Raw genomic sequence first — 229574 nt, 5'->3', positions numbered from 1 at the left:
ATGGATGTCTTTGAATTCGCCGCGATGATCGAAGAAACCCCGATCCGCAGCCGGGTGATCGAATATACCGATCCCGAAGATGACAACGCGCTGGTCGGCGTCTGCCTTACGGATGTCTTGGGCGACGGGGTGAGCATGGTCTATTCCTTCTACTCGCCCGATCGTCCGCGCAACGGGCTGGGGAATTACATCATCCTTGACCATATCGAAATCGCCCGCGCTGCCGGCCTGCCCTATGTCTACCTTGGCTACTGGGTGCCGGGCAGCCAGAAGATGGGGTATAAGGCGAAATTCTCGGGGCTTGAGGTCTATATGGGCGGGCGTTGGCAAAAGATGCGCGACCCGGCACAGTTCGTGCCTGATCAGCATCCGCTAAGCAATGATCCAATTGCCGAACAGGTGGCGAATATCCAGCTGCCGGATGTCAGCCCGCGCTGAAGCCTTCTGTTTTCGCAACCAAAGCAGCGTCGGTCCCTTGGACCGCGCCCTCTCCGAACGCGCCATTTCCACAGATTCAATTCGATAAAAATACCCTTTGAGGCAGAATTCTTTCCAAATATGTCTCAAAATACCGTTTTCCGGAAATAAAACATCATTGATTACCCTGCCAAGTCCACGGTTTTTGCCATTTCACTGTTGACGCCCCCCGCCAGCCCTCATAATCTCACGCCACGCTAAGAGGACCCTGAGATGATCGACCTAGTCATTATTGTAAGACACACGCGCATGGGCCGGTAACGGTTAGCCATAATCCTTCCCATGCGCCCCCGTCAGACCGGGGGTTTTTTTATGCCAAACGCCAATAACCTGCCTTACGGAGCACCTAAGATGAAACGCCAGATGACCGGAGCGAAAATGATCGTCCAAGCCCTGATTGACCAGGGTGTGGACACCGTCTTTGGATATCCCGGTGGCGCGGTGCTACCGATCTACGACGAAGTCTTTCAGCAAAACTCGATCAAACACGTGCTGGTGCGCCATGAGCAGGGAGCGGTCCATGCCGCCGAAGGTTATGCCCGCTCTACCGGCAAACCCGGCGTGGTGCTGGTGACCTCCGGCCCCGGTGCGACCAACGCGGTCACCGGCCTGACGGATGCATTGCTCGACTCGATCCCGCTGGTTGTGCTGACGGGTCAGGTCCCGACCTTCATGATCGGCTCGGATGCGTTTCAAGAGGCCGACACCGTGGGCATCACCCGCCCCTGCACCAAGCACAACTGGCTGGTGAAAGAGACCGACAATCTGGGTGCCACCCTGCACGAGGCCTTCCACGTCGCCACCCATGGCCGCCCCGGCCCGGTGCTGATCGATATTCCTAAAGACGTGCAATTTGCGACCGGCAGCTACGAGTCCCCCAAACCCTCAACCTCGCGCTATCAGCCGCAGGTCAAAGGCAGTATGGAAGAGATCACAGAACTGGTCGCCGCGATGGAGACGGCCAAGCGCCCGATCTTCTACACTGGTGGCGGGGTCATCAACTCCGGCCCGGCGGCAAGCCAGCTTTTGCGCGAATTGGTGGATGCGACGGGTTTCCCGATCACGTCGACGTTGATGGGTCTCGGCGCATACCCGGCGTCGGGTGACAAATGGCTCGGCATGTTGGGGATGCACGGGCTCTACGAAGCCAATATGGCGATGCATGACTGTGATCTGATGATCAACATCGGCGCGCGTTTTGACGACCGGATCACCGGCGTCATCGACAGCTTTAGCCCCAGATCGACCAAGGCGCATATCGACATCGACCCCTCGTCGATCAACAAAGTAATCCGCATCGACATTCCGATTGTCGGTGACGTGGGCCATGTGTTGGAAGACCTGTTAAAGGTCTGGAAGTCGCGCGGCCGCAAGACCAACAGTGAAGGGCTCGCCAAATGGTGGGCCAAGATCGAAGAATGGCGTGCGAAGGATTGCCTGAAGTTTACCCAATCCGGCAAGGTGATCAAACCCCAGCACGCGCTGACGCGGCTCGAAGCACTGACCAAAGACCACGACCGCTATATCACCACGGAAGTGGGCCAACACCAGATGTGGGCTGCGCAATACCTTGGCTTTGAAGAGCCAAACCGCTGGATGACTTCAGGCGGTTTGGGCACGATGGGCTACGGCTTCCCCGCCTCTATCGGTGTGCAGATGGCGCATCCGGAAAGCCTTGTGATCAACGTGGCGGGCGAAGCGTCTTGGCTGATGAACATGCAAGAGATGGGCACGGCGATGCAATTCGGCCTGCCGGTGAAACAGTTCATCCTCAACAATGAACGCCTTGGCATGGTGCGCCAGTGGCAAGAGCTGCTGCACGGCGAGCGCTATTCGCAAAGCTGGTCCGAAGCCCTGCCCGATTTCGTCAAACTGGCCGAAGCCTTTGGTGCCAAAGGGATCATCTGCTCTGACCCCGATGACCTTGATGACGCGATCATGGAGATGATCAACTACGATGGGCCGGTGATCTTTGACTGTCTGGTCGAGAAGCATGAAAACTGCTTCCCGATGATCCCCTCAGGCAAGGCGCATAATGAGATGCTGCTGCCGGGTGATCATGAGACCCAAGGTGTGATCGACGCAAAAGGCTCAGTGCTGGTGTGACCCGTTTTCTTTGAAAGAAAACGACCGGGAATTTTTGAAAAATTTCCGCAGCTAGATAGAAGGACAAAGAAATGGCTGCCCTAAAAATCAAGAAAGGTGCGACCTCGCATTCCGCCTATAACCTACGGCCCAACTTCTCGGATGTGGTCGAAAAACACACGCTGGCGGTGCTGGTTGAAAACGAGCCCGGCGCGCTGGCGCGGGTGATCGGCCTGTTCTCGGGTCGGGGCTATAACATCGACAGCCTCACTGTGGCCGAGGTCGATCACACCGGGCATCTGTCACGCATCACCATTGTTACCAGCGGCACCCCGCAGGTGATTGAGCAGATCAAGGCGCAGGTGGGTCGAATCGTGCCAGTCCATGAGGTGCATGACCTCACCGTCGAAGGCCCCAGCGTGGAGCGTGAACTGGCCATTTTCAAGGTTGTCGGTAAGGGAGATCTCCGGGTTGAGGCGCTGCGATTGGCCGATATCTTCCGTGCCAATGTGGTCGACAGCACGCTGGAGAGCTTCGTCTTTGAAATCACCGGTGCGCCGGACAAGATTGACGCTTTTGCCGAATTGATGCGTCCGCTCGGCCTTGCCGATGTGGCGCGCACGGGCGTGGCTGCCCTCGCCCGTGGTGTTTGATATTACGCGATTTTAAGCTTTTAGCTGGGCTGCGTGGAAACAGCGCGGTTCAGCTTTTGCGGCAAAAGAGATAATCTGCGCAGTCCCTTTTGGAGTCGGTGCTTCTTGCAGCGTTTGGGCTGCATGGCTATCACGCAGAGCTTCCGGTAGATGTGTACCGGCTTTTTCCTGAACAAGCCGAGGGTTGTCGGCGATCCGTAATTTGCGATGGACTGAAATATCGAACTGCACCATGTCGCCAGTATCAAACCCAGAGCCGGCCCCCACCTGTACCGATGGCTCTTCGTAATAGGCTAAATCGCCTTGATCTTCGCACCAGAAGACAGCTTTGCCAGCACTGTTATCGCTCCACAGAACCACACCAATCATAGTATTCCCCGCTTCAGATTATTGGCTTCTACTGTGCGACAATCGAAAGAGGTGTAACATAGGTTAAAATGCAACGTGCGCTTGCATTTTGTGACGGTTCCAGTAGGGTCAGCCCCAAGTTCGCGTCACCCCTGACGCGCTTTCGCATCAGACTGTTAATAATGTAGCAAGAACAGCCCTCTAACTTTGGCTGTGAAGCAGATCAGAACGAGGCAGAATGTCCGCACCAACACGCTCCCCTTCAGAACTTCGCAACATGTTTGGGGCGAATTTACGGCAACTGGCGGCGGATTATCCTTCGATCTCGGAGCTTGCCCGGAAACTTGGGATCAACCGCACCCAGTTCAACCGCTACCTCTCCGGCGAAAGCTTCCCCCGGCCTGACGTGCTCGCGCGGATCTGTCGGTTCTTCGAGATCGACGCACGGGTGTTGCTGGAGCCTGTCACCGAGATTTCGTTGAACCAAGACCCGATCAACAACGGCTTCCTGCGCGATTTTCTGGGTACAGGGGTTCAGAACGTGCCCGAAGCGGATTTCCCCAGCGGTTTCTACCGTTTTGCCCGACGCTCTTTCTTGGATCACGACAGGTTCGTTACGGGCGTGGTGTTCGTCGCGCGGCACGGCAGCAGCACCTTCCTGCGCGGGTATGAAAGTGCGCGTTCCCTGCGCGAACAGGGATTGCCCACCAACCCCGCCGCGCGGGAATATCGGGGTATCGTGTCGCAGCAGGAGAATGGTGTTTCTATCGTCGTCTCGCGGCGCCGGACGTTGACCGGATCGTTCAACTACCTCAACCGCGTGGCCTCTTTCGAAAACAACTTCTGGGTGGGCTATGTCACGCGAACGGCCCCCGAAAGTGCGGCAGGGACGCGAGTCACGCGGCTGACCTATGAGTATATTGGCAAAGACCCCAAAACGGTGCTTCCAGCAGCGCGGCAGGCGGGGTTTACCAACATCGATGGGCTGATGCCCTATCACCGCCGCCTGCTTCAGCCCGACGCGCCGTTTAACTGACGCGCCTTACAGTTGAGGCGGCTGCGCCTGTGGATAGCCTGTCGCCCGGTGCCAGCCCTGTGCCAGCTTCAATAATTGCGCATCGCTGCCGGGTTTGCCGATCAATTGCAGCCCCAAGGGCAGACCACGCCCGTCAAATCCTGCGGGGATGTTCACCACCGGCAGCCCTATCAGGCTTGCCGGCACCACCACCTGCATCCAACGGTGATAAGTGTCCATCGGCTGGCCATTGATCTCGGTCGGGTGCACCTGCTCGACATCGAAGGGCCAGACCTGCGCCGAGGGCAGAACCAGAACGTCGACCTTCTCAAACAGAGCATGAACCACGCGGAACCAGTCCGACCGAATGCTGCTGGCGCGCTGAATTTCCACGGCCGAGAACCCCTGCCCGCGCGCGACCTCCCATTGCGCTGCGGGTTTCAACCCGTCCCGCCGCGCCGGATCGTCGTAGATTGCCCCCAAGGAACCCGCCACGGCAAAGGACCGCAACGTGATCCAGCTTTCCCACATTGCATCTGCATCAAAGGGCGCGGCGATCGGCGTGACCTCATGCCCCAGCCCGGCCAAACGGTTCAAAGCGGTTTCGCTGAGGTCAATGATCCCCGGCTCGCAAGGGAAGGCACCGCCCCAATCGCCGAGCCAGCCCACACGCTGTGCGGGCAGTGCAGCGTCGATATCAGGGGCTGTATCCGGGCCGAAGCGGGTCAGAGGTTGGCGCGGGTCCGCGCCGCGCATCACATCCAGCAGGGCGGCGAGGTCACGCGGGCTGCGTGCCATCGGTCCCAAAGTCGCAAGCTGATGTAAAAACAGATCGCCGCCGTCATCGGAGGGCACGCTGCCCCACGTGGGCCGCATCCCGTAGACGTTGTTCCAGCCCGCCGGGTTGCGAAGCGAGCCCATCATGTCGGAACCATCCGCCACCGCAACCAACCGCGCCGCCAGTGCCGCCGCCGCCCCGCCTGAGGACCCGCCCGCCGAGCGGCTCAGGTCGTAAGGGTTGCGCGTCGCGCCATGGACCGGATTGAACGTATGGCTGCCAAGGCCAAACTCCGGGGTGTTGGTTTTGCCGATGAAAATTGCCCCTGCCGCGCGGTGCCGCGCAACGGCGGGATGATCACGCGTGGCTGATTCTAAGCCAAAAAGGGGCGACCCTTGCGAGGTTGGTAGCCCTTCAGCATCCGCCAGGTCCTTGATCGCCATGGGGATCCCATGCAGCCAGCCTTTACGGGGGCTCGCATCCGCCACCTGCGCCTCGGCCAAGAGTGTGTCACGGTCGCGCAGCGACACGATGGCGTTCACCTTGCCATTCACCGCCTCGGTCCGCGCCAGCGTCGCCTGCATCAACTCGACTGCAGAAATCCTGCGCGCGACCAGCGCCTCGGACAGGTCCGAAGCGTCCCAATCTAGCAAATCCATCATGTCCCCCTATTGCTACATATTATTCCATGAAAGGGGACGGCACCGGCTCAGTCGCCCTGCGCCTCGGCCCGGCTCTTGCCCGAAACCGCCAGTGCCAGCGTTGCCCCCATCAGACCATCAAGGTCACCGTCGAGCACGCCCTTGGTGTCCGAAGTCTCGTAATTAGTGCGCAGGTCCTTCACCATCTGGTAGGGCTGCAACACATAAGACCGGATCTGATTGCCCCAGCCCGCATCGCCCGCGTTCTCATGCGCTTCGTTGACCAGCGCCGAACGCTTGTCCAACTCCATCTGATAGAGCCGCGATTTCAGCGCTTTCATGGCGATGTCACGGTTTTGGTGCTGCGACTTTTCCGAAGAGGTTACAACGATCCCGGTGGGGTGGTGGGTGATCCGCACCGCCGAGTCGGTAGTGTTCACGTGCTGACCGCCCGCGCCCGACGACCGGTAAGTGTCGATGCGGATGTCCGAGGGGTTCACTTCGATCTCGATATTGTCATCGACCACCGGGTAGACCTTCACGGAAGTAAAGGAGGTGTGCCGCTTGGCCGCCGAGTCAAAGGGCGAGATGCGCACCAGACGGTGCACGCCGCTTTCGGACTTCAGCCACCCATAGGCGTTATGCCCTTCAATCTTATAGGTCGCGGATTTGATCCCCGCCTCTTCGCCCGCACTTTCGGCCTGAAGCTCGACCTTATAGCCTTTCTTCTCGGCCCAGCGGACATACATCCGCGCCAGCATGCTAGCCCAGTCGCAGCTTTCCGTGCCGCCCGCGCCAGAGTTAATTTCGAGGAAGGTGTCGTTGCTGTCAGCCTCGCCGTTCAGCAGCGCTTCGAGTTCCTTCTGCGCGGCGGTCTTAGCGAGGGTTTTCAGCGCGACTTCGGCCTCTTTGATGACCTCTTCGTCGCCTTCCATCTCACCCAGTTCGATCAGCTCGACGTTATCGGCCAGCTCTTGCTTGATGCCTTCATAGGTGTCGATGGCATCCACCAACGACTGCCGTTCGCGCATCAGCTTCTGCGCCGCATCGGGGTTGTCCCAAAGGTTCGGGTCTTCGACTCGGGCGTTGAATTCTTCCAGCCGGTAAGGCGCGGTCTCCACATCCAGTCGCTGGGCCAGCAATTCCAGCGATTTGCTGATCTGGTCCGCGGTATTCTGTGCCTCTGCGCGCATGTGTGCCTGCCTTTGATAAGTAATGCGGCCCCGAAACCGGAGCCGCATGAGAGATAGACCAGCCCGCCAGCGGCGGCAAGTGGGGGGAGGCAAAGCGAGCCTTCGCCCTGCCCCCCCTCGGCCTGATTAGTAAAGACCGCCCGAGCTCAGCGTGCCAAAGCTTGCCTTGGGGCCGACGGTGGCCTTTTTGCCCGTCGATGTGGTGACCTGACGCGACGAGGAAGCAGCAGAGCCGCCGAGTTCCTCGACCAGTGGCAAATCGGCGCCCATGGCAAAGCCGCCGTCGAATGAGATGCCAAAGAGCGGCTCTTCGCCGTCGCGGAAACATTCCGACACGACATTGGCACCCGACGCATTATCGCTCAGCCGCGCGCCGGTGAAACGGTCGATCTTGATAAAGCGGCACTGCTCGGGAACCTTGAAGTCACCGCCACCGTATTTCTTGATCGCTTGACTCATGAAGCTTTGGAACACTGGCGCGCAAAGCCGCCCGCCGCCTGCCCCCCGGCCCATCGGGCGCGGGGTGTCGAAACCAATGTAGCAACCCGCCACAACGTTGGACGAAAAGCCGACGAACCATGCGTCTTTCTCATCGTTGGTGGTGCCGGTCTTGCCCGCGATTGGCACCGGCAGATTGATGGCATTGCGGGCCGTGCCGCGCTCTACCACGCCGCGCATCATTGAGGTCAGCTGATAGGCCGTCACCGGGTCCATCACCCGCTCACGGTTCGAGATGATCCGAGGCGCTGCGCCCGGCGCGAGGTTGATCTGCTCACAGTCGTAGCATTTGCGCTCGTCATGTTTGTAGACGGTTCGGCCATAGCGGTCCTGCACCCGATCCACCAGTGTGGGCTGCACGCGCTCCCCACCATTGGCGAACATCGCATAGGCCGAAACCATTTGATAAAGCGTGGTTTCCTGACTGCCGAGCGCATTGGACAGCAGCGGCGCCAGATCGTCATAGACCCCGAAACGCTCCGCGTAGCTGCCAACCACATCCATCCCGACCTCTTGGGCCAGTCGGATGGTCATCAGGTTGCGCGACTGTTCGATCCCGGTGCGCAGAGGCGTGGGGCCATAGAATTTATGCGAGGCGTTCTGTGGCCGCCAGACGCCCTGCGGTGTGTTTATCTCAATCGGGGCGTCCACCACGATGGTCGCGGGGCTATAGCCACTGTCGAGCGCAGAAGCATAGACGAAGGGCTTAAAGCTCGACCCCGGCTGGCGTTTGGCTTGGGTGGCGCGGTTAAAGACACTCGACTGGTAAGAGAACCCGCCCTGCATCGCGATTACCCGGCCCGTGTGCACGTCCATCGCAACGAAACCGCCCTGCACCTCGGGCACCTGCCGCAGCGTCCAGCGGATAAACGACCCGTCGCTGTCAGCGGTCATACGGCGCACCAAGACCACTTCGCCAACCTCAAGCAAGTCGCCCGCCACCTGCGCCTTTGGCCCCAGCTTGCCGTCGTCCAAGCGCTTGCGCGCCCATTGCACGTCTTTGGCGGGGATCCAGTGACCGTCTTCGTCTTCCTCGACCCCTTCAATGCCGATCCGGGCATCGCTGGCCCCGACCTCAAGCACCACCGCCGGATACCACTGGTTCTCCAGATCAATGTCGCGCGGCACCCGCAGGTCCGCGAGGGCAGCGCGCCATTTCTCTTCGCTGCTCAACTGGTCGGCGGGAATATCAAACCGCGTGCCGCGCCAGATGCCCTGTCCGCGGTCATATTGCTCTAGCTGCTGGCGCAGCGCATTGGCGGCGATGGGCTGCATTTCATTGTCGATGGTCGCACGCACGGTCAGACCACCGGTAAAGAATTCACCCTCGCCGAAGTCTTCGCTCAACTGGCGACGAATTTCGTCGGTGAAATAATCCCGCGGCGGCAGTTCAGCCTTGAAACTCTCGAAATCGCCATTCTGAACCGAGCGTAGCGGCAGCGCCACCTCGGTCTCATATTCTGCCGCGGTGATATAGCCGTTTTCTTTCATCTCGCGCAGCACGAAGTTCCGCCGCGCCAGCAGGCGGTCCTTCCGGCGCACCGGGTGATAATCCGACGGCGCTTTGGGCAGTGAGGCGAGGAAAGCCGCCTCATGCGGGGCCAACTCGCTCAACGTTTTGTTGAAATATGTCTGGCTGGCCGCGGCGACACCATAGGAGTTCTGACCAAGGAAAATCTCGTTGAGATACAACTCAAGGATCTTCTCCTTGCTCAGCGTCTCTTCGATCCGCGTGGCGAGGATGATCTCTTTGATCTTGCGCTCGGCCCGCCGGTCGCCGGAGAGCAGGAAGTTCTTCATCACCTGCTGCGTGATGGTCGACGCGCCGCGCACATCGCGCCCGCGTGATTTCACCGCATCAACCGCCGCCGCACCAATGCCGCGAAGGTCATAGCCTTCGTGGGTGTAGAAGTTCTTGTCTTCCGCTGAAATGAAGGCCTGTTTCACCAGATCGGGAATGGTGTTTGCCGGGGCGAAAAGGCGGCGTTCTTTGGCAAATTCGTCGATCAAACGACCTTGGCCCGAGTAAATCCGGCTGATTGTCGGCGGCGTATATTGCGCCAGCGATTCATGACTGGGCAAATCCCGGCCATACATCCAGAACACCGCCCCGATGGTCAAAGCCACCATGCCGACGCTCAGGGTCAGGGTGGTAAAAATACCCCCCAGAAAGGACAGGACAAATCGAAACACGCGCGCGGACCACCATTGGCTAGGGACAGTTCCGAGCCTATACAGGAAGCACTGGCTCGGGTCAAAACACATGGCCGCCAGCGGGGGGCGAATGTCCGCCCATCGCAGGACCGGCCATATCTCTCTATTTTACTTTCTGATCAAAGGCTTGAGCACTGCATCCTGATCGCGCCAGGTAACAATCGCATCGGCCATCGCACTTACCATAGACGCGCGCCACACCGGATCACGCAAGTTGGTCAAATCCCGCTTGGAACTGAGAAAACCCACCTCGACCAGAACCGACGGAATATCCGCAGACTTCAGGACCGAAAACCCGGCGCGGCGCAGGGGGCGGTTGTTCATCGGCCCGCCCGCTTCGCGCATCCCTTCAACCAAGACCTTGGCCAAGGCGTCCGAGCGTGGCTCGGTCTCTTGGCGCGCAAGATCAAGCAGAATGCCCGCCACTTGATCGTCCGACCCTGTCAGGTCTGCGCCAGCTATAATGTCAGACCGGTCATGCCGCGCGGCAAGATGTTCGGTCGCCACATCGCTCGCATCATCGGAAAGCGTATAGACTGTCGCCCCGCTTGCCCCGCCATGCGAAAGGCTGTCGGCATGAAGCGAGATGAAGAGATCGGCTTCGGCCTGATGGGCAATGGCGACGCGGTGCTCCAACGCGACAAAAAGATCATCGTCACGGGTCAGCAGCACATCCACCCCCTTGCGCCGCAGCGCATCGCGCAGGTCGCGGGCAAAGTTCAGCATCAGGTCTTTTTCATCCAGCCCTTCGCGCTGCGCACCGGGGTCGATGCCGCCATGGCCGGGGTCGAGCACGACAGTAAAGGTGTTTTTGTCGACCGCTGGCGGCTTTGGCGGCGCGGTGAGCGCTGTGGTCCACGCCGGATCAATCGGCACGCCCGCAGCCTTGGCAAAGACCTCGGCATCGACGGATTTCAACGTAATTTCCAGGCGCGCTTTGCCGCTAGCCGTATCCACCGGCATGCCGATTTCCGCAGGCACCATCGGTTCGGCCAGATCGGCGACCAGCCGCGACCAACCGGGTTGAAACGCGCCATAACGCAGGGCCGAAATGCGACCGGGTTTGTCCAGCAAATCGCCGCGAGCCACCTCACTCCAATCCGCCTCGCGGAAGTCGACGATCAACCGGGCGGGGTCATCCAGCAAGAAAACACGGAAAGGCACCCCTTGGCTCAGCGCCACGGTTAGGTCGGTCTTGCCGAACCACCCGTCTTTTACCGTGCTCTCCATCGGATCGACCCGCGCCAATGCGGTCAACTCCTGCGCCGCCCCGGCCACCGGCACTGCACAGGCCAGCGCCATTGCCAGACCCTTTAGAACTGCCCGCATGTCTGATCACCCTGCTCGTTTTGGCTCTTCTACCATTTGCCGCGCGGGCAAACCAGCGTTCAGCGTGCAGCCATGAAAGCTTTGAGCCGGGCGATGCCCTCTTCCATATCCGCCGTGCTGCGCGCGTAGGAAAAGCGCAGCGTCTTATGGCCCCGCGCCGGATCGAAGTCGAGACCGGGGGTCACGGCCACCCCTGCTTTGTCGAGAATTTCCGCCGCAAAGGCACGGCTGTCATCGGTGAAACGCGAAACATCCGCATAGACGTAAAACGCCCCATCGGGCGGGGCGATATCGGTGAAACCGGCGTCCTTCAGCCCGTCGATCATCAGATCCCGATTGCGGCGATAGACCGCAAGATTGGCCTGCAATTCATCATCACAATCCATGGACGCCAGTGCCGCAATCTGGCTGGCATGGGGGGCGCAGATGAACATGTTCTGCGCGATCCGCTCAACCACGCGCACCTGATCTTCGGGCACCACCATCCAACCCACGCGCCACCCGGTCATCGAGAAATACTTGGAGAAGGAGTTGATGACATAGCAGTCGTCGGTGACCTCCAGCGCGGTCACGGCCTTCTTGTCATATTCAATACCGTGGTAAATCTCATCCGAGATGAAGGACATGTCATTGGCGGCACAGGCATCTGTGAGCGCCGAAAGCGCCGGGCGGTCCAGCATGGTGCCCGAAGGGTTGGCAGGTGAGGCTACCAGCAACCCGCGCAGGTCTTGCCCCGCGAAATCCGCCGCCACAGGCTGGTAGCGGTTCTCTGGTGCGGCGGGCAGATCAATTGGCTGCATGCCCAAGGCCCGCAGGATTTGACGGTAACTGGGATAGCCCGGCGCGCCGATGCCGACGCGATCACCGGAATCAAACAACGCGGTGAAGGCCAGCAAAAAACCGCCCGAGGATCCGGGGGTGATCACCACCCGCGCCGGATCAAGGTCAACGTTGTACCACTCGCCATACATCTGCGCGATCCTTGCGCGCAACGCAGGCAAACCAAGCGCCACTGTATAGCCTAACGCCCCTTCGCCCATGGCCTTGGTCAGCGCTTCAGTGGCCGCTTTGGGCGCACCGGTGCCGGGTTGCCCGACCTCCATATGAATGATGTGGCGGCCCGCTTCTTCGGCGGCACTGGCGGCCTGCATCACGTCCATCACGATAAAGGGATCAACGGCAGATCGGGTTGAATTGCGCATGGGCTTGCTCCTACTCTCGGCATGTGCTTTCACCGCGCCTGATGCCGGGCGTCAACCCTTGGCCCCTATTTCGCAGCTTTACCGAAAGGACCGCCCATGTTCGCCCGCCTCGTCGCCCCTGCCTTTGCCAGCGCACTGGCCCTCGCCACCCCCGCCGTGGCCATGGACCTGACCGAGCTCACCGACGCTGAGCGCGCACAGTTCCGCGCCGAAGTCCGCGCCTATCTGATGGAAAACCCCGAGGTGATCCTTCAAGCGGTTGAGCAGATGCAAAACCGTCAGGCCGAAGCGCAGATGCAGGCGGATTTCGATCTGGTCACCGCCAACGCCGATGAGATCTTTGACGACGGCTATTCTTGGGTCGGTGGCAACCCTGATGGGGACATCACGCTGGTCGAATTCCTTGACTACCGCTGCGGCTATTGCAAACGCGCCCATGGCGAAGTGGCCAAGCTGCTAGATACTGATGGCAATATCAAACTTATCGTCAAAGAGTTCCCAATCCTCGGCGATCAGTCCCTGCTCGCTTCACGCTTTGCCGTGGCCACCAAACTGGTCGCGGGGGGCGATGCCTATAAGCAGTTGAACGACGCACTGATGGCCTTCAACGGTGAAGTCTCCCTGCCTGCGCTGCGCCGTTTGGGCGAAAGCTTTGAACTGGATGTCGCGGCGATCGAGGCCAAGATGGACAGCGATGAAGTTACCCAAGAAATCGCCCAGACCCGCGCCTTGGCGCAAAAGCTGCAGATCACCGGCACCCCCACATTCGTCATGCAAGATGAAATGCTGCGCGGTTACCTGCCCTACGATCAAATGATGGCACTGGTGGAAGAAAAACGCGGCTAACGATGCGCGCTCCGGCAGTCATGGCGGCCCTTGCAATGGCCCTGCCTGCCTGGGCCAATGATCTCAGCGCGCTCGGCCCTGCCGCGCGCGCTGCCTTCAATGCCGAAATGCGCGCCGCCATCTTGGCGAATGGCGATATCATAGCAGAGGCTTTGGCAGGGCCACAGCCCGCTCAGTCCGAAATGCGGCAATATATTCAGGATGATCTGACCCTGCTCGAACGCCTTGCCCCCGACCTTCTGGCAGGTCACGCCGTGGCGCTTTTTACCGCAAAGGACTGCGAGACCTGCGCGGCCGCAGTCAGAGATCTGACCGAAATCACAGAGCGTTACGGCCTGTCCTTCATCCAACACGATTTACAGGCGCCCCAATCTGCCCGCTGGGCCGCCGCCCTAGGTCTCGACGCAGCCCCCTTCTATGTGCTGCCCGAATTGATCCTCAACGGCCAGATGCCGCCGGTGGTCCTCGAAAAGCACCTCGCCCCTAATTAACATTAGCAGTCCACGTCAACCCACTGATTACAAGATATCTTCCAACAGAAAACAGAGCGCGCGCCCCTCACGGTTCGCACACCCCCTTCCCATCTTCATCCTTTTAAAAATACCGCAGCGCACCCTGTCCGCCAGCACCCGGCCAGCGGCCCAGCCACCAGCCTATTCCGCCGCCTTCACCGCCTCGGCTTCGATCTGCGCGGCACGTTCTTCAACCTGCTCGACGATATGATCGATCATGCCCTCGTTGCCGAGCTTATGGCTTTGCTTGCCCGCGAGATAAACCATACCGGACCCCGCCCCACCGCCAGTAAAGCCGACGTCGGTCATCAGCGCCTCTCCGGGGCCGTTCACCACACAGCCGATAATCGACAGGCTCATGGGCGTCTTGATATGTTCGAGGCGCTTTTCCAATGCTTCGACGGTTTTGATCACATCAAACCCCTGCCGCGCGCAGGAGGGACAAGAGATGATGTTCACGCCGCGATGGCGCAGGCCGAGGGATTTAAGAATTTCGTAGCCGACTTTCACCTCTTCGACAGGATCGGCAGAGAGTGAAACGCGGATGGTGTCGCCAATGCCGCTCCACAGCAGGTTGCCCAGACCGATGGCCGATTTGATCGTGCCTGACATCAAGCCGCCCGCCTCGGTGATGCCAAGGTGGATGGGGGCGTCGGTAGCATCAGCGAGCTGTTGGTACGCGGCCGCGGCCATGAAAACATCGGACGCTTTGCAGGAAATCTTGAACTCGTGGAAATCGTTGTCCTGCAAGATTTTGATATGATCCAGCCCGCTTTCCACCATCGCATCGGGGCAAGGCTCACCGTATTTCTCAAGCAGGTGCCGCTCCAAAGAGCCAGCGTTCACACCGATGCGGATAGAACAATTGTGGTCCCGCGCGGCTTTGATGACCTCGCGCACACGTTTCTCATCGCCGATGTTGCCCGGGTTGATCCGCAGGCAGGCGGCACCGGCTTCGGCGGCTTCGATCCCGCGTTTGTAGTGAAAATGGATATCCGCGACGATCGGCACAGTTACCTCGGGGACGATCTCACGCAGCGCCTTGGAGGACGCCTCATCCGGAACCGAGATCCGCACGATATCCGCACCTGCATCTGCGGCAGCTTGCACCTGCGCGATGGTCCCAGCCACATCGGTTGTCAGCGTATTGGTCATTGTCTGCACGGTGATCGGCGCATCGCCCCCGACCGGCACATTGCCCACCATGATCTGCCGGGACTTTCGACGCGGAATATCGCGCCAAGGGCGAATGGAATGAAGCGACATGAAGACACCTTTCGCGGGATCAGGGGCTATGGCCCCTACCTATTCAGCCGGGGCCTCATGTGCAATGGGAAGCGAAGACCCGCGCGCTTAGCTGCCCTGACAGGGCATTGACGCCAGCGCGGAAGGGTCAAGCGAACCTTCAAGATCGGCAAACATCCGGCTGAGGGACTGCTCTGCCTTCGGATCAACCGGCTGATACAGCTCGGCCAGCGCCTGCGCATGAAGCGGGACGTTGGATGTGACAGCGCCGCGTGGTCCGACGGGGCCAAAGCACCCATCCGCCATGGCGAAATAAAGCGCACCGGATTCGCCTGTGCGCAGGGTTGGCGGCTCTTCGGTGACGGGGATATCCCATGTGTCGCCCTTGTTCATCACGCCTTCGAAAATCACCGTGCCATCAGCCGCACGCACCCGCACCCAAGAGGGATAGGCCGCGACCATACGCACCTTGTCGCCCAAGGGCTCAACCACCTGCGGTTTGGGCAGGCCAGTGTCGGCATTGGCAAGCATCAGGGCTTCGTCGATGGCGTCATTGATCGTGCCAGCCTCGGCCACGGCGGTGCTTTGCTCTGCCGTGTCGGGGCGGTCAGGGGTCGGGAAATTGCTGACGGAGCGTGGATCAATGGAGGCAATGGGCGCATCCCGCGCGACCAACACCGGCACGTCCAAGGCCTGTGGACGATAGAGCCGGTCAAGCGCATCGGCGCGAGGGCTCTCAACGCTTTGCGGCGCAGCGGAATCATCTTCCGTGTCGGGCGCGCGAGCCAGCGCACCATCCAGCGGATCAAGGTCGGACAGAACGATCGGGGTCTGGTCCACCGGAGCCACCTGCACACGCTGCACCTCTTTCAGCACGGTCCAGCCGCCAAAGCCGATGGCAGAGATCAGCGCGACCAACACCAGCGAGGAGCCGACGGCACCCGGCTCAATCCGGCTAAGCAGACCATCGCCGGTGGGCACGAAGGGCGTGTTAGGCCGGGCGAAAAGGTCGGCTTCTTTCGGGGACTTACGGCGTTCTTCAAAGCTCGGCTTTTTGACCACCGAGGCTTCAGCCGACATACCGTGGGCGACAGAGAAACCGGATTCTTTGCAGAATGCAGAGAAGGCCTGATCGGGGTCCATATTGAGGTAGCGCGCGTAGGAGCGCACGTAGCCCGCAATGAAACCGGGGGTGTCGAACGCACCCGGATCGCAATTCTCAATGGCCGCAATGTAGGAGGCTTTGATGCGCAGTTCGCGCTGGACGTCGAGCAGGGATTTTCCGAGCGTGGCACGTTCGCCGCGCATGACATCCCCCAACCGCAATTCGAATGCATCGAACCCTTTGGGTTCGACTGTTTCGTCCTCAGCGGTTCTGGAGGCCCATCGCCCGATCATCAATATGCCCTGTCCCTGTTATGCCTGTAGCCTTGATCCAAAAACGCCCCAACGATTCGGATGTAGCCTTTTCTTGACAAAAGACTACCACAAGACAACGCAAAACACGAATAGCGCTGCGTTATCCTGCAGCTTCGGCACGATTTAGCGCACAATGTGACCAGAGCTTGTCCATACCACGGACAAGCGCGTCCATTTCTTTGGGTCCATGCACTGGCGAGGGGGTAAAGCGCAGCCGTTCGGTGCCGCGCGGCACGGTCGGGAAGTTAATCGGCTGGACATAGATGCCGTGATCTTCCAGCAGCATGTCCGACAAAAGCTTGGTATGCACCGGGTTGCCGACCATCACAGGCACGATATGGCTGCCGTGGTCGATGATCGGCAGGCCGAGACCTTTGAGACGCAGTTTCAGCGCCTTAGCTTGCTGCTGGTGCTTTTCGCGCAGTTCCGGCGCACGTTTGAGATAGGCGACAGAGGCCGCTGCGCCAGCCGCCACCGCAGGCGGCAGCGAGGTGGTAAAAATAAAACCCGGCGCATAGGAGCGGATCGCATCGCACATCTTGGCAGAGGCCGCGATATAGCCGCCCATCACGCCGTAGGCCTTAGCCAGCGTGCCGTTGATGATATCGAGCCGGTGCATCAAGCGATCACGCTCAGCCACCCCTGCCCCGCGTGGGCCATACATGCCCACCGCGTGCACTTCGTCGATATAGGTCAGCGCGCCGAATTCATCCGCCAGATCGCAGATTTCCTCGATCGGGCCGAAGTCGCCGTCCATCGAATAGATCGATTCAAAAGCAATAAGCTTGGGCGCGGCAGGATCGTCGGCTTCCATCAATTCGCGCAGATGTTCGAGGTCATTGTGGCGGAAGATGCGTTTGGCCCCGCCATTGCGACGCACCCCTTCGATCATGGAGGCGTGGTTCAGCGCGTCGGAATAGATGATCAGGCCGGGAAAGAGCTTGGGCAGCGTGGAAAGCGTGGCGTCATTGGCGATATAGGCCGAGGTGAACAGCAGCGCCGCTTCCTTGCCATGCAGATCGGCCAGTTCAGCCTCAAGCTTCTTGTGATAAACGGTCGTGCCCGAGATGTTGCGCGTGCCGCCAGAGCCTGCGCCAGTTGCGCGCAACGCCTCTTCCATCGCCTCGATCACCACCGGGTTCTGCCCCATGCCGAGGTAGTCATTCCCGCACCAAACCGTGATGTCCTGCTGGCTGCCGTCGGGCTTGGTCCAGACCGCATGGGGGAATTGTCCATTGCGACGCTCAATGTCGATAAAGGTCCGGTAGCGTCCTTCGTCATGCAGGCGCGCAATCGCCGCGTCGAGCTTCTCGTTATAGTCCATGCGCGTCTCCATCTTCTTGGCGCGAACAGGAGGCGGCCCCTCCATATTCAGCTTTTAGAATGGTTACAGATTTGAGACCAAAGCTTCAATCTTTTATCGGGCGGCCCCTGCGGGGCGAACTGTCGCAGGCAAGGGCGCGGTTCCGGTGGCTATTTGCGATTGTTTGCTTGTCTTTTCGGGCGCTTTCATGTCTTCAAGAGCAAACCCAGAAAGGGCTATTGTTTTGCGCGCCAATCCCCACCCCCAGCAGGACCAGCGCCTTCGGACGCTCTATGGTTATGACATTCTCGACACCCCGCGCGAGAGGGAGTTTGACGAGATCGTTGAGCTTGCAGCAGAGATCTGCGACGCGCCGATTTCGGTCATTAACCTGATCGACAAGGACCGTCAGTGGTTCAAGGCCGAGGTCGGGCTGGGCGCGCGGGAAACGCCGCTTGATACGTCACTTTGCTCTCATGCGATATTGGAAGACCCCTTTGTCGAGATTCCGGACACTTTGAATGACCCGCGCACGGCGGACAATCCGCTTTGCATCGCGGGCGACGGGATACGTTTTTACGCGGGCGCCCTGCTGCTGGCGCCCGATGGGCTGCCCCTTGGCACGCTGTGCATCCTCGACAACAAGCCGCGCAAGCTGACAGCATTGCAACGCAAGACTGTCGCCGTTCTGGCCCGGCAGGTGATGAAACAGCTTGATCTTCGCCTTGCCCTGCGCCGGCAGGAAGTACTGATGAGCGAAGCCGATCACCGCGTCAAAAATTCGCTTCAGACGCTGTCGGCAATGGTTCGGCTGCACGCCCGGCAGCTGGATGACAAGGCCACGGTCGATGTCCTTGATGGCATCCAACGCCGCGTCAATGCCATGGCAACGCTGCACGGAGAGCTGCAATCCGGCGGCGGGCAGGATGAGGTCGCTGCAGACAAATACCTCGACAAGGTCGTGGGGCTTTTACAGGAAACCGCACCGAACCATATCAAGATCAGCCATGTTACGGATCACGCCACATTGCGCTCCAACACCGCTTCCTCTTTGGGCCTCATCATCAGTGAGTTCGCCGCCAATTCGATAAAACATGGCTTTCCCGACGCCGCCCCCGGCCATATTGAAATCGGCCTGACCCTGCGCGAGGGGCGGTTCAATCTGGACTGCAAAGACAACGGCATAGGCTCAAAAAACGGGGGCAAGCGGCGGCCCGACAGCATTGGCCAGACCTTGATGGCGGCGGCAGCGTCGCAGTTAGATGCACAGGTCGATCACCGTCTGACGCCCGAGGGCAGCCGCCTCTCGCTCACTTTCTAGCGCCCGCCCCGCGGCCACTGGACATGCCCTGCCCGCCTGATACCTTCGCGCCAAACTGACAAGCGCAAGGAATTCAAGCCATGTCCCTCGACGATGTTCTCGCCCGGATCGACGACGATCTGCCCGCTGCCACCGACCGCTTGCTAGAGCTGCTGCGCATCCCGTCGATCTCAACCGATCCGGCCTTTAAGGCCGACTGCGACCGAGCCGCCGATTGGCTGGTGGCGGACCTTAAATCTATGGGTGTGGAGGCCGAAAAACGCGCCACCCCGGGCCATCCGATGGTTGTGGGCCATGTGGGCGAAGGCAAACCGCATCTGCTGTTCTACGGCCACTATGATGTGCAACCGGTCGATCCGCTGAACCTCTGGGACCGTGATCCTTTCGACCCTGCCGTTGAGGACACCGACAAGGGCCGCGTGATCCGGGGCCGTGGGGCTGCCGACGATAAGGGGCAGTTGATGACCATCCTTGAAGCCCTGCGCGCATGGAAAGAGGTGAAGGGCGACTGGCCCTGCCGCATCACCTTCTTCCTTGAAGGCGAAGAGGAATCCGGCTCGCCGTCGCTTGTCCCCTTCATGGAGGAGAACGCCGAGGAGTTGAAAGCCGATGTGGCGATGATCTGCGATACGGGGCTGTTCGAATCCAAGACACCCGCCATCGTCACCATGCTGCGCGGACTTCTGGGCGAAGAACTCACCGTCACTGCCCCCTCCAAAGATCTGCATTCGGGCATGTACGGCGGCATTTCGATGAACCCGATCCGCGCGCTCAGCAAAGTGATCGCGTCGCTGCATGACGACGAAGGCCGCATCACCATCCCCGGCTTTTATGACGGCGTGCCGGACTTGCCCGAGGATCTCGAAGCGCAGTGGCAGGGGCTGGCCTTTGACCATGCTGCCTTTCTTGGCGATGTGGGCCTCAGCAAACCCGCGGGCGAGCAGGACCGCACGCCCCTAGAGATGATCTGGTCGCGCCCCACCTGTGAGGTAAACGGCATCTGGGGTGGCTATACCGGCGACGGCTTCAAGACGGTTCTGCCGTCAGAGGCACACGCTAAGATCAGCTTCCGACTTGTCGGCACCCAAGACCCACTCGCCATCCGCGAAAACTTCCGCAAGATGGTGACCGAGATGCTGCCCGAGGATTGCACGGTGGCGTTCTCAGGCCATGGCGCCAGTCAAGCTTCGGGCGTGGAGATTGACCATCCGATGTTCGAACCCGCCCGCCAGGCGCTCAGCACCGAATGGCAGGTGCCTGCGGCCTATATCGGCTGTGGCGGCTCGATTCCGATTGCGGGGCACTTTCAAAAGATTCTCGGCACCGAGCCGATGTTGATCGGGTTCGGCAAAGACGACGACCAGATCCATTCCCCGAATGAGAAATACGACATGGAGAGCTTTCACAAAGGCATCCGGTCTTGGGCGCGGATCATTGATGCGCTGACCTGACCCTACCGGCGATCGGGCCTGCCCGGTCGCCAATAGGCCACCTCGGACAATGCCAAACCCCGACGCACATCGCCGCTGCGACCGCTGTGGTCCCAGTGTATGTCTGATGTGGAAAAGGGAAAGTGGCGCGGTTGACGGGGCTCGAACCCGCGACCCCCGGCGTGACAGGCCGGTACTCTAACCAACTGAGCTACAACCGCGCGATGTGGGCGGAATAGGCCAAGGCGCGAAGAGCGTCAAGCGCATTTGCGCGAGAAAAATCAGCTTTCTGAAAAGTAATTTTCGAGGGGCTTCTGGGGGACTAGAAACGAAAAAAGGGACCTCGAAGAGGTCCCCTTTTCAGGCAGCGGTGGCGCGGTTGACGGGGCTCGAACCCGCGACCCCCGGCGTGACAGGCCGGTACTCTAACCAACTGAGCTACAACCGCCCGCTGCACTCTCCAGGTCGCCCCGGAGCGTTTGGGTGTTCTATGGTGGGGGCGCTCTGCCGTCAAGCGCGGTTTGCTGGAAAATGTGAAATTTTCCTATTGCTGGTTTGGGCGGCGGTTTGGGGCGTTGGATTGGTAGGATTGGGCGGACAATCCGAGGCGGGTCTGAAAGCTGTTTTGAGGCAGTATCGACCGAGAAAGGATGGGTTCCATAAGAGTGGTTAAGCCCGCTAGCCAAGCTGACAGTAGAGCGGCTCGCCCTCGGTCTATTGAAACGGATTAATTGATGCAGCAGGGGAAAAGGTGGGTCGTGAGAGGCTCGAACTCCCGACCCAGATTGGCCGTAAAGCGGACGAGCGTCGGTCGGGCTCACCCCTGCGGCAAAACGCTATGAAACGAACGAAACCTAGGGGAAGGTGGTGGGTCGTGAGAGGCTCGAACTCCCGACCCAGATTGGCCGCAAAGCGGACGAGCGTCGATCGGGCTCACCCCTGCGGCAAAACGCTATGAAACGAACGAAACCTAGGGGAAGGTGGTGGGTCGTGAGAGGCTCGAACTCCCGACCCAGATTGGCCGCAAAGCGGACGAGCGTCGGTCGGGCTCACCGCTCCGGCAAAACGCTATGAAACGAACGAAACCTAGGGGAAGGTGGTGGGTCGTGAGAGGCTCGAACTCCCGACCCAGATTGGCCGCAAAGCGGACGAGCGTCGGTCGGGCTCACCGCTGCGGCAAAACGCTATGAAACGAACGAAACCTAGGGGAAGGTGGTGGGTCGTGAGAGGCTCGAACTCCCGACATCTTCGGTGTAAACGAAGCGCTCTACCAACTGAGCTAACGACCCGACTTGGACCTCATAGCGCAAGGTGGGGGCGGGCTTCAACCCTATAATGTCAGCCTTTTTTGCTGACCGTTCTCTAGCCGGAATACCACCCCCTGACCGCCCTGCATATCCCGCAGTGCACTCGGCGCGCGGCCCATTAAAATAAGGCGCAGCATGCGCGAGGTAATGCCATGGGTCACCAGCACATGAGGACCTGTCAGAGCGTCAAGAAAGCTGCGGCAACGTTGGTAAAGTGCGGCGAATCCTTCCCCCTCTGGGGCATGTTCGTAAAGGTCATAGGAATCACGCGCAGCAGGTGTTTGGTGCAGCAAAGTATCGCGCGTCTCACCCGCCCAAGCGCCGATGCCGATTTCACCCAAGCGCATATCCGTCGCGACCTCCAGCCCAAGCCCGGCCAACGCAATCTCAGCCGTGGTGACCGCCCGTCCCTGCGGGCTGGTGAGCGCCGAAAACCCTGCCAGATCACACCGCTGGAGGATCGTATTCTGCGCCGCCGCCTGCGCGCGCCCGGTTTCCGTCAGGGGGGAATCAAAATGCCCCTGCAGCCGGTTGGCGAGGTTCCATTCCGTCTCACCATGGCGGAGGATAAAGACCGTTGGATAGCGGCTCATGGTGCGGCTTCCAAGATCGTCTCCGTGCCGCCCTCCAGCAGGTAGACACAGCCCTGCCGATTGCTGAGCCGCCCGGCATTCGCCAAGTCGACGCCACAAACCGCAGCCCGCAACACCTGCCCCCAAAGGCCATGGGCAACCAAAACGGTGGGCGCGGTCAGACTGTCAAGCAGCCCCCCGATGCGGGCGTGAAAGGCGGGCACCCCCTCCCCGCCCGGTGCGGCGCCGTAGATGTCCAAGGGAGCCGGGTCGCGGGCAGCGAGGGCCGGGTTCGCGGCAAATATCTCATCGCGGGAAAGCCCTTGCCACTCCCCTGCGTGAATTTCCATCAAACGGTGATCGGAGTGGTAGGACGTACCATTCAGCGCAATTTGCGCCGTCTGCTGCGCGCGACCGAGCGGGGAGACGAGGATATTTGGGTTTTGCGCCAGGATCGGCCCCATTATCCGCGCCTGCTGATGGGCCTCTGCGACGCCCTGATCGGTCAACGGGGAATCGAGATGTCCCTGCAGGCGAAATGCGCGGTTCCATTCGGTTTGCCCGTGACGCAGGAACCAGATTTTAGGCTGTGCTGACATGCTCTCTCCGCCGTTTTGCGCATGGTATAGGGCAGGTGACCGGAGAAGGACCAGCCCCGTGGGGGGATGCGACCACGCGCCGTAGGCCGCACAGGGTCAGAGCGAAATGGGCGGGCCGCTTACGGGCGGGCGTCGGTCAAGGGTCGAAGAACCGACCCGCAGACTGCCAAACCTATGAAAAATGGTGGGTGATAAGAGATTTGAACTCCTGACATCTTCGATGTGAACGAAGCGCTCTACCACTGAGCTAATCACCCTTGCGGGGCGAAGTAGCCAATTGCGGCGGAGCTTGCAAGAGGGTTTGGCGCAAAAATCGGCAGCGGTTTCGGGGAGGCCTGCACCCTTCCCCAATGAAAAACGCGCGCCTCGAAAGGCGCGCGTTGAGGTCTTAGTCCTCGGTCGCAGTCTTAATGCGTGGTGGTCGCGTCCACGCCAGCGGAGCGGGCTTTCATCGCGGCAGCTTCGGCGGCTTCTTGAGCGGCTTCGTCCCAGTCAATTGCCTTCGGCTTGCTGACCAGCGCATGTTCCAACACTTCGGAGACATGGTTCACCGGAATGATGGTCAGCCCTTCTTTGACGTTGTCCGGAATATCCGGCAGGTCTTTCTCGTTCTCCTGCGGGATCAGCACGGTGGTGATACCGCCGCGCAGGGCCGCGAGGAGCTTTTCCTTCAGGCCGCCGATTGGCATCGCGTTACCACGCAGCGAAACCTCGCCTGTCATGGCAATGTCACGCCGCACGGGGATCTGCGTCAGCACCGACACGATCGAAGTCACCATTGCCAAGCCAGCCGAGGGACCGTCTTTGGGTGTGGCCCCATCAGGCACGTGGACGTGGATGTCCAGCGTGTCGAACTTCGGCGGTTTCACCCCGATCTGCGGGCTGATCGAGCGGACGTAGGAGCTCGCTGCGTCGATGCTTTCCTTCATCACATCGCCCAGCTTACCGGTGGTCTTCATCCGGCCCTTGCCCGGCAGGCGCAGCGCTTCGATTTGCAGCAGCTCGCCACCTACGGAGGTATAGGCCAGCCCGGTCACGACACCGATCTGATCTTTCTCCTCGGCCAGACCGAAGCGGTGTTTCCGCACGCCGAGGAAATCCTCAAGGTTGTCGCCGGTGACGGTGACACTTTCGGCTTCCTTTTTAACGATTTTGGTCAGCGACTTACGCGCCACCTTGGCAATCTCACGCTCAAGGTTCCGCACGCCGGCCTCACGGGTGTAGTAACGGATCATGCCTGTCAGGGCGGAGTCTTCAATTTTGAACTCCTTCTCTTTCAGGCCGTGGTTCTTGATCTGCTTCTGCACCAAATGCTGCTTGGCAATCTCGCGCTTTTCATCCTCGGTGTAGCCGGAAAGCGGGATGATCTCCATCCGATCCAGAAGTGGGCCGGGCATGTTGTAGCTGTTCGAGGTGGTCAGGAACATCACGTTCGACAGGTCATATTCCACTTCGAGATAGTGGTCGACGAAGGTGCCGTTCTGTTCCGGATCAAGCACTTCGAGCATGGCCGAAGCCGGATCGCCCCGGAAGTCCTGCCCCATCTTGTCAATTTCATCTAGCAGGATGAGCGGGTTCGTGGTCTTGGCCTTTTTTAGCGCCTGAATGATCTTGCCGGGCATGGAGCCGATGTAGGTCCGGCGGTGGCCGCGGATCTCGGATTCGTCACGCACGCCGCCGAGCGAGATGCGAATGAACTCGCGTCCCGTGGCCTTGGCGACAGATTTGCCCAAGGAGGTCTTGCCGACGCCCGGAGGGCCGACGAGGCACATGATCGGGCCTTTCATCTTGGTCGAGCGCTGTTGCACGGCCAGATACTCGACGATCCGCTCCTTGACCTTCTCGAGGCCATAGTGATCGTCATCCAGCACCTTCTGCGCCTTGCCCAGGTCTTTCTTAACGCGGGATTTAACGCCCCACGGGATCGACAGCATCCAATCGAGGTAGTTCCGCACCACAGTGGCTTCGGCAGACATCGGGCTCATGTTCTTGAGCTTCTTGATCTCGGCATCGGCCTTTTCGCGGGCTTCCTTGCTCAGCTTGGTCTCAGCGACACGGGCTTCAAGCTCGGCCACTTCGTTCTTGCCGTCTTCGCCGTCGCCTAACTCGTGTTGAATGGCCTTCATCTGCTCATTCAGATAGTATTCACGCTGCGTGCGCTCCATCTGGGATTTGACGCGGGTCTTGATCTTTTTCTCGACCTGCAGCACGGACATTTCGCCCTGCATCAGGCCGTAAACCTTCTCAAGCCGCTCAGAAATGCTGAGCGTCTCCAGCAGGTCCTGCTTCTGCTCAACTTCGATGCCGAGGTGCCCGGCCACGAGATCGGCCAGACGCGCAGGTTCGGCGCTTTCACCAACGGCGGCGAGCGCTTCTTCGGGGACGTTTTTCTTGACCTTGGCGTAGCGTTCGAACTCATCCGCCACGGTGCGCAGCAGCGCCTGTGTGGTGGCCGCATCGCCCGGCATCTCGGTCAGATACTCAGCGCGGGCCTCAAAGAAATTGTCGTTCTCAAGGTATTCGGTGATGCGCACCCGCGCCTGCCCTTCGACCAGCACTTTGACGGTGCCATCGGGCAGTTTCAGCAGTTGCAGCACATTGGCCAACACGCCCGCTTTGAAGATACCGGCGGTGTCGGGATCATCCTCGGCGGGGTCGATCTGGCTCGACAGCAGGATTTGTTTGTCGTCCGCCATCACCTCCTCAAGGGCGCGGACAGATTTTTCGCGGCCAACGAAAAGCGGCACGATCATGTGGGGAAACACGACGATGTCGCGCAGCGGAAGCACCGGGTAGGATGCGTTCAGTGGCTCTAACATGCTCAATTCCTTATCTTAGCAAGACATCCGGGCCCCTGTTATAGGCGGCCTCTGACATCCCCTTTTCTGGACAGGACATGTGTGCATCCTATCCGCCTGTTTCAATCCCTTGCGGGGTTTTAAGCCGCCATCATCGCGGTTTGGCGAGGTGGAGGCAAGCGCGGGATTGGCTGTTTTTAAGCCATTCCCGCGCCGCTTTGCCAAGGAGCGCCGCGCAGACGCCCCCGGATAGGTTAGACCTTGGCCTGTTCCAATGCCGGGTAGTCGGTAAATCCTTCGCGACCGCCACCATAGTAGGTATCGGTGTCCCCCTTGTTCAGCGGCCCGTTCATCTGCCACCGACGCGGCAGATCGGGGTTGGCGATAAAGGGGCGGCCCACTGCGATCAGATCAGCTTTGTCATTGGCCACGGCCTCTAGCGCCATCTCGCGGTCATAGCCGTTGTTGGCCATGTAGGGCCCTTTGAACAACGCGCGCAGGGCGGCGATGCTCTCACCGTCGTCCAGCTTGCGCGAGCCGCCTGTCGCACCTTCGACGAGGTGCAGATAGGACAGGTTGTAGCGGTTCAGCCCTTCGACGACATACTCAAAAGTCTCTTGCGGGTTGGCGTCTTCGATCCCATTGGCGGGCGAGAAGGGCGAGAGCCGCAGGCCCACACGCTCACCACCCCAGACCTTTGTCACGGCATCCAGCACCTCAAACAGCAACCGCGCGCGGTTCTCCACGCTGCCGCCATAGGCATCGTCACGCTTGTTGCTGCCGGTCTTGAGGAATTGATCCAGCAGGTAGCCATTGGCGGCATGCACCTCGATCCCGTCGAAACCGGCTTTCTTTGCCATCTCAGCGGCATGGGCATAGTCGGCAACCAGACGTGGCATCTCATCCAAGTCCAGCGCGCGTGGCTCGGAAGTGTCTTCAAATCCATTGGCGGTGAATGTTTTCACCCCAGCAGCGATGGCCGAAGGCGCGACAGGTTTGGCGCCCTCGGGTTGCAGCGAGGTATGGCTGATCCGGCCCACGTGCCACAGTTGGATCACGATGCGCCCGCCTTCGGAATGCACGGCGTCGGTCACTTTGCGCCATGCGGCGACTTGGCCGTCGGTATGGATGCCGGGGGTTTGGAAGTACCCTTTCCCCTCGGGGCTAATCTGGGTCGCTTCGGTGATGATGATCCCTGCACCGGCGCGTTGGCGGTAGTAATCGACATGCATATCAGAGACTTCGCCGGTCTCATTATCCGCACGGTTGCGGGTCAATGGTGCCATGACCAGACGGTTGTCGGCCACAATCTCACCGGCGGTGAAGGGGGTAAATAGCTTCTCGGTCATATTTGGGCCTTTCCTTGCAATAGACTGTGCAAGGGCACCTAAGACCCGACCGCGTTGCAGCAAGGACCGTCAGCACAATTTCGCGTGAGATTAGCCGCGCGCCCTGCCCTTACAGCGGATCGATATCGCCCTGTTCGCGCCCAGCATGGAAATCCGCCTGCCACTGGGTAAAGCGCCCCGCCGCGATGGCCTCGCGCATGCCGGCCATGATGTCTTGGTAATATTGCAGGTTGTGCCATGTCAGCAGCATCGACGAGATGATCTCTTGGCTGCGGAAGACATGGTGTAGATAGGCCCGCGAATAGTTCTGGCAGGCCGGACAACTGCAATTCTCATCCAGCGGGCGCGGGTCATCCATGTGACGCGCGTTTTTGATATTGAGCACGCCCATCCGGGTGAACACCTGCCCTGTACGGCCCGAACGGCTGGGCAATACGCAGTCCATCATATCGATGCCGCGTGCGACGGCGCCCACAATATCGTCCGGCTTGCCCACGCCCATCAGGTAGCGCGGCTTGTCTTCGGGCAGCATGTCGGTGGCGAAATCAAGGGTGGAGAACATCGCCTCCTGCCCCTCACCCACGGCCAGCCCGCCGACCGCGTAGCCGTCAAAGCCGATCTCGCGCAGCGCCTCGGCGCTCTCTTGGCGAAAGTCCTGCTCAAGCCCGCCCTGCTGGATGCCAAAGAGCATATGCCCCGGACGGTCACCGAAAGCGTCGCGGCTGCGCTTGGCCCAGCGCATCGACAGGCGCATGCTTTCGGCAATGCGGGCGCGGTCGGCGGGCAGCGCGGGGCATTCGTCGAAACACATGACGATGTCAGAGCCCAGCAGCTCTTGGATTTCCATTGAGCGTTCGGGCGTGATCTCATGTTTCGAGCCGTCGATGTGGCTCTTGAAGCTCACGCCGCGTTCAGTCAGCTTACGGAGCCCGGCAAGGCTCATAACCTGAAAGCCGCCACTGTCGGTCAGGATCGGCTTGTCCCAATTCATAAACTTATGCAGCCCGCCAAGCTTTGCCACTCGCTCGGCCGTGGGGCGTAGCATTAGGTGATAAGTGTTCCCCAGCAGAATGTCGGCCCCTGTTGAGGCCACGCTTTCAGGCATCATCGCCTTGACCGTCGCCGCGGTGCCCACGGGCATAAAGGCGGGTGTGCGGATCTCGCCACGCGGGGTCTGGATCACGCCGCTGCGTGCCTTGCCGTCCTGCGCGTGTTTGGTGAATCCGGTGCTGGTCATACTCTGGCCCTCTCTGGCTGCGACTGGCGCGATAAACCAGTGGCGAGAAACATGCAATAAAGCTAAAATAGCGATAATTGCCCGAAAATAATATAATTCAAAGGATTACGCCCTTGGAACTCGAAGATATGCTTATCGGCCTTTTAGAGAACAACCTTGCGTGGTTGCTGCTGGCGCTGCTGGTCGTGATCCTGATCTTGAAGTCAGTCAAGATCGTCCCGCAATCCGAACAACATGTCATCGAACGCTTTGGCCGTCTGCGTGCGGTCTTGGGACCGGGGATCAATATGATCGTGCCTTTCATCGACAGCGTGGCGCATAAAATCTCGATCCTTGAGCGTCAGTTGCCCACTGCCAGCCAAGACGCCATCACCCGGGACAACGTGCTGGTGCAGGTCGATACCTCGGTCTTTTACCGCATTACCGAGCCGGAGAAGACCGTTTACCGCATCCGTGACGTGGATAGTGCGATCTCAACCACCGTGGCCGGGATCGTGCGGGCCGAAATCGGCAAGATGGACCTCGACGAGGTGCAGGCCAACCGCAGCCAACTCATTACAACGATCAAATCCAGCGTCGAAGATGCGGTGGACGATTGGGGCATCGAAGTCACCCGCGCCGAAATTTTGGACGTGAACCTTGATGCCGCCACCCGCGCGGCGATGATGCAGCAGCTTAACGCAGAACGCGCCCGCCGGGCGCAGGTGACGGAAGCCGAGGGCAAGAAACGCGCCGTGGAACTGGCGGCAGAGGCCGAGCTTTATGCCTCTGAGCAGACCGCAAAGGCGCGGCGTATTCTGGCCGATGCGGAAGCCTATGCCACACAGGTGGTGGCCACGGCGATCAATGAAAACGGGCTGGAGGCGGCGCAGTATCAGATCGCGTTAAAACAGGTCGATGCGCTCAATGCGATGGGCAAAGGCACGGGCAGCCAAACCATTCTCGTTCCCGCGCAGGCGCTCGAAGCCTTTGGCGATGCCTTCAAACTGCTGAAAGGAAAAAGCTGATGGCCGCTTGGCTGGGACTGTGGTGGATTTGGGTCTGCGCCGCCCTTGCCCTTGGCGTGGTCGAGCTTTTGCTGCCCGGCTCGATCTTCTTGGGCTTTGCCCTTGGCGCGCTCGCTATGGCGGTGGTGGTGGCCTTTTGGGCACCGGCTAATGTAGCCCTGATGTTGGCGCTTTTTGCGGTGCTATCGCTGATCGCTTGGGTGGCACTGAGGGTGCTCTTCAAACGCCAGTCCAGCGGTGCGCGGATCGTCACACGCGATATTAACGAGAACTAAGCGCCTGCAAATGGCCCGAAGAGGCAAGGTGCAGCCTTGAATTGCCGGAACCCCCGCTACATTGCGCTATCCATGCAGCGGCTTGCCTTACTCCCACGCGCTTTTGCGTCTGTATTTCCTCGTTTTTTGGGGGCATTTGTGCTGGCGCTGGCGATGCTGTCTGGGGCGGCTACCGGACAGGCGCAGGAAAAATGGTTTGAAACGACCGAATTGAACCCCGGCCTGCCGTCCCCACCCGAGACGCTGGACCGCGGCACCCCCATGGCCGCGCTGGAAAGTTTCATTTACCTCACGGACAATGGTCACTACTCGGACGCGGCCCACATCCTTGACCTGTCGGACTTACCCCAAGGGGATCAGGCGGTTATCGGCGCCGAACGCGCCTTTCAACTGTCGGTCCTGATGGAGCGAAAGGTCGTCGTGCCTTGGCGCAAGCTGGCAGACCGACCGGACGGTTGGCTCTCTGGCTCGGCTGAGGATAACGACACCGGGCGGGTGCGGCGGTCGCTGCTGATCGACCGGCTGGAACTGGGCGGCCATGATGTGCCCCTGCGGCTCAATCGGATCAAACCCGGAGAGGACGCCGAGCCCGTCTGGGTCTTCTCACGCCAGAGCACCGACAACATTCCCCACCTTCACGCGCAGTACGGGCCGACGGAGCTTGAGACGATGCTGCCCGATTGGCTGCGGATCCGCGCCTTTTGGGGCATGTACCTTTGGGAGGTGCTGTTTCTGCCGCTGTTGTTGGTGGCGGCCCTGACGGCAGGCTGGTTCGCCTTTGGCTTTATGCGTCGTCTGGGCGAAGTGGCCAAGCGTCGCTGGATGCGCTTTGTACTACGTTCCTTCCGTTGGCCCGCCGCCATCGTGCTTTGCGCCGCAATCATCGGCACGGCCACCAGCCGGGTGTTGGTGGTCTCCGGTTTCATTGACGCGGTTCTCAGCCCCATTCTGCTGATCGCCTATGTGACCGCCGCGACCCTCGCCATTGTCTTTACCTTTGACGAGATTTTCGACCGGATCAGCCCTAACAACGCCTATGAGCTGGCCGACCCGATGAACGCGCATATGCGCTCCATCGCGACCACGATCGCCGCCGCTCGCAAAGGGGTGATCGTGATTGCCGTGCTGGTGGCCTCTGGCGTGATCTTGGTTTCGAGCAATGCGGACAACACCCTTGGCCTGTCGCTGCTGGCCTCTGCCGGTGCGGTGACCATCGTGCTGGGTTTCGCCGCGCGTGAGGTTCTGGGCAACATCCTTGCCTCTATCCAGATCGCGCTGAACCGCTCCGCCCGGATCGGGGACCAACTGATCTTTGAAGGGCATTTCTGCACTGTCGAGCGCATCCACTTTACCTATGTGCAGCTGCTGAACTGGAACGGCACGCGCCTGATCGTTCCGGTTAGCTATTTCGTCTCCGACGCCTTTGAGAACTGGTCGATTGAGGATCACGCCATGATCCGCCCCATCATTCTAACCCTGTCGCAAAACGCCGATGTTGCCGCCCTGCGCCGGGTGTTCTTTGACCTTTTGGCCCGCGAAGACCCCAATGACGTCAAACCGATGGACAAGGCCAAGGTCCATGTGCTTGAGCAAGACGCGTTCGGGATCAAGGTGCGCTTTGAACTGCCCACCGACAATGCGGCGACATTCTGGGATATCGAATGCCGGGTGCGCGAAGAGCTCCTCGCCGCTGCGGCGCGGATGGAGAAAGAAGACGACGTCCGCATGTTGCCCCCCGCGCCTGCAGATATGGGCAAACCGTAACACAGCACCGCTTGAAGCGATCCCTGCCGCAGGTTAGGCAGGCAGACCAATGACCCAAGGAGCAGGTAATGGAAAAACTCACATTCGGCTGGGAAGAATGGGTCGCCCTGCCCGATCTTGGCCTGCCCGCGATCAAAGCCAAAGTAGACACTGGCGCGCGCACCTCAGCGCTGCATGCCCATGATATTGAGGTCTTTGGCCCCGCGTCCAAGCCCAAGGTCCGCTTTAACGTGCACCCGATCTCGGGCCGCGAAGATATCTCCATCACCTGTTCGGCGCCGATCATCGACCGGCGCGAGGTGACCTCCTCCAACGGCGAATCCGAGCATCGTTTCGTGATTGCCACAACCTTGGAAGTGAACGGCCAAAGCTGGCCCATCGACGTCACCCTGACCAACCGCGCGGGCATGACAAGCCGCATGTTGCTGGGCCGTCAGGCGCTGACGGAACACATCAACATCTCCGCGACCGAGCGGCGTTTGCAGCCTGATCTGAATTATGACGTCTACCACACCGCGAGCCTGCGCCACACCGCGCCGCAGCGCGCGCTGCGCATCGCCGTGTTAAGTCGTGAGGATAACTACTCAACCCGCCGCCTGGTCGAGGTTGGCGAAGCCCGCGGCCATGTGGTTGAGGTCATCGACACCACGCGCTGCTATATGGCAATCAACCAACTGGCCCCCGAAGTGCATTACGACGGCAAGCGCCTGCCGCGTTATGACGCCGTAATTCCGCGCATCGGCGCGTCGATCACCCCCTATGGCACCGCCGTGATCCGCCAGTTCGAGACGATCGGCACCTATTGCGTCAACGGCTCTGCCGGGATCACCGCCAGCCGTGACAAGCTGCACGCGCATCAGGTCTTGGCTGCGAAAAAGATCGGCATGCCGACCACGGCTTTCGCCGCCTCGCCCAAGGACACCTCAAACCTGATGGCGCTGGTGGGCACCGCACCGCTGATCGTGAAGCTGCTGGAATCGACCCAAGGCAAGGGCGTCGTGCTGGCCGAAACCAAAAAGGCCGCCGAGAGTGTGATCGACGCCTTCCGGGGTCTGCGCGCCAACTTCCTCGTGCAGGATTTCGTCAAAGAAGCCGCAGGCGAAGACATCCGCTGCCTCGTGGTGGCCGGCAAGGTCGTCGCCTCCATGAAACGCACCGGGGCGGAGGGCGACTTCCGCTCCAACCTGCACCGGGGCGGTTCGGCCAAAGTGGTGCGGATCTCGAAAGAGGAACGCGACACCGCCGTGCGCGCCGCGCGGGCCTTCAGCCTTGGCATCGCCGGGGTCGACCTGCTGCGCTCGGAAAACGGGCCAAAGGTGCTTGAGGTCAACTCCTCCCCCGGGTTTGAGGGAATTGAGAAGGCGACAAGCAAGGATATCGTCGGTAAGGTCTATGATGAGATCGAAGCCCGCGTGAAGCCGCAGCCTGCGCGGCGTCGCAAAGGGGGATGACGGGGGACCACCCCGCCCTGAGGGTTTCGGGCTACTTTACGCCCCCGCCCGCAATCCCTATATAAAGTGTCGAGAATGATGCGAGGCAAGAGATGACCGAACAGACCCAACCGCTTGAGGGGACGCCGCTGATTGCGCCCTCTTCCACCGACCACCCGCTTTATGAGCAGGTCGTTGAGGCTTGTCGTACGGTCTATGATCCTGAGATCCCGGTAAATATCTACGAGCTGGGGCTGATCTATACCATCGACATCAATGACCAAAACGAAGTCGATATCAAGATGTCGCTGACCGCCCCCGGCTGCCCTGTCGCGGGTGAGATGCCGGGTTGGGTTGCTGATGCTGTCGAACCCATCGCCGGTGTGAAACAGGTCGATGTGGCGCTGGTTTGGGAGCCGCCTTGGGGCATGGATATGATGTCGGACGAGGCGCGGCTCGAACTGGGCTTCATGTAAGCGCCTGTTTTACATAGCGAACGAATAACGCCGTCAATGCAAGACATTGGCGGCGTTTTTTTTGGCTATATCCCGCCGATTACACCCGCCGCTCATTGTTCATTTGACTGACATCACGCCGTCGTGAAACCGTTACAGTGGCACCTCATAGAAGCCCCAGAACTTCATTCACGAACGGATAACATTATGCGCACCCTCGTTTCTCTCGCTGCTTTGGCCCTTGCCCCCGGTATGGCGCTGGCCGATGCCCATGCCGCCGCCACGCCTGTCGAATACGGCCCCCGTCCGGCCTATCTGGTGGATAAGCTTCCCGATGGCGAATTGAAGGACAAGCTGGCCTCCTGCATGGGTCAAGATGCCTCCAAGTCTGATTTGTCCATCGGTCACCGCGGCGCCCCTCTGATGTTTCCCGAACATACCGTGCAATCCAACGTCGCCGCGGCCCGCATGGGCGCTGGCATTCTGGAATGCGACGTGACCTTTACCGCCGATCATGAACTGGTCTGCCGTCACGCGCAGAACGACCTGCACACCACCACCAACATTCTCGTCTCCGATCTGGCCGAGAAATGCACCACCGGCTTTACCGCTGCCTCGGGCGACACGCCCGCCAGCGCCGAATGCCGCACGTCTGACATCACCTTGGCAGAGTTCCGCACCCTCACGCCCAAGATGGACAGCGCCGACAATACCGCCACGACAGCAGAAGACTATCAAGGCGGCGTGGCGAGCTTCCGCACCGAGCTTTACAGCGACAAAGCCGATCTGATGACCCATGCGGAATCGATCGAACTGTTCAAATCCCTCGGTGCCAAATTCACGCCAGAGCTCAAATCCCCCTCCGTAGAGATGCCCCATGACGGCTTCTCTCAAGAAGACTACGCGCAAAAGCTGGTGGATGAATATGTTGCTGCCGGCATCCCCGGATCTGACGTCTGGCCGCAGTCTTTCAATCTCGACGACGTGCTCTACTGGGTTGAGAACACACCCGAATTCGGCAAGCAGGCCGTCTATCTGGTCGAATGGCCCGACGGTTTTGATGAGCAGAACCCAGAAACATGGAAAGAAGATTTCGCCGATCTAAAAGCCAAGGGCGTGAACTACCTCGCTCCATCGCTGAACATGCTGATGACCAACAAGGACGGTGCGATTGCCGCCTCCGATTACGCCATGGCCGCGAAAGAGGCGGGTCTGACCCTGATCGCTTGGACGCTGGAGCGGTCCGGCCCGCTGGCATCCGGTGGCGGTTGGTACTTCCAGTCGGTCAATGACATCGTGAAAGACGACAGCGACTATCTGGTGGCGCTGGATGTGCTGGCCCAAGACGTGGGCGTGGTCGGTGTCTTCTCCGATTGGCCCGCGACCGTGACCTACTACGCGAACTGCATGGGCCTCTGATCCGCCCACTACTTTAGATCGCTTTCAGGGTCGCCCCTCACCGGGCGGCCCTTTTCTTTGGCCGGGCTTGCATGGGTTTCGCCTTCCTGCGACATTGTGCGAAACAAGAGGCAAGCCATGGAAACTTGGGCAATTTTTACCGGCGATATCGTGAAATCCACCGCGATGACACGCGCGGAATTGGACGCGGTTTTTACCCGTCTTGAGGAGGCCGCCGACGCCGTCGCAACGTGGCAAGACCAGCCCACACGTATGACCCGCTTTCGCGGTGACGGCTGGCAAATGGCCGTGACGCCTCAGTTCACCTTTCGCGCGGCCCTCGTCCTGCGCGCCGCCGTGCGCCGTTGTGGCAAGACCGCAGACACGCGTTTCGGGATCGGGCTGGGAGATGCGCATTTCGCCGGCGATGACCTCTCCCGCGCCGATGGGGCGGCGCTGGTCCGTTCCGGCCACGCACTTGATACGATGCCCCGCGCGCGGCGGATGAATGCGCCGGATACCCCGGTCGCCCTGCGTGCAGCTCTCCCCCTTGCCGACCGGATTGTTCGCGGCTGGACGATGCGCCAAGCCGATGTCGCCTATTACATGCTCGCCCCCGAGCCCCCTGTACAAGCCATCCTCGCCCAGCAGTTCGACCTCACCCAGCAAAGCGTGCAGGGCCATGTCGACGCGGCGGGGATTGATGAATTGCGGGAGGTTTGCGACGTACTGGAAGAGCAGTAAACAGCCTTTTCAAGCTGTTACTATCAATTACAGCCAAATAAACCTGTATTTCCTGCAGAGAAAGACCCTTGCCATTGCTCGCTACGGCTTTTCAAATGACCACAACCACCAACAGCCGGAACCTCTATGACCGAACAGGCCATCGCCACCGCCCTCGCTTGCCTGCTCGCCCATCTGCTAGCGGATTTCGTCTTTCAAACCAATGCGATGGTCACCGCCAAACGCAAACCCCAAGTCCTTTTGCTGCATGGGATCATTGTCTTTGCCCTGACGGCACTGGCCCTTGGCGGTAGTCCCATCCCCGCCGCTTTTCTCGCCCTCGCTCATGTCGCGATTGACGCGGTCAAAACCTACGCCGTGCCTGCGCAGCACCGTGAGCGGCTTTGGCCCTATCTCACCGATCAGACCGCGCATCTTGTCACCATCGCCCTCCTTGCCCTCTATCTGCCTGAGGCTTTCGCAAGTGGCATCTGGGCCGCCCATAGCACAACACTTATTCCGCCCGCCCTCTTCCTTGCGGGGTTGATCACCGCCACCCTTGCAGGTGGCCCAGCGGTGGGAGGCCTGATGCTCCCTCACAAAGCGCAGGCCCAGCCCGATGGGCTTGATAATGCGGGCCGTATCATCGGTTTGCTGGAACGCGCGTTGATTTTCCTCATGGTTATGATTGAAGAGCCTGCGGGCATCGGTTTTCTTATCGCGGCAAAATCGATTCTGCGGTTCGACACGGTGAAAAAGAACCAGAAAATCAGCGAATACGTCATTATCGGCACGCTGGCGTCCTTTGGCTGGGCGCTTATCGCGGCCTTCGCCACCAAGGCTGCAATGAATTCCTTCTGACGGCTTGAGATCGCCGCCCCGCACCCTTATCTTGGCGGCATAGGAGAATTTCTGATGTTTGGCATACCCGGCAAGCAAGCCGTCACCATGACCCCCAAAGCTGCTGGCCAGATTGCAAAGTTGATGCAATCGGCGGGCCATGCGGGGCTGCGCATTGGCGTCAAAAAAGGCGGCTGTGCGGGCATGGAATACACCATGGAATATGTCGAAGCGACCGATCCCAACGATGAAGTCGTTGAGCAGGATGGCGCGCGCGTGATGATCGCACCGATGGCGCAGATGTTCCTTTTCGGCACTGAAATCGACTATGAGACAACGCTGCTCGAGTCTGGCTTCAAGTTCCGCAATCCCAATGTGACCGAAGCCTGCGGTTGCGGGGAATCGATTAAATTCGACGAGAGCCTCGGCGCGAAGTAAGCGCGCCGATCTGCCCCGGCCTTGACGAAAGGCCACGGGCCTGCGAACTGATCTGGCAACAGTAACAGATCAGGACGGAACCGATGCGCCCCAAAATCGCCGCCGGCAACTGGAAGATGAACGGCACCGCCGCCTCTTTGGCAGAGCTTCACAGCCTTGCCACGGGCCTGCCCGAAAACCCGCCACAGGTCGTGATCTGCCCGCCCAGCACCCTGCTGTTCCGCGCCACCGACGCGACCCACGGCAGCCCGATCCAGATCGGTGCGCAGGATTGCCATGCCGAAGATGCGGGCGCTTATACGGGCGATATTTCCGCCTCCATGGTGGCCGACAGCGGCGCGACCCATGTGATCCTTGGCCATTCCGAACGCCGCGATGCGCACCGTGAGACCGACGCCGATGTGCAAGCCAAGACCCGCGCCGCTTGGGCTGCCGGGCTCACCGCCATTGTCTGTATCGGCGAGAGTGAGGCACAGCGTGACGCGGACCAAACGCTCGACATCATCGGGGGCCAGCTTGACGGCTCCCTCTCCGATGCTGTTGATGCGGAAAATACCGTGATCGCCTATGAGCCGATCTGGGCCATCGGCACCGGTAAAGTGCCCAGCATCGCGCAGATCAAAGAAGTGCATGACTTCATCCGCACGCGCCTCATCAGTCGTTTCGGTGCAGATATCGGCAATGCGCTTCCCCTGCTCTACGGCGGCTCGGTGAAAGCAACAAATGCGGTCGAGATCTTTGCAGTGGAGAATGTCGACGGCGCGTTAGTCGGCGGGGCCAGCCTCAAGGCCGCGGACTTCGCGCCCATCGTCGCAGCGCTCGCGCAGTCCTGAAAACAACCGGGGCGGCCATCTGAAAAGATGCGCCGCCCCAAGGTTTTACAACGGCAGCATCGTCGTCGATTTGATCTCTTCCATCGACAAAAGCGCAGTCACGTTGTGCACCTTCACCTCCGAAATCAGCGCCTGATAGAACACATCATAGGCCCGCGCATTCTTGACCCGTACCTTTAGAATGTAGTCGATATCCCCCGCCAGCCGGTGCGCCTCTTGCACCTCTGGCCGGTCTTGCAACGCCTTCAGAAACGCCGCCTGCCACGCTGCCTCATGCTCCGAGGTGCGGATCAGCACGAAAAAGCACGCCTCAAACCCAAGCGCTTCGGAATCCAGCACCACGGTCTGTTGCCCGATCACCCCGGCCTCCCGCAGCTTGCGGATCCGATTCCACACCGGGGTCTTCGAAGAGCCCACTTCGCGGGCGATATCGTCCAGAGATTGGCTCGCATCCCGTTGCAGCTGCGCCAAAATCTTCCGGTCGGTCTCATCAATTCGGACAGTCATTCTCTTCTCTCTCGTCCCGGCAGGACGTTCATACTCAACCTACGGCCATAGCGAACACATGTTCTTATCTGCGCCAGCAACTAGCCAATTATTGGGAATATTTCCTATATAAGAGGTCACGTCAAACAGAATACAGGGCGCATCATGGATCACTTTCCCATCTTCCTCGCCACGAGCGAGCAAAAGATCCTCCTTTCCGGCGGCGGCGAAGCGGCGCTGGCCAAGTTGCGCCTGCTGATGAAGACCAAAGCCGCGCTGCATATCTTTGCGCCCGCCCCCGCGCCAGAGCTTGTCGAATGGCAGGCGGCGGGCAAGCTGACCCTGCACCGCCGCGCCCTCACTGCCGCCGACCTGCCCGGTGCCCTGCTGTTCTATGCGGCAGATGAGGATGACGTGCTTGATGCCGAAAACGCGGCCCTTGCCCGCGCGGCTGGCGTGCTGGTCAACATCGTCGACAATCTGCACGACAGCCAGTTCATCACCCCCGCCATCGTCGACCGTGACCCGGTGACCGTGGCCATCGGCACCGAAGGCGCCGCCCCGGTGCTGGCCCGCGCCATCAAAGCCGATTTGGAAGAGCGTCTGCCCGTCACCCTCGGCCCGCTTGCGCGGATCGGCAAAGGTTTCCGCAAGCTCGCCGACGCCCTGCCCATGGGCCGCGCGCGCCGCGATTTCTGGCGCGACTACTATTTTGCCGCTGGCCCCCGCGCCATGGACGAGGGCAAGGATAGCGTGCGCCCGGCGTTGAAAGACCTGCTGCAAACGCATCTCACCCGCGAAGCCCGCGCAGGGCATGTGGCCTTTGTCGGCGGCGGCCCCGGTGATCCGGAACTGCTGACTCTCAAGGCCCGCCGCGCGCTGGATGAGGCCGATGTGGTGATCTACGACCGCTTGATCAGCCCCGAGATTCTCGAACTCGCCCGCCGCGAAGCGCTGATGATCGACGTGGGCAAAGAGGGTTTCGGACCCTCCACGGCCCAAGAGCACATCAACGCCCTGCTGGTCGAGCACGCCCAAAGCGGCGCGCAGGTGGTGCGGCTGAAATCCGGCGATGCCACCGTCTTTGGCCGCCTCGACGAAGAAATCGACGCCGTAGACGCCCATGACATCGGCTGGCACATCGTGCCCGGCATCACTGCCGCCTCTGCCGCCGTAGCGGGCATCGGTCAAAGCCTGACCAAACGGGGCCGCAATGCCTCGGTCCGCTTCCTGACCGGGCATGACATGAAAGGTTTCGCCGATCACGACTGGGCCGCCCTCTCCCGCCCCAACGAGGTCGCCGCGATCTATATGGGCAAGAAATCCGCCCGTTTCGTCCAAGGCCGCCTGCTGATGCACGGGGCCGACCGGGCCACACCCGTCACCGTGATCGAAAACGCCTCGCGCGCCGATCAGCGGGTGCTGTCGACCACGCTCAACGATTTGCCGCGCGATCTGGCCGATGCCGAAATGACCGGCCCCGCGCTCACCTTCTACGGCCTCGCCCCGCGCGCCGCCGTCCAAGCTGCCACCGAAACCCCGCTAGAGGAGCTGGCCTGATATGCCCAAGCCTTTCACCCCCAAGGTCATCACCGCCAATGCGCTGCTCGAAGGCGACGTTGTCTACCAAACCGCCACCGGCTGGACCCGCAGCCTTTCCGAGGCCGAGGTGCTGACCGATGAGGCCGACGCTGACCTGCGCCTGATCGACGCGCTCACGCAGCAAGATTTGGTCGTCGGCGTCTACCTCGCCGATGTGGCCCCCGATACGGGCGGCCCGCGCCCCACACATTTCCGCGAAGAGTTCCGCGCCAAAGGCCCGTCGAACTACGCCCACGGCAAACAGGAGACCCTGTGATGTATAGCTACACCGAATTCGACGACAAATTCCTCGCCGAGCGCAACGCCCAGTTCCGCGCCCAAGTCGAGCGCCGCATCGACGGCTCACTCACCGAGGATGAGTTCAAACCGCTGCGCTTGATGAATGGGCTCTACTTGCAACTGCACGCCTATATGCTGCGCGTGGCGATCCCCTATGGCACGCTCAACAGCGCCCAGATGGATCAACTCGCCTATATCGCCGAGCGGTGGGACAAGGGCTACGGCCACTTCACCACGCGTCAGAACATCCAGTACAACTGGCCCGAGCTGCGCGACGTGCCCGACATGCTCGACGCGCTGGCCGAGGTGAAGCTGCACGCGATCCAGACCTCTGGCAACACCATCCGCAACGTGACGGCGGACCATTTCGCCGGGGCCGCCGCCGATGAGGTCGCCGACCCACGCCCCGTGGCCGAGTTGATCCGACAGTGGTCCACCGACCACCCGGAATTCCAGTTCCTGCCGCGCAAGTTCAAGGTCGCCGTCACCGGTGCCGCCGCTGACCGTGCGGTGATCAAGGCCCATGACATCGGCCTGCGCATCGTTGAGCGTGACGGCCAACAGGGTTTCGAGGTCATCGTCGGCGGTGGCCTTGGCCGCACCCCGATGATCGGCAAGGTGCTCTACGACTTCGTCAGCGCCGACGACCTGCTGCCCACGCTCGAAGCCATCGTCAGCGTCTACAACGTGCTGGGCCGCCGCGATAACAAATACAAAGCGCGCATCAAGATCACTGTCCACGAAAACGGCATTGAAGACATCCGCGCCCGCGTTGACGCGCAATATGCGCTGATCCGCAGCCAATTCACCGGCGTTGACCAGCAAATGCTGTCGCGCATCGAAGCCGATTTCGCAGCACCCGAGTTCAAAACCGCCTCCCTCGCGGCCTACGAGTCCGCCTATACCAACGATCCGGTCTTCCGCGCATGGGCCGATACCAACCTCGCCGAGCACCGCGCGCCGGGCTATGCCATCGTCTCGATCAGCCTCAAGGCCCATGGCGCCACGCCGGGTGACGCGACGGCGGACCAAATGCGGGTGATGGCCGACCTCGCCCGCCGCTTTGGCCATGACGAGCTGCGCATCAGCCATGAGCAAAACGTGATCCTCCCCCATGTGCACCGCAGCGACCTGCCCGAACTGCACGCCGCGCTGAAAGAGGCGAAACTGGCCACCGCCAACATCGGGTTGATCTCCGACATCATCGCCTGCCCCGGCATGGACTATTGCGCGCTGGCCACCGCCCGCTCGATCCCCATCGCGCAGGAAATCGCGACCCGGTTCGACGAGCTGAAGCTCGAGCACGACGTGGGCCCGCTCAAGATCAAGATCTCCGGCTGCATCAACGCCTGCGGCCACCACCACGTCGGCCACATCGGCATCCTCGGCCTCGACCGTGCGGGCGTGGAGAACTACCAAATCACGCTGGGCGGCGACGGCACTGAGAACGCCAGCATCGGTGAACGCGCGGGCCCCGGTTTCTCGGCTGAGGAAATCATCCCGGCCATCGAACGCCTCGTTCTGGGCTATCTCGACCTGCGTAACGATCCTTCGGAGACCTTTCTGCAAGCCTACCGCCGCCTCGGCCTCGCCCCCTTCAAGGCCGCGCTTTACCCTGAGACGGCCAGCAAGGATCAGGCCAATGCCGCTTGACACCCCTGAACTTCATCCTTTTTCAAATACCGCTGCGCCGTCCCCCGAGGGGCTGCGCGCGGTCGAGGAAAAGGTAGCGCGGCTTAATGCCGACCTGCGCCACCACGGGGCCACGGATGTCATCCGCCGCGCCGATGCTGAGATCGAGAACCTCACCCTCGTCTCCAGCTTTGGCGCGGAGTCGGTGGCGCTGTTGCACCTTGCCTCCATGGTGTCGCGGGATATTCCGGTGCTCTTTATCGACACCGAAATGCTCTTTGCCGAAACGCTGGTTTACCAGCAGGAGCTGAGCGAACGCCTCGGCCTGCGCAATGTCACCACCCTGCGCAGCGAAGAGATCGCAGCACAGGATCCCGATGGCACGCTGCACCAATATGACACCGACGCCTGCTGTGCCTTGCGCAAGACCCGGCCTCTGCAGAGCGCGCTGGCGGGCTATGATGGCTGGATCACCGGGCGCAAACGCTTCCAATCGGGCAGCCGCGCGGCCTTGGAATTCTTCGAGGCCGAAGTTCCCAAAGACGGGGCCGCGCCGCGTATCAAGGTGAACCCGCTGGCCTATTGGGCAACCTCGGATGTGGCGGATTACATTGCCGAGAACCGCCTGCCCCGGCACCCGCTGGTGGCCAAGGGCTACCCTTCGATCGGCTGTGCGCCCTGCACCTCGCCGGTGGCTCCGGGCGAAGACCCGCGCGCCGGGCGTTGGCGCGATCAGAACAAAGAAGAATGCGGCATCCATTTTGTGAATGGCAAAGTGGTCCGAACAGGAGACAAATCATGAGCGTACTCGTAACCGACACCGGTTTCACCGCCAACGACTGGACCCATGGCTATTGCAAAGAAGGGGCAGCGAATGACTGCCGCGCCATTGATCTTGGCTCGGACGCCGATGCCCATGCCGTCACCTTGACCCCGGCGCTGGAGATGATCCGTGTCGACTTCCCCTCTTTCGCGGATGGGCGCGGCTTTACCATCGCCCGCGTTCTGCGCCTGCGCGGTTACACGGGCCGTCTGCGCGCCCGCGGGCATGTGCTGGCTGATCAATACGCCATGGCGCGCCGCGCGGGGTTCGATGAGGTTGAGATCGACGATGATCTGGCCGCCCGTCAGCCGCAGGACCAGTGGCTCGCCCGCGCTGACTGGCAGGCACACAACTATCAGTCCCGTCTGCGCGGCGCGGCGTCCCCACAGGCAGCGGCGGCCGAATAGGCCGCTTCATTGCCCTCACCCCTTCCTTGCCATAAATAGAGGCCGCAAACCGATTTGCGGAAATCATGATGACCGAGCAGAGCACAGTGAACCAGACCACCGCCAAGCCCGTCCCGACGTTGCCCGACGCCCAGACCGTGACCTCTGTCACCCATTGGACGGACCAGCTTTTCTCTTTCCGCGTCTCGCGCCCGGCGAGCCTGCGTTTCCGCTCGGGCGAGTTCGTGATGATCGGCCTGATGGGCGACCCGCATCCCGAAACCGGAAAGCAAAAACCGCTGCTGCGCGCCTATTCCATCGCCTCGCCTGCGTGGGACGATGAGTTGGAGTTCTATTCGATCAAAGTGCAGGACGGCCCGCTGACCTCCAAGCTGCAGCACATCCAGCCCGGCGATCAGATCATCCTGCGGCCCAAGCCCGTGGGCACGCTGGTGCATGACGCGTTGCTGCCCGGCGACCGGCTGTGGATGTTCGCCACCGGCACCGGCTTTGCCCCTTTCGCCAGTCTGCTGCGTGAGCCCGAGACCTATGAGAAATTCGACGAGGTTATCGTCACCCACACCTGCCGCGATGTGGCGGAACTGGAGTATGGCCGACAGTTGATCGAAGGACTGAAGGCCGACGAACTGATGCAAGAGCTGATCGGCCCCGAAAACCTCGCCAAGATCCGCTATTACCCGACCACCACCCGCGAAGAGAGCCCCAAAATGGGCCGGATCACGCACCTTTTGCAGGATGGCACGGTGTTCAAAGATCTCGGCGTGCCTCAGATCAACGCCGCCCACGACCGCGCCATGGTCTGCGGCAGCCTGGGCTTCAACAAGGATATCATGGAGATTCTCGAAGGCTTTGGCCTGACCGAGGGTGCCAATTCCGACCCCCAGCATTTCGTCGTTGAAAAGGCTTTCGTGGGCTAACCCGAGTTAAGCCTTACGAAAGGTCGCAGCGTTACAAAGGAGCCGTCGGCGCTGCTTTGCCGACGATCAAGCAGAACCCTGCGCATCCCCAAAACGCCCCCTTCCGCTGCACTGCGGCAGGGGTTAGCTGACGGTTTGCGAGCGCGGGGGACTGCCGCGCGAAACGCAACCACAGGCGAAAGGCACATCATGGCGAGCACTGGGACCCCGACCCCAAAGAAAGTCTCCGATCTGGCAACTGAAAAGGCCGATCTGTCCAGCACCGCGCTGATTGGCATCTTCGGCAGCGACAGCACGCCCGGCGCGCTGATCCGCGAAGGCGGCGGCAAGATTTCCCGCGTCGAAGTGGGCGATCAAGTCGCAGGCGGTATTGTGGCGGCCATTGGACAGGGCACACTCGTGCTCTCTAGCCGTCGCGGCAATAAGGTACTGCGCTTGCCGCAGGGCTGACACGATCAAAGGGGCGCGACACCGCGCCTCTTGACCTGCCGCGCGGGGCAGTGCACATCGCGGTCATGAGCAAGACAGCATTGATCACCGGCGCGTCGCGCGGCCTTGGAGCCGCATTGGCAGAGGCCTTTGCCCCCACCCATCATATCATCGCGGTCGGTCGCACAACCGGCGCGTTGGAAGAGCTGGATGACCGCATCCAAGCCAAGGGTGGCAGCGCCACACTGGCCCCGATGGACATCACCAACGCCGATGCGATGGCCGTGCTCTGCCGTGGTATCCACGACCGCTGGGGGGGTCTGGACCTTTGGTTGCATTGCGCGATCCATGCGGCACCGCTCACCCCGACCGACCATATCGACGCTAAGGATATGGAGAAATCCATTGCCGGCAACATCACCGCCACGGCGCGGCTGATCACCTTCGTCTCGCCGCTTCTTGGGACGGATGGCACGGCGGTCTTTTTTGACGATCCGCGCGCTGGTACGAAATTCTTCGGCAGCTACGGGGCCACCAAGGCCGCGCAGATCGCGCTGGCGACCTCTTGGCAGGTCGAGACCGCGCAGATCGGCCCGCGCGTCCATATCCTCATGCCCGACCCGATGCCCACCGCCACCCGCGCGCGCTTCTTCCCCGGTGAAGACCGCGCGGCGCTGAGCGACACCGCCACGCAGGCCGCTGCGGTATTGGCGCAACTGTCGGAAAACTCCGCCTCCTGAACCGCGCGGCACCGGCGCGCTGCGCTTGCCGCCGGTCCGCCCCTCGCCTATCAAGGCAAAAAGGGGCCTTTCATGCGCATTCTGATTACAAACGATGACGGCATCAACGCGCCCGGTCTGGCCGTGCTGCGCGCCATTGCCGAGGAGTTGGCCGGGCCTAAGGGCGAGGTCTGGACCGTTGCACCCGCATTCGAGCAATCCGGCGTGGGCCATTGCATCAGCTACACCAAGCCGATGATGATCTCGCAACTGGACGACCGTGTTTTCGCTACCGAAGGCTCCCCCGCCGACTGCGTGCTCGCCGCGATCTACGACACGATGACCGCCGCCCCGCCTGATCTGGTGCTTTCCGGCGTGAACCGGGGCAACAATGCCGCTGAAAACGCGCTCTATTCCGGGACGCTTGGCGGCGCGATCGAGGCGGCCCTGCAGGGCCTTCCCGCCATCGCCCTGTCGCAATACTACGGCCCGGCGAACCGCGATCTGGCCGATCCTTTTGAGGCCGCCGCCCAACACGGCGTTGAAACCTGCCGCCGCATTCTGGACCACAGTCCCAGCGAAGAGGCCGCCTATGGCCTTTTCTACAACGTTAACTTCCCCCCCGTCGCGGGTGCGGACGTGCGCGGCATCCGGCTGGCCCCTCAGGGCCGTCGCCCCGGCACCGGGTTTTCGACCGAAGCGCATCTGTCGCCCTCGGGCCGGCGCTTTTTGTGGATCAAGGGTGGGGATCAGCGTGTGCAGACCGCAGCGGGCAGCGACGCCTGCGTGAACCTTGACGGCTACGTTTCGGTCACCCCAATGCGCTGCGACCTGACGGACCACGCAGCACTTGAAACGCTCACAGGCATTAACGGATGAACGAAGAGCCGATCTCTGAGGCCGAACGCAAGATGCAGTTCCTCTACGCGCTGCGCTCCAAGGGCGTGACGGACGCGCGTGTCCTGACAGCGATGGAAGCGATCGACCGCGGCCCCTTCATTCGCGGCATCTTCGCAAGCCGCGCCTATGAGGATATGCCCCTGCCCATCGCCTGCGGCCAGACGATCAGCCAACCCTCCGTCGTGGGCTTGATGAGCCAAGCCTTGCAGGTGTCATCCCGCGATAAGGTGCTCGAAATCGGCACAGGCTCGGGCTATCAGGCGGCGATCCTCAGCAAGCTCGCGCGGCGGGTCTATACGATCGACCGGCACCGGCGCTTGGTGCAAGAAGCCCGTGGCGTGTTTGAGGCGATGGATCTTAACAACATCACCGCGATCACCGCCGACGGTAGCTTTGGCCTTGCCGAGCAGGCGCCATTCGACCGGATCATCGTGACCGCCGCCGCTGAAGACCCGCCCGGCCCCCTGCTTGCCCAACTAAAAGAGGGTGGCATCATGGTGCTGCCCGTGGGCCAATCCGACACGGTTCAGCACCTAATTCGTGTGCGAAAGACCGCTGACGGGCTGGAATACGACGAATTGCGTGCCGTGCGCTTTGTCCCCCTGCTGGAAGGCTTGGGCAAGGACGGTTAATAGGTTAGAGAGACAACGCCCCATATCGTTCAGGGGCGAGGATGAGGACTTGCAGATGCGCCAAACACGCTTGCGCCGCCCCATGCGGCTGACCCTAATGGCCGGAACCAGTGCGATACTGCTGGCCGGTTGCGAAAATCAGCCGCTGGACTACGACATGCGCAGCACCTTTGGCGATGGCTTTACGACCGCCGACGCCGCGCGCGGGCCACTGGCCGAGCGGCCCAAACCTGACGCGCGGGGGGTGATCGCCTACCCCACATATCAGGTGGCCGTCGCCCGGCGCGGTGATACCTTGAAGGACGTGGCCAACCGTGTAGGGGCCAACGGCAATGAACTGGCGCGTTACAACGGCATCGAACTGGACGTGCCGCTGCGTCAAGGAGAGATCATTGCCCTGCCCCGCCGTGTGGCCGAACCCGCCCCCGGCACCGATGGCAGCGTCGACATCACCACCCTCGCAGGCAGCGCGATTGACCGCGCCCCGGTGACGCCAACGGTGCAGACGCAAAGTCTGCCGCCCGCAAGCAGCAACCCCACCACAAGCGCGCCCGCACCTCAGCCCGCGGCACCGCAATCCAAAGAGCCCGTCCGTCACCGGGTGGAGCGCGGCGAGACGGCCTATACCGTTGCCCGCCTCTATAATGTGCCAGTCAAAGCGCTGGCCGAATGGAACGGCCTTGGCCCCGATTTCGCGATCCGTGAAGGTCAATTCCTACTGATCCCGGTCGAAAAGCAAGCGCCCCCACGTCTGGCCACCAACACCGCCTCCAGCGCCGCCGCATCGCGGCCCCTTGAGCCGGTCACCAGCGCCCCCGGCGCAGGCAGCCCCACACCGACGCCCCCCTCGGCTGCCAAGCCGCTGCCGCAGGATGAGACCGCGAAACCTTTGCCGCCCAAAGCCGAGCCTGAAAAACCCGTGGCCGATGTCGGCAAGCCAACTGCACCCGCGAAAGCCTCCAAAATGACGCCGCCTGTCCAAGGCTCTATCATCCGCGCTTATGCGAAGGGCAAGAATGAAGGTATCAACATCCAAGGCAGCCCCGGCGCACCGGTCAAGGCCGCCGAAGGGGGCACCGTCGCCGCCATCACCAAGAGCGCAGAGGGCATCCCGATTGTCGTGGTGCGCCACCCGGACAACCTGTTGACCGTCTATGCCAATGTGGACGGCGTCAATGTTGCAAAAGGCGATACCGTCAGCCGAGGCCAGCAGATTGCGAAACTGCGCGGCGGATCGGAATCGCATGTGCATTTCGAAGTGCGCAAAGGCTTTGAGAGCGTCGATCCAACGCCATACATTCAGTAAACGGACGACATAAGGGGCCTGCAGATCATGCAGGCCCCCTTAATTCTAGACCCCAGAAAGCGTCACTCACCCGCCTGAGACGTGGACACCCTTTCGGCCTGCCAAATCTACGAAATACTGCCACGCCACCCGGCCCGAACGGGCACCCCGCGTGGCCTGCCATTCGACGGCCTCGGCGCGCAATGTGTCCTCGTCAATCTTGACGCCGAAGGCATCGCAATATCCACGGATCATGGCGAGATACTGGTCTTGATCGCAGGGATGGAACCCAAGCCACAGCCCAAAACGGTCAGAGAGAGAGACCTTCTCCTCCACCGCCTCCGAGGGATTGATCGCACTGCCACGCTCATTCTCGATCATGTCGCGCGGCATCAGGTGACGGCGGTTCGATGTGGCATAGAGCACGACGTTATCAGGCCGCCCCTCAATGCCGCCATCCAGCACCGCCTTCAGCGATTTGTAATGCGCGTCGTCATGGCCAAAGCTGAGGTCATCGCAGAAGAGAATGAATCGCTGCGACGCCCCGCGCAGAAGGCTCAGCAGACGCCCGACCGAAGGCAGGTCTTCGCGCTGCAACTCCACGATGCGCAACGCTTCATGTGATGCTTGAACATCCGCATGCATCGCTTTGACAAGGCTGGATTTCCCCATACCCCGCGCACCCCAAAGCAGTGCGTTATTTGCTGGCAGTCCGGCAGCAAACTGGCGTGTGTTGGCCAAAAGGGTATCCCTTGCCCGGTCAACGCCAATCAGCAATGACAGGTCAATCCGCGCGACCTGCGGCACCGGCACCAGTCGATCAGGATCTGTGTGCCAGACGAACGCCGTCGCCGCGTCAAAGTCCGGGGCTGAAAGCGGCGCCGGAGACATACGCTCCAGCGCCGCCGCAATACGGTCCATCGGGTCGTCGATCACAGCAGGTCTTCCTCGTCCTCGTCGTCAAAGTAGCCCTCTTCGCGCAGCTTTTCGTCACGCTTTTTCTCGACCCGGCGCACGAGGAAGATCGAGATTTCATAAAGGCCATAGACCACCACGAAGAGGATCACCTGCGTGATCACGTCCGGCGGGGTGACCAGCGCGGCCAACACCAGGATCGCCACCACAGCATATTTACGGACGTTGCCAAGACCTTCAGAACTGACCAGCCCGGCCTTGCCCATCAGCGTCAGCAGAACAGGAAGCTGGAAGCAAAGACCAAAGGCCACGATGAACTTGATCGTAAGCGAAAGGTATTCCTGCGCGGAGCCTTGGAAAGCGATGGCGGCGATGCCGCTCTCGCCATCCGGGCCCTCACCAACAAGCGTGCCAGCCTGCTGGAACCCAAGGAAGAAGTCGAAGGCCAGCGGGGTGACGACGTAGAAGGCAAAGGCCGCGCCGAGGAAAAACATCACCGGCGAGGAAATCAGGAAGGGCAGAAAGGCGCCCTTCTCGTTCTTGTAAAGCCCCGGTGCCACAAAGCGCCACAGCTGGTAGCTAATGAAGGGAAAGCCCAGCACCAGACCGCCCAAAAGCGAGATCGAGATCGCAACAAAGAAACCTTCTTGCAACTTGATTAGGATCAGCCCGCAGTCGTCCTGACCCCGTTCCGCCATGGCCGAGCACAGCGGTTCGGTCAGGAAGTTGAAGATCGGATTCCAGACGGTAAAGCAGATCACCATACCGATGATGAAGGCGATGACAGAGTGGATGAGCCGCGTGCGCAACTCGGCCAGATGCTCGATCAGCGGGGCCGAGCTGTCGTCGATATCATAGTCGTCGGAGGCGCTCATTTAATTTACTCTTTTTTCGCAGCAGGTTTGGCTGTCGCTGGCTTCTTGGCGGCAGGCTTTTTCGCAGCGGGTTTCTTGGCCGCGGGCTTTTTAGCCGCCGCTTTGGCAGGGGCCGGTTTGGCCACCTCTTTCTCGATCACGGGACGCGCCGGTGCCGTCTTTTTCGCGGCCGTCTTGGCGGTGGCGGGTTTGGCAGCCTCTACCGGGGTCGCGTCAGACAGCTTCGCCTCCGCCGCCTCGGCCTGCGCCATGGCCTCTGCCGCCTCGCGTTGCTTGCGCTCGGCTGCAGCGCGGGCAGTGCTGGCTTGGATCTTTTTCACATCCTCTGCCTTTTGCGCCGCCAGTTTGCCGGTCTCGCTGTCGGGGTCAAAGTTGGTCAGCGAACGGGTCGCGTCCTTCACCTCGTCCATCGCGCTGCCCAACGGGTTGGTCGCCGTTTTCAGCGATTTGTTCAGCGAGGAGGACATCTCGCGCATACCGCTTTCATCAGCGGCGTCGTTCATCGCCTGACTGAATTCACGCGCCATGCCCTTGGCCTTGCCCACGAATTGCCCGACGCGCCGAAACAGCACGGGCAGGTCCTTGGGGCCGACCACGATCAGGGCCACCACGCCAATGACCAGAAGTTCCGTCCAACCCAGATCGAACATCGGGTTACACCCGGTCCTTGTCGGCCTTCAGGTCGGTCTTTGGATGCGTGCCCTGATCGGCATGCTCGGGCAGGTCAGCATGGTGCACTTCGTCGACATGTTTGATGTCGTCCGCGCGCTTGGTCTCTTCTTCGCCTTCGCTGATGCCCTTTTTGAAGCTGGTGATGCCTTTGCCGACTTCGCCCATGAGCGAGGAAATCTTGCCACGGCCAAAAAGCACCAGCACGACAACCGCGATCAGCAGCAGGCCCGGCAATCCGATATTGTTCAACATGTCTGTTCTCCCATTATGTTTGGCGCAAGTCATGCAGCGCCTGTCCTGCCTGTGATAGCGGGCGGCGACGGGGCCATGAAGGGGCAAAGCGGTGTGGCGGTGCCTCCGCGTGGGGTGGGAGCCAGAATTTCCGACGTGCAATTTCGTTTGTGACATGTTTTTGTCATGAGCGTTAGGGGGCGCCATGGTGTCAGTAAAAACCGAAGACCGCCTTGTGGCGCTGATCGACCGGCTGCGGGATGGGCAGGTGCACCGGGCCGAGGATCTGGCCCGTCGCTTTGGTATCTCCACCCGCACGATCTACCGCGATATGGACAAGCTCAGCGCCTCTGGCCTCCCCGTTGCCGGGACGCGGGGCGAAGGCTATCGGATCACCCCCGCGATCACCCTGCCCCCGCTGACCCTGACCCCGGCAGAGCTGGAGGCGTTGAACCTCGGTCTTGCGGTGGCGGCGGAGGTCGGGGATCCGGGGCTGCAAGAGGCGGCGGAGACTTTGGCCGCGAAGTTCGACGCGGTACTGCCGACCGAGGCCATTGCCGAGGGGGCCGCTTGGTCACAAGCGCTGAGGTCGCAGGGAAAAGCCACACGGGTCTTCGCCCATCTCCCGGTGTTGCGTGCGGCAGTACAGGCGCGGCAAAAGTTACGGATCGGAGTAGCGGACAGCGGCGGTCAAGTCGTCCGACCGCTGAAGGTCGAGAATTGGGGGCGGTTTTGGGTGCTGACCGTGTGGTCCGAGAGCGCGGAGCGCTTTGCCACCTTCCGGCTGGACCTGATCGAGAGTGCCGAAGCCCTGCCCGAACTCTTCGTTGATGAACCGGGGAAGACTTTGGCGGACTACCGCGCCTGAGCGCGCATTAACGCTTGAGCCGCCAACCGGTTTGCTGGGGCAAGAACGCCTCGACACTCGCCTGCGCCACGACAATCGTGTCCTGCCCCGTCGGCACGTTCAGTCCGCCTTTCACGGCACGCACCTCGGCCCGACCGCGCGGCAGCTTTGCCGCCAACGCGTCGACATCCACCTTCTCAGGCTCCTGCACTGCCACGGTAACCTGCACGCGCATCTCATCCGGTGTCACGTCCAACGCGCCAAACAGCGGCAGGGAAGAATGGCGCAAGGCGTCTTCGATCGCGCGGGCGCAGGCTTTGGTATAGTCCATCCCGTGCAGATCGTTGCCCATGCCCATCTCGATGATGATCCGTTGTTCAGCCATCGGTGCGCTCCATGTCAAACCCCACAGAGAGCGCCACATTGGCCATCACGGTCGGGTTGCCCTCCCCTTCGGGGCGCGGCACGTCGAGGCCGCCGTGGTGCAGGTTCACTGTCACTTCGCCGTAAGGGAAGACCGCCCGCAGCGCCTCGGCATCCACCAGATCGGGGCGCTGCACGCCCACGTCGAGGGTGACGCGCATGTCGGATTTGTCGAAACCGAAAAGTTCGGCCAGATTGATCGAATTGTGCCACAACGCATCCTGCACGGCGCGTTTGGCGGCTTGGGTATAGTCGCCCCGGCGCAGGGACGAGCCCATGCCGAATTCCACCATCAGCGGGGTCATGATTTCACCGGAAAGACAAAGCAGCGGTCGCGGCGGACGGTCAGCCACATGACAGCGCCGGGTTGCGGCAGGAAGACGTTCGGCACCGTGGCTTTGAGCCGCGAGCCGTCTTGGTCGAGGACAAATTCCACAAGGCTTTCGTTGCCCATAAAGCGCGCGCGTTCGACCACCGCGCGTGCCGGGGTGCCATCGGTCGATGTGGGGCGCGGCCCTTGCCCCGCGCGGTCGAAGTCGATCCGTAGATGCTGCGGGCGGAACACGATATTCACCTTGGTGCCATCCGGCAGACCGGGGGCGAGGAACTCACCAAAGACCGTCTCGGCCAGTGCACCGTTCACCGTGGCCTCCAACACATTGGCATCGCTGAAAAATGCGACCGAAGCGCGGTCAACGGGCCGGGTATAGACATTGTAAGGCGCGCCTTGCTGGACGATCTTGCCATCACGCATCAGGGCGATCTCATCGGCCATGCGCATTGCCTCATCCGGCTCATGGGTGACCAGAAGAACGGCGGTGTCCTCTTCTTTCAGGATGCTCAGCGTCTCGTCCCGGATGCCGTCACGCAGACGATTGTCGAGGCCGGAAAAGGGTTCATCCATTAACATGATGCGCGGCTGCGGCGCCAACGCACGGGCCAGCGCCACGCGCTGCTGCTCTCCGCCCGAAAGCTGATGCGGGTAGCCGTCGATGTAGCGCAGCAGGTCCACCCGTTCGAGCAATTCCTCAATCCGCTTGCGCTTCTCGGCCTTGGTGCCCTTCTTAAGGCCAAAGCCCACGTTGTCGGCCACGCTCAGATGCGGGAACAGGGCGAAATCCTGAAACATCAGCCCAATCTCGCGCCGCTCTGGCGGGACGCGAAACACCGTGTCGCAGATCAGCTTGCCGTCGACGTGGATCGTGCCGCTGTCTTGCATCTCAACGCCGGCGATCATGCGCAGCGTGGTGGATTTGCCGCAGCCCGAGGGGCCGAGCAGACAGGTCACCTGCCCCGGCATGATCTGCAAAGACACGTCATCGACAACCTGCCGCCCGCCATAGCTGCGGCGCAGGTTCTTGATTTCCAGGCGGGGGGTGGGGTCTGTCATAAGAAGATGCAGTATCCGATCAAATCGCTCGGAAACCCAGCTATCAGCCTCGCCGCGCCCCCGCAAGCACCGCTGCGAACCCGGCCAGCAGCACGATCACGCAAATCACCAACAATTGCTCGTATTTATGCCCCTCGGGCAGGAGGGCCGCCACCGGCGCCCAGCCCCGCGCGAAATAGGCCGCAGCCCCGAGCATCGCGGCGGCAAAGGCGGCGAGATAACTCCAGACCGCGATGCGGCGCCCCGCCACCAGCCCCACCAGCAGCACCGGGGTAAGGAACATCGACGCGGTCCCGCTGACCGCCACGGCATCGAAAAGCGTGGCATTGCCCCAGAGCGTCAACAGCGCACCAAGCGCCATGAACCCCGCCATCACCAGCCGCCCGCCCCTCAGGCTGCGCGGCGCGATGCGCCATTCTTCGACCATCAGCCGCGCGGCCGAGGCCAGCGCGGAATCAAGCGTCGACAGTGCCGAGACCAGCAGCGACAGCATCAGCGCCACGAAAATCCAGCCCGGAAACATCTGCCCCCATGTGCCGATCAATTCGCCTTCATATGCCGCACCGGTCAGGCTGGCTTGGATGCCGAAAAAGCCAAAGCCGATGATGCAGAGCGTCGAAATCCAAAAGGCGTGCAGGAAAGAGGCCCGCGTGGTTGCCTCATCTGCCAGAAAGCCACGGTCCATCATCACCGGGTCATGGGCGGGGTAGGAGAAGACCTGCAACAAGGCCACCGCTAAAAGCACCCAGCCGTTATAGGGCCCCGAGACGCCCGGCGCACTCAGCACCGCGCCAAGTTCGAACCCCGGGCTCAGCAGCAGCGCGCCAAGCGCGAGGCCGAAAACGACAAGAAAGACCAGCATCTGCACCACATCCGTGCGCAGCGCGGCGGAAAGCCCGCCCCATGCCGAATAGCCAAAGCCCAAAGCCGCGACGATCAGCACCGCCAGCGTGCCAGACCCGGGCCAGACGGCCTCGAAAATCAGCGCGACGACCAGCAGATTGGCAAAAACCTCCGACAGCAACCGCAGCCCGATCACGAGGTTATAGGCCGCTGTGCCCGCCCCGCCGAAATGGCCGCCCAGCCAGTCCTGCACCGAGCGCGCCCCGCCGCGGCGCAGGTGGCCGACGATATAGCCGCCCGTCAGGAACGATCCGTAATAGGCCGCATAGGCCAGTGTGCCTGCGATACCGTAGAAATAGCCCAAGATCGCCGCGTTCATCAGGCTGCGGGCGAAAATCCACGTGGTAACTTGGCTCAGCACCAGCACCCAAAGTCCCGGCGCGCGGCCCGCCGCATTGGCCCCGCCAAAGAACCCCTCGATTGTGGCACGGCGCGGCGCGACAAGCAGGCTGGCAAGGATGACAGCCGCGAAGAGAACAATTAAAACGGTGCTTTGCATCGGGCAGGCCCTTTCGGTGAGACAACCCCTTTAGCGTTAGCCGCGCGGCTTGAAGTGGGCTAGTCCCGAAACACACGCTGTCAGAAATGTGATGGCCCGGCGGCGTGGCAAGGGCCTGCCTCCGCCATGCCGCCGGATCAATCCTCGCTAAAGCCCGATCCCGCATTTGCGGGTGATTGGCACCAGATCACGCTGAAAGCGAATCCCCGCATTGCGATGGATCCGCGCCGCCAATCCGCCAAAGTCCGCCGCAAGGGTCAGCCGGTGGGCTTCACCAATGGCATATTCAACCTCGCGCACATAGGCCTCGGCCACGGGGCGGCCGCGCAGACGTTCAAGTTCGGCCAGCGCACAGGCAGATTTACCGCGCCGCTCGGGGCTCCAACGGGCCTTGGTAGGATCACTTCCCATCACGCTCAGCATCCGCCCATCCAGCGCGACCTGCGCCGCCTCATAGCGCGGCAGCAGGTCTTGGGCGCTAGCCGAGGTGGCGAAGAGGCCGACCAGCAGCGCTGCGGTTTTCATTCCCATTTCGGCCCCCTTCTCTGCTTACATCGTGATGTTGGTGCCGCCGCCGTCCAGCAGCAGGTTCTGGCCCACGATAAAGCCCGCGTGCTGCGAACAGAGGAACGCACAAGCCGCGCCGAACTCTTCGCGCGTGCCATAGCGGCCTGCGGGAATGCCAGCCTGCCGCTCGGCGCGGGCCTCATCCAGTGTGATGCCCTTGGCCTTGACCACACCCGCATCCAGCGAATCCGCGCGGTCGGTCGCGTGAATGCCCGGCAAAAGGTTGTTGATCGTGACCCCTTTGCCCGCCACCTGACGCGAAGTGCCCGCGACATAGCCGGTAAGCCCGGTCCGGGCGGAATTACTGAGACCCAGCACGCCAATCGGCGCGCGCACGGATTGGCTGGTGATGTTGACCACCCGGCCCCAGCCACGGTCCATCATGCCCGGCACCAGCGCTTTGATCAGCGCGATGGGGGCCAACATATTCGCGTCGAGCGCCTTGATGAAATCTTCGCGGTCCCAGTCATGCCACATCCCCGGAGGGGGCCCGCCCGCGTTGTTGACGAGGATGTCACAGCCCTCAGCGGCTTTGATGACCAGCGCCTGCCCCTCTTCAGTGGCCACATCCGCCGCCACGGTGACGACCTCGACGCCATAATCCTGACGGATACGTTCTGCCGACGCCTCAAGCGCCTCGGCGCCGCGTGCGTTCATCACTAGGCTGACCCCTGCCGCCGCAAGCGCTTCGGCGCAGCCAAGGCCAAGCCCTTTTGACGAGGCGCAGACAAGCGCCTTCTTACCCTTGATTCCCAAATCCATTATGCGATTCCTCCTGTGCATTTGCATATGCCTACCACGGCCTGCGGCCAATGCCAGCAAATCACCCGAGCCTTGACCCATGCGGGCCACAATTCTACCTTATCCCGCTGGCGAAAGCCCCTGAACCAAAGGCCTGTCATGTCCCGCACCCGCACCGCCCCCGCCCAGAGCATTGCCGTCTACCGCGCCGAACAACTCCGCGCGAGCGACGGGGCGAATATGGGCGATACGCTGAGTTTTGCCGCTGAATTGGTGCTGGATGATGTCTATGAGCTGGACCGCGCGGCGGAGCCTTTGCGCCTGTCTCTGCTGACCCTGCCGGGGGATCAATTGCAGCTGGCCGAGGATACCGGCGTGGGCAGCCCCGGTGCAGACCTGCATCTCGACAGCCTGCTCACACTGATGTCGCCCGACGGCCAGACCCAAGAGGCACTGCTGCTGGTCGAGGTCGATGGCCAAGGGCACGCCGCTGAGGTTTACCTCTTGCCACTGGGGCCGCTGACCCCGCTAACGGGCTACCGCATTGTTGGGATTGATAGCCAAACCGCGCAGCAGAAATTCGGCCAACTGGCCTGCGTGTCCTTCACACGCGGCACCCATATCTCGCTCAGCACCGGCGAGCTACGCCGCATCGAAGACCTCCGTATCGGCGACCGTATCCTGACCCGCGACGATGGCGTTCAGACCCTACGCTGGATCGGCCAGAGCACCCTGCGCGCGGTGGGCGATTTCGCTCCGATCTGCATCCGCGCAGGCACGCTGAACAACGAACATGACCTAATCGTTAGCCCCGACCACCGGCTTTTCATCTATCAACGCAGTGATGAGATGGGCGCGGGCCGGTCGGAACTGCTCGTGAAAGCGCGGCATCTGGTCAATGGTGACAGCGTGACGGTGCAGGACGGCGGCTTTGTCGACTACTTCCAACTGCTCTTTGACGGACACCAGATCATCTATGCCGAGGGGATTGCTGCCGAATCCATGTTGGTCGACAGCCGAACCCGCTCTGTCCTACCGCCGGAAATGGCCGCGGCCTTGGGCGAGGTGATCCCCGGCCATTCCGATCTGCCCCATGCCGGGCTTGATCTGGCCGAGGCGCTGCTCAACCGCCCCGATGCGGCGGCGCTGCTGAGAAAAGCCTCAACCCGTTAGGGGGCCTCAACGGCGTAGTGAAACTCTTCCCGGACGATCTTGCCGTTCTTCACGTGGTAAACGCCGATCTCTTCCATCTGAAAGCGGTCGCCGCTCTGCTTGTCGGTGGCGTCGACCTTGAAGACCGCGCTGAACTGCTCATCGCCGAAATAGAACGGGCCTGAGACTTCGGTTGCGTGTTCCTCCATCGCGTTTTCCCACCAGTCGTGTTTGCCGTGGATCGCCTTAATCCCATGCGTCTCGCGCCCCTGCCCGCCCATATCCGCGGCCTCTACCGAAACGGCATCTTCGGCATATAATTTATCTAGATTCTCGCGCACCTTGGCGGCACCGGCACGGCAGCCGTCAACCAACTCTTGAGCAATCTCTTTCAGTTCCATCGCAAATCCCTCCATGTACCACTTATGTTCTCATGCTAGGCCTACGGTCGATTCGCAGCAATGCCCAGATTGCGCCCGGTCGCGGCGCAGCCTATATGGGGCGGATGTTGGATACGCCGCAAAACCGCCCCGCCCTGCCCGTCGAGATCGCGCGCCGTCGCACCTTTGCGATCATCAGCCACCCTGACGCGGGCAAGACCACGCTGACTGAAAAGTTCCTGCTGTTCGGCGGGGCCATTCAGATGGCTGGCCAAGTGCGCGCCAAGGGCGAAGCGCGGCGCACGCGCTCGGACTTCATGGCGATGGAGAAGGACCGGGGGATCTCGGTCTCGGCCTCGGCCATGTCATTCGATTTTCACAGTGGCGACACTAACTACCGCTTTAACCTCGTCGACACGCCCGGCCACTCGGACTTTTCCGAAGACACCTACCGCACGCTGACAGCGGTGGATGCCGCCGTGATGGTAATCGACGGGGCCAAGGGTGTGGAAAGCCAGACGCAGAAACTCTTTGAAGTCTGCCGGATGCGCGATCTGCCGATCCTGACCTTCTGTAACAAGATGGACCGCGAGAGCCGCGACACTTTTGAAATCATTGACGAAATTCAAGAGAACCTCGCGATCGACGTGACACCGGCAAGCTGGCCCATCGGCGTGGGCCGCGATTTCGTCGGTTGTTATGACATGCTGCGCGACCGTCTGGAACTGATGGACCGCGCCGACCGGAACCGTGTGGCCGACAGCATCAAGATCGAAGGGCTGGACGATCCCAAACTTGAACAGCACGTCCCCGCCGCCCTGCTGGAAAAGCTGCGCGAAGATTTGGAAATGGCGCGTGAGTTGCTGCCGCCTCTGGACCTCAAAGCGATGCACGAAGGGACGCTGACGCCGATCTGGTTCGGCTCTGCCATCAACTCCTTCGGCGTGCGCGAGTTAATGGAGGGCATCGCCAAATACGGGCCGGAACCACAGATCCAAGCCGCCACCCCGCGCCAGATTTTGCCAGAAGAAACAAAGGTTTCTGGCTTTGTCTTCAAGGTGCAGGCGAACATGGACCCAAAGCACCGCGACCGTGTGGCCTTTGTCCGCCTCGCCTCGGGGCATTTCGAGCGGGGCATGAAAATGACCCATGTGCGCACCAAAAAACCGATGACAATTTCCAACCCTGTCATGTTCCTTGCCTCCGACCGCGAATTGGCTGAAGAGGCCTGGGCGGGTGACATCATCGGCATCCCCAACCACGGGCAATTGCGCATCGGCGACACACTGACCCAAGGCGAAGCCCTGCGCGTCAGCGGCATCCCCTCCTTTGCGCCGGAACTGCTGCAAAGCGTCCGTGCGGGCGATCCGCTGAAAGCCAAGCATCTCGAAAAGGCGCTGATGCAATTTGCCGAAGAAGGTGCCGCGAAGGTCTTTAAACCCTCCATCGGCTCGGGCTTTGTCGTCGGCGTGGTCGGGCAGTTGCAGTTCGAAGTGCTCGCCAGCCGGATTGAGCTGGAATACGGGCTGCCGGTGCGGTTTGAGCCGTCGCAATTCACTTCGGCCCGCTGGGTGAACGGCGTCAAGCAAGCCGTTGATAAATTTACCGAAGCCAACAAACAGCACATCGCCCATGACCACGATGGCGACATCGTTTACCTGACCCGACTGCAATGGGATATCGACCGGGTTGAGCGCGATTACCCGGATGTAAAGCTGACCGCGACTAAGGAAATGATGGTCTGACGCAGCCCCTCGGCACAGGCAGAAAGCCTTGATTTCGCGGTCGATCATGACATGCTGATCTCAGCCGGGGAGATGCAATGACGACGACGACAAAATGGGGCCTTGTCGCCACGATCTTGGCCCCCGCAGATGAGATACGACGCTTTGCCGCCTACCACCTCGAAGCGGGTGCGCATCGGCTCTACCTTTATCTTGACGCTGAAAACCCCGACGCATTTACATCCCTCAAGGCCCATCCAAAAGTACGCGTGATCACCTGCGATGATGCCTATTGGCAAAAGCTCTGCGGTAAACGCCCGCAGAAACATCAGGTGCGCCAGAGCCATAATGCCACCCATGCCTATCACCGCGCGGATGACGTGGATTGGCTGATCCACATGGATGTAGATGAATTTTTGGTCGCGGATCGCCCCGTGGGCAAGGTGTTGGCCGAACTGCCAATGGAACAAAAAATTGCCCGCATCCGCCCGATGGAGGCGCTGTCGGGGGATGCTACGGCCTTCAAGGCCTTCATCCCGAACGGCCCGAAACGCGCGCAGATCGTGTCCGAGCTCTATCCGACCTATGGCAATTATATCAAAGGCGGTTTTCTCAGCCATCTCGCCGGAAAGGTCTTTGCGCGGACCGGTATGGTTGGCATTCGAGTCCAGATCCACAACGTATTTCAAGACGATGCGATAATCGACGGGCCAGAGCAGCAGCCCGGCATTGATCTGGCGCATCTGCACGCCAAAAGTTGGCCGGAGTGGCTGACCGCCTATCGCTACCGTTTGGAGAAAGGCTCTTACCGCGCCGATCTGGCCCCCAACCGGCCCCGTGATCGGGGTGGGCTGTCGATGCATGAACTCTTTGCCATGATTGAAACCGAAGGCGGCGAGCCGGGGTTGCGCGCCTTCTTTGATGAGGTCTGCGCCGACACCCCGGTCTTGCGCGCGGCGCTAGAGGCTCAAGGGCTGCTGCGCCGCGTTGATCTCGCACTTGATGCAAAGCTGCCGCGCCATTTCCCCTAAGGCAACTGGCTGACCTGCCAAGTGTTTGACGGCTGAGCCACAACTTGCTATGCGCTTTTGGAACATGCCGCGGCACCTGCCGCCCCTTGGGCCATTCGGGCCGGCTTGTATTGCTGCCGCGGGCCAAGTCAGTGTCCGCTCAACCCGGACGCACATGACAAAATTTACCGATCTAAACCTGAACGCCAAGGTCCTCAAAGCTGTTGTAGAGGCTGGCTACGAATCGCCCACACCTATTCAAGCGGGCGCCATCCCCCCCGCTCTCGAAGGCCGCGACGTTCTGGGCATCGCCCAAACCGGCACCGGCAAGACCGCCAGCTTCACCCTGCCGATGCTCTCGCTGCTTGCCCGTGGCCGCGCCCGCGCCCGGATGCCTCGGAGCCTCGTGCTCTGCCCCACGCGGGAATTGGCAGCGCAGGTTGCTGAAAACTTCGATACCTATTCCAAGCACCTTAAGCTGACCAAAGCGCTGCTGATCGGCGGCGTGAGCTTCAAGGAGCAAGACAAGCTAATCGACAAAGGCGTCGACGTGCTGATCGCCACGCCGGGCCGCCTGCTGGACCATTTCGAGCGTGGCAAGCTGATCCTGTCTGACGTCAAAGTCATGGTCGTCGACGAAGCTGATCGGATGCTCGACATGGGCTTTATCCCGGACATCGAGCGCATCTTTGGTCTTACACCTTTTACACGCCAAACGCTATTCTTCTCCGCCACCATGGCGCCCGAGATTGAGCGGATCACCAATACATTCCTCAGCAATCCCGAGCGGATCGAAGTGGCCCGTCAGGCCACTACAAGCGAGAATATCACCCAAGGCGTGGTGATGTTCAAAGCCTCCCGCAAGGACCGTGAAGCCACCGAAAAGCGCAAGCTTTTACGGATGCTGATCGACGCTGAAGGCGAGAAATGCACAAATGCGATCATCTTCTGTAACCGCAAGATGGACGTGGATACCGTTGCCAAATCGTTGAAAAAGTACGGCTATGACGCGGCTCCTATCCATGGCGATCTGGACCAAAGCCAGCGGACCAAGACATTGGACGGCTTCCGCAACGGCGAGCTGCGCTTCCTTATTGCTTCTGATGTGGCCGCCCGCGGCCTTGATGTGCCAAGTGTGAGCCATGTGTTCAACTTCGACGTGCCCAGCCACGCCGAGGACTACGTGCACCGGATTGGTCGGACGGGCCGTGCCGGCCGGGACGGCAAAGCAATCATGATCTGCGTGCCACGCGACGAGAAGAATTTCGAAGACGTTGAGCGTCTGGTGCAAAAAGAGATCCCACGGCTGGAGAATCCGCTGCAAGCCGACGCGCCTGCCGCTGAAGATGCCACCGCCGAAGCACCGGCCAAGACCGATGACAAGCCCAAGCGCACCCGCTCGCGCAGCCGCAAGTCCGACGCCCCGCGCGCCGAGAAAGTCGCCGCTGAGAAACCAGCCGAGGACAAGCAGCCCCAAGCCGAAGCGCCCGCAGAGGCGCCCAAGCCCGAAGCGGCCGCCGAGGCGCAGCCTGCGCCACTGCAGGACGAACGCAAACCGCAGCGTGGCGGCAATACCGACAAAACCCCGCGTGGGCGGGGCCGGAACGACAAACGCGGCGGCAATGACAACCGCGTTGTCGGTCTGGGTGATCACACGCCTGACTTCATCGGTCTGAGCTTTCGCGAACGCATCTGAACCAGCCCATCCGCTGGCATGAATTCGCCGCCGATCCCAGCCGGGATTGGCGGCTTTTTCGTCTGTGCTATGTGAGACTTAGACCCTCTCAGATAGGACCATCATGCTGCGCCCTGCCCTTGCCACCCTTGCCCTCACTCTGACCGCCCTTCTGGCCACCCCCGCCAGCGCCGAGCGATGCCGCGCCGTGGTAAACGGGGCCGAAGTCGTCGTCGAAGCCGAGAATTTCGCCAATTTCGCGGATGAGGTCGGCACCCGTGAGCGGCTGATGACCTGGCCCGCGCGGAAATGGAGCAAGCTTTGGGGCGCGCCGCCCGCTTGCAACAGCGGGGTGCTGTTTGACTATCTTGCAACCACAGTGCCGCTGGACCAGATCAACGGCTATTGCCTGACCGCCACGGCAGAGGACGGGCATTTTCTAATCCCGGGCGAGCGGAACTATCGCGGCAACTGCAAGAAAACCTTTTGCGAACGGGTAAACACGACCAAGCAAGAGACCGTGGAGATCAGCAAAAGTATTGCACGCTCTGCGGTGGACACGATCAGCCAACCAGAAAACCTACGCGCGGTGGCGCATAAATCTGGGGCATTCATTCTGACCGGAGGGGCATCTGCCCTGAGCGCCAATCTGGCGACAACGGGCACCACGCTGGCCACCGCGCTCTCGACCCCCGCCGCCCTTGCGGCCACGGGCGTGAGCGTGGTCGCGGTGGGCGGCGCGGTCTATATGTGCAGCGGTGGGGAGGAGGTCAGCTCAGACGGCTGACCACCACGGTGACTTCGGGCTTTTTGCCGATCTCGTCATAAGACGACTGACGCGCGACCTTTTTCAGGCCGTCGTTCAGCTTGTCATCATCCCGCAGGGTGGCGGCCTTTTGACGGTTCAGCCATTGGCTGAGGTCTTGCTCCAGCACATCCACCAGCGGCGCGTTGGACCGGCCTGTTTCGGGCAGGCCCATTAGATCGACCCATGGATCGCCCAAGGGCTCATCATCCGCGTCAAGGATCATCGTCACGGTCGCATGACCGTTCAACGCCATGCGAATACGGTCGCGGATCACCCCATCAAGGGCGCCGACCTGCACAGAACCGTCAAGGTACATGCGGCCCGTATCGACATGCTCAACCACTTTGGGTTTGTTGCCTGACAGGTCAATCATCATGCCGTTCACCGCCAGAACGCCGGTGATGCCCTTTGCATCGGCAATCTTCACGTGCTCGCGCAGGTGACGGTGCTCGCCGTGCATGGGGATCAGAACCTGCGGTTTGACAATGGCGTGCAGCGTTTCCAGATCGGGGCGGTTGGCGTGGCCCGAGACGTGGTAGAGGCCCGAGGAATCATCCACTACATCAACGCCCTTTTCAGAGAATTGGTTGATAATGCTGATGACGCCGCGCTCATTGCCCGGAATGGTTTTCGACGAGAAGAGGAACAGATCGCCCTCTTTCAACTCGATCCCCTGATATTTGCCCCGTGCAAGCTGCGCCGAAGCCGCCCGGCGTTCGCCTTGGCTGCCAGTAACCAGCAACATCAGGTTCTCACGCGGGATCGCGCGGGCGTTTTCGGGAGAGATGACCGGCGGGAAGTCTTTCATCACCCCGGTCTGAATTGAGGCTTCGACCATGCGGTTCATCGCCCGGCCCAGCAGTACAATCGACCGCCCTGCCCGTGCGCCGGCCTCTGCCAGTGTCTTTACCCGCGCCACGTTCGAGGCAAAGGTCGTCGCGATGACCATGCCTTCGGCGCTGCTGACCAGCTTTTCGATCTCGGGGCCAACGGTGGCTTCCGAACGGCCGGGGTGGCTGGAGAAGACATTGGTACTGTCGCAAACCAGCGCGTTGACCCCATCCTTGCAGACCTCGGCCCAAAGGGCGTCGTCAAAGGCTTCGCCAACGCCGGGCGTGCGGTCGATCTTAAAGTCGCCCGAGTGGATCGTGCGCCCCTCGGGCGTGTCGATGACCATGGCTGAGGATTCAGGGATCGAATGCGAGATCGGCAGGAAGCCGACGGTGAAGGGGCCGGCTTTGATCTGCTCGGGCCACTTGCCCACCGTCGTGATCGCATCCTCTGGATGGCCATGCTCTGACATCTTGCGACGCGCGATGTTCGCGGTAAAGGCGCGCGCATAGATCGGTGCCTTGAGCGCCTCATAGGAATGGGCGACCGCGCCGATGTGGTCCTCATGCGCGTGGGTGATGAAGATCGCTTCGATCTGATCGCGCCGCTTCTTGAGCCATGTGATGTCAGGCAGGATCAGGTCCACGCCCGGCGTGCTGTCCATATCCGGAAAAGCGACACCAAGGTCGACGACGATCAGCCGCTCTTTGCCGGGTTTGCCGTAGCCGTAGACATAGGCGTTCATGCCAATTTCACCCGCCCCACCGAGGGGCAGATAGATAAATCGTTCGCTGCTCATATTATTCAGCTTTGTCCTTATTATAATCGTGGATCACGGTCAGCCCGTGCATCGTGAGTTCATCTTGATAATCATCGAACAGGTCGACTGCCTGCTGAAACAGCGGTGCCAGACCCCCCGTGGCAATAACGCGCATGGGTCTCGCACGTTCCGCCCTTATCCGCTCACATATCTCACGAACCAGTCCGACATAACCCCAAAAGACACCGGACTGCATGCAGGCCACCGTATTCGTGCCGATGACGTTCTGCGGCTTTGATATATCGATATGCGGGAGAGCTGCGGCAGCGTTATGCAGCGCCTCAAGGCTGAGGTTCACCCCCGGTGCAATCACACCCCCGATATAGGCCCCATCATCGGCCACGACGTCAAAGGTTGTGGCAGTGCCAAAGTCCACGACGATCAGATCACCGCCATAGAGGTCAAAGCCCGCCACAGTGTTCACCAACCGGTCCGGCCCCACCTGCGTGCCCGCATCGACGCGCACGTCAATCGGCAGGTCGCAGCCCGGTTTGCCCACCACGAAGGGCCGGGTGTTAAAGTAGCGATCGGCCAGAACGCGCAGGTTAAACACCACGCGTGGCACGGTGGAGCTGATAATCATATCGGTGATATCAGCCTCGATATTTCTCAACCTAATCAACGTGTTAAGCCAAACGTAATATTGATCCGCCGTGCGCTTCCAATCGGTCGAGGTGCGCCAAGTGGCGATGAACTCTTTCCCGTCCCAGATCGAGAAAACCGTGTTGGTGTTGCCGCAATCAATTGCCAGAAGCATGGTGCCTCCCTCCCCCGAATTTAGAAAAACACGTCCGCTGCGGTGATGGGCACCGCGCAGTCGCGGGTGCGCAGGATCAGATTGCCTGCGCTGTCTACATCTTCGAAAACGCCGGTGATCTCATCGCGCATCGTGCGGGCGGTGATGACCTCTCCCAACCGCGCGGCATGGGCGAGCCATGCGCTGCGGATCGTGGCGAAACCATAGGTGGTGAATTGATGTTCCAGACCGGCATATTCTTGCGCAAGGATATCGAGGAAGTCTTCGGCGGCCACATTGGCCCCCGCCTCGCGCAGCGTCACAGCAGGTAAGGCGCGTGCCTCCAGCGTACTCGCCTCCGGTGCATGGGCAAGGTTCACGCCAATCCCAATCGCCAGATGATCGCCGACGCTTTCCAGAAGGATCCCTGCCACCTTGCCACCGCGCAGCAGCACGTCATTCGGCCATTTCAACGCAAAAGCATCCTCACGCCCGGTCACCGCAACAAAGGCGCGGTAGAGCGCCAGTGATGTCACGAAGGACCGCAGCGCGGCAACGCCCGGTGGCTCTTTACGGGGCATCATCAAAGTGGCCGCGAAATTGCCGCGCGGGGTGGTCCAACTGCGCCCCCGCCGGCCCCGGGCGGCGGTCTGCTCCAACGCCAGAATCCAAGTCGGCGCGGTCAGCTCTTGCTGTAACCGCGCCGCCTCTGAGAGGGTGGAATCAAGCGTGTCATAGACGCGCCGGCCATAGCCTTCCGGCCAAGGAGTCATGCGGTGGTCCGGCCCGTCTTGCGCCGCACCGCTCAGTTCACCAGCGACGCCGCGGCCGAGGCGGCCATGCCCTCGACACCGAACATATTCGCGATACCGACGATCATGATCACAGCCGAGGCCATCAGCACCGCGGTCAGCACGCCACCGTTCTGGTGATCCAGCGTGTCAGAACGCTCTTCGCCAAAGTACATGTAAAAGACGATCCGCAAGTAGTAGTACGCACCGATCACACTGGCGATCACACCGGCCACGGCGAGCCATGCCATATTGGCGTCATAGGCCGCGCGCAGGACATAGAACTTGCCGAAGAAGCCCAGCATCGGCGGCACGCCGGCAAGGCTGAACAGCAGCACCAGCATCGCCAGCGCCCGGCCCGGATTGGTCTTTGCATACATATTGAGCGTGGTGATATCGGTCACCGGCGCGCCGTCCTTCTGCATCAGCAGGATGAAGGCGAATGTCCCAAGGTTCATGGTCACATAGATCGCCATATAGACCAGCATCGCCTGCACGCCGAAGGCCGTGCCCGCCGCTAGACCCATCAGAGCGTAACCCATATGGGCAATCGACGAAAAGGCCATCAGACGTTTGATATTGGTCTGACCAATCGCGGCGACTGAGCCGAAGAACATCGACAGGACCGACAGCAGCGCCACGATCTGGCTCCAATCGCTGACGATCTGGCCAAAGGCGTCATGCATCACCCGCGCGAAAAGGGCCATGGCGGCTACTTTTGGTGCGGTTGCAAAGAAGGCCGCAATCGGGGTCGGCGCGCCCTCATATACGTCCGGTGTCCACATGTGGAAGGGCACGGCAGAAACCTTGAAGGCAAGGCCGGAGATCAGGAAAACCAGACCAAAGAGGAGCCCAAGCGAGGTTTCACCCGTCTGCGCTGTGGTGATGATCCCGGCAAAGGCCGTGGTCCCGGCGTAGCCATAGACAAGCGACGCACCATAAAGCAGCAGACCCGAGCTGAGTGCGCCCAGGACGAAATACTTGAGGCCCGCTTCGGTCGATTTGACTGAGTCGCGGCGGAGAGAGGCGACGACGTAAAGCGCCAGAGATTGCAATTCCAACCCCATGTACAGCGCCATCAAGTCGCCCGCGCTGACCATCACCATCATGCCGACAACCGCCAGCGAGACCAGAATGGGATACTCAAACCGCAGCAAGCCCCGCAATTTCATGTAGCTTTCCGACATGACCAACACAGCCGCCGCCGACAGCAGGATCGCCACCTTGGCAAAGCGCGCGAAACTGTCGTCAATGAACATGCCGTAAAAGGCGATATTGGTCGTGCCGTCGCCGGACATGGCGACCCAACCGGCCAGCAGCACCATCACCACCGCGGTCACCCAGACGAGCACCCCGGCGGCCTTGTCTTTCGACGTATAGACCGCGCCAAGAAGGCCAAGCAGGGCAAACCCCGCGAGCACAATCTCGGGCAGAATGATGTTCAGATCAGCGGAAATCATGCGCCAAGTCCTTCTTAATGCGAGGCATCGGCGGTCTGCACAGCGGTATCAGCCGCCTCCAGCGCCATGTCGTAATTGTCAACGAGAGCAGCCACCGACGGCCCGATCATATCCAGCACCAGTGCCGGGTAGACGCCCAGGATCAGGGTCATCGCCACCAGCGGGGCAATGATCCATTTCTCACGCGCGGTCATATCGGTAATCGCTTTAAGGCTTTCCTTGATCAGGTCGCCCATCACCACGCGGCGATAGAGCCAGAGTGCATAGGCCGCCGAAAAGATCACCCCTGTGGTCGCCACAGCCGCCACCCAAGTGTTCACTTGGAAGGTGGCCATCAGCGTCAGGAATTCACCCACGAACCCAGATGTGCCCGGCAGGCCCACGTTCGCCATGGTGAAGAACATGAAGACCATTGCATAGGCCGGCATCCGGTTCACCAGACCACCGTAGGCATCGATCTCACGGGTGTGCATACGGTCATAGATCACGCCAACGCTAAGGAAGAGCGCGCCAGAGATGAAGCCGTGGCTAATCATCTGGAAGATCGCACCATCGATGCCTTGCTGGTTGGCAGCAAAGATACCCATGGTCACGAAACCCATATGCGCGACCGAGGAATAGGCGATCAGCTTTTTCATGTCCTGCTGCACCAGCGCCACCAGCGAGGTATAGACGATGGCGATGGCCGACATCCACAAGATCAGCGGCGTCATTACCTCTGCGCCCACGGGGAACATCGGCAGGCTGAACCGCAGGAAGCCGTAGCCGCCCATTTTCAGCAAGATCGCCGCAAGCACGACGGAACCGGCTGTAGGCGCCTGAACGTGGGCGTCGGGCAGCCATGTGTGGACCGGCCACATCGGCATCTTAACTGCAAAGCTGGCAAAGAAGGCGAGGAACATCAGTGTTTGCATGCCGCCGACGACTTGGATGCCCAGAAGCTCAAAGCTTTCGGAACCGAAGTTATGAGTGAGCAGGCTGATCTCGCAGCCGCCGATGCAGGTGGTGCCCGCCTCAGTAAACATTGCCACCATCGCCACCAGCATCAGCACCGAGCCGAGGAAGGTGTAAAGGAAGAACTTGAAGCTCGCGTAGATACGCTCTTTCCCGCCCCAGATGCCGATGATCAGGAACATCGGGATCAGACCCGCTTCGAAGAAGAGGTAGAAGAGCACCAGATCCAGCGCCATGAATACGCCGAGCATCAGCGTCTCCAAGAGCAGGAAGGCGATCATGTATTCCTTGACGCGGTGCTCGACGTTCCAGCTTGCCGCGATGACCAGCGGCATCATGAAGGTCGTGAGCATCACGAAAAGGATCGAGATACCGTCAACGCCGAGGCGGTATTTTAGACCCAACAGCCAGTCGGCCTCATCCACGAATTGGAAGTCGGTGTTGGCGGGGTCGAACTCGAACAACACAAAAAGCGAGATCAGGAAGGTGACCGTCGTGGTGATGAAGGCCAGCCATTTCGCATTGCGCCCGGCGGCGGCATCGTCGCCCCGCAGGAAGACCGCAAGGATCAACGCAGCAAAGGCCGGGACGAAAGTGATGATTGAAAGCAGATGCGTATCCATCAGTTCGCTCCTCCGCTCATCGTCATCCATGTCACCAGAACGGCGATCCCGATCACCATCGCGAAGGCGTAGGTGAAGATATAACCCGTCTGTGCCTTACCCGCGAGGCGGGTGAAGAAGGGGATGATCCCCATGGCGATGCCGTTCAGCGTGCCGTCGATCACAGTGCCATCGCCGCGCTTCCACAGGAACCGGCCGATCGTCTTGGCGGGACGCACGAAAATCACGTCGTAGACCTCATCAAAGTACCATTTATTTTTCAGGAACAGGTAAAGCGGGCGTTGGTTGGCCGCCAGCCGTCCCGGCACGCTGGGGCTCCAGATATAGAACCACAGCGCCATGACCAGACCAGCCAGCATCGCGATGAAGGGCGAAACCTTGACCCATGTCGGAGCGGCATGGGCATCGTCCAGCACATGGTTGTCCGGCGCGAAGTACAGCGCCCCCTCGCCCGGCGCACCGCCAAAGCTTTCGTGATGCGCGCCCGCGTCTTGATGGCCTTCGACCAGCGCCTCGGCTCCCTCGTCGCCATCGACCGGACCCGTGGCGCCATGATCCTCCTCGGCCCCTTCGACATGAGCGTCGCCGCCTTCGGCCATTTCAGCCATCGGGATGCCGTAGAATTTGCCGACTTGATCGGCATGACCAAAGAAGCTGCCATACCAGACCATCCCGGCAAAGACCGACCCGAGCGCCAAAACACCAAGCGGGATCAGCATGACCATCGGGCTTTCATGCGCGTGTTCATGCGTATGTTTGTTGCCACGTGGCTCGCCAAAGAATGTGAGGAAGATCAGACGCCAGCTGTAGAAGCTTGTCATCGCAGCGGCGATCACCAGCAGCCAGAAGCCATACATTGAGCCACCACCCCAGGCGCTTTCGATGATCGCGTCTTTCGACAGGAAGCCCGCGAAACCGATATGCGTTAGCGGAATGCCGACCCCGGTGATCGCCAGCGTGCCGATCATCATGGCAGCAAAGGTATAGGGGATCTTTTTGCGCAGACCGCCGTAGTTGGTCATGTCCTGCTCGTGGTGCATCGCATGGATGACCGAGCCCGCGCCCAAGAACAGCATCGCCTTAAAGAAGGCGTGGGTGAAGAGGTGGAACATCGCCGCCGAATACATGCCGACGCCCGCTGCCACGAACATATAGCCGAGCTGGGACATGGTCGAATAGGCGATCACACGTTTGATGTCGGTTTGCACAAGGCCGATGGTCGCCGCGACAAAGGCGGTCGTCGCGCCGATCACCGTGACAAAGGCCATGGCTTCGGGCGCAAACTCCATCACCGGCGACATGCGGCAGACAAGGAAGACACCCGCTGTCACCATGGTCGCGGCGTGGATCAGCGCCGACACTGGCGTCGGGCCTTCCATCGCGTCGGGCAGCCATGTGTGCAGGAACAGTTGTGCCGATTTACCCATCGCGCCCACGAACAGCAGGAAGGCAATGAGATTGGCAGCGTTCCAGTCGTTCCACAGGAATGTTACCGACTGCTCGGCCAAGTCGGGCGCGGCGGCGAAAATGTCGTCAAAGCGGATCGAATCCGTCAGCATATAAAGGCCGAAGATGCCCAGCAGGAATGCAAAGTCCCCTACCCTGTTCACGATAAAGGCCTTCATCGCCGCGGCATTCGCGCTTGGCTTACGGAAGTAGAAACCAATCAGCAGATAGGACGCGACACCGACGCCCTCCCAACCAAAGAACATCTGCACGAGGTTGTCTGCTGTCACCAGCATCAACATCGCGAAGGTAAAGAAGGACAGATAGGCGAAGAACCGGGGACGATAGCTTTCGTTATCGCGGAAGTTCTCATCATGGGCCATGTAGCCGAAGGAATAAAGGTGCACGAGGCTCGAGACCGTGGTGATCACGATCAACATGATCGCGGTCAGACGGTCCATGCGGATCGCCCAATCGGTGCTCAGCGTGCCGCTTTCGATAAAGCGCAGGATCTGGATTTGCTCGGTCGGGCCGTCCAGCGTCAGGAAGACGACCCAGGACAGGAAGGCCGAGAGGAACAGCAAGCCAGTCGCGATCCACTGGGCAGCTTTCTCACCAGTAATCTTCCAGCCGAAACCGCAGAGGATGGCACCCACCAGCGGGGCGAATAGGATCGTGGTTTCCATTGCCTCAGCCCTTCATCACGTTGACATCTTCCACCGCGATCGAGCCACGGTTGCGGAAGAAACAGACCAGAATGGCGAGGCCAATGGCGGCCTCGGCGGCGGCGACGGTGAGTACGAAAAGCGTAAACACCTGCCCCGTCAGATCACCAAGGAAACTGGAGAAGGCGACGAGGTTGATGTTCACCGCGAGCAGCATCAATTCGATGCTCATCAGCAGAATGATCACGTTCTTGCGATTCAGGAATAGCCCGAAGATGCCGATGACAAACAGCGTTGCCGCTACCGTCAGGTAATGCTCAAGTCCGATCATGTCGTCCCTTACGTTCCCGCCCCTTAATGGGCTTTGGTCGCGCCCCATTTGGTGGGGCTTTTAGTATCACTTTGCCCCGGCTGCCACCGGGATTGCCGGGTTTTAGCCGATAAAGCTGTAGCCGCCGAAAAACACGACGATCAACACCACGACCAGTACCACGATTGTTGTTCTCGACATCACGACGTCCCTTTTCTCTCTTGGTTCAGCCGTTTTCTTTCAAAGAAACCGGCGACGGAATTTTCAAAAAATTCCGGTGATTACAGGCCCTGCCCCGACTTCACATCGCGCAATTCCATCGCCTTGGCCGGGTTGCGCATCATCTGCGCCACCACGTCTTGGCGCTTCACGTCCTTACGGTGACGCAGTGTCAGCACGATCGCGCCGATCATCGCCACCAGCAGGATCAGACCCGCCAGCTGGAACAGCAGGAAATAGCGGTCATAGAGCAATAGCCCGAGCGCTTCGGTGTTGAACCGGGTGGGGTCAATCGCATTGGCGCGCAGGCTCTCGGCCGCTTCGCTCTGCTCCCATGCACCAAAAGCCATGACGAACTGCATCAGGATCACTAGTGCGATCAACAGCGCCAGCGGCATGTAGCGCGCCATCTCGGCTTTCAGCTCGGCAAAATCCACATCGAGCATCATCACGACGAAGAGGAACAGTACCGCCACCGCTCCGACGTAGACGATCACCAGCAGCATCGCCACGAATTCCGCGCCTAGCAGGACGAATAGCCCCGCTGCCGAGAGGAACGACAGGATCAACCAGAGCACCGAATGTACCGGGTTGCGGCTGATCACCGTGAACAGGCCGCCAGTGATGACGCTGATCGCGAAGAGGTAAAATGAAAAGACCGTCATGCGCCGTCTTCCTTCTTGGTGTCTTTGTTCTCGTCCAGCACCGATTGCGCCAGTTCCAGCGCGCGGGTCATCGCCGGAATACCGGCAAAGGCCGACATCTGGCCGATGGTCTCGACGATATGTTGTTTCGTGGCGCCCGCTTCGAGCGCGTGGCGCACCGTCTGGCGGACGCCCACATCATTCTGCGCGCCCTGCATGGTCAGCCCGGCCAGTGTCAGCAGCAGCCGCGTGCGGGCATCAAGACCGCCTTTGTTGACCGTGTCGCCGAACCAGAAATCCATCATTTCCTTAGGCATAGTGCCCATCATCGCCTCAAACCCTTTGGGCGAAAAGGCATCCATTGCCGGAAAGGCTTTTGCCATTTCCTGCGCCTGTTTCATCATCGCATCAAAGGGGTTTGTTGGATCACTCATCGGTAGGGTGCATCCATTTCGAGGTTACGGGCGATTTCTGATTCCCAACGGTCGCCGTTGTCCAGCAGTTTGGCCTTGTCGTAGTAAAGCTCTTCGCGGGTCTCGGTCGAGAACTCGAAGTTCGGGCCTTCGACAATGGCATCCACCGGGCAGGCTTCCTGGCAGAAACCGCAGTAGATGCATTTGGTCATGTCGATGTCATAGCGCGTGGTGCGGCGGCTGCCGTCTTCGCGCGCTTCGGCGTCGATTGTGATGGCCTGCGCGGGGCAGATCGCTTCACACAGTTTGCAAGCGATGCAACGTTCTTCGCCATTGGGATAGCGGCGCAACGCATGCTCACCACGAAAACGGGGCGACAGTGGCCCCTTCTCATGCGGGTAGTTAATAGTGGTTTTCGGCGCAAAGAAATAGCGCATCCCCAACATGAACGCCTTGGCGTAGTCAGCCAGCAGGAAGTATTTCGCGGCGCGGGTGTAATCCATCTGTGCCATATCAGCCCCCTACGGTCCAACGGGCATAGATACCCCAGAACCAATCGAATTTTGCAGCAAAGGCCACGAAGACCACCCAGAACAGCGAGAACGGCAAGAAGACTTTCCACCCCAGACGCATCAGCTGGTCATAGCGGTAGCGTGGCGTGATCGCCTTCACCATGGAGAACATGAAGAAGACCATCAGCATCTTGACGAACATCCAGAAGAAGCCATCGGGCAGGAACGGCACCGGAGACAGCCAGCCACCGAAGAACATCAGCGACACAAGCGCGCACATCAGCACCACGGCCACCAGCTCGCCAATCATGAAGAGCAGGAAGGGCGTGGAGGAGTATTCCACCTGATAGCCTGCCACCAGTTCCGATTCTGCTTCCGGCAGGTCGAACGGTGGGCGGTTGGTTTCCGCCAGCGCCGAGATGAAGAACAGGATCAGCATCGGGAAGTGCGGCAGGAAGTACCAGTTGAACAAGCCCCAGTCGCCATCCTGTGCCGCCACGATGGACGAGAAGTTCATTGACCCGGTCGAGAGGATCACGCCGATGATGATCAGACCGATCGAGACTTCGTAAGAGATCATCTGCGCGGCGGATCGCAGGCTCCCTAGGAACGGGTATTTCGAGTTCGACGCCCAACCGCCCATGATCACGCCGTACACCTCCAAAGAGGAGACAGCGAAAACATAGAGGATTGCCACGTTGATGTCCGACAGGATCCAGCCTTCGTTAAAGGGGATCACCGCCCAAGCAATCATCGCCATGACGAAAGAAATCATCGGCGCAAGGAAGAAGACCCCTTTGTCAGCCCCCGCGGGCACCACCACTTCTTTCACGATATACTTGAGGAAGTCCGCGAAACTTTGCAGCAGGCCGAAGACACCCACGACGTTGGGGCCGCGGCGCATCATCACGGCGGCCCAGATCTTGCGGTCGGCATACATGAGGAAGGCCAGCGCCAGCAAAAGCGGTACAACCAGCAGCAAAACCTGCCCAACCGTCAGCAGGGCGATGCCCAGCCCGGTGTTGTAAAAGAAATCAGCCATAAGTCCTCACACCGTCGGAATGCCGCGTTCCGCGCATTGAAACGCAGTCACTTCGGCATCAATTGTCTTCAAGCCTTTCGGCAGGCTCGGCGAGATTGTGTAAACAGCATCTGCCCGCCATATGCCACCCTCTTCGGTGACATTTGTCCGCACATGACGTGCAAAACCATAGCCCCGGATCAGCGTATATTGCGCGGCGGCACATTCGGCGTAATCTGACACGTCTTGGTTCGACAACGCCTTGGTCATGGCCACGTTAAACTGCACCAAATCACCATCCAAAAGCTGGGTTTCAACCCCTTTGTAGTCGGGGATAAAATCCTCGGCCACCGGCACCTGCGGTTCGCAGGCGGCCAGCAGCATCAAGGGGGCCAGCGCCATTGTTCTCACTCCGCCGCCATCGGTTCAGCCCGACGCGCGGCGGCCAGTGCCGACAGTTCTGCCATCAACTGGCTGGCCCGCGCGATTGGGTTGGAGAGATAGAAGTCGCGCACTGCAGGCGCAAAGGACGCATCGCCCAATTTGCCTGCGGGCAGTGCGTTCCATTCGTTTTCCGGCACCACATCGACATCCGCCAGATGCGGTACGGCCTTTGTCAGCTTGCGGCGCAGCTGCGCGATGGAATCATAGCCCAACTGCGCGCCCAGTTCAGCCGAGAGCGCCCGCAGAATCGCCCAGTTTTCCTTGGCTTGCCCCGGAGCGAAACCTGCGCGCTGCGCCAATTGAGGGCGGCCTTCGGTGTTTACGAACAACCCAGGCTCTTCCGTATAGGCGGCACCCGGCAGAATGATGTCGGCGCGGTGGGCACCACGGTCGCCGTGGCTGCCTTGGTAAATCACGAAGGGACCAGCGCCAATCTCGACCTCATCCGCACCGAGGTTATAGATCACCTCGGCCCCGGCCACATTATCCATGCCGTTTTCCGCCGTGGCACCGATGTCCATCGCGCCGACACGCGACGCGGCGGTGTGCAAGATCATCAGCTTGCTTTTGGTCTTCTCGGCCAGTTCCATAGCTTTCGCCAGAACCGCAGCGCCATCAGCTTCGCGCAGTGCGCCTTGGCCGACGACGATCACCGAAGGCTGCTCCAGCACTTCGTCAAAGTCACTGCCCATCAACTTGTCGAGCGTGGCACGGTCATTGCCCAGATGGTGATGCGGATAGGTCAGGTCCGCCGCTTCGCCGATCAGGCCAATCTCAGCGCCTTTGCTCCAAGCCTTACGGATACGCGCGTTCAACACCGGGGCTTCGACCGCGGGGTTGCAGCCAATCAGCTGGACCATCTTGGCGTTGTCCAGATCCTCAATCCGCGCGTTGCCGACATAGCCAAAGCGGTTGCCCGCAGGCAGCTTCGCGCCATCGGTGCGGCATTCGACGACACCGCCCTGCCCTTCAATCAACTCTTTCAGCGCAAAGGCGGCCTCGACCGAGGACAGATCACCGACCAGACCGGCCAGTTTCTTGCCCTTCATCGCGGTGGCGGCGGCGTTCAGCGCTTCGTGCCAGCTTGCTTTGCGCAGCTTGCCGTTCTCGCGGATATAAGGTGTGTCCAAACGCTGGCGGCGCAGACCGTCCCAGACAAAACGCGTCTTGTCGGAAATCCACTCTTCGTTCACGCCGTCATGGTTGCGCGGCAGGAAGCGCATGACTTCGCGCCCCTTGGTATCCACTCGGATGTTGGAGCCAAGCGCATCCATCACGTCGATGCTCTCGGTCTTGCTGAGTTCCCACGGACGCGCGGTGAAGGCGTAGGGCTTGGAAACCAGCGCGCCGACGGGGCAAAGATCAATGATATTGCCCGACAAGTTGCTGTCGATCAGAGAGCCGAGATAGGTCGTGATCTCCGCATCCTCGCCCCGGCCCGTCTGGCCCATGACATGCTGGCCCGCGACCTCGGTCGTGAAGCGCACGCAGCGGGTGCAGGAGATGCAGCGGGTCATATGGGTCTCAACCAGCGGGCCAAGATCAAGGTCTTCGGTGGCCCGCTTGGGCTCGCGGTAGCGCGAGAAGTCGACGCCGTAGGCCATCGCCTGATCCTGCAGGTCACACTCACCGCCCTGATCGCAGATCGGGCAATCGAGCGGGTGGTTGATGAGCAGGAACTCCATCACGCCCTCGCGGGCCTTTTTGACCATCGGCGAGTTGGTTTTCACCACCGGCGGCTGGCCCTCGGGGCCGGGGCGCAGGTCGCGCACCTGCATGGCGCAGGAGGCGGCGGGCTTGGGCGGCCCGCCGACGACTTCCACAAGACACATCCGGCAGTTACCGGCAATCGACAGACGCTCGTGGTAACAGAAGCGCGGCACTTCAATGCCGACCTGCTCGCAGGCCTGAATGAGCGTCATCGCCCCTTCGACTTCGACTTCTTTACCGTCGATGATGATCTTGCGGATATCGCTCATAAGCTCACTTTGCCTTCAGTAACGAACCGATCCGGCTCGATTTTTGAATCTCTTCGCGTCCAAGCGCACAATAGCTTTGCGGGTCCGAAGTATCGACCCCCTTGGCCTTGAAAAACGCGGCGCCCCGCGCTCTCATGCGCGCTTTTTCAGCGTCACTATCAATATAGGCGTCGATCTCGGCGTCGGAGTAGCCCAGATCGCCTGCCTTGCCCTTCAAGTCCCATGCCATCTTGACCGCGCGCAGCATCCGCGCACTGATGTCGGGGCAGTTTTTCCGGATGATGTCGGCCACGCCCATGTCCAAGAGCGCGTCGTCAATCGCGGCCACTTCGCGCAGCGGCGGTTTGGCGGCAGCCGGTGTCACGGTTGCAGCGGTCAGGCTCAGGCCCATCACGGCGATCATTAGGGTGCGCATATCAATTCTCCTTCATGCAGCGGGCCGGAACGGCCCGTCTGACAGATGGAGTTCGGGGGGTATGATATTCAATATCACCGCCCCCATGGGCCGCAGCCCCGCGATATGTCGCCGATGCGATCACTGAGGGCAGCGCCCCTGAAAGGTCAGCGCCCCGCCATCGAACCGCAGCGCGCTTGCCGGGGCATCGGGGCCAAAGGTCCAGTCGATCTTAGAGTTGCCGTAGTTGCCGACGCAGTATTTCACCGCCTCATAGCGCGCCGCTGCGCGTGCACCGTCGATGGATTTGCCGGCATCCTTGACCGTCACCTGAAATACGTCGCGCTGGCCATCCACCTTGCGCAGCTTGGTGCTGAAATACTGCCCGTCAAAGGCAACACGCTCACCATTATTGGCACAGCCTGCCAGCAGAGCGCTGACCGTCAAAACCGTCAAAGCATATTTCATAGACCTACTCCGCTGCGCCTTGGGCCCGGCTTTGCCGACCGCCCCCGCGCCTGTTGTGGACGGACGCGCCTGACACGCGCCCGCTATCGCCGCTCCTGTGCCAAGCGTCAAGCCATCGGGCCTGCCGCCGCACAGGGTTTCACTCTGCCGCGACCGCGCTGACACGGCCCGTGCGTTTGTGTTTGATCCGGTCTTCGATTTCGTCCCGGAAGTGGCGGATCAGACCTTGGATCGGCCAAGCCGCCGCATCGCCAAGCGCGCAGATCGTGTGCCCTTCGACCTGTTTGGTCACATCCAGCAACATATCGATCTCTTCGGGTTCCGCATCGCCGGTCACCAGACGGTCCATCACACGCATCATCCAGCCGGTGCCTTCGCGGCAGGGCGTACATTGGCCACAGCTTTCGTGTTTGTAGAACTTCGACAGCCGCCAGATCGCTTTGATCACATCGGTTGAGTTGTCCATCACGATCACCGCCGCCGTGCCGAGGCCGGAACGCTGTTCGCGCAGATAATCAAAATCCATGATCGCGTCGCGCATGTCTTTGCCGGGGATCAGCGGTACCGAAGAGCCGCCGGGGATAACGGCCTTTAGGTTGTCCCAACCGCCGCGAATGCCGCCGCAATGTTTTTCGATCAGCTCTTCAAACCCGATGCTCATCGCCTCTTCAACAACGCAAGGGTTATTGACGTGGCCCGAGATTGCAAAGAGCTTGGTGCCAGCGTTATTCGCGCGGCCAAAGCCCGCGAACCACTCCGGCCCACGGCGCAGGATGGTCGGCACCACGGCGATGGATTCGACGTTGTTCACCGTGGTCGGGCAGCCATAGAGGCCCGCGCCCGCAGGGAACGGCGGCTTCATCCGGGGCATGCCCTTCTTGCCTTCGAGGCTTTCCAGCAGCGCGGTTTCTTCGCCGCAAATGTAAGCCCCTGCCCCATGGTGCAGATAGATATCGAAGTCCCAGCCGGATTTGGAGGCGTTCTTGCCCACCAGACCCGCCTCATAGGCTTCATCAATCGCAGTCTGCAACGCTTCTCGCTCGCGGATGTATTCGCCCCGCAGGTAGATATAGCAGGTATGCGCGTTCATCGCGAAAGAGGCGATCAGGCAGCCTTCGATCAGCGTATGCGGATCGTGGCGCATGATTTCGCGGTCCTTGCAGGTGCCCGGCTCGGATTCGTCGGCGTTGACCACCAGATAGGAGGGGCGGCCATCGCTTTCCTTGGGCATGAAGGACCACTTCAGACCCGTTGGGAAGCCCGCCCCGCCCCGGCCCCGCAGGCCAGAGGCTTTCATCTGATCCACGATCCAATCGCGGCCCTTTTGAATGATCCCGGCGGTGCCATCCCAATGGCCCCGCGACTGCGCGCCTTTCAGGGTGCGGTCATGCATGCCGTAGATATTGGTAAAAATGCGGTCTTTGTCCTGAAGCATGATGCCTACCTTTGGTTCTCACGGCTGGCCCGGCGGGCCTGCCACATTTGATATATCACGACCAGCGCCCAGAAAAGCGCAGCCAGTGCAGCAAAGTCGAAGAGCAGCGCATAACGCCCCGGCAGGCCAAGCGCCGGGCCAGCCCATTGCATGGCCAGCCACAAGCACATGGTCACGGCAATGACCAGCCCTGCGGTGCGGCCCTTGCGGGCAAGCGCTCTGTCTTCTGCTTCGCTCATGTCTCTCGTCGCTCTGTCAAACCCCGGCCTTGCCGCCATTGGCAAGGGCTTTGGCCTGACCGATCCAATCGTCGCGCCGGATACGGCCCTTAAAACGCAGGCGGGAATCGACCCAGTCGATCTCATCCCCCTGAAGTGCTGCGATCTGATCGAAATGGTAGATGCCCAATTCATTCAGCGTCTGTTCCAACTTCGGCCCGATGCCGCCGATGCGCTTGAGGTCATCTGCCCCGCCCGCACGCGGCGCGTCGAGCAGCGCAGGTTTGCCATCGGTAGAATGGCTATCGGTCGCGGGCACTGGTGCGGGTTCGGCCTCTGTGGGCGCGGGCGCTTCGACGACCTCTTGCGGGGTCTCCACAACAGCAGGCGCTTCTTCGGCCTCGATTACCTGTTCGGGCGCGGCTTCAACGGCAGAGGTATCGGCCACGGGCGCTGTCGGCTCCTGAGGCGGTGTTTCCTTGGAAGGCGCGGAAGGGGTTTCGACGGCCTCCTTCGGGGGCGTCACTACAGCAACAGCTTCTTCCGCTTTGGCGGCGACCTGTTCCGGTGCCGCCTCAACGGCAGCAGTATCGGCCACGGGCGCTGTCGGCTCCTGTGGTGGTGTTTCCTCAGCAGGTTCAACCGGCGCGCTTGCCTTGCGCGCCGCCCCGATCCCGGCGTCCCCAGCTGGGACTGAACCCACGGCAGAGGAAACGCTTCCCGACGCCGTCGGCGCCCCTGCGACCGATGCAGCCGCCGCGCTGCGCGTGCTGTCTTGGGGGGCAGCGGCGGGTACGTCTTTGCACAGTAGGGTCAGCGTCAGATAGCCCACGATCACCGCCACCAGCACACCGGCCAGGATCGACATCAACAGCCCCCAGATGCCAAAGGCCAGCATTAGGAATGCCACCAGCAAACCGGCACCGGCACCCAGCCACCAGCATCGCTTGGTGCAGGCCTCTCGTTCCGAAATATCCGTCATGACTGTCCTTCTCTCCCTTAATGCGGGCGATGCGGCTTATGGCTTTGCGAGGTGGTAATGGTGCCTTCCTTGGCCCGTTGCGAAATCTCCGGCTTTAGTCTTTGGCGAGGCGCGCGGCCTGCTCTACCCAGTTGTCGCGGCTGACCCGGCCTTTGAAGCCTTCGAGGTTCTGGTCGACCCAAGCGACCTCCTCAGGACCCCATTGGGCGATCTGGTCAAAGTGGTAGAACCCCATACCGTTCAACATCTGCTCAAGCTTTGGGCCGACGCCTTTGATCTTTTTCAGATCATCAGCACCGCCCTCACGCGGGCCGTCCAACTGGGCAGGCTTTTGGCCGGGCGTGGCGGGGGCGCTGGTCTCGGCCTTTGCCGCGTCGGCGCTCTCACCCTTGGGGTCACGTTTGGAGCGCGGTTTGCTCTTTGACGTGGCTTCGGCTTCTTGCTCGGTCACGCCGGTCTTATCAGCGCTTTCGCCCTCGGCGGGACGCGGCTCTTCAGCTTCGACCTCTTCAACCGTCTCAGCCTGTGGCGCGTCGGGTTGATTGCGCCAGGGTGTCAGCAGTGGCACTTCGGTGCCGTCGATCCGCTTGACGGTATCGCCAATATCCACCGCAGCCTGCGCGCTGGCGTTATACTGCGTGCGCCCGCTTTCGTGGTCCGTGAGGCTGGTCAACCCGCCCAGAGGCTCCGACGCATAGCGCCCGTTCTGCGGGCCTGGCACGGGCACGCGCCCATCGCTCAACTCATCAAGGATTTCGTTAAGCCGCGCGGTGGTCAGGTCTTCGTAATAGTCCTTGCCAATCTGAGCCATAGGCGCATTGGAACAGGCCCCAAGGCATTCGACCTCTTCCCAAGAAAAACGCCCATCCGCCGACAGTTCGTGCGGATTGTTGGCGATGCGCTCTTTGCAAACAGCGACCAAATCCTCGGCCCCGCAGATCATGCAGGATGTGGTGCCACAAACTTGGATATGTGCCACGGATCCAACGGGTTGAAGCTGGAACATGAAGTAGAAGGTCGCCACCTCCAGCCCGCGGATATAGGCCATGCCCAGCATTTCCGAGACATGTTCAATCGCCGGACGGGTCAGCCAGCCCTCTTGCTCCTGCGCGCGCCATAGCAGTGGAATGATCGCGCTGGCCTGACGGCCTTCGGGGTACTTGGTGATCTGCGCTTCGGCCCATTCTTGGTTGGCGGGCGTGAAGGCAAAACTGTCGGGCTGGTCAGGGTGTAGACGGCGGAGCATTAGTTCGAACCTATGGTCAGGCGGAGGCCAATGATGCCCCCGGCGTAAATTTCTTCAATACGAGGTGACGCCAGCGGCATCACCGGTCGATCTCTCCAAAGACGACGTCCATGGTGCCGATGATCGCGGCGACATCGGCAAGCTGGTGGCCGCTGGCGATATGGTCCATCGCCTGCAAGTGCAAAAAGCCCGGCGCGCGGATTTTGGAGCGGTAGGGTTTGTTGGAGCCATCGGCCACGAGGTAGACGCCAAACTCACCCTTGGGCGCTTCGACCGCGCAATAGACCTCACCCTCGGGCACGTGGAAGCCTTCGGTGTAGAGCTTGAAGTGGTGGATCAAGCTTTCCATGTCGGTCTTCATCGCGGTGCGCGAAGGCGGGGTGATCTTGCCCCGGGCGAGGATATCCCCCTGCCCTTCGGGCGCGCGGAGCTTCTCGATCGCCTGCTGCATGATGTGTGTGGACTGGCGCATCTCTTCCATCCGGCAGAGGTAGCGGTCAAAGCAGTCGCCGTTCTTGCCCACTGGGATTTGGAAGTCGAATTCATCATAGCATTCATAGGGCTGCGCGCGGCGCAGATCCCATGCAAAGCCCGAGCCACGCACCATGACGCCGCTGAAACCGTAGTTCAGGATGTCTTCTTCGGTCACGATGCCGATGTCGACGTTGCGCTGTTTGAAGATACGGTTTTCGGTCAGCAACTCATCGATATCGACCATAAATTTGGTCAGGAATTGATCGCACCAAGCTTCCATATCGTCGAGCAGCGCTGGCGGCAGGTCTTGGTGTACACCGCCGGGGCGGAAATAGGCCGCGTGCAGGCGCGCGCCGCAGGCCCGCTCGTAAAAGATCATCAGGCTTTCACGCTCTTCAAAGCCCCAGAGCGGCGGCGTCAGCGCGCCCACGTCCAGCGCCTGCGTGGTGATGTTGAGCAGGTGGTTCAGAATACGGCCAATTTCGCAGAACAGCACCCGGATCAGCGAGGCACGGCGCGGCACGGCCGTCTCGGTCAGCTTTTCAATGGCCAGACACCAAGCGTGTTCTTGGTTCATCGGGGCTACATAATCCAACCGGTCGAAATACGGCAGGTTTTGCAGGTAGGTGCGGCTTTCCATCAGCTTTTCGGTGCCACGGTGCAGCAGGCCGATATGCGGATCACAACGCTCTACAACTTCGCCATCCAGCTCCAGCACCAGACGCAAAACACCGTGCGCGGCAGGGTGTTGCGGACCGAAGTTGATGTTGAAGTTGCGGATCTTCTGCTCGCCGGACTCAAAGTCGGTCGACCCGTCGTCAAAGGCTTTTGTGCGAATGTCGCCGTCCATTACCGTTTCTCCAGTTCTTGCAGCTTCATACCCATCCACCACAGCAAAGCAATTGTGCCCAGCGGGATCAGACAGGCAGCTGCCCAGTATTTATTGATGCCAAAGAACGGCAGCAGCTTGACCATCGGGATGGCGGTCAGCGCCGAGAGGATTAGCCACCAGAACCCGCCCATTACTTCGCGTCCTTGCTCACATGGCCGTCGGGCGCGGATTTGTCATCGCCGGGCAGGATGTAATCGGCGCCTTCCCATGGCGACATGAAGTCAAACTGGCGGTATTCCTGAACGAGGCTTACGGGTTCATAGACCACGCGTTTGGCACCTTCGTCATAGCGCACTTCGGTATAGCCCGTGGTTGGGAAATCCTTGCGCAACGGATGGCCGCGGAAGCCGTAGTCCGTGAGGATGCGACGCAGGTCCGGATGGCCGGAAAACAGGATGCCGAACATGTCAAAGACTTCACGCTCGAACCAATCGGCACTGGGATGCACGCCGGTGAGCGACGGCACCATGTCCTTCTCCCGCGCGGCGGCGCGCAGGCGGATACGGTGGTTTTGATACATCGACAGGAAGTGGTAGACCACGTCGAACCGTTTCGCACGGCCGGGATAGTCCACCGCCGTGATGTCGACCAAGGTCGAGAAGCGGCAGGTCGGATCACCTTTGAGGAACTCGACAAGCCCGGCGACATTGGCCAGCGCCACGTCCATGTTCAACTCACCTCTGGTGACATCCCATCCGAGCACGCAATCGGGCCGCTTGGCTTCGATATAGGCTCCAAGTTCCTGCAGTTGTTCGCTCATCGCAAATCTTCCTTCCACGCGCCGATCAACGCCATCTCACTGTCCCGCGCCTTTGGCGCATCGTCCTTTCGCCTGCCCCTCACCCGGCGCAGGCTCTTGTCTTAGCGCACAATCGTCCCGGTGCGGCGGATTTTGCGCTGCAACTGGAGGATACCATACAGCAGCGCCTCCGCCGTGGGCGGGCAGCCGGGCACATAGACGTCAACCGGCACAATGCGGTCACAGCCGCGCACGACCGAATAGCTGTAGTGGTAGTAGCCACCACCATTCGCGCAGGAGCCCATCGAGATCACATAGCGCGGCTCGGGCATCTGGTCGTAGACCTTGCGCAGCGCCGGAGCCATTTTGTTGGTTAGCGTGCCCGCGACGATCATCAGGTCCGACTGCCGCGGAGAAGCGCGTGGGGCTGTTCCGAAACGCTCAAGGTCATAGCGCGGCATGGAGCTGTGCATCATCTCAACCGCGCAGCAGGCCAGACCAAAGGTCATCCAATGCAGCGAGCCGGTGCGCGCCCAATTGATAATATCTTCGGTCGAGGTCAGCAGAAAACCTTTGTCCTGCAACTCGGCGTTCAGGCTATGGGTGGCGACGTCACGATCCGCGCCCGCGCCATACTGCCCGTAGGCTTCAGGAGCGGATGCACCGGATTTTACCCGCGGGCTTTGGTGGCCATCGCCCATCACCGGGGTGACCAGCGCGTCATCATTTACTGCCATTCCAGCGCTCCCTTCTTCCATTCATAGGCGAAGCCCGCCGTCAGCACGCCCAAGAACACCATCATTGACCAGAAGCCCACCATGCTCACGTCCTTGAAGGCCACGGCCCAAGGGAAGAGGAAGGCGATTTCGAGGTCAAAAATGATAAAGAGGATCGACACCAGATAGAAACGCACGTCGAATTTCATCCGCGCATCGTCAAAGGCGTTGAACCCGCATTCATAAGCCGAGACCTTTTCCGGGTCCGGATTGCGCACGGCAACCACCACAGCGGCAAGGATCAGCACAAGGCCAAGGCCAATCGCCACAGCCAGAAAAACGAGGATGGGCAGGTATTCCCGCAGCATGTCGTCCAAGGGGATGCTCCTTTCGCGGTGCGCGGCATGAGGCAAAGGCCAAAAGCCCGCGCAGACAAACTTGGAACGGGTTTAACTCTGCCCGTGGGTAGGGTCAACGGGCCAAGCCCGGTTAATGCCGCCCACGGGCCCGCAATAGAGCCATTTCGCCAAAGCCGCGGGTCAGACCACCCAAGCGGCTTTGCGCTTGTCGAAGAAGGCAGCGATTCCCTCGGCGGCTTCCTCGGTTTCCCAACGTGCCGCGAGGGCGTCGATGGACATTTTCACTGCTTCGGGCGTGGCGATTCCACCCAAGTCCTGCGCGAGTTTCTTGGCGGCCGCCACAGCCCCCGGTGCGCAGGACAAATAGGGCACCACTTCGGCTTCCACCGCGGCGTCCAACGCATCCGCTGGAACGGCACGGGCCAAGAGCCCCAGATCAACCGCTTCCGCCGCATCAAACAGCCGTGCCGACATGAAGACCCGCCGCGCGCGCCCCTCGCCCATCCGCGCCAGCACATAAGGGCCGATGGTTGCCGGAATGATCCCCAGCCGCGTCTCGGTGAAGCCCATCTTGAGGCTGTCGACCCCGACCGCCACATCACAGACCGAGGCCATGCCAACCCCGCCGCCAAAGGCATTGCCCTGCAGCTTGCCGATCACCGGCTTTGGCAGCGCATTCAGCGCTCCCAGCATCGTGGCCAGCTTGCCCGCCTCTGCCGAGCGCGTCTGCGCATCCATATCCGCCTGATCGCGCATCCAGCCCAGATCGCCGCCCGCGCAAAAGGACTTGCCCGCCCCGGTCAACACCACAACGCGCACCGCATCGTCACTGGCCAGTTTGCCCGCCGCATCGGTCAGGTCCGCCAGCATCTGCGCCGACATGGCGTTGTGTTTCTCAGGCCGGTTCAGGGTAAGCACCGCCACCCCGCGCGCGTCGGTCTCGATCGTCACAGTCTCGTACATGATTACCCTCGCATCGCCCGTGCCATTTCGGCGGCCTCTTCGACCACCGCTTGATCGACCCCGGTGTCATAGCCGAGGTCCGTCAGATGTGCGTTTACCGCCTCTGTGGCGACATTGCCCGCAGCGCCGGGCGCGTAAGGGCATCCGCCCAAGCCGCCAACCGCCGCGTCAAAGACTCGCACGCCCATAGAGAGGGACGCATCGATGTTCGCCATCGCCCGGCCATGGGTGTCATGGTAATGGCCCGCAAGGCGGCCCACGGGAACCACGTCGCGCACCGCCAGCAGCATCCGCGCGATGCTGTCGGGCGTACCTGCGCCGATGGTGTCGCCAAGCGAGACTTCATAGCAGCCCATCGAGAACAGCTTGTCCGCCACCCGCGCCACATCCGCCGGAGCGACCTTTCCGTCATAGGGACATTCGATCACGCAGGAAACATAGCCGCGCACCGGCATGTCCACGTGCCGCGCCTCTTCGAGGATCGGGGCAAAGCGCGCAAAAGCCTCTTCGATGCTGGCGTTGATGTTCTTCTTGCTGAACCCTTCGGAGGCCGAGGCAAAGATCGCAATCTCATCCGCCTTGGCAGCCACCGCATCTTCATAGCCGTACATATTCGGCGTCAGTGCAGCATAGCGCACGCCCTCGGCGCGGTTGATGCCCAAGAGCACCTCGCCCGAGCCCGCCATCTGCGGCACCCATTTGGGGCTTACGAAACTGGCACACTCGATGCGGCGAAACCCGGCTTCGCTCAGCTTATTGACCAGCGCCACCTTTTCGGAGACCGGGATTTCCCGCTTCTCATTCTGCAACCCGTCGCGTGGTCCGACCTCAAAAATCTCACAGTGTCCAAGGCTCATTGGCCGCTCTCCCCGTTGTTGTTGGTCCCCTTGCCCGGCTTATTCCACCGGCCAGGGCGGATAGAAATCCTGCGTGTAGAGCCGCCCCTCCTCGGGCAGCGCCTGCGCAAAACTTTCGCGTTCCGTGATCCGTTCATACCACGCGGCAACCGAAGGGTGGTCATCCAATTTCACGAAATGCCGCGCCATATAAACCGCTTGCCCGACCGAGATGTCGGCGGCGGAAAACCCCGAAGTCAGCAGGTAATCGCGGTTCTCCAAAGGCGTCGAAAGCCGTGCCTCCAGCGCGTCATAGCATTTGCCGATCCGCGCAGCCTCCAGCTTCATCACAATGGGGCTGCGCATGTGATCCTCGCGCAGGGCGATGTGCTGCTGGGTGAGCGCGGCGGTGTGCTGGCTGATGGTCTCGGCGAAATGCACCCAGACGAGCCAGGCCATGCGGTCGGGGCTGCCGACCGAGCGGCCCATGCGGTCGGGGCTGTAGCGCTCGCAGAGGTACTGGGTGATCGCCCCGGTCTCGAACATCCGCTCGCCGTCAATCTCCAGCGCCGGAACCCGGCCCGCGGGCGAGAGCACGAGATACTCCGGGTCGCGCAGACTGCGGTCGAAGGCATGCATCTTGACCTGAAACTCAACGTCGTCGAGCTCATGCAACAGCCAAAGCGTGCGCATCGAGCGGGTCTGCGGACAGTGGTGCAGCGTAATCATGCGGCCTCCTCGGCTTCCAGACGCACCAGTGCCGCCCCGGCCTCGACCTGGTCGCCGGCCTGCGCCAGCACCTCGGCCACCACCCCATCACGGGCGGCGAGCAAGGAATGCTCCATCTTCATCGCTTCCAGCACCGCCAGACGGTCACCTTTTGCCACGCTCTGCCCCACCTCAGCATCAATCGCACGCACCAGTCCGGGCATCGGCGCCTCGACGATATTGCCATCGCCATGGGCCGCCGCGGCCCGCGCCAGCGGATCGATCACATCAAAGGCAATGCCATAGGCGTCAAACACCGTGACCACCCCCCCGGCAACCGAAACTGTGGGCGCCACATGCCCGTCAATTTTCCAGCGCCCGCCGATCCGCTCGGCCCGCACTTCGCTGTCGCCAACGGTCCAAAGCTGCACGTCTTCCGAAAGCACGCGCACCTTCAGCAGATGCTCTTCGCTGTCCCGCCCGAGCATGATCTGTCGCCGCAAAGGCCGCCAAAGGTTGAACCCCGCTTCCGGCGCAGGGTCCAGCAGCCCAAGCGCCGCCATCCCCGCAAGCGCAAAATGCCGCCCCGGCACATCGGGCTGCGCGGTCAGCGTGTCAATATCCCGCGCAATCAGCCCGGTATCCACGTCGCCCTTGGCAAAACCTTCATGCCCCGCAAGCGCCCCGAGGAAGGCAAGGTTCGTCACCGTGCCGCCCACCTGACATCCAGCCAGCGCCGCCCGCAAGCGCGACAATGCCACGTCCCGCGTTGGCCCATGCACGATCACCTTGGCGATCATCGGGTCATAAAACGGACTGATCGTATCGCCCGCCCGCACACCACTGTCGGCGCGGGTCTGGGGCGTGAAGGACAGATGCGTGAGCGTGCCGGTCGCGGGGAGGAAGCCCTTCGGCACGTCCTCGGCATAGAGCCGCGCCTCAAAGGCATGGCCGTTGATGGTCAACTCTTCCTGAGCCTTCGGCAGGGCTTCACCAGCCGCCACACGCAGCTGCCACTCGACCAGATCGACCCCGGTGACCAGTTCCGTCACCGGATGCTCCACCTGCAAACGCGTATTCATCTCCATGAAAAAGAACCCGTCGGCCGACAGCCCACCCGAGCCATCCACGATGAATTCCACCGTGCCCGCCCCGGCATAGCCAATTGCCTCCGCCGCACGCACGGCCGCCTCGCCCATGGCGCTGCGCATCTCTTCGGTCATCCCCGGTGCGGGGGCTTCCTCGATCACCTTCTGGTGGCGGCGCTGCAACGAACAGTCTCGCTCAAACAAATGCACCGCATGGGTGCCATCGCCAAAAACCTGCACCTCAATATGGCGCGGCTTGGTCACGAATTTCTCGACTAGCACATCGGAATTGCCAAAGGCGGTCTTGGCTTCCGACCGCGCCGAGTCCAACGCCGCCTGAAATGCCTTGGCCTCTTCAACAAGACGCATCCCCTTGCCGCCGCCGCCCGCGACGGCCTTGATGAGCACCGGATAGCCGATCTTGCTTGCCTCCTCAGCCAGCAACGCATCGTCCTGATCCGCCCCGTGATAGCCGGGCACGACGGGCACGCCCGCCTCGACCATCAGCGCCTTGGCGGCATCCTTCAGCCCCATCGCGCGAATGGCCTTGGCCGAAGGGCCGATGAAGGTGAGCCCCGCGGCCTCGACTGCCTCCACAAATTCCGGGTTCTCACTCAGAAACCCATAACCCGGGTGGATCGCCTGCGCGCCACTGTCGAGCGCCGCCTGAATGATCACATCGCCCTTCAGATAACTCTCCGCCGGCGCCGAGCCGCCGATATGCACTGCAGCATCCGCCATGGCGACATGTTTCGCGCCCGCATCCGCATCGGAATAGACCGCCACACAGCGCACCCCCATGGCCTGCGCGGTTTCCATCACCCGGCAAGCAATCTCAGCCCGGTTCGCAATCAGGATCGTGTCAAACATGCTCTACCCTTTTCATCTCTTTTTAGCTCCAAATACTTCGGGGGGTCTGGGGGGCTGGCCCCCCAGACCCCCCAGTTTCCGCCGCCATATCACATTCGGAACAACCCAAATTTCGTCGGTTCAATCGGCGCATTGAGGCTAGCCGTGAGGCTCAGATAGAGCACATCGCGGCTCTTGCGCGGATCGATGATCCCGTCATCCCATAGCCGCGCCGAGGCATAAAGCGGGTGGCTTTGCTCCTCGAACATATCGATGGTCGGCTGCTTGAAGGCGGTCTCTTCTTCCTCGGTCCAAGTGTCCCCGGCCCGCTCAATCGCGTCACGTTTCACCGTGGCCAAGACGCCCGCCGCTTGCGCACCGCCCATGACTGAGATCCGGCTGTTCGGCCAAGACCACAGGAAGCGTGGGCGATAGGCCCGGCCCGACATGCCGTAGTTGCCCGCCCCAAAGGAGCCGCCGACCAGCATGGTGATTTTGGGCACATTGGTGGTGGCCACGGCGGTCACCATCTTGGCCCCATGCCGTGCGATGCCCTCGTTCTCGTATTTGCGACCCACCATAAAGCCGGTGATGTTTTGCAGGAAAACCAATGGGATATTGCGCTGGCTGCACAGTTCCACAAAGTGCGCGCCCTTCTGGGCGGCCTCCGAGAACAGCACACCATTGTTGGCGATGATGCCGATGGGGCAGCCTTTTACATGAGCGAAGCCGGTCACCAGCGTCTCGCCAAAGCGCGGCTTGAACTCGTCAAAGCGGCTGCCGTCGACCAAGCGCATGATCACCTCGCGGATGTCATAGGGTGTGCGCAGGTCGGCAGGCACCACGCCCAGCATCTCATCGGGGTCATAGGCGGGCTCTTCGGGGCTGGCCCAATCCACCGTGGCGGGTTTGGTCTTGTTGAGATGCCCCACTGCACGGCGCGCCAGCGCCAGCGCATGGGCATCGTCTTCGGCCAGATAGTCGGCCACGCCCGACAGGCGGGTATGCACATCGCCGCCGCCGAGGTCTTCGGCGCTGACCACCTCGCCCGTCGCGGCCTTTACCAGCGGCGGCCCGGCGAGGAAGATGGTGCCCTGCTCTTTCACGATGATGGTCACATCTGACATCGCGGGGACGTAAGCGCCGCCTGCGGTGCAAGACCCCATCACCACGGCAATCTGCGCGATGCCCTTGGCGCTCATCCGCGCCTGGTTGTAAAAGATCGCGCCGAAATGGTCGCGGTCGGGGAAGACCTCATCCTGGTTGGGCAGGTTCGCGCCGCCGCTGTCCACCAGGTAGATGCAGGGCAGATGGTTCGCCTCGGCGATCTCCTGCGCCCGGAGGTGTTTCTTCACGGTCATCGGGTAGTAGGTGCCGCCCTTCACGGTGGCGTCGTTGCAGACTACCATGACCTCGTGCCGCTGCACCCGACCGATGCCCGCGATCACGCCCGCACAGGGCGCCGCCCCACCATAAAGCCCATGCGCCGCCGTCGCCCCGATCTCCAGAAACGGGCTGCCGGGGTCCAGAAGGTTCGCCACCCGCTCGCGGGGGAGCATCTTGCCCCGGCTTTCATGCCGTGCGCGGGACTTCTCGCCGCCCCCGAGGGCGGCGGCCTCGGCGGCCTCGCGGACCTCGCTCAGGGCTTTCAGATGCGCCATCTCGTTGGCCTTGTAGGCATCCGAGGATGGCAGGGCTTGCGATGTCAGTTTCATGTTACGTCCTCATTCTCTCGCGCCGCCAGACGCTTTAACTCTTTGCGGATCACCTTGCCGGTGACGGTCATCGGCAGATCTTCCACGAATGCGATTTCACGCGGGTAGGAATAGCTCGCAAGCCGGTCCTTGACCCAGTCCTGCAACTCCTTCGCTTCGACCTCGGCACCCGGTTTCAGCACCACATAAGCCTTCACGATCTCGGTCCTGAGCGCGTCGGGTTTGCCGACCACGCCGCAGGTCGCCACGGCGCTATGGGTCAGCAGACAGTCTTCGATCTCCGCCGGGCCGATGCGGTAGCCCGCCGAGGTGATCACGTCATCCTCTCGCCCCACGAAACGCAGGTAGTCGCCCTCCCAGATGCCGCGGTCGCCGGTCAGCAGCCAGTCGCCGTGGAACTTCGCCGCGGTCTCCTCGGGCCGGTTCCAGTAGCGTAGCATCATCGAGGGGGCCCCTTTGCGCACCGCCACGTCACCCTCGGCATCCGTGGTCTGGCCGTCGGCGTCGAGCACAGCGATCTCGAAACCGGGCACCGGCTTGCCGATGCAGCCCGGCTGTCCGGGGAAATCGGCGCCGCAGCTCGAGGCGACCATGTTGCATTCGGTCTGGCCGTAGAACTCGTTGATCTCGAGCCCGAACGCTTTCCGCCCCCAGGCCAGCATCTCCGCCCCCAAAGGCTCGCCGCCGCTGGCGACCGAGCGCAGCCCCGGTAGCGACACATCCGCGGCCTTCAGCATCCGCAGCGCCGTGGGTGGGAAGAAGACATTGCGCACACCGCCCTGCGAAATCACCTCGGCGCAGCCTTCGACGGTGAACTTCGGCATCCTAGCGGCCACCACCGGCACGCCGAGCGCGAGCGCCGGCATCGCGACGTCGAAAAGCCCGCCGATCCACGCCCAATCCGCCGGGGTCCAAAGGCAATCGCCTTTCTGCCCAAGGTGATCGTGGCTGACCGAGACGCCGGGCAAATGGCCCGAGAGCACCCGGTGCCCATGCAGCGCACCCTTGGGCGTGCCAGTGGTGCCGGAGGTGTAGATCAGCACGGCGGGGTCTTCGGGGCCGACCTCGGCGAAATCCACCGCCTCGCCTTCCACGCCTGCCTCCGCCGCAATCCACGGGGTGGCGAGATCGCCCAAGAGGTTCGCACCCTCGGCATCGGTCAGCACAATGGCGCAGCCGGCATCATTGATGCGGCTGGCCAAGGCATCGTGTTTGAACAGTTTGAACAGCGGCACCGAGATCGCCCCGACCTTCCAGATCGCCAGATGCGCCGCCGCACACCAAGGCGACTGGCTGAGCAGCACGCCCACCCGGTCGCCGCGCGAAACCTCAGCGCGCAGCGCGCGGGCCAGACCGTCGGCCATCTCCTGCAATGCGCCGAAAGTCACATCGCGCCGCGTAGGCCCGGTGAGGTCAATGATCGCCAAGGCATCCTCCGACTGCGCCAGACATTGCGCCGCCATATTGCCTTGCCAGATCGGCCAATCGTCCTGTGTCATATCAGCTTCGATACTCCGGGTTCTCAAAGTCAAACCGCGCGCCGGCGTCCCAAGCGTTGCGGTCGTTGCCCTCTTGGCGGTAGCCGCCCGCCGCTTTCAGCATCCGTGCCAGATGCATGGCGTTCCATGTCATGATCGTGGTGTTGCGCTGCGTGAATTCATTGTCGAAACCTGCGCGCTTGCCGTCGACCTCATCGCCGTAAGACGGCCCCGGCCCCGCTTCGCCGATCCAGCCGCAATCGGCTTGCGGCGGGATGGTGTAACCCAGATGGTTCATCGCAAACCCGGTGGTCATGGCGACGTGCTTGATGCCATCCTCGTTGCCGGTGATGACGGTCCCGCCGACCTTGCCGTAAAAGACCGACTGGCCCCTGTTGTTCAGCTTGCCGCCCATCGCATAGAGGCGTTCGATCAGCACCCGGCAGACGCTGCTCTCCTCGCCGAGCCAAAGCGGCGTGCCGATGATCAGGATGTCGGCGGCCAAGACCTTCCGCCAGATCGCGGGCCAATCATCGCGGTCCCAGCCGTGCTCGGTCATGTCGGGGTAGACGCCCGGTGGCACCTGATGGTCGAGCAGGTAGAGGTGTTCGACGCTCACCCCCTGCGCCTCCATGATGCCCGCGCTTGCGTTCATCAGAAGCTGCGTATGGCTTTCGCCCGGTGTCTTCTTGAGCGAGCAGTTGACGTAGAGCGCCTTCAGGTCGGAAAAGTCAGTCATCGCCGAGTTCCTTCTTTAGTTGCTCCAACTCCCGGTCAAGGAAGAAAGAGGTGATGGACCTGATGATGACCAGCATCAGCAGGAAGAGCAGATCGGCAAACCGCAGGCTGATCGCGGTATGGATCACGTCCGACACGATGAAGAGTTCCAGCCCCGCAAGGATGTAGCGCCCGAGTTCGATGCGCTCGCGGTTGGTGCGGCGCACCCGCTCCGCGCCCTTTTTGGCGATTTCGGCGATCGTCACCCCGGTCAGGAAACGCGCCGCGCCGATCAGCAGCAGGAGGATCGCGGCAATGTCGATGACCGCCGCCATGATCTCAAAACCCTCAATCAGCCAAGGCAGAAAATGGTGCAACACACCGCCTTCCGTCTTCAGTTCAATTAGGTTCTCCATCCCGATCCTTCCGTCCCGTTTGGCCGACACATCGTGACGCGGTTAATAGGCCGCTCCCAAACGCAGAGCCTGTTCGCCAGTCATCTGCATCAGGCAGGCCAAAGTCGCAGGCCCGCCGCCCGTGCCACCGCCCCATTGGCTGCGTTCATAATCGCAGGCGGCATCGCGGAAGGTAATCCACGCGCGCTGCATGTCACGCAGAGCTTCGGCCTGAGAAGGCAATTCCGGCTGATAGAGCGCGGCATCCTCATCGGCGGATTTGGACTGCACCATCCGCGCGCGATAGTTCTCGTTCAGCAACCCGTCCCAGAAAGACAGTTCCGCATCCAGACATCCTCCCATGCCATAGGTCGTATAGCCGCCCGGCGCTTCCATACAGAGGTTGGACGACAGGCCGATGCAATTGCGCTGGTCGGTGAACTCCTCGGCCCCGGCCAGACACTCTGCTGTCGCGGCGTCGGAATAGGTGATGTCCTGCGCGGCCACCGGCCCCGCAAGAAACGCACAGGCCAGCAGGACGGAGCGCATCACATCGCCCCCATCATCTCGCGGCCAACCAACATGCGGCGAATCTCGGAGGTACCTGCGCCAATCTCCATCAGCTTGGCATCGCGGAAGATGCGGCCCACGGGGTTGTCCGACAGATAGCCTGCGCCGCCCATCGCCTGCACCGCCTGATGCGCCTGCACCATCGCCTGTTCCGAGGCATAGAGGCAGCAAGCCGCCGCGTCCTGACGAGTCACGTCGCCCCGGTCGCAGGCCTGCGCCACGCTGTAGACATAGGCACGCGCGGAGTTCATCGCGGTGTACATATCCGCCATCTTGCCCTGCATCAGCTGGAAATCCCCGATACGCTGGCCGAACTGCTTGCGCTCGGCCATATAGGGCATGATCTCATCCAGACAGGCGGCCATGATGCCAAGGCCAATGCCCGCCAGCACGACGCGCTCGTAGTCGAGGCCCGACATCAGCACGCGCACGCCCTTGCCCTCTTCGCCGAGGATATTTTCAAAGGGCACTTCGCAGTCTTCAAAGATCAACTCGGCGGTGTTCGAGCCGCGCATCCCGAGCTTGTCGAAATGCTTGGAAGTGGAAAAGCCCTTCATCGACTTCTCGATCAGGAAGGCGGTGATGCCTTTGGAGCCGGCTTCGGGGTCGGTTTTGGCATAGACGACCAAGGTCTCCGCGTCCGGGCCATTGGTGATCCAGTATTTGTTGCCGTTCAGGCGGAAGTGGTCGTTCCGCTTTTCGGCATTCAGCTTCATGCTCACCACGTCACTGCCCGCGCCCACTTCGGACATGGCCAACGCGCCGACATGCTCGCCCGAGCAGAGTTTCGGCAAGAACTGCGCCTTCTGCTCCGCCGTGCCGTTGAGCTTGATCTGGTTCACACAGAGGTTGGAATGCGCCCCGTAGGAAAGCGAGACCGAAGCGGAGGCGCGGGCGATTTCTTCGACCGCGACCGTATGGGCAACGTAGCCAAGACCGGAGCCGCCGAACTCTTCTTCGACGGTCATGCCCAAAAGGCCCAGCTCGCCCATCTCGGTCCAAAGTTCGGGCGGGAATTCGTTTTTGCTGTCGATCTCGGCGGCCATCGGCTTGACGCGCTCTTGCGCCCAGCGGTGCACCATCTCACGCATGGCCGCGACGTCTTCTCCTAGATCAAACTGCATACTTGCGTTGAACACGGCTTCTCCCCCCGATTTATTGAACGCTTGTTCATTACCTACCGCCCCGCCCGCTTTGCGTCAAGCGGCGCGATGTGGAACCGCCCCGCGCCGCGGCGGGTTGGCCCTGCGACCAAGCGAACACTACAACAAAGCGAGATGCAAATGAGCGATGATCTGAAAAAAGAGTTCTGGGACCGTCTGGACGACACCCGCGCCGGGATGCTGATGACCAAGACCGCCCGCGCGGTGCCGATGACCCATTATATCGACGAAGACGACCGTTCTGCCGTGCTGTGGTTTATTACCGCAAAGGGCACCGATCTGGCGAAATCCGCCGAAGGCCGTGCCGCCGCGGAATACCTCATCGCCAGCAAGGATGAATCCCTCTGGGCGCGGATCGATGGGCATGTGTCAGCCGTTACTAACCCCACCGAACTCGACAAAATTTGGAACGCCATCGCAGGCGCATGGTTCGAAGAGGGCAAACAAGACCCTGACGTGCAGCTCATCCGCTTCGATCTGACAGAGGCCGAAGTCTGGGCCACTGATGGTGGATTCAAGTTTCTTTATGAAATCGGCAAAGCGCATGTCACTGGCGAGAAACCCGATATGGGCAAACACGGCACGATCCGCTTCTAAGCTTAAACACTTTGATCGATGGGCCCGACCTCAAGCCGGTTGATGCGCGCGTTTAGTGCGCAGACGTCCTGCGTTTCGGTCAGCGGCATCTCCACATTCATCAACCCCGCCAGCACCGCATCGCTGGCGGGCATCCCCTCAGCCCTTACACACCGCCATGTGTCGTAGCGGCAGATACCGCCCTTAGCCTCTGCGCCGCCGGCCCATTTTTGCCCGACAATTCGTGCAGCGGAACGGGCTGAACCCTCTTCGACATCCCCCACGGCCCTCCCCAATAGCAGGAACGGAATGAAGGAGCCGTTGGTCATGCGTGACACTGCCGGTGAAGCGATTTGCTCTCAGGCAGCTTTACCGATCAGACGTTCGATGACTTCTGGCAGGTCAGCAAAGTCATCCAAAAGCGCCTCAGGCTCCAGCGCCGCCATATCCTCACCCGAAGGGCCGAAGGTCACAAGCACACAGGGCACCCCCGCCGCACGGGCGGTGTTCCGGTCCGTATCGCTGTCGCCGATCAAAACGCATTGCGCCGGGTCGCCGCCAGCCCGCCGGGCGGTTTCAAAAAGATGCTCCGGGTCAGGCTTGCGCACAGCCAAACTATCCGCCCCCAACATCGCGCCAAAGGCGTCCCGCACGCCGAGCCGGGTGAGCAGCAACTCTGCCAAAGCCTCGGGCTTGTTGGTACAAATCGCTACGCGGTAGCCTGCGGCCTTAAGCGCCGCCACGGCCTCCATCGCGCCGGGATAGAGGATTGTATGGGTGTCAATCTCGCGCCTATAAGCGTCAAGCAGCATCGGGTAGTAGCGGTCAATCGTTGCCGCATCATCGGCGCGGCCAAGTTTTTGCATGCCCAGTGTCAGCATCGCGCGCCCGCCGCGCAACGCGGTGCCTGCATCTTCGGCATGGACCAGCACATCGCCCTCACCCATGTCGCGGAAACAGGCATTGGCGGCGGCGATCAGATCGCCCGAGGTATCGGCCAAAGTGCCGTCGAGATCGAAAACGACTGTCTTCATCGGATACTCCTAGGGCGGAACCCCGCCTCTTTAATTGTCATCGTGTTGCAGACCGCAATCTAGTTTGATGGGTGGTGGCCTTGCGCCTTTGTGCGAAGCGCGTAAAGAGAATGCAAGCTGAAGGACAAAGAGATTTACATGGAAACTGCATTGATCATCCTCGCCGCGGGCAAGGGGACACGGATGAACTCGGACCTGCCAAAGGTCCTGCACCGGGTCGCCTCTGCCCCGTTGCTGGAACACGCTATGGCAGCGGGCGCTATGCTCGCTCCGCGTCATACGGTGGTGGTGGCGGGCCATGGTGCTGATCAGGTGCGTGCGGCCGCCACCCTCTTTGACGAGGATGCGCAGGTGGTCGAGCAAACCGAACAGCTAGGCACGGCCCATGCGGTCGCACAGGCCCGCCCGGCGCTGGAAGGTTTCGATGGCATGGCGCTGGTGCTCTATGGCGATACCCCTTTCGTGCAGCCCGAAACGTTGGAAAAGATGCAGGAAGCATTGACGACCCATGACGTCGTTGTATTGGGGTTCGAGGCTGCTGACCCCGCTCGCTATGGCCGTCTGCTGATGCAGGGCGACACGCTGGAGCGTATCGTCGAGTTCAAAGACGCCTCCCCGGAGGAACGCGCCATCACCCTGTGCAACTCTGGCGTCGTGGCTTGCAAATCCGAGCTGCTGTTCGATCTGATCGACAAAGTTGGCAACGACAACGCATCCGAAGAATACTACCTCACCGATATCATCGGCCTCGCCCGCGCCGAGGGGCGCAGTGCGACCGTTGTTACATGTGCCGAGGCCGAGACGATGGGCGTGAACTCCCGCGCGGATCTCGCTCGGGCCGAGGCTGCGTTCCAATCCCGCGCCCGTGCGCTTTTGATGGAGGACGGCGTGACGCTGATCGCGCCGGAAACCGTCTTCCTTGCCCGCGACACATACATTGGCCGCGACACGGTGGTGGAGCCGAATGTCGTCTTTGGCCCGAATGTCACCGTTGAATCCGGCACCACGATCCGCGCCTTCTCGCACCTCGAGGGTTGCCATGTCTCGCGCGGCGGCGTGGTCGGCCCCTACGCCCGCCTGCGTCCCGGCGCGGAACTGGCCGAAGACGTGCGCATCGGCAACTTTGTCGAAGTAAAGAACGCTCAGATCGCCGAAGGGGCAAAGGTCAATCACCTGAGCTATATCGGGGATGCCACCATCGGCGCACGCAGCAACATTGGCGCGGGCACGATCACCTGCAATTATGACGGGGTGATGAAACATCACACCACCATCGGCGCGGGCGCATTCATCGGGTCGAACACCATGCTGGTGGCCCCTGTGACCATCGGCGATGGCGCGATGACGGGCTCAGGCTCGGTCATCACATCGGACGTGGAACCAGAGGCCCTGGCCCTGTCCCGCGCCCCACAGGTCGAAAAACCGGGGATGGCGCGCAAAATGTTCGAAGTTTTAAAGGCCAAGAAGGCTAAATTGCAGAGGGGCAGTTAATAATGTGTGGAATTGTAGGGGTGCTTGGCACCCACGAAGTCGCTCCCATTCTTGTAGAGTCATTAAAACGGCTGGAATATCGCGGCTATGACAGCGCAGGCATCGCCACGCTGAACGACGGCAAACTCGACCGCCGCCGCGCTCTGGGCAAACTGGTGAACCTCTCTGATGCGCTGGTGCATGACCCGCTGGCGGGGAAGTCCGGCATCGGCCACACCCGTTGGGCCACCCATGGCGCGCCAAGCGTGACCAACGCCCACCCGCATCAAGCGGGGCCCGTGGCGGTGGTGCATAACGGGATCATCGAGAACTTTCGCGAATTGCGGGCCGAATTGGCCGAACAAGGCGCGCAGTTTGAGTCTGAGACAGACACTGAAACCGTCGCTCTATTGGCGCATCATTACATGACACAGGGCGCAGGCCCCATTGAGGCTGCCAAACAGACCCTCGCCCGCCTTGAAGGCGCATTCGCGCTGGCCTTCCTCTTTGACGGCCACGAAGACCTGATGATCGCCGCGCGCAAAGGCTCGCCCTTGGCCATCGGCTATGGTGAGGGCGAGATGTATATCGGCAGCGACGCCATCGCACTGGCCCCGCTAACCAACCGGATCGCCTATCTTGAAGAGGGAGACTGCGCCGTCCTCACCCGCTCATCGGTGGAGATCACGGACCGCAACGGCACGCTGGCCAACAGGGCGATCAAAACCGTGCAGGTCGACAGCACCCGCATCGACAAGGCCGGGCACAAGCACTTCATGGCCAAGGAAATCGCCGAGCAGCCCGGTGTAATCAGTGCAGCCATTGGGCACTATCTGACCCCCGAAGGCGAGATCAACATCAGCTTGCAAGATATTGATTTCACGCAGTTTGACCGGATAGTCATGGTTGCCTGCGGCACCGCCTCCTATGCCTGCCTCACCGCCAAATACTGGTTTGAACAGATCGCCCGCCTGCCGGTCGAGGTCGATGTCGCTTCAGAATTCCGCTACCGTGAGCCGCCAATTTCGCCGCGTACATTGGCGGTTTTTGTCAGCCAGTCGGGCGAAACCGCCGACACGCTGGCGGCCCTGCGCTATTGCGAAGGCAAAGCCGCACGTATCCTATCGGTCGTAAATGTGCCCGAAAGCTCTATCGCCCGCGAAAGCGATCTGGCCCTTCCAATCCATGCCGGTGTCGAAGTCGGCGTGGCCTCGACCAAAGCCTTTACCTGCCAATTGGTCGTGCTCTTCGCGCTGGTCCTCAAAGCCGCGCGGGACCGCGAGGCAATCACGGCTGAGGCCTTTGCCGATCACATCTCAAACCTTCGGGGACTGCCCGCCATCGTCAGCACGGCGCTTGAGCAGAACGACACGATGCAAGAAGCAGCGCTCAAGCTGTCGCATGCCCGCGATGTGCTGTTCTTGGGTCGGGGTCAAATGTACCCCCTCGCCCTCGAGGGTGCACTAAAGCTGAAGGAAATTAGCTACATACACGCCGAAGCTTATGCATCAGGTGAACTGAAGCACGGTCCCATCGCACTGGTGGATGAGCATGTCCCGGTGGTCGTCATGGCACCCCGCGATGCGCTGTTCGACAAGACCGTCAGTAACATGCAAGAGGTCATGGCGCGCAAGGGCAAGGTGATCTTGATCTCCGATTCCAAAGGTCAGGCCGAGGCCAATGAGGGCGTCTGGTTCAGCATTGAAATGCCCCCGGTCCCCGATGCGCTGGCCCCAATTCTCTATGCCATTCCGGCGCAGTTGTTGGCCTATCATACCGCTGTTGCCAAAGGCACGGATGTGGATCAGCCGCGCAATCTGGCGAAATCGGTGACAGTGGAATGAATTTGGAAACCGCTCTGGAAGAGCTCGAAGCGCAGGCCAACCCGGCCCGCGCCGAAGAGATGCGCGCCTATCACAAGGCCGACCGTCGTTACCTTGGCCTGACCAACCCGCAAATCGCTGAGCTTGCGCAAGCTTGGCGCGAGGCACTCGATGTTGAGGGCCGTGTCGCTTTGGCCGACGGGCTCTGGCAGTCGGACATCTTTGAGGCGCGGGTCGCGGCGGCCAAACTGCTGACCCAAGCGCGGCTGCGGCCCGACGATCAAGCCGCTTGGGCGCTGATCGCCAGCTGGACCGCCGATTTCGACAGTTGGGCGATTGCCGATCATGCCAGCATGGCGGCTCAGAAACGACTGATGGCCGATCCGACACGCTTGGACGAATTGGAAAACTGGGTTGCTTCGGATCACCTTTGGACTCGGCGCGCGGCGCTGGTTTCGACCCTGCCGTGGACCAAGCAAAACAATCCCAAGCCGGAGGAACTCGAAGCCCGCGACCGCATCCTTGGCTGGGCGGCGACGATGGCCCCGGATCACCGCTGGTTCATCCAAAAGGCAATTGGCTGGTGGCTCCGCGACCTGTCAAAACACGATCCCGAGCGGACCCACGCCTTTATCGCCACCCATGGGGAGGCGATGAAACCTTTCGCGGTGAAAGAAGCGCTGCGCCTGCTGAAAAAATCGGACGGCGCAGGCTGAACCCTACGCCCTAACCTGCGGTCGAAACTTCGACCGTGGTGAGATCCGTCAACGACGCGCCGATCAAACGTAAAGCAGGCAGCGACATACGGCTGCCTGCTGTCGCAGGGCCATCCAGAGGGATCAACGTCACAGCAGCGGATTTGCCTGTGGAGGGGTTGGTCACGCGGCCCGGCTGCTCAGACTTGACCAAGGGTGTTTTCAACCACAACCCCGGCTCTGTCGCGCTGCCAAGGCTGACCACGGTTGTTCCCAAGGCGGCCCCTCCGCTCGCAGGCGCGCGGGTGGCGGCTTCGCGCTCTGCCTCGGTGGTTGTGTCCAGCGCTTCCGCACTGCTGCCCGAGGCTTTGATCGGAGCAGTGGTGGGCGCAGGCGCTGCTACAACTGTATCGGCTTCCACAGACGCCGACGCCGATGCAGGCTCGGGTTGGGAGGCATCCATCCCAAACCGTTCAGCCAGATTGCTGCAGCCCGCAGTGGCGGCCACGAAGAAAAGCGGTAAGATAATACGTGTCATGCCCGCAGCCTATCCGTGCCCCGCGCCCTTATCAATCGCCCAAATGCCGCTTGCCCCGCAGTGGGCGGAGCATTACCTATAAGGCATGACAGCACCCCTTATTGACCCATTCATGCGCGCAATCACCTACCTGCGCGTCTCCGTCACCGACCGCTGCGATTTTCGCTGCGTCTATTGCATGTCGGAGAACATGACCTTTCTGCCCAAGAAGGAACTCCTCACGCTGGAGGAGTTGGACCGATTGTGTAGCAACTTCGTCAATCTGGGCGTTGAGAAACTGCGCATCACCGGCGGGGAGCCTTTGGTACGCCGGGGTATCATGACCTTCTTTGAAGGGATGAAAAGGCATCTCGACAGTGGCGCGCTGAAAGAACTGACGTTGACCACCAACGGCAGCCAGCTGGAACGCTTCGCCGATGACCTTTACGCCGCTGGGGTGCGCCGGGTGAATGTCTCGCTCGACACACTAGACGAGCAAAAGTTCGCGGATATCACTCGCTGGGGTCGCCTGCCGCAGGTGCTGCGCGGGATTGATGCCGCGCAGCGTGCAGGGCTGAAGATCAAGATCAACGCCGTGGCGCTCAAGGGCTTCAACGAGCCCGAGCTGCCGCGCATCACCGAATGGTGCGCTGAGCGTAGCATTGATCTGACGTGGATCGAAGTCATGCCGATGGGCGATCTGGGCAACGAGGACCGCTTTGGTCAGTTCTGGTCCCTCAAGGACGTGCGGGCCCGCTACGCGGAGCATTACACCGTCACCGATCTGGCCGAGCGCACAGGCGGCCCGGCCCGCTATGTGCGATTGGAAGAGACAGGTCAGAAAATCGGCTTCATCACCCCGCTGAGCCATAACTTCTGCGAAAGCTGCAACCGCGTGCGGGTCACCTGTACGGGTGAGATTTTCATGTGTCTGGGTCAAGAAGATGTGGCCGATCTTCGCGCTCCACTGCGCGAACACCCCGATACTGACCTGCCGCTTCAAGAGGCGATCCGCGCGGCGATCGACCGCAAGCCCAAGGGGCATGATTTCGACTATTCCCGCCAGCGTGTCGACGGGCAGATGCCGCGCCACATGAGCCATACGGGCGGCTGAGCCCGATGGCCACGCCGTTCCTCTACCGGGCATGGGTCGCGGCAAGCAGCGTGATGTTGCCCTTCGCGGGGCGGCAATCCATGGCCAAACTGCGCCGCGCCGAAGTCGAGCCTAAACGTGCACGCGAAAAGCTCGGCCATGCCAGCCAACCGCGCCCGGCGGGCCAACTAATCTGGTTCCACGCCGCCTCGGTTGGAGAAAGCCTGTCGGTATTGGCGCTGATTGACCGGATGGGCCGCGCGCTGCCCCAAGCGCATTTTCTGATCACCTCCGGCACTGCGACCTCGGGACGTTTGGTGGGGAGCCGTCTGCCGCCGCGCACGCAGCACCAATTCGCCCCGCTCGACGCCCCCGGCCCACTGAACCGTTTTTTGAACCACTGGCGCCCCGATGCGGCGCTTTTCGTGGAAAGTGAACTTTGGCCTCAGATGTTGCGGCGCACCCATGCGCGCGGCACGGCGATGGCGCTGATCAACGCGCGGTTGTCGCAACGCTCCATCGCGCGTTGGCAGAAACAGCCTGCTCTGGCGGGGTTCCTTTTTGGGGTGTTCGATCTGATCCTGACCCAGAATGACGCGATGGCGCGGGCAATGGGTACAATTAATGCCCCCGCTGACCGCGTCGCGGCGGGGATCAACCTGAAATCGATGGCAGGCCCCCTGCCGCAGGACGACGAAACAATCGCAAAGGCCCGCAAGGCCTTGGACGGCGGTCCGGTCTGGATCGCCTCCTCCACCCATCCGGGCGAGGAGAAAGCGGTATTGGAGGCCCATCGGCAACTGCTCGAACGCTTCCCCGATCTCTGCCTCATCCTCGTTCCCCGCCATCCGGAACGCGGTGACGAAGTGGCCGGTCTCATCGCCAGCGTCGGTCTGAGCCATGGCCGCCGGACGCGGGGCGACATGCCGCAAGAGCAGGTCTATCTGGCCGATACTTTGGGGGAATTGGGCACGTGGTACGCCCTGTCTGGCATCGTCTTTCTGGGCGGTTCATTGCACCCTATCGGCGGGCACAACCCATATGAGGTCGCACAGGCGGGGGCGATGGTGCTTTCCGGTACCCATGTCACCAACTTTGCTGAAACCTATGCAGAGATGGAGGCCGCAGGCGCAGCACGGCTAGTGGCGGGCACGCAGGATTTGGCGGATAGGGTTGCGGATTTGCTCAGCAACGACATCGCCCGCGCCAGCGGTGTGGCCTCGGCCAAATCCTATGCCGGGGCACAGACTGATAAGCTCGACAGTATCGCCGAGCGGCTGATCACGGCGCTGCGTCTGCGTGAGAGAGGCCCGCATGCCTGAGCTTTACGTCACCAATTACAACCGCAATTTCACCGGGGTTTCTGCCACAGCGGCCAATGTAATCCGCCAACAGGTCACGCGCCACGAGATGGCGCTGGTGGGCCAACCCCTCCCCGGCTGCCCGACCCCGCTGACCCGCGCGGCGGCTGCGCGGATCACCCGCAATCACCCACCCGCAGATCATCCCTTTGCGATCTGGCACGTGCGCCGCAATACAGAGATGCGCAGCGCACTTTGGCTGCGCGATGTGCGCCGCGCCAACATCAAAATTGTTTTTACCTCAGCCGCGCAGCGCTTGCATTCGGCCTATCCCCGCTGGCTGATCCGGCAGATGGACGCAGTGATTGCGACAACTGAACGTGCGGCAGAGTTCGTACCTCATGTGCGCGCCGTGGTGCCGCATGGGGTGGATACCAATGTCTTTTCACCCGCCACGAACCGAACGAACGCTTGGGAGCAGATGGGCTTTGGCGGCACCCATGGCATTGCCACCGTGGGGCGCATTCGGCCCGAGAAAGGCACCGACCTTTTTGTAGAGGCAATGCTGCGCCTGCTGCCTGAACGCCCAGGCGCGGTGGCGCTGGTCATTGGCCGTGCGGGCGGCAAGCATGATGCGTTTCTTACCAAGCTCAAGGCTCAGGTTGAGGCGGCGGGGCTGGCCGACCGCTTGCTCTTTGTCGGGGAATATCCGGCCGCCGACTTGCCGAAACTAATGCGCGCGCTGTCGCTCGTTGTGCAACTGCCGCGCTACGAGGGCTACGGCATGGTTCCGCTCGAAGCGCTGGCCTCGGGCGTGCCCTTCGTGGGCAGCGACGCGGGCTATTATGGCGCTTTCTCGAACGCGGGCCGGGTGGGCAAAGTGGTGCCACTGGGTGCGGCGGAGGCTGCGGCCCATGCCGCGTTGTCTATACTTGAGCGGGATGACCAAGCCGCCCTGTCAGAGGCCGCGCGCCACTGGGCAGAACAGCGCTTTAGCGCGCGGGCAGAAGCCGACGGGATCGAAACGGTTTACCGCGCGCTTTGGGAGCGCGGCTGACCCCACAAACAAAAACGCGCCCCCCGAGGGAGGCGCGTTTCATGCGATACGAGATTACGCCGCCGGCATCCGCTGCTCGACGATCCCCGCCCACCAGCTACAGCCCGCCGGAATGGCTTCGTCGTTGAAGTTATATTCGGGGTGGTGCACCGCTGCGGTATCGCCGTTGCCCACCAGAATATAGGCACCCGGACGCTCTTCGAGCATGAAGGCAAAGTCTTCGCCGCCCATGACGAGAGGCGCTTCACGACAATCGCCAGAGATGGATCGCGCCACGTCCGCCGCGAACTCGGTCTGCTCATCATGGTTCACCATGACTGGATAGCCCCGGTGATAGGTCACATCGGCCTTGCCACCAAAGGTTGCAGCGATGCCGTTGCAAATCTCATTGATGCGTTTTTCAGCAAGGCTGCGGACTTCTGCCGACATCGTGCGCACGGTGCCTTTCATCTGCACCCGCTGCGGAATCACGTTGAACGCTTTGGACGATGTCTCAAACGCCGTGACCGAGACCACGATCTGCTCTACCGGGTCGGCATTGCGCGCGGCGATGGTTTGCAACGCCAGCACGGCCTGTGCTGCCATGACTGTGGTGTCGATGGTCTCATGCGGTTTGGCGGCATGACCCCCGCGCCCTTCGAAGGTGATGTCGAATTGATCCGTCGCGGCAAAGAACGCGCCCGGACGAATCCCGAAAGAGCCTGTGGGCATGCCCGGCCAGTTGTGCATGCCGTAAACTTCCTGAATGCCCCAACGGTCCATCATGCCGTCTTCGCACATTTCGCGCCCCCCGCCGCCGCCTTCTTCGGCGGGCTGGAAGATCACAACGACGGTGCCGTCGAAGTTCCGGGTCTCCGCCAGATATTGCGCGGCTCCCAGCAGCATGGCGGTGTGGCCGTCGTGGCCGCAGGCATGCATCGCGTCGGGGGTTTTCGAGGCATAGTCGAGGCCCGTCTGCTCATTGATCGGCAGCGCGTCCATGTCAGCGCGCAGGCCGACCACCTTGCCCGAGGCGGTGGACTTGCCCTTGATCACACCGATAACACCGGTGCGGCCGATGCCTTCGACCACTTCGTCACAGCCAAAGGCGCGCAGCTTCTCGGCGACGATGCCAGAAGTGCGGTGCGTCTCGAAAAGGATCTCGGGGTTCTCATGCAGGTCACGCCGCCATGCGGTGATGTCGTCATGCAGTTCGGCAAATCGGTTCTTAACGGGCATTTGGGAAGTATCCTCCAGAATTGGGTTGGGCGCTGATTTTCATGCAGTCGCATTTATCTGACACATGCTTACGCCCTTGCCAGCCGGTCCTCAACCACCTGCGCGAACCATGAACAGCCCGCCGGGATCGCAGCATCGTCAAAGTCATACTCCGGGTGGTGCACCGTCGCCCCGTCGCCGTTTCCGATCATAATATAGGCACCCGGTCGCGCATTGAGCATGTAGGAAAAATCCTCCCCCGCCATAATGGGCGGTGTGTCGCGTTCGGTGCCGGGGGTGATTTGGTCGGCGGCCTCGGCAGCAAAGCGGGTGTGCTCGGCGTGGTTGCGGGTCACGGGATAGCCACGCTGATAGTCGATCTCGGCCTTGCACTGATGCGCTTCTGCCGTGAGGCGGGTAATGTCGTGCAAGCGCCGCTCGGCCAAATCCTGCACCTCGGGGTTCAGCGTTCGTACCGTGCCACGCAAAAGCACCTGATGCGGCAGCACATTGTGGCTGTCGGTATCGCTGCGCAGGGTGCAGACTGAAACGACGACCTGCTTTAGCGGATCGGTGTTGCGGCTGGCGATGGATTGCAGCGCGATCAGCACATGAGCGGCGGCGAGGTTGGTATCTATCGCCTCATGCGGTGCGGCGGCATGGCCGCCCTGCCCGGTGAGCGTGATGTTGAATTCATCCGCCGCCGCGAGAAGCGCGCCCTCACGGATCGCAAAATGCCCCGTCGGATGGCCCGGCATATTATGCATGCCGTAAACTTCATCAATGTCCCAGCGGTCCATCAACCCTTCCTGCACCATGACTTCGCCGCCACCACCGCCTTCTTCGGCCGGTTGGAAGATCAGCACGACACGCCCATCGAAATTGCGTGTTTCGGCGAGGTATTGCGCCGCTCCCAGCAGCATCGCGGTGTGACCGTCATGGCCGCAGGCATGCATCTTGCCGGGGGTTTTGGAGGCATAGGGCAGCCCCGTCGCCTCCATAATCGGGAGCGCGTCCATGTCAGCGCGCAGCCCGATGGTGCGGTTAGAGGTATTGCTCTGCCCCTCTATCACCGCCACCACGCCAGTCTGGGCGATGCCGGTGGTGATGTCGGTGATGCCAAAGCTGCGCAGTTTCTCTTCAACGAATTTTGAAGTTTCGGGCAGATCGAACATCAGTTCTGGATGCTCATGCAGGTGGCGCCGCCATGCGGTGATCTCGGCGTGCGTTTCGGCAAAACGGTTCTTGATCGGCATGACCTGTCCTTTGAACAATAAGTTTAAATAGCCGGACCGGGGCGGATGGGACTGCCATCCCTGAACCGATCGGCGCGGAATCTGGTCATATCATGGCCCGGCGCATTCCCCATGACCAGAGCCGCCAGCACCCGCCCCATCCCCGGCCCGATGCCAAAGCCATGACCAGACATACCGGTGCCAATGGTCAGGCCCGGAATTTGCGCACAGTGATCCACCACCGGCACGATATCGGGCATTGTGTCGATCATCCCGGCCCATGAAGTGCGCGCCGTGATGGGCGGCAGTGCAGGATAAAGCGCGGCGAACTGCTTCAGCACTTTGCGCAGTCGGCGGTGATCAGGCGCGGGATCAAGAATGCGCATCGCCTCAAAGGGACTAAGGCTGTCTGCAGCCCAACGGCGCGGAGTTGTCCAAGCGTCGGGAAACCCCTTTGGTGCCGAGGCGCGGAACCGCTGGCCAAACGGGTTGTCGCGCAGTTGCGGCAAGTAATGTCGGAAGGCGCGGAAGGCATCGGGGCCCACATAGAGTTCCGGTGCCGCCCCCGGTGCCAGCGTATAGCCCCCATCGGCACGGCGGCGGAAGGCAAGACCGGCTTCGGCCACGGCCCCTGCGTGAACTTCGGGCAGCACATTGGTTGCCACCACGGATTCGCGCACCGACAGTTGCGGCAGGCTGACCCCATGGGCGCGCAGGAAAAGAGCCGACCATGCCCCGCCCGCCAGCACAACCGACGCGGTTCGGATTGCGCCCGCTTCGGTCACCACCCCCGCGATGCGGCCAGCGGCAAGGTCGAGCTTGCGCACGGCGCAGTTCTCGATAATTCGCACGCCCTCTTTGACGGCCAAGGCGGCCAGCGCGGGCACCGCCACCCAAGGTTCGGCCCGCATGTCCGAGGGGGTGATCAGTCCCCCGGCATAGGTCTTGCTCAGTCCCGGAAAGGCAACAGCAACCTCGCCTGCGTCCATCAGGCGGCTGTCGATGCCGTTCGCAGCCGCATGGGTCAGCCAATCGGCATATCCCTGCATCTTGCCGTCCGAGTCTGCCAGATAGGTAACCCCGGTCTGCTTCAGCCCAATGTCGCGGTCCAATTGTGGGGCCAGTTCGCGCCAGAGTTTTGCCGCCTCGACCATGATAGGCAGTTCCGCCGGATCCCGCCCTTGCTGGCGAATCCAGCCCCAGTTGCGGCTGGACTGTTCGGCAGCGATGCGCCCCTTCTCCAATAGCGTGACCTGTTTACCTGCCCGCACCAGAAACAGCGCCGTGCAAACGCCGATCACCCCGCCGCCGATCACCACGACCTCGCTCTCGCGCGGCGGGGTGCGGGGATAGCTGGCAGGGCTTGAAAGGGTGATGGGGAAAGTAGACATGGCGCGGCCCTTTAGCAAAGGCCGCGTGAGCAGCATCAGGCGGCCGGAAAAATTTGCAGATCGTCTTACCGGGTCGCGGGGGCTGTCGGCCCCCGCCCCCGGCTTAGCCTTGTAGACGGGTCAACAATTTGCGCATGAAGTTATGACCTGCCTCAAATTGCGCCACCTCGATATATTCATTCGGCTGATGCGCCTGCGCGATATCGCCGGGGCCGCAGATCACGGCGGAATAGCCTGCCTCCTGAAACTGCCCGGCCTCGGTGCCATAGCTCACCTTATGGCTCGCATTATCCCCAGTGATCTGGCGCACGATCTGCTCAGCCTCGCCGTCTTTCTCGGGCTGAAGCGCCGGCACGTCAAACCGGGTCGAAGTCTCGATATAGGTCTCCGGCACGATGGCCTGCATCTGCTTTTCGACCTCGCGCACCTTTTTGAGGTAGGCGGTGCCCCATTTGTCCTTGTCCTCGCCCGGGACGACGCGGAAATCCATCGCGAACTTGCAGTCCTTGGCCGTGATGTTGTGGGCCGTGCCGCCTTCGATCACGCCGACATGGGCGGTGGTGAAGGGCGGGTCGAACATCGCCGCGGTCTCGGTCGGGCGGGCGGCCATGTTGTCGCTGTTCACGTCATTGGCCCATTCGATGAGCTTCGCGCCCGCCATGATCGCGTTAACCCCAGTGTGCAAGAGCGAGGAATGGACTTCGAACCCCACCAGATGCGTGTTAAAACCGATGCCGCCCTTATGGCCGGTCACGGCTTGCATGGTCGATGGCTCACCCACGATCACCGCCGAGCCTTTCGGCACCACGCCCTGCATCGCTTGGATCATCGGCGGGGCGCCGGTGCAGCCGATCTCTTCGTCGAAGCTCAGCGCGATTTGCAGCGGGCGCTTCACTTCCGCATAATGCGCCTCGATCAAGGTCCAGATTGCCAGCGCATCAAACCCCTTCATGTCGCAGGTACCGCGCCCGTAGTAGCGGCCATCACGTTCGGTCACGGTGAAAGGATCACTTTCCCACGGCTGGCCATCAATCGGCACCACATCGGTATGACCCGAGAGCACGACAGCCCCCTCTTCCCACGGGCCCGCATGGGCGAAAAGCGCATGTTTCGGCTGCTCGGGGTCCACGTAGCGGTGGCTCTCGATCCCGTGCGAGGCGAGGTAGTCTGCCACCCAGTCGATCAGCGGGATGTTGGTGTCCCGTGACACGGTGGGAAAGCTGATGAGCTTGGTCATCAGCTCGAGCGGGGTCAGGCGTTCGGTCATGGGTGTTCTTTCAATAGCCGCTGTCGGTGATGAGCACGTGATGCCCCGGCTCGACCTCTTTGTAGATTGAAGGCTCGGGCACATAGGAGGCAGGGTGTATCGGCGATGGGATTGGTTTGAAGTTCAAATCCTTCTCGGACTTGCGCCGCCGCGGATCGGCGATCGGTACCGCTTTCATCAGCGCCTGCGTATAGGGGTGCTGCGGGTTCTCAAATACCCGCTGGCGCGAGCCTAGCTCGACGATCCGGCCCAGATACATCACGCCGACGTAATGGCTCACCCGCTCCACCACGGCCATGTCGTGGCTGATGAAGAGGAAAGAGAGTTCCATTTCGGCCTGAAGCTCCATCATCAGGTTCAAGACCTGTGCCTGCACAGACACGTCGAGGGCCGAGACCGCCTCATCCGCAATGATCAGCTTGGGGTTCAGGGCAAGCGCGCGGGCGATGGCGACGCGCTGGCGCTGGCCGCCCGAGAGCTCATGCGGGAAGCGCCGCATGAAGCTGCGCGGCAGTTCCACCCGGTCAAAGAGCATCTCAACGCGTTTGGTGATCTCCGCCCCTTTGAGGGTGGCGAAGTTATGGATCGGCTCGGCCACCTGATCGGAAAGCTGCATCTGCGGGTTCAGCGAGGCAAAGGGGTCTTGAAAGATCATCTGCATATCAAGCCGCGCGGTGCGCAGGGCGTTTTGATCCAGCGACATGATATCGACGCCGTCGAGGTTCACTTCGCCCGACATCGGTTCCACCAGACGCAAAATCGACCGGCCCGCCGTGGATTTGCCACAGCCCGATTCGCCAACGAGGCTTAGCGTCTGGCCCTTGTTGAGCGTAAACGACAGATCCTCTACCGCGTGGACGTTGGCGACGGTGCGGCGCAGGAAACCGCCCTGCACTGGAAAGCGCGTGGTCAGGTTCTTGACCGAAAGGAGCACCTCTTGGCGGCCCTTGATCGGCAGGATTTCTTTGTCTTCCGAACCCAGCAGCTTCATCGGCTCCGGGTAGGGCTTGCCCGTCATTTCGCCGAGTTTGGGCACGGCGGCCAGCAGCGCCTTGGTATAGGGGTGTTTGGGGTTTTCAAAGATTTCTTCGACCGTGCCCTCTTCGACCTTTTTCCCGCGGAACATGACGACGACACGGTCGGCCATCTGCGCCACCACGGCCATGTCATGGGTGATGAACATCACCGCCGTCCCGGTCTCGCGCTTCAAGCGGTCCATCAAGGCGAGAATCTCGGCCTGAATGGTCACGTCAAGCGCCGTGGTGGGCTCATCCGCGATCAAGAGGCGCGGCTCGCAAGCCAGCGCCATGGCGATCACCACGCGCTGGCGCATGCCGCCCGACAGCTCATGCGGATATTGCTTCAGCCGCCGCTCCGGCTCGGGGATGCGGACCTGTTTCATCAGTTCCAGCGCGCGGGCTTCGGCCTCTTTACGCGACATGTTCAGATGCAGGCGCAGACCTTCGGTCATCTGCTTGCCGATGGTGAAGACGGGGTTCAGCGCGGTCATCGGCTCCTGGAAGATCATGCCGATCTCATTGCCGCGGATTTTGCGCATGAGGCTACCGCTGCTGGCGGCGAGATCGACCTGACCTTTTTCGCCGCGTTCAAAAAGGAGGCGACCGCCTGCAATTTCACCACCGCCGTATTCCACCAGCCGCATCAGCGACAACGAAGACACGGATTTGCCCGATCCTGATTCTCCGACCACGCAAACCGTCTCACCGGGATTGATGTCAAAACTGACATCTTCAACACCGACAACGGGGCCATCTTTGGTTTGAAATTCGACGCGCAGGCCCTGAATTTGGGCGATTGGCGCCCCGCTTATGTGATCCAGCATCTGTTTCCCTGTTATTTTTATCGGCGCAGATTTTGCCTGACGCTACGGCGAATGCCATGAGACTGTCAAACCTGACTCGCAGCCTTGGGTCTTTGTGAAAAATGCGCCACGTCCGCCCTTGCAATTTTTGGGAAACCTGTTTCGATACGGCTCATGCGGTTTGGAAAGAGCGCTTCGATCACAGGTTGAATTTTGCGTGTTTTGGCATGTTTAGCGGGTGAAGCTCATGTTCTTTCCAGAGCGACAACAATAAGGTGGGGCTAGTCCCGCCGACAATAAGCGGCACGCCAACGTGTCCAACATGGAGTAAGATATGAAATTGAAGACCCTATTGATGGGGGCTGTCGCATCGACTGCTTTTGCCCCTATGGCCTTTGCCGAAGCCCATGAGGGCGAGCGCGGCCGCGACGGTGAAGTCAAAATTATCTATTGGCAGGCACCTTCGATCCTGAACCCCTATCTGTCGAGCGGCACAAAAGATGTTGAAGCCTCCTCGCTGATCCTCGAACCCCTTGGCCGCTACGATGAGACCGGCGCGCTGGTCCCCTATCTGGCGACAGAGATCCCGACGCTGGAAAACGGCGGCGTGAGCGAAGACCTCAAGACCATCACATGGAAGCTAAAAGACGGTCTTGTCTGGTCCGATGGCTCCCCGGTTACCGCCAATGACGTGAAGTTCACTGCCGATTACTGCATGAACCCCGAAGGCGGCTGTGCGCAGCTGGCCAAATTCGAAGGCGTCTCCTCGGTCGACGTGGTCGATGACCAGACGGTTAAGGTCACCTTCTCCGAGCCGATGCCGAACCCCTACGGCCCCTTCATGGGCGGCCAGTCCCCGATCATTCAGGCGGCACAGTTCGCCGATTGTACGGGCGCCAAGGCACCTGAGTGTACCGAAGCCAACTTTAATCCGATCGGCACCGGTCCTTTCACCGTCACGGAATTCCGTCCCAATGACGTGATCACCATGGCTGCCAACGAAAACTTCCGCGAAGCTGGCAAACCCGCCTTCGCCACGCTGACCTTCAAAGGCGGCGGCGACGCGACAGCCGCAGGTCGTGCCGTGATGGAAACAGGTGAGTTCGACTATGCCTGGAACCTGCAGTTGGCCCCCGATGTCATCGCCAAGATGGCCGAAGGCGGCAAGGGCAAGCCCATGTCGGCATTCGGCACGTTGGTTGAGCGTCTTGAGCTGAACATGACAGACGCCTCCCCCGACCTGCCCGAGGGCGAGCGTTCGACCGCCAAACACCCGCACCCGATCCTTAGCGATGAGAAAGTCCGCCGCGCGCTTTCCATGGCGATTGACCGCGAACTGCTGGTGGAAGTTGGCTACGGCCAAGCCGGTCGCGCGACCTGCAACATGGTGCCTGCACCTGAGCTTTACGCCTCTGACAACACTGACTGTCTTACCCAAGACATCGAAGGCGCCAAGGCGCTCTTAGACGAAGCGGGCTGGACCGACACAGATGGCGACGGTGTGCGTGACAAAGACGGCAAGAAACTGGCGCTGCTGTACCAGACTTCGACCAACGCCGTGCGTCAGGACTTCCAAGCGCTGATCAAGGATTGGTGGAGCCAGATCGGTGTTGAAACCGAATTGCGCAACATCGACTCTTCGGTCTTCTTCGGTGGTGACCCCGGTTCGACCGACACGTTCCAGCGTTTCTATGCAGACGTTGAAATGTACGCCAACAACTTCGATGGCACCGACCCGCAAAGCTACCTTGCCCAGCGGACCTGCGCCAAGTTCCCAAGCCCGGAAACACAGTGGCAGGGTGAGAATATCAACCGCTTCTGTGACGAAGAGTATGACACCATGGTGGCCGAACTGGGCCGCACCGGCGAAATGGAAAAGCGTGGCGAACTGGCCAAAAAGCTGAACGACATGCTGACCAAAGACACCTACTCGATCCTGCCGCTGGTTGACCGTGGTCGCGTCTCGGCTGCTGCCAATACTCTTGGTGGTGTCGTGCTGAACACATGGGACTCCGAGCTGTGGAATGCCGCCGATTGGTACCGCATGAAAGAGTGATCTGAGACAGAGGCGCGGCACGCTGCGCCTCTCTTCACCGACCTTCGGGGGTGTGCGACATCCGCACGCCCCCCTCTCGCCCCCACCCCCTCACAGACTGACTTACAAAGGCGACGCCCATGTTGACCTTCACCATCCGACGACTTCTTTTGTCGATCCCGACGCTTTTGTTTATCAGCCTGGTGATTTTCCTGCTGCTGCAACTCGCCCCCGGCGACCCGATGGCGCAAGTGCCGCTGACGGTCCCGCCTGAAGTGAAAGAAAAGATGCGCGAGGCGCTTGGCCTTGGGCAACCGATCTACATCCAGTACTGGAAATGGCTCGTGCAGGTCTTCTGGATCGAGCCGCAGGTCTTCATCGACTATCTGACCAACCGCTCTGCCCTGTTTGGCTGGCTGCCTGACACCAACCTGTCAGACGGTAAGCTGCGCGTGATCTCTTGGCAGACCCGCTCCCCGGTGATGGACATCGTGATCCAACGGATGCCGCAGACCCTCTGGGTCGTGGGGCTGGCCTATATCGTGGGCATCGTTATCGCCATCCCGATTGGCATCTATTCTGCCTACCGCCATTACTCGGTCTTCGATCAGGCCGGGACATTCATCACCATGGTCGGCTTTTCGATCCCGCCCTTTTTCACCGGCCCGCTGTTGATCGTGATCTTCTCGGTTACGCTAGGCTGGCTTCCGTCGATCTATGACACCACCCATGTGGTGAACGACTGGGCCAGCTTTAAAGTGCAGTTCATGCAGATGATTATGCCCGTCATGGTGCTGGCGCTGCAGACCACGGCGCAGATCAGCCGCTACATGCGCGGGGCGATGCTGGACAACCTCAACCAAGACTATGTGCGAACCGCCCGCGCCAAGGGTTTGAAAGAAAGCGTTGTGGTCATGGTCCACGTGCTGCGCAACTCGATGATCCCTGTGGTCACCGTCATCGCGCTCGGCATGCCCGCCATTTTCGGTGGCGCGATCATTACCGAAAACGTCTTTAAAGTGAACGGCATTGGTCAGCTACTGCTGACCGCGCTGCGCGCCAATGACCTGCCGATGGTCATGACCCTTACCTTCATCTTTGCGGTGTTGATCGTCCTGTTCAACCTGATCGCAGATATCCTGTACGGCCTGCTTGACCCGAGGATCCGTTATGACTGAGCAACCCATTCCCGCCAGCCCAATCGAAGCCGATCTGGAGTTCATGAAAGCCCTGCAAGACAAGGGCCCGCAAAAGCCGCCGCGCAGCCAATGGCGCGATGTCTGGGACCAGTTCCGCAAGCACAAGGGTGCGCTCTTTGGCGGCTCCTTCCTGATCTTCATCACGCTTGCGGTGATCTTTGGCCCCTATATCTGGGACATTGACGCCAAGAAGCTGGACATTCGCAACAAGGACTGGCGGCCGATCTATACGCTCCTCTGGGACGGGGACGCCAAGGCGGGTTGGATCCACCCGCTCGGCACCGACCAACTGGGCCGCGACATCCTTGCGCAGATGCTCTTTGGCGGGCGCGTGTCGATGGCGGTGGGCTGGATGGCCATGGCGCTGGCATTGGTTATTGGTACCGCAATCGGCGTGCTTTCGGGCTTCTTCAAGCGCATGGACTTCTGGTTGATGCGCTTCACTGACCTGATCCTCAGCCTGCCAATTCTGCCATTGGTGCTCTTGGCCGTGACGCTCTTTGGGCAACCGCTGCGGTCTCAGTTCGGCCCCGAGGGCGGCATGTTCATCCTCATCGTTTCGGTCATCAGCCTGACCTCATGGATGCAAACGGCGCGGATCGTGCGCGGCGACATCCTCGCCCTGAAAGAGCGCGAGTTCATCCTCGCCGCCCGCTCCATCGGGACCACGCCGGGCAAGATTATCCGCCGGCACCTGTTGCCCAACGTGATCTCGCCCATCATGGTTTCGGCCACGCTAGGTCTGGCCACGGCGATCATCACCGAAAGCGCGCTGAGCTTTCTGGGCGTCGGCTTCCCCTCGGACTTCCCGACATGGGGCAAGCAACTGGCCGACGCAGTGGACCGGATGCAGGAGTTCCCCGAGCGGGTAATGCTGCCCGGCATCGCCATCTCGCTGACGGTGCTGGCGGTGAACTACCTTGGCGATGGCCTGCGCGACGCGCTTGATCCGCGCATTCGCGGACGCTGAGCGAAATAAGGACCGACCGGCCCCCGCTCGACTGCGCGGGGGCCAGTTGTTTTGCGCCCCTTGACGCAGGGTGAACAGCGTCGCCGCTTTTTCCATCAAAACAGAATAAATTCCGCTGGCGCTGGTGACCCCAACGTCAGCTTTCACTTGATTGTGACCCCCATCCGCTCCAGATGGGAAATACTTCCGTTTTCGAGAGTTTTCGCGATGTTTGAGTCTTTCGGCTTTGAAGAGACGACAGCAAAAGAGGCGTCCGTTCTACTGGCGGCTTTCATCGGGCTGGCGTTTGGCGTGTTGGCACAGCGCACGCGCTTTTGCTTCCGTCGCAGCCTTGTGGGCGAAGACCGACGCCAAGCGCTCGGCGTCTGGCTGACCGCGCTGGCGCTGGCGGTGATCGGCACCCAAGCCGCCGTGGCCGCCGGGTGGATCAACTTTGATGCACATCGTTTCATGGCGTCTGAAGTGCCGTTCTTAGCGATTGCCATCGGCGGCTTGCTGTTCGGCGCGGGCATGGTCCTGACACGCGGCTGCATCTCGCGGCTGACGGTGCTAACCGGCGGCGGGAACCTCCGTGCTGCGCTGGTGGTGCTGGTCTTTGCCGTGGTAGCCCATGCGACGCTGAAAGGTGTGTTAGCACCGCTCCGCGTGGCTCTCGGCTCGGTGACTGTCGATATGGGGGAGAGCGTGAGCCTTGCCACCCTGCCCGGCGGCGCGCTGATTTGGGGCGGTTTGATTGCTGTGGCGGCGCTGGCCTATGCGCTGCGCTCGGGCAACCGTCCGGGGCAGCTGGTGATGGCCGCTTTGATCGGGCTTTTGGTCCCTGCCGCTTGGGTCGGTACCGGGTACATCCTGCTGGATGAGTTCGATCCGATCGCAATGGAGAGCCTCAGCTTCACGTCGCCTTCCGCCGACACCCTATTCTGGACCATCGTCAGCAGTTCCATCCCCGCAGGCTTCGGTACCGGGCTTTTGGGCGGCGTCTTTGTCGGCGCGCTGATCGCCAGCCTCATCGCGCGTGAGTTCCATTGGCAGAGTTTTGACGCCCCGCGCCAAACCGGACGCTACCTGACCGGCGCAGCCATGATGGGCGTAGGCGGTGTGCTGGCCGGCGGCTGCACCTTGGGCGCAGGTCTGTCGGGTGTCCCCACGCTTTCGGTTGCGGCGATAGAGGCTATCGTGATGATCGCATTGGGCGGTCTGACCATGCAGGCGCTGCTTAGCCGATCTTCCGCCGCAAACGGCGCAGGGTCCACCACACGCCAAGTACAACCGGCAGAGTGACAAGGGCGGTCAGCAGCCCTTTGCTGACCCCCAAAGGCTCGGCCAGCGGGTAGAGCAGATAGCCCACCAGTGACACCGCGTAGTAGCTGATTGCCACCACTGACAGCCCCTCAACCGTATGCTGCAGCCTGAGTTGCAGGTCGGCCCGCCGGTCCATGCTGGCAAGGATCGCTTGGTTCTGGGCCGAGCGTTCCACATCCACCCGCGTGCGCAAAAGCTCCGCAGCCCGCAGCGCGCGGGCGGCAATGGTTTGCAGCCGCGTTTCGGTCGATTTGACCGTGCGCATCGCAGGGGCATAGCGGCGCATCATAAACTCTCCAAAGCCCTGCCGCCCCATGAAACGCGCCTCGCGCAGGGCAGAGATACGCTCATAGACAATCGCCTCATACGCACCTGTTGCGGCAAAACGATAGGCCGTCTCGGCGGTCAGCGCCTCAAGTGCCACCGATACGTCCAAGAGCGCGTGCAAAGTCTCTTCCGCTGCCGTGCCCGCCCCGCTGCGCATGGCCTCCATGAGGGTGGAGAGCTGCCCATCCAGATCATTCAGCGCCGTTGCCATTTCTCGCGCCTGCATGAAGCCCAGCATCGACATCGCCTTATAGGTCTCAATCTCGCACAGCCGCTGCACGATCCGCCCGATCCGCCGCTGCCCGGTCGCGGCATCGGTAAAGAGCGCCAGCCGCAGATGCCCCGCGGGATCAATGCGGAAATCGCTGGCCACCACCGCCGCGCCGTCCAGCACCTCAGCCACGGCGAGGCTTTCCGGTACGAACCAGTCTTGCAGGTGGTCTGCAATCTCCTCATCCACCGTGGATTTCGGCAAAACTGCCAGCAGCGCCGATGTGATCCGTTCGCCCTGTATCTCTGACAACCAATCATCGGGAAAGGCATCGAAATCCGACGCGGCAAAAGGCGCAGAGCGGCCAGCAGGGGCAATCACCGTATAGGTGACGAATTCCGTATGCTGCTCCCATTTCAGGGTGAAACGTCCCATCTCGCCATAGTAATGCGTCGCTTCTGCATCCGCCCGCGGCGCGCCGTAGTGGGCCAAGAGAGCATTCAGCTCCCCCTGTGCAACTGCGCCCGGGGCCAGCTTCACCGCCAGAAACGCAACCCGCGAAGGGGCCGAAAGCTGCGGGAAGGGGCGCGCGTGCATTTCACCGGTGAGGGCAAGCCGCTGGGGATGGTCTTTGATCGGGGCCATGGCGGGGTCCGCTGCTTAAGATGTCATGTTCCGGAGAGAATAGCGCCAAAGGCGCCAATGAACAGATAAAAAATGACATGTTTTCATATACTTAATGTGTACCGACGTATACCGCCCATAGAAACGGCAAACGCCCCACCGTTTCTGGCGGGGCGTTTAAGATGTATAGGTCGGGAATTTTTTAAAAATTCCCGGTCGTTTTCTTTTAAAGAAAACGATTAGTCGATCAGTGGCAGCAGTTTATCAAGGCTGGCTTTCGCATCACCGTAGAACATCCGCGTGTTTTCCTTGAAGAACAGCGGGTTCTCGATCCCCGAATAGCCCGTGCCCTGCCCGCGCTTGGAGACGAAGACCGTCTTGGCCTTCCAGCATTCCAGCACCGGCATACCAGCGATGGGGCTGTTGGGGTCTTCCTGAGCGGCAGGGTTCACGATGTCGTTGGAGCCAATGACAATCGCCACGTCGGTGTTGGGGAAATCATCGTTGATCTCATCCATCTCCATCACGATGTCATAGGGCACCTTGGCCTCGGCCAGCAGCACGTTCATGTGCCCGGGCAGACGGCCCGCCACCGGGTGGATGGCGAAACGGACGTTCTTGCCCTTGGCACGCAGCTTCTTGACCAATTCGCTGACCGCGCCTTGGGCCTGAGCCACCGCCATGCCGTAGCCGGGGATGATGATGACACTGTCGGCCTCGTTGAGCGCCTGTGCGACACCGTCGGCCTCGATCGCCACCTGCTCGCCCTCGACTTCCCTTGCCGGGCCAGAGGTCCCGCCAAAGCCGCCAAGGATAACGCTGACGAACGAACGGTTCATCGCCTTACACATGATGTAGCTCAGGATCGCCCCCGAAGAGCCGACCAACGCGCCGACCACGATCAGCAGATCGTTGCCAAGCGAGAAGCCAATCGCCGCTGCGGCCCAGCCGGAGTAGCTGTTGAGCATCGACACGACGACTGGCATGTCGGCACCGCCGATGCCCATGATCAGGTGATAGCCGATGAAGAGTGCGGCCAGCGTCAGCACGAACAGCGGCAGGAAGCCCCCGGTGTTGAAGTACCAGATCAGACAGATCAAGGAGATCGCAGCGGCAGCAGCGTTCAGCATATGACCGCCCGGCAGTTTCGTCGCAGCAGAGCTCACCCGCCCTGCCAGCTTGCCATAGGCGATGACCGAGCCGGTGAAGGTCACGGCACCAATGAAGATGCCGAGGACCAGTTCAACCCGCAGGATTGCTATTTCAACACTGTCCTTCTTCGCCAAGAGCGCGGCGAAGCCTTCGGTTGACGCGCGCGCCACCTCGTCCATCGCCATGACATTGCCCAATTCGATATGGGCGTTGTAACCAACGAAAACCGCCGCGAGGCCCACAAGGCTGTGCATCGCGGCGACCAGTTCGGGCATCTGCGTCATCTGCACGCGGGTGGCCAGTTGGTAGCCGATGGCCCCGCCTGCCGCGATCAGGATCAGCGAGAGGAGCCAGAACCCCGCCCCCGGCCCGATCAGCGTGGCGATAACCGCCAGCGCCATGCCTGCGATGCCGTACCATACCGCGCGTTTGGCGCTTTCCTGACCCGACAGACCGCCCAAGCTGAGGATGAAGAGAACCGCTGCAACCACATAGGCTGCTGTCGTAAATCCGTATTCCATAATGCGTGCTCCTTCAGGATTTCTGGAACATGGCGAGCATGCGCCGTGTCACGAGGAAGCCGCCAAAGATGTTGATCCCACACATGAAGACCGACAGAGCAGCAAGAATAATCACCAATGCCGAGTTCGAGCCGATCTGCATCAGCGCGCCCAGAATGATGATCGAAGAGATCGCGTTGGTCACCGCCATCAGCGGCGTATGCAGGCTGTGCGCCACGCCCCAAATCACTTGGAAACCGACAAAGACCGCCAATACAAAAACGATGAAGTGCTGCATGAAGCTGGCGGGCGCCACAAGGCCCACACCCAGCAACACTGCCGCACCCACGGCCAGCAGTGTGACCTGGTTCTTCGTCTGCGCTTTGAAAGCCGCCAGTTCGTCGGCGCGCTTCTCTTCGGGGGTCTTTTCCTTGACCTTTTCCTTCTTCGGCGCTGCCGCGATGGCCGCAACCTTGGGCGGAGGTGGTGGGAAGGTGACCGCTTTCTCGTGGGTGATGGTTGCCCCACGGATCACGTCATCTTCCATATCGTGGTTAATGACACCGTCTTTTTCGGGCGTCAGATCCGTCATCAGGTGGCGGATGTTAGTGGAATAGAGCGTCGAAGCCTGCGTCGCCATGCGCGAGGGGAAATCGGTGTAACCGATGATCGTGACACCGTTGTCGGTGACGATCTTCTCGTCCATCTTGGTCAGCTTACAGTTGCCGCCCTTTTCCGCCGCAAGGTCAACGATGACAGAGCCCGGCTTCATCGCCGCGACCATGTCTTCGGTCCAAAGCTCTGGCGCTTCGCGGTTGGGGATCAGCGCCGTGGTGATGACGATGTCCACATCGGGGGCGAGTTCGCGGAACTTAGCCAATTGCGCTTCGCGGAATTCCGGCGAGGAAACAGAGGCGTAGCCGCCTGAGGCGGAGCCATCGGCCTGCTCTTCCTCGAAGTCGAGATAGACAAACTCGGCGCCCATCGATTCGACCTGTTCGGCCACTTCAGGGCGCACGTCGAAGGCAAGTGTGATGGCACCCAATGAGGTCGATGTGCCGATGGCCGCAAGGCCCGCAACGCCCGCGCCAACGACCAGAACCTTCGCAGGCGGCACCTTGCCCGCCGCAGTGATCTGCCCGGTGAAGAAACGGCCAAAGTTGTTGCCCGCTTCGATCACCGCGCGGTAGCCCGCGATATTCGCCATGGACGACAGCGCGTCCATCTTCTGGGCGCGGCTGATGCGCGGCACCATATCCATCGCCATGACGGTCGCGCCCTTCTTGGCGGCGGCCTCCATCAGCTCGGTGTTGCCGGCGGGATTGAACATGGAGATCAGCGTCTGGCCCGCGCGCAGGCGCTTGACCTCGGCCTCGGACGGCGGGCGCACCTTGGCGACCACATCAGCAGCCTTGTAGAGAGCGGCGGCGGTGTTTACCACCTCAACGCCCGCGGCCTCATAGGCGGCATCGTCGAAACCCGCAGCCGCGCCGGCACCGGTTTCGATGACGCATGTATGCCCAAGCTTTTGCAGTTGCTGCGCGCTTTCCGGCGTCATCGCGACCCGGTTTTCGCCCTCAAATATTTCCTTTGGTGTCCCGATCTTCAAACCAAGAGTCCCCCTTTGCTGGCCCGTTACGCCGCTTTGGCGCAACTTTGTTAGTCAGAGCGATAGCGCGCGCGCAGCAATAGTACAAGCAAACCGCTACGTGAAACGGTGCAAAATTGCTGCACTACCACATCAAAGAAACGGTTTGCTGGTTTGGGGGCGATGGTAGAACAGTTGTTCTAATTGGAAGCCGATGGCATGGCCCGAAGGCCATGCTTTAGTTCTAGGCCCCACTGGAGCCAGACGTTTTTTTACAGACCCGGAATTAGGCGGGCGAGGCCGCGCTGGTCAAAGGTGGTCCCGCGATCGGCGCCGAAAGCGATCTCGCCACCCAGTCCGACAAAGGGTTCAGTCTCATTGATGCCGCCGACATCTACCTTGGCAGAACCGACCTCCAAGAACAGATTTGTGGTAGGGGAAACGTCACGGTCCAGACGCACAGCAAAGCGCGACAGATCGTCGCCATCGCTGCCAAAATGGTCAAAGGAGCCCGTCAGGCCAAAGCCCTCCGCCATCGCGTATCGCGCCTTGAGGCCGCCCAAGGTGCCATCACCTGCATCGCTGTCTACATTGGCAAGATAGCCTTCGAATTCCCACTCCAGCATCTCATAGCCTGCTTCGACACCCAAGATGTCTGCATCTTCGCCGAGGGCTTCCTCACGCGTATAGAACGCGCCGAAAGAGGTCGCCTCATCCAGATGATAGATTCCGTGCAGGCCCAGTGAATGGCTGTCCACACCGGTGAAACCGAAGTCACTGTATCCGGCGTCGAATTGCACACCAAAGTTGCGGTTAATGCCAATCTCGACCGACCCATCAAGGCCAAGACGGCTGAAATCGGTGTCATCTGCAAAGGCGGAATACGACAGACCGACCGAGCCGCCAGTCACTTCGACAGCCTGTGCCGTGGTAGCGCCAAGGGCGAGAGTCGCGACGAGGGTCAAGCCCGGGAAATTTTTGCTTTTCATTATACTGCTCCAATACATTTGAGAGGGCCCTGTCATCAGGTTACCCGCTGCAACCAGTGCGTGAACACCTTAAAGGCTGCAAGAACAAAGCCGGCTGTCTGCGACGATGTACTCAATGAGCGGCGGGATCTGGCCTGTTGTTGCCGCTCCGCGTCAATCACATCGGGCAAATAACGCCCCGTCATCCACGCCCGCCTATTGTGCTGCCGCCCCCACCGCGCCACCCTGCCCTCAAAGGGGAGGCATTATGACACTACAAGACAAACACGCATTCATCACCGGCGGCGGCACCGGCATTGGACTGGCCATTGCGCAGGATTTGGCCGCAAAGGGCGCGCGGGTCACGATCACCGGGCGCCGGCAGGAGGTGCTCGACGCGGTGTCGGGTGATGGCATCACCGGGATGGCAATGGACGTCCGCGACGAGGCGCAGGTCATCGACACGATCGCCCGCGCGGTTGAGGCGCATGGGCCGGTGCAAATCTGCGTTGCCAATGCGGGTGTGGCCGAGGGCCGGTCGCTGCACAAAACCGATCTCGATTTCTGGCGCGACATGATGGCGACCAACCTTGATGGCGCCTTTCTGACCATCCGCGAAAGCCTCAAATCCATGCGCCAAACCGATTGGGGACGGGTGATTGCGGTCTCCTCCATGGCGGGGCTGCGCGGCCTGCCGGGGGCGGCCTGCTATTCGGCCTCGAAACACGGGATGATCGGGCTAATCCGCTCGCTCAGCGAAGATTATATGGGCCAGCCCTTCACCTTTAACGCGCTCTGCCCCGGTTATGTCGATACCGACATCATCGCGCGCAACACCCAAGCGATCTCAAAACGCGCCGGGCTGTCCGAGGAAAAAGCCCGTGATGTGATGGTCAACGCCAACCGCCACAAGCGTCTTATTGCCCCATCCGAAGTGGCCGCTGCGGCGGCCTGGCTGGTTGGCGAAGGATCCGAGAGCGTGAATGGTCAGTCTATCGAGATTGCAGGCGGGCAGATGTAGCCGCGTTAAAAGTGCTTTAAGCAAGCTGCGCCAAATTAAAGGCCATGAAAGATTCGTTTTATGGCTCCGAACGCTACTTCTTTACCCTGCGCCTCGCGCGGCGGGACGATGATGCGCTGCTGCGCCATATCTCGGCACTCAGACATGCAATGCGGGAAACTTTGGCGCGCAAGCCGTTCCAGATCGACGCCATCGCGATCCTGCCGGATGTGATCCACACGGTCTGGACCCTGCCGCAAGGGGATCATGACTACGCCAACCGCATCGGCATGTGGAAAGGACGGTTTTCGCGGCACCTCCCCCCGGCTCCGCATCGCAGCCTGCGACAAATCAAACGGGGGGAGAAGGGCATATGGCAGCGGCGGTTTTGGAAGCATCGGATACGCGATCACGCGGATTTCGAACGGCATTGCGATCTGGTGCATCTCAGCCCGGTCCACGCCGGGTTTTGTCAGCGTCCGGAGGCTTGGCCCTACAGTTCCTACGCCCGCGCCCGTTCTCGTCAGATCGCCGCACAGGGTAAGAAGGACCATTCAGCGGAAGAAGCGGTCTTGGACGATGATGTGACACCACTGAGGAACGTGACATCCCCCGCCGCGCTTCCGAGCCGCCTGCACAGTTAATTTGCTTGGAGCCAGAGCTGGCACCTTAGCATAGCGACCTGCTAGCACGTGAAGGCGGTATCCTTGCCCCGGAAACACGAACCATACCTTACACGGGACCATCAAAACGGCGTCGCCCGCAAAATCCGCGAGCGGGATCCTTTGGTAGGGCCGCGCCTCGTCAATACCGCGCGGCCAACCGCCCCGCCTATTGCGCGGCAGTCATCACCGGCAGGGCCGACCCATCCGCAGCCCAAGCCCGCACCGCCGCACCAAAATGTTCGAACAATGGCCGCGAGACCGGATCCTTGGCCGCGTTCCACTCAGGGTGCCACTGCACAGCGAGAGTAAATCCGGGGGCGTCTTTGATGTAGATCGCCTCGGGCGTGCCGTCGTCCGCATGGCCGTCGATCACAACGCGCGGACCGGGCTCCTTGATGCCCTGCCCGTGCAGCGTATTGGTCAGTACCTTGGATGCGCCCATCACACGGTGAAACACGCCGCCTTCGGTAAAGCTCACGTCATGGCGCAGCTCGAACTTCTCTTCGATGGTGCCGTCGGGGGGCATCCGGTGGTTCATCCGCCCCGGCAGATCGCGTATCTCGGGGTAGAGCGAGCCGCCCATGGCCACGTTGACCTCCTGAAATCCACGGCACAGGCCAAGAAACGGTTGGCCCCGCGCCACACAGGCCCGCACCAGCGCCAGCGCCACGGCATCGCGGGCACGGTCAAAGGCACCATGTGCCTCTGTCTCAGGCTCACCGTATTCTTCCGGATGCACATTGGGCCGCCCGCCGGTCAGCAGGAAGCCATCGCAGACCTCAAGCAGTTCTTCGACCGAGACAAAGCGCGGATCGCTCGGCACGATGAGCGGCAGACAGCCCGAGACCTCGGCAATCGCTTCGGTGTTCATCTGCCCGCCCGCGTGGACGGGGTATTGATCGTTCAGCAGGTAGGAATTGCCAATAATACCAACGACGGGTCGGGCCATGAGTTACCTCTTATTCACCATGGCCCGAACATAGGCGCTTCGTACGGCGGCCTCAACCTCAGCTCAGCGCCTTAAGCTGCAAACGCCGCGCATGAAGCACCGGTTCGGTATAGCCAGAGGGTTGCTCGCGGCCCTTGAGCACCAAATCACAGGCCGCCTGAAACGCTACCCCGTCAAAGCCCGGCGCCATGGGACGGTAGCTTGGGTCATCCGCGTTTTGACGGTCCACCACGGCTGCCATTTTTTTAAGCGCTGCCTCGACTTCCTCGCGGCTGATGACGCCGTGGTGCAGCCAGTTTGCCAAGGCTTGGGCCGAGATGCGGCAGGTAGCGCGGTCTTCCATCAGGCCCACGTCGTTGATGTCGGGCACTTTGGAACAGCCTACCCCCTGATCGATCCAGCGCACGACGTAGCCCAGAATACCCTGCGCATTATTCTCAATTTCGCGGGTGATTTCTTCGGTGCTGAGGTTGCGGCCTTCCATCACCGGGATGGTTAACAGCGCGTCGAGTGTCCCACGCGCGCCGCCCTTTTTGATTTCTTCCTGTCGCGCCAGCACGTCAACCTTGTGGTAATGCATGGCGTGCAACGTCGCGGCCGTAGGCGACGGCACCCAAGCGCAGTTTGCGCCCGACTGCGGGTGGCCGATCTTGGCCTCCAGCATCTCGGCCATACGGTCGGGCATGGCCCACATGCCCTTGCCGATCTGCGCGCGGCCCTGCAATCCGCAGGCCAGCCCGATGTCGACATTGCGGTCCTCATAGGCCGCGATCCAAGCGCTGTTCTTCATTTCGCCCTTGGGCACCATCGGCCCGGCTTCCATGCTGGTGTGGATTTCGTCGCCCGTTCGGTCGAGGAAACCGGTATTGATGAAGGCCACGCGATGTTTCGCGGCGCGGATACATTCTGCGAGGTTGGCACTGGTGCGGCGTTCCTCATCCATAATGCCGAGCTTCACGGTATATTGCGGCAGACCAAGCGTCTTCTCCACATGGATGAAGATCTCATCGGCAAAGGCGACCTCTTCCGGCCCGTGCATCTTGGGCTTCACCACATAGACGCTGCCGGTGACGGAATTGCCGCCCTCGCGCTTGAGGTCGTGGATCGCGATCAACGTCGTCACCATCGCGTCCATCAGCCCCTCGCCGACCTCACGGCCCTCGCGGTCATGCACGGCCGGATTGGTCATCAGGTGGCCAACATTGCGCACTAACATAAGCGAGCGGCCTTTCAGCGTAACCTCACGAGCGCCATCAGGAGCGGTATAGCGGCGGTCTTCGGCCATGCGGCGTGTGACAGTTTCGCCGCCCTTTTCAAAGGTCTCGGACAGGTCGCCCTTCATCAGGCCAAGCCAGTTGCCATAGGCCAGCACTTTATCTTCGGCATCCACCGCCGCGACGCTGTCTTCGCAGTCCATGATGGTAGAAAGCGCGGATTCGATGACCACATCGGCGACGCTGGCGGGATCGTCCTTGCCAATCGCATGGTCCGGATCGATCTTGATCTCGATATGCAACCCGTTGTTGCGCAGCAGGATCACATCCGGCGCTTCGGCGTTGCCACGGTAGCCTGCAAATTGCGCCGGATCGGCCAGACCGCAGGGCGCTGCATCTTGGGACATCACACCTTCGAGATGGCCGTCTACCACTCGGTAACCCGCGAGGTCCGCATGGCTGCCAGCGGAGAGTGGGGCCGCCTCATCCAAGAAGGCCTTCGCCCGAGCCACCACCTGTGCGCCGCGCTCTGGATCATAGCCCTTGCCCGTAGGCAGATCACTCAGCGCGTCGGTGCCATAGAATGCATCATAAAGACTGCCCCAGCGCGCGTTGGCAGCGTTCAGCGCAAAGCGCGCATTGGTGATTGGCACCACAAGCTGCGGCCCCGGCACTTGGGCAATCTCCGGGTCTACGTTTTGTGTTTCGATCTGAAAGTCTGGGCCATCGGGCAAAAGATAGCCGATCTCGCGCAGAAAGGCGGTGTAGCTTTCCGCATCATGCGGCTGACCTGCGCGTTCCCGATGCCAACCGTCGATCTGCGCCTGAAGGTCCGCACGTTTTTCCAGCAAAGCGCGGTTCTTAGGACCCAGGTCATGCACCAGACCAGAGAACCCTGCCCAGAATGCCTCTGCCGTCACCCCGGTCCCCGGCAGCGCCGAGGTCTCGATGAAGTCGACCAGTGCGGCGTCTACCTGCAAACCATTCTTGTCTATTTTGCTCGTCATTCTCTGCCCTCTTCCGCACTGAATACCATTCAGAAATATCTAGCAGAAAGGCAAAGCGGCGCAAGCGCGAGGACGGCAGAGGGGGTTAGCGCTCTCCTTCGGGGGGCAGCGGGCGGGCAATCACCGGCTCGGCGTCCGCCGGGCCGTCTACGGGCTGCGCGTCGCCTTCAGGTGAGGGGTCGGTGGCCTGCAGCACCGCATAGACAATGCCGGCGATCATCAGCAGTGCCCCCGCGATGATAGCGGTTTTGATACCGATCAGAGCGTGGCGATGACGTTTCTTCTGCGTTTCGGTATCGGTGTCAGGGGCAGACATGGATATACCTCATTGCTCGAAGTTACGGGGGCTCGGCTTGCAGGCAGCCTCCTGGAGACATAACCTTTCCCAGACTGATTACGTTCCCGCTACTGGAGGCCCAATGCGCGACGCCACCCCCCAAACAATCTATCTCAGCGACTATCAGCCGTTCGGCTTTCTTGTGGATGAGGTTGCGCTGACCTTTGACCTTGATCCCCACAAGACACGGGTAAGAAGCCGCATCGTCTTTCGCCGCAATCCTGCGGCTAAGGATGCGGAATTTTTCCTTCATGGTGAGCAGCTCAAGCTTATTTCCGCGCAGATTGACGGCAAACCGGTCGCGCCAGAGGTGACCGACCGTGGCCTGACCTGCGCCGTACCTGACGCGCCCTTCATCTGGGAGGCTGAGGTTGAGATTGATCCTAAAGGCAACACCGCCCTCGAAGGGCTTTATATGTCGGGTGGGATGTATTGCACCCAGTGCGAGGCTGAAGGCTTTCGCAAGATCACCTATTACCCCGATCGCCCCGATGTGATGAGTATCTTTACCGTCACCGTCAATGGACCGCATCCGGTGCTCTTGTCCAACGGCAACCCGGTGGCACAGGGGCAGAACCATGCCGAGTGGCATGACCCATGGCCAAAGCCTGCCTATCTTTTTGCGCTGGTGGCGGGCGATCTGGTTGCCCATTCCGACCGCTTTACCACCATGTCGGGCCGGGACGTCGATCTAAACCTATATGTGCGCCCCGGCGATGAGGGCAAATGTGCCTTTGGGATGGAGGCGCTAAAGGCGTCGATGAAATGGGATGAAGAGGTCTATGGCCGCGAATACGATCTCGACATCTTCAATATCGTCGCGGTGGATGATTTCAACATGGGCGCGATGGAGAACAAGGGGCTGAACATCTTCAACTCCGCCGCCGTTCTCGCCTCGCCCGAGACGTCGACGGATGACAATTTTGAGCGGATCGAGGCGATCATCGCGCATGAGTATTTCCACAACTGGACTGGCAACCGCATCACCTGCCGCGATTGGTTCCAACTGTGTCTAAAGGAAGGGCTGACGGTCTACCGCGACAGCCAGTTCACCTCTGACATGCGTTCTCCGGCGGTGAAACGGATCAGCGATGTGATCGATCTGCGGGGCCGTCAATTCGCCGAGGATCAAGGCCCGCTGGCCCATCCGGTGCGGCCGGAAAGCTTTCAGGAGATCAACAACTTCTACACCGCCACCGTCTATGAGAAGGGCGCTGAGGTGATCGGTATGCTCAAGACCTTGGTGGGCGATGATGCCTATACCAAGGCGCTGGACCTCTACTTTCAGCGTCACGACGGCGACGCGGCAACGATCGAAGATTGGCTGAAGGTGTTCGAAGACACCACAGGCCGCGATCTGACCCAGTTTAAACGTTGGTATTCTCAGGCCGGCACCCCGCGCCTTGCGGTGACGGAGGCTTGGGACGCGGGAAAGGGCATCTTTACCCTCACCTTCACACAGCACACGCCCCCCAGCACCGCCACGCCACTGCCTGAGCCACAGGTCTTGCCCATCACAGTAGGTCTGATTGGCGCGGAGGGTGCCGAGGTGTCCCCCTCCAGCGTGTTGGAGATGACCGAAGCCGAGCAGAGCTTTACCTTCGACGGACTTGATGCGCGGCCCGTGGCCTCCGTACTGCGTGGCTTCTCTGCCCCGGTGGTGCTTGCACATGACCTCTCGAAAGAAGAGCGGCTGCTTCTGCTGGCCCATGACAGCGATCCCTTCAACCGCTGGGAGGCCGGGCGCACTTTGGCGCGGCAGTCTTTGCTGGCGACGATCACCGAAGGCAGCGCACCGGATGCTGAATGGCTCGCCTCACTTCAAGCGGTACTCGGGGATGAGACGCTGGAGCCCGCCTACCGTGCATTGATGCTGGGCCTGCCCAGCCATGCGGATTTGGCCAACACCCTCTATGATACGGGCAAAACCCCGGACCCGGCAGCGATCCATGAAGCGGTGGATGCCACGCGCGACGCCTTGGCGCAGGCTTTCGTCTCAACCCTGAGCGAGCTTTACGACCGGCACATCGTCGACGCTGCCTACCAGCCAAATGCCGAGCAATCCGGCAAACGCGCACTGACAAATGCGGCCCTCGCCCTGCTCACCCGCGTGCAGGGCCCGGAGCGTGCGCAGGCGCAATACGATCAGGCCGACAATATGACCCAGCAACTCAGTGCGCTGGCGGCCCTGCTGCGCGCGGGCCATGGCGACAAGGCGCTGGCTGAGTTTGAAGAGCAGTGGCGCGATGACCGTTTGGTGATGGACAAATGGTTCGGGCTACAGGTCTCGCAGGCCGCGCCGGAGAAGACCGCAGAGGTCGCGCAAACGCTTACCCAGCACGCCGATTTCAACTGGAAGAACCCAAACCGCTTCCGCGCGGTCTTTGGCAGCCTTGCCACGCATCATGCGGGCTTTCACCATGAAAGCGGCAAGGGCTACGCGCTGCTGGCCGATTGGCTGATCAAGCTTGACCCGGTGAACCCGCAGACCACGGCGCGGATGTGTTCGGCATTCCAGACATGGCGGCGCTATGACGCGGCGCGGCAAGAGATGATCCAAACGCAATTGGACCGCATCCTCGCCAACCCTGACCTTAGCCGGGACACGTCAGAGATGCTCAGCCGCATTCGCGGTGCCTGACGCCCTGCCCCAGACAGAGGGCATAGCGGCCTACGAGTATCGCCGCCATGCCCGCAGTCGAACCGCGCTGTTGGTGCTGCCCGCGCTCTGGGCAGCACTGGGGGCGGCATGGTACTGGCTCGAAGCCTCCGGTTGGCTCGTGGGGCTGCTAGGGCTCTTTACCCTGCCCGCACTCTGGGAGGTTTTCACCAATCCGCTCAGTGGCTTGACCCTTGATCAAAGCAACCTGTCGTGGTTCACGGGCAGGCGTGATGCCAAGATCGCACTGGCGCAAATTAACCACGTCCGACTTGATACGAGGCTTGATATGTCGGTACGCGCCACGGTGGTTTTGGCAACGGGACGCAAGATCAAACTGCCCTTTGAAGCCACACCGCCACACCGCACGTTAGAAGCTGCACTTCATGCGCGCGGTGTCGCCACAGAGCGGCACCACTTCACGTTGATCCAATAATTTACGGACGGCTGCGGGGCCGTGTCGCGTTCAATGGCTTGCAATAGGACTGCTGCCGCAGCCAGCGGGCCATATCCTCGCGTTTGGAGGCGCTGCGCATCGGGCCCCAATCCGCGCCAACACCGCGTCTGCCGTTTCCGGCAATCACCCCATCGCGCGGCACGGTCGTCGCCATGATCCGCACGGCACAGCTGAGGTTCGCGGCCCCATTCTTGAGACCGTCGCCGCTGCCCACGTTACACTTATACCCCCGCGCCGTGCCCGGCAGGATTTGCAACAGCCCATACCAGCGCCCACCGCCGCCCACGGCCCAAGACCGATAGGTGCTCTCATGTTTCGCCAGCGTCGACATGAACCCAACCCAAAAGGCGCGCCGCTGGCTGTCTGATGCTGTCGGATAGGCCGGGCACCACTCCTCCACATCGGCGGGCACCATATCTACCAAGGGCTTGCCATGAGACTTGAGCGCCGAGATCGCCGCCCGGGTCCAAAGCGAATGGCCCCGCATATGTTGCCAGCGGGTGCGCGGCAGATTGCCTGGGCGCGCGGGCGGGCGCAGTGATGTGGCAAAGGGCGCAGTCTCAAGCGCGGGCGGGTTCTCCTGCGGCTTGACTGTATCGGGGAAGGACAACGGCGCAGAGGCGGTCCGCACCACGGGCCCGGCCTCAGCCGTCGGAACGGGGGCGGGCTGTTTGAAAAGCTCGGCCCAGAGCAAACTTGGGCTTGCGCAGAGAAGCAGGGCAATCATGGCAGATTTCATGGGCGGCATAAGACCGCCCCAAAGGGCGCTTGGCAAGCGCGGCGGGGGCTGGGATCGGCAAATTTCCTCTGATCGCAATACAACGCGCCGCAGGGCGGCGGGATTGTCGCCTTGGGGCAGTCCAAAAGCTGCCCCAACCCGCTGCAGAAATTTCCCGAAAGCTCCGCAGGTCGGTCACGGTTCCGCCCCATTACGCGGGCTATTCTTAACCATCAGAAAACAGCAGGCAGGACCGGCCCAAGATGAAGAAAATTTCGCATATGATCCCGTCCGCCTTGCAAGGGTTCTTTGCCAAAACCGCGCCCCAAGCGCCTGAGCTTGCGCCACTAGAAATGCCGATGCTGCGCCGCCGTGCGCCGCGCGACGCGCTGCTGCGCATCGCCTGTCCCGACCCCACCGCCGAAGAGATGCAGCGCGACCGCCACCAATACCGCGCGCAATGGCTGGTGCGCCAAGAACGCTGGGAGGAGATGGCAGTCCTGCTCCATGACGCCGATATGAACCACGAAATGACGCCGGGGGCGATGCCGGTGGCCGAGTTGATGGCCTTTGGCGCGCGGGCGGATGTGATTCTCGCCGCGGAACATGCGCTTTATGATGGTAAACCGGCCAGCGACGCGCCTTTGATGGCCGGGATCGAAGCCTTGGAACATGTGCTGGCTGACCATGTTGGCAACCAAGTCATCGCGGTCATTGTGGCCCAAGCGCATATGGACATCGGCTGGGCGTGGCGCGGCACCGGCTGGGACAGCGATGTGCCCGCCCGCAACCACGCGGCCTTCGCGGCGCATTTTGAACGCGCCGAGCAAATCCTCGCGCCATTCGACAAGGACACAGCCAGCTCGCCCCTGCTCGCGGCGACGCACTGTGCCCTGCTTGGGGGAACCGGCGGTGACGCCCGCGCCGTGGCGGATCGCTACGCGCGGCTCATCGACCTGAACCCCGAAAACCCGCGCCCCATGCGGGCCATGGGCAACCACCTCCTGCCGCGGTGGCATGGCTCCTATGACCAATTGGAACTCGAGGCCCGCCGCACTGCCGCGCGGACCCAAGAGACATGGGGCGCGGGCGGCTATACGTGGGTGCAGTTTGACGCCATCAGCTGCGATGCGCGGGCCTGTGCCAACCTTGATGTGCCGTTTTTCATCGAAGGGCTGCGCGATATCCTTGCCCGCCGCCCCGATGCCCATACCGCGAACCTACTGGCCGCCTATTGCGCCAATACAATCGGTCAGGCCGCCCCTTCAGAAGATGCCGCAGGGGCCGTACGTGCCGAAATCGCCGATTGCGCGCGCTGGATCGTGCGGGATCACCTGACCGAACTGCACCCGATGCTCTGGGCCCATGCGGCGCGTGGCTTTGACAACAACCTGCGCGTTCGTTCTGCCAGCCGCTTTGCCGCCTCAGGAAGGGATGAGGCGATGCGCATCATTACCGGCCTGTTCCAGCGCGAGATTGATGCCGGCAAACGGGTCATTTTCACCGAAGGTCGCCGCCAGATTGCCCTGCCCGGCTAAGCCTGCCTCTTGAAGCGCGGCAGGCGCTCCAGTATGACCGGCCAAGTTCCAATTGACCGAAGGCGGCCGCGATGCTTGATCTGAGTTACGACACCCCGAAACCGCGCGTGATTGCCGGTGCCAAACATGACTGGGAACTGGTCATCGGGATGGAGGTCCACGCGCAGGTCGCGTCGAACGCCAAGCTGTTCTCGGGCGCGTCTACTCAATTCGGCGCCGAGCCCAACAGCAATGTGGCCTTTGTCGATGCCGCGATGCCGGGGATGCTGCCGGTGATCAATGAATATTGCGTCGAACAGGCCGTGCGCACCGGGCTGGGCCTTAAGGCCGAGATCAACCTGAAGTCCGCTTTCGACCGCAAGAACTACTTCTACCCCGATCTGCCGCAGGGCTATCAGATCAGCCAGCTCTACGAGCCCATCGTAGGCGAAGGCGAAGTGCTGGTCGAGCTTGGCGACGGCACTGCCCGTCTGGTGCGGATCGAGCGCATCCATATGGAGCAGGACGCGGGTAAGTCGATCCACGACATGGACCCGAACATGTCTTTTGTGGACCTGAACCGTACCGGCGTCTGCCTGATGGAAATCGTCTCGCGCCCCGACATCCGCGGGCCTGAAGAGGCCGCCGCCTACCTTGGCAAACTGCGCCAGATCCTGCGTTACTTGGGCACCTGCAACGGCGACATGCAGTCAGGCGCGATGCGCGCGGATGTGAACGTGTCGATCTGCCGTGTCGGACAATATGAGAAATATCAGGAAACGCAGGACTTCTCTCACCTAGGGACCCGTTGCGAGATCAAGAACATGAACTCCATGCGTTTCATCCAGCAAGCCATTGAAGTCGAAGCAAAACGCCAGATCGCGATTGTCGAGGCGGGTGGCGAAGTGGTGCAGGAAACGCGTCTCTTTGACCCCGACAAGCAAGAGACACGCTCCATGCGTTCCAAGGAAGAAGCGCATGACTACCGCTACTTCCCCGACCCCGATCTGCTGCCGCTGGAGATCGAGCAGGCTTGGGTGGATGAGATTGCTGCGAACCTGCCGGAACTGCCCGACCAGAAAAAAGCGCGGTTTATCGGTGACTTCGGGCTGAGCGACTATGACGCTTCCGTTCTGACCGCTGACCTCGACAGCGCGGGCTATTTTGAGGCCGTGGCGCAGGGCCGTGATGGCAAGATGGCCGCGAACTGGGTGATCAACGAACTCTTCGGTCGTCTGAAGAAAGACGACAAGGGCATCACCGAAAGCCCGGTCACCCCGGCGCAGCTTGGCAGCATCGTCGATCTGATCGCGTCAGATGCGATTTCTGGCAAGATCGCCAAGGAAGTCTTTGAAATCACCTATACAACTGGCCGCGACCCGGCAGAGATCGTCGAGACCGAGGGCCTGAAGCAGGTCACAGACACCAGGGCGATTGAAACGGCAGTGGATGAAATCATCGCCGCCAACCCCGATCAAGTCGCCAAGGCGCAGCAGAACCCGAAGCTCGCGGGTTGGTTCGTCGGTCAGGTGATGAAAGCCACAGGCGGCAAGGCCAACCCCAAGGCGGTCAACGAAATCGTGTCGCGCAAGCTCGCCCTGCAATGAGCGACGCCCCGGTCCCCTTCCGTTCGGACGAGATGACGGTTCTCCCCGAATGGATCGACTTCAATGGTCATTTGAACATGGCCTATTACAACGTCCTGTTCGATCAGGGCGTTGACCAAGCCTATGGCGAAATCGGTCTGGGGCCAGAATACCAGCGCACGGGCTGCACCACCTATGTGGCCGAATTCCACGTCTGCTATCTGCGCGAGCTGCATGAGGGTGACCGCGTCTATACGACCTTCCAATTGCTCGACCATGACGAGAAGCGATTTCACAGTTTTCAGGAGCTTTGGCACGTCGACGGTTGGCTCGCCGCTACCGCCGAGGGGCTGACGCTGCATGTGGATCAGTCCGGGCCGCGGGTGGCCCCCATGCCGCAGCATATCCTGACACGTCTTGAAGAGATGCGCCGTATCCACGCCCAATTGCCCAAACCGGCGCAAGCGGGACGGAGCATCGGCATCCGCCGCAAAATCGCCTGAAATTCACCTGACGCGGCTCATGTCGCCAAAACTGCCGAGGTCAATATGCGCTACGAATACAAGATTCTTCCCGCCCCCACCAAAGGGCAGAAGACCAAAGGTCTGAAAGCCCCCGAGGCGCGCTTTGCCAATACGTTGGAAGAGTGTCTGAACGAACAGGCCGCCGAGGGCTGGGAGTACCAGCGGGCCGAAACGCTGCCGTCGCAAGAACGGTCTGGCCTGACCTCAACGACGACAGAATGGCGCAATGTGCTGGTGTTCCGCCGCTTGGCAAATGCGGCCAGCCAGCCGGACGATACCGATCTGCTGCCGTCCCCCGCCGTTGCTGCAACACCTGCACTGGCCGCCACGATTGAAGGCGACGACACGGCGCTTCAGGCCGATGCACCCGCCTCCATCACGCCTGAGGATGACGCGCCCGTAAAAGAGGAACCCGCCGAAGTGGCGACACCTCCTGCCTTTCTCTCCGGCACCTCGGCAAAGGAAGCGTCGGAAGCATCTTCGCCGGAAAAAACCGACGAAGATGAGGATAAATCAAAGCCCTGAGAACGGGCCTTATTCGTCCAGATCCAGCGCCAGCGCATGAATGCGCCCCATCAGATCCGGCCCCAAGGCATTGTGCACCGCACGGTGCCGCGCCAGCCGGTTCTGACCCTTGAAACGCTCTGAACGGATGCGCACGTTAAAGTGGCTTTCGCCCCCTTCTTGAAACCCGGCATGACCGCGATGGCTTTCGCTGTCATCCACCACATCCAATTCTCGCGGCGCAAATGCGGCTTCCAGCCGGTCTGAAATCTCTTGTGTTGTCGACATGTTTTTTACCTCGGCCCCCTTCAATCCTGCGACGCAGGGTATATGGTGACCGGCCTGAGTCGGAAAGGTCTATCCACATGCCAAAAGCTGATCCCTTCGGATTCGACATGTCCGTGTCGTCGTCCAAAAAGAAAAACCCCCGCGGCCGTCGCGGCATGTCCGGGGCTTCGGAAACCTCGACCCGGATTTGCGACCATGAGGGCTGCGAGGAAGCGGGCAAGTTCCGCGCGCCGAAAGCGCCGGATGTGCTGGATGATTACTTCTGGTTCTGCCAGCAGCACGTACGCGAATATAACTCCAAGTGGAGCTTCTTTGACGGCACCACTGAGGCTGAGTTGAACGCACAAATGTCCAAGGACAAGGTTTGGGAGCGGACCACCAAGCCGCTCGGCGATCCTGAGCAGCGCGCATGGGCGCGTCTTGGCATCGAAGACCCGCATCAGGTCTTGGGCAAGAACGCCACCCAGAACCCGGGCAAAGGCCAGCAAGCGGGCCGCCGCCTGCCCCCGACCGAGCGCCGCGCGATCGAAATTTTGGAGGCCAAGGACACTTGGACCAAGCCTGAGGTGCGCAAATCCTACAAAGCGCTCATCAAGGTGCTGCACCCTGACATGAACGGCGGCGACCGCAGTCAGGAAGAGCAGTTGCAGCTGGTGGTTTGGGCTTGGGATCAGATCAAGGGCAGCCGCAACTTTAAGGACTGATCCAAGCGCCAGACCAATGGGTGCTTGCGGATAATGCCAGTTGCCCCCTTCCCCTTGCGGATAGGCACGATATGTTGCACCAGATACGCGCGCGGCCCGAACTCCGCGCCTGAGAAAAAGGATGACGAGCGATGGCTGACGGCGCACTGGAACAGAACATGAGACCCACCGAAGAGCTTTCGGTGCGCGACGTTTTCGGCATCGACTCCGATATGATCGTCAAGGGTTTCCCTGAGCGTACCAACCGCGTGCCGGACATCGACAGCACCTATAAGTTTGACCCCGACACCACGCTGGCGATCCTTGCGGGTTTTACCCACAACCGTCGTGTGATGATCCAAGGCTACCACGGAACCGGCAAATCGACCCATATCGAACAGGTCGCCGCGCTGCTGAACTGGCCCACCGTGCGCGTCAACCTCGACAGTCACATCAGCCGGATCGACCTGATCGGCAAAGACGCGATCAAACTGCGCGACGGCAAGCAGGTTACTGAATTCCACGAAGGCATTCTTCCTTGGGCACTGCGCAACCCGACAGCGATCGTGTTCGATGAATATGACGCGGGCCGCGCCGATGTGATGTTCGTGATCCAACGCGTGCTGGAGCATGACGGCAAGCTGACCCTGATGGACCAGAACGAGATCATCACTCCGCACCCCTACTTCCGCCTTTTCGCCACGGCCAACACCGTCGGTCTGGGCGACACCACGGGTCTTTACCATGGCACCCAGCAGATCAACCAAGCGCAGATGGACCGTTGGTCGCTCGTCGCTACGTTGAACTACCTCAGCATAGACGCCGAGACCGCGATCGTGCTGGCCAAAAACCCGCATTACAATACTGAAAAGGGCCGCAAGACCCTCAAGCAGATGGTCACGGTGGCCGACCTGACCCGGACCGCTTTCATGAATGGCGAGCTGTCGACGGTGATGAGCCCGCGGACCGTCATCGCATGGGCGCAGAACGCGGAAATCTTCCGCAACGTGGGCTATGCCTTCCGCCTGTCCTTCCTCAACAAATGTGACGAGTTAGAGCGCCAGACCGTGGCGGAGTTCTACCAGCGCCTGTTTGACGAGGAACTGCCCGAGAGCGCGGCGAGCCTAAGTCTGGGCTGATCCGCAAAGACCGTCGGACAAAAATAAAGGAGCGCTGATATCAGCGCTCCTTTTTCGTTCCGCCTCTGGCCATAGTTTAGTTGGCAGGCGCAGTCTCAGTACCGACCGCATTGGGGTCTTGCGGGGCAGCATTCTCAAGCGCTTGCTGCTCGGCTTCCATATCCTGCGCGGTTTTGAACGCTTCCGCGGCCTCAAGGTCGGTCTTGGTGGCCGAAGACACCAGACGCAGCGTGCCGCTTTCGTCCGTCATGGTCGACAGGCTGTCCATTTTTACAGCTACCCACTTTTCACCCATGCCGAGGAAACCACCGACACCGATCACAACACCTTCGACGGTGCCATCAAGATTGACGATCAGATCTTCCACATCGCCGATTTTTTCACCGGCGTCGGAATAGACGTTGCTGCCAATTAGATCGTCGGCAAGAATCGTGTTCTCGCTCTGCATGGTGATCTGACCTTCTACCGGCTTGGCAATTTCCTCTGCCGGAGCTTCGGCGGTTGCGTCAGCGGGGGCTGTGGTATCGCTCATCGGCTCTGTCGCCGGAGCCTCGGCCGTGTCTTCAGTCATCGGCTCTGTCGTAGCCGGTGCTTCGGCACTATCGGTGGCGGCGTCCGTGTCAGGTGCCTCTGCGGTATCGGCCTCCATCTCGGCGTCAGCCTCAGGCGCTTCAGCCGTATCGGCTTCCATTTCCGCATCGCCTTCGGGCGCTTCGGCAGTGTCGGTCTCCGTCTCGGCCTCTACCGCATCATCGCGCGCTGTGGCCTCACCGCTCTGTGTTGCCTCATCGGTCTGAGGCGCTTCGGCGGTGGCTTCGTCAGTCGCGGGCTTTGTGGCGTCCTGCGCGGTGGCGGCCAGAGGGACGGCACCCAAAACAGCGATCATGGCCAGACGGCTCGCATGTTGCATGAAATTGGTCATTTCCTTACTCCTACTTGCTGAGACGCGTTGCTGCCAGGGTTCAGAGAGGCACCGGTGCGTCGACTGCTGGGGAAATGCTGATCTTGGGCTGGGGGTTCCCGCTTAGCGGGTGACATGGGCGGAAACTGGCGCATTTTGTGCACTGGCCCTGCCCCTTTGACCCTTCTGCGAAAACCTGCCAAACCTCTTATCAAAGCTGACAAAGGCATGGGCTCATGAAGAAATCCGACAACCCCGCTGACGCGTTCAAAAAGGCCCTCGCTGAGGCGACCAAGGTGATGGCCGATGACGCCGATCTGAACGTCAGCTACTCCGTTGATCCTTCAGGGCTTTCCGGTGATGCGATGCGCCTGCCGCAGGTCAGCCGACGGATGACCCGCGAGGAGGTTTTACTGGCCCGCGGCACCGCCGATGCGCTGGCGCTGAACCGCCGCTATCACGATGACGCGACCCATGCCCGTTATGCGCCCCAAGGCGACATGGCACGCGAGCTGTATGAGGCGATGGAAACCGCGCGTTGCGAGGCGATGGGCGCGCGCGACATGCCCGGCACGGCGGGCAATATCGACGTAAAGATCAAACATGACGCGCTGCGCAAGGGCTACGATCAGGCCAAACAGGCCAGTGACGTGCCGCTCTCCGTCGCGGCGGGCTATATGGTGCGCCATCTCGCCACCGGGCGTCCGCTGCCTGCAGGCGCCGAGAACGCCATGGAGCTTTGGCGCGGCTTTATTGAGGATCAGGCGGGCGGCACGCTGGAGGGGCTCGACGGCAGCCTCGCCGATCAGGCCGATTTCGCACGGTTGGCGCGCAAGATGATCTCTGATCTTGGCTATGGCGATCAGCTGGGCGACGACCCCGACCAACAGGATGAGGATCAAGAGGATCAGGCCGAAGAGGGTTCTGAGGAAGAGCAAGACCCTGACAGCACCGGTCAAGACGATCAGGACGAGGAAGAGGCCGAAGGCACGCCCGAGAACAGCCAAGAGCAGCAGCAGGATGAAAGTCAGGCGCAGGTCTCGATGGATGATGAGGCCGATCAGGAATTGGGCGACGAGGCCGATATGCCCGAGGGCGACGCGCCCATGGACCCGCCGCCCCCGCCGCCCGTCTCAGACGCCGACCCAGAGTACCGCGTCTATCTGGGTGAGCATGACGAGGTGATCGGGGCCGAGGAACTGGCCGAGCCCATCGAATTGGAACGCCTGCGCGCCTATCTGGATCAGCAACTTGAGCCTCTCAAAGGTGCGGTGGGCCGGCTGGCCAACAAGCTGCAACGCCGCTTGCAGGCGCAGCAGAATCGCTCTTGGGAGTTTGACCTTGAGGAAGGCACGCTGGATGCGGGCCGTCTGGCGCGAGTGGTGGCCAACCCCACCACGCCGCTCAGCTTTAAGGTTGAGAAAGATACGGAGTTCCGCGACACCGTGGTGACGCTGCTGCTGGATAACTCCGGCTCCATGCGCGGGCGGCCCATCTCCATCGCTGCGATCTGCGCCGATGTCTTGGCGCGGACCTTGGAGCGCTGCAATGTGAAGGTCGAGATCCTCGGCTTCACCACCCGTGCGTGGAAGGGTGGTCAGGCGCGGGAGGCGTGGTTGAACGACGGACGCCCGGCGCAGCCCGGACGGCTGAATGATCTGCGGCATATCATCTATAAATCCGCTGACGCCCCTTGGCGGCGGACCCGAGACCACCTTGGTCTGATGATGAAAGAGGGTCTGCTGAAAGAGAATATCGACGGCGAGGCGCTGGAATGGGCGCACCGTCGCATGTTGGCACGGCATGAGGCGCGCAAGATCCTGATGGTGATCTCGGACGGTGCCCCGGTGGATGACAGCACGCTATCGGTGAACCCGGCCAGCTATCTGGAAAAACATCTCCGCGATGTGATCGCCATGGTCGAAAAACGCCGCGCGGTGGAACTGCTGGCGATTGGCATCGGCCATGATGTGACGCGATATTACGACCGTGCCGTGACGATTACGGATGTGGATCAGTTGGCGGGGGCGATGACCGAGCAGCTCGCCGCGCTTTTTGACAGTGATCCGCGCAAACGGGCGCGTGTCATGGGCATGCGTCGCGTCAGTTGAACCGTCGGACGGTATTTGAAAAAAGGATGAAGGAGGGGCGTGTGTTCCAAAGTTTCGAGGTCACCGCGCGCCCTGAGCAGGGGCCGCCGCGGCTGGCGGCGCTGCGTGCAGAATTGCTGCGCGCGGGATTGGACGGGTTTCTGGTGCCGCGCGCCGATGCGCATCAAGGGGAATATGTCGCCCCGCGCGATGATCGGTTGGCGTGGCTCACGGGATTTACCGGCTCCGCCGGGTTTTGTGCAGCACTGCAGGGCGTTGCGGGGGTCTTTATCGACGGGCGCTATCGCACACAGGTCAAGGCGCAGGTGGCGGATGTCTTTACGCCCGTGGCATGGCCCGAGGTGTCTTTGGCCGATTGGTTGAAGGACCAGCTGCCTGAGGGCGGTGTGGTTGGTTTTGATCCCACGTTGCATACGCCGGGGCAGATGGATCTGTTGGTGGAAGCCTTGGACGGCTCTGGGATTGAGTTGCGGCGCACTGAGAACATGGTGGATCGGCTTTGGGCCGAGCAGCCCGCCGCCCCGATGGGCAAGGTGTCCGTGCATCCTGAACGTTTTGCCGGGGAGAGCCATCACGTCAAGCGGCATCGTTTGGCGGCGGACCTGCGGGAGGCGGGGCAGAAGGCGGCGTTGATTACCCTTCCCGACAGCCACAACTGGTTGTTGAACATTCGCGGGCAGGACATTCCGCGCAATCCTGTGGCCCATGGCTTTGCCGTCTTGCATGACGACGCGCGGGTTGATCTGTTTATGGCGGCCGAGAAACTGGCGGATGTGGCGGACCATTTGGGGCCGGAGGTGTTGCAGCATGACCCCGCGGGCCTGCCTGATTACCTGCGCGCGTTAGAAGGGCCGGTGCGGCTTGATCGGCAGTCGGCTCCGGTCCTGTTTGCGGATCTGCTGGGCGACCGGGCTGAGGCCGGAGAAGACCCCTGCGCTTTGCCCAAGGCCTGCAAAAATGAGGCCGAGATTGCCGGGGCTGCAGAGGCACATTTGCGGGACGGCGCGGCGATGGTGGAACTGCTCGCCTGGTTGGATGCGCAGACGCCCGGCACGGTCACCGAAACACAGGTGGTGCGGCAGTTGGAAGGTCTGCGGGGCCGGGACCCTTCTCTGCGCGACATCAGCTTTGAGACGATCTCTGGCACCGGGCCGAATGGGGCGATCATCCATTACCGGGTGAACGAAGAGACTGACAGTGTGCTGCAAGACGGGCATCTGTTGGTGCTTGATAGTGGCGGTCAGTATCTTGATGGGACCACAGATATCACCCGCACCATCGCCATCGGCACGCCCGATCCTGAGGCATGTAGCGCCTTTACCCGGGTGCTCTCGGGGATGATCGCCATGAGCCGTCTACGCTGGCCACGTGGGCTGGCCGGGCGAGATATCGAAATGTTGGGTCGTTTGCCGCTTTGGATGGCGGGGCAGGACTTCGACCACGGTCTGGGCCATGGTGTTGGCGCATATCTATCGGTCCATGAGGGGCCGCAGCGGTTGAGCCGGATGAGCCATGTGCCGCTGGAGCCCGGTATGATCCTCAGCAATGAGCCGGGCTATTACCGCGAGGGGGCCTTTGGCATTCGTATCGAGAACCTGCTGGTAGTGCAGGAGGCGCCCGCCCTGCCCGGCGGTGACGCGCATCGCAAGATGCTCGATTGGCGCACCCTGACGCATGTGCCGATTGATCGGCGCTTGATCGATATCAAGGCGCTCAGCCCCGAGGCACGCGATTGGCTGAACCGCTATCACCGCGACGTTGCGGAAAAGATCGGGCCGCGGGTATCACCTGTTACAAAACTGTGGTTGGATGCGGCAACGGCGCCCCTGTGAGCGTCCGATTTCAGTAAAAAAGGGGGGTACGGCATGTCCGACCATATTACGATTACTCCGGCCCAGGGCACATGGGTTGTCCGCGCTGGCGGGGCGGTGCTGGGTGAGAGCACAGGCGCGCTGGAACTGCGCGAGGGGGACTATCCCCCGGTTATCTATTTCCCGCGCGGTGATATCGCGATGGCCTTCCTTGATGGTACAGATAAGACCACCCATTGCCCCCATAAGGGCGAGGCCAGCTATTTCTCGGTCGTGACCAAAAGCCGCACCTTGGAAGATGCCGTCTGGTCTTACGAAGACCCCAAAGAGGATATGGCGGCGATCAAGGGTTATCTGGCTTTCACCCCAATGGAAGAAATCGCCATCGAACGTATCTGACGGCTGCTCAGGAATGCTCCTCGGCCGCGGTGGCGGCGAGGGCCCGGTTATAGGCCTTCAGCGCATCGACATGAAACAGCGCGCCCAGCAATTCGGGCGGTGCGTCTGCGCTGAGGGTGACCACCGGGATGAAGTTGGAATGGGTCTGGTCAAACAGCGGCAGGGCGGCCTCAAGCGTGGCGCTGCCGTCGATATAGGTGCCCTTGTCGATCAAATCCCAACAGGCGTCTTCTGAGGCGGTGTCCTCGTCATCTGGGCGGCGCATGATCCGACCCACCATAAACATCGACAGCAGATAGGCCTGCGGCCCCGCCGCCAGATGGATGCCGCGCCGTTCCATCTGGGTGAGGAAGAACGAGCGGTCCACCAGTTTTGACGCCAGTGCGGTGGACATGCTGACGGCGACCATGACCGCGAGGCCAGTTTGCCAGTCACCCGTCATTTCAAAAACGATAAGCGTGGTTGAGATCGGCGCGCCGAGCACGGCGGCGGCCACGGCCCCCATGCCCGCCAGCGCATAGAGCGAGGAAGAGCCGGAGATCTCGGGGAATACACCCGTGGCGATGATCCCGAAGCCCAGCCCGGTCAGCGCGCCCAGCATGAGCGAGGGCGAGAACACCCCGCCCCCCATGCGCCCGCCCAAGGTGATCGCCACGGCGGCGACTTTGAGCACGGCAAAGATGATCGCCTCATGCAGCACCAATTCCCCCACTAAGGCGCGGGAGGTCGTTTCATAGCCCACGCCGATGATATGTGGGAACCATAGGGCGATAATGCCAAGGATCGCCCCTGCCACCGCCGGGCGCAGCCAGCGCGCCAGTCCGGTGCGGGCTTGGAGGTAGTTGCCGAAATCCTCGGCCCAGAAGATCGCGCGCATCAGCACGACCGAGACCAGACCGCAGGTCAGACCCAGAAGCAGGAAGGCGGGCAGTTCGACGTAAAATTGCACATCGCCGAGGCTTGGAAGGACGAACTCTGTCAGCCCGCCGAACTCCAGCCGGTTGATGACGGTGCCTGCTGCCGAAGCGATGACGATGGGCGCAAAGGCATGGACCGCGAAATGTCGCAGCACGACTTCTAAGGCAAAGAGTGCACCGGCGATGGGGGCGTTAAAACTGGCCGAGACCGCCGCCGCCACCGCGCAGCCCAGAAGGTCACGGCCGGTGATCCCATCGGCTTTGATAAAACGGCTGACCTTGGTCGAGATCACGGCGGCAAGATGTACCACTGGCCCCTCTCGACCCGAAGAGCCGCCCGTGGAGAGGGTAATGAGCGAGGCCAACGCCGATGCCACCCCGGCGCGGGTTTCAACGCGCCCGTCGTGCATCGCCGCGCCGAGGATCACATCGCCCACACTGCGCGCGCGCCCGTCGCGGGTGAAACGGTGCAAGATCAGCCCTACGAGCAGCCCGCCGAACGTCGGGATCAGCACCACCCAATACCACGGCAAACCGGCGAGAAAGCTGTGTAGGAATTGTACATCGTCGGTGCCATAGAGCGTGGCCTGCAACCAGTTGATCCCTTTGCGGAAAAACAGCGCGGCGAAACCTGCGGCGATGCCCACCAGCAGGGCGATGAACCAAAAGGTGATCTTGCCCGGCCCGCGCGTGCGCAGCACTTTCCAACCCTGTTTGCAGCCGCCAAGCGCCTGATCGAATTGGTGTGAAAAGAATGCGTTATCTTGCGGAGGCATGGGACTTTAACCAGTTGGGCTCTTCCTGTCTAAGACAAGCTGACCTTAGGTAAAACCGTCATTTATGACGTCGTCGCGCCCTTTTGCCCGTTCAGCAGCACCTCAGCCGCCGCGCGGGCCGCATCGGTGATGGTATCGCCCGCGAGCATCCGTGCAACTTCGTCCACCCGCTCTTCGGGGGCGAGAGGTGTGACGGTCGAGGTGGTCATGCCTTTGGACACCGATTTGGCCACGCGCCAGTGATGCGCGCCAAGGGCGGCGACCTGCGGCGAATGGGTAACGACCAGCACCTGCCCCTCAGCCGCAAGCGCCTTCAAACGGCGGCCAACCGCGTCAGCGGTGGCACCCCCTACCCCGCGGTCGATCTCGTCAAAGATCAGGGTGAGGCCGGATTGGCTTTGTGTCAGGCAGACTTTGAGCGCTAATAGGAACCGACTGAGTTCCCCACCCGAGGCGATCTTGCCAAGGGGGCCAGCCGGTGCGCCGGGGTTGGTTGCTACAGTGAACGACACCGCATCGCGCCCGTCGGGGCCGGCGGGTTCCTCAGTCAGCTGCGTCTCGAAAACCGCGCGTTCCATCTTGAGGGGGGCAAGCTCTGCCGCAACGGCCTTGTCGAGTTTGGCCGCCGCCTTGCGCCGCTTTTCGGTAAGGGCTGCCGCGCGTTCGTCGTAAAGCGCCTGCGCATCGCGCACGGCTTTTTCCAGCCCGGCCTGTGCCGCCTCACCCGCGTCGAGCGCGTCAAGTTTAGCGCGCAGCGTATCGGCAAAACCGGCCAGTTCATCGGGCTGCACGTCATGTTTTCGGGCCAGCCCCCGGATCGCAAAAAGCCGCTCTTCGCAGGTTTCTAGTTCATAGGGATCGAAGGACATCCCGTCGATCGCATCGGCCACGCCAGACATCGCTTCGTCCAGTTCCACCATCGCACGGTTAAGCGCGGCGAGGGGGCCTTCCAGCGCGCCTTCGGCCTTGTCGGCCACCCCATCGAGCCAGCGCAGCGCGTCGCCCATGGCGGTCTCTGCCCCGCCTTGGCCCAGAAGCTCATAGGCATTGATCACATCACGGCGGATTTTCTCCGCGCCCTGCATCTGGCGGCGGCGGGTGTCGAGGGTGGCCTCCTCGCCTGCCTCAGGGTTCAGTTTATCTAGCTCCGCCACGGCATGGCGCAGGAACTCTTCCTCAGCCGCGATGGCCTCGCGTTCGGCGGCGGCAGCGGCGGCTGCCTTGCGGGCCGTGCCCAATGCCGCCCATGCTGCGCGAACCTCAGCAATCGCGCGGTCATTTCCAGCGTAATCATCCAGAATGGACCGGTGGCCGCGCGGGTTCAGCAAGCCACGGTCGTCATGCTGGCCATGCAACTCCACCAAAGTCTCAGACAGCCGCCGCAGCACCTCGCCCGAGCAGCGCCGGTCATTGACCCAAGCGGTCTTGCGCCCGTCGGACGTGTTGATGCGGCGCAGGATCAGTTCGTCACTGGCAGGCAGCCCCGCCTCTTCGAGCACGGCATGAGCCGGGTGGCCCTGCGGCAGATCGAACCAAGCGGTCACCTCGCCCTGATCGGCCCCTTGGCGCACCAGATCGGCGCGGCCGCGCCAGCCCAGAACAAAGCCAAGCGAATCCAGCAAGATAGACTTTCCCGCCCCGGTTTCACCGGTCAGCACATTCAGACCCGGTTGGAAGCCAAGTTCCAGCCGGTCGATGATCAGCATGTCCGAAATATCAAGTCCGCGCAGCATCTAGAACCGTCGGATGGGCGACCCCACCCCCCTTAAAGCCACTCGCCCTTGATGGTTTGGCGATAGGCTGCACCCAGCCAGTTGTCTTTGTAAAAGGCAGGCGCAAGCCCGCGCCCGGTCAGCAGCTTGTAGCTGTCCTCATACCATTCCGAGCCACGGTAGTTGTGGCCTAGGATGGCACCCGCCGTCTGCGCCTCATGGTTCAGCCCCAGCGAAAGATAGGATTCCACCAGTCGGTGCAGCGCTTCTGCGGTATGGGTCGTGGTCTGGAAATCCTCGACCACCACGCGGAAGCGGTTGATCGCGGCGGTATAGTGATCGCGGCGCAGGTAATAGCGGCCGATCTCCATCTCCTTGCCCGCCAGATGGTCGAAGGCGAGGTCGAACTTCAGCACCGCAGAGCGGGCATATTCGCTGTCAGGGTAGCCTTCGATCACAGCGCGCAGCGATTGCAGCGCTTGAAAGGTCAGACCCTGATCGCGACCCACTTCGTCGATCTGGTCATAGTAGCTCAGCGCCAGAAGGTACTGCGCATAAGCGGCGTCATCTTCGGCGGGGTAGAAATCGATGAACCGCTGCGCGGCGGAGCGGCTGTTGGGGTAGTCCTGATCCTTGTGATAGGCAAACGCCTGCATGATCAGCGCGCGTTTGGCCCATTCGGAATAGGGATAGAGGCGCTCGATCTCGGCGAAATAAAACGCCGCCTCACCGGGGTTGTTGTTGGTCAGCTCATATTCGCCGCGCTCAAAGATCTGCTCGGCTGAATAGGTCTCAAGCGGGATTTCCTGCGGGTTGAAAAAGCTGCCGTCAGAGCGTCCGTCACCACCGCCGCAGGCCGCCAATGTTGCGACCAGAAGCACCGCACTGATCGTCCGCTTGCGCGATCCTGCTACCGTCATGCCCGCACCCCTTGCATCGTCCAACCCATGGTCTTTGACCCTCTTGCGCATGTGACTAGCACAATAAACTGCGTTGCAAAACGCCCATTCCACCCCCGCCCGCAGCCGGGCGCGCGGTGGCGCGTCGCTGGGTCAGGCTTGTCACTTCAGCTTAGTGAATACAAGGCATTGGCGGGGCGTTCAATGGCACTTCGCCAGCCTGGGACCCTGCCGTTTGAGAGACGCCCAACCTGCCGCGAGGTCAGGCAACCTGCGGAATTTCACCCCAGATCAGACCAGAGCCGGGCAGCCGCGCCGTTTGGGCAGCGTCACAGGGCACCAGACGCACGGCGTCCGGTGTGGCAAAGAGCGCGCGCAGCAGCGTGTTGGTCAGCGAGTGCCCCGCGCGTTTGCCTTCGTAATGGCCAAGCAGCGGTGCCCCCGCCAGCGCCAGATCGCCAAGCGCGTCGAGCATCTTGTGGCGCACAGGCTCATCCGCGTGGCGCAGGCCACCGGGGCTGACAACCGCATCGCCGTCGAAAACCACTGCGTTCTCACCCGCCTCACCGCCAAGCGCCAGACCGTTGGCCTGCATCGCTTCGACATCGGCCTGACGGCAGAAGGTGCGGCTGTCGCAAAGCTCACGTGCGAAAGAGCCATTATTCATCGTCAGCGATTTATGCTGATGGCCGATGGCGGCATCGGCGAAATCGATTTCAAAGTCGATCCGCAGCGTATCAGCGGGAGAGATCGTCGCCGAAGCGTCGCCGTCCTGCACGGTCACGGTTTTCAGCACCTCAAAAGCCATTACAGGGGCCGCAAGCTGGCGCAGGCCGCGCTGCATGATGCCACGCACGAAGGGCAGAGAAGAGCCATCGAGGATCGGCACTTCTGGGCCGTCGATCTCAATCAAAAGGTTGTGGATGCCACAGCCCGCCACGGCGGCCATCAGATGCTCAACAGTAGAGATCGACAGGCCAGTGGGGTTTTCCAGCTTGGTGCACAGCGGCGAACGGTCCACCGCGTCCCAACGGGCTGGGATCAGGCGATCGCCGACAGCCACATCGCTGCGCGAGAACCAGATGCCGTGGTGGGCAGACGCCGGGCGCAGAGTCACGGTGGCCGGCATGCCAGAGTGCAGGCCTGTGCCAGTAAAGCTTACTGCTGATTTGATCGTTGTCTGCACCGGGTCATCCTCAAGCTTCGAACATCTTATTGTGTGTTGAACTCTGGATTAAGGTGCTGGTTCGTTTTGCTCAACTCAATCTTTGCAACGGTCTGAAACATGCCCGTAACATTTGGGCGCTAGCGTGCCGACCCCATTGCAAGGAATTGTTATAAAACGAAAAAGGGCCGCCCCAAGGCGACCCTTCGTTCATCTATCGTGATCGGATCAATTGGCCTGACGGCGCAAGAACGCGGGGATTTCGATGCGCTCTTGATCGGGATCACTGCTTTCCTGCGGCTGTGGCGCCGCAGCAGAGGCACGAGTCTGCACCGGAGGCTGCTGACGCGCGGGGCGGGCCTGTGTTTCGCCTTCGGCATGGCCGGTCATCCGGTTGATCAGAGAGTTGATGCCAAAGCGACCCTTGTCGCCCTGCTCACCCTGCTGCTGCTGGGCCTGACGGTGCTGTTCGGGCGCTGCTTTCTGCGCAGCGGCGCGCAAGCGGGCCAGCGCCTCGGGGGATGGTGTGCCGGGTGTCGGGGCGCGTGGTGCAACGAAGGCTTCGGGCTGAGCTTCGATCGCTTCTTCCTGACGCGGCTCAAATGCGGCGACTTCGGGCTGATAAGCCGGTGCGGGCAGACCGTCGTCGTCTTCGACAACGTTCTCTTCCTCATAACGGTCTTGATCGCGCTGTACCGGCTGAAGGTCTTGGAACAGTGCGGCCTGCTCAACTTCCTGTTTCATCTCGCCAGCGATCGGTGCGGCAGCGGGTGCTTGTGCAGCAGAGGCCTGCGCCACATCGTCAACCGATACGTTCTGGCGCAGCGGCTGGCTCATGGAGCGGCGCGGGACCGGCATTTCGGTGTTCACATCAGTGGCGTCGATACCGGTGGCAACAACGCTGACGCGCATGAGGCCACCAAGGCTCTCATCCAGCGTGGAGCCGACGATGATGTTCGCCTCAGGGTCGACTTCTTCGCGGATACGGTTAGCCGCTTCGTCGAGTTCGAAGAGGGTGAGGTCGTGGCCACCAGTGATGTTGATGAGAACGCCCTTGGCACCACGCAGGCTGATTTCGTCCAGCAGCGGGTTGGCGATGGCCTTTTCGGCGGCCTGGATGGCGCGATCTTCGCCCTCGGCCTCGCCTGTGCCCATCATCGCCTTGCCCATTTCGTCCATCACGGCGCGAACGTCGGCAAAGTCGAGGTTGATCAGGCCCGGACGGACCATCAGGTCGGTCACGCCCTTCACACCTTGGTACAGCACGTCATCGGCGAGCGAGAAGGCTTCGGTGAAGGTGGTCTTTTCGTTGGCCAGACGGAACAGGTTCTGGTTGGGGATGATGATCAGCGTGTCGACGACCTTTTGCAGGGTCTCGACGCCCTCCTCGGCCTGACGCATGCGCTTGGCACCCTCAAACTGGAAGGGCTTGGTCACGACGCCAACGGTCAGCACACCCAGTTCGCGGGCCGCTTGGGCGATGATCGGGGCCGCACCTGTCCCGGTGCCGCCGCCCATGCCTGCGGTGATGAAGCACATATGCGCGCCGGCAAGATGGTCGACGATCTGCTCGATGCTCTCTTCGGCAGCGGCGGCGCCGACGCTAGCACGGGCGCCCGCGCCCAGACCTTCGGTGACCTTGATGCCAAGCTGAACGCGGTTGTCGGCCCGGGCCTGCTGGAGCGCCTGGGCGTCGGTGTTCGCCACAACGAAGTCAACGCCGTCGAGCTCTTTTTCGATCATGTTGTTGACCGCGTTGCCGCCCGCCCCGCCAACACCAAAGACGGTGATACGGGGTTTCAGATCATCTTGTCCTGGCATTGAAAGGTTGAGTGTCATGTGCTGTCCGCCTGTCCAGTTGCCCGCATCCCGCGGGGGTTTTTTCGACCAAATTTACCCGACCCTACCGGCCTAGGGCCGGATCGTCACCTAAAAAACGTCATTTTGACGCTAAATATGGGCAAAATCTTGCCTGTTTCCGCCTTATCTCGGGCCTGACACCCGATATTGGGGTCACCAGTTGTCTCTAAACCATTTCACCGCCCGCTTGAGCGAGCGTGACGGGTAGCGGTCGGCAGGGATGTCGAAATCCCACCACTCGTCCTGAGGATGCGCCGCAAAGAGCGCGAGGCCCACGGCACTAGCAAAGCCCGGCCCGGTTGCCGCCTGTGGCAGGCCGTGCACACGCAGCGGACGCCCCAGACGGACCTGCTGGCCAAGGATCTTGCTGGCCAGCCCATCAAGCCCCGGTATCTGGCTGCCCGCCCCGGTAAGTACAATCTGTTGGCTGGGCAAGTGGTCAAAACCGGCAGCATCCAGCCGAACGCGGACTTCTTCGAGGATCTCTTCGACGCGCGGGCGCATGATGCCGATCAGCTCGGCCCGGCTGGCGGTGCGGCGGTCGTGTTCGTAATCGCCCGTTTCGCCGCCGATCTCGATCATGTCACGGTCGTCCATGCCGGTCGCATGTACCCCGCCATAGAAGGTCTTAATCCGCTCGGCATTGGCCATCGGCACCTGCAGGCCCATGGAGATGTCAGAGGTGACGTGATCCCCGCCCATACGCACGGTATCGGCATAGATCATATGTTTCTTGATAAAGATCGACACGCCGGTGGTGCCGCCACCAAAGTCGATACAGGCCGCGCCGAGTTCCTGCTCGTCCTCAACCAGCGCCGAAATACCCGAAGCGTAGGAGGATGAGGCGATCCCGGCCAGTTCCAGATCACAGCGTTTGATGCAATGCGCGAGGTGTTGGACCGTATCGGCATCGACAGTGAGCATATGCATGTCGACGGACAGGCTGTTGCCCAACTGGCCGCGCGGATCGGCCAGACCGCTGCGGTGATCCAGCGCAAAGTTCACCGGCTGGGCGTGCAGCACTTCGCGGCCCTCGCCGTACTCCGGCACGTCGCAGCCTGCGAGGACGCGGGCCACATCTTGCTCCGAGACCGACTGCCCCTCCAGCTCCACCGAAGCGTCAAGGCCATAGCTGCGCGGCTCCCCGCCCGAGAAACAGGCGATGACATGGTCGACCCGGATACCGGCCATCTTCTGCGCCGCCTGAAGGGCAGTGCGGATCGCGCGCTCGGTCTCGCCCATGGCGCAGATCTCACCAAAGCGGACCCCGCGCGAGCGGGTGGTCGCAGCCCCGATGACCCGGAACCCCGATTGCCCGGCCAATGAGCCGATGTCGCCATTCTCTCCGTCATGGGTAATGCCGTCAAACCGCAGCACCAGACAGGCGATCTTGGAACTGCCCACATCCAAAATGGCCACCACCCCGCGTTGGATCGCCAATTTGCGCATGTGCCGCATCGAACGCTGACTGTCGTATAGGTCCATCATTTCGTTACTGTCCCGATTCCAATGGCCATCTTACTGGCCGGAAAGCTGCCTGATGTGCCACCATTCGCGGGTGGCATCTTCGTTCATTCTTAGGGTTGGTCTTGCCGCCAACCGCATATCCACACGCGCCACATCCCGCGTGAGAACCTCTTGTGCGCCTTCCAGCGCGATCACCCGTTCCAGCGCTTGCAGCGCATTTTCTTCGGGCAACATGATCGTCTGGTTACGATCCAGCACCACGTCCCAGCGGCGCCCTCCGACGCGGACCAAGCCGCGCAGACGGTCACCCAGTACGTTCGCCGCGGCAATTAGCTTGAGCGCCTCTGGTACCGCCTTGGCGGCCCCTGCCCCGGCGATCAAGGGTAGATCGGCATGGTCGCGCCGCGCCTCGATCCGTGCCACATGAACACCTGTGTTGTCCACCAGCGCCAGCCCAGTCTCACTCCGCCAAACAGCGACGGGCACGCGCGGAATGACGTCGATTTGCAGCACGCCTCCGGGGCGGATGCGTACATTAGCCTGTTTGACGCCGTCGATGCTGGTGATCTTCTCGCGGACCTGCGGCAGATCAAGATCGAAGGAAGACAGCGGAAATTCCAGCGGCAAGGCGGTGCGAATTTCGGTCGACACCAGGTCGCTCGCACCGTCAATGGCCATGAGCTTGACCATGAATTCTGGCCGTTCTTGGATGCTGGCGCGGACGTCGGCGATGGCCTGCACCACGGTGCCGCGCCGCTCTTCATCCGCCATATAGATCGTGCCCGCCAGCAGGCTCACTGTGAAAGGCAGGCCGACGCGCAGAGCAAAGCGAAAGCCGGGCGTCAACATCAAGCGCTGCATGCGCCAAGACCAACGCGATGGAGCGGGATCGGCTTTACCTGTCTCAGGCCGGCGGCGGATCAGCGAGCGCATGAGGCGTCCTCCACCATCCAAGCGCAGAGCTCAGGGAATGAAATGCCGCAGGCCGCAGCTTGCTCGGGCGAGAGCGAGGTGGCGGTCATACCGGGCTGGGTGTTGGTCTCAAGCAGGATCAACCCTTCGGCACCACGCGTCTCGTCCCAGCGAAAATCAGTACGGCTGATGCCTTTACAGCCAAGCGCCTCATGGGCGCGGCGGGCATAGTCGAAACATAGATCGGTAATCTCTTGCGGCAGATCGGCAGGCACCACATGGCGCGAGCCGCCGGGCTTATACTTCGCGTCGTAGTCGTACCAACCAGTGGTGATGATATCCGTCACGGCAAGCGCGCGTTCCCCCATCACGGTGGTGGTCAGCTCGCGCCCCGGTGCGAAAGTCTCAACCATCACCTCGGCAGGCATATCATCGGATAGCTGCGGCGGGCCGTTGTTTTCCTTGGCCACCAGATAAACGCCGACCGAGGAGCCTTCGTTATTGGGTTTGACCACATAGGGCGGTGCCATCACATGGTCTGCCATGACATCGGCCTTCGGCGCGATAATGCTCTCCAGCACCGGCAGCCCCGCGTGGCGGAACACATCCTTAGACCGCTGCTTGTCCATCGCCAGCGCCGAGGCCAGCACACCGGAATGGGAATAAGGGATATGGAGCCACTCAAGCAGCCCCTGCACACAGCCATCTTCGCCCCAACGGCCATGCAGGCAATTCAAAACGGCATAGGGCTGAAGATCGGTCAGGACGGCAGCGAGGTCGCGGCCAGCATCGACCTCGATCACGTTATATCCGCCATGTTCCCGCAAGGCAGCGGCGCATGCACGCCCACTGGACAGAGACACCTCACGCTCAGCCGAGGGGCCACCCATCAATACCGCCACTGTCGGGGTCTGTCCGCTCGACTTACCCACCTAAGTGCCTCTTCGCCTTGGGCCGTTTGCGGCCCCTATCATTGTTATCGTTGCTTTGCCGTCTCTTAGCTGTTGCCTAACGGCCTAGCCCTGCGACACCGGATCACCCAATTTTTCACCGATGCGCATGATTTCCCATTCTAGCCTTATACCGCTTGAAGCGTAAACCTTTTTTCGCACCTCTTCGCCCAATGTCTCAAGATCATGGGCCGTCGCCTCGCCGGTGTTGATGAGGAAGTTAGAGTGCATCGGGCTCATCTGTGCGCCGCCTACGGTGGCCCCGCGCATTCCGGCATCGTCAATCACCTTCCACGCCTTCAGGTCGTGCACATCATCAGCCTTCCCGGTGGAAGAGAAACCTGCCGGGTTACGAAAGGTCGATCCGGCGCTCCGGTCCTTGGTCGGTTGCGTTTCATCGCGTTTGGCAAGCTGCTCCTCCATCCGCGCGTGAAGCGCCTCCGGCTCCCCCTTGGGTGGTGCAAAGGTCGCGCTGATCAGCACCGCACCGGGCGATAAATCAGACTGCCGGTAGCGAAAATTCAGGTCATCGGCGGTGAGTGTCACCACCTCGCCCGCGCGGGTCACGGCCTGAGCAGAGACGAAATGATCCGCCGTGTAGGTGCCGTAGCAACCCGCATTCATGCGCAACGCTCCGCCGATGCTGCCGGGGATGGTGCGCAAAAAGGTCAGGTCAAGCCCCGCGTCCGCCGCCTTGCGGGCCACATGGGCGTCCAGCGCCGCCGCGCCCGCGGTCACCCGGTCGCCCTCTATCTCAATGCTGTTAAAGCCACGACCCAGACGGATCACCACCGCCCGCAGCCCGCCGTCACGCACGATCAGATTACTGCCCACCCCCATGGGGTAAACCGTAACACCCTGTGGCAGGCGGCGCATGAAGAGGCACAGATCCTCCACATCGGCAGGTTGGAACAGATAATCCGCAGGACCGCCAACGCGCAGCCATGTCAGGTCGCTCAGGTTTCGGTTCGGTGTCAGCCTGCCGCGCAGGTCGGGGATATTCAGCGTATTCATGGCGCGGGACTTAGCTCATTTCCACGACAGAGCAAACCATCAAGAGCGCGCGTCATCAACACGGCTTTCGCGCCAGCGTTTGGCCACGCGGCCCGCCAGCCAACCCAACCCAAATCCGCCCACTGCGTAGAGCACGACCGAGACCTGCGCCAAAAGCGCATGCGGCTCAAACACCCGCGCATCCAGCCCAAACACCATCCAAATGGCGTTGAGCGACAAGCCAATCACCAGCACGATGAAGAACCACAGCACACGGGCGCGAAAGCCAGTCCATATACAGGCGATGAGCCAAAGCACGAAGACGGCCAATAGCGCCAAAAGGGTCGGTGTCAGAGTCATTCCGCCGGGCCTTTAACCCGCCCCGCCCCACGGCGCAGCCAGCGCGCGAAATAGATCACCGGCCAGCGCAGCACCGAACAGCCCCCTGCCAGCACCAACAGGCCCAGCCAAGGACCATGCTGCGCGGTGACAAAGCCGACGATGGGGATACCTACGGCGATCAACAGATAGGCGCTGCGCCAATGAAAATCTTTACTGGGCGTCATGGCCAAAACATTGGCAATTACGAACCAGAAACAGGCGAGGATGAAGGATAGGCTCATTTAGGCAACTCCGGTTTTTGGCCCCGCAGCCGCGCCCAAAGATAGCGCAGCGGGTTGCGGAACATCGACAGGAAAGCCAGCAGCGCCAATAGCGCATAGACCCATGAGTGCATCACACCAATGGCGATAATTAGCACAGGGGCCGCGATCAGCAAGACCACCCCCGGCAGATATTGAGAGCGCAGCGGCAGCATGGCCACGGTCACGGCGGCGAAGACCCAGAGGATCGACAGCCAGACGAGGTTCACGCGGCGGCCTCCTTGGCTGCGCGCAGCGCCTCAGGCAGTTCATTGGCCCAGCCGCTGATCGTACCCGCGCCGAGGCAAACCACCATATCGCCCGGTCGTGCTTCGCGCAGAACCAGATGAGTCAGCGCCTCGGCATTCTCCACCGCATAGGCATGGCGGTGGCCGTGTTGGATCAGCCCAGCCACCAGACCATCGCGGTCGGCACCGGGGATCGGCTCTTCGCCCGCCGCATAGACATCGGCGATGCCCACCACATCGGCGTCGTTGAAACAGGCGCAGAACTCATCAAAATGATGGCTCAGGCGGGAGTAACGGTGCGGCTGGTGGACCGCGATCACCCGCCCTTTGCTGGCCTGCCGGGCGGCTTTGAGGACGGCCGTGATCTCAACCGGGTGGTGGCCGTAATCATCAATGATCGTGACCCCGTCCACTTCTCCCACGCGGGTAAAGCGGCGGTTCACCCCGCCAAAGCTGCCCAAGGCTGTGCGGATCTGCTCAAGCTTCATTCCGAGGTGCCGCGCAACAGTCACGGCCGCCAGCGCGTTTGACACGTTGTGATCGCCCGGCATCGGCAGGGCGCAATTCTCGATGACCATGCCCTCGGACTGAAGATGCACATCGAAATGCGCGACGCCGTCCTTGTAATGCAGCCCCACCGCGCGGACATCGGCCTGCGCGTTAAAGCCATAGGTCATAACCCGGCGGTCTGTCAGCTTGCCCACCAGCGATTGCACCTCGGGGTGATCGGTGCAGCAGACGGCCACACCGTAGAAGGGAATGTTCGACACGAAGTTCAAAAACCCTTGCCGCAACGTATCAAAGTCGCCCCAATGCTCCATATGCTCAGGGTCAATATTGGTGACGATGGCGATCGTGGCAGGCAGTCGGTTGAACGTGCCGTCACTCTCATCGGCTTCAACTACCATCCATTCACCTTGGCCCATCCGCGCGTTGGAGCCATAGGCGTGGATGATGCCGCCGTTTACCACAGTGGGGTCAATGCCCCCCGCAACGAGCAGTTCGGCCACCAGCGTGGTGGTCGTCGTTTTACCATGGGTGCCCGCCACGGCGATGTTGGACTTGAGCCGCATAAGCTCGGCCAACATCTCGGCGCGGCGCACCACCGGCAAGCCACGGCGGCGGGCCTCGTCCAACTCAGCATTGCCCGGTTTGATCGCCGAAGAGATCACGACCACCGCCGCCCCTTCGATATTCTCAGCCGCTTGCCCTTCGAAGATGCGCCCGCCCAACTCGGCCAGCCGCACGGTAATCTTGGTGGTTTTCAAGTCCGACCCCTGCACCTTGTAGCCGTGGTTCAGCAGCACCTCGGCAATGCCAGACATGCCGATGCCGCCGATGCCGACGAAGTGGATCGGGCCGACATCGGTCGGCAGCTTGGTGGCGGCGTTCATTGGGGGTATTCCTCTTCTGCAGTGGTCAGCGTGCCTTGGGAGCCAAGCTGTTCAACCATATCAGCCAGTGTCTCAGCCGCATCGGGCTTGCCGACCGAAAGCGCGGCCCGCGACATCTGCAATGCCCCTTGGGGCATCTCCAACACCGCGAGAATCTGGTCCGTCATGATTTCTGGATTTGCTTTGCTTTCAGGCACCATGATAGCGGCCCCGGCTTCGACCAGACCGCGGGCATTTGCGCTTTGATGATCCCCTGCCGCAGCGGCAAAGGGGATCAGGATCGAGGGACGCCCGATCACCGAAAGGTCCGCCACGCTAGAGGCCCCGGAACGGCTGATTACCAGCTGCGCCTCGGACATGCGGCGCGGTACATCATCAAAGAAGGGGCGCACGTCGGCGCTGATGCCAGAATCAGCATAGAAGTCAGCCACCCGCTGGCCGTCTTCTTCGCGGGCCTGATGGCTGACGCGGATGTTACGGATCATGTTCATCGGCAGGGCCGCCAAGGCGGGCGGCACCACGTCACTGAGGATGCGCGCACCTTGGCTGCCGCCCATCACCAGCACTTCCATCGGGTAATCGCCGGGCGGAATATAAGCCGCCCCCGCGCGGTCCAGCACCGCTGCGCGTACCGGGTTGCCGACATGCCAGCCTTGCACGCCTTCCGGCAGTTTGGTGGGCCAGATGCCGCAGGCCACAGCATGAACCCGCTTTGCAAAAACTTCATTCACACGGCCCAGAACACCGTTCTGCTCATGGATCATCCGCGGCATCCGCAGCGCCCAGGCAGCCCCGAGAGCCGGGATCGACGGGTAACCGCCAAAGCCGACCACGACCGAAGGCCGGTCGCGCAGCATGTTCAGCCCCGCGCGCACCACACCAGAGGCAATGCGAAAAGGCACCAGCGCCTTGGCGGCGATCCCGCCCCGGGCAAAAGTAGCACTGCTGATCTGCGTGATCTCAACCGCTTCGGGAAAACCGCTGGTATAACGCGCGCCGCGTGCATCGGTGCTGAGCTTGACCCGCCAGCCGCGCTGGAGCATTACCTCGGCTAAGGCCTGTGCCGGAAACATATGCCCACCGGTCCCCCCGGCGGCGATGATCAGCAGTGGCGCGGCCATCAGCGGCGGCCCCGGCCCAGAATGTCACTGATCTCACCCTGCGGGCGCGAACGGGTAAAGGCGAGGAGCATGCCGACGGCGATGCCGCTGGCGATGACCGAAGAGCCACCGTAGCTGACGAAGGGCAAGGTCATGCCTTTTGCGGGCAAAAGCCGCACTGCCACACCCATGTTAATCATCGCCTGTACTCCGAATGTGCAGGCCAGCCCGGTTCCGGCCAGCCGGATGAAGGGATCACGCTCACGCACCAACCGCAGCAGCGAGCGCACGACGACAACAGTATATAGAGCAATGATGCAGACGACCAGAATAAGGCCATATTCCTCGGCGGCGACAGCAATGATAAAGTCAGTATGCGCATCGGGCAGCGACCATTTCACTTCGCCCTCCCCCACGCCAACGCCAAACAGCCCGCCCTCGCGGATCGCATTGGTGGCATAGCCAAGCTGGGTGGTCGGATCGACATCGACACTGAGAAAGCCATCAATACGTCGCGCGAAGTGTTCAGAGTTGGAGTAGGCGAAGGTGCCTGCCAGAACCACCAGCCCCGCCATGCCGACCAGCAGCACCATCGGCGCGCCCGCAACGAAATACATGACGCCCCAACCAAAAAGCACCAGACAGGCTTGGCCAAAGTCGGGTTGCATCGCCAGCATCAGCACGATGGAAATGCACAGCGCAAAAGACCAAGTTTTCCCCGGAGGTCCATTAATCTCGGTCGCGGCGGCCATCATCCATGCTGCGGCGACCATGAAACCGGGTTTAAGAAATTCGGACGGCTGAAGCGAGGCAAAGCCCAGCGAATACCACCGCGTGGCACCTTTGCCAAAGTCCGTACCAAAGAAGGGCAGCAGCGCCAGCGCCACAAAGGAAAGGACAAAGCCCAGCACGGCCAAACGCCGCACCAATGTCGGCGACATCATCGACGTCAGCAGCATCGCCACCAGCGCCAATCCGCCGAAGAACGCCTGCCGATGAACATAGTGAAAGGCATCAAAGCCGTTTTTCGACGCCAAGGGCGGCGATGCGGCGAGCCCCAGCAGCATGCCAACGGCAAACAGCATCAAGACGCAGGACAATGCCCAGCGGTCGACCGTACGCCACCATTTTGGAAGGATCGGTTCACCATCCCGTACCGGGACCGCGCCATAGACCATCTCTGTCATGGGTATCTGCCTTAACTGCCTCAACGGCCCCTTTGCGGGGTCTCATCCGGGCAGAGTAGCCCGAATTGTTGTATGAAGCTAGTGCATTTCACCGCTCAGACGCAGGTAGGGTTGGCGGGGCAGAGGACAGCCCCGCCGCTGGGCGATCAGGCCGCCTTATGGGTGCCGCGCACCGGGTAGCCCTTGTCGCGGATGAATTTCAATCCGTTCAGCAGGCCTTCCAAGTCGGGCCGCGCGAAGGGGGCGTTGGAAATATCGACGATCTGTAGCTTGCCTTCGTCGTTGATCACAAAGGTCGCAGGCTCCGCAAAGGGCCGGTCAGTTTCCTGCGGGCTGCGCGGGTCAGAGATATAGAGGCCAAGCTCGGCCATCTGTTCAAGGCTCAGATCATAGCCGATGGGCAGGGTCAGGCTGTCTTCCTCGGCCATGGATTTGGCCTTTTCCTCGGGGTCGCCGGACACGGCGATCACGTCCACCCCGATCTCATGAAACTGGCTCTGCAGCTTCTCGAGCTGGGCGAGGTACTTTTTGCAGATCGGGCAGTGCAGGCCACGGTAGACCACCACCAGCTGCCAGTCGCGCCCCTCTTGCGGATGGCCCAAGGTCAGTGTGCCACCGCCGAGTTTGGCCACATCCATTTTCGGGAAATCTTGTTCTGCGGTCAGTTTGGTCATTCTCTACTCCTGTTTAATTTGCGTCATGCCTCCAGCTATGCCGTCAGCGTGATTGGGCAACCGCTGTCACGTCTTCTTGACCGGGGCCGCGCATTCGGGCAGAGCGCGCCCATGCAAGTCGATACAGCCATTATCGGAGCCGGTGCCGCTGGCATGATGTGCGCCGCCCACGCGGGCGGACGCGTTTTGGTGGTGGACCATGCCAAAGCGCCGGGCGAGAAAATTCGCATCTCAGGCGGTGGGCGCTGCAACTTCACCAATATGCATTGCGGGCCGCAAGCCTTTCTCAGCCAGAACCCGCATTTCGCCAAATCCGCACTGGCACGCTACACGCAGTGGGATTTCATCGAACTAGTCGACCGTCACGGTATCGCTTGGCATGAGAAAACCTTGGGCCAACTCTTCTGCGACTCCAGCGCGAAAGAGATCATCGCCATGCTGCGCGGGTTGATGCAAAAGGCCGGGGTCGATCTGCAACTACAGAGCAGCGCCAGCAATTTTGCAAAGGTCGATGGGCACATTACCTTCGACTTGCAAACGCCTGATCGGACAGTGAAAGTCACCGCATGTAACCTTGTTATCGCCACCGGCGGCAAGTCGATCCCCAAGATGGGCGCGACGGGCATCGCCTATGACATAGCGCGTCAATTCGGCCTGAACGTGACCGATACACGCGCCGCTCTGGTACCTTTCACCTTTGCCGAAGGCCGCTTTGCGCCGCTGGCCGGTGTGGCGACCCCTGCCCGTATCACCGCCGGGGCCGCTGGCTTTGACGAGGCCCTGCTGTTCACCCACCGTGGCCTCTCTGGCCCCGCGGTTTTGCAAGCATCATCCTACTGGCAGGCGGGCGAAGCGATCACCGTGAACCTCGCGCCTGAGGGCACCCTTCTAAGCGCATTGCGCGACCAGCGGCAGCAGTCCGGGCGGCGTAACTTTACCACCATCCTCGCGCAGCACCTGCCCGCGCGGCTGGTGGAGTATTTGGGGCAAGAGTTCGATCTCTCGGGCAACCTCGCTGATTGGTCGGACGCTCGGCTGACCACCTTCGTCGAAGCGCTACAGAACTGGCAATTGCACCCCTCCGGGACCGAAGGCTACCGCACGGCGGAGGTGACCCTTGGCGGTGTGGACACCGACGCGCTCTCATCCAAGACCATGGCGGCGAAAGAGGTGCCCGGGCTTTATTTCATCGGTGAAGCTGTGGACGTGACCGGCTGGCTCGGCGGGTATAACTTCCAGTGGGCGTGGTCGTCGGGCATGGCGGCGGCGCGGGCGATTGGCAGCTAGGCCCCGCCCTACTCCGCCAAAACCTTCTGCACCTGCGCCACGAAATCCTCACCACGCCGTTCGAAATTGTCATATTGATCGAAACTTGCCGCTGCCGGGGCAAGCAGGACGACATCGCCCTCTTCCGCCTCTGCCGCCGCGCGCGCTACGGCTTTCTCCATCGTGCCGCAGACTTCGGCTTCGGTCGTCAACTGCATGGCGAAATGCGCGGCCTCGCGGCCGATGACATAGGCTTTGCGCACTGACCCTTGGGCCTCCGCCAGACCTTTCAGCCCGCCTTCCTTCTCCAACCCACCGCAGATCCAGCGGATGTTGCGGAAGGCCGCCAGCGCCTTGGCCGCGCTGTCGACATTAGTGGCCTTGCTGTCGTTGACGTAGCGCACGCCATGCGCTTCGGCCACGGTCTGGCTGCGGTGCGGCAAGCCGCCGAAACTGTGAAACGCCGCCTCAATCACGCGCGGGGCGAGGCCAAGCGCGCGGCAGGCTGCATAGGCAGCACAGGCGTTCTGGTGGTTATGCGCGCCCGGCAACCCTTGGATGCTGCGCAGATCAATTGAACCGACCTGTTTGCCACGGCGGTATTCACTCAAAAACCCTTTGCGGGCGAAGACCTGCCAGCCGGGGCCGGAGAGTTTGGTCTCTGCACTGATGCGGATCACCCGGTCATCGCTCGGCCCCTCGCTCATCTGCACAGCGAGGAAACGGCCCTCGGCCTCATCCACACCGATCACTGCACGGTCCGGCCCGCCTTCGGCAAACAGCCGACGTTTCGCGGCATAGTAGCCACCCATACCTGCATGGCGGTCCAGATGATCGGGGCTGAGATTGGTAAAGACCGCCACATCGGGCGTCAGCGCACGGGCCAGTTCGGTCTGGTAGCTGCTGAGTTCCAGCACCACGACCTCGCCATCCACGGCAGGGTCGAGGTCCAGGACCCCGCGCCCGATGTTGCCCGCCAGTTGGCAGGGGCGTCCGACATGCTCCAGAATATGATGGATCAACGCCGAAGTGGTGGATTTGCCGTTCGAGCCGGTCACCGCCACAACGCGCGGCGCGACGTCGTAGTGGTCCCATGCCAGCGTCGCAAAGCTTTGGAAAAATAAGCCGATGTCATTGTCCACCGGCACGCCTGCGTCGAGAGCTGCGGCAACCACCGGGTTCGGCGCGGGGTAGAGGTGCGGAATGCCGGGGCTGAGGATCAGCCGGGTGATTTTATCAAGCGCGCCGGGGGTGTTAAGGTCAACACAGGCAAACCCCTCCCGCTCGGCCCGTGCGCGTGCTGCCGGATCATCGTCCCAACAGCTAACTTTGGCCCCGCCTGCCTGCAATGCGCGTGCCGCGCTCAGGCCAGAGCGGCCCAATCCCAGCACCGCCACGCGCGCGCCTTCCAAGCCCTGTACTGGAATCATCTGCAATCCCCTGCTACCCGTTGACCCCAGAATGGGGGCATGATGCGCCTATCACAAGCCAGAGGCCGCCATAGATGTCCAGCCCCGCCAAACCAGACCTTGCCGATGTGTTGCCGCGTCTCAATGACATGATGCGCGAAGACGACCATTGGGGGGATGTGGCGGCCTATATTCCGCAACTGGCAACGGTGGATCCGGCACAGTTCGGCATCGCGGTGGTGACGGCAGATGGCCAGTGCCATGTGGCGGGCGATACGCAGGTGCCCTTTTCAGTACAGTCGATCACCAAGGTCTTTACGCTTGCCATCGCTCTTGGCCGGTCGGGCGACCAACTGTGGCACCGTGTGGGGCGCGAACCTTCGGGGCGGGCGTTCAATTCCATCGTGCAGTTGGAGCAGGAACAGGGCCGCCCGCGCAATCCGTTCATCAACGCGGGCGCGATTGTCACCACGGATGAAGTCTTGGGCAACCGCGAGCCGCGCGAAGCGCTGGCCGAGATCATGCGCTTCGTGCGCGAGGCTGCGGGCACGGACGACATTCACATCAATGACACTGTCGCCGCGTCAGAGACCGACTTTGGCCACCGCAATTTCGCGCTGGCGCATTTTTTAAAATCCTATGGCAATCTCATCAACGCACCGGAAAGGACGCTGGGCACCTATTTCCACCACTGCGCGATGGAGATGACGGTAGAGCAGCTTGCTATGGCGGGCCGTTTCCTGATCGAAGCGCCGGAGGTGCCGCGCTTGGTCGCGCCGAGCCGTATCCGACGCTTGAACGCACTGATGTTGACCTGTGGGCATTACGACGGCTCAGGCGATTTCGCCTACCGCGTCGGCCTCCCGGGCAAATCCGGTGTGGGTGGGGGTATCTTGGCCATCGTGCCGGGCCGCGCCAGCATCGCGGTCTGGTCGCCGGGGTTGAACCGATATGGCAACAGCCAAAAGGGCACCGAAGCATTGGCCCTTTTGGCGCGTCACATGGACTGGTCGATCTTCTAAGCGCTTAGCGCACCTTGAGCGTGGCCAGCCCCAACAGGGCAAGGATCAGCGAGATGATCCAGAAGCGGATCACGATCTGCGGCTCGGCCCAGCCCTTTTTCTCATAATGGTGGTGGATCGGTGCCATCAGGAAGACCCGCTTGCCGGTGCGTTTGAAGTAGAGCACCTGCACGATGACCGAGAGCGCCTCAACCACGAACAGCCCGCCGACAATCGCCAGCACCAGCTCATGTTTCGTGGCCACAGCAATCGCACCCAAAGCGCCGCCAAGCGCAAGTGAGCCTGTGTCGCCCATGAAAACGGCCGCAGGTGGCGCGTTGTACCACAAAAAGCCAAGCCCCCCGCCGAAGAGCCCCGCGGTAAAGATCAGGATCTCCCCCGTCCCCGGCACGTAATGCACGTCGAGGTAGTCGGTGAAGTCCACGCGGCCCACCGCATAGGCAATAACGCCAAGCGCTCCGGCGGCGATCATCACTGGCATGATCGCCAAACCGTCAAGCCCGTCAGTCAGGTTCACCGCATTGGCCGAGCCCACGATCACGATGATCGCAAACGGCACAAACAGAACGCCGAGGTTGATGAGCGTATCTTTGAAAACCGGCATCGCCAGTTGGTACTGCAACTCTGCTGGGTGGTACTGCGCCGCCCAGTAGCCCGCGATGCCCGCAATCAGAAAGCCCAGCAAAAGCCGCACTTTACCCGGAACACCGTCGGTGTTCTGTTTGCTGACCTTGGCATGGTCGTCGGCGTAACCGATGGCGGCAAAGCTCATTGTAACGAAAAGCACCAGCCAGACGAAAGGATTGTCCAGACGCGCCCAAAGCAGTGTCGAGGTGAGCAGCGCGCCAACGATCAACAGCCCGCCCATGGTGGGCGTGCCCGCTTTGGCAAAATGGCCCTCGGGGCCGTCATCGCGAATCGGCTGGCCCTTGCCCTGCCGCTTGCGCAGCACTTCGATCAGCGGCTTGCCAAAGAGAAACCCGAAAATCAACGCTGTGAAAAATGCCCCGCCTGCGCGGAAGGTGATATAGCGAAACAGGTTAAAGAAATCGCCGCCATCAGACAGCAGCGTCAACCAATAGAGCATATATCGCGTCCTAACTCATCATGTGGGGTGAATCGCCGATCAGGCGGTCGGGACCGGATGGCCCATTTTGCGGATGGCGTCAACAATACTGCCCAGCTTCATCGAAAGCGACCCTTTGATCAGCACGACGTCGCCGGAATCGAGCCGAGCGCGGAGGCCTTGCAACATCTCTTCGGCGGTCGCGGTCCAGTCGCCGCGCTGGTGTTCGGGCAGATTGTCGTAAAAGGCCTTCATCAGCGGGCCGACGCAATGAACCACGTCTAGCGCGCGGGTGGCCTCCAGATCGGCCAGCCCTGCGTGCAGCGCCAACGCCTCGGGGCCAAGTTCTTTCATGTCACCAACGAAGGCGATGCGCCGCCCTTTACTGACACGACCGATGTCATGGGTCACTTCCGAAGCCGCCAGTACTTCAAGTGCTGCGGCCATCGAGGTCGGGTTGGCGTTATAGCTGTCGTCGATCAGCTCCAGCGCCAGATGGGTATCGACGACGTCGAGTAAGATACGCTCACGCACCCCGCGCCCTGCATAGGGCGACCAACGGCCCAGCGATTGCACCGCCAAGGCCCGGTCCGCGCCAAGCGCTTCGGCCAGTGCCAGCGCGCCAAGCGCGTTCATCGCGAAGTGCCGCCCCGGTGTGGCAATCTTGTAAAGCAACGGCGCGCCTGAAACCTCGGCTTGCGCCACGGTTGCGTCGCCCTGCACCTTCACGTCGGTCAATGTGTAGTGGTGGCCCTTGCGCCCGAATGTGGTCTCGCGCAGGCCGCGCTCAAGTGCCTTGTCGAGCACGATATCGCTGTGGTCGTGGTCGGCATTGATCACCGCCACGCCGCCCGGTTCCATGCCGTCAAAGATGCTGGCCTTCTCTACCGCGATGGCGGCGACATCCTTGAAGGCTTCGAGGTGGACGGCGGCGACATTGGTCACCATCGCCGCGTGGGGCCGCGCCTGTCTGGCAAGAGGCGCAATCTCTCCGGGGTGGTTCATGCCAATTTCGATCACCGCATAATCGGTGTCACGTGGCATCCGTGCCAGTGTCAACGGCACGCCCCAGTGGTTGTTGTAGCTGTCGACGCTGGCGTGGGCTTTGCCCTGATCGCCAAAAATCGCCAGCAGCATTTCCTTGGTCGAGGTTTTGCCGACGCTGCCCGTCACCGCAGCCACCTTGGCCTGCGGACCAAGACGCGCACGCCCTGCCCGGCCCAACGCCTCAAGCGCGGTCTGTACATCCTCGACGATCAACAGCGGCGCATCCTCGGCGACGCCTTCCGGCAGATGGGTCACGAGCGCGGCAGCCGCCCCTTTGTCGAGCGCTTGGGCCACGAACTCATGCCCATCCCGCGCGGCCTTGAGCGCGACAAAGAGATCGCCGGGTTGCAGCGTCCGTGTGTCGATCGAAACCCCGTTGCAGGCCCAATCGCCCTGCGCCTGACCGCCCGTGGCCTCCGCCGCTTCGCTCGCTGTCCAAAGGCTCATGCCAGTCTCCCGTCCAGTGCCGCCACGGCCACGCTGGCCTGTTCTACATCGTCAAAGGGCAGCACGTCGTCACCAACAGTCTGCCCGGTCTCATGACCTTTGCCCGCGATGAGCAGCGCGTCGCCCGGCTCCAACGCATCCACCCCGCGCAGGATTGCTTCAGCGCGGTCGCCGACCTCCATCGCATCGGGCGCGCCGTCCAGCACAGCGGCACGGATGCTCGCCGGGTCTTCGCTGCGCGGGTTATCGTCGGTGACAATCACCATATCCGCATTTTCCGTCGCTGCCTGCCCCATCAAAGGGCGCTTAGCCCGATCCCGGTCCCCGCCCGCGCCAATGATGGCAATGAGCCGTCCCATCACATGCGGGCGCATCGCGGCGAGTGCGGTGGCCACCGCATCGGGCGTATGGGCGTAATCGACGAAAACCGCCGCGCCATTGTCGCGGGTGGCGGCAAGCTGCATCCGGCCCCGCACGGTGGTGAGATGCGGCAGTGTGTCGAAGACCTCCTGCGGGTCCGCGCCACAGGCGATGACCAGCCCGGCGGCCAGCAAAACGTTGTCGCCCTGAAAACCGCCAATGAGATTGAGCCGCTTTTGATAGGTCTTGCCGCGCCATGTGAAGCGCAAATCTTGCCCCGTCGCATCGAAACGCTGGCCTTGCAAATGCAGATCACCCCCGTCGCGGCCCACGGTGATCACCTCACAGCCCCGCGCGCGGGCGATGGCCGCGATGTTGACGCCTTTTTCATCGTCGATGTTCACCACCGCCGTGCCGTCTTCGGGCAAAACACGGGCGAACAGCGCGGCCTTGGCGGCGAAATAGGCCTCGAATGTCTCGTGATAATCAAGATGGTCTTGGGTGAAGTTGGTGAATCCCGCCGCCTTGAGCGTCACCCCGTCCAGCCGCCGTTGGTCAAGCCCGTGGCTTGATGCCTCCATTGCCGCGTGGGTGATGCCGTTCTGTGCGGCCTCGGCCAGCGTACGATGCAAGGTGATCGGCTCTGGCGTGGTATGCGCCAAGGGGGCGGCCCATGCGCCTTCGACCCCGGTGGTGCCGAGGTTCACAGCAGGCAATCCCATCTCAACCCAAATCTGGCGCACGAAGGTCGAGACCGAGGTTTTCCCGTTGGTGCCGGTCACGGCGATCATCGTGGCGGGCTGGCCGCCGAACCACAGCGCCGCTGTGCGTGCCAGCGCTTCGCGCGGCGAGTCGGAGACCACCAGCGCGGCGTTGGAGCCTGCCAACTCCTCGGCTGCGAGTTTGGCGCCTGCGGCATCGGTCAGCACCGCCGCCGCGCCCATGCGCAGGGCATATTGGATGAACTCTGCCCCATGCACGCGGCTGCCCGGCATGGCCGCGAAGAGCGTGCCTTCGCGGACCTCGCGGCTGTCGACCGCGATCCCGGTGATCATGGGGTTGGCCCCCGCCCGCGCGGTCAGCCCGAGGGAGGAAAGGGGTACGGCCCGGTCGGTCATAGAGATGTCTTTTCAGTTGCTGCTGGTCAGCGTTAGCACAGCGTCGTTCACCGGTTCAACAGCCGGGCGTAGCCCCAGCAAAGGCGCGATGCGGCGGACCATCTCAGCGGCTACGGGCACGGCTGTCCAACCCGCCGTGCGGCGCGGTTTCGGGCCAGAGGTTTCCACCGGTTCGTCCAAGGTGACGATCAGCACATATTTCGGGTCATTGATCGGGAAGATGCTGGCGAAAGTATTGATCACCTTGTCCTCGTAATATCCCCCCGTGGGCTTGGGTTTGTCAGCCGTGCCGGTCTTGCCTGCGATTTGATAGCCGGGCACTTCGGCGAAGCTGGCCGTGCCTTCGGTCACCACTTTGCGCAGCATATTACGTGCCTGTGCGGCGGTCTCTTCAGACATAACCCGAGGCCCAAGTTGCGGGCTGGTTTGTTTCAGCAGTGTCGGCTTTACGGCACGCCCGCCATTGGCGATGGCGGCATAGCCTGCTGCAAGGTGCATCGGCGTGCTCGACAACCCGTGACCATAAGAGATTGTGACGCTCGACAGTTCGGTCCAGCGGCTTGGCAACAGCGGCTTGCCGCCCGAGGCTTCGACGATCTCAAAGGGGGTCGGTTCAAAGAAGCCGAGGCTTTTCAGGAACTCTTGCTGCCGCTCGATTCCGATTTCCAGCGCCATGCGGCCTGTGCCCCGGTTCGAGGAATGCACGATGATGTCAGCGACGCTCAGCTTGCCGTAGTTCTTGTTGCGGAACTCACCGATGCGGAAACCACCGACCTTCATCGGGCCAGAGGTGTCGATGATCGTATCGGCGTTGAACAATCCCAACTCGATCGCCTGTGCGGCTGCGAAGATCTTGAAGGTTGAACCCAGCTCATAGACCCCCTGCACCGACCGGTTGAACAGCGGGCTGTCGGAAGCATCCCCCTTGGTTAGCGGACGCGGGCGGTTGTTGGGGTCAAAATCAGGCAGAGAGGCGACCGAAATCACTTCGCCGGTATGCACATCCATCAGAATGCTCGTGGCACCCTTGGCGTTCATCAGCTTCATGCCACCATAGAGCACCCGCTCAGATGCCGCTTGCACCGTCAGGTCGAGCGACAACTCCAGCGGTTTCGCGCCATTGGCCGGATCGCGCAGGTAGTCGTCGAAATATTTCTCGGCCCCTGCGACGCCGATCACTTCGGCGGCGTGGACGCCTTCCTTGCCATAGCTCGCCCCGCCCAGCACATGTGCGGCCAGCGAACCGTTGGGATAAAGGCGCATGTCGCGCGGTGCAAACAACAAGCCCGGATCGCCGATATCATGCACGGCCTGCATCTGCTCTGGGCTGATTTTCTTTTTGATCCACAGGAACTTGCGCTTGCCTGTGAAATCCTTGATCAGACGCTCTTCTTTCAGGTCGGGAAAGATTTTGACCAGCTTTTTTGCGGCCACTTCGGGGTCGATCAAATGGCGTGGCTGCGCGTAGAGCGCGTGAGTCTCAAAGTTCGTCGCCAGCAGGTTGCCGTTGCGGTCTGTGATGTCGGCGCGGGAGGCCGAGATCACAGCCCCTGGCGCATGGCCGCGCGGCTCGGAAGGCTCTGACATCGCCAGCAGACCCATGCGCCCGCCGATCACTGTGAAGGCACAGAGGAAACAGACGCCAAGGACCAACAGCCGCCCCTCGGCGCGCATCCGGGCCTTGTCACGCATCTGCTCATGGCGGATGCGCTTGTTCTCACGCTCGATCGCATCGGGATTTTCGCCCTTTTCACGGGCATCAAGAATACGGGCCAGAGGGCGAAGCGGGGTGCGGATCATTCAAAGTCCTCCTCGGACTCATCCGCGCCGGTGAGCGCGTCGTAATTCATGGTCGAGACATCCACAGGATCGGTGATCGGCAGCAGTTCAGACGGCGGCTGCGGATAGGCGACCTGATCGACCTGACCGAACTGGCCGGGATGCAGTGGCAACAGGCCGAGGCGGTCAAAGTTCAGGTCGGCCAGATCGCGCAACCGGTCGGGGCGGTTTTGGAACGCCCATTCGGCGCGCAGGACAGCCAGACGGGCATGGGTGGCGCGGATATTGGCATGTAGCCTGTCAGCATCGCTCAGTGCCTGCTGGGTCGCGTAATTCTCGCGGTAGGCCCAGAAGGCCAGTCCAACCACGGCAATAGTGGTGAGGATATACATCACCGTGCGCATCTCTCAGATCCCCCTGACCATCGGCATGCCGATGGATTTCGCGTCAATCTCGCCACTGGGCGCATCGGTGCGCGTGGCGACCCGCAGTTTGGCCGAGCGGCTGCGCGGGTTTTCGTCCAATTCCTGCGCGTCAGGTCCGATAGCCTTGCGCGATTTCAGTGTAAACTGCGGCGCTTCCTGTTCTAGCGCAGGGGCGAAGCGGTTGGCATTGCCCCCAGCCCCTGCCCGCGCGGTGAGGAAGCGTTTGACCATGCGGTCCTCGACCGAATGAAAGGTCACCACGGCCAGTTTCCCGCCCGGCTTCAGCGCGCGCTCTGCGGCCATAAGCCCCTGAAACAGCTCACCATATTCGTTATTTACCGCGATGCGCAGCGCTTGGAAGCTGCGCGTCGCGGGATGGCTTTGACCAGGCTTCGAGCGCGGCAAACAGCCTTCGACCAGCTTGGCCAATTCCAACGTAGTGGTGATCGGCGCATCTTCCCGTGCGCGGACAATCGCCTTTGCGATCCGGCGGGAGGCGCGTTCTTCGCCGTATTGGAACAGGATATTGGCGATGATCTCTTCTTCGGCCTCATTGACCAGATCGGCAGCCGAGGGGCCGTCTTGGCTCATCCGCATGTCGAGCGGGCCGTCCTTCATAAAGGAAAACCCACGCTCGGCCTGATCGAGCTGCATTGAGGAAACGCCGAGATCAAGCACCACGCCGTCGAGGTCTTGGGCATATTCATCCATGCGCGAGAAGACGCCCTGTTGCATGGTGATGCGGTCGCCGTAGTCTCCGGCCCATTCCGCCGCCATCTCGAACGCCAGCGGGTCGCGGTCCACGGCGATGACGCGCTCGGCTCCGGCCTCAAGCAGGCCACGGGTGTAGCCGCCCGCGCCAAAGGTGCCGTCAAGCCAGACCCCTTCCACAGGTGCCACGGCGCTCAGGATAGGACGCAGCAGAACGGGGGTGTGAGGGGCGGAAGGGTTAGAGGCAGCAACCATTCCGTCAGACCTCCATGTCACCATCAAGGAACGAGAGTGGGTCGACGTCGTCGGGCAGTTCCTGCTGCCATGCCTCTTCCTCGGTCTCGTAGGTTTCGGGCTTCCAGATTTGGAAGGTGTCACCGGCGGCGATAAAGAAAGCCTCGCCTTCCAGTTCGATTTTGTTGCGCAGCTTGGCGGGCAGCACCAAGCGGCCTGTCTCGTCTACCGTGGTCGGGAAAGACTGGCCGTGGAACAGGCGTTGAAGCGCCTTACGCTGCATAGAGCCACGCGGCATGCGGTCGATCTTGGCGTCGACCTCTTCGATGGCTTCCATGGTATAGCATTCAAGGTAGTTGCGGCGCTGGTCGCCATAAACAATGACCAGTTCGGGATTGTCGCCGTTTTTCCAGTTCGGGTCGCCAGCCTCCAACACACGCCGAAAAGAGGCTGGGATAGACACCCGCCCCTTCGTATCGACCTTGTGTTGGCTCTCGCCTCTGAACCTGCGGCTCACGTGTTGTCCCTGCCTCTTGCGCCTTTGCGCTTAACTCGTTGTCCACCATGGCCTGGAAATGGAAACGGCGGGTTGATCTGCTGCCACTGATCAACCCGCCGCCCACGTCCCGCAGCTTGGCGGGGAAGTCCGACTGCGCGCGCCACCTGGGGGGATGTCTGCTCGCTCGCGCGCCGGATCTCTTTGGTCTGATGAAAGCGAGGTGCCTGTATGAAACCTGCTAGGTTTTGTTTTATTTTTGGGGTCGTTTGCTGCCCCGTGTCCCGTTCTCATCCGATGCACAAGGGATGCCATGGGAATTGATGGGCGTCTACAATTTTTTTGATTTCCGGCGCAATATTTTGTTTTGCACAGGCTGTGGGAACAACATCTGGTATAACTTTCTGAGCGGAAAATGGCTCAATTAGGGACATGAAGTCAGTAAAACACAATATATTGTTTTGAATTTGAGACCTGCATAACGTCCCACGTTTTCCCACTAAAATTTGCACACATAGTTATCCACAGGACGTGTTCGTTGCTTGTTCTGCAGAATGTATCGGATGGTGGCAAATAGCGAGCCAATTCCCATGTCTGCGAATCGGCAGGTTCACTCAGCGGGCCATGACTGGCCCATCATTTCCCAGACTTCCCATGTATTCCCGCGACATTTCCCATGACGTCCCGCCGACCCATGCTTTCCCAACCGGATATCCAAGTGCGCCCGGCTGCATCTTGTCCTTTCGCCGCGCCCGCGCCATGTAGTGGCCCGAAACGAGGGAGTGCATCATGATCCAGGCCACGGCTCTATTTACCCACGCGCTAAACATGCTGTTTCACGCGCCTGCAACGACGCTGCGGGTGATCCTGCCTGCGGTGCTTTGGGTGATGGGGGCGACTGCCGTCGCAGGTGTGCTGGCCGGGGATGCGCTTGGGGCGATGGATCAAGTGATCGACAACGCCGCTCCGCCGCCCACGGATCAATTACTGATCCTGATTGCTTGCGGTCTTGCTGGTATCCTTGGATATGCGCTGATGGCTGTGCTGTGGCACCGCCATGTACTGCTTGACCGCGACGGTTCCGGGGCCGAAGTGCGCCCCGGCGCGCGGCTGTTCTGGGCCTACGTCTGGCGCGCGATTGTCTTAGGCTTTGTGCAGTTCCTCGCCGCGATCCCTATTGGACTTGCCATGCTATTGCTGGGCGGGCTTGCCGGATCGAGCCCCGCCGCGCTTCTGCTGATCGGGCTTGCAGCAGGGGTCGCCTTTCTGTGGCTGGCCCTGCGATTAAGCCTCGTCCTGCCCGCTGCAGCGATGGGCCGCGTCATGGCCGTGCGCGAGAGTTGGCGTGCGACCGAACCGCTGGCCGGCACGCTTTGGGCGTTGGCCGTGCTCTTGGCCGTGGTGAATACACTGCTGGGCGTGATTGCGGGCATGTTGCTGCCTGCCGACCCCGGCTTGCGGCTGATGCTCGATTCCCTACTCTATCTAATAGAGGGGCTGGTCTTCGTCTCGATGCTGACGACGCTTTATGGCCATCTGATCGAAGGGCGCGAGCTGGGCTAAGCCGCCCGCGCCTTTCGTGTTACGCCATGCCGCCGTCGATCAAGCCCCGCGCGATGCGGGCATAGGCATCGGCCATCGGCCCCTCGCCAGCAGCGATTGGCGTGCCATTATCCCCCGCCAGACGGGTTTCGAGATCAATCGGCAGACTGCCCAGCAGGGGCACGCCCATCTTGTCGGCCTCTGCCGCCACACCGCCATGGCCAAAGATCTCATGCTGTGAGCCGCAGTCGGGGCAAACGAACATCGACATATTCTCGATCAATCCCAGCACTGGGGTTTTGAGCGTGGCAAACATGTCCAGCGCCTTGCGCGCGTCGATCAACGCCACATCCTGCGGAGTGCTGACCACAATAGCACCGGACAGTTCTGATTTCGTGCAGAGCGTCAGTTGAACATCCCCCGTGCCCGGCGGCAGATCAACAAGCAGCACGTCAAGCTCGCCCCACTCCACTTGTCCCAGCATCTGCTGCAATGCGCCCATCAGCATCGGTCCGCGCCAGACGACGGCCTTGCCCTCTTCCAGCATAAAGCCAATCGACATCATGGTGACCCCATGCGCCTGCAGCGGAATGATCGTCTTACCGTCGGGGCTGGCGGGGCGTTTGTTGATCCCCATCATCCGCGGCTGGCTGGGACCATAGATATCAGCATCCAGCAGACCTACCTTGCGCCCCGCCCGCGCCAGCGCCACGGCGAGGTTGGAGCTGACGGTAGATTTCCCCACACCGCCCTTGCCTGAACCGATGGCGAGGATCCGCTTTACGCCACTGGGTTTCATCGGCCCCTCTTGGGGTTTCGGGTGCCCCCCGATCTTGAGGCTGGGCGCTTTGGGGGCAGGACCATGCGCTGTCAGCGCGACCGAGACGTCACCCACCCCCGGCAGATCGCGCACCACTTGCTCTGCCGCGTCCCGTAAAGGGGCCATCTGGCGCGCGACGTCAGCGTTGGGTGCTTCGATCACGAATCGCACCTTATCGCCCTCAACCACCAGTGCGCGGACCAGATCATGGGACAGCAAGCTCTTTCCGTCGGGCAGTTGCACCCGCGCCAGCGCCGCTTCGACTTCTGCTTTGGTCACAGACATGCGCAAATTCTCCTCTATTAGGCCTCCTGAAATGGCAGGTTCTGCGCCAAGCGCAAGGGGACGGCCTGCTTCGCCTAAGGATCGGGCGAGTTGCCCAAGGTTTACGCAGGGGTACCATGTTTTCGCTGCATAGCAGCATTGCAAAAACTTTTATTGTGCAGCCGCAGCAATTAGCGCTAACTTAGGTCCATAGGCAGAGCCAAGCGCTCAGCTTTCGGAAAGACCAGACACATTCATCCTCCTCCCGAATGTGTCTGATTTTGACAAGACTTAGAGGCATCCATCCTCCTCCCGGATGCCGCTAAGTTCGGAAAGACCAGACCTGTCCATCCTCCTCCCGGATGTGTCTGTGATTGGCGGCGACATCTACCTCCTCCCAGATGTCGCCGCTCCTTTCCTCCCCCACCTCCAAATGACAGTTTTATGACGGTGCGCTGCTTTGCCGCGCCGCCGAAACCGTTTCCAATCAAATGGTTGCGCCCGTTTATACCTATGCGCTTTCTGCATAGCGGCATTGACTTTATGCCCGTTGTGCAAATGCAGAAAGGGCGTAAATAGCAGGCAACGAGATGATCAACAGATGAAAAAAGAGGCGCCGAAATGGCTTACATGAACACAACAACCGCAAACACAACTTCCGTCTTCGCCCGTATCGGCGGCGCATTCGAAGCACTGGCAACCCGCTACAAACAGCACCGTCTGTACCGTGAAACTTTCGACGGTCTGAGCGCGTTGAGCAACCGCGAACTGGCCGACCTTGGTCTGAGCCGTTCCGAACTGCGCCGGGTCGCATGGGAATCTTCCCGCGGCTAAGCAGAGATAGAGATCGGACGTCAGAACCCCTCCCTGTTCTGCCGTCTGAAAGCCGGGGTGCGCGTCACCTTCCTCCTCCCTGAATGAGGCGGACCCCGCAAGGAGACCCGAAGCCGACCCTCCCTCGACGCTTCGGGCCGACATAGAAACGGCGGCACCTTCCTCCCAAGGTGCCGTCGTTTTTGTTTTTGTTTTTGAGGGAACATTTAGGAGCGCTTTAGACAAGCCGCCCCCGAGGTGGAACGGATGCCCCTCTTAAAACGGCACGTCCTGTCCGCCGGACAGAAACCGCGAGACGACTTTCTTGGTGCCCGCCTTTTCGAAAGCGACCTCCATTTTGTCGCCCTCTACGCCGATCACTTCTCCATAGCCAAATTTGTCGTGGAAGACCCGCTCCCCGATCTCAAAAGCGGCGACGGCTTGCATATCGATCGTGACATTGCGGCTTTCGCGCGGTTGGCTCGTGCCCCGCGCCCCGCTGCGCGACTGCAGCCGTTTCCAGCCTGGTGAGTTGTAGACATTCGCATTTGCCGCGCGGTTATGCAGATCAGACTGCGGCATGGCAGCCCCAAACCCACCACCGTAAAGTCCCGGCGGGGTCAGCACATCCACATGCTCTTCAGGCAGTTCATCAATAAAGCGCGACGGCATCGCGTTTTGCCACTGGCCAAAGACCCGACGATTGGCCGCGAAAGAGATAGTGCAGATTTGCTCGGCGCGGGTGATGCCGACATAGGCCAACCGCCGCTCTTCCTCGAGGCCCTTGATCCCGCTTTCGTCCATTGAGCGTTGCGAGGGGAACAGCCCATCTTCCCAGCCCGGCAGGAAAACCATGGGGAACTCCAACCCTTTGGCCGCATGGAGCGTCATGATCGAGACTTTCTCGCCATCGCCCTCCTGCTCATTGTCCATGATCAAACTGACGTGCTCAAGGAAGCCTTGCAGGTTCTCGAACCCCTCCAGCGCCTTGACCAGTTCCTTAAGGTTTTCCAAACGCCCCGGTGCTTCGGGCGTTTTGTCGTTCTGCCACATGCCGGTATAGCCGCTCTCGTCGAGAATCATTTCGGCCAGTTCGACATGGGAGACTTCGGGCGGGCCGTAATCTACCCGAAGCGGCGCGACCCCATCGTCCAACACCGCATCGTCCTCGCTAATCTCGATCCTAGGTCCGCGCAGCATTGACGACCAGCGGTCGACCCCTTCAACCAGCAGCCGCAACTGCGCAGCCCCCTTGCCGCTGATCCCGTCATGCGCCAGCAAGATCCGCGCCCCTTCAACAAGGTTCACCCCATGATCCCGTGCCGTGCGCTGGATTTTTTGTTGCGCCTTGTCACCCAGACCGCGTTTGGGTGTGTTCACTATCCGCTCAAAGGCCAGATCGTCATCCGGGCTGGTGACCACGCGGAAATAGGCCATCGCATCACGGATTTCCAAACGCTCATAAAAGCGCGGGCCGCCGATCACTTTGTAAGGCAGGCCGATGGTCAGGAAACGATCCTCAAAAGCCCGCATCTGATGGCTCGCCCGCACCAGAATTGCCATGTCATCCAAGGAGAATGGTGCCAACCCGCGTGTGCCGCGCTGCCCGGATTCGATCTCATCGCCGATCCAACGCGCTTCTTCCTCACCGTCCCAATGGCCGATCAGGCGCAGCTTCTCGCCCTCGGTCGCCTCGGTCCAGAGGGTCTTGCCCAACCGCCCCTCATTGCCCGCGATCACGCCCGAGGCCGCAGCCAGAATATGCGGGGTTGAGCGGTAGTTTTGCTCCAACTTCACCACATGCGCGCCAGGGAAATCCGTCTCAAACCGCAGGATGTTGCCTACTTCGGCCCCGCGCCAGCCATAGATCGACTGGTCGTCGTCACCGACGCAGCAGATGTTCTTGTGCCCCTGCGCCAAGAGCCGCAGCCAGAGGTACTGCGCAACGTTGGTATCCTGATATTCGTCTACCAGAATGTATTTGAACCAGCGCTGATACTGCGCCAGCACATCCGGATGCGCCTGAAAGATCGTCACCATATGCAGCAACAGATCGCCAAAATCAGTGGCGTTTAGCTCAATCAGACGGCGTTGATATTGCGCGTAGATCTCAGGGCCACGGTGGTTATAGGCCCCGGCGTCTGCCGTAGGCACCTTATCAGGCGTCAGCGCGCGGTTCTTCCAGCCGTCAATGATCCCGGCCAGCATTCGCGCAGGCCAGCGTTTGTCGTCAATCCCCTCCGCCGCAACCAGTTGTTTGAGCAGTCTCAACTGATCATCTGTATCGAGAATGGTAAAATTACTCTTAAGCCCCACCAATTCCGCATGCCGACGCAGCAGTTTGACGCAGATCGCGTGAAAAGTGCCGAGCCATGGCATCCCCTCCACCTGCTGGCCCAGCATCTGGCCTACGCGATTCTTCATCTCCCGCGCGGCTTTGTTGGTGAAGGTGACCGCCAAAACCTCATTCGGCCGCGCCCGCCCGGTGTTCAGCAGGTGCACGATTCGCGCGGTAAGCGCCCGCGTCTTGCCGGTGCCTGCCCCGGCAAGCATCAGCACAGGTCCGTCCAATGTCTCTACCGCAGCACGCTGGGCGGGGTTCAACCCCTCCAGATAAGGCTGCGGGCGCGCAGCCATGGCGCGGGCGGACAATGATGCGCCTTCAAAGGCGTCCATTTCGTCAAAATCACTCATGCATGCAATCTAGCGCGTCCGCGATACGAGATAAAGAGACGTTCCGCAAATGTTCTCTCGAAAGGCCTGAAGGCGGCCAAATTGCGCCGCGCTGACCCGCTGCGCATCGCAAAGACGGGCGAATTTGAAATGCATGGGAAATCTTTACCCGTTGATAATGCTTTGGCTCCAATGTGACGGAATAACGGCAAACGAGAGGAACCGCTCATGTTCAGAAACGATGATACTTCGGTCCTGCGCCGAGAGATTGACCGGTTCAAACTGCCGATGTTCATTGCGGAGCTGAATGCCGAAAACGGGCATTTCGAACTTCTCGCTCTGAATACGGCCCATGAGGCGCATAGCGGCATGGTGATGGAGGAGGTGATAAACCGCCCCCTGCATGCTTTCATGCCCCATGAAGAGGCCGAGGCGGTGAATGAGCGATATGCGCGCTGCGTTTCGAACGCGGGGCAAATCCGCTATCGTGAGATGCTTCATATGCCGCGCGGCCCCCTGATCTGGGATACGACGCTGCATCACGTGCAGTCGCACCAGGGCCGTGACCGTGTTGTGGGCAGCGCCATCGTCGTAGAACGGGTACAACGCGATAACCGCGATACCCTCGCCTTTGAAGATGTGCGCTATTTCGCTGCGACCTCTTCATTCAAGCTTGAGCAAATCTCGACGGTGCTGGACGCTGCCGAAAAAGGGCTGATCGATCCGGCAAAGCTTACGGGTTCGGCGGGTATGCTTGCAGGGCTATGCCGCGCCATTGACAGCACCATGCAAGAGCTGCGCTCAATCGCGCAGGAACGCCTGGATGCCGAAGCGAACCCGACCGTGCATCTGATCGATATGGACAGCGTTGACACCTCCGAAGGGGATGAAATCGAAGCCGCCATTGCTGCACTGGTGGATATGGCAGACAACCTGCCCACAGCACCGGGCAGCAAAATAAGCGATGCCCCGCCAATCGCGCGGTCTGCACTCCGGCAGTAGACCTACCGCCGGAAAAGCATGCACACTAAACCCGCAATCTACTTTCTCTCACGACAGGGCTAACCCACCCGATACCCGCATCTTCTCCATCTGGACAATTCGCAACCCTTTGGCGCAAATGCCGCCATGGATTTACACGCAACCTATCCCGCCCTTTCGGACCTCCGCAGCCGTGCGCAGTCGCGCCTGCCGAAATTCGTTTGGGAATACCTTGATTCCGCGACTGGGACCGAGGCGACCAAACACCGCAACCGGGCCGCCTTGGACCGTGTCGGGCTAATGCCCTCGGTGTTACATGGTGAATTCAAGCCCGATCTCAACGTTGAGCTTATGGGGCAGAAACTGCCCCTGCCTTTCGGCATGTCACCTTTGGGCATGTCCGGCCTGATCTGGCCAGATGCCGAAGCCCACCTCGCCCGCGCAGCGGATCGGGCTGGCATTCCCTTTGGTCTTTCCACCGTGGCCGCGACCTGCCCTGAAGACGTGGCACCCCATCTGGGCGCGCATGGGTGGTTCCAACTCTACCCCCCGCGCGATCCCGAGATTCGCACCGACATGCTGGCCCGCGCCAAAGCCGCCGGCTTCACGACGTTGGTCCTCACCGTCGATGTCCCGGTCGCCTCGCGGCGCGAGCGGCAGACCCGCTCTGGCCTGACCAGCCCGCCTAAGCTCACCCCCCGGCTAATGGCACAGGTGGCGATGCGGCCCGCTTGGGCTGTGGGCATGGCCCGCCGTGGCCTGCCACATATGAAAATGCTCGACAAATATACACAAGGCACGGCCACCGCGAACCTGCCGCCAACCGCACATGTCGGCTATTTGCTGCGCACCGCGCCGGATTGGGACTATCTACATTGGCTGCGCGACCATTGGGAGGGCCCGCTGGTGATCAAGGGCGTTCTGCGCCCCGAGGATGCGACAGCTTTGGAGAACGCCGGGGTCGATGCGATCTGGGTTTCGAACCACGCGGGCCGCCAATTCGACGCCGCCCCTGCCAGTGCCGAAGCGCTGCCCGCTATTCGTGGAGCCACTAAATTGCCTGTGATTTTTGACAGTGGCGTGGAATCGGGCCTCGACATCCTGCGCGCCTTTGCGCTTGGCGCGAACTTTGTCATGCTGGGCCGGGCCTTCCATTTTGCGCTCGCCGCACTCGGACCGCGTGGCGTGGATCACCTGATCGACCTGCTTGCCCGCGACCTCACTGCCAATATGGGGCAACTGGGCGCCCGCAACCTACGTGACCTGCCCGTCCCTTTTGATCTGCCGCCGCTCTGACGGAAAACCTTGCAGAAATGTGACAAAGACCGTCAGAGCCCTCTTGCGCTGCACCGCAGCATCCCTAAGCTGCCTCCAAATCCAGCAAGGGGGACCAACAAGTGACCGATTTCAAAAAAATCCTGATCGCCAACCGCGGTGAGATTGCAATCCGCATCATGCGCGCTGCCAATGAGATGGGCAAGAAAACGGTCGCTGTTTATGCCGAAGAGGACAAACTCGGCCTGCACCGGTTCAAAGCCGACGAAGCCTACCGCATCGGCGAGGGCCTTGGCCCTGTCGCCGCTTACCTCAGCATCGACGAGATGATCCGCGTCGCCAAAGCCTCCGGGGCCGATGCGATCCACCCCGGCTACGGCCTGCTGTCGGAAAACCCCGAGTTTGTCGACGCTTGCGAGAAAAACGGCATCACCTTCATCGGCCCCCGCGCCGAAACCATGCGCGCTTTGGGCGACAAGGCCTCCGCCCGACGCGTCGCGATGGAAGCCGGCGTGCCGGTCATCCCCGCCACCGAAGTGCTCGGCGAAGACATGGACGCGATCCGCGCTGAGGCGGCCGAGGTCGGCTATCCCCTGATGCTCAAAGCCTCATGGGGCGGGGGCGGTCGTGGCATGCGCCCGATCATGTCCGAAAAAGAACTCGAAGAGAAAGTCCGCGAAGGCCGCCGCGAGGCCGAAGCCGCCTTTGGCAATGGCGAAGGCTATCTCGAGAAAATGATCCTCCGCGCGCGCCATGTCGAAGTGCAAATCCTGGGCGACAAACAGGGCGACATCTATCACCTGTTCGAGCGCGACTGCTCTGTCCAGCGCCGCAACCAAAAGGTCGTCGAGCGCGCCCCCGCCCCCTATCTCACCGAAGACCAACGCGCCGAGATCTGCGAATTGGGCCGCAAGATCTGCGCCCATGTGAACTACGAATGCGCTGGCACCGTCGAATTCCTGATGGATATGGACGACGGCAAATTCTACTTCATCGAAGTGAACCCCCGCGTGCAGGTCGAACATACGGTCACCGAAGAGGTCACCGGCATCGACATCGTCCGCGCCCAAATCCTCATCGCCGAGGGCAAACCGCTGGCCGAAGCCACAGGCAAGGCGCGCCAAGAGGACATCACCCTCACCGGCCACGCGCTGCAAACCCGCGTCACCACCGAAGACCCGCAGAACAATTTCATCCCCGACTATGGCCGCATCACCGCCTACCGCTCGGCCACCGGCATGGGCATTCGCCTCGATGGCGGCACCGCTTATGCAGGCGGGGTCATCACGCGCTACTACGACAGCCTGCTGACCAAGGTCACCGCCAAAGCCCCGACGCCCGAAATGGCCATCGCCCGGATGGACCGCGCCTTGCGCGAATTCCGCGTGCGCGGCGTGTCGACCAACATCGCCTTTGTCGAAAACTTGCTGAAGCACCCGACGTTTTTGAACAATGAATACACCACCAAGTTCATCGACGAGACGCCGGAGCTTTTCAACTTCAAGCAGCGCCGCGACCGCGCCACCAAGGTGCTGACCTATATCGCCGACATCACCGTCAACGGTCATCCCGAGACCAAAGGCCACGCCCTGCCTGCCGCCCATGTTCGCGATCCCAAACCGCCCGTTCTGCGTGGCGAGCCGCAGATGGGCACACGCAACCTGTTGGAGCAAAAAGGCCCGCAGGCCGTGGCCGATTGGATGGGGCAACAACGTCAGTTGCTGATCACCGACACCACCATGCGCGACGCGCATCAGTCGCTTCTGGCGACCCGGATGCGTAGCTTGGATATGATCAAGGTGGCCCCCGCCTATGCCGCCAATCTGCCGCAACTTTTCTCTGTCGAATGCTGGGGCGGCGCGACCTTTGATGTGGCCTACCGCTTTTTGCAGGAATGCCCGTGGCAACGCCTGCGCGATCTGCGCGCGGCCCTGCCCAATGTGATGACCCAGATGCTGCTGCGCGCCTCCAACGGCGTGGGCTATACCAACTATCCCGACAACGTTGTGCAGAAATTCGTGGCCACGGCGGCGAATACCGGCGTCGATGTCTTCCGCGTTTTCGACAGCCTGAACTGGGTTGAGAACATGCGCGTGGCGATGGATGCGGTGGTCTCCTCCGGCAAGGTCTGCGAAGGCACGATCTGCTACACGGGCGACATCTTTGACCCGGATCGTGCGAAATACGACCTTCAGTATTACGTCACGATGGGCAAGGATTTGAAAGCCGCTGGCGCTCATGTGCTGGGCCTGAAAGACATGGCCGGATTGCTCAAACCCGCCCAGGCCCGCGTGCTGGTCAAGGCGCTGAAATCCGAAGTCGGCCTGCCGATCCACTTCCACACCCATGACACCGCAGGCAGTGCCACCGCCACCATCCTCGCCGCCTCCGAAGCGGGCGTCGATGCCGTCGACTGCGCCATGGACGCGCTGTCGGGCAACACCTCGCAGGCGACGCTGGGCACCGTGGTTTCGGCCCTGCAGCACACCGACCGCGACACCGGGATCGACATGAAAGCCGTGCGCGAAATCTCAGATTATTGGGAAGAAGTTCGCGGTCACTATGCCGCCTTCGAGACCGGGATGCAGGCCCCATCCTCCGAAGTTTACCTGCACGAAATGCCCGGCGGACAATTCACCAACCTCAAGGCGCAGGCCGCCTCCATGGGGCTCGACGACCGTTGGCCCGAAGTGGCGCGCACCTATGCGGATGTGAACCAGATGTTCGGCGATATCGTCAAAGTCACGCCCTCCTCCAAGGTCGTCGGCGATATGGCCCTGATGATGGTCTCCCAAGGTCTCACCCGCGCGCAGGTCGAAGACCCCGAGGTCGATGTCTCCTTCCCCGACAGTGTCATCGACATGATGCGCGGGAACCTTGGCCAGCCGCCGAATGGCTTTCCGGCGGGCATCGTCAAAAAGGTGCTGAAAGGCGAGACGCCGAACACCGAACGCCCCGGCAAACATCTGGAGCCTGTCGACATTGAGGCGGTACGCAAGGAACTGTCAGAGCAGCTCGACGGCATGCAAATCGACGACGAAGACCTCTGCGGCTACCTTATGTATCCCAAGGTCTTCCTCGACTACATGGGCCGCCACCGCGTCTATGGCCCGGTGCGCACCCTGCCCACGCATACGTTCTTCTATGGCATGGAGCCGGGGGCGGAGATTTCGGCCGAGATCGACCCCGGCAAGACCTTGGAGATCCGCCTGCAGGCCGAATCCGAGGCCGGTGAGGATGGCGAGGTGAAGGTCTTCTTCGAACTGAACGGCCAGCCGCGGGTGATCCGTGTGGCGAACCGTTTGGTCAAAGACGCCACGGTGCAGCGCCCTAAGGCAGAGGTCGGGAACGCCAACCACATCGGCGCGCCGATGCCGGGGGTTGTGGCCTCTGTCGGGGTTAAGGAAGGGCAGAAGATCAAGGCGGGCGACCTGCTTTTGACCATCGAAGCGATGAAGATGGAAACCGGTCTGCATGCGGAGCGTGATGCGGTCGTAAAGGCCGTGCACGTGCAGGCAGGCGGGCAGATCGACGCTAAGGACCTGTTGGTTGAATTAGAGTAACTGACCCTCGGGCGCGGCACCCCCGCGCCCGAGAACAGGAGCGGGCAATGCATCTTTCTGCGATCACCCTCCTCATCCCTGAGTATGACCCAGCAATCGCCTTTTACTGCGGCGTGATGGGGTTTGATCTGATCGAAGACGTCGATCAGGGCCGCAAGCGATGGGTCCGCGTCGCCCCGCCCGGCGCGCAGACGGGGTTCATCCTCGCCCGTGCCGATGACGACCAGCAAAGGGCCGCGATTGGCAATCAGGGCGCGGGGCGGGTCTGGCTGTTTTTAAGAGCCGATGATTTCGGTGCAGAGTTTGACCGTCTGACAGCTGCAGGTGTCACCTTTGAGGAAGAACCGCGGCATGAGCCCTATGGCAAAGTGGCCGTGTTCCGCGACCCCTTTGGCAACCGTTGGGATCTGCTGGGCGACTAGCCGCCCGCGTCCCCGCGCCGCATTGTCATCGCCCGCCTCTCGGCTATCTTGATGGTTCAGTGAGCCTGAGCGATCCCATGCCTTACGAATGGACAACCCCGCCCCGCGCCAATCCGCAACAGATGCGCCTTTGGCCCCATCAATCCCTGCCCGCGCGCGGCTTTGCGGCCTTTATGTTGGCGACTTTTACACTGGCCATGATCCCAATTTTCGCCATGCTCGGCACGGCCCTCCTCTGGGGTCTGTTGCCTTTTGTGCTATTGGCCTTGGGTGCTGTGTACTGGGCCTTGCAGCACAACCACCGCGCCCGGCAAATCGAAGAGGTGCTCACCCTCGACGACACCACGGCGCGGCTGGTTCATACCACCGCCAAGGGCGAGGTGAAGAATTGGGACTGCAACCGCTATTGGACCCAAGTGAAGAAATACGACGATGACGGCCCGGTGCCGCATTACGTCACCCTGCGCGGCGAGGGCCGTGAGGTCGAGATCGGCGCCTTCCTGAGCGAAGAGGAACGCATCGCACTTTACGACGATCTGTCACGTCATCTGCAGAGTTGAGAATGGGCTATACCCTTTAGTTCTGCACATTTTCGGTTGCAGATTAAAATACAACGACACCGCCTTGGGCGCGTCGGGCCCACTGCACGTATATCGAGTTGCTGCGAGCAGAGGCGTCTTTGGCCGACTGAAACCCTGTAGCCATCCTCACCCAATGTTGAGACCCGGGTCACCGATTGGCATGATAATCGCGAATACGAGGCTGTGTGGCGAACGCTCCATAGACGACTGGCTGAACACCGAATGCTTAATCACTTGGCGCGCCGCAGTCTAACTTCGACCTTATTTTTGGCCAGATCGATATCTACAGTCCACGGGTAAGGTCTGTATTTGAGTCAAATCCACTTAAATTCTTCCAAAAACAGGCCGGTCACCTGTTCTCGATCCCATCCGAGAGTGCAACTCATTAGGGAAGCTAAACATGTCGGAAATAACATCGGGGGGCGCTCGAAAGAGTATCAGCGCCATTACTTCCACGGTGAGATCCGTGAGCGCAAGATCGGCGTTCATGACTGTTGGGTCTCTCGCATTCTTCGCTTTGCTGACCTTCGCGACCATACGGATCGCTGCAGCATTAGTTGATCAGGCAGTAGAGCGCGATGCTTCCCGTCGATCTCTTGAATGGGCTGAATTCGCAATCAGCCAAGCCCCGCAAATTGCAAATCTAGCCGAAGGCCTGCCTATGGAAGCCGAAGACTGGCAAGCGTTTGAAAAGTTAGCCAACTTCTCGGGCGTCTTCCGGTTTAAAATCTTCAGCCCTGACGGCGTGCTTCGCTTCGAATCCGATGATCCCAAAGCCGCAGGTGAAAACCTCGGGAAGCATAACTATCTGGCCTCTACTGTCGTAAGGTCAGGTCAGCCCTATACAACCGTCGAAGATGGACGGGACAAGCCCAACCGCCCTGATCTATACAGCGAGACCTACCTGCCCGTCTTCGACAACGGGCGAATGGTGGCAATTGCCGAAACCTATATGGATCAAACAAACAAAACGGCAGCCGTCAGTGTGGAATACGCCTTTGTCGGGGCGGCAATGGTGGGTATGATCGGCCTGGCACTCTTGTTACCTTCAATCGGCCTTTGGGTCATGTTTCGCCGCCTCAGATCGAATAATGTCGAGTTGAAAAAGTCGCAAACCCGGGCCCAGGCTTCTGACAAGGCCAAAAGCGAATTCATCTCTACCGTCAGCCATGAATTGAGAACCCCCCTGACATCAATCAAGGGCTCTCTTGACATGCTGAACTCGGGAAAGGTCACTGAACTGACCGGACCAGCGCAGCGCCTTGTGGCCATGGCAACTAAGAACGCAAGCATCCTCAATTTGCTCGTCAATGACCTGTTGGATTTCGAGAAGCTGGACACCGGCAACTTGGAGATGAACAAGCGCCCAACTGATTTGGCAATGCTTGTGCGGGATGAACTTGAGACCATTGAGAGCTATGGGACCGGTCAGGATATCAAATATCACTTCAACGGGGATGACAGCGCGTTGCTTGCCCACGTTGATCCCGACAGGATCGCCCAGGTCGTCCGCAATTTGGTGTCAAACGCCGCAAAGTTTTCGCCCGAGGGTGCGAAAGTCGAAGTCTCTGTTCAAGAGCATAACGGATTGGTCCGGGTCGAGGTTAAGGATGCGGGATGCGGTATTTCTGAGGAGGACCAAGATCGTATTTTTGAAAAGTTCACGCAGGTAGATTCGTCAAATACCCGAAAACACAACGGTACGGGCCTTGGCTTGGCCATCTCGAAGGAGATCGTGAACGCTCACGATGGTGAGATTGGGGTTAAAAGTTCAATTGGTAAGGGAAGTGTTTTCTACTTCATCCTGCCAATTGGACTCGAGATCGACGCAGACCCTGCGGTTCTGCAAGAGGTTGCCTGAGACCCGCCCTAAATACTTTTGACAAGATGCCAAATAGGACTTCTCAACTATCGAAACGGATGATCCATTCTGTCCCGGTGCCGCTATCAGGGTTAGTCAAAGCGGGAACAATTAAGTGCGGTGAATAGCAACAACGCCCGCACGGCCGAAGTGCACTCCCAAAGTACTTGCAAGAGCGCACACATGGGGGCAATTCACCAATGCTGTGACTTACAGTCTGGGTATAACACAACCGATAGGGGGCCAGCCCCCACGGCCCCGCCCCCCAATCTCAAACTTTATCTACTGCTTAGCTCAGCCGGTCTTTGATCACTGGCCCAACCGCGCCGAAATCCATCTGGCCGGTGTAGCGCTCTTTCAACAGCCCCATGACCTTGCCCATGTCGCGGATCGAGGTCGCGCCGATTTCGGCCACGGCTTCATCCACGGCGGCGGAGGTTTCGGTGACGCTAAGCTGGCGCGGCAGAAATTCTTCGATCACCTCGACTTCCGCACGTTCGCGCTCTGCAAGGTCCAAACGCCCGCCCTCTTCATAGGCGCGTGCTGATTCTTGGCGCTGTTTGGCCATCTTGCTAAGGATGCCCAGCACTTCGGCATCCGACACGCCGTCGTCCTTGCCTGTGGCCCGGGCGGCGATGTCTTTATCCTTGATCGCGGCATTGATAAGCCGCAGCGTCGAAAGCCGGTCCGCCGCCTTGTCTTTCATGGCCTGTTTCAATGCATCCGAGATGCGCATCCGCAATGACATGGTGGTTTCCTGTGTTTCGCTAAATCCAAGTGTCGCAGCTTACCTGCTCTCTTCGCGCGGAGCAATGGGGGGCGGTGGTAGGTAAGTTGTTGATATTAAACGATATCTCATTTCCCTCCGGCTATTGACCCCGCGCCCGCGCGGGATTAGGTTGCCACCCGTTTACCCGCCCCCCTTCTGCCCGGAGACTGCCCCATGTCCGCGCCCGCTCGCCCCCGCCCAACCGCCTGCCTTGCCCTCGCGGATGGATCGATTTTCTACGGTATGGGGTTTGGCGCGACTGGCCAAACCGTGGCGGAGTTGTGCTTCAACACCGCGATGACTGGATACCAAGAGATCATGACCGACCCGTCTTATGCGGGCCAGATCGTGACCTTCACCTTCCCGCATATCGGCAATGTCGGCACCAACCCCGAAGATGATGAGACCGGCGATCCGGTCGCGGCGGGGATGGTCGTCAAATGGATGCCCACCACGCCCAGCAGCTGGCGCAACATCCAGCCGCTCTCGGACTGGTTGGCCGCGCGTGGCCGCATCGCCATCGGCGGTATCGACACCCGTCGCCTGACCCGTGCGATCCGCCAGCAGGGCGCGCCGCATGCCGCCCTCGCCCATGACCCAGATGGCAACTTTGACATCGAAGCACTGGTCGCTGCCGCGCGCGGTTTTGCCGGTCTTGAAGGCATGGATTTGGCCAAAGACGTAACCTGCGCGCAGACCTACCGCTGGAATGAGATGCGGTGGGCATGGCCCGACGGCTACGCCCCCCAGACCGAGGCCAAGCACAAGGTCGTCGCCGTGGACTACGGTGCGAAACGTAATATCCTGCGCTGCCTCGCCTCTGCGGGCTGCGATGTGACCGTTCTGCCCGCGACCGCAACCTACGACGATATCATGGCACATGAGCCGGATGGCGTGTTCCTCTCCAATGGTCCCGGCGATCCGGCAGCGACAGGGGCCTACGCCGTGCCGATGATCCGTGACGTACTCGAAAAGACAGACCTGCCGGTCTTTGGCATCTGCCTTGGCCACCAGATGCTGGCGCTGGCGCTTGGTGCCACCACCGTCAAGATGAGCCACGGCCACCACGGCGCGAACCACCCGGTTAAAGACTATGACACTGGCAAGGTTGAGATCACCTCAATGAACCACGGTTTCGCGGTCGACGGTCAGTCCCTCCCCGAGGGCGTGCGTGAGACCCATGTGTCGCTTTTTGACGGGTCGAACTGCGGTATCCGCGTCGATGGCCGCCCCGTCTGGTCGGTGCAACACCACCCCGAGGCCAGCCCCGGCCCGCAGGACAGCTACTACTTGTTCGAGCGGTTCAGTGACGCCATGGCGGCCCGCAGCGCTTAAAATTTTCTACATGCTTTGATTGCATAGGCGACTGTTAACTCTCGATTAACGGTCGCCTGCCAGTCTCCTTCCGGAACCTCGACGGGGCACGGAATGAGCAACCTTCGTCTGAAACTCCCAGCACCGCGTATGGCCGCTGCCCCCGCCGGTCGGATGCGGCTGGGTCAGCATCTGATTGCGGCAGGTGCGATTGGGCCCGCTGATCTGCTGCATGGGCTCGAATTGCAACGCCGGATCGACACCCCTTTGGGTGAGGTTCTGGCCGCCGAGGGGTTGGTCTCATCCGAAGACATCGTCAGGGCCCTCGCACGGCAATATGGCGCGCAGCCTGTGGATCTGATCCGCAGCCCCTCTGACCCGCGCCTTTCAGTAAAGATCCCCCTCGCCCTTTGCCTGAGGTTCGGCGCGGTTCCTTGGTTGGAACTTGGCGACCGACTGCTGGTGGCCACAGGGCGACCGGGCGATTTTACCCAGCTTTGCGATGCTTTGGGCGAGAGGGGGGAAACCTTGATGCTTGTCATCGCCGACCCGCAACAGGTGCAGGCCCAGATCGGCAGGCTCTATGCGGCCGACCTTGCGCATCAAGCAGTAAGCCGCGTGCCTGATGCCGAGAGCTGTCGCAACTGGGGCGCAGGCAGCGGAAAACATCAGTATCTGCCGGGCGGTATTTTGATGGCTCTCACGACGCTGCTGGTTCTCTATCCATCAATGTTCCTTGCGCTCGCCCTGATCTGGGCTGCGCTCACCTTGCTTTTAACCAGTGGCCTGAAGGCGGCGGCGCTTTGGGCGTCTCTGACCTGTCCGCGCCCATCGCCGACGCGACCAAGTATCAAAGATCTAAAAGGTTTTCGCCTGCCCCGCGTTTCTGTACTTGTGCCCCTGCTGCGTGAGAAAGAGATCGCGCAGGCGCTCATCGCCCGGCTTTCACGGCTGACCTACCCAAAGTCGCTTTTGGAAGTGGTTCTGGTGTTGGAGGCGAACGACAGTCTCACGCGCGACACGATTGCGCGCACCCCTCTGCCGCCGTGGATCAGCGTTATCGAAGTGCCTGATACAGGGACGCTGAAGACCAAACCCCGCGCCCTTAACTACGCGCTCGACTTCTGCCGCGGCAGTATCATCGGCGTCTGGGATGCGGAGGATGCGCCGGAGCCGGACCAAATCGAGCAGATCGTGACCCGCTTCCATGACGCCCCCGACAACGTCGCCTGTCTGCAGGGGGTTTTGGATTTCTACAACAGCCGCAGCAATTGGATAGCCCGTTGTTTCGCCATTGAATATGCCACCTGGTGGCGGATGGTCCTGCCCGGTGTGGCCCGGCTGGGGCTGGTCGTCCCCTTGGGTGGGACGACCCTGTTTTTTCGGCGGGATATCCTTGAGCGCCTCGGCGCATGGGACGCGCATAATGTGACCGAGGATGCTGATCTGGGCCTCAGACTGGCGCGACGCGGCTATGTCACCGAGCTTATGCCCACCGCCACCTATGAAGAGGCCAACTGCCGCCTCTGGCCATGGGTTCGGCAAAGGTCGCGTTGGCTCAAAGGGTATCTCATTACATGGTGCGTCCATATGCGCAGACCGCGCACCCTGGCAAAAGACCTAGGGCTGATGCGGTTCATCGGCGTCCAGGCGATCTTCCTCGCCACATTCTCGCAATTCGCCCTCGCCCCGCTTCTCTGGTCGCTTTGGTTGAGCTTCTTTGGGCTGCATCACCCGGTCACCGATTGCCTGACACCCCCGTTGATGACAGCGATCTTCACGCTCTTCATTCTGTCGGAACTGCTCAACCTTTGCACCTCAGCTATCGCAGTATCAAAGCGCGGGCATCGGCATTTACTGCCTTGGGTCATCACTCTGCCGCTCTATTTTACTTTGGGGGCTATCGCCGCCCTCAAGGCACTTTATGAGCTCTATCGCAGCCCGCATTATTGGGACAAAACCGCCCATGGCAGCGCCATGCCTCTTTCAAAGACGCGTAGAAAAGTCAGAACTAAAAATCTTCCTCGCGGCGGGCCGCTTCCTGCTTCAACCGGGTCATGAAGGCGACGGAGATATGGGTGCGCAGCGCCTCATCGGCACCGTCCTCGTCACGGGCTTCGATCATCTGGACGATGCGGTCATGTTCGGCCTGCGCAATCTCCCCCCGGCCCTCAACCGCAAGTGATGAGGTCGCCATCAGGGCCATGGAGCGGTGCACAAGGTCAAGCTGCTGCACCAGATAGCGGTTGTGCGACGCCAGATGAATTTGCTTATGAAAGCGTTTATTCGCCCGCGCCAATGCATTAGGGTTGCCCGCAAGCGTGTTATCGGCGTCCACCATTTCGCGCAGCACACGCACTTCTTCGGCGGTGGCATGGCGGGCGGCAAGGCGCGCGGCCAGCCCTTCCAACTCACCACGCACGACATATAGCTCGGCCATCTGGTTGTGATCCAGAGAGGCAACGATTAGGCTGCGCCCATCGCGCATCAAAAGAGACTGCGTCTCAAGCCGTTGTAATGCCTCACGGATCGGTGTGCGCGACACGCCAAAACGCTCGGCCAATTCGCTTTCCACCAACCGATCGCCGGGGCGATAGGTGCCGATGTCGATGGCCTCAAGTATCATCGAATAGGCGTCGGTCGGGCCGGTTTTGGCGTCAGGCATGGGTATCAGTCCTTGAAAGTTGCGCCACCTTACCCACCGCGACCATATGCGCAACCCGGGAGGGCTTGCGCGGCTGCCCGTCTCGGCCTACCTCTGCGCCATGCCGCGCGATGCTTTCTCTCATGTCACCACCTGGGTCTTCGATCTGGACCAAACGCTCTACCCGCCCGAGGCGCGGCTTTTCGATCTGATCGAGGCGCGCATGGTTGACTGGGTTATGCGTGCGATCAAGGTGGATCGGGCCGAGGCCAATCACCTGCGCCAGCACTATTGGCAGACCTATGGCACCACGCTGGCGGGGCTGATGCGTGAACATGGCGTCGATCCCGGCCCCTACCTCACGGATGTGCATGACATCCCGATGGACCGGCTGACCCCCGACCCGCTGCTTGCCCAAGCGATCCGCGTCTTGCCGGGGCGGCGCATCGTCTATACCAATGGCTGCGCTCCCTACGCTGAACGGGTGCTGGAGGCGCGCGGTCTCACCGGTCTATTCGATGCGGTCTACGGCGTCGAACATGCGGATTTCCTGCCCAAACCCGAAGCCGCCGCTTATGATAAAGTCTTTGCCATCGACGGTTTCCAAACCGCTGCCGCCGCGATGTTTGAGGATGACCCGCGCAACCTTGCCGCCCCCCACGCGTTGGGAATGCGCACAGTGCATGTGGCACCCACTCGGGGCGAAGGCGATCACATCCACTACCATACGCAAGACCTTTGCGAATTCCTGACACGGGTGGCGGGCTGATGACTTTTGATTGTGATATCCTGATTTCCGGCGGCGGCATCGCCGGACTGACTGCAGCGGCCGCCTTCGGTGCGGCGGGCTTTGACGTGATCTGCGTCGACCCGACGCCGCCCGTCACCGATGGTGCTGCCAAAGGGGCAGACATGCGCTCCACCGCGCTGCTGCAGCCGGCCCGTCTGCTGCTGGAAGACGCCGGGCTGTGGGACCGCCTCGCCCCCCATGCCGCCGCTTTGCAGATCATGCGAATTGTCGATGCAGGGGGCGAAGATCCGAGCCCCCGCGTCACACGCGAGTTCGACGCCGCCGATATCTCTGATGCCCCCTTCGGCTGGAACTTCCCAAATTGGCTGCTGCGTCGTGAGTTACTCACCCGCCTTAATGAGCTTCCCAAGGTCGATTTTCGCCCCGGCACCGGCACCACGACACTCTTCACCCGGCAAAGCGAGGCCCGCGTGGGCCTGAGCGACGGCAGCCGGATCAGAACACGCTTGGTGATCGCCGCCGATGGGCGCAACAGCCCGATGCGCGAAGCGGCCGGGATCGAGGTTACCACCCGGCGCTACGGTCAAAAGGCGCTGGCCTTCTGCGTCACTCACCCGATCCCGCATGAGAATGTCTCGACCGAAGTCCACCGTTCTGGCGGGCCCTTCACCCTTGTCCCGCTGCCTGACCGCGATGGCATGCCCTGCTCTGCCGTGGTGTGGATGGACGACGGCCCCGCGACCCAAGCCCGCGCAACGCTGGATACCGCCGCATTTGAGGCCGAGGCAACGGCACGCTCGGCCAATCTATTCGGACCACTCACCCTCGCCAGCCCCCGCGCGCTCTGGCCGATCATCAGCCAAGAGGCCAAGCGCCTCTCCGGCGAACGACTGGCATTGGTGGCCGAAGCGGCACATGTGCTGCCCCCCATCGGCGCGCAGGGGTTGAACATGTCGCTGACCGATCTGGCGACGCTGCTAGATTTGGCCCGCAAATCGCCCAGAACGTTCGGCGACGCTGACATGTTGGAGGCCTACCACAAGGCCCGCCACGCAGACATCAGCCTGCGCGTTCGGGGCATTGACCTGCTGAACCGGGCTAGCCAAGCCAGCAGCCCACTTGCCCGCGATGCACGGGCGGCGGCGCTTAATGCGCTCTACGCCCTGCCCCAAGTGCGCAAAATGCTGATGCAAATGGGGCTGGGCCTGCGCCGCTAACGCGCGGCGCAGCCTGTCTTACAAAACCTCGTCGAGCACAGCCGTTAGCCGCGCCACGGTCGCGTCAACATCATAAAGCTTATCCAACCCGAACAGCCCCAGACGGAATGTACGGAAATCATCCGGCTCTCCCACCTGCAACGGCACGCCTGCTGCGATCTGCATTCCCTTGGCGGCAAAAGCCTTGCCGTTTTGCACATCCGGATCGGCGGTATAGCCAACCACCACGCCCGGTGCGGCAAACCCGTCTGCCGCGACCGAAGTCACCCCGCGCGCCGCCAGAGCCTGCCGCACCGCTTCACCCAATCGCCACTGCGCTTCTTTCAACCGGTCAAACCCATAATCGCGGGTCTCTTTCACTGTATCACGGAACAGCCGCAGCGCATCCGTCGGCATGGTCGCATGATAGGCATGCCCCCCCGCCTCATAGGCTTTCATGATGTCACGCCACTTGCGCAGGTCGATGGCGAAACTATCCGATGTGGTCTCGTTCAACCGCGCCTCCGCCCGCGCGGACATCATCACCAGCCCAGCGGAAGGCGACGCGCTCCACCCCTTCTGCGGTGCCGAGATCAGCACATCGACGCCAAGCGCCTTCATATCCACCCAGACACAGCCCGAGGCGATGCAATCGAGCACCATCAGCGCGCCGACCTCATGCGCCGCCGCGGCCATCGCTTCGATATAGTCATCAGGCAGGATCATGCCCGAGCTGGTCTCGACATGCGGCGCGAAGACCACCTGCGGCTTCTGTTCGCGGATCGCGGCAGTGACCTCGTCGATCGGCGCAGGCGCAAAGGGGGCGGGGCTGGCATTGCCCTGCATCCGTGCCTTCATCACCTCGGCGCTCTTGGTCAGATCGGCGCTTTCGATGATCTGGCTCCAACGATAGGAAAACCACCCGTTGCGCACGACCAACACGTCTTGGCCCCGCGCAAACTGCCGCGCCACGGCTTCCATCGCATAGGTGCCGCCACCGGGCACCAGCGCCACGGCATCGGCGTTATAAACCTCGCCCAGCCAGTCCGAGAGGTCGCGCATGACCTGCTGAAACTCTGCTGACATGTGGTTGAGCGAACGGTCGGTGAAAACCACGCTGAATTCATCAAGCCCTGTAGGGTCTACCGTGTCGAGCAATGCCATCGTTCTTCCTCCATCTTTCGATCAAAGGCATATGGCCCGCCGCCACAAAAGGCAATTGACGGCTAAAGCGGCCCCGGCAAACGTTCTTCGCTCAAAAGCACATTGGCCTCCACCTCCCCCGCGCCGGGCAGGGTCATGATGCGCCGCCTGAGCACACGTTCAAAATCCGGCAGGTCGCGCGCCACGACTCTTAACCGATAGTCGAAAAGCCCTAATACATGTTCAACCGTTTGCACTTCGGGAATAGCACTCACCGCCCGCTCGAAATCCTCCAAACTCACCCGCCCCCGCGTGGCCAGTTTGATGCCCAGGAAAACGGTCACACCAAATCCCAAAGCCTCGGCATTCAGCCGCAACCGCCGCCCGACGATTGCGCCACCCCCCTCCAACCGCCTGATGCGCCGCCACGTTGCAGGCTGCGACAGACCAAACCGCCGCCCCAAGGCACTCGCACTCTGCGTCGCATCGCGTGCCAAGGCGCGCAGCAACGATCGGTCAATCTCATCAAGTTCAATCACAGCGGCAGCCCCTCCTGCGTCTTGATCCGCGCTACATGCATCAAGGCCTCAATCTCGGCGATATGTGGCAGGGTGAGGATACGGCTGCGGTATATCTGCTGATAATGTGTCATGTCCCGCGCGATAATCGACAACCGCAGATCGACCCGGCCCAGAAACGTTTGAAGCTCGATCACCTCAGGCACCTGTCGCGCCTCTGCCATGAATATGTCGAAGGCATTGGCCTGCGTCTTGTCCAGCGTTACCCGCAAGGACACCTCCAAGGCATAGCCAAGCGCCGCCCAATCGATCACCACCCCGCTGCCCTGCACGATCCCCTGATCCTGCAACCGCGCAATCCGCCGCGCGGCCTTGCCTGCCGTGATGTTACACCGCTCCGCCAACTCGCCGGGGCTGAGGCTAGGCTCCGCCTGCCAATAGCGCAAAATACGGCGATCCAGATCATCAAGCATGATTTTTCCATTTTTGCGTCGTCAGGCGAATAACTATCTTCATTCTTTCACAAATACCTCTGCGATGACAATGGTTCCTAGACGCGACATCGCTATGGTGAACCCCAGATAGAGATCAACCAAAGGACAATATCATGCGCGTTTATTATGACCGTGACTGCGATGTGAACCTCATCAAAGACAAGAAAGTAGCGATCCTCGGCTACGGCTCCCAAGGCCACGCCCATGCGCTGAACCTGCGCGATTCCGGTGCCAAGAACCTCGTCGTCGCTCTGCGCGAAGGCTCTAAATCCGCCGCAAAGGCCGAAGGCGAAGGGCTCAAGGTCATGGGCATCGCCGAGGCTGCCGCTTGGGCCGACCTGATCATGTTCACCATGCCCGATGAACTTCAGGCTGAAACCTACAAGAAATACGTGCATGACAATATCCGTGAGGGTGCCGCCATTGCATTCGCCCACGGCCTGAACGTTCACTTCGGCCTGATCGAGCCGAAAGAAGGCGTCGACGTGATCATGATGGCCCCCAAAGGCCCCGGCCACACCGTGCGCGGCGAATACACCAAAGGCGGCGGCGTTCCCTGCCTCGTGGCCGTGGACAAAGACGCCTCCGGCAAGGCGCTGGAAATCGGCCTGTCCTATTGTTCCGCCATCGGTGGCGGCCGTTCGGGCATCATCGAGACCAACTTCCGCGAAGAATGCGAAACCGATCTCTTCGGTGAGCAGGCCGTGCTCTGCGGCGGTCTGGTTGAGTTGATCCGCATGGGCTTTGAGACACTGGTCGAAGCGGGCTACGCCCCTGAGATGGCCTATTTCGAGTGCCTGCACGAAGTGAAGCTGATCGTCGACCTGATCTATGAAGGCGGCATCGCCAACATGAACTACTCGATCTCGAACACGGCGGAATATGGCGAATATGTCTCAGGCCCCCGCATCTTGCCTTACGACGAGACCAAGAAGCGCATGAAAGACGTGCTGACGGACATCCAGAACGGCAAGTTCGTGCGCGACTTCATGCAAGAAAACGCCGTGGGCCAGCCCTCGTTCAAAGCGACCCGTCGCATCAACGACGAGCACCGCATCGAACAGGTCGGCGCCAAGCTGCGTGAGATGATGCCGTGGATTTCCGCAGGCAAGATGGTGGACAAGGCCAAGAACTGAGCCATTTCCACCTATAGAGAAGACGACATCGACCCCGGCCTCGCGCCGGGGTCTTTGCCTTTACGACGGAGCCCCGATGAACACCACGCCTCAGATCAACCGCACCAGCTGGCTGTTGATCGCCATTCTGGGCTTTGTCTGGGGTGGCACCTTTCTGGCCATCGAAATTGCCCTTACCGGCATCACGCCCTTCTGGCTCGCCGCCTCTCGGATCGGGTTTGCCTCGGTGGTGATGCTTGCGCTATGGGCCGTGCGAGGTTTTGCGCTTTTTACCGAGCGCCCCACCCACGGGAACATCGCGACCCTGATCACTATCGGCATTATCAGCTCGGCCCTGCCATTCTCACTGCTGGCTTGGGGTCAGCAATATGTGACCTCTGGTTTTGCCGGGGTGACCATGGCTTCGGTCGCGCTGATCGTTCTGCCGATGGCACATTTCTTATTACCGGGCGAACGGATGACCCCGCGCAAAATTGGCGGGTTTGTCATCGGCTTTGTCGGCGTGGTGGTGCTGATCGGCGGCCAGGCCTTTGAAAGCACGGGTGCCGCGATGGAGACTGCGGGGCGTATCGCCTGCGTCGGCGCGGCATCGTGCTATGCCATCAGCTCGATCCTCATGCGCCGCCTGCCGTCGGTAGACCCGATCGGATTGGCCACAATCCTGATGCTGATCGGCGCCAGTATCATGCTGCCCGCCGCTTTTCTGAGCGAAGGCCCGCCGCCCCTGCCCGCGCCTGAAATATTGGGTGTGTTGGCCTTTCTTGGCCTCGTCCCTACAGCAGGCGCAGCTTTCCTGCGGGTCTATGTGGTGCGCACCGCTGGGCCGGTCTTCATGTCCCTGGTGAATTACCAAGTTCCGGTTTGGTCGGTCCTTCTGGGTGCGCTGGTACTGTCAGAGCCGCTCCCGATGTCGCTGCTCTATGCGATGGTTCTGATTCTCGCCGGGGTAGGGCTCAGCCAATATGGCGCGCTGACACGGCTGTTCCGACGCGCCTGAGGCAGCCTAGCTGCCCACCGCCACGTTCACCGCATCGACCACACTGTCCACGGCACGCTCCATCAGCGTCGCATCTTCGTGCTCTGCCATGACACGGACCAAGGGCTCGGTGCCTGACTTGCGGATCAACAGCCGCCCGCTCTGGGCCAGCTCGGCCTCAGCCTGTGCGATGGCGGCCTTGACCTGTGTGTCCTCCAGCGGGGTCTGACCCGACGAGAAACGCACGTTCTTAAGCAATTGTGGCACAGGGTCGAATTGATAGAGCAGTTCCGAAGCAGGTTTGCCCGAACGGACCATCTCAGCCAGAAACTGCATCCCGGCCATAAGGCCATCGCCCGTGGTCGCATGATCAGTCATGACGATATGGCCAGACTGCTCCCCACCAAGGTTAAAGCCCCCTTCGCGCATCCGTTCCACCACATAGCGGTCGCCTACAGCGGTCCGTTCCAACCGCAGACCGCGATCATCCAAAAACCGCTCCAACCCGAGGTTGCTCATCACCGTGGCCACAAGCGCCTTGCCGGCAAGCCGGTCTTCCTCGGCCCATCGCGCCGCCATCAGTGCCATGAACTGATCGCCGTCACCGATGCGGCCGTTCTGGTCGATCAAGATCACCCGATCCGCATCGCCATCAAGGCAAATCCCCAGGTCCGCCCCATGGGCCACCACCGCCTCGGCTGCAGACTGGGGCTGGGTCGAGCCACAGCCGTCGTTAATATTCAGACCATTGGGCGCCACGCCCACGGGGATCACGGTCGCGCCCAATTCCCACAGGGCCATGGGCGCCACGTGATAGGCGGCCCCATGGGCGCAATCGATTACAACCTTCAGCCCATCAAGACGCATCTGGCGCGGGAATGAGGATTTAACCCGTTCGATATAACGGTAACGGCTGTCGTCGATCCGCTTGGCGCGCCCGATTTTCGCGGGGGCCGTAGGCTCCACCCCTTCGGCGACCAATGCCTCGATCTCCTGCTCGACTTGATCGGAGAGCTTGAACCCATCCGGCCCGAAGAATTTGATGCCATTGTCATTGGCCGGATTGTGGCTGGCCGAAATCATGACCCCCAAATCGGCCCGCATGGAGCGGGTCAAAAGCCCAACCGCAGGCGTCGGGACCGGGCCCAGCAGCAGCACATTCATCCCCGTGCTGGTCAGCCCTGCAGTCAGCGCGTTTTCAAACATATAGCCGGAAAGCCGGGTGTCTTTTCCGATGACCACGCGGTGGACTGCGTCTTTCTCGCGGCGGAAATAGCGCCCCACTGCAGCACCAATATGCAGCGCCATATCCGCAGTCATCGGGTGGATATTGGCCGTGCCACGCACGCCGTCTGTACCAAAAAGTTTTGTCATAATTGTTTTCCTGCTAGTGCTGCACGGTAAAGCGCAATTGCCTGAATGGTTTGCGCCACATCATGGACGCGTAAGAACTGGATTCCGTGATTCAATGCTGCCAACGCCACGGCGATAGACCCCGGAGCGCGGTCTTCCCCCGCCGCACCGCCGCCAATCGTGCCAATGAACCGTTTGCGCGAGGCGCCCAGCAAGACCGGCACGCCCAGACTGTGAAATAGGCTCAAACGGGAGAGCAGCGCGAGGTTGTGCTCCAACGTCTTGCCAAAACCGATGCCGGGGTCGGCGAGGATGTTATGGCGCGCGATGCCCTGCGCCTCCAGCGCTGTGATCCGCTCGGCCAGATAATCATAGACATCCAGCAGCACGTCATCATAGCGCGGGTCGCGCTGCATCGTGGCCGGGTCACCTTGGGCGTGCATCACACAGACCGGGAGACCCCGCGCGGCGCAGAAGGGCGCAAGGGCCGGATCAAAGGTCAAGGCAGCCACGTCATTGATTAAATCCGCCCCAGCCGTCACCGCAGCCTCGGCCACAGCGGCCTTGCGGGTGTCGATGCTGATCGCCCCCGCCCCGGCAGCGCGCAGCCCTTCGATGACCGGCACAATACGCGCGATTTCCTTGTCTTCGGGGACCGTCTCAGCGCCGGGGCGGGTTGATTCCCCGCCGACGTCGAGCATATCGACCCCAGCCGCGCGCATCGCCACGCCTGCCGCTACCGCGACCTGCGGATCGGCGTGGCGGCCACCATCAGAGAAGCTGTCAGGCGTGGCGTTAAGGATGCCCATAACACGCGGGCGGTCGAGAGTGAGCCCGGCGATGGGTCTGCGCGCTGCGGTCAACGCTTCTAGCGCCTCAATGGGCAAGTCCTTAGCCGTTATCACCTGCGGTGCGCGCGCGCGCGCCAGCACCTCAACATGGGTGAACCAACCCCAACCCCCGGCAAGGGTTTGAGCCTCCTGAGGCCGCGCAGGGCCGATTTGAACGAGTGGTCGATAATAGTCCGTCATCAAACGGTCTCCGCGCTGTCGACGGAAAGAACCCGCGTGGGCAATTCTACACTCTCGGGCAACTCTGCGCCGATCAACACCAGTTCCGTCGCTCCAGAGCTCACCGCGAACCATGCCGCTAAGGCAGGTGCGTCACTCGGCGCGGCGGCGGGGCCGTCGACGGCATCAAGGACGATGCGCGAAGGGGCCCAGATGCTTAGCTGCCCGTTCTTCATCGCCCAGTCCAACTCAGTCCGACTGCCAACGACTACGCAACGGGGATCACGGGCGGAAAGCATCCACGCATTCTGTTCAATCGCCAAAAGGTCGATATGGTGCTGCGCTTTCGCTTGACCGGCCTGCGGCGCGGCAGTGGCAGGCGGACCGACGCAGAGGATCACGGGCTCTGCTGCGGCTTCCAACTGGTCCAACCATGCGGGCAGCCAAGGGGACGTAATCGCCGCATTGGAAAGGTAAACCACGCGCGGCTGCGGTGTCTCAATGGCGGGCTCCTGCGCCGCGCTATCGCCGCCCCGCGCGCGTACGATCTCAACCCCAAGAGCACCCGGGCCACGGTCCAGTTTCTCGATCCGCACGAAGACCCGCATCGCCTGCGGCTCGATCAGGATTCGATCAGCCACCCGTTCGGCCAGCGTTTCCAACAGATTGAGCCGCTCGGCAGCAAGTTCCGCCGCAATCGCCTCGGTCACGCGGTCATAGGAAAGGATGCGGTCCACGTCATCGTCAACGGCCCCCGTGAGGGGGGCCACCTCGACGACCACATTAAAACAGACCCGCTGCGTCACATCCCGCTCGGCCTGAAAAGCGCCGATTTCGACCTCAATGATATGATCACGCAGGGAAATACGGTCGCGCGGCTCGGGGCCGGCCATGGTCTCGGCCCGCTCAGAGGGGTGGGCAAAGGCAAGTCGGATTTCGTCGGACATCGGCAGCGCCTATCGGATCAGGGTAACTGGCCCCTCCGGGGGCGCTTTGGTGCACATCTAGCAGGCCCACCGACGGCAGGCCAGCACCCGAAAGCATTTGCGTACCCTGCCCTCAGTTTGAGGCGGTTTTCCACGTGTGGCGGTAGAAGAGATGCTGCCCGATCCGTGCGGTCTTGGTATAGACCCGCGCCCAATTGGGGTTCACGGCGGTGGTGTGGTAGTGGGTCGCGCCATCGGTCAGCTTGGGCGCGGTACCCTCGATGATCGCACGGGCTACTTTAGAGACACGGGCAAAGGCGCGCGGCTCGTTGATGACTTCTTTGTTGCCATCGCAGGTATAGGTAAACTGACACTGATACTTACGGCCCGTACCTTGGTTGATCACGCCGCAGAGCGTGCCGGGGAAGCGGGCGGATTTGACACGGTTCATGATCACTTCGGCCACGGCGAACTGGCCTTTGACCGTCTCACCGCGCGCTTCAAAGTAAAGCGCTTCGGCAAGGCACTGCAACTCGGCGCTGCCTTCGGCTTTCGGCTGGCTGTCGATCCAAGCTTTGGAGAATTTCACATCCGTCTCGCTGGCCGAAGCGGGCTGTGCGACCATTTCTTGAAGACGGGCAGCGCCTGCAGACTTCAGACCTTGAATTTCGATCTGCGCAAGATCGCTTGCGCTTTCAGAACTGGCCTGAACGGCGAAGGGAGCGCTGCAAAGAGCAACGGAAAGCGCAAAAGAGATCGACCGGATAAAACGCATTATGCGCCTCGCATCATTGTTAGGGCTGCGGGGCGGATAGCCAAAAGGTTCCCGGTGGTAAACCCAACCGGACATTATGTGCAGAAACCCGCCGAATTATGGTATAAGTTGGGCCAGAGCCCGCCGTTCCTACCCGATCTTGTGGGCGATGGCGAGCTGGGCGGCGGCCAAACGTGCAACCGGTACGCGAAACGGCGAGCAGGAAACGTAATCGAAGCCCGATTCGCGGCAAAATGCGATGGATTCGGGGTTGCCGCCATGCTCGCCACAGATCGAAAGAGTGATCCCGGGCTGCGCTTTACGGCCCCGCGCCGCGCCAAGTTGCAGCAATTCCCCCACCCCATCGGTGTCCAAAACGTGGAACGGATCCTCGGGGTAGACCCCCTGCTGGACGTAATTCGACATGAAACGCCCCGCATCGTCGCGTGACAATCCATAGGTCATCTGCGTGAGGTCGTTGGTCCCAAAACTGAGAAAGGCACAATGCGGCGCGATTTCCTCGGCACGCAAACAGGCGCGCGGGGTCTCGACCATCACGCCGAGACGATAAGTGAAGCTCGCGTCGCGCTCACTGCGCACAGCAGCGGCGATCGCATCGACCGACGCCTTGACCAGTTCCACCTCACGCCGGGCGCTGACCAGTGGGATCATGATCTCCGGCACCACAGGCTCCCCATCCCGGCTGGCCTCAATGGTCGCTTCAAAGATCGCACGGGCCTGCATTTCGTAGATCTCCGGCACCGTGACCCCGAGACGTACGCCGCGCAGGCCCAGCATCGGGTTGTATTCCGTCATCGCCGCCACGCGCCGCGTCACATCCGACATCTGCAGCCCAAGGGCTTCGGCCAGTTCGCGTTGTCCGGCTTTGTCAGAGGGCAGAAATTCATGCAACGGTGGATCGAACAGGCGAATGCAGACGGGTTGGCCCTGCATGATGCGGAAAAGCTGAGTGAAATCATCGCGCTGCATGGGCAGCAGACGCTCCAACACCGCGCGGCGGTCTTCGCCGCTTTCGGCAAAGATCATCTCGCGCATCACCGTCAGGCGACCGGGCTCAAAAAACATATGCTCGGTCCGGCACAGGCCGATGCCATGGGCGTTGAAATTGCGCGCGGTCTGCGCATCGGCTGGCGTGTCGGCATTGGCGCGAATGCCGATGTCGGCCACATCCTCGGCCCAGCCCATCAACCGTGTGAAAGTATCATCAAGTGCGGCTTCCTGCATCTTGGCCGCCCCGGCCAAGACTTGCCCGGTCGAGCCGTCGACGGTGATCTGATCCCCTTCGACAAAGACCCGCCCGTCAGGGGCGATGATCTGCCGCTGGGTCACGACAAAGCGCATGTTCGACGCACCGACGACGCAGGGCAACCCCATGCCGCGCCCGATCACCGCCGCATGGCTGGTGATCCCGCCGCGTTCGGTCAGCACGGCGGCAGCGGCATGCATGCCGCGAATATCCTCAGGCGACGTCTCGCGCCGGACAAGGATGCAAGGCTCCCCCCGCGCGGCGCTGGCCTGCGCGTCGCTGGCCGAAAAGACGATCCGCCCCGTCGCGGCACCCGGGCTGGCGGCGATGCCGCGCCCGATCACGTCACGTTTGGCGCTTGGGTCAACCTGACGGTGGAGTAGTTCCGACAGCGTGCGCGGCTGCACCCGCATCAGGGCTTCTTCGCGGCTAATGATCCCCTCATCCGCCAGCGCCACGGCGATCCGTACCGCCGCGCGAGAGGAGCGCACCACTTTCACCCCATCCAGAATATGCAGCTTGCCTTGATCGATCACAAACTCGACCTGCATCTCGGCTCGGAGACGTCTGCGCATCAGCGCCGCGTGCTCTTTTAGCTCAGCAAAAGCCTCAGGCACCAGTTCTTCCAACGACGGACCGCGCGGATCGCGGGTGAGATACATCGCTGCGGCATCACCCTCCAACGCATCGCGGCCTTGGCTTTGGCTGAGGTATCGCCCGGTGATCTGTGGCAGGCCGGTATCGCTATCGACCAGTTGCAACACACCCGAGCCGCACTGACCCTGCCCCACGCCAAAGGCCATTTCCTGAACCACCAGCCCCAGCCCCGCATCCGCAGGCGCGCCCTTAGCCTGCCGGAGCAGCCGCGCGGAGGTGCCGTTCCACGCCCGCGCCATGGAGCGCAGCACAGCGGCAAGCTGGGTCGCCGGGTCTTGGGGGAAACGCTCTTCCGTCTCGGCCTCGTAAGCGCGCAAGGACGCCATCAGCGCCGCGCGGCCATCGCCGTTCACATCGTCGAACATATCCGGATCCAGCCGCGCGACATTGACCGCATAGGACTGCACGAACCGCGAATAAAGCGCCGCTGCCGGGCCTTCACCGATGGTGCCCGCGTAGCTTTCAAAGAGCGCATCGTTGATCCCGATGTTCAACACCGCCCCCGGCCCGCCCCAATCAGGGTCTTGGCTGGAGGGCCGCACACAAAGAAGCGCCCCTTTGGGGAACTGATCGACCACTCCCTGCACATCAGGCATCTGCCCCCGCGCGATCTGCTGCACCGCGTCAAAGGACAGCGCAATGGTCCGTGGCACCGGCAGGTCGAGCCGCACTAGACGTTGCAGGCATTTGGCCCGCCCGCCGTGGGTGGTATTGGCAATCGGCGCGGTGGGGGTCACCAGCGTGGTATGGGGATCATTCTGCACTGCGGCACCTTAATCGTTCCGGTGCAGCATAGGGGTTGAGGCAGAAGGGGCAAGTGATCTCGCCCCCTCAGCGGTCAGCCGTCCAGTTTAGTCAAGTCCGCCACGGCACTACAGATCGTGCGAATGCGGCTCAGCAGATTAAGCCGGTTGCGCCGCACCGTGGGGTTCTCGGCATTGACCTGCACCGCCTCAAAAAACGCATCGATCGGTCCGCGCAATTCGGCCATCGCCGCCATCGCGGTGGAGAAATCCTGCTCTGCCATCGCCGGGGTGATCTTGGCCTCGGCCTTGTCGAGCGCGGCGAAGAGGTCTTTCTCGGCCTCCGTCTCGGCAAACTTCGGATCAGCGCCGAAGGAGTACTCCACGCCGTCGGCCTCTTCGGCTTGGCTGAGGATGTTGTTGGCGCGTTTGAAGCCTTGGATCAGGTTCTCGCCGTCGTCGGTTTTCAACGTCTCCGACAGGGCGCGGGCGCGCTTGACCAAGAGGGTCAGGTCGTCACTGCCGTCCATGGCGATACAGGCGTCGATGACGTCGTGGCGGATGCCTTGGTCGCGGAGGTAGACTTTGAGACGGTCGTGAATGAAGGAGAGGATACCGTGATGCAACTGATTAGTTGCGCGAACCGCCTTACGCCCCTTGCTTGCCTTCTTCCGCTTATTGCCCTTGGGGAAAATCTCGTTCGCAATATCGTCTTGAGCAGTCTCACCATCGTACTCCGCGATGTCGGAAGCATGAGATAGTGGAAAGCTCGAGTAATGTTCGATCAACTCATCTATCAGCTCTGAGGTACTCTCATCGATAATCTTGGGGCTTATATCTTTCTCCAGTTGATACTTTGCCTGATAGAGGGCGGCGCGTGCATCTTGGCCGCAAAAGTCTTCAGTCTTTGATATCTCGCGGAAAAGATTTGCAAAGGCGTCCAAAACCTCGTCGGTCTTCGCAATTGGGTATTGGCCAACACCGTGGCGCAAAACCGGAATCAAGCTTGAAGAAACATCGTTCTCCACCAAAATCCGGATCACACCCAAAGCCGCACGCCGCAGCGCAAAGGGGTCCTTGCTCCCGGTGGGCTTCTCATCAATCGCCCAGAACCCAGTCAGCTTGTCGATCTTCTCAGCCAGCGCCACGGCAATGGAAACCGGCGCTGTCGGCACATCATCAGACGGTCCCAGCGGCGCGTAGTGATCCTTGGCCGCATCGGCGACGGCGTCTGACAGTCCAGCCTTGCGCGCGTAGTAGCTGCCCATAAGGCCCTGCAATTCGGGGAACTCGTAGACCATCTCGGAGCTGAGGTCTGCCTTGGCGACGCGCGCTGCCTTCTCGGCCTCCTCGGCGTCAGCCCCGACCAAAGGCGCAAGCTCACGTGACAGGGTCGCCATCCGGTCGATCAACTCGGCCTGTGTGCCCAACTTGTTGTGGAAGGTGACGTTTTCCAGCGCCTTGACCCAAGTCTCCATGGCGCCCTCAGCGGTCACGGTGCGCAGGTCGTTGTCCCAAAAGAACTTCGCATCCGACAGCCGTGCGCCGAGCACTTTTTCGTTGCCCGCAAGGATCGTCGCGCCATCATCGGTGGTGGTGCGGTTGGCGACGGTGACGAAGCGTTCAATCTGGCCAGACTTCGGATTGCGAACCGAGAAGAACTTCTGGTGTTCTTTCATCGATGTCTGCAGCACCTCGGGCGGCAGGCCCAAGAAATCTTCGCCGATGCGGCCCATCAGCACGACGGGGTATTCCACCAATCCGGCGACCTCGGCCAGAAGCCCTGCGTCTTCGACTACTTCCAATCCGGCGGCGAAGGCCATGTTGGTGGCGTCATGCCAGATCGTATCGGCCCGCGCGGCGGGGTCGAGCACGACATGGGCGCGGGCGAGTTTGGTTTGGTAGTCCTCAAATCCCGAGACTTCGATCTCGTCCGGTGCAAGGAACCGGTGGCCGCGTGTGGTGTTGCCAGCCTCAATGCCGTCTACTGTCAGTGGCACGACCTCGGCCCCGGCCTCATCGCTGATGATACAGAGGATCGAATGCAGCGGGCGGACCCATTTGAGGCTGCCCGTGCCCCACCGCATCGATTTCGGCCACGGGAAATTGCGGATGGTCTGTTCCAGCACCTCTGCCACGATCTCAGCCGCCGGGCGACCCGGCTTTTCGATCTTGGCAAAGAGGATCTTGCCTTTGGGCGTGTCGCGTTCCTCGAGCTGATCGCGGGTCAGACCGGCACCGCGTAAAAACCCTTCGATGGCTTTTTCGGGCGCGTCGGCTTTCGGGCCTTTACGCTCTTCGACCTGCCGCGGGCTGGCGGCAAGCATGTCGCCAAGTGCTAGCGTCAACCGGCGCGGGGTGGTGAATACGGCGGCGGAGCCATAGGTCAGACCGGCCTCGACCAAACCGTTTGTCACCAGCTTTTGCAGGTCTTCACCAGCACGTTTCTGCATCCGCGCAGGAATTTCTTCGGAGAAAAGTTCAATCAGCAGATCTGGCACGGGCGGCCCCCAATTCTTGCCGCGACGGCGGCGTCTCATCGGGGGCTTGGATAACGAGTGCTAGGCGGAGGGTCTAGCCCCCCGCCTAGCGTTTAATCCAACAAGGTGCGGATATCGGGATCGGAGAATTTCGGCACCACGCGGTAACCCGCTTCGACAAAGTTATAAACCGCAAAGCCGATCAGCCCCAGCCCTGCCCCGCCTAGGAGGAATCGCCCAAAGGCCATACCGCGCAGGTCCTGCAGCGCCTTGCCCAAACCGCCCGCCTGTTCGGGGTTGGCGGTCAGTGCTGCATAGCCCAGCGAAAAGGCCACAAGGGCGAGCATGATGCCATAGATCACAAGGCCCACGGTCACGATTGGATCAATGCTTTCGGTGAATTGGGTGCGCGCCAGATGGCCCTTATACTTGCCGCTCCAGCCCTTATAGGCGTAATAGACCCCCGCGCCGAGCAAAATGAGAGCGCCAGCAGCGACGATATAGCGCCCAGCCGGCATTGCCATCAACTTTTGCGTCCAGTCCTGCGTGGTGTCCCCCCCCGAATTCTTGCCACTGAGTGCCAATGCGAAGACAGCGATACCGATGCCGCCGTGAATCAGGCCGGTTGTGATCTGCCCCAACCGCGCGACAATGCCTTTCAGGTCGGTCCCATGGTCTTCGACATCTTTCACACCGGCTGCCACGCGCCAAACCAGATATGCCAACAGTCCCAGTCCGATAGCGAATAGGGCGGGCACGCCATAGGGCTCATCACGAAGGGCCGCCAGCGCGTCTTTGGTGCCTGAGGCTTGGGTTGATTTGAAGGCCGCCAAAAAGGCCAGCCCGCCGACGATTGAGTAGATCACGCCCCGCGCGCCGTAGCCCGCTCGCATTACCCACTTCAGTCCTTCATGTGATTTGTCTGTCACCCGTGCCCCCATTCTAATGGAGAATAAGCGTTCGGCGCGGGCAAAAGGTTCCGCGCTATTTTCTGCGCGGAACCATTCTTAGCTTAGTTCGCAGGCTGCTCCGGGCAGGCTTCGCCCACCACGGTGCCATCATATGACTTCTCACCGCAGTCGTTAAGCTCGTGCCAGACATAGCCGCGCCCGTCGTCGGTCAGTGCCACGATCCGGTCGACGCCGTAATGCACGTTCTTGCCGCCAAGGAAGGTCAGCGCGGTGCCAGCCTCAATCTCGGCCCCGATGGCCGGAGCGTCGAAACAATCGAACCAGCCCGGCGCGTTACGCGGATCGGTGTGATTGGTCATCTCATAGGTCTCGGTTGCCATGGCAAGGCTGATGTCATGCTCAAAACAAGCGCGGAACCGGATCGGAGAGCTGTCAGCGTCGATGGCCCGCAGGTTGCTCGCGGCGATCTCTTCCGCCTCCTGCGAGGTCAGCGAGACCAGTTCGACCTTGGCCCCGGGCACCTCGTGATAAAAGCCGTAGACCTGCAAATAATAAAGGGCAGCCCCGGCGACCAGCGCAGAAACAAGGATCACAATACCGACAACCTTGCCGCTCATGCCGCGCTTTCCGCTTCAGGCGTCCAACCGCCTGCGCGGGTCTGCACGAAGGCATCGGCGCATTGTTTGGCCAAGGCCCGCACCCGCCCGATATAGGCCTGCCGCTCGGTGACCGAGATCACGCCGCGCGCGTCGAGCAGGTTGAAGATATGGCTGGCCTTGATGCATTGGTCATAGGCCGGATGCGCCATGACAATGCGCTTGCCGGTTTTTGGATCTTCGACGGGCTGTTCGAGGATGAACTGGCAATGTGCCTCGGCCTCATTGAACTGATCCAGCAGCACTTCGGTATTAGCGGTGTCAAAGTTCCAGCGCGCGAATTCCTCTTCGGTCTGTTTGAACACATCGCCATAGGTCAGCGGGATCGGCGCGTCGGGGCTGTTGAAGGGCATGTCCATCACGTGATCGACCCCCAGCACATACATGGCCAAACGCTCCAACCCATAGGTCAGCTCACCCGAGACGGGGTGGCAGTCGTGGCCGCCGACCTGCTGAAAATAGGTGAACTGGCTGACTTCCATACCGTCGCACCAGACCTCCCAGCCCAGCCCCCACGCGCCCAGCGTCGGGCTTTCCCAGTCATCCTCGACAAAGCGGATGTCATGCAGCGCCATGTCGATGCCGATGGCCTCAAGCGAACCGAGGTACAGCTCTTGCAGGTTGGGCGGGCTCGGTTTGATGAGCACTTGATACTGATAGTAGTGCTGCAAGCGGTTGGGGTTCTCACCATAGCGCCCATCAGTAGGGCGGCGCGAAGGCTGCACATAGGCCGCGGCCCAGGGCTGTGTACCAAGGCTGCGCAGCGTGGTGGCCGGGTGAAAGGTGCCAGCGCCCACTTCCATGTCATAGGGTTGCAGGATCGCGCAGCCCTGCCGCGCCCAATAGCTCTGCAATGCAAGGATGATCTCTTGAAAAGAGCGTGGTTTCTGCGCCGCGTCAGACATGGTGATTGCCCCTTAATGATGCGCGCCTTTCCTACGTCTGCAATCCATGGGGGTCAATCGCAGCTTTGTGAGAAATTCGCCGCCTTTGCCATGGCATTTGCGCCGCTTTCCGGCGTAATCTGGCTCGGATTTGGTTTTGCGAGAGTTGAGTGACGATGAAGCGATTTCTTTTTGCCCCCGTGGCGATGTTTTTGGCCCTGAGCCTGTCTTGGGCCGGGCTTGCACGGGCGCAATCGGCAGAGGATGTCGTTTGGGTACAGATCGAAGCGCAACCGTCATTGGCAGAGGCCACAGATCGTGCGCGCGCCTATGAAACCCTGTTGGATGACGTGAACGGTTTCTCCTTGGGTGGCGGCTGGTATGGCATCGCCGTTGGCCCCTACCGCCGCGCGGATGCGGAACTGGTGTTGCGCAGCTATGTGCGCGACGGTCTGGTGCCGCGTGACAGTTTCATCCAGCAGTCAGATCGCTTTCGTCAGCAGTTCTGGCCCGTGGGTGCCAATGTGCTTGAAACTGGGGTAATCGACGCGCCCGCAGGTGTCGAGACTGGCGACGAGACCGAAACAGCCTCCGAGACCACCACACCCGAAGTCACCACAACCCCGCTGGACCCCACCACCCCGGCTGAGGCTGAGGCCGAAGGTGAAGTTGAAACAGAGGTCGCTGAGGCCGAGCCCGAAACCGCCGCCGCGCCCGAGCCGCCAGAACCGGATGAGACCCCGGCAGAGGCCCGTCGCACCGAACGCGCGCTTACGGCTCAAGAGCGCAAAGACCTCCAGATCGCCCTGCAATGGGCCGGTTTTTACGACGCCTCGATTGATGGCGCATTTGGCCGCGGCACCCGCGCCTCGATGGGGGCATGGCAGGCGGCAAACGGCTACGACCAGACCGGCGTGCTGACCACCCGGCAGCGTGCCGCGCTGATTGCGCAGTATAACGCGGTGCTTGACGGTTTGGGACTGCAAATGGTGCGTGATGAGAAGGCCGGGATCGAGATTATGATGCCCACCGCCGAGGTTGAATTCGCCCGCTACGAGCCGCCCTTTGCGCATTACGACACCAGCGGCAATCTCGGCGCGCGGGTCCTGCTGATCAGCCAGTCGGGCAACCAAGACACGCTCTACGGCCTTTATGACATCATGCAGACGCTTGAGATCGTCCCGCTGGATGGCCCACGCGAGCGCAAGCGCAATTCTTTTGAATTGATCGGTGAAAACGGCAGCATCATCAGCCAGACGCAGGTCTCGCTTGAAAATGGGGAGATCAAAGGCTTTACCCTGATTTGGCCCGCGGGAGACGAAGACCGCCGTCGCCGCGTATTAGCGGAAATGTCCAAAAGCCTGACACGCCTTCCCAACGTCTTGGACGCCGCCGCAGGCAATAGCGATGCACAGGCGATCGATCTGGTCGCGGGTCTGCAAATCCGCCAACCCAAGATCGCCCGCAGTGGCTTTTTCATCGATGATAATGGCTCGGTCGTGACCACAAGCGAAGTGGTCGCCTCCTGTTCCCGTGTGACGCTGGACGCTGATACGGATGCGACCGTGGTCGCCACGGATGAGGCGCGCGGCCTTGCGTTGCTCAAACCTGAAAGCCGTCTAGCCCCTCTCGCCGTGGCCGAATTCGGCAACGCCGCGCCGCGCCTACAATCGGAAATCTCTGTCGCGGGTTACTCTTACGAAGGGGTGCTGAGCGCGGCGACGCTTACCTTCGGCGCGCTTTCGGACCTAAAGGGGCTGAACGGCGATGCAACTCTCAAGCGCCTCTCCGTGAAGGCCCAGCCCGGAGATGCCGGTGGGCCGGTGTTTGACGAGAGGGGCCATGTCGTCGGCATGCTGCTCCCCCGCACCGACGGGGACCGCAAGTTGCCCGAAGACGTGAGCTTTGCCCTCGACGGTGGTGTGATCCTGAAAGCGGCGGAGAGCGCCGGTCTGGGCGGCCAGATGGCGCAGGGGGCCGCCGGCCCTATCGCCCCACGTGACCTCACGCTGCGCGCGCAGGGCATGACCGTATTGGTAAGCTGCTGGGAGTAGATGCGGGCGGGCAGCTTTGCGCCCGTTCACTGACCTCATGCAAAGGGCGGCGCCACGGGTGCCGCCCTTTCGCGTTTCAGGCGCGCCAGAATTTAGAGGTGAACATGACGTAGACCGCCATGAGCTCCAGCCGCCCGATTAACATGGCGATGATGAGTATCCATTTCGCCGTGTCGTTCAGGCTGCTGAAATTCCCTGCCGGGCCAATGATGGGCCCCAAGCCCGGCCCGATGTTCGCCAGCGCAGCCGCAGCGCCTGAGACTGAGGTGACGAAATCCAGCCCTGTGAGACTGAGCGCGACCGAGATCAACCCCAGCGACACGACGAAAAACATGAAGAACGACATGACCGAACTCAGCACGTCCGCCCCCACGGGGCGGCCATCGTAGCGTGGGGTAAAAATGCCGTGCGGTGAACGGATCCGCCGCAGCTGCGCGCGGATCGAGGCAAAGAGCAGTTGATAGCGAAAGACTTTTATCGAGCAGGTGGTGGACCCCGCACAGCCGCCGATCAAGCCAATGAAGAAAAACAGCGCCACAGCAAAACTGCCCCATTGCATATAATCCGCCGAGGCATAGCCGGTGCCCGAGATGATCGAGGTGATGTTAAAGATCGCCTCCCGCAAGACCTGCTCGGAATCATAGGTCGTGCCGCTGCGCAGAACGAAAAAAACGATCACTACCAGAAAAGTCACGGTCATTAGAAAGCCGCGCACCTGCGGGTCGCGGTGCAACGCCACGGGGTTGCCGTTAATCAATTGCACGTAACGCACGAAAGGCAGCGCCGCGAGGATCATAAAGATTGCAGCGACATATTCAGCCGGGCCAGAGAAGGTGCTGAACGACGCGTCATAGTTGGAGAACCCTCCGGTCGACACCGTGGTCAGCGCATGGACCGTGGCATCAAAGGTGGTCATGCCAAGGGCAAGATAGCTCAGCATACAGGCCAGCGTCAGCCAGAGGTAGATCACCGAGATTTGCGTCGCGATCTGCCCTGCGCGCGGCAGAATCTTCCCGAAGGTGTCAAAGGACTCGGATTTAAAGATCTGCATACCCCCGACCCGCAGTTCGGGCAGGAAGACCATGGCGACCACGACAATACCGATGCCGCCCAACCATTGCAGGATACCGCGCCAGATCAGCAGCCCCTTGGGCAGTTCTTCCAGCCCCGTAAGCACTGTCGCCCCCGTGGTTGTCAAACCTGACATGGCTTCAAATATCGCGTCGGTGACACTGGCGTCGGTCGCGCCCAAAACAAACGGCAGGGCTCCGAACAGTGGAAGCATCAACCAGACGCCGGTGGTAAGCATGAATGTCTGCTGGATGGTGAGCCCTTCGCGGACCCCATTGGCGCTGGCAAGGGCGATCATACCGCCGCCAAGCGTCGTGATCAGTGCGCTTTCGACGAAGACCCACCATTGGCCCCGGCCTTCGGCCAGATCGACCAAGATCGGGATGATCATGGCAAGGCCAAGCACGGCCACCAAAAGGCCCACGACATATCCGACAGGTCGTATATCCAACATGGGCGCAGCGTTGGCTTGGCCGCTCGTCGCTGTCAAGCCGAGACGGGACCGGGGCGCGATTTGGCCCCGGTCCGTGTCGTCTTAGATGTAGTAGAGGTCTTTGAAAACGTGGTGAACGATGTCGTCACGCTTGATGCCCATGGCGGCCAGTTCTTCGTCGCTTTTCGCTTGCAGGCCTTGGACCTGTTCAAAACGGCGTTGGGCGGTGGAGCCCATCATGATGCCATGGCCGATCCCCGCGAAAAAGCGGCGCAGACCAGCGCCGGCGCGCCGTAGCCCTTCAAGGGGTGAGACGGAGTGGGCGGGATGAGCGGTGCTCTGGTAGGTCATCTGATTGCCTTCGCAATTTGCAGTATTTCGATGACCGCTAGATAGGCAATGCTGCGCCGCAGCAGAACCGACGTTTTCGCATAGCCGCTGGTCGGGAGTTGCAGGGCTGACGGGGCGACATTCGGCATTTTTGTCCTAATGCACGCGAAATGCCCCGCAAAGGGGCGCGGCGCGGGCTGCGGACAACCCATGCGCGATTGCCGCGCCGCGCGGGATCAACCGACGTGAAAGAGGGTGTTAAACAGCTTGGGGTCAATGCTCTGCGCCGCGAAGGTCTCCCCTTGCGTCAGCACGCTGATCGCATCGTGGCTGTGCAGGCTTTCTTGATGGCTGGCGACAATGCGGAAATCCCCCACCCGTCCATCGGCCAAAAGCTGTTCACAAAACAGCCGCGCGGCATCCTCAACAAAGATCGGATTGGCGGCGTTAAGTTCGGCGAAAGCCTGTTCGTCTTCCCGCTTGACCATCACCTGCGTCTCGGTCGGCACAGCGCGGCGGCAGATCTCAATGAGGTCTTCGAACCACAGGCAATCGCCCTCGTCATGTGTCTCGACCGAAATGCGCGCCACGGAACGCTGCGAATGCGGTGTGGCCAACTGCCCCCGCGTCTCGCGCGCGTGTTCACTGAGTTCCAGCGAACAGGGGCAGGTGCTGGAATAGACATAGTCGAGATGCACGATCTTTTTGCGCTCTCCGTTCTGCTCAACCAGTTCCAGTGCGATGTCGTAATACTGATAGCCCGTCAGCCCCGAGCGCAAACTGCCGATCTTCATTGGAAAAGAGAATCGCATCTGGATCCGCGCATCCACGCTTTCGAGATCGGTCTTATAATCATCCAGCGCCGCTTCGATCACCTCAAAGCTAAAGGTGGCCTCTGCATGGCGGTAAAAGCTGCGCATGATGCGGGACATGTTGATGCCCTTCTTTTCCGCATCAAGCGACACCGAACCGGTCACAGATGTTTCCAGCCGCATATCCCCGCCCTCACGGCTGCGGTAACGGATCGGCAGGCGAAAATTCGATATGCCCACATGCTGAATCAACTGCTGCGCGCCCCGGATCAGGCTGGAGGGACCATTTTGCAGATCCGGCAGGCTGGCGCGGTAGTTGGCACCGGCGGTGAAGTCCTCGGGGTAGGCACGGCTCAGTGCCGGGTAGTCCGCGGGCGCGAGCATCCGCGCCATCACCGGGTCAAGGGCTGCGATCTCTGCCGGGGTGGCCGTATCGGCCCAAGCGCGCAGTGTGGCGAGCGCAGCCTCCGCCGCGCTTCGATCCGGTGTTTCGGACATCTCAGTCACGATGTTCATTGCGCGGCCCTCCGGTCTGTCGTCCTTAATGTATGATGCGCGGGGCAAAAATGCCACCGCGCCTGCGACACATCAGGTCAGGCTTGCGTCGCCGCCGCCAGCGCTTGCAGCAGATCAGCCTTGAGATCGCCAGTATATTCCAGCCCCACGCTGATGCGGACCAGCCCCGGCGTTATGCCCAAAAGGTCTTTGGTTTCCTGCGGCAAACGCTGGTGCGTCGTGGTGGCCGGGTGGGTCACGATGGTCTTCGCATCGCCGAGGTTGTTAGAGATCACCCCCACCTTTAGCGCATTCAGGAAAGCGAAGGCCGCCGCCTTGCCGCCCTTGAGGTCAATCGAGAGCACGGTGCCCCCTGCCCCCATCTGCTGCATCGCCAGCGCGTTTTGCGGATGGGCGGATAGGCCGGGGTAAAGCACCCGCGCCAATGCCGCGTGACCTTCGAGCGCCTCAGCCAATTCCTGCGCGCTGGCCGCCTGTGCCCTCACGCGCAGGTCAATGGTTTCCAACCCCTTGAGCATGATCCACGCGGTGAACGGGCTCATCGAGCCGCCGGTGTGCTTCATGTAAGGCTCAAGCGTGCCGCGAATGAAATCACGGCTGCCGAGCACCACACCGCCAAGCGCGCGGCCCTGCCCGTCGATATGTTTGGTGGCCGAATAGACCACCACATCCGCCCCCTGCGAGATCGCGCGGGAAAAGACCGGCGTGGCGAAGACATTGTCGACCACCACCAGCGCGCCCTTGGCATGGGCCAGTTTGGCGACGGCTTCGATGTCGATCACTTCAAGCGTGGGGTTGGCGACGGATTCAAAGAACACCGCGCGGGTGTCCTCGCGGATCGCGGCCTCCCATGCGCCCAGATCGCTGCCGTCGACAAAGGTCACCTCAACCCCATAGCGGCCAAGGATTTCTTCGAGCACATAGATACAGGAGCCGAAAAGCGCCCGGGCCGAGACCACATGATCGCCCGCCTTCAGCATCGAGATCAGCGCGCCCGACACCGCCGCCATGCCGCTGGCCGTGGCAAAGGCATCTTCGGCCCCTTCCAAGGTGGCAATGCGGTCCTCGAACATCGCGACCGTCGGGTTGCCGTAGCGGGCGTAGATGAACTCATCCGGTCCGATCTCTTCAAACCGCGCCTCCGCCTGTTCGGCGCTGTCGTAAACGAAACCTTGGGTGAGGTAGATCGCCTCGCTCACCTCGCCATACTGGCTGCGGCGGGTGCCTGCGTGGATCGCTTGAGTGCGCGGGTGACGGTCGTTGCTCATCTATCTCATCCTTCTGGCCCGACCTTGCGGGCAAAAAAAACCCCAGACGCGGCCAAGCGAAAGGGGGTCTTTCATCCTGACCTTTTAGCGGCATGTTTAACGTGGCCCACAATCCGGTAACAAATCGCCACGCGGGGTGGATTACGCCGCGCGACGTTGCAGGTCAACAGTTTCGCGCGGGGCATGGTTTAAATTCGGGTCAGCTTTGGTCTTTCTTCTCGCCATAGGCTTCGAACAACTTGCCCTGCGCCATGAAGAAAACGAAAATCGCCGCCGTCAGGCCGAAGGTTTTGAAGTAGACCCATGTGTCGGTCGAAAAGAACCGCCAGATCAGCTCATTCGCCAGCGCCAGACCAAAGAAGAAGAACATCAACCGTTTGGTCAGCAGCATCCACCCCTCATCGCGCAGCGGCATCATCTCTTCCATGACGTATTTCAGGTAGGACTGCCCGCGCAGCAGGCCCACGGCCAAAAGGCCGCCAAAGAGCACATAGATCAACGTCGGCTTCATCTTGAAAAAGCGGTCGTCGTTCAGCCAGACCGACAGCCCGCCAAAGATCACCACCAGCACCACGGTGGCGACCTGCATCCGGCTGAGCTTGCCCGTCAGCGCCCAGAGCGCGCCGGTCGACAGGACCAGCAAGGGCACGAACATCGCGGTAACAACGATAAAGCCGTCGTATTCGGTCCCGGCGAAGGTGTAGGTGTTATCCTTGAGCCACAGATAAGCGACGAGGAAGGCCAGCACCGGCCCGTATTCCAAACCTGCACGCAGCATTGGGTTGATCTCTCTTGGTTCTGACATGCCTGTTCCTTCAGCCGCCCATTTCAACAATCACCGCCCCGGCCGCGATCAACGCCATCAGCGCGATGCGGCGCGGGCCGACGGTTTCTTTCAGCACCAGCACCCCGATCAGCGCGGCAAAGACGGTCGATGTCTCGCGCAGCACCGCCGCCTCGCCCACCTTATCGAGCCGCGTGGCCAGCATGACCGACCCAAAGCTCGCAAAAGCGATAAATCCGCCGATCACGCCGCGCAGCATCAGCGGCGCGACCTCGGGTGGGTTCTCCATCCGGTGCCAGCGCCGCCATGCAATCACCGGCATCACCAACCCGTCGATCATGAAAAACCACGCGAGAAAGGTGAAAGGATCCGCCGTGGCGCGAATGCCATAGGCGTCATATGTGGTGTAAAGCGCCACGAACAAGCCCGTGAGCACCGCAAGCCCCAAGGCCGCGTGCAGCGTATCGCGGGCCGCGACCAGATTGCGCAGGTTATAGAGGGCAAGGCCGAAGATACCGCTCAAGAGCACCGCTACACCCAGCCATTGCACCGCGTTGAACCGCTCGCCAAAGATCAGATAGGCCCCCACCACGGCAAACAGCGGCCCCGTGCCACGCACCACCGGGTAGACCACCGTATAAGCACCCTTGGTATAGGCCCAAGCCTGCAACAATTTATAAATCACATGGATTACGAAAGCGCCGAGGAAAATCAGCCACATATGCGGCTCGGGCCATGGCACGACGAACAGCGCAAAGGGCGCGGCCATCACACCATAGGAGACATCAATCGCCCCGCGCGTGAGCCACGGATCATGCCGCCCCTTTTGCAGCGCGCCAAAAACGGCATGCAAAAAGGCCGCCGAAAGCGCCAACCAAAGCGCCGCAGTATGGCCCGCGGGCGTACCTTCGATCGACAGGATCCATTCGGTCATCACGGAACCACCACAGCGGCGAGAGGTTTATTCCTCAAAGCCTTTATCACCAACGGAAATTCCATGTTTGAAAGCCTGCTCGCCGATCTGACCAACAGCTTTTCCAAAGTGCCCGTCACGGTTGCTGCCGCGCGGCTGCTGATGGCCGCGTTTCTGGCGGGTGTTGTGGGGTTTGAGCGCGAGCGGCGGGACAAGCCCGCGGGGCTGCGCACCCATATCATGGTGGCCATCGCGGCCTGCCTGTTCATCATCATCGGGCAAGAGCTGGGCAGTCTGGAGTTCGGAGAGGGCGACCAGATGCGCTTTGATCCGCTGCGTTTGATCGAAGCGGTCACGGCGGGCGTGGCCTTCCTCGCCGCGGGGATCATTTTCACCTCCAACGGCGAAGTGCGCAACATCACCACCGGCGCGTCGATGTGGTTGGCTGGGGCGATTGGGCTGTCCTGCGGCGCGGGGCAAATCCTGCTGGCCTGCCTCACGGCGGGGATCGTCGTTGCCGTGCTCACCGTGTTGCGCCAGATCGAAAAACTGCTCGGCACCCATGATTGAGCCGTGCCGCCGAGCGCGGCGGCCAAGAGTGCGTTAGCCATCCGTGCCCACCAAAGCGGCGGCAAATTCATCCGGGTCAAAGGGCGACAGATCATCGATCTGCTCCCCCACGCCCACGGCATGGATCGGCAGGCCGAAACGATCCGCCAGCGCCACCAGAACGCCGCCCTTGGCGGTGCCATCCAACTTGGTCATAACCAGACCGCTGACGTCGGAAATCTCTTGAAAAACCTTCACTTGGTTCAGTGCGTTCTGCCCGGTCGTCGCGTCCAGCACCAATAGGGTGTTATGCGGCGCGGTCTCATCCTTCTTGCGGATGACGCGGACGATCTTGGCCAATTCTTCCATCAGGTCGCCCCGGTTTTGCAAACGGCCTGCGGTGTCGATCAGCAGCAGGTCGGCGCCTTCCTCTTGCGCGCGGCCCATGGCGTCGAAGGCAAGGCTGGCGGGGTCGCTGCCCTGCGCTGCAGTCAGCACAGGCACGCCTGCGCGTTCGCCCCAGACCTGCAATTGCTCCACCGCGGCGGCGCGGAAGGTGTCGCCAGCGGCGATCACGACCTTTTTGCCCGCCGCACGAAACTGCGAGGCCAGTTTGCCGATGGTTGTCGTCTTGCCAGAGCCGTTCACGCCGACCACCAGCACCACCTGCGGGGTCTTGGAATAGATCGGCAAGGGCCGCGCCACAGGCTCCATGATGCGGCTGACTTCGCTGGCGAGCAGTTGTTTGATCTCCGCCACCGAGAGTTTCTTGCCAAAGCGCCCTTCGGCCATATTGGCGGTGACCCGCAGCGCGGTGTCAACGCCCATGTCGGCACTGATCAGCAGTTCCTCGAGCTGTTCGAGCATCTCATCGTCCAGCGCGCGGCGCACCACAGGCTGCGCCGTGCTGCGGCCCATCAGACGTCCCAACAGGCCCGGCTTGGCCGGGGCGGCCTCGGTTTCGTCCAACGCAGGCGCGACCGGGGTCATCGCTTGGCGCAGATCCACGGCGGGGGGCACTTCGTCGGGGGCGGGTGCGGGTTCGGGGTCAACTGCGGGGGGCACCTGCTCCGGTTCGGGCGTGGGCTCAGGGTCCGATAGCGGCGGCACGGGCTGCGGTTCCGGCTCAGCGGGAGGCGCAGGCCGCGGTTCGGGGTCGGGAATGGCCACCGGTTCCGGGGTCGGCTCGGGCGTGGGGGCAGGCTCGGGTTCTTCCGCATCATCCCGCTCTGCAGCCAGCATCGGGCCGCTGTCCTCCTGCCCGTCGGGCATCACATCAGAGGCCGCGCCGGGCTGGTCCATCACCGCATCCACGGGGGCCGCTTCAGCCTCCGTCTCGCCGCCATCGCTGACGATCGCCTCCAGCCCCTCGTCGATCTTGGACGAGGATTTGAACAAGCGGTCCTTGAGCTTCGTGAAGAAGGCCATTGGCGTCTCCCATGCAATTTTGTCATGATCTATAGGCTTGCCCCCCCAGATGGAAGGGTGCCCGACCAGATCAACACCGCCGGGAGGGGTCGCGTTTAGATTTCGTCAGGAAAATGCTTCATCACCAGCCGGATCGGGTTCGGCGCCGCCTGCCCCAGCCCACAGATTGAGGCATCGACCATCGCGGTCGAAAGCTCCTCTAGCAGCCCTTGATCCCAGCGGTCCTCTTGCATCAGCTTGACCGCCTTTTCGCAGCCCACCCGACAAGGCGTGCATTGGCCACAGCTTTCATCCTCGAAAAACCGCAGCATATTGAGCGCGGCCGCGCGGGCGCTGTCATGTTCAGAGAGAACAACCACCGCCGCCGAGCCAATAAAGGACCCATGCGGTTGCAGCGTGTCGAAATCGAGCGGCACGTCATCCATCGAAGCAGGCAACAGGCCAGAGGACGGCCCGCCCGGCTGATACGCCTTCAGCACATGCCCCTCGGCCATGCCGCCTGCCGCCGCGATGATATCGGTGATGGTCGACCCAGCAGGCAGCACATACATTCCCGGCTGCGCCACCCGCCCCGAGACCGAGTAGCTGCGCAGCCCCTTGCGGCCATTCTTTTCGGTGGCGTTCAACACCTGCGGCCCTTCGCGGCAGATGCGGGCGATCCAATGCAGGGTTTCCACGTTATGCACCAATGTCGGATGGCCAAAGACTCCGACCTGCGCCACATAGGGCGGGCGGTGGCGCGGCAACCCGCGTTTGCCTTCGATGCTTTCGATCATCGCGCTTTCTTCGCCGCAGATATAGGCGCCCGCCCCGCGGCGCAGATCGACATAGCCGGGGGTGATGACGCCGGCATCCTCCAACGCCGCAATCTCACGCCGCAGAATTTCCAGCACCGCCGGGTATTCGTCGCGCATGTAGAGAAAGACTTTCTCCGCCTCCACCGCCCAAGCGGCAATCAACATGCCTTCGAGGAAAAAATGTGGTGTGCGCTCAAGATACCAGCGGTCCTTAAAGGTACCCGGCTCGCCCTCGTCACCATTGACCGCCAGATAGCGCGGCCCCGGATTTGCGCGTACAAAGCCCCATTTTTTGCCCGAGGGGAAGCCCGCCCCGCCCAGCCCGCGCAGACCAGCCTCCAGCAGTTGTTCTTGCACCGCCTCCCAGTCGCCATCCGCACGTAGGTTCAACAGCGCCTCGTAACCACCTGAATTCGCGTAGGTTTGGTAATCCTCATAGTCCGGCAGTTGGACATGCGTGTCCTGTACTGCAATCGCCGCCTGAACCTTTTCCGGCGTCGCATGGTCGATGTGATTGTGTCCCAGTTCCAGCACCGGCGCGGTGTCGCAGCGCCCCATGCAGGGCGCGCGCAGCACGCGGACCTGAGTGGGGTCCAGCCCCTCCTCCAACGCCGATTTCAACGCCTGCGCCCCTCCCAGTTCACAAGACAGCGAATCGCAGACGCGGATGGTCAGCGCGGGCGGCGGGGTCTCGCCTTCTTTCACCACATCGAAATGGGCATAGAAGCTGGCGACCTCATAGACTTCGGCCATCGACAGGCGCATCTCTTCGGCTAAGGCGCGCAGATGTGCGGCAGAGAGGTGGCCAAAGCGGTCTTGGATCAGATGCAGATATTCGATCAGCAGATCACGGCGGCGCGGACGGTCGCCCAAAAGCGCGCGGACCTCCTCCCACGGCGCATCTTGCAACTGGCGCCCTTTGGGATGGTGTCGCCCCTTGCCCTTGCCGGATTTCCAGACGCCTTTCTGCGGTTCTTTCCCCTTAGTCTTGCCGTGCTCGTCCAGCGCCATGCCGCTCCCCCCGCCTTGCTTTCCGCATTGGTACCAAATCATAGCACCCTACGGCGATCAAAAAGCGACAATCGCGCGGGTGTTTGCGTTGTGCGGGCGGCGCGCGGCGGGCAGAATGGCGCAGATCAGCTTCTGGCGGACCACTGAAAAAGGAGAGCGCATGCATTGGTATGTGATCGCAAGTTTGACGCCAGCGGCACTTATCGCTGTTGCCGCCCTCTGGGGTGGAGTCTGGCCTGCGCTGGCGCTTTTGTCGATCACGGTGCATGTGGCCTTTATGGACCGATTGGGCCGCGCGCTGACCGTCTCCGACAGGTCCGGTCGGGCGCTCACCTTTACCTTGGCCGCCGTGCATTTCCTACTGCTGCCGCTGGGGGTCTGGGCGATTGGCGTAGCGCCGCATTTGGAGGGGCTGGACCGCGCGCTGATCTTCGCCGCCCTCGGTCTGTTTCTGGGGCAGATCAGCAATTCCAACGCCCATGAGTTGATCCATGCGTCCAGCCGCCTGCCCCGGCGGATCGGCACAGCGATCTATGTCTCCCTACTGCACGGGCATCACGTCTCGGCCCATTTGCGGGTGCATCATCCCGCCGCCGCCACCCCCGCCGATCCCAATTCCGCGCCAAAGGGCATGGGCTTCTGGCGATTTCTATTCCGCGCAAGCTGGGCCGAGTTCCGCGCCGGATGGCAGGCCGACAACGCGCAGCGGGCGCGCAAGACGGGGGCGAAGGGGCTGCACCCCTATACGCTCTACCTAGGCGGTGCGGCGCTGGTCCTGCTCACTGCGCTGCATTTGGGCGGCATTACCGGGCTGCTTGCCTATCTTGGCCTTGCCGCCTATGCGCAAATGCAACTGCTGCTATCGGACTATGTCCAGCATTACGGGCTGCGGCGGCAGCAACGCCCCGATGGCCGGTTCGAGCCGATCGGCCCGCAGCATAGTTGGAACGCGCCGAAGTGGTATTCTGCGGCGATGATGTTGAACGCGCCGCGCCATTCGGACCATCACATGCGCCCCGCCCGCGCTTTTCCGGCGCTGGAAGTGACACATGAGATGCCGAAACTGCCCTATTCCCTGCCCATCATGGCGGTGATCGCCCTTGTCCCCCCGCTCTGGCGGCGGGTGATGGACCGGCGCCTTGCCCGGTGGAGCCAACACTGATCGCACTAGCGCGCCGCACGGGCTTCTGGCAGGCTGCTGCGATGAGATACGCGATCACCCTCATCTGCACGCTGCTGCCCCTGTCCGCCTTGGCCGAAATGTCGGCGGCGGAGTTTGAGGCCTATACCAAAGGCAAGACGCTCTATTACGGCCTGTCCGGCGCGCCCTATGGGGCCGAGGTCTATCACGAGGATCGGCGCGTGCAGTGGTCTTTCCTTGATGGCCGTTGCAAGGAAGGACACTGGTATGAGGGCGAGGGGCTGATCTGTTTCGTTTACGAAGACGACCCCGCGCCGCAATGCTGGAGTTTTACCGAAAGCCCGACCGGACTAATTGCGCGGTTCGAAAATGACCCGACCCAGACCGACCTTTACGAGGCGCAGGAGTTGAATGATCCTCTGCTCTGCCTCGGGCCCGAAACTGGTGTCTAAGCGACTCTAGCTATCGCCTTTGACTGCCAACCGACCATCGGCAAATTCAATCTCCAACCGGGAGGCATTTTTCGCGGCCTCGGCGCTAGTCACCACATCACCATCGCCGCGCACCACGGCAAAGCCGCGCGCGAGGGTTTCGCGGTAGCCGAGGGTGCCAAGGGTTCGGCTGAGCGCCTCGATCTGACGACGGCGGCGGTCCTGTGCCGCTTGTCCTGCGCGTGCCAGCCGGGCAAGCACTTCCTTCAACCGCTGGTCTTGGCGGGAGAGGTCGCGGAGCAGCACCTCAGGGCGGAAAGTCTGCGTGCGGTCTAGCAGCCGTTCACGACGGCGCAGGATTTGGCGCTGCAACACCTCGGGGTGAAAACGGTCGATCCTTGCGCCAAGCCGCTCGCGTTGGCCCGTAAGGTTGCGCTGCCATGCGGGACCAAGCCTTGCCGAAAGCTGCGCCAGACGCTGCCGATCGGCATCCAGATGGCGGCGCAGGGTCACGGGGCGCAGCGCACCGGACATATCCGCCAGTTTCACGCGGCGGCCTTGGACACCTGCGATAAGGGCGGGTGCCAGCTTCTCCCCACCGCGATCAAGGCGCTGACGCGGACCTTCCAGCAATGTATCGGCCCGCGGCAGTGCCCGCGCCACATCGCGCATCCGCTGGCCGCGCCGGGTCAACCCTTGGCTCAAAGCCTGACGCATCCTTGCGCCTTGCCCCTCAAGCCACGCCGCCAATTCATGCCGCACCGGCACGGCGAGTTCTGCCGCAGCGGTAGGCGTCGGCGCGCGTTTGTCTGAGACAAAGTCGATCAGCGTCGTGTCGGTCTCATGCCCCACGGCAGAGATCAGCGGGATGTCCGAAGCCGCCGCCGCGCGGGCGACACTCTCTTCGTTAAAGCCCCAAAGGTCTTCGACCGACCCGCCCCCACGGGCCACGATGAGCAACTCAGGCCTGGGCAGCGCGCCGCCGGGGGTAAGGCGGTTGAACCCTTCAATGGCGCGCACCACTTCGGGCGCGCATTTCGCGCCCTGTACGGCAACCGGCCAGATCAGCACCTTGCGCGGGAAACGGTCCCGCAGCCGGTGAAGGATGTCGCGGATCACGGCCCCCGAGGGCGATGTCACCACGCCGATGATCTCGGGCAAATAGGGCAGCGGGCGTTTGCGCTCGGGGGCGAAAAGCCCCTCCGCCGCCAGTGCCGCCTTGCGTTTTTCCAGCAGCGCCATCAGCGCGCCCATGCCCGCCGGTTTGATATCCTCGATGACGATCTGGTATTTCGACTGTCCGCCGAAGGTGGTGATGCGCCCGGTGGCGACGACCTCCATCCCCTCTTCGGGCTGGGTCTCAAGCCGTGCGGTCACACCCTTCCAGATCACGCCGGAGATCACCGAACGGTCGTCCTTGAGGTCAAGATAGACATGCCCCGAACGCGGTCGGCTGACGCGCCCCACTTCACCCCGAATCCGGACATGGGCAAACTCACCCTCAATCACCCGCTTGATCGCACCAGAAAGCTCGGTGACGGTAAATTCGGGGCTGTTTGCACCGGGGGCGGGGTCGTCGAACAGATCCATCTGGGCACCTTGTGTCTGTGGGCACCCCAGCTTAGAACGCGGGGCAAAGAAGTCCAAGGGAGTGCGCGGCATGAATATCCTGATCCTCGGCAGCGGTGGCCGCGAACATTCACTTGCTTGGGCGGTCATGCAGAACCCCAAATGCGACAAGCTGATCGTGGCACCGGGCAATGCGGGCATCACGGCCATCGCGCAATGCGCCAAGCTCGACATCATGGATGGTGCGGCGGTGGTGGCTTTCTGCGAAGGCAACAACATCGACTTCGTCATCATCGGCCCCGAAGCGCCCTTGGCCGCGGGCGTGGGTGACGATCTGCGCGCGGCGGGGTTTGACGTTTTCGGCCCCTCCAAAGCGGCGGCGGCGCTGGAGGCTTCCAAAGCCTTTACCAAGGAAATCTGCGACGCCTGCGATGCGCCCACGGCAGGGTATGGCCATTTCACCGATGCCGCCAGCGCCCGCGCCTATGTCGAAAAGCAAGGCGCGCCGATTGTGATCAAGGCCGACGGTCTGGCGGCGGGCAAAGGGGTCATTATCGCCATGACCGACGCCGAAGCGCTGGCCGCCGTGGATGAGATGTTTGACGGTGCCTTTGGCGAGGCGGGCGCGGAAGTGGTGATCGAAGAGTTCATGGAAGGCGAAGAGGCGTCCTTTTTCGTGCTCTGCGACGGGGAGACGGTGCTGCCCATCGGAACGGCCCAAGACCACAAGCGCGTCGGCGAAGGTGACAGCGGCCCCAATACCGGCGGCATGGGTGCCTACTCCCCCGCTCCGGTGCTGAGCGACGAGATCGCCGAACGCGCCCTCGACGAGATCATCCGCCCCTGTATGGCCGAGATGGCCAAGCGCGGGATGCCCTATCAGGGCGTGCTTTATGCCGGGTTGATGATCAAAGACGGTGCGCCGCGTTTGGTGGAATATAACGTGCGCTTTGGTGACCCGGAATGCCAAGTTTTGATGATGCGCCTCGGCGCACAGGCTTTTGATCTGATGCAGGCGACGGCCAAGGGCTCGCTGGCCGATATGCAGGTCAACTGGGCTGAAGACCACGCGCTGACCGTGGTGATGGCGGCGAATGGCTATCCCGGTGCCTATGCCAAGGGTAGCGAGATCAAAGGGCTGAAAGACCTGCCCGAAGACAGCGCCAATATGGTGTTCCACGCGGGCACTGTGGCACAGGACGGGGCAATCTTGGCCAACGGCGGCCGCGTGCTGAACGTCACCGCGCGCGGGGATACATTGGCCGAAGCGCAAGAGCGTGCCTATGCGATGGTCGACGGGATCGATTGGCCCGAAGGCTTCTGCCGCCGCGACATCGGCTGGCGCGCGCTGAGCTAATCGGCGGCGGCTTAGTCAGCCGCTTAGGCCGCCGCGACGCCCCTATTCACAGGCAAGTGCCGTGGCAAAGCTTTCGGCCCCCTCAAAAGGGCCGATGTCGCGCGGCGCAAGCTCCCCACCCTTCAGGGTGACCCCCACCACGCGCTGCCAATCCGCATCCGCCAGCACCATTTCCGGCCCGGCACCGCAATCGCGGAGGCCGCCTGAGATATGGGACTCGCCGATTCGATGATTGGTCAGCCCCGGCATTTGGGCCACTTCGCTGAGTCCGCCATCGGCAAAGCGCCAGACCCGCAGCACCCGCGCCAGATGGGGGCGGTCGACATAGGCAATCTCAACCGCACCGTCACCGTCGAGATCGGCGGCGCCTATGGGTGCCAACCAACGGTTGCTCTGGCCGATATGCGGGGTTTCGGTGATTTTACCATCAGGGCCATAGATCGCCAGCGCCGCACCTCGGTTCATGTCGGTCTCAATCACCATGACTTCGGGCGCGCCGTCGCCGGTCACATCGACCAGCCGAGGGGCGATATCTTCGAATACATGGTCACGGGGCAAATCGAAACGCCGTGCGCTTCCGTCCGCCAAGGACAACTGCAACCCGCCCCATTCCAGCGCGTCGCCGAGAATGCCATGGGCGTAGCGCCCGGTGGGCGAGATATAGCGCGCGGCGGTGATCGTCTCCGCCGCGGCGCTGGTCGCGATCAGCGCAAACAGTGCCGCGCCGATCGCCCGCATCAGATTTGCTTTTCCGGCATCTGCACGCGCAGACCGTCCAGCGCATCCGTGACCTTGATCTGGCAGGTCAGACGCGAGCGCGCGGGGTCAGGCTCAAACGCGAAGTCGAGCATGTCTTCTTCCATGTCGTCCATAGGCGGCAGCTTCTCTGCCCAAGCCGGGTCAACATAGACATGGCAGGTTGAGCAAGCGCAGGCACCGCCACAGTCGGCCTCGATGCCGGGAATGTTATTGTCGCGGGCGCCTTCCATGACCGTGAGACCATTGGCCACCTCGACCACATGTTCGGTGCCGGAGTGTTCGACATAGGTGATTTTGGCCATGATGAAGCCCTTTCGTCCAAGAAGTTCGGCTTTGTTTAGCGGGCTATGGCACGCGGTTCCAGCCCCCTTTTTATGCAGTCAGGCTTTGCACGACATTGCGGTGGGCAAGGTCTGCGCATCCCGCTAGTCTGCACCGCGAACGACAGGCAAGCCCCGAAAGAACCGGCATGAAACAGCCCATCACATTCCGATCCGCCACCCTGCGCGGGGCGCTGCTCTTGGCGGTGGCCGGGATAGCGGGGTGTGACAGCACGACCCCGGCCACGCCGCGCCCGGAGCCGGGGGTATTGGAGGCAACGCGCAACGGCCCAGCAGGCGCGGCTGAGGGCAGTTGCTGGGGCCGCACGGTCAGCCCTGCGGTAATTGAAACGGTGACCGAACAGGTCGAAGTCACCCCCGCCAAGATGAACCCCGATGGCAGCATTGCCAAGCCGCCGGTCTACAAAACCGAGACACGGCAAGAGATTGTACGCGCGCGGGTCGACAACTGGTTTGAGACCCCCTGCCCCGATGTGCTCACGGTGGAGTTCAACAGCACGTTGCAACGCGCGCTACAGGCGCGTGGTTATTACAGCGGGCCGATCACGGGCGAAATGGACGCCGCCACACGGCAGGCGGTGCGGCGCTATCAGGCGCGGCAGGGGCCGAATAGTGAAGTGCTGTCGCTTACCACCGCCCGCGCGCTTGGATTGGTCGCGGTGCCCCGGCAAGGCGGCTGATCCCGAAACGCAAAAGGGCGCCCGAGGGCGCCCTTTTTAACTTTTATCTCAGCGAATTACTCTGCCAGCGACAGCGCCACAAAGCGGGGGTCGCCGCCCCGACGTACCAACAGCAGTAGCGACTTGCGGCCAGCGTCCTTCGCAGCGGCGATCCGCGCCTCTAGGTCGGAAATGCTGGTCACCTTCTCCTGACCGGCTTCGGTAATGATATCGCCCATCCGCAGGCCCTTCTCGAAAGCCTCCGAAGTCTGATCGACATCCGTCACTGCAAGGCCGGTCGTACCGTCATCCGCCCCAAGCTCGGCGCGGAGCGCGTCCGTGAGCGGTGTCAGTGTCAGGCCCATCAGCAGTGTCGACTGCGGCTCAGCCCCGGTGCCGTCATCGGCGTTTTCATCCATTGCAGCAGGCACCGCGCTATCCGCATCTTCGCGGCGGCCAAGCACAACCTTGATGGTCTGGGTCTTGCCATCGCGCAACACAGTCACGCGCACGGTCGCGCCCACAGGGCTATTGCCCACCTGACGCACCAGACCACGGGTATCGATCACTTCAACACCGTCAAAGGATTTGATCACGTCGCCGGTTTTAAGCCCTGCATCCCGAGCCGGGCCTTCCGGCACATCGGTGATCAACGCGCCAACGGCTTTCTTAAGACCCATGGCATCGGCCACATCATCGGTCACGTCCTGAATGCGCACGCCCAGCCAACCGCGGCGGGTCTCACCGAACTCTTTCAACTGATCGATCACCCGTGTCACCACGTTGGAGGCCATCGAAAAACCGATGCCGATGGAGCCGCCATTGGGCGACAGGATTGCGGTGTTCACGCCGATCACTTCGCCATCCATGTTGAACAACGGCCCACCGGAGTTGCCCCGGTTGATCGCGGCGTCGGTCTGGATGTAATCGTCATAGGTGCCCGACAGCGCCCGGTTCCGCGCAGAGACGATGCCCGCAGAAACAGAAAAGCCCTGCCCTAACGGATTGCCCATGGCGATGACCCAATCGCCAACACGCGCAGCGTTGCTGTCCCCGAAAGAGACGAAGGGCAGCGGCTGTTTGGCTTCGACCTTCAGCAAGGCAATGTCGGTCTTGGGGTCGGTACCGATCACTTTGGCAACCAGTTCCTCGCCCGAGAAGAATTCGATCGTAATCTCATCAGCGCTTTCGATGACGTGGTTGTTGGTCACGACATAGCCGTCTTCGGAGATCACAAAGCCTGAGCCAAGCGCCGAAGACCGACGCGGACGGTTGCCCTCGCCATCGTTGTTGCGGTCCTGAAACTCGCGGAAGAAATCCTCGAAAGGAGAGCCTTCGGGAACGATGCCCTGAGGCCCGGTGCGGCCCTCAACTGTGGTCGATGTGGTGATATTCACCACCGAGGGGCTGATCTTTTCCGCGAGCGGGGCGAGGCTTTCGGGTTTGGCCAGCGCCATGCTGGCTTGCAGGATCAAGAGGGTCAGCGCCATCACCCCCATTGCCATCGCTCGCATCCATTGGGTGTGTTGTGCTGTTTTGGACAGGGAAACCGCCTTGGCCTGCATTCATCGTCTCCTGATTGTTCCTGTTGTTGCCAACGTGGGCAGAGTGCATTCCGAACGGACGCGCTGCAACATGAAAGATGGGGCCGATCACAGTCATTTCAACTGCCAAGCGCATGACGAATTTGTGCGGCGTCATGTGACCATTGTGGAAGCCCAAGCGGAAACCACTTGGTATCTCGGCGCCTTCACGCGTCCCTATACGCCAAGCTGGAACGCGAGCCAGACCAGCATCAGCCCCGCCACCACCGCCAACGCGCCGAGTTGGCGCAGAGCAGCCTCGGGAATGCGGCGCAATATCTCAAGCATCTGCTCCAAAAACGAAGGGGCCAGTGCGTACACCAGCCCCTCGAATATCAGAACCGACCCGAGAGCCAGTAAAACAAGGCTCACTCGCGTTCGCCCTCGACAGAGCGGCTGCCCTGATCAGAGCGCAGGTAGTTAAAGAACTCGCTGTCCGGTGACATCACCATCGTCGAGTTGTCGCCCTGCAAGGCCTGCTCATAGGCCGTCAACGACCGGTAGAATTCAAAGAACTCCTGATCCTTGCCATAAGCCTGTGCGAAGATGTTGTTTCGCTGGGCGTCGGCCTCACCTTCGATGATCCGCGCATCACGGCGCGCCTCCGAGAGGATCTCTTCATAGGTCCGGTCTGCAAGGGCAGTCACACGCTGCGCGGCTTCGCGGCCACGGGCGCGTTCGTCGGTGGCTTCACGCTCACGCTCGGCGATCATCCGCTGCAACGTCGCATCAAAGTTCTGCTCAGGCAGGTTGGTTTGACGCAGCCGCACATCGACAACCTTGAGGCCAAGTGCCTGCGCACGGGCATCGGCACGCACACGGATTTGCTCCATCAGGTCAGACCGCTCAGGCGAAAGGATCGTGTTGGAGGTCACACCTTGCGAACCGAGCACGGCACGGATTTGGCTTTCCATGATGCCGCCCATTTCGCTCTCGGCCTGACGTTCACCGCCTGCACCCAAAGCCTGCCGGTACTGGACCATGTCGTCGATCCGGTAGAGCACGAAGGCGTCGATTTCCAAACGGCGGTCATCGGCGGGGGTGACTTCGATCACCGGGGTTTCCAGCGACAAGATGCGGTCTTCGTAGCGCACGACCTCGTCCAAGAAAGGGACTTTAAAGCCAATGCCCGGCTCGTTGCGCACCTGTTTGATCTGGCCGAAACGCAGCACCAGCGCTTTTTCACGCTCGTCCACGACGAATACAGCCGAGAGGACACCCACGATGGCGATCACCAAGATGGGAATGATAAAACTTGTTTTCCGCATCAGTTCGACCCTCCGCTGCGTCGCAGCTCGTTGAGTGGCAGATAGGGGACAACGCCCTGACCGTCTTGGCCGCTGCCGTTTTCGAGGATGATTTTATCCACGTCGCCCAGCACCTTTTCCATGGTCTCAAGATACAGACGTTTGCGCGTTACTTCGGGCGCGTTGCGGTATTCTTCCAGCACAGCTTCAAAGCGGCTGGCTTCACCCACAGCGTCGTTCACCACACGGGCGCGGTAACCTTCGGCGGCTTCCAAAAGCTGCGCGGATTCACCGCGCGCCTCAGCCGTGCGACGGT

General features: G+C 61.3%; 214 protein-coding genes, 4 tRNA genes and 1 riboswitch (2 of these 219 only partly in view). Of the genes, 81 read left to right on the top strand and 137 right to left on the bottom strand.

What is annotated here, in order from left to right:
• From K3759_RS06345 to ilvN, 3 genes are all read left to right on the top strand, one after another.
• A protein-coding gene (locus tag K3759_RS06345) for an arginyltransferase (protein ID WP_259985055.1) crosses the window boundary here: on the top strand, nt 1-438 show its 3' portion. The gene continues 381 nt to the left of window position 1, outside the view; only the last 438 of its 819 coding nucleotides appear in the window; its start codon lies off the left edge, out of view; the stop codon is at nt 436-438.
• 390 nt (nt 439-828) lie between these two features.
• Entirely contained in the window at nt 829-2583 is a 1755-nt protein-coding gene (locus K3759_RS06340) for an acetolactate synthase 3 large subunit (protein WP_259985053.1), read from the top strand.
• Between the two features lie 71 nt (nt 2584-2654).
• Nucleotides 2655-3215, top strand: a complete 561-nt coding sequence (gene ilvN, locus K3759_RS06335) for an acetolactate synthase small subunit (protein WP_259985051.1) — start codon at nt 2655-2657, stop codon at nt 3213-3215.
• 12 nt (nt 3216-3227) lie between these two features.
• Here the strand turns inward: ilvN and K3759_RS06330 are convergent, their stop codons facing one another.
• Nucleotides 3228-3584, bottom strand: a complete 357-nt coding sequence (locus K3759_RS06330; RefSeq protein WP_259985048.1) for a hypothetical protein — start codon at nt 3582-3584, stop codon at nt 3228-3230.
• 217 nt (nt 3585-3801) lie between these two features.
• On the opposite strand from K3759_RS06330, the gene K3759_RS06325 reads away from it, so the two are divergent.
• Entirely contained in the window at nt 3802-4599 is a 798-nt protein-coding gene (locus tag K3759_RS06325; RefSeq protein WP_259985046.1) for a helix-turn-helix domain-containing protein, read from the top strand.
• Between the two features lie 6 nt (nt 4600-4605).
• Here K3759_RS06325 and K3759_RS06320 read toward each other — a convergent pair whose 3' ends face one another.
• From K3759_RS06320 to K3759_RS06300, 5 genes are all read right to left on the bottom strand, one after another.
• Nucleotides 4606-6015 (bottom strand): amidase, encoded by a 1410-nt coding sequence (locus tag K3759_RS06320; RefSeq protein WP_259985045.1) that lies wholly within the window; start codon nt 6013-6015, stop codon nt 4606-4608.
• 50 nt (nt 6016-6065) lie between these two features.
• Nucleotides 6066-7190 (bottom strand): peptide chain release factor 2, encoded by a 1125-nt coding sequence (gene prfB / locus K3759_RS06315; RefSeq protein ID WP_259985044.1) that lies wholly within the window; start codon nt 7188-7190, stop codon nt 6066-6068.
• A gap of 126 nt (nt 7191-7316) precedes the next feature.
• Nucleotides 7317-9881: a penicillin-binding protein 1A gene (locus K3759_RS06310; protein ID WP_259985042.1), complete on the bottom strand. Its 2565-nt coding sequence runs from the start codon at nt 9879-9881 to the stop codon at nt 7317-7319.
• A gap of 129 nt (nt 9882-10010) precedes the next feature.
• Nucleotides 10011-11231 carry an N-acetylmuramoyl-L-alanine amidase gene (locus tag K3759_RS06305; protein WP_259985040.1) on the bottom strand — a complete coding sequence of 407 codons (1221 nt, stop codon included), beginning with the start codon at nt 11229-11231 and terminating at the stop codon, nt 10011-10013.
• Nucleotides 11232-11290: 59 nt separating this feature from the next.
• On the bottom strand, nt 11291-12433 hold the full coding sequence (locus K3759_RS06300; protein WP_259985038.1) for a pyridoxal phosphate-dependent aminotransferase: 1143 nt from the start codon (nt 12431-12433) through the stop codon (nt 11291-11293).
• Nucleotides 12434-12529: 96 nt separating this feature from the next.
• Between K3759_RS06300 and K3759_RS06295 the strand changes: the two genes are divergently transcribed.
• Both K3759_RS06295 and K3759_RS06290 read left to right on the top strand, forming a co-directional pair.
• Complete coding sequence (locus tag K3759_RS06295; protein WP_259985035.1) at nt 12530-13279, top strand: DsbA family protein; 750 nt, start codon at nt 12530-12532, stop codon at nt 13277-13279.
• Nucleotides 13280-13314: 35 nt separating this feature from the next.
• Nucleotides 13315-13770 (top strand): disulfide bond formation protein DsbA, encoded by a 456-nt coding sequence (locus tag K3759_RS06290; protein ID WP_259985033.1) that lies wholly within the window; start codon nt 13315-13317, stop codon nt 13768-13770.
• A 162-nt stretch (nt 13771-13932) separates the two neighbouring features.
• Here the strand turns inward: K3759_RS06290 and ispG are convergent, their stop codons facing one another.
• The 3 genes from ispG to hemA all read right to left on the bottom strand — a co-directional run bounded on the left by ispG (nt 13933) and on the right by hemA (nt 17779).
• On the bottom strand, nt 13933-15057 hold the full coding sequence (gene ispG, locus K3759_RS06285) for a flavodoxin-dependent (E)-4-hydroxy-3-methylbut-2-enyl-diphosphate synthase (protein WP_259985031.1): 1125 nt from the start codon (nt 15055-15057) through the stop codon (nt 13933-13935).
• Nucleotides 15058-15144: 87 nt separating this feature from the next.
• Nucleotides 15145-16434: a helix-turn-helix domain-containing protein gene (locus tag K3759_RS06280; protein WP_259985029.1), complete on the bottom strand. Its 1290-nt coding sequence runs from the start codon at nt 16432-16434 to the stop codon at nt 15145-15147.
• A 121-nt stretch (nt 16435-16555) separates the two neighbouring features.
• Nucleotides 16556-17779 (bottom strand): 5-aminolevulinate synthase, encoded by a 1224-nt coding sequence (gene hemA, locus K3759_RS06275; protein ID WP_259985027.1) that lies wholly within the window; start codon nt 17777-17779, stop codon nt 16556-16558.
• A 223-nt stretch (nt 17780-18002) separates the two neighbouring features.
• On the opposite strand from hemA, the gene K3759_RS06270 reads away from it, so the two are divergent.
• Nucleotides 18003-19079: a sensor histidine kinase gene (locus tag K3759_RS06270; protein WP_259985025.1), complete on the top strand. Its 1077-nt coding sequence runs from the start codon at nt 18003-18005 to the stop codon at nt 19077-19079.
• Nucleotides 19080-19159: 80 nt separating this feature from the next.
• Nucleotides 19160-20530: a M20/M25/M40 family metallo-hydrolase gene (locus K3759_RS06265; protein WP_259985023.1), complete on the top strand. Its 1371-nt coding sequence runs from the start codon at nt 19160-19162 to the stop codon at nt 20528-20530.
• Nucleotides 20531-20653: 123 nt separating this feature from the next.
• Here K3759_RS06265 and K3759_RS06260 read toward each other — a convergent pair.
• The 9 genes from K3759_RS06260 to tgt all read right to left on the bottom strand — a co-directional run bounded on the left by K3759_RS06260 (nt 20654) and on the right by tgt (nt 28371).
• Nucleotides 20654-20730, bottom strand: a tRNA-Asp gene (locus tag K3759_RS06260).
• Between the two features lie 150 nt (nt 20731-20880).
• Nucleotides 20881-20957 (bottom strand) — tRNA-Asp (locus K3759_RS06255).
• Between the two features lie 765 nt (nt 20958-21722).
• Nucleotides 21723-21798 (bottom strand) — tRNA-Val (locus K3759_RS06250).
• A 41-nt stretch (nt 21799-21839) separates the two neighbouring features.
• A complete protein-coding gene (locus tag K3759_RS06245) occupies nt 21840-22409 on the bottom strand; it encodes a histidine phosphatase family protein (protein ID WP_259985021.1) in 570 nt (189 codons plus the stop codon).
• A complete protein-coding gene (locus K3759_RS06240; RefSeq protein ID WP_259985019.1) occupies nt 22406-22987 on the bottom strand; it encodes a histidine phosphatase family protein in 582 nt (193 codons plus the stop codon). The genes K3759_RS06245 and K3759_RS06240 overlap by 4 nt, the downstream gene beginning before the upstream one ends.
• 182 nt (nt 22988-23169) lie before the next feature.
• Nucleotides 23170-23244: transfer RNA gene (locus K3759_RS06235), tRNA-Val, on the bottom strand.
• A gap of 150 nt (nt 23245-23394) precedes the next feature.
• Nucleotides 23395-25806: an endopeptidase La gene (gene lon / locus K3759_RS06230; protein WP_259985017.1), complete on the bottom strand. Its 2412-nt coding sequence runs from the start codon at nt 25804-25806 to the stop codon at nt 23395-23397.
• Nucleotides 25807-26039: 233 nt separating this feature from the next.
• Entirely contained in the window at nt 26040-27134 is a 1095-nt protein-coding gene (locus K3759_RS06225) for an alkene reductase (protein WP_259985015.1), read from the bottom strand.
• Between the two features lie 109 nt (nt 27135-27243).
• Nucleotides 27244-28371: a tRNA guanosine(34) transglycosylase Tgt gene (gene tgt, locus K3759_RS06220; protein WP_259985013.1), complete on the bottom strand. Its 1128-nt coding sequence runs from the start codon at nt 28369-28371 to the stop codon at nt 27244-27246.
• A 128-nt stretch (nt 28372-28499) separates the two neighbouring features.
• On the opposite strand from tgt, the gene K3759_RS06215 reads away from it, so the two are divergent.
• The 10 genes from K3759_RS06215 (at nt 28500) to tpiA (ending at nt 37534) form a co-directional block, all read left to right on the top strand.
• The gene (locus tag K3759_RS06215) at nt 28500-29378 is read left to right on the top strand and encodes an SPFH domain-containing protein (RefSeq protein ID WP_259985575.1); all 879 of its coding nucleotides are present in this window, start codon (nt 28500-28502) and stop codon (nt 29376-29378) included.
• The gene (locus K3759_RS06210; RefSeq protein ID WP_259985011.1) at nt 29378-29653 is read left to right on the top strand and encodes an NfeD family protein; all 276 of its coding nucleotides are present in this window, start codon (nt 29378-29380) and stop codon (nt 29651-29653) included. Before K3759_RS06215 ends, K3759_RS06210 begins: the two co-directional genes overlap by 1 nt.
• Nucleotides 29654-29791: 138 nt before the next feature.
• A complete protein-coding gene (locus tag K3759_RS06205) occupies nt 29792-31417 on the top strand; it encodes a mechanosensitive ion channel family protein (RefSeq protein ID WP_259985009.1) in 1626 nt (541 codons plus the stop codon).
• A 68-nt stretch (nt 31418-31485) separates the two neighbouring features.
• Nucleotides 31486-32868, top strand: coding sequence for a 30S ribosomal protein S6--L-glutamate ligase (rimK, locus tag K3759_RS06200; RefSeq protein WP_259985007.1), 1383 nt, complete (start codon nt 31486-31488; stop codon nt 32866-32868).
• A 92-nt stretch (nt 32869-32960) separates the two neighbouring features.
• Nucleotides 32961-33323 carry an SUF system Fe-S cluster assembly protein gene (locus K3759_RS06195; RefSeq protein WP_259985005.1) on the top strand — a complete coding sequence of 121 codons (363 nt, stop codon included), beginning with the start codon at nt 32961-32963 and terminating at the stop codon, nt 33321-33323.
• Nucleotides 33324-33509: 186 nt separating this feature from the next.
• Nucleotides 33510-34721: a glycerophosphodiester phosphodiesterase family protein gene (locus K3759_RS06190; protein ID WP_259985003.1), complete on the top strand. Its 1212-nt coding sequence runs from the start codon at nt 33510-33512 to the stop codon at nt 34719-34721.
• A gap of 117 nt (nt 34722-34838) precedes the next feature.
• Entirely contained in the window at nt 34839-35444 is a 606-nt protein-coding gene (locus tag K3759_RS06185) for a hypothetical protein (RefSeq protein ID WP_243262791.1), read from the top strand.
• A gap of 126 nt (nt 35445-35570) precedes the next feature.
• Nucleotides 35571-36284, top strand: coding sequence for a DUF3307 domain-containing protein (locus K3759_RS06180; RefSeq protein WP_259985000.1), 714 nt, complete (start codon nt 35571-35573; stop codon nt 36282-36284).
• Nucleotides 36285-36338: 54 nt separating this feature from the next.
• Nucleotides 36339-36701: an iron-sulfur cluster assembly accessory protein gene (locus K3759_RS06175; protein ID WP_067265014.1), complete on the top strand. Its 363-nt coding sequence runs from the start codon at nt 36339-36341 to the stop codon at nt 36699-36701.
• A gap of 83 nt (nt 36702-36784) precedes the next feature.
• Nucleotides 36785-37534: a triose-phosphate isomerase gene (gene tpiA, locus K3759_RS06170; protein WP_259984997.1), complete on the top strand. Its 750-nt coding sequence runs from the start codon at nt 36785-36787 to the stop codon at nt 37532-37534.
• 45 nt (nt 37535-37579) lie between these two features.
• Here tpiA and K3759_RS06165 read toward each other — a convergent pair whose 3' ends face one another.
• A complete protein-coding gene (locus tag K3759_RS06165; RefSeq protein ID WP_007120312.1) occupies nt 37580-38041 on the bottom strand; it encodes an Lrp/AsnC family transcriptional regulator in 462 nt (153 codons plus the stop codon).
• Between the two features lie 144 nt (nt 38042-38185).
• Here K3759_RS06165 and cysG point away from each other — a divergent pair, with 144 nt between their 5' ends.
• From cysG to K3759_RS06110, 11 genes are all read left to right on the top strand, one after another.
• Nucleotides 38186-39580, top strand: coding sequence for a siroheme synthase CysG (gene cysG / locus K3759_RS06160; protein WP_259984993.1), 1395 nt, complete (start codon nt 38186-38188; stop codon nt 39578-39580).
• Nucleotide 39581: 1 nt separating this feature from the next.
• On the top strand, nt 39582-39878 hold the full coding sequence (locus K3759_RS06155) for a DUF2849 domain-containing protein (RefSeq protein ID WP_259984990.1): 297 nt from the start codon (nt 39582-39584) through the stop codon (nt 39876-39878).
• A complete protein-coding gene (locus K3759_RS06150; protein WP_259984987.1) occupies nt 39878-41554 on the top strand; it encodes a nitrite/sulfite reductase in 1677 nt (558 codons plus the stop codon). The genes K3759_RS06155 and K3759_RS06150 overlap by 1 nt, the downstream gene beginning before the upstream one ends.
• Nucleotides 41544-42335 carry a phosphoadenylyl-sulfate reductase gene (locus tag K3759_RS06145; RefSeq protein ID WP_259984985.1) on the top strand — a complete coding sequence of 264 codons (792 nt, stop codon included), beginning with the start codon at nt 41544-41546 and terminating at the stop codon, nt 42333-42335. The genes K3759_RS06150 and K3759_RS06145 overlap by 11 nt, the downstream gene beginning before the upstream one ends.
• Entirely contained in the window at nt 42332-42763 is a 432-nt protein-coding gene (locus K3759_RS06140; protein ID WP_259984982.1) for a DUF934 domain-containing protein, read from the top strand. Before K3759_RS06145 ends, K3759_RS06140 begins: the two co-directional genes overlap by 4 nt.
• A 68-nt stretch (nt 42764-42831) precedes the next feature.
• Nucleotides 42832-43680 carry a ferredoxin--NADP reductase gene (locus K3759_RS06135; protein ID WP_259984980.1) on the top strand — a complete coding sequence of 283 codons (849 nt, stop codon included), beginning with the start codon at nt 42832-42834 and terminating at the stop codon, nt 43678-43680.
• Between the two features lie 189 nt (nt 43681-43869).
• Nucleotides 43870-44130: a pilus assembly protein PilP gene (locus K3759_RS06130; protein WP_259984978.1), complete on the top strand. Its 261-nt coding sequence runs from the start codon at nt 43870-43872 to the stop codon at nt 44128-44130.
• A 65-nt stretch (nt 44131-44195) separates the two neighbouring features.
• Nucleotides 44196-44849: an SDR family oxidoreductase gene (locus K3759_RS06125; protein ID WP_259984975.1), complete on the top strand. Its 654-nt coding sequence runs from the start codon at nt 44196-44198 to the stop codon at nt 44847-44849.
• 72 nt (nt 44850-44921) lie between these two features.
• Nucleotides 44922-45707 carry a 5'/3'-nucleotidase SurE gene (surE, locus tag K3759_RS06120; RefSeq protein WP_259984972.1) on the top strand — a complete coding sequence of 262 codons (786 nt, stop codon included), beginning with the start codon at nt 44922-44924 and terminating at the stop codon, nt 45705-45707.
• A complete protein-coding gene (locus K3759_RS06115; RefSeq protein ID WP_259984970.1) occupies nt 45704-46360 on the top strand; it encodes a protein-L-isoaspartate(D-aspartate) O-methyltransferase in 657 nt (218 codons plus the stop codon). Before surE ends, K3759_RS06115 begins: the two co-directional genes overlap by 4 nt.
• Before the next feature lie 55 nt (nt 46361-46415).
• Nucleotides 46416-47666, top strand: coding sequence for a M23 family metallopeptidase (locus tag K3759_RS06110; RefSeq protein WP_259984968.1), 1251 nt, complete (start codon nt 46416-46418; stop codon nt 47664-47666).
• 66 nt (nt 47667-47732) lie between these two features.
• On the opposite strand, the gene K3759_RS06105 is transcribed toward K3759_RS06110, so the two are convergent.
• The 4 genes from K3759_RS06105 to K3759_RS06090 are packed head-to-tail and all read right to left on the bottom strand — an operon-like array spanning nt 47733 to nt 50359.
• Nucleotides 47733-48581: an ATP-binding protein gene (locus tag K3759_RS06105; RefSeq protein ID WP_259984966.1), complete on the bottom strand. Its 849-nt coding sequence runs from the start codon at nt 48579-48581 to the stop codon at nt 47733-47735.
• The gene (gene tatC, locus K3759_RS06100; protein WP_259984963.1) at nt 48578-49435 is read right to left on the bottom strand and encodes a twin-arginine translocase subunit TatC; all 858 of its coding nucleotides are present in this window, start codon (nt 49433-49435) and stop codon (nt 48578-48580) included. The genes K3759_RS06105 and tatC overlap by 4 nt, the downstream gene beginning before the upstream one ends.
• Nucleotides 49436-49440: 5 nt before the next feature.
• Complete coding sequence (tatB, locus tag K3759_RS06095) at nt 49441-50085, bottom strand: Sec-independent protein translocase protein TatB (protein WP_259984961.1); 645 nt, start codon at nt 50083-50085, stop codon at nt 49441-49443.
• A gap of 4 nt (nt 50086-50089) precedes the next feature.
• Nucleotides 50090-50359, bottom strand: coding sequence for a twin-arginine translocase TatA/TatE family subunit (locus tag K3759_RS06090; protein WP_259984959.1), 270 nt, complete (start codon nt 50357-50359; stop codon nt 50090-50092).
• A gap of 184 nt (nt 50360-50543) precedes the next feature.
• Here K3759_RS06090 and K3759_RS06085 point away from each other — a divergent pair, with 184 nt between their 5' ends.
• Nucleotides 50544-51206, top strand: a complete 663-nt coding sequence (locus K3759_RS06085) for a YafY family protein (RefSeq protein WP_259984957.1) — start codon at nt 50544-50546, stop codon at nt 51204-51206.
• A 7-nt stretch (nt 51207-51213) separates the two neighbouring features.
• Here the strand turns inward: K3759_RS06085 and K3759_RS06080 are convergent, their stop codons facing one another.
• The 6 genes from K3759_RS06080 to K3759_RS06055 all read right to left on the bottom strand — a co-directional run bounded on the left by K3759_RS06080 (nt 51214) and on the right by K3759_RS06055 (nt 55729).
• Nucleotides 51214-51570 (bottom strand): Lin0512 family protein, encoded by a 357-nt coding sequence (locus K3759_RS06080; protein ID WP_259984955.1) that lies wholly within the window; start codon nt 51568-51570, stop codon nt 51214-51216.
• Nucleotides 51563-51913, bottom strand: coding sequence for a Lin0512 family protein (locus K3759_RS06075; protein ID WP_259984953.1), 351 nt, complete (start codon nt 51911-51913; stop codon nt 51563-51565). The genes K3759_RS06080 and K3759_RS06075 overlap by 8 nt, the downstream gene beginning before the upstream one ends.
• A complete protein-coding gene (locus tag K3759_RS06070) occupies nt 51910-52998 on the bottom strand; it encodes an ABC transporter ATP-binding protein (RefSeq protein WP_259984951.1) in 1089 nt (362 codons plus the stop codon). The genes K3759_RS06075 and K3759_RS06070 overlap by 4 nt, the downstream gene beginning before the upstream one ends.
• A 43-nt stretch (nt 52999-53041) precedes the next feature.
• Nucleotides 53042-54400 carry a sodium:proline symporter gene (locus K3759_RS06065; RefSeq protein ID WP_259984948.1) on the bottom strand — a complete coding sequence of 453 codons (1359 nt, stop codon included), beginning with the start codon at nt 54398-54400 and terminating at the stop codon, nt 53042-53044.
• A gap of 147 nt (nt 54401-54547) precedes the next feature.
• The gene (locus K3759_RS06060) at nt 54548-54931 is read right to left on the bottom strand and encodes a hypothetical protein (RefSeq protein WP_259984946.1); all 384 of its coding nucleotides are present in this window, start codon (nt 54929-54931) and stop codon (nt 54548-54550) included.
• Nucleotides 54932-54949: 18 nt separating this feature from the next.
• Entirely contained in the window at nt 54950-55729 is a 780-nt protein-coding gene (locus K3759_RS06055) for an SDR family oxidoreductase (RefSeq protein WP_259984944.1), read from the bottom strand.
• Nucleotides 55730-55867: 138 nt separating this feature from the next.
• Here K3759_RS06055 and K3759_RS06050 point away from each other — a divergent pair, with 138 nt between their 5' ends.
• On the top strand, nt 55868-56881 hold the full coding sequence (locus K3759_RS06050) for a Hint domain-containing protein (RefSeq protein ID WP_259984941.1): 1014 nt from the start codon (nt 55868-55870) through the stop codon (nt 56879-56881).
• Here the strand turns inward: K3759_RS06050 and K3759_RS06045 are convergent.
• Nucleotides 56878-57261: a nuclear transport factor 2 family protein gene (locus K3759_RS06045; RefSeq protein WP_259984939.1), complete on the bottom strand. Its 384-nt coding sequence runs from the start codon at nt 57259-57261 to the stop codon at nt 56878-56880. The genes K3759_RS06050 and K3759_RS06045 overlap by 4 nt on opposite strands.
• Before the next feature lie 104 nt (nt 57262-57365).
• On the opposite strand from K3759_RS06045, the gene K3759_RS06040 reads away from it, so the two are divergent.
• The 4 genes from K3759_RS06040 to K3759_RS06025 all read left to right on the top strand — a co-directional run bounded on the left by K3759_RS06040 (nt 57366) and on the right by K3759_RS06025 (nt 62436).
• Complete coding sequence (locus K3759_RS06040; protein ID WP_259985574.1) at nt 57366-58985, top strand: peptide chain release factor 3; 1620 nt, start codon at nt 57366-57368, stop codon at nt 58983-58985.
• 77 nt (nt 58986-59062) lie between these two features.
• A complete protein-coding gene (locus tag K3759_RS06035) occupies nt 59063-59995 on the top strand; it encodes a glycosyltransferase family 2 protein (protein WP_259984937.1) in 933 nt (310 codons plus the stop codon).
• Nucleotides 59996-60149: 154 nt separating this feature from the next.
• Nucleotides 60150-61670, top strand: coding sequence for a DEAD/DEAH box helicase (locus tag K3759_RS06030; RefSeq protein ID WP_259984935.1), 1521 nt, complete (start codon nt 60150-60152; stop codon nt 61668-61670).
• 103 nt (nt 61671-61773) lie between these two features.
• Nucleotides 61774-62436 carry a hypothetical protein gene (locus K3759_RS06025; protein WP_259984933.1) on the top strand — a complete coding sequence of 221 codons (663 nt, stop codon included), beginning with the start codon at nt 61774-61776 and terminating at the stop codon, nt 62434-62436.
• On the opposite strand, the gene K3759_RS06020 is transcribed toward K3759_RS06025, so the two are convergent.
• The 34 genes from K3759_RS06020 to K3759_RS05855 all read right to left on the bottom strand — a co-directional run bounded on the left by K3759_RS06020 (nt 62420) and on the right by K3759_RS05855 (nt 94706).
• Entirely contained in the window at nt 62420-64087 is a 1668-nt protein-coding gene (locus K3759_RS06020) for a ribonuclease J (RefSeq protein WP_243262762.1), read from the bottom strand. The two genes, K3759_RS06025 and K3759_RS06020, sit on opposite strands and share 17 nt — an antisense overlap.
• A gap of 1 nt (nt 64088) precedes the next feature.
• Nucleotides 64089-64865: a type III pantothenate kinase gene (locus tag K3759_RS06015; RefSeq protein WP_243262761.1), complete on the bottom strand. Its 777-nt coding sequence runs from the start codon at nt 64863-64865 to the stop codon at nt 64089-64091.
• 20 nt (nt 64866-64885) lie between these two features.
• Nucleotides 64886-65617, bottom strand: coding sequence for a biotin--[acetyl-CoA-carboxylase] ligase (locus K3759_RS06010; RefSeq protein ID WP_259984928.1), 732 nt, complete (start codon nt 65615-65617; stop codon nt 64886-64888).
• A gap of 32 nt (nt 65618-65649) precedes the next feature.
• A complete protein-coding gene (gene nuoN / locus K3759_RS06005; protein ID WP_259984926.1) occupies nt 65650-67095 on the bottom strand; it encodes an NADH-quinone oxidoreductase subunit NuoN in 1446 nt (481 codons plus the stop codon).
• Between the two features lie 14 nt (nt 67096-67109).
• Nucleotides 67110-68672 carry an NADH-quinone oxidoreductase subunit M gene (locus K3759_RS06000; RefSeq protein WP_259984924.1) on the bottom strand — a complete coding sequence of 521 codons (1563 nt, stop codon included), beginning with the start codon at nt 68670-68672 and terminating at the stop codon, nt 67110-67112.
• Entirely contained in the window at nt 68672-70804 is a 2133-nt protein-coding gene (gene nuoL / locus K3759_RS05995; protein ID WP_259984923.1) for an NADH-quinone oxidoreductase subunit L, read from the bottom strand. The genes K3759_RS06000 and nuoL overlap by 1 nt, the downstream gene beginning before the upstream one ends.
• A 4-nt stretch (nt 70805-70808) precedes the next feature.
• Nucleotides 70809-71114: an NADH-quinone oxidoreductase subunit NuoK gene (nuoK, locus tag K3759_RS05990; protein ID WP_007119508.1), complete on the bottom strand. Its 306-nt coding sequence runs from the start codon at nt 71112-71114 to the stop codon at nt 70809-70811.
• Nucleotides 71115-71374: 260 nt separating this feature from the next.
• Nucleotides 71375-71977, bottom strand: coding sequence for an NADH-quinone oxidoreductase subunit J (locus tag K3759_RS05985; protein ID WP_259984921.1), 603 nt, complete (start codon nt 71975-71977; stop codon nt 71375-71377).
• Nucleotides 71974-72390: a carboxymuconolactone decarboxylase family protein gene (locus K3759_RS05980; protein WP_259984919.1), complete on the bottom strand. Its 417-nt coding sequence runs from the start codon at nt 72388-72390 to the stop codon at nt 71974-71976. Before K3759_RS05980 ends, K3759_RS05985 begins: the two co-directional genes overlap by 4 nt.
• On the bottom strand, nt 72387-72881 hold the full coding sequence (gene nuoI, locus K3759_RS05975; protein WP_007119504.1) for an NADH-quinone oxidoreductase subunit NuoI: 495 nt from the start codon (nt 72879-72881) through the stop codon (nt 72387-72389). Before nuoI ends, K3759_RS05980 begins: the two co-directional genes overlap by 4 nt.
• Before the next feature lies 1 nt (nt 72882).
• Entirely contained in the window at nt 72883-73923 is a 1041-nt protein-coding gene (gene nuoH, locus K3759_RS05970; protein WP_259984916.1) for an NADH-quinone oxidoreductase subunit NuoH, read from the bottom strand.
• A gap of 6 nt (nt 73924-73929) precedes the next feature.
• Nucleotides 73930-74304 carry a hypothetical protein gene (locus K3759_RS05965; RefSeq protein ID WP_243267150.1) on the bottom strand — a complete coding sequence of 125 codons (375 nt, stop codon included), beginning with the start codon at nt 74302-74304 and terminating at the stop codon, nt 73930-73932.
• Between the two features lie 5 nt (nt 74305-74309).
• Nucleotides 74310-76325 carry an NADH-quinone oxidoreductase subunit NuoG gene (nuoG, locus tag K3759_RS05960; protein WP_259984913.1) on the bottom strand — a complete coding sequence of 672 codons (2016 nt, stop codon included), beginning with the start codon at nt 76323-76325 and terminating at the stop codon, nt 74310-74312.
• Between the two features lie 4 nt (nt 76326-76329).
• A complete protein-coding gene (locus K3759_RS05955) occupies nt 76330-76740 on the bottom strand; it encodes a DUF5333 domain-containing protein (protein WP_067630648.1) in 411 nt (136 codons plus the stop codon).
• Between the two features lie 120 nt (nt 76741-76860).
• Nucleotides 76861-77187, bottom strand: coding sequence for a hypothetical protein (locus tag K3759_RS05950; RefSeq protein WP_259984911.1), 327 nt, complete (start codon nt 77185-77187; stop codon nt 76861-76863).
• Nucleotides 77188-77326: 139 nt separating this feature from the next.
• The gene (gene nuoF, locus K3759_RS05945) at nt 77327-78622 is read right to left on the bottom strand and encodes an NADH-quinone oxidoreductase subunit NuoF (RefSeq protein ID WP_259984909.1); all 1296 of its coding nucleotides are present in this window, start codon (nt 78620-78622) and stop codon (nt 77327-77329) included.
• Between the two features lie 5 nt (nt 78623-78627).
• A complete protein-coding gene (locus tag K3759_RS05940; protein ID WP_259984907.1) occupies nt 78628-78861 on the bottom strand; it encodes a DUF5337 domain-containing protein in 234 nt (77 codons plus the stop codon).
• A 16-nt stretch (nt 78862-78877) separates the two neighbouring features.
• The gene (locus K3759_RS05935) at nt 78878-79822 is read right to left on the bottom strand and encodes a hypothetical protein (RefSeq protein ID WP_259984905.1); all 945 of its coding nucleotides are present in this window, start codon (nt 79820-79822) and stop codon (nt 78878-78880) included.
• 94 nt (nt 79823-79916) lie between these two features.
• Nucleotides 79917-81068, bottom strand: a complete 1152-nt coding sequence (locus tag K3759_RS05930) for an NADH-quinone oxidoreductase subunit E (RefSeq protein ID WP_259984904.1) — start codon at nt 81066-81068, stop codon at nt 79917-79919.
• Between the two features lie 79 nt (nt 81069-81147).
• Entirely contained in the window at nt 81148-82392 is a 1245-nt protein-coding gene (locus K3759_RS05925) for an NADH-quinone oxidoreductase subunit D (RefSeq protein ID WP_259984902.1), read from the bottom strand.
• On the bottom strand, nt 82392-82565 hold the full coding sequence (locus tag K3759_RS05920) for a hypothetical protein (RefSeq protein ID WP_259984900.1): 174 nt from the start codon (nt 82563-82565) through the stop codon (nt 82392-82394). The genes K3759_RS05925 and K3759_RS05920 overlap by 1 nt, the downstream gene beginning before the upstream one ends.
• Nucleotides 82565-83194, bottom strand: a complete 630-nt coding sequence (locus tag K3759_RS05915) for an NADH-quinone oxidoreductase subunit C (protein WP_259984899.1) — start codon at nt 83192-83194, stop codon at nt 82565-82567. Before K3759_RS05915 ends, K3759_RS05920 begins: the two co-directional genes overlap by 1 nt.
• 101 nt (nt 83195-83295) lie before the next feature.
• The gene (locus tag K3759_RS05910) at nt 83296-83874 is read right to left on the bottom strand and encodes a NuoB/complex I 20 kDa subunit family protein (protein WP_409202511.1); all 579 of its coding nucleotides are present in this window, start codon (nt 83872-83874) and stop codon (nt 83296-83298) included.
• Nucleotides 83875-83900: 26 nt separating this feature from the next.
• A complete protein-coding gene (locus tag K3759_RS05905) occupies nt 83901-84266 on the bottom strand; it encodes an NADH-quinone oxidoreductase subunit A (RefSeq protein WP_259984895.1) in 366 nt (121 codons plus the stop codon).
• A 162-nt stretch (nt 84267-84428) separates the two neighbouring features.
• Complete coding sequence (locus K3759_RS05900; RefSeq protein ID WP_259984893.1) at nt 84429-85211, bottom strand: crotonase/enoyl-CoA hydratase family protein; 783 nt, start codon at nt 85209-85211, stop codon at nt 84429-84431.
• A gap of 2 nt (nt 85212-85213) precedes the next feature.
• Entirely contained in the window at nt 85214-86068 is an 855-nt protein-coding gene (locus K3759_RS05895; protein WP_259984891.1) for a hydroxymethylglutaryl-CoA lyase, read from the bottom strand.
• Nucleotides 86069-86107: 39 nt separating this feature from the next.
• On the bottom strand, nt 86108-86776 hold the full coding sequence (locus K3759_RS05890) for a glutathione S-transferase family protein (RefSeq protein ID WP_259984889.1): 669 nt from the start codon (nt 86774-86776) through the stop codon (nt 86108-86110).
• Nucleotides 86773-88713: an acetyl/propionyl/methylcrotonyl-CoA carboxylase subunit alpha gene (locus K3759_RS05885; protein ID WP_259984887.1), complete on the bottom strand. Its 1941-nt coding sequence runs from the start codon at nt 88711-88713 to the stop codon at nt 86773-86775. Before K3759_RS05885 ends, K3759_RS05890 begins: the two co-directional genes overlap by 4 nt.
• An 89-nt stretch (nt 88714-88802) precedes the next feature.
• Nucleotides 88803-90407 (bottom strand): carboxyl transferase domain-containing protein, encoded by a 1605-nt coding sequence (locus K3759_RS05880; RefSeq protein WP_259984885.1) that lies wholly within the window; start codon nt 90405-90407, stop codon nt 88803-88805.
• Nucleotides 90404-91906: an AMP-binding protein gene (locus K3759_RS05875; protein WP_259984883.1), complete on the bottom strand. Its 1503-nt coding sequence runs from the start codon at nt 91904-91906 to the stop codon at nt 90404-90406. Before K3759_RS05875 ends, K3759_RS05880 begins: the two co-directional genes overlap by 4 nt.
• A gap of 1 nt (nt 91907) precedes the next feature.
• Entirely contained in the window at nt 91908-92624 is a 717-nt protein-coding gene (locus tag K3759_RS05870) for a flavodoxin family protein (RefSeq protein WP_259984881.1), read from the bottom strand.
• Complete coding sequence (locus K3759_RS05865) at nt 92617-93018, bottom strand: DUF1622 domain-containing protein (protein WP_259984879.1); 402 nt, start codon at nt 93016-93018, stop codon at nt 92617-92619. Before K3759_RS05865 ends, K3759_RS05870 begins: the two co-directional genes overlap by 8 nt.
• Before the next feature lie 42 nt (nt 93019-93060).
• Nucleotides 93061-93546, bottom strand: coding sequence for a lysozyme inhibitor LprI family protein (locus tag K3759_RS05860; RefSeq protein WP_259985573.1), 486 nt, complete (start codon nt 93544-93546; stop codon nt 93061-93063).
• Complete coding sequence (locus K3759_RS05855; protein ID WP_259984877.1) at nt 93546-94706, bottom strand: isovaleryl-CoA dehydrogenase; 1161 nt, start codon at nt 94704-94706, stop codon at nt 93546-93548. The genes K3759_RS05860 and K3759_RS05855 overlap by 1 nt, the downstream gene beginning before the upstream one ends.
• 144 nt (nt 94707-94850) lie before the next feature.
• Here K3759_RS05855 and K3759_RS05850 point away from each other — a divergent pair, with 144 nt between their 5' ends.
• Nucleotides 94851-95327, top strand: a complete 477-nt coding sequence (locus tag K3759_RS05850) for a pyridoxamine 5'-phosphate oxidase family protein (RefSeq protein ID WP_259984875.1) — start codon at nt 94851-94853, stop codon at nt 95325-95327.
• A 2-nt stretch (nt 95328-95329) separates the two neighbouring features.
• Here the strand turns inward: K3759_RS05850 and K3759_RS05845 are convergent, their stop codons facing one another.
• Nucleotides 95330-95635 (bottom strand): hypothetical protein, encoded by a 306-nt coding sequence (locus K3759_RS05845; RefSeq protein WP_259984873.1) that lies wholly within the window; start codon nt 95633-95635, stop codon nt 95330-95332.
• A gap of 30 nt (nt 95636-95665) precedes the next feature.
• Nucleotides 95666-96340, bottom strand: a complete 675-nt coding sequence (locus K3759_RS05840; protein ID WP_259984872.1) for an HAD-IIIA family hydrolase — start codon at nt 96338-96340, stop codon at nt 95666-95668.
• Nucleotides 96341-96478: 138 nt separating this feature from the next.
• Here K3759_RS05840 and glmU point away from each other — a divergent pair, with 138 nt between their 5' ends.
• Genes glmU through K3759_RS05825 form a run of 3 tightly spaced genes read left to right on the top strand, consistent with a single transcriptional unit; the run spans nt 96479 to nt 100349 of the window.
• A complete protein-coding gene (gene glmU, locus K3759_RS05835; RefSeq protein ID WP_259984871.1) occupies nt 96479-97831 on the top strand; it encodes a bifunctional UDP-N-acetylglucosamine diphosphorylase/glucosamine-1-phosphate N-acetyltransferase GlmU in 1353 nt (450 codons plus the stop codon).
• A gap of 2 nt (nt 97832-97833) precedes the next feature.
• Entirely contained in the window at nt 97834-99654 is a 1821-nt protein-coding gene (glmS, locus tag K3759_RS05830; protein ID WP_259984870.1) for a glutamine--fructose-6-phosphate transaminase (isomerizing), read from the top strand.
• Entirely contained in the window at nt 99651-100349 is a 699-nt protein-coding gene (locus K3759_RS05825; RefSeq protein WP_259984868.1) for a DNA alkylation repair protein, read from the top strand. Before glmS ends, K3759_RS05825 begins: the two co-directional genes overlap by 4 nt.
• 10 nt (nt 100350-100359) lie before the next feature.
• Here K3759_RS05825 and K3759_RS05820 read toward each other — a convergent pair whose 3' ends face one another.
• Nucleotides 100360-100866: a hypothetical protein gene (locus tag K3759_RS05820; protein ID WP_259984867.1), complete on the bottom strand. Its 507-nt coding sequence runs from the start codon at nt 100864-100866 to the stop codon at nt 100360-100362.
• A gap of 85 nt (nt 100867-100951) precedes the next feature.
• Between K3759_RS05820 and moaA the strand changes: the two genes are divergently transcribed.
• The 3 genes from moaA to K3759_RS05805 are packed head-to-tail and all read left to right on the top strand — an operon-like array spanning nt 100952 to nt 104296.
• Nucleotides 100952-101959 carry a GTP 3',8-cyclase MoaA gene (gene moaA, locus K3759_RS05815; protein ID WP_259984864.1) on the top strand — a complete coding sequence of 336 codons (1008 nt, stop codon included), beginning with the start codon at nt 100952-100954 and terminating at the stop codon, nt 101957-101959.
• 5 nt (nt 101960-101964) lie between these two features.
• Nucleotides 101965-103260, top strand: coding sequence for a 3-deoxy-D-manno-octulosonic acid transferase (locus K3759_RS05810; protein ID WP_259984862.1), 1296 nt, complete (start codon nt 101965-101967; stop codon nt 103258-103260).
• Nucleotides 103253-104296, top strand: coding sequence for a glycosyltransferase family 4 protein (locus K3759_RS05805; protein ID WP_259984860.1), 1044 nt, complete (start codon nt 103253-103255; stop codon nt 104294-104296). Before K3759_RS05810 ends, K3759_RS05805 begins: the two co-directional genes overlap by 8 nt.
• 54 nt (nt 104297-104350) lie before the next feature.
• Here K3759_RS05805 and K3759_RS05800 read toward each other — a convergent pair whose 3' ends face one another.
• From K3759_RS05800 to K3759_RS05780, 5 genes are all read right to left on the bottom strand, one after another.
• Complete coding sequence (locus K3759_RS05800; protein ID WP_259984858.1) at nt 104351-105514, bottom strand: M20 aminoacylase family protein; 1164 nt, start codon at nt 105512-105514, stop codon at nt 104351-104353.
• A 68-nt stretch (nt 105515-105582) separates the two neighbouring features.
• Complete coding sequence (locus tag K3759_RS05795; RefSeq protein WP_259984856.1) at nt 105583-106749, bottom strand: M20 aminoacylase family protein; 1167 nt, start codon at nt 106747-106749, stop codon at nt 105583-105585.
• A 23-nt stretch (nt 106750-106772) separates the two neighbouring features.
• Nucleotides 106773-108119, bottom strand: coding sequence for an FAD-binding oxidoreductase (locus tag K3759_RS05790; protein ID WP_259984854.1), 1347 nt, complete (start codon nt 108117-108119; stop codon nt 106773-106775).
• 103 nt (nt 108120-108222) lie between these two features.
• Nucleotides 108223-109386: an acetylornithine deacetylase gene (gene argE, locus K3759_RS05785; RefSeq protein WP_259984852.1), complete on the bottom strand. Its 1164-nt coding sequence runs from the start codon at nt 109384-109386 to the stop codon at nt 108223-108225.
• A 10-nt stretch (nt 109387-109396) separates the two neighbouring features.
• The gene (locus K3759_RS05780; protein ID WP_259984850.1) at nt 109397-111229 is read right to left on the bottom strand and encodes an ABC transporter ATP-binding protein; all 1833 of its coding nucleotides are present in this window, start codon (nt 111227-111229) and stop codon (nt 109397-109399) included.
• A 313-nt stretch (nt 111230-111542) separates the two neighbouring features.
• Here K3759_RS05780 and K3759_RS05775 point away from each other — a divergent pair, with 313 nt between their 5' ends.
• From K3759_RS05775 to K3759_RS05760, 4 genes are all read left to right on the top strand, one after another.
• Nucleotides 111543-113264 carry a peptide ABC transporter substrate-binding protein gene (locus tag K3759_RS05775; RefSeq protein WP_259984847.1) on the top strand — a complete coding sequence of 574 codons (1722 nt, stop codon included), beginning with the start codon at nt 111543-111545 and terminating at the stop codon, nt 113262-113264.
• 119 nt (nt 113265-113383) lie between these two features.
• Nucleotides 113384-114421, top strand: a complete 1038-nt coding sequence (locus tag K3759_RS05770) for an ABC transporter permease (RefSeq protein ID WP_259984845.1) — start codon at nt 113384-113386, stop codon at nt 114419-114421.
• Nucleotides 114414-115412 (top strand): ABC transporter permease, encoded by a 999-nt coding sequence (locus tag K3759_RS05765; protein ID WP_259984843.1) that lies wholly within the window; start codon nt 114414-114416, stop codon nt 115410-115412. The genes K3759_RS05770 and K3759_RS05765 overlap by 8 nt, the downstream gene beginning before the upstream one ends.
• A gap of 207 nt (nt 115413-115619) precedes the next feature.
• Nucleotides 115620-116693, top strand: a complete 1074-nt coding sequence (locus tag K3759_RS05760) for a YeeE/YedE family protein (RefSeq protein WP_259984841.1) — start codon at nt 115620-115622, stop codon at nt 116691-116693.
• On the opposite strand, the gene K3759_RS05755 is transcribed toward K3759_RS05760, so the two are convergent.
• The 4 genes from K3759_RS05755 to K3759_RS05740 form a co-directional block, all read right to left on the bottom strand.
• Nucleotides 116629-117897, bottom strand: a complete 1269-nt coding sequence (locus tag K3759_RS05755) for a DUF3422 family protein (RefSeq protein ID WP_259984839.1) — start codon at nt 117895-117897, stop codon at nt 116629-116631. The genes K3759_RS05760 and K3759_RS05755 overlap by 65 nt on opposite strands.
• A 218-nt stretch (nt 117898-118115) precedes the next feature.
• Nucleotides 118116-119549: an NAD(P)(+) transhydrogenase (Re/Si-specific) subunit beta gene (locus tag K3759_RS05750; protein WP_259984837.1), complete on the bottom strand. Its 1434-nt coding sequence runs from the start codon at nt 119547-119549 to the stop codon at nt 118116-118118.
• Nucleotides 119550-119562: 13 nt separating this feature from the next.
• The gene (locus tag K3759_RS05745) at nt 119563-121137 is read right to left on the bottom strand and encodes a Re/Si-specific NAD(P)(+) transhydrogenase subunit alpha (protein ID WP_259984835.1); all 1575 of its coding nucleotides are present in this window, start codon (nt 121135-121137) and stop codon (nt 119563-119565) included.
• A gap of 251 nt (nt 121138-121388) precedes the next feature.
• Nucleotides 121389-122105: a porin family protein gene (locus K3759_RS05740; RefSeq protein ID WP_259984833.1), complete on the bottom strand. Its 717-nt coding sequence runs from the start codon at nt 122103-122105 to the stop codon at nt 121389-121391.
• A gap of 247 nt (nt 122106-122352) precedes the next feature.
• Between K3759_RS05740 and K3759_RS05735 the strand changes: the two genes are divergently transcribed.
• A complete protein-coding gene (locus K3759_RS05735; RefSeq protein ID WP_259984831.1) occupies nt 122353-123105 on the top strand; it encodes an SDR family NAD(P)-dependent oxidoreductase in 753 nt (250 codons plus the stop codon).
• 44 nt (nt 123106-123149) lie between these two features.
• Nucleotides 123150-123728 (top strand): REP-associated tyrosine transposase, encoded by a 579-nt coding sequence (locus K3759_RS05730; RefSeq protein ID WP_259984829.1) that lies wholly within the window; start codon nt 123150-123152, stop codon nt 123726-123728.
• A gap of 187 nt (nt 123729-123915) precedes the next feature.
• Here K3759_RS05730 and K3759_RS05725 read toward each other — a convergent pair whose 3' ends face one another.
• From K3759_RS05725 to K3759_RS05715, 3 genes are all read right to left on the bottom strand, one after another.
• Nucleotides 123916-124698, bottom strand: coding sequence for a gamma-glutamyl-gamma-aminobutyrate hydrolase family protein (locus K3759_RS05725; RefSeq protein ID WP_259984827.1), 783 nt, complete (start codon nt 124696-124698; stop codon nt 123916-123918).
• 58 nt (nt 124699-124756) lie between these two features.
• On the bottom strand, nt 124757-126919 hold the full coding sequence (locus K3759_RS05720; RefSeq protein WP_259984825.1) for a malate synthase G: 2163 nt from the start codon (nt 126917-126919) through the stop codon (nt 124757-124759).
• A gap of 85 nt (nt 126920-127004) precedes the next feature.
• Complete coding sequence (locus K3759_RS05715; RefSeq protein WP_259984823.1) at nt 127005-127235, bottom strand: hypothetical protein; 231 nt, start codon at nt 127233-127235, stop codon at nt 127005-127007.
• Between the two features lie 103 nt (nt 127236-127338).
• Between K3759_RS05715 and pepN the strand changes: the two genes are divergently transcribed.
• Together pepN and K3759_RS05705 are read left to right on the top strand one after the other, a co-directional pair.
• Nucleotides 127339-129897, top strand: coding sequence for an aminopeptidase N (pepN, locus tag K3759_RS05710; protein ID WP_259984821.1), 2559 nt, complete (start codon nt 127339-127341; stop codon nt 129895-129897).
• On the top strand, nt 129890-130351 hold the full coding sequence (locus K3759_RS05705; RefSeq protein ID WP_259984819.1) for a hypothetical protein: 462 nt from the start codon (nt 129890-129892) through the stop codon (nt 130349-130351). Before pepN ends, K3759_RS05705 begins: the two co-directional genes overlap by 8 nt.
• 1 nt (nt 130352) lies before the next feature.
• Here K3759_RS05705 and K3759_RS05700 read toward each other — a convergent pair whose 3' ends face one another.
• On the bottom strand, nt 130353-131099 hold the full coding sequence (locus K3759_RS05700) for a lytic transglycosylase (RefSeq protein WP_259984817.1): 747 nt from the start codon (nt 131097-131099) through the stop codon (nt 130353-130355).
• Between the two features lie 254 nt (nt 131100-131353).
• Between K3759_RS05700 and K3759_RS05695 the strand changes: the two genes are divergently transcribed.
• From K3759_RS05695 to K3759_RS05680, 4 genes are all read left to right on the top strand, one after another.
• Nucleotides 131354-132628, top strand: coding sequence for a hypothetical protein (locus tag K3759_RS05695; protein WP_259984815.1), 1275 nt, complete (start codon nt 131354-131356; stop codon nt 132626-132628).
• A gap of 71 nt (nt 132629-132699) precedes the next feature.
• The gene (gene gatB / locus K3759_RS05690) at nt 132700-134214 is read left to right on the top strand and encodes an Asp-tRNA(Asn)/Glu-tRNA(Gln) amidotransferase subunit GatB (protein ID WP_259984813.1); all 1515 of its coding nucleotides are present in this window, start codon (nt 132700-132702) and stop codon (nt 134212-134214) included.
• Nucleotides 134211-134696, top strand: a complete 486-nt coding sequence (locus tag K3759_RS05685) for a thioesterase family protein (protein WP_259984811.1) — start codon at nt 134211-134213, stop codon at nt 134694-134696. The genes gatB and K3759_RS05685 overlap by 4 nt, the downstream gene beginning before the upstream one ends.
• 45 nt (nt 134697-134741) lie before the next feature.
• Complete coding sequence (locus tag K3759_RS05680; protein ID WP_259984809.1) at nt 134742-135242, top strand: DUF4177 domain-containing protein; 501 nt, start codon at nt 134742-134744, stop codon at nt 135240-135242.
• 9 nt (nt 135243-135251) lie between these two features.
• Here K3759_RS05680 and K3759_RS05675 read toward each other — a convergent pair whose 3' ends face one another.
• Nucleotides 135252-135509, bottom strand: a complete 258-nt coding sequence (locus K3759_RS05675; RefSeq protein WP_132444483.1) for a BolA family transcriptional regulator — start codon at nt 135507-135509, stop codon at nt 135252-135254.
• A gap of 77 nt (nt 135510-135586) precedes the next feature.
• On the opposite strand from K3759_RS05675, the gene K3759_RS05670 reads away from it, so the two are divergent.
• Nucleotides 135587-136213: a J domain-containing protein gene (locus K3759_RS05670; protein WP_259984806.1), complete on the top strand. Its 627-nt coding sequence runs from the start codon at nt 135587-135589 to the stop codon at nt 136211-136213.
• A 131-nt stretch (nt 136214-136344) separates the two neighbouring features.
• The gene (gene cobS, locus K3759_RS05665; protein WP_007119442.1) at nt 136345-137331 is read left to right on the top strand and encodes a cobaltochelatase subunit CobS; all 987 of its coding nucleotides are present in this window, start codon (nt 136345-136347) and stop codon (nt 137329-137331) included.
• A 76-nt stretch (nt 137332-137407) separates the two neighbouring features.
• Here the strand turns inward: cobS and K3759_RS05660 are convergent, their stop codons facing one another.
• The gene (locus K3759_RS05660; protein ID WP_259984803.1) at nt 137408-138253 is read right to left on the bottom strand and encodes a PRC-barrel domain-containing protein; all 846 of its coding nucleotides are present in this window, start codon (nt 138251-138253) and stop codon (nt 137408-137410) included.
• Between the two features lie 215 nt (nt 138254-138468).
• On the opposite strand from K3759_RS05660, the gene cobT reads away from it, so the two are divergent.
• Genes cobT through K3759_RS05645 form a run of 3 tightly spaced genes read left to right on the top strand, consistent with a single transcriptional unit; the run spans nt 138469 to nt 142553 of the window.
• Entirely contained in the window at nt 138469-140343 is a 1875-nt protein-coding gene (cobT, locus tag K3759_RS05655; RefSeq protein WP_259984801.1) for a cobaltochelatase subunit CobT, read from the top strand.
• 41 nt (nt 140344-140384) lie between these two features.
• Nucleotides 140385-142175 (top strand): aminopeptidase P family protein, encoded by a 1791-nt coding sequence (locus tag K3759_RS05650; protein WP_259984799.1) that lies wholly within the window; start codon nt 140385-140387, stop codon nt 142173-142175.
• Nucleotides 142176-142208: 33 nt separating this feature from the next.
• A complete protein-coding gene (locus K3759_RS05645; protein WP_259984797.1) occupies nt 142209-142553 on the top strand; it encodes a DUF427 domain-containing protein in 345 nt (114 codons plus the stop codon).
• 7 nt (nt 142554-142560) lie between these two features.
• Here K3759_RS05645 and K3759_RS05640 read toward each other — a convergent pair whose 3' ends face one another.
• From K3759_RS05640 to K3759_RS05565, 16 genes are all read right to left on the bottom strand, one after another.
• Complete coding sequence (locus K3759_RS05640) at nt 142561-144246, bottom strand: chloride channel protein (protein WP_259984795.1); 1686 nt, start codon at nt 144244-144246, stop codon at nt 142561-142563.
• A gap of 62 nt (nt 144247-144308) precedes the next feature.
• A complete protein-coding gene (gene recN, locus K3759_RS05635; RefSeq protein ID WP_259984793.1) occupies nt 144309-145979 on the bottom strand; it encodes a DNA repair protein RecN in 1671 nt (556 codons plus the stop codon).
• A 32-nt stretch (nt 145980-146011) separates the two neighbouring features.
• Entirely contained in the window at nt 146012-146878 is an 867-nt protein-coding gene (locus K3759_RS05630) for an outer membrane protein assembly factor BamD (protein WP_259984791.1), read from the bottom strand.
• 241 nt (nt 146879-147119) lie between these two features.
• Nucleotides 147120-148043 (bottom strand): UDP-3-O-acyl-N-acetylglucosamine deacetylase, encoded by a 924-nt coding sequence (lpxC, locus tag K3759_RS05625; RefSeq protein ID WP_259984789.1) that lies wholly within the window; start codon nt 148041-148043, stop codon nt 147120-147122.
• Between the two features lie 207 nt (nt 148044-148250).
• Nucleotides 148251-149861 carry a cell division protein FtsZ gene (gene ftsZ / locus K3759_RS05620; RefSeq protein WP_259984787.1) on the bottom strand — a complete coding sequence of 537 codons (1611 nt, stop codon included), beginning with the start codon at nt 149859-149861 and terminating at the stop codon, nt 148251-148253.
• Nucleotides 149862-150035: 174 nt separating this feature from the next.
• Entirely contained in the window at nt 150036-151370 is a 1335-nt protein-coding gene (ftsA, locus tag K3759_RS05615) for a cell division protein FtsA (protein WP_093926621.1), read from the bottom strand.
• A gap of 30 nt (nt 151371-151400) precedes the next feature.
• Nucleotides 151401-152282 (bottom strand): cell division protein FtsQ/DivIB, encoded by an 882-nt coding sequence (locus tag K3759_RS05610; protein WP_259984784.1) that lies wholly within the window; start codon nt 152280-152282, stop codon nt 151401-151403.
• Nucleotides 152270-153151, bottom strand: a complete 882-nt coding sequence (locus K3759_RS05605) for a D-alanine--D-alanine ligase (RefSeq protein WP_259985572.1) — start codon at nt 153149-153151, stop codon at nt 152270-152272. The genes K3759_RS05610 and K3759_RS05605 overlap by 13 nt, the downstream gene beginning before the upstream one ends.
• A gap of 126 nt (nt 153152-153277) precedes the next feature.
• The gene (murB, locus tag K3759_RS05600) at nt 153278-154225 is read right to left on the bottom strand and encodes a UDP-N-acetylmuramate dehydrogenase (protein ID WP_259984782.1); all 948 of its coding nucleotides are present in this window, start codon (nt 154223-154225) and stop codon (nt 153278-153280) included.
• Between the two features lie 39 nt (nt 154226-154264).
• Nucleotides 154265-154564 (bottom strand): hypothetical protein, encoded by a 300-nt coding sequence (locus K3759_RS05595; RefSeq protein WP_259984780.1) that lies wholly within the window; start codon nt 154562-154564, stop codon nt 154265-154267.
• Nucleotides 154561-154827: a DUF2484 family protein gene (locus K3759_RS05590; RefSeq protein ID WP_259984778.1), complete on the bottom strand. Its 267-nt coding sequence runs from the start codon at nt 154825-154827 to the stop codon at nt 154561-154563. The genes K3759_RS05595 and K3759_RS05590 overlap by 4 nt, the downstream gene beginning before the upstream one ends.
• On the bottom strand, nt 154824-155075 hold the full coding sequence (locus tag K3759_RS05585) for a DUF2484 family protein (RefSeq protein ID WP_259984776.1): 252 nt from the start codon (nt 155073-155075) through the stop codon (nt 154824-154826). Before K3759_RS05585 ends, K3759_RS05590 begins: the two co-directional genes overlap by 4 nt.
• Nucleotides 155072-156487, bottom strand: coding sequence for a UDP-N-acetylmuramate--L-alanine ligase (gene murC, locus K3759_RS05580; protein ID WP_259984775.1), 1416 nt, complete (start codon nt 156485-156487; stop codon nt 155072-155074). The genes K3759_RS05585 and murC overlap by 4 nt, the downstream gene beginning before the upstream one ends.
• Nucleotides 156484-157608 carry a UDP-N-acetylglucosamine--N-acetylmuramyl-(pentapeptide) pyrophosphoryl-undecaprenol N-acetylglucosamine transferase gene (locus K3759_RS05575; RefSeq protein WP_259984774.1) on the bottom strand — a complete coding sequence of 375 codons (1125 nt, stop codon included), beginning with the start codon at nt 157606-157608 and terminating at the stop codon, nt 156484-156486. Before K3759_RS05575 ends, murC begins: the two co-directional genes overlap by 4 nt.
• Entirely contained in the window at nt 157608-158774 is a 1167-nt protein-coding gene (gene ftsW / locus K3759_RS05570) for a putative lipid II flippase FtsW (RefSeq protein ID WP_259984773.1), read from the bottom strand. The genes K3759_RS05575 and ftsW overlap by 1 nt, the downstream gene beginning before the upstream one ends.
• A 146-nt stretch (nt 158775-158920) precedes the next feature.
• Entirely contained in the window at nt 158921-159448 is a 528-nt protein-coding gene (locus K3759_RS05565) for a peroxiredoxin-like family protein (RefSeq protein WP_259984771.1), read from the bottom strand.
• A 111-nt stretch (nt 159449-159559) separates the two neighbouring features.
• On the opposite strand from K3759_RS05565, the gene K3759_RS05560 reads away from it, so the two are divergent.
• Nucleotides 159560-160735 carry an NAD(P)/FAD-dependent oxidoreductase gene (locus K3759_RS05560; RefSeq protein WP_259984770.1) on the top strand — a complete coding sequence of 392 codons (1176 nt, stop codon included), beginning with the start codon at nt 159560-159562 and terminating at the stop codon, nt 160733-160735.
• Nucleotides 160736-160743: 8 nt separating this feature from the next.
• Here the strand turns inward: K3759_RS05560 and murD are convergent, their stop codons facing one another.
• Nucleotides 160744-162144 (bottom strand): UDP-N-acetylmuramoyl-L-alanine--D-glutamate ligase, encoded by a 1401-nt coding sequence (gene murD, locus K3759_RS05555; protein WP_259984768.1) that lies wholly within the window; start codon nt 162142-162144, stop codon nt 160744-160746.
• A gap of 74 nt (nt 162145-162218) precedes the next feature.
• Between murD and K3759_RS05550 the strand changes: the two genes are divergently transcribed.
• On the top strand, nt 162219-163145 hold the full coding sequence (locus K3759_RS05550; protein ID WP_173487743.1) for a glutaminase: 927 nt from the start codon (nt 162219-162221) through the stop codon (nt 163143-163145).
• A 4-nt stretch (nt 163146-163149) separates the two neighbouring features.
• Here K3759_RS05550 and mraY read toward each other — a convergent pair whose 3' ends face one another.
• The 7 genes from mraY to mraZ are packed head-to-tail and all read right to left on the bottom strand — an operon-like array spanning nt 163150 to nt 170849.
• Entirely contained in the window at nt 163150-164232 is a 1083-nt protein-coding gene (gene mraY / locus K3759_RS05545) for a phospho-N-acetylmuramoyl-pentapeptide-transferase (protein ID WP_259984765.1), read from the bottom strand.
• Nucleotides 164233-164271: 39 nt separating this feature from the next.
• Nucleotides 164272-165705: a UDP-N-acetylmuramoyl-tripeptide--D-alanyl-D-alanine ligase gene (murF, locus tag K3759_RS05540; protein WP_259984764.1), complete on the bottom strand. Its 1434-nt coding sequence runs from the start codon at nt 165703-165705 to the stop codon at nt 164272-164274.
• Complete coding sequence (locus K3759_RS05535) at nt 165702-167183, bottom strand: UDP-N-acetylmuramoyl-L-alanyl-D-glutamate--2,6-diaminopimelate ligase (protein WP_259984762.1); 1482 nt, start codon at nt 167181-167183, stop codon at nt 165702-165704. Before K3759_RS05535 ends, murF begins: the two co-directional genes overlap by 4 nt.
• Before the next feature lie 12 nt (nt 167184-167195).
• On the bottom strand, nt 167196-168983 hold the full coding sequence (locus tag K3759_RS05530) for a penicillin-binding protein 2 (RefSeq protein WP_259984760.1): 1788 nt from the start codon (nt 168981-168983) through the stop codon (nt 167196-167198).
• Nucleotides 168980-169366 carry a cell division protein FtsL gene (locus K3759_RS05525; RefSeq protein ID WP_067626801.1) on the bottom strand — a complete coding sequence of 129 codons (387 nt, stop codon included), beginning with the start codon at nt 169364-169366 and terminating at the stop codon, nt 168980-168982. Before K3759_RS05525 ends, K3759_RS05530 begins: the two co-directional genes overlap by 4 nt.
• 3 nt (nt 169367-169369) lie before the next feature.
• A complete protein-coding gene (rsmH, locus tag K3759_RS05520) occupies nt 169370-170353 on the bottom strand; it encodes a 16S rRNA (cytosine(1402)-N(4))-methyltransferase RsmH (protein WP_259984758.1) in 984 nt (327 codons plus the stop codon).
• 4 nt (nt 170354-170357) lie between these two features.
• Nucleotides 170358-170849, bottom strand: a complete 492-nt coding sequence (gene mraZ / locus K3759_RS05515; RefSeq protein ID WP_259984756.1) for a division/cell wall cluster transcriptional repressor MraZ — start codon at nt 170847-170849, stop codon at nt 170358-170360.
• A 768-nt stretch (nt 170850-171617) separates the two neighbouring features.
• On the opposite strand from mraZ, the gene K3759_RS05510 reads away from it, so the two are divergent.
• A complete protein-coding gene (locus K3759_RS05510; RefSeq protein ID WP_259984754.1) occupies nt 171618-172391 on the top strand; it encodes a hypothetical protein in 774 nt (257 codons plus the stop codon).
• Between the two features lie 19 nt (nt 172392-172410).
• On the opposite strand, the gene K3759_RS05505 is transcribed toward K3759_RS05510, so the two are convergent.
• Complete coding sequence (locus K3759_RS05505; RefSeq protein ID WP_259984752.1) at nt 172411-173475, bottom strand: Mrp/NBP35 family ATP-binding protein; 1065 nt, start codon at nt 173473-173475, stop codon at nt 172411-172413.
• A 600-nt stretch (nt 173476-174075) separates the two neighbouring features.
• On the opposite strand from K3759_RS05505, the gene K3759_RS05500 reads away from it, so the two are divergent.
• A complete protein-coding gene (locus K3759_RS05500) occupies nt 174076-174288 on the top strand; it encodes a DUF1127 domain-containing protein (RefSeq protein WP_067262642.1) in 213 nt (70 codons plus the stop codon).
• A gap of 255 nt (nt 174289-174543) precedes the next feature.
• Here K3759_RS05500 and K3759_RS05495 read toward each other — a convergent pair whose 3' ends face one another.
• Complete coding sequence (locus K3759_RS05495) at nt 174544-176961, bottom strand: ATP-dependent helicase (protein WP_259984751.1); 2418 nt, start codon at nt 176959-176961, stop codon at nt 174544-174546.
• A 207-nt stretch (nt 176962-177168) separates the two neighbouring features.
• Between K3759_RS05495 and K3759_RS05490 the strand changes: the two genes are divergently transcribed.
• The 6 genes from K3759_RS05490 (at nt 177169) to K3759_RS05465 (ending at nt 185623) form a co-directional block, all read left to right on the top strand.
• Nucleotides 177169-177942 carry a PAS domain-containing protein gene (locus tag K3759_RS05490; RefSeq protein ID WP_259984748.1) on the top strand — a complete coding sequence of 258 codons (774 nt, stop codon included), beginning with the start codon at nt 177169-177171 and terminating at the stop codon, nt 177940-177942.
• A 126-nt stretch (nt 177943-178068) separates the two neighbouring features.
• Nucleotides 178069-179217 carry an alpha-hydroxy acid oxidase gene (locus tag K3759_RS05485; protein WP_259984747.1) on the top strand — a complete coding sequence of 383 codons (1149 nt, stop codon included), beginning with the start codon at nt 178069-178071 and terminating at the stop codon, nt 179215-179217.
• 101 nt (nt 179218-179318) lie between these two features.
• Entirely contained in the window at nt 179319-182759 is a 3441-nt protein-coding gene (locus K3759_RS05480; RefSeq protein WP_259984745.1) for a pyruvate carboxylase, read from the top strand.
• A gap of 47 nt (nt 182760-182806) precedes the next feature.
• Entirely contained in the window at nt 182807-183181 is a 375-nt protein-coding gene (locus tag K3759_RS05475; protein WP_259984743.1) for a VOC family protein, read from the top strand.
• Between the two features lie 77 nt (nt 183182-183258).
• Complete coding sequence (locus tag K3759_RS05470; RefSeq protein WP_259985571.1) at nt 183259-183741, top strand: DUF2244 domain-containing protein; 483 nt, start codon at nt 183259-183261, stop codon at nt 183739-183741.
• A 421-nt stretch (nt 183742-184162) separates the two neighbouring features.
• Nucleotides 184163-185623: a cell wall metabolism sensor histidine kinase WalK gene (locus tag K3759_RS05465; RefSeq protein ID WP_259984741.1), complete on the top strand. Its 1461-nt coding sequence runs from the start codon at nt 184163-184165 to the stop codon at nt 185621-185623.
• A gap of 289 nt (nt 185624-185912) precedes the next feature.
• Here the strand turns inward: K3759_RS05465 and K3759_RS05460 are convergent, their stop codons facing one another.
• The gene (locus K3759_RS05460) at nt 185913-186371 is read right to left on the bottom strand and encodes a GatB/YqeY domain-containing protein (protein WP_259984739.1); all 459 of its coding nucleotides are present in this window, start codon (nt 186369-186371) and stop codon (nt 185913-185915) included.
• 195 nt (nt 186372-186566) lie between these two features.
• Between K3759_RS05460 and carA the strand changes: the two genes are divergently transcribed.
• Both carA and K3759_RS05450 read left to right on the top strand, forming a co-directional pair.
• Nucleotides 186567-187727, top strand: coding sequence for a glutamine-hydrolyzing carbamoyl-phosphate synthase small subunit (gene carA / locus K3759_RS05455; protein WP_259984737.1), 1161 nt, complete (start codon nt 186567-186569; stop codon nt 187725-187727).
• A gap of 93 nt (nt 187728-187820) precedes the next feature.
• Entirely contained in the window at nt 187821-189767 is a 1947-nt protein-coding gene (locus K3759_RS05450) for a glycosyltransferase family 2 protein (protein WP_259984735.1), read from the top strand.
• On the opposite strand, the gene K3759_RS05445 is transcribed toward K3759_RS05450, so the two are convergent.
• Complete coding sequence (locus K3759_RS05445; RefSeq protein ID WP_259984731.1) at nt 189718-190371, bottom strand: GntR family transcriptional regulator; 654 nt, start codon at nt 190369-190371, stop codon at nt 189718-189720. The genes K3759_RS05450 and K3759_RS05445 overlap by 50 nt on opposite strands.
• A 100-nt stretch (nt 190372-190471) precedes the next feature.
• On the opposite strand from K3759_RS05445, the gene K3759_RS05440 reads away from it, so the two are divergent.
• Both K3759_RS05440 and K3759_RS05435 read left to right on the top strand, forming a co-directional pair.
• Nucleotides 190472-191119: a pyrimidine 5'-nucleotidase gene (locus tag K3759_RS05440; protein ID WP_243263142.1), complete on the top strand. Its 648-nt coding sequence runs from the start codon at nt 190472-190474 to the stop codon at nt 191117-191119.
• Nucleotides 191119-192318: a UbiH/UbiF family hydroxylase gene (locus tag K3759_RS05435; RefSeq protein ID WP_259984730.1), complete on the top strand. Its 1200-nt coding sequence runs from the start codon at nt 191119-191121 to the stop codon at nt 192316-192318. The genes K3759_RS05440 and K3759_RS05435 overlap by 1 nt, the downstream gene beginning before the upstream one ends.
• An 18-nt stretch (nt 192319-192336) precedes the next feature.
• Here K3759_RS05435 and K3759_RS05430 read toward each other — a convergent pair whose 3' ends face one another.
• The 3 genes from K3759_RS05430 to K3759_RS05420 all read right to left on the bottom strand — a co-directional run bounded on the left by K3759_RS05430 (nt 192337) and on the right by K3759_RS05420 (nt 194431).
• Nucleotides 192337-193461, bottom strand: coding sequence for an aminotransferase class V-fold PLP-dependent enzyme (locus K3759_RS05430; RefSeq protein WP_259984729.1), 1125 nt, complete (start codon nt 193459-193461; stop codon nt 192337-192339).
• Nucleotides 193462-193523: 62 nt separating this feature from the next.
• Nucleotides 193524-193979: an Lrp/AsnC family transcriptional regulator gene (locus K3759_RS05425; protein WP_259984727.1), complete on the bottom strand. Its 456-nt coding sequence runs from the start codon at nt 193977-193979 to the stop codon at nt 193524-193526.
• Complete coding sequence (locus K3759_RS05420; RefSeq protein WP_259984725.1) at nt 193976-194431, bottom strand: Lrp/AsnC family transcriptional regulator; 456 nt, start codon at nt 194429-194431, stop codon at nt 193976-193978. Before K3759_RS05420 ends, K3759_RS05425 begins: the two co-directional genes overlap by 4 nt.
• Nucleotides 194432-194565: 134 nt before the next feature.
• Here K3759_RS05420 and ilvC point away from each other — a divergent pair, with 134 nt between their 5' ends.
• Both ilvC and K3759_RS05410 read left to right on the top strand, forming a co-directional pair.
• On the top strand, nt 194566-195588 hold the full coding sequence (ilvC, locus tag K3759_RS05415; protein WP_243262673.1) for a ketol-acid reductoisomerase: 1023 nt from the start codon (nt 194566-194568) through the stop codon (nt 195586-195588).
• Between the two features lie 76 nt (nt 195589-195664).
• Entirely contained in the window at nt 195665-196585 is a 921-nt protein-coding gene (locus tag K3759_RS05410; RefSeq protein ID WP_259984721.1) for a DMT family transporter, read from the top strand.
• A gap of 6 nt (nt 196586-196591) precedes the next feature.
• Here K3759_RS05410 and glmM read toward each other — a convergent pair whose 3' ends face one another.
• From glmM to K3759_RS05365, 9 genes are all read right to left on the bottom strand, one after another.
• Nucleotides 196592-197938 (bottom strand): phosphoglucosamine mutase, encoded by a 1347-nt coding sequence (gene glmM / locus K3759_RS05405; protein ID WP_259984719.1) that lies wholly within the window; start codon nt 197936-197938, stop codon nt 196592-196594.
• Nucleotides 197935-198948 (bottom strand): dihydropteroate synthase, encoded by a 1014-nt coding sequence (folP, locus tag K3759_RS05400; protein ID WP_259984717.1) that lies wholly within the window; start codon nt 198946-198948, stop codon nt 197935-197937. The genes glmM and folP overlap by 4 nt, the downstream gene beginning before the upstream one ends.
• A complete protein-coding gene (locus tag K3759_RS05395; protein ID WP_259984715.1) occupies nt 198948-199874 on the bottom strand; it encodes a dihydroneopterin aldolase in 927 nt (308 codons plus the stop codon). The genes folP and K3759_RS05395 overlap by 1 nt, the downstream gene beginning before the upstream one ends.
• A gap of 112 nt (nt 199875-199986) precedes the next feature.
• The gene (locus K3759_RS05390) at nt 199987-200628 is read right to left on the bottom strand and encodes a cell wall hydrolase (RefSeq protein ID WP_259984713.1); all 642 of its coding nucleotides are present in this window, start codon (nt 200626-200628) and stop codon (nt 199987-199989) included.
• 129 nt (nt 200629-200757) lie between these two features.
• Nucleotides 200758-203295, bottom strand: a complete 2538-nt coding sequence (locus K3759_RS05385; protein WP_259984711.1) for a pyruvate, phosphate dikinase — start codon at nt 203293-203295, stop codon at nt 200758-200760.
• Between the two features lie 74 nt (nt 203296-203369).
• Nucleotides 203370-205775 carry a glycine--tRNA ligase subunit beta gene (gene glyS, locus K3759_RS05380; RefSeq protein ID WP_259984709.1) on the bottom strand — a complete coding sequence of 802 codons (2406 nt, stop codon included), beginning with the start codon at nt 205773-205775 and terminating at the stop codon, nt 203370-203372.
• A gap of 92 nt (nt 205776-205867) precedes the next feature.
• On the bottom strand, nt 205868-206683 hold the full coding sequence (locus tag K3759_RS05375) for a DUF1206 domain-containing protein (RefSeq protein ID WP_259984707.1): 816 nt from the start codon (nt 206681-206683) through the stop codon (nt 205868-205870).
• Nucleotides 206684-206766: 83 nt separating this feature from the next.
• A complete protein-coding gene (locus tag K3759_RS05370; RefSeq protein WP_259984705.1) occupies nt 206767-207282 on the bottom strand; it encodes a DUF6446 family protein in 516 nt (171 codons plus the stop codon).
• Nucleotides 207279-208226, bottom strand: coding sequence for a glycine--tRNA ligase subunit alpha (locus K3759_RS05365; protein WP_259984702.1), 948 nt, complete (start codon nt 208224-208226; stop codon nt 207279-207281). The genes K3759_RS05370 and K3759_RS05365 overlap by 4 nt, the downstream gene beginning before the upstream one ends.
• 155 nt (nt 208227-208381) lie before the next feature.
• On the opposite strand from K3759_RS05365, the gene K3759_RS05360 reads away from it, so the two are divergent.
• Nucleotides 208382-210259: a serine protease gene (locus K3759_RS05360; RefSeq protein ID WP_259984700.1), complete on the top strand. Its 1878-nt coding sequence runs from the start codon at nt 208382-208384 to the stop codon at nt 210257-210259.
• A gap of 76 nt (nt 210260-210335) precedes the next feature.
• Here the strand turns inward: K3759_RS05360 and K3759_RS05355 are convergent, their stop codons facing one another.
• The 6 genes from K3759_RS05355 to K3759_RS05330 form a co-directional block, all read right to left on the bottom strand.
• A complete protein-coding gene (locus K3759_RS05355) occupies nt 210336-211784 on the bottom strand; it encodes a TrkH family potassium uptake protein (protein ID WP_259984697.1) in 1449 nt (482 codons plus the stop codon).
• 81 nt (nt 211785-211865) lie between these two features.
• Nucleotides 211866-212114 carry a hypothetical protein gene (locus K3759_RS05350; protein WP_067262845.1) on the bottom strand — a complete coding sequence of 83 codons (249 nt, stop codon included), beginning with the start codon at nt 212112-212114 and terminating at the stop codon, nt 211866-211868.
• Nucleotides 212115-212329: 215 nt separating this feature from the next.
• A complete protein-coding gene (folE2, locus tag K3759_RS05345; protein WP_259984694.1) occupies nt 212330-213421 on the bottom strand; it encodes a GTP cyclohydrolase FolE2 in 1092 nt (363 codons plus the stop codon).
• Nucleotides 213422-213498: 77 nt separating this feature from the next.
• Entirely contained in the window at nt 213499-214689 is a 1191-nt protein-coding gene (gene metZ / locus K3759_RS05340; protein ID WP_259984692.1) for an O-succinylhomoserine sulfhydrylase, read from the bottom strand.
• Between the two features lie 64 nt (nt 214690-214753).
• A riboswitch (SAM riboswitch) is annotated at nt 214754-214830 on the bottom strand.
• A 58-nt stretch (nt 214831-214888) separates the two neighbouring features.
• A complete protein-coding gene (locus K3759_RS05335) occupies nt 214889-215494 on the bottom strand; it encodes an inner membrane-spanning protein YciB (RefSeq protein ID WP_259984690.1) in 606 nt (201 codons plus the stop codon).
• A 10-nt stretch (nt 215495-215504) separates the two neighbouring features.
• Nucleotides 215505-216407, bottom strand: a complete 903-nt coding sequence (locus K3759_RS05330; protein WP_243262657.1) for a DMT family transporter — start codon at nt 216405-216407, stop codon at nt 215505-215507.
• Between the two features lie 63 nt (nt 216408-216470).
• Between K3759_RS05330 and K3759_RS05325 the strand changes: the two genes are divergently transcribed.
• Nucleotides 216471-216956, top strand: coding sequence for an MgtC/SapB family protein (locus K3759_RS05325; RefSeq protein WP_259984687.1), 486 nt, complete (start codon nt 216471-216473; stop codon nt 216954-216956).
• Nucleotides 216957-216989: 33 nt separating this feature from the next.
• On the opposite strand, the gene ftsY is transcribed toward K3759_RS05325, so the two are convergent.
• Nucleotides 216990-218363: a signal recognition particle-docking protein FtsY gene (gene ftsY, locus K3759_RS05320; RefSeq protein WP_259984685.1), complete on the bottom strand. Its 1374-nt coding sequence runs from the start codon at nt 218361-218363 to the stop codon at nt 216990-216992.
• 95 nt (nt 218364-218458) lie between these two features.
• A complete protein-coding gene (locus tag K3759_RS05315; protein ID WP_259984682.1) occupies nt 218459-220171 on the bottom strand; it encodes an NAD(P)H-dependent oxidoreductase subunit E in 1713 nt (570 codons plus the stop codon).
• Between the two features lie 160 nt (nt 220172-220331).
• Between K3759_RS05315 and K3759_RS05310 the strand changes: the two genes are divergently transcribed.
• Both K3759_RS05310 and K3759_RS05305 read left to right on the top strand, forming a co-directional pair.
• Nucleotides 220332-221333 (top strand): alkane 1-monooxygenase, encoded by a 1002-nt coding sequence (locus K3759_RS05310; RefSeq protein ID WP_259984680.1) that lies wholly within the window; start codon nt 220332-220334, stop codon nt 221331-221333.
• A gap of 41 nt (nt 221334-221374) precedes the next feature.
• A complete protein-coding gene (locus K3759_RS05305; RefSeq protein WP_259984678.1) occupies nt 221375-221764 on the top strand; it encodes a hypothetical protein in 390 nt (129 codons plus the stop codon).
• Between the two features lie 6 nt (nt 221765-221770).
• On the opposite strand, the gene xseA is transcribed toward K3759_RS05305, so the two are convergent.
• Nucleotides 221771-223333, bottom strand: a complete 1563-nt coding sequence (gene xseA / locus K3759_RS05300) for an exodeoxyribonuclease VII large subunit (RefSeq protein ID WP_259984676.1) — start codon at nt 223331-223333, stop codon at nt 221771-221773.
• 70 nt (nt 223334-223403) lie between these two features.
• On the opposite strand from xseA, the gene purD reads away from it, so the two are divergent.
• On the top strand, nt 223404-224669 hold the full coding sequence (gene purD / locus K3759_RS05295) for a phosphoribosylamine--glycine ligase (RefSeq protein ID WP_259984674.1): 1266 nt from the start codon (nt 223404-223406) through the stop codon (nt 224667-224669).
• A gap of 42 nt (nt 224670-224711) precedes the next feature.
• Here the strand turns inward: purD and K3759_RS05290 are convergent, their stop codons facing one another.
• Nucleotides 224712-225407 (bottom strand): VCBS repeat-containing protein, encoded by a 696-nt coding sequence (locus K3759_RS05290; protein WP_259984673.1) that lies wholly within the window; start codon nt 225405-225407, stop codon nt 224712-224714.
• Nucleotides 225407-225730, bottom strand: coding sequence for a 2Fe-2S iron-sulfur cluster-binding protein (locus K3759_RS05285; protein WP_067266186.1), 324 nt, complete (start codon nt 225728-225730; stop codon nt 225407-225409). The genes K3759_RS05290 and K3759_RS05285 overlap by 1 nt, the downstream gene beginning before the upstream one ends.
• Before the next feature lie 167 nt (nt 225731-225897).
• On the opposite strand from K3759_RS05285, the gene K3759_RS05280 reads away from it, so the two are divergent.
• Nucleotides 225898-226449, top strand: coding sequence for a peptidoglycan-binding protein (locus K3759_RS05280; RefSeq protein WP_259984670.1), 552 nt, complete (start codon nt 225898-225900; stop codon nt 226447-226449).
• Nucleotides 226450-226505: 56 nt separating this feature from the next.
• Here the strand turns inward: K3759_RS05280 and K3759_RS05275 are convergent, their stop codons facing one another.
• The 4 genes from K3759_RS05275 to hflK form a co-directional block, all read right to left on the bottom strand.
• The gene (locus K3759_RS05275; RefSeq protein ID WP_259984668.1) at nt 226506-227993 is read right to left on the bottom strand and encodes a DegQ family serine endoprotease; all 1488 of its coding nucleotides are present in this window, start codon (nt 227991-227993) and stop codon (nt 226506-226508) included.
• A 195-nt stretch (nt 227994-228188) separates the two neighbouring features.
• Complete coding sequence (locus K3759_RS05270) at nt 228189-228383, bottom strand: DUF2065 domain-containing protein (RefSeq protein WP_259984666.1); 195 nt, start codon at nt 228381-228383, stop codon at nt 228189-228191.
• Nucleotides 228380-229279, bottom strand: coding sequence for a protease modulator HflC (gene hflC / locus K3759_RS05265; RefSeq protein ID WP_259984663.1), 900 nt, complete (start codon nt 229277-229279; stop codon nt 228380-228382). Before hflC ends, K3759_RS05270 begins: the two co-directional genes overlap by 4 nt.
• Nucleotides 229279-229574: the end of an FtsH protease activity modulator HflK gene (gene hflK / locus K3759_RS05260; protein ID WP_259984661.1), read on the bottom strand. Its footprint extends 928 nt past the window's final position; 296 of the gene's 1224 nt are visible here — the last part of the coding sequence; the start codon falls outside the window, past its right edge; its stop codon occupies nt 229279-229281. Before hflK ends, hflC begins: the two co-directional genes overlap by 1 nt.

It is taken from the genome of Sulfitobacter sp. W027 (assembly GCF_025143985.1).
Classification (GTDB): domain Bacteria; phylum Pseudomonadota; class Alphaproteobacteria; order Rhodobacterales; family Rhodobacteraceae; genus Sulfitobacter.
Note: the sequence above shows the minus strand (reverse complement) of the source record. Positions and strands in the feature narration are given on the sequence as shown.

What these genes read in the sequence shown, in the direction of transcription:
- K3759_RS06340 (WP_259985053.1), top strand. Translation starts at nt 829, where the DNA reads ATGAAACGCCAGATGACCGGAGCGAAAATGATCGTCCAAGCCCTGATT.
- ilvN (WP_259985051.1), top strand. Translation starts at nt 2,655, where the DNA reads ATGGCTGCCCTAAAAATCAAGAAAGGTGCGACCTCGCATTCCGCCTAT.
- K3759_RS06330 (WP_259985048.1), bottom strand. Translation starts at nt 3,584, where the DNA reads ATGATTGGTGTGGTTCTGTGGAGCGATAACAGTGCTGGCAAAGCTGTC.
- K3759_RS06325 (WP_259985046.1), top strand. Translation starts at nt 3,802, where the DNA reads ATGTCCGCACCAACACGCTCCCCTTCAGAACTTCGCAACATGTTTGGG.
- K3759_RS06320 (WP_259985045.1), bottom strand. Translation starts at nt 6,015, where the DNA reads ATGGATTTGCTAGATTGGGACGCTTCGGACCTGTCCGAGGCGCTGGTC.
- prfB (WP_259985044.1), bottom strand. Translation starts at nt 7,190, where the DNA reads ATGCGCGCAGAGGCACAGAATACCGCGGACCAGATCAGCAAATCGCTG.
- K3759_RS06305 (WP_259985040.1), bottom strand. Translation starts at nt 11,231, where the DNA reads ATGCGGGCAGTTCTAAAGGGTCTGGCAATGGCGCTGGCCTGTGCAGTG.
- K3759_RS06300 (WP_259985038.1), bottom strand. Translation starts at nt 12,433, where the DNA reads ATGCGCAATTCAACCCGATCTGCCGTTGATCCCTTTATCGTGATGGAC.
- K3759_RS06295 (WP_259985035.1), top strand. Translation starts at nt 12,530, where the DNA reads ATGTTCGCCCGCCTCGTCGCCCCTGCCTTTGCCAGCGCACTGGCCCTC.
- K3759_RS06290 (WP_259985033.1), top strand. Translation starts at nt 13,315, where the DNA reads ATGGCCCTGCCTGCCTGGGCCAATGATCTCAGCGCGCTCGGCCCTGCC.
- ispG (WP_259985031.1), bottom strand. Translation starts at nt 15,057, where the DNA reads ATGTCGCTTCATTCCATTCGCCCTTGGCGCGATATTCCGCGTCGAAAG.
- K3759_RS06280 (WP_259985029.1), bottom strand. Translation starts at nt 16,434, where the DNA reads ATGATCGGGCGATGGGCCTCCAGAACCGCTGAGGACGAAACAGTCGAA.
- hemA (WP_259985027.1), bottom strand. Translation starts at nt 17,779, where the DNA reads ATGGACTATAACGAGAAGCTCGACGCGGCGATTGCGCGCCTGCATGAC.
- K3759_RS06265 (WP_259985023.1), top strand. Translation starts at nt 19,160, where the DNA reads ATGTCCCTCGACGATGTTCTCGCCCGGATCGACGACGATCTGCCCGCT.
- K3759_RS06245 (WP_259985021.1), bottom strand. Translation starts at nt 22,409, where the DNA reads ATGAGCCGCTATCCAACGGTCTTTATCCTCCGCCATGGTGAGACGGAA.
- K3759_RS06240 (WP_259985019.1), bottom strand. Translation starts at nt 22,987, where the DNA reads ATGTCAGCACAGCCTAAAATCTGGTTCCTGCGTCACGGGCAAACCGAA.
- lon (WP_259985017.1), bottom strand. Translation starts at nt 25,806, where the DNA reads ATGTTAGAGCCACTGAACGCATCCTACCCGGTGCTTCCGCTGCGCGAC.
- K3759_RS06225 (WP_259985015.1), bottom strand. Translation starts at nt 27,134, where the DNA reads ATGACCGAGAAGCTATTTACCCCCTTCACCGCCGGTGAGATTGTGGCC.
- tgt (WP_259985013.1), bottom strand. Translation starts at nt 28,371, where the DNA reads ATGACCAGCACCGGATTCACCAAACACGCGCAGGACGGCAAGGCACGC.
- K3759_RS06215 (WP_259985575.1), top strand. Translation starts at nt 28,500, where the DNA reads ATGCTTATCGGCCTTTTAGAGAACAACCTTGCGTGGTTGCTGCTGGCG.
- K3759_RS06210 (WP_259985011.1), top strand. Translation starts at nt 29,378, where the DNA reads ATGGCCGCTTGGCTGGGACTGTGGTGGATTTGGGTCTGCGCCGCCCTT.
- rimK (WP_259985007.1), top strand. Translation starts at nt 31,486, where the DNA reads ATGGAAAAACTCACATTCGGCTGGGAAGAATGGGTCGCCCTGCCCGAT.
- K3759_RS06195 (WP_259985005.1), top strand. Translation starts at nt 32,961, where the DNA reads ATGACCGAACAGACCCAACCGCTTGAGGGGACGCCGCTGATTGCGCCC.
- K3759_RS06190 (WP_259985003.1), top strand. Translation starts at nt 33,510, where the DNA reads ATGCGCACCCTCGTTTCTCTCGCTGCTTTGGCCCTTGCCCCCGGTATG.
- K3759_RS06185 (WP_243262791.1), top strand. Translation starts at nt 34,839, where the DNA reads ATGGAAACTTGGGCAATTTTTACCGGCGATATCGTGAAATCCACCGCG.
- K3759_RS06180 (WP_259985000.1), top strand. Translation starts at nt 35,571, where the DNA reads ATGACCGAACAGGCCATCGCCACCGCCCTCGCTTGCCTGCTCGCCCAT.
- K3759_RS06175 (WP_067265014.1), top strand. Translation starts at nt 36,339, where the DNA reads ATGTTTGGCATACCCGGCAAGCAAGCCGTCACCATGACCCCCAAAGCT.
- tpiA (WP_259984997.1), top strand. Translation starts at nt 36,785, where the DNA reads ATGCGCCCCAAAATCGCCGCCGGCAACTGGAAGATGAACGGCACCGCC.
- K3759_RS06165 (WP_007120312.1), bottom strand. Translation starts at nt 38,041, where the DNA reads ATGACTGTCCGAATTGATGAGACCGACCGGAAGATTTTGGCGCAGCTG.
- cysG (WP_259984993.1), top strand. Translation starts at nt 38,186, where the DNA reads ATGGATCACTTTCCCATCTTCCTCGCCACGAGCGAGCAAAAGATCCTC.
- K3759_RS06155 (WP_259984990.1), top strand. Translation starts at nt 39,582, where the DNA reads ATGCCCAAGCCTTTCACCCCCAAGGTCATCACCGCCAATGCGCTGCTC.
- K3759_RS06150 (WP_259984987.1), top strand. Translation starts at nt 39,878, where the DNA reads ATGTATAGCTACACCGAATTCGACGACAAATTCCTCGCCGAGCGCAAC.
- K3759_RS06145 (WP_259984985.1), top strand. Translation starts at nt 41,544, where the DNA reads ATGCCGCTTGACACCCCTGAACTTCATCCTTTTTCAAATACCGCTGCG.
- K3759_RS06140 (WP_259984982.1), top strand. Translation starts at nt 42,332, where the DNA reads ATGAGCGTACTCGTAACCGACACCGGTTTCACCGCCAACGACTGGACC.
- K3759_RS06135 (WP_259984980.1), top strand. Translation starts at nt 42,832, where the DNA reads ATGACCGAGCAGAGCACAGTGAACCAGACCACCGCCAAGCCCGTCCCG.
- K3759_RS06130 (WP_259984978.1), top strand. Translation starts at nt 43,870, where the DNA reads ATGGCGAGCACTGGGACCCCGACCCCAAAGAAAGTCTCCGATCTGGCA.
- K3759_RS06125 (WP_259984975.1), top strand. Translation starts at nt 44,196, where the DNA reads ATGAGCAAGACAGCATTGATCACCGGCGCGTCGCGCGGCCTTGGAGCC.
- surE (WP_259984972.1), top strand. Translation starts at nt 44,922, where the DNA reads ATGCGCATTCTGATTACAAACGATGACGGCATCAACGCGCCCGGTCTG.
- K3759_RS06115 (WP_259984970.1), top strand. Translation starts at nt 45,704, where the DNA reads ATGAACGAAGAGCCGATCTCTGAGGCCGAACGCAAGATGCAGTTCCTC.
- K3759_RS06110 (WP_259984968.1), top strand. Translation starts at nt 46,416, where the DNA reads ATGCGCCAAACACGCTTGCGCCGCCCCATGCGGCTGACCCTAATGGCC.
- tatC (WP_259984963.1), bottom strand. Translation starts at nt 49,435, where the DNA reads ATGAGCGCCTCCGACGACTATGATATCGACGACAGCTCGGCCCCGCTG.
- tatB (WP_259984961.1), bottom strand. Translation starts at nt 50,085, where the DNA reads ATGTTCGATCTGGGTTGGACGGAACTTCTGGTCATTGGCGTGGTGGCC.
- K3759_RS06090 (WP_259984959.1), bottom strand. Translation starts at nt 50,359, where the DNA reads ATGTTGAACAATATCGGATTGCCGGGCCTGCTGCTGATCGCGGTTGTC.
- K3759_RS06085 (WP_259984957.1), top strand. Translation starts at nt 50,544, where the DNA reads ATGGTGTCAGTAAAAACCGAAGACCGCCTTGTGGCGCTGATCGACCGG.
- K3759_RS06080 (WP_259984955.1), bottom strand. Translation starts at nt 51,570, where the DNA reads ATGGCTGAACAACGGATCATCATCGAGATGGGCATGGGCAACGATCTG.
- K3759_RS06075 (WP_259984953.1), bottom strand. Translation starts at nt 51,913, where the DNA reads ATGACCCCGCTGATGGTGGAATTCGGCATGGGCTCGTCCCTGCGCCGG.
- K3759_RS06070 (WP_259984951.1), bottom strand. Translation starts at nt 52,998, where the DNA reads ATGACAGACCCCACCCCCCGCCTGGAAATCAAGAACCTGCGCCGCAGC.
- K3759_RS06065 (WP_259984948.1), bottom strand. Translation starts at nt 54,400, where the DNA reads ATGCAAAGCACCGTTTTAATTGTTCTCTTCGCGGCTGTCATCCTTGCC.
- K3759_RS06060 (WP_259984946.1), bottom strand. Translation starts at nt 54,931, where the DNA reads ATGGGAATGAAAACCGCAGCGCTGCTGGTCGGCCTCTTCGCCACCTCG.
- K3759_RS06055 (WP_259984944.1), bottom strand. Translation starts at nt 55,729, where the DNA reads ATGGATTTGGGAATCAAGGGTAAGAAGGCGCTTGTCTGCGCCTCGTCA.
- K3759_RS06050 (WP_259984941.1), top strand. Translation starts at nt 55,868, where the DNA reads ATGTCCCGCACCCGCACCGCCCCCGCCCAGAGCATTGCCGTCTACCGC.
- K3759_RS06045 (WP_259984939.1), bottom strand. Translation starts at nt 57,261, where the DNA reads ATGGAACTGAAAGAGATTGCTCAAGAGTTGGTTGACGGCTGCCGTGCC.
- K3759_RS06040 (WP_259985574.1), top strand. Translation starts at nt 57,366, where the DNA reads ATGTTGGATACGCCGCAAAACCGCCCCGCCCTGCCCGTCGAGATCGCG.
- K3759_RS06035 (WP_259984937.1), top strand. Translation starts at nt 59,063, where the DNA reads ATGACGACGACGACAAAATGGGGCCTTGTCGCCACGATCTTGGCCCCC.
- K3759_RS06030 (WP_259984935.1), top strand. Translation starts at nt 60,150, where the DNA reads ATGACAAAATTTACCGATCTAAACCTGAACGCCAAGGTCCTCAAAGCT.
- K3759_RS06025 (WP_259984933.1), top strand. Translation starts at nt 61,774, where the DNA reads ATGCTGCGCCCTGCCCTTGCCACCCTTGCCCTCACTCTGACCGCCCTT.
- K3759_RS06020 (WP_243262762.1), bottom strand. Translation starts at nt 64,087, where the DNA reads ATGAGCAGCGAACGATTTATCTATCTGCCCCTCGGTGGGGCGGGTGAA.
- K3759_RS06015 (WP_243262761.1), bottom strand. Translation starts at nt 64,865, where the DNA reads ATGCTTCTGGCAATTGATTGCGGCAACACCAACACGGTTTTCTCGATC.
- K3759_RS06010 (WP_259984928.1), bottom strand. Translation starts at nt 65,617, where the DNA reads ATGACTCCTTGGCCGGAAGGCTATGGCCGGCGCGTCTATGACACGCTT.
- nuoN (WP_259984926.1), bottom strand. Translation starts at nt 67,095, where the DNA reads ATGATTTCCGCTGATCTGAACATCATTCTGCCCGAGATTGTGCTCGCG.
- K3759_RS06000 (WP_259984924.1), bottom strand. Translation starts at nt 68,672, where the DNA reads ATGGATACGCATCTGCTTTCAATCATCACTTTCGTCCCGGCCTTTGCT.
- nuoL (WP_259984923.1), bottom strand. Translation starts at nt 70,804, where the DNA reads ATGGAAACCACGATCCTATTCGCCCCGCTGGTGGGTGCCATCCTCTGC.
- nuoK (WP_007119508.1), bottom strand. Translation starts at nt 71,114, where the DNA reads ATGATCGGACTTGAGCATTACCTGACGGTAGCGGCAACGCTGTTTGTC.
- K3759_RS05985 (WP_259984921.1), bottom strand. Translation starts at nt 71,977, where the DNA reads ATGACGGTCTTTTCATTTTACCTCTTCGCGATCAGCGTCATCACTGGC.
- K3759_RS05980 (WP_259984919.1), bottom strand. Translation starts at nt 72,390, where the DNA reads ATGAGTGATCCAACAAACCCCTTTGATGCGATGATGAAACAGGCGCAG.
- nuoI (WP_007119504.1), bottom strand. Translation starts at nt 72,881, where the DNA reads ATGGCACAGATGGATTACACCCGCGCCGCGAAATACTTCCTGCTGGCT.
- nuoH (WP_259984916.1), bottom strand. Translation starts at nt 73,923, where the DNA reads ATGGCTGATTTCTTTTACAACACCGGGCTGGGCATCGCCCTGCTGACG.
- K3759_RS05965 (WP_243267150.1), bottom strand. Translation starts at nt 74,304, where the DNA reads ATGGCGCTGGCCCCCTTGATGCTGCTGGCCGCCTGCGAACCGCAGGTG.
- nuoG (WP_259984913.1), bottom strand. Translation starts at nt 76,325, where the DNA reads ATGAGCGATATCCGCAAGATCATCATCGACGGTAAAGAAGTCGAAGTC.
- K3759_RS05955 (WP_067630648.1), bottom strand. Translation starts at nt 76,740, where the DNA reads ATGCGCACCCTAATGATCGCCGTGATGGGCCTGAGCCTGACCGCTGCA.
- K3759_RS05950 (WP_259984911.1), bottom strand. Translation starts at nt 77,187, where the DNA reads ATGAAATATGCTTTGACGGTTTTGACGGTCAGCGCTCTGCTGGCAGGC.
- nuoF (WP_259984909.1), bottom strand. Translation starts at nt 78,622, where the DNA reads ATGCTTCAGGACAAAGACCGCATTTTTACCAATATCTACGGCATGCAT.
- K3759_RS05940 (WP_259984907.1), bottom strand. Translation starts at nt 78,861, where the DNA reads ATGAGCGAAGCAGAAGACAGAGCGCTTGCCCGCAAGGGCCGCACCGCA.
- K3759_RS05935 (WP_259984905.1), bottom strand. Translation starts at nt 79,822, where the DNA reads ATGACGGATATTTCGGAACGAGAGGCCTGCACCAAGCGATGCTGGTGG.
- K3759_RS05930 (WP_259984904.1), bottom strand. Translation starts at nt 81,068, where the DNA reads ATGCTCCGCCGTCTACACCCTGACCAGCCCGACAGTTTTGCCTTCACG.
- K3759_RS05925 (WP_259984902.1), bottom strand. Translation starts at nt 82,392, where the DNA reads ATGGACGGCGACATTCGCACAAAAGCCTTTGACGACGGGTCGACCGAC.
- K3759_RS05920 (WP_259984900.1), bottom strand. Translation starts at nt 82,565, where the DNA reads ATGGGCGGGTTCTGGTGGCTAATCCTCTCGGCGCTGACCGCCATCCCG.
- K3759_RS05915 (WP_259984899.1), bottom strand. Translation starts at nt 83,194, where the DNA reads ATGAGCGAACAACTGCAGGAACTTGGAGCCTATATCGAAGCCAAGCGG.
- K3759_RS05910 (WP_409202511.1), bottom strand. Translation starts at nt 83,874, where the DNA reads ATGGGCGATGGCCACCAAAGCCCGCGGGTAAAATCCGGTGCATCCGCT.
- K3759_RS05900 (WP_259984893.1), bottom strand. Translation starts at nt 85,211, where the DNA reads ATGTACGAGACTGTGACGATCGAGACCGACGCGCGCGGGGTGGCGGTG.
- K3759_RS05895 (WP_259984891.1), bottom strand. Translation starts at nt 86,068, where the DNA reads ATGAGCCTTGGACACTGTGAGATTTTTGAGGTCGGACCACGCGACGGG.
- K3759_RS05890 (WP_259984889.1), bottom strand. Translation starts at nt 86,776, where the DNA reads ATGATTACGCTGCACCACTGTCCGCAGACCCGCTCGATGCGCACGCTT.
- K3759_RS05885 (WP_259984887.1), bottom strand. Translation starts at nt 88,713, where the DNA reads ATGTTTGACACGATCCTGATTGCGAACCGGGCTGAGATTGCTTGCCGG.
- K3759_RS05880 (WP_259984885.1), bottom strand. Translation starts at nt 90,407, where the DNA reads ATGAAACTGACATCGCAAGCCCTGCCATCCTCGGATGCCTACAAGGCC.
- K3759_RS05875 (WP_259984883.1), bottom strand. Translation starts at nt 91,906, where the DNA reads ATGACACAGGACGATTGGCCGATCTGGCAAGGCAATATGGCGGCGCAA.
- K3759_RS05870 (WP_259984881.1), bottom strand. Translation starts at nt 92,624, where the DNA reads ATGACTGACTTTTCCGACCTGAAGGCGCTCTACGTCAACTGCTCGCTC.
- K3759_RS05865 (WP_259984879.1), bottom strand. Translation starts at nt 93,018, where the DNA reads ATGGAGAACCTAATTGAACTGAAGACGGAAGGCGGTGTGTTGCACCAT.
- K3759_RS05860 (WP_259985573.1), bottom strand. Translation starts at nt 93,546, where the DNA reads ATGCGCTCCGTCCTGCTGGCCTGTGCGTTTCTTGCGGGGCCGGTGGCC.
- K3759_RS05850 (WP_259984875.1), top strand. Translation starts at nt 94,851, where the DNA reads ATGAGCGATGATCTGAAAAAAGAGTTCTGGGACCGTCTGGACGACACC.
- K3759_RS05845 (WP_259984873.1), bottom strand. Translation starts at nt 95,635, where the DNA reads ATGACCAACGGCTCCTTCATTCCGTTCCTGCTATTGGGGAGGGCCGTG.
- K3759_RS05840 (WP_259984872.1), bottom strand. Translation starts at nt 96,340, where the DNA reads ATGAAGACAGTCGTTTTCGATCTCGACGGCACTTTGGCCGATACCTCG.
- glmU (WP_259984871.1), top strand. Translation starts at nt 96,479, where the DNA reads ATGGAAACTGCATTGATCATCCTCGCCGCGGGCAAGGGGACACGGATG.
- glmS (WP_259984870.1), top strand. Translation starts at nt 97,834, where the DNA reads ATGTGTGGAATTGTAGGGGTGCTTGGCACCCACGAAGTCGCTCCCATT.
- K3759_RS05825 (WP_259984868.1), top strand. Translation starts at nt 99,651, where the DNA reads ATGAATTTGGAAACCGCTCTGGAAGAGCTCGAAGCGCAGGCCAACCCG.
- K3759_RS05820 (WP_259984867.1), bottom strand. Translation starts at nt 100,866, where the DNA reads ATGACACGTATTATCTTACCGCTTTTCTTCGTGGCCGCCACTGCGGGC.
- moaA (WP_259984864.1), top strand. Translation starts at nt 100,952, where the DNA reads ATGACAGCACCCCTTATTGACCCATTCATGCGCGCAATCACCTACCTG.
- K3759_RS05810 (WP_259984862.1), top strand. Translation starts at nt 101,965, where the DNA reads ATGGCCACGCCGTTCCTCTACCGGGCATGGGTCGCGGCAAGCAGCGTG.
- K3759_RS05805 (WP_259984860.1), top strand. Translation starts at nt 103,253, where the DNA reads ATGCCTGAGCTTTACGTCACCAATTACAACCGCAATTTCACCGGGGTT.
- K3759_RS05800 (WP_259984858.1), bottom strand. Translation starts at nt 105,514, where the DNA reads ATGCCCGTTAAGAACCGATTTGCCGAACTGCATGACGACATCACCGCA.
- K3759_RS05795 (WP_259984856.1), bottom strand. Translation starts at nt 106,749, where the DNA reads ATGCCGATCAAGAACCGTTTTGCCGAAACGCACGCCGAGATCACCGCA.
- K3759_RS05790 (WP_259984854.1), bottom strand. Translation starts at nt 108,119, where the DNA reads ATGTCTACTTTCCCCATCACCCTTTCAAGCCCTGCCAGCTATCCCCGC.
- argE (WP_259984852.1), bottom strand. Translation starts at nt 109,386, where the DNA reads ATGACCGAACGCCTGACCCCGCTCGAGCTGATGACCAAGCTCATCAGC.
- K3759_RS05780 (WP_259984850.1), bottom strand. Translation starts at nt 111,229, where the DNA reads ATGCTGGATCACATAAGCGGGGCGCCAATCGCCCAAATTCAGGGCCTG.
- K3759_RS05775 (WP_259984847.1), top strand. Translation starts at nt 111,543, where the DNA reads ATGAAATTGAAGACCCTATTGATGGGGGCTGTCGCATCGACTGCTTTT.
- K3759_RS05770 (WP_259984845.1), top strand. Translation starts at nt 113,384, where the DNA reads ATGTTGACCTTCACCATCCGACGACTTCTTTTGTCGATCCCGACGCTT.
- K3759_RS05765 (WP_259984843.1), top strand. Translation starts at nt 114,414, where the DNA reads ATGACTGAGCAACCCATTCCCGCCAGCCCAATCGAAGCCGATCTGGAG.
- K3759_RS05760 (WP_259984841.1), top strand. Translation starts at nt 115,620, where the DNA reads ATGTTTGAGTCTTTCGGCTTTGAAGAGACGACAGCAAAAGAGGCGTCC.
- K3759_RS05755 (WP_259984839.1), bottom strand. Translation starts at nt 117,897, where the DNA reads ATGGCCCCGATCAAAGACCATCCCCAGCGGCTTGCCCTCACCGGTGAA.
- K3759_RS05750 (WP_259984837.1), bottom strand. Translation starts at nt 119,549, where the DNA reads ATGGAATACGGATTTACGACAGCAGCCTATGTGGTTGCAGCGGTTCTC.
- K3759_RS05740 (WP_259984833.1), bottom strand. Translation starts at nt 122,105, where the DNA reads ATGAAAAGCAAAAATTTCCCGGGCTTGACCCTCGTCGCGACTCTCGCC.
- K3759_RS05735 (WP_259984831.1), top strand. Translation starts at nt 122,353, where the DNA reads ATGACACTACAAGACAAACACGCATTCATCACCGGCGGCGGCACCGGC.
- K3759_RS05730 (WP_259984829.1), top strand. Translation starts at nt 123,150, where the DNA reads ATGAAAGATTCGTTTTATGGCTCCGAACGCTACTTCTTTACCCTGCGC.
- K3759_RS05725 (WP_259984827.1), bottom strand. Translation starts at nt 124,698, where the DNA reads ATGGCCCGACCCGTCGTTGGTATTATTGGCAATTCCTACCTGCTGAAC.
- K3759_RS05720 (WP_259984825.1), bottom strand. Translation starts at nt 126,919, where the DNA reads ATGACGAGCAAAATAGACAAGAATGGTTTGCAGGTAGACGCCGCACTG.
- K3759_RS05715 (WP_259984823.1), bottom strand. Translation starts at nt 127,235, where the DNA reads ATGTCTGCCCCTGACACCGATACCGAAACGCAGAAGAAACGTCATCGC.
- pepN (WP_259984821.1), top strand. Translation starts at nt 127,339, where the DNA reads ATGCGCGACGCCACCCCCCAAACAATCTATCTCAGCGACTATCAGCCG.
- K3759_RS05700 (WP_259984817.1), bottom strand. Translation starts at nt 131,099, where the DNA reads ATGATTGCCCTGCTTCTCTGCGCAAGCCCAAGTTTGCTCTGGGCCGAG.
- K3759_RS05695 (WP_259984815.1), top strand. Translation starts at nt 131,354, where the DNA reads ATGAAGAAAATTTCGCATATGATCCCGTCCGCCTTGCAAGGGTTCTTT.
- gatB (WP_259984813.1), top strand. Translation starts at nt 132,700, where the DNA reads ATGCTTGATCTGAGTTACGACACCCCGAAACCGCGCGTGATTGCCGGT.
- K3759_RS05685 (WP_259984811.1), top strand. Translation starts at nt 134,211, where the DNA reads ATGAGCGACGCCCCGGTCCCCTTCCGTTCGGACGAGATGACGGTTCTC.
- K3759_RS05680 (WP_259984809.1), top strand. Translation starts at nt 134,742, where the DNA reads ATGCGCTACGAATACAAGATTCTTCCCGCCCCCACCAAAGGGCAGAAG.
- K3759_RS05675 (WP_132444483.1), bottom strand. Translation starts at nt 135,509, where the DNA reads ATGTCGACAACACAAGAGATTTCAGACCGGCTGGAAGCCGCATTTGCG.
- K3759_RS05670 (WP_259984806.1), top strand. Translation starts at nt 135,587, where the DNA reads ATGCCAAAAGCTGATCCCTTCGGATTCGACATGTCCGTGTCGTCGTCC.
- cobS (WP_007119442.1), top strand. Translation starts at nt 136,345, where the DNA reads ATGGCTGACGGCGCACTGGAACAGAACATGAGACCCACCGAAGAGCTT.
- K3759_RS05660 (WP_259984803.1), bottom strand. Translation starts at nt 138,253, where the DNA reads ATGACCAATTTCATGCAACATGCGAGCCGTCTGGCCATGATCGCTGTT.
- cobT (WP_259984801.1), top strand. Translation starts at nt 138,469, where the DNA reads ATGAAGAAATCCGACAACCCCGCTGACGCGTTCAAAAAGGCCCTCGCT.
- K3759_RS05645 (WP_259984797.1), top strand. Translation starts at nt 142,209, where the DNA reads ATGTCCGACCATATTACGATTACTCCGGCCCAGGGCACATGGGTTGTC.
- K3759_RS05640 (WP_259984795.1), bottom strand. Translation starts at nt 144,246, where the DNA reads ATGCCTCCGCAAGATAACGCATTCTTTTCACACCAATTCGATCAGGCG.
- recN (WP_259984793.1), bottom strand. Translation starts at nt 145,979, where the DNA reads ATGCTGCGCGGACTTGATATTTCGGACATGCTGATCATCGACCGGCTG.
- K3759_RS05630 (WP_259984791.1), bottom strand. Translation starts at nt 146,878, where the DNA reads ATGACGGTAGCAGGATCGCGCAAGCGGACGATCAGTGCGGTGCTTCTG.
- ftsZ (WP_259984787.1), bottom strand. Translation starts at nt 149,861, where the DNA reads ATGACACTCAACCTTTCAATGCCAGGACAAGATGATCTGAAACCCCGT.
- ftsA (WP_093926621.1), bottom strand. Translation starts at nt 151,370, where the DNA reads ATGATGGACCTATACGACAGTCAGCGTTCGATGCGGCACATGCGCAAA.
- K3759_RS05610 (WP_259984784.1), bottom strand. Translation starts at nt 152,282, where the DNA reads ATGCGCTCGCTGATCCGCCGCCGGCCTGAGACAGGTAAAGCCGATCCC.
- K3759_RS05605 (WP_259985572.1), bottom strand. Translation starts at nt 153,151, where the DNA reads ATGGGTGGCCCCTCGGCTGAGCGTGAGGTGTCTCTGTCCAGTGGGCGT.
- murB (WP_259984782.1), bottom strand. Translation starts at nt 154,225, where the DNA reads ATGAATACGCTGAATATCCCCGACCTGCGCGGCAGGCTGACACCGAAC.
- K3759_RS05595 (WP_259984780.1), bottom strand. Translation starts at nt 154,564, where the DNA reads ATGACTCTGACACCGACCCTTTTGGCGCTATTGGCCGTCTTCGTGCTT.
- K3759_RS05590 (WP_259984778.1), bottom strand. Translation starts at nt 154,827, where the DNA reads ATGAGCCTATCCTTCATCCTCGCCTGTTTCTGGTTCGTAATTGCCAAT.
- murC (WP_259984775.1), bottom strand. Translation starts at nt 156,487, where the DNA reads ATGAACGCCGCCACCAAGCTGCCGACCGATGTCGGCCCGATCCACTTC.
- K3759_RS05575 (WP_259984774.1), bottom strand. Translation starts at nt 157,608, where the DNA reads ATGGCCGCGCCACTGCTGATCATCGCCGCCGGGGGGACCGGTGGGCAT.
- ftsW (WP_259984773.1), bottom strand. Translation starts at nt 158,774, where the DNA reads ATGACAGAGATGGTCTATGGCGCGGTCCCGGTACGGGATGGTGAACCG.
- K3759_RS05565 (WP_259984771.1), bottom strand. Translation starts at nt 159,448, where the DNA reads ATGACCAAACTGACCGCAGAACAAGATTTCCCGAAAATGGATGTGGCC.
- K3759_RS05560 (WP_259984770.1), top strand. Translation starts at nt 159,560, where the DNA reads ATGCAAGTCGATACAGCCATTATCGGAGCCGGTGCCGCTGGCATGATG.
- murD (WP_259984768.1), bottom strand. Translation starts at nt 162,144, where the DNA reads ATGATTCCAGTACAGGGCTTGGAAGGCGCGCGCGTGGCGGTGCTGGGA.
- K3759_RS05550 (WP_173487743.1), top strand. Translation starts at nt 162,219, where the DNA reads ATGTCCAGCCCCGCCAAACCAGACCTTGCCGATGTGTTGCCGCGTCTC.
- mraY (WP_259984765.1), bottom strand. Translation starts at nt 164,232, where the DNA reads ATGCTCTATTGGTTGACGCTGCTGTCTGATGGCGGCGATTTCTTTAAC.
- murF (WP_259984764.1), bottom strand. Translation starts at nt 165,705, where the DNA reads ATGAGCCTTTGGACAGCGAGCGAAGCGGCGGAGGCCACGGGCGGTCAG.
- K3759_RS05535 (WP_259984762.1), bottom strand. Translation starts at nt 167,183, where the DNA reads ATGACCGACCGGGCCGTACCCCTTTCCTCCCTCGGGCTGACCGCGCGG.
- K3759_RS05530 (WP_259984760.1), bottom strand. Translation starts at nt 168,983, where the DNA reads ATGATCCGCACCCCGCTTCGCCCTCTGGCCCGTATTCTTGATGCCCGT.
- K3759_RS05525 (WP_067626801.1), bottom strand. Translation starts at nt 169,366, where the DNA reads ATGCGCACGGTGATGTATATCCTCACCACTATTGCCGTGGTTGGACTG.
- rsmH (WP_259984758.1), bottom strand. Translation starts at nt 170,353, where the DNA reads ATGGTTGCTGCCTCTAACCCTTCCGCCCCTCACACCCCCGTTCTGCTG.
- K3759_RS05510 (WP_259984754.1), top strand. Translation starts at nt 171,618, where the DNA reads ATGATCCAGGCCACGGCTCTATTTACCCACGCGCTAAACATGCTGTTT.
- K3759_RS05505 (WP_259984752.1), bottom strand. Translation starts at nt 173,475, where the DNA reads ATGTCTGTGACCAAAGCAGAAGTCGAAGCGGCGCTGGCGCGGGTGCAA.
- K3759_RS05500 (WP_067262642.1), top strand. Translation starts at nt 174,076, where the DNA reads ATGGCTTACATGAACACAACAACCGCAAACACAACTTCCGTCTTCGCC.
- K3759_RS05495 (WP_259984751.1), bottom strand. Translation starts at nt 176,961, where the DNA reads ATGAGTGATTTTGACGAAATGGACGCCTTTGAAGGCGCATCATTGTCC.
- K3759_RS05490 (WP_259984748.1), top strand. Translation starts at nt 177,169, where the DNA reads ATGTTCAGAAACGATGATACTTCGGTCCTGCGCCGAGAGATTGACCGG.
- K3759_RS05485 (WP_259984747.1), top strand. Translation starts at nt 178,069, where the DNA reads ATGGATTTACACGCAACCTATCCCGCCCTTTCGGACCTCCGCAGCCGT.
- K3759_RS05475 (WP_259984743.1), top strand. Translation starts at nt 182,807, where the DNA reads ATGCATCTTTCTGCGATCACCCTCCTCATCCCTGAGTATGACCCAGCA.
- K3759_RS05470 (WP_259985571.1), top strand. Translation starts at nt 183,259, where the DNA reads ATGCCTTACGAATGGACAACCCCGCCCCGCGCCAATCCGCAACAGATG.
- K3759_RS05465 (WP_259984741.1), top strand. Translation starts at nt 184,163, where the DNA reads ATGTCGGAAATAACATCGGGGGGCGCTCGAAAGAGTATCAGCGCCATT.
- K3759_RS05460 (WP_259984739.1), bottom strand. Translation starts at nt 186,371, where the DNA reads ATGTCATTGCGGATGCGCATCTCGGATGCATTGAAACAGGCCATGAAA.
- carA (WP_259984737.1), top strand. Translation starts at nt 186,567, where the DNA reads ATGTCCGCGCCCGCTCGCCCCCGCCCAACCGCCTGCCTTGCCCTCGCG.
- K3759_RS05450 (WP_259984735.1), top strand. Translation starts at nt 187,821, where the DNA reads ATGAGCAACCTTCGTCTGAAACTCCCAGCACCGCGTATGGCCGCTGCC.
- K3759_RS05445 (WP_259984731.1), bottom strand. Translation starts at nt 190,371, where the DNA reads ATGCCTGACGCCAAAACCGGCCCGACCGACGCCTATTCGATGATACTT.
- K3759_RS05440 (WP_243263142.1), top strand. Translation starts at nt 190,472, where the DNA reads ATGCCGCGCGATGCTTTCTCTCATGTCACCACCTGGGTCTTCGATCTG.
- K3759_RS05435 (WP_259984730.1), top strand. Translation starts at nt 191,119, where the DNA reads ATGACTTTTGATTGTGATATCCTGATTTCCGGCGGCGGCATCGCCGGA.
- K3759_RS05430 (WP_259984729.1), bottom strand. Translation starts at nt 193,461, where the DNA reads ATGGCATTGCTCGACACGGTAGACCCTACAGGGCTTGATGAATTCAGC.
- K3759_RS05420 (WP_259984725.1), bottom strand. Translation starts at nt 194,431, where the DNA reads ATGCTTGATGATCTGGATCGCCGTATTTTGCGCTATTGGCAGGCGGAG.
- ilvC (WP_243262673.1), top strand. Translation starts at nt 194,566, where the DNA reads ATGCGCGTTTATTATGACCGTGACTGCGATGTGAACCTCATCAAAGAC.
- K3759_RS05410 (WP_259984721.1), top strand. Translation starts at nt 195,665, where the DNA reads ATGAACACCACGCCTCAGATCAACCGCACCAGCTGGCTGTTGATCGCC.
- glmM (WP_259984719.1), bottom strand. Translation starts at nt 197,938, where the DNA reads ATGACAAAACTTTTTGGTACAGACGGCGTGCGTGGCACGGCCAATATC.
- folP (WP_259984717.1), bottom strand. Translation starts at nt 198,948, where the DNA reads ATGACGGACTATTATCGACCACTCGTTCAAATCGGCCCTGCGCGGCCT.
- K3759_RS05395 (WP_259984715.1), bottom strand. Translation starts at nt 199,874, where the DNA reads ATGTCCGACGAAATCCGACTTGCCTTTGCCCACCCCTCTGAGCGGGCC.
- K3759_RS05390 (WP_259984713.1), bottom strand. Translation starts at nt 200,628, where the DNA reads ATGCGTTTTATCCGGTCGATCTCTTTTGCGCTTTCCGTTGCTCTTTGC.
- K3759_RS05370 (WP_259984705.1), bottom strand. Translation starts at nt 207,282, where the DNA reads ATGAGCGGCAAGGTTGTCGGTATTGTGATCCTTGTTTCTGCGCTGGTC.
- K3759_RS05365 (WP_259984702.1), bottom strand. Translation starts at nt 208,226, where the DNA reads ATGTCTGACGCGGCGCAGAAACCACGCTCTTTTCAAGAGATCATCCTT.
- K3759_RS05360 (WP_259984700.1), top strand. Translation starts at nt 208,382, where the DNA reads ATGAAGCGATTTCTTTTTGCCCCCGTGGCGATGTTTTTGGCCCTGAGC.
- K3759_RS05355 (WP_259984697.1), bottom strand. Translation starts at nt 211,784, where the DNA reads ATGTTGGATATACGACCTGTCGGATATGTCGTGGGCCTTTTGGTGGCC.
- K3759_RS05350 (WP_067262845.1), bottom strand. Translation starts at nt 212,114, where the DNA reads ATGACCTACCAGAGCACCGCTCATCCCGCCCACTCCGTCTCACCCCTT.
- folE2 (WP_259984694.1), bottom strand. Translation starts at nt 213,421, where the DNA reads ATGAACATCGTGACTGAGATGTCCGAAACACCGGATCGAAGCGCGGCG.
- metZ (WP_259984692.1), bottom strand. Translation starts at nt 214,689, where the DNA reads ATGAGCAACGACCGTCACCCGCGCACTCAAGCGATCCACGCAGGCACC.
- K3759_RS05335 (WP_259984690.1), bottom strand. Translation starts at nt 215,494, where the DNA reads ATGTCAGAACCAAGAGAGATCAACCCAATGCTGCGTGCAGGTTTGGAA.
- K3759_RS05330 (WP_243262657.1), bottom strand. Translation starts at nt 216,407, where the DNA reads ATGACCGAATGGATCCTGTCGATCGAAGGTACGCCCGCGGGCCATACT.
- K3759_RS05325 (WP_259984687.1), top strand. Translation starts at nt 216,471, where the DNA reads ATGTTTGAAAGCCTGCTCGCCGATCTGACCAACAGCTTTTCCAAAGTG.
- ftsY (WP_259984685.1), bottom strand. Translation starts at nt 218,363, where the DNA reads ATGGCCTTCTTCACGAAGCTCAAGGACCGCTTGTTCAAATCCTCGTCC.
- K3759_RS05315 (WP_259984682.1), bottom strand. Translation starts at nt 220,171, where the DNA reads ATGGCGCTGGACGAGCACGGCAAGACTAAGGGGAAAGAACCGCAGAAA.
- K3759_RS05310 (WP_259984680.1), top strand. Translation starts at nt 220,332, where the DNA reads ATGCATTGGTATGTGATCGCAAGTTTGACGCCAGCGGCACTTATCGCT.
- K3759_RS05305 (WP_259984678.1), top strand. Translation starts at nt 221,375, where the DNA reads ATGAGATACGCGATCACCCTCATCTGCACGCTGCTGCCCCTGTCCGCC.
- xseA (WP_259984676.1), bottom strand. Translation starts at nt 223,333, where the DNA reads ATGGATCTGTTCGACGACCCCGCCCCCGGTGCAAACAGCCCCGAATTT.
- purD (WP_259984674.1), top strand. Translation starts at nt 223,404, where the DNA reads ATGAATATCCTGATCCTCGGCAGCGGTGGCCGCGAACATTCACTTGCT.
- K3759_RS05290 (WP_259984673.1), bottom strand. Translation starts at nt 225,407, where the DNA reads ATGCGGGCGATCGGCGCGGCACTGTTTGCGCTGATCGCGACCAGCGCC.
- K3759_RS05285 (WP_067266186.1), bottom strand. Translation starts at nt 225,730, where the DNA reads ATGGCCAAAATCACCTATGTCGAACACTCCGGCACCGAACATGTGGTC.
- K3759_RS05280 (WP_259984670.1), top strand. Translation starts at nt 225,898, where the DNA reads ATGAAACAGCCCATCACATTCCGATCCGCCACCCTGCGCGGGGCGCTG.
- K3759_RS05275 (WP_259984668.1), bottom strand. Translation starts at nt 227,993, where the DNA reads ATGCAGGCCAAGGCGGTTTCCCTGTCCAAAACAGCACAACACACCCAA.
- hflC (WP_259984663.1), bottom strand. Translation starts at nt 229,279, where the DNA reads ATGCGGAAAACAAGTTTTATCATTCCCATCTTGGTGATCGCCATCGTG.